Here is a 224,835-nt window from a genome sequence, read left to right as displayed (position 1 = left end):
CGGCCCCGCACGGCGCGGGGGCCGTGGGCCAGGACGGGGCCCTGATGCCCGGTATGGCCACCAGGACCGAGCTGGCCCGGCTCCGTGCGGCACGCGACGAGCGGGCCGAGGTGCTCTTCCTCCAGCTGATGACCGACCACCACGTGGGCGGCGTCGCGATGGCCCGGGGCTGCGCCGAGCGGTGCACCGTGCCCGTGGAGAAGCGACTGGCGCGCGGGATGGTCGAGGCGCAGCAGTCGGAACTCGATCTGATGGCGGACATGCTCGCCGCGCGCGGGGCGGCGCCCCGCCCCTGAGCGAACGGCTCGGGGACGGACGCGCGGCACCGGGTGCAGAGCGCTCGGTGCCGCGCCGTACGCGGCGGGGCGCACGGGGCGCGGAGCCGGGGCCGGGACGGTGCGCGGGGCCGTCCCGGTGTCCGCCGAACGGGTGACAGCACTCGCGGGCGACGGGCGGCCCCGGGACGATGGTGGGGACTCGGGGTCGTACAGCAGTGCCCGTCGGCACGCAGGAGGCGTACCCATGACCACGGCCAAGGACATCATGCACACCGGGGCTCTCTGGATCCCCGCCCACGAGACGCTCGACCGCGCCGCGCAGATGATGCGGGACCACGGGGTGGGGGCCCTCCCCGTCTCGGCCGGCGGCGATCAGAACCGGATGGTCGGGATCATCACCGACCGGGACATCGTGATCGCGTGCGTGGCGTCGGGACACGATCCGTCGAGCATGACGGCGGGCGAGCTCTGCGACGGCACTCCCCGCTGGATCGAGTCGACGGCGGACGTCGACGCGGTGCTGGAGTCGATGCAGAGCCATCGGATCCGACGGCTCCCGGTCGTCGAGGACAAGAAGCTGATCGGCATGATCAGCGAGGCCGACCTGGCACGGCACCTCTCGGACGAGCAGATCGCCGGATGGGCCGAGAAGGTCTACTCCCGCGCCTGACCGCCCTCCTCCCCACCTTTCGACCGCCTTTCACCGGCACCCGGCGCCGCACGAGCTCGACGGCAGGCACCTCGGGTGCCACCACCACCGGAACCCGGCACCTGACGGACCCGGCCCCGCACGCACCGCGCGTGCGGGACCGGACTGCCGGACGCCGGACGCGGGGGGCGGGCCCTCCGGGCGCCCGGCCGCACCCCCTGAGCACCCGGACGCCAGGACCTCACCCCCTGGGTGTCGGGGCCGTACCCCTTGATCCGCCAGGAGTACGGTGCGCAATATGTCTCAAATGCCCACTCGTCGCACCATGCTCGGCGCCGGTGTCGCCCTGGCCGGAGCGGCGGGCCTCGCCTCGCAGGCCGTCGCCGCCCCGGCCCGCTCCGACCGCCGCCCGCCCGCCCCCTCCCCCGCACGGGCCGCCGATCAGTACGTCACACCCGACGGACCGGAGGTGAGGGACGCCGAGGCCCGGCGGGGCTCCGGTCCTGTGCGGAAGGTCTCGCTCACCGCCACCGCCTCCCGCCTGGACCTGGGCGGCGGCCTCACCGTCCCGACCTGGGCCTACGGCGACCGCCTGCCGGGTGAGGCGATCCGGGTCACGGCGGGCGACACCCTCGAACTGGCCCTGGCCAACCACCTCCCGCAGTCCACCACGATGCACTGGCACGGCCTCGCCCTGCGCAACGACATGGACGGTGTGCCGGGGGTGACGCAGCAGGCGGTCAAGGCCGGCGGGGACTTCACCTACCGGTTCGCGGTCAGCCGTCCGGGGACCTACTGGATCCACCCGCACTCCGGTGTCCAGCTCGACCGGGGGCTGTACGCGCCGCTGATCGTCGACGACCCGAAGGAGCCGCTCGCGTACGACAAGGAGTGGGTCGTCGTGCTCGACGACTGGCTCGACGGGGTGGACGGCTCCACCCCCGACGCGGTCCTCGACGAGCTCACCGGGGGCCGGGGTTCGAGCCACGACGCGGCCGGGCACGGTGCCGCCCCCGCCACCCGGGCCGAAGGCCCCTCCCGGCTGCTGACCGGTGCCGAGAGCGAGCTGCTCGGCGGCCACGCGGGCGATGTCGCCTACCCGTACTACCTGGTCAACGGCCGCAGGGCGCAGGACCCCTCGGTCTTCGACGCGCGCCCCGGCGACCGCATCCGGCTGCGCGTCATCAACGCCGGCGGCGACACGGCGTTCCGGCTGGCCCTCGGCGGGCACCGGATGACCGTCACGCACACGGACGGCTTCCCGGTGCGGCACACCGAGACCGACGCCCTGCTGCTGGGCATGGGCGAGCGGTACGACGTGCTGGTGACCGCCGGGGACGGGGTGTTCCCGCTGACCGCCCTCGCCGAGGGCAAGGACGCGTCGGCCATGGCGGTGCTGCGGACGGCGACCGGCGCACTGCCGTCGTCCACCGCGCGGCCCGCGGAACTGGACGGCCAGGTGCTCACGGCCGGCGGGCTCGTGGCCGACGAGTCCGTCGCGCTCCCCGCACGCGAGGCCGACCGGACCGTGCGGATCACCCTCACGGGCTCCATGGCGGCGTACGACTGGGCCTTCGACGGCAAAAGCTACGACCCGGCGGCACGGCAGCCCGTCCGGGCCGGGGAGCGGGTGCGCCTGGTCTTCTCCAACCGCACCGCGATGTGGCACCCCCTGCACCTCCACGGCCACACGTTCGCGCTGGCCGGAGGGGACGCGGCGGCCCCCGGCGCCCGTAAGGACACCGCGGTGATCCTGCCGGGGCGGTCGCTGACGGCCGACTTCGACGCGGACAACCCGGGGCTGTGGATGCTGCACTGCCACAACGTCTACCACGCCGAGGCGGGGATGATGACGGTCCTCGGCTACCTGCGCTGACCCGGGGCGCGCCCCCGTCCGGAGGTCCCGCACCGCCTGCGGACGGGGGCGCACCAGGACATCGCGTCAGTCAGACGATTACACTGGCGGGGTGCCTCAACTACGTCTCGCACTCAATCAGATCGACGCGACCGTCGGAGACCTCGCGGGCAACGCCGAGTCGATCCTCCACTGGACCCGGCACGCCGCCGGACAGGGCGCCCACCTGGTGGCGTTCCCCGAGATGGTGCTGACCGGCTATCCCGTCGAGGACCTGGCCCTGCGGTCGTCCTTCGTCGAGGCCTCGCGGACCGCGCTGCACGGGCTCGCCGCCCGTCTCGCCGACGAGGGGTTCGGGGAACTGCCCGTCGTGGTCGGCTACCTGGACCGCTCGGAGCACCCCGCGGCACGCTACGGCCAGCCCGCGGGGTCCCCGCGCAACGCCGCCGCGGTGCTGCACCGCGGGCAGGTCGCGCTGAACTTCGCCAAGCACCACCTGCCCAACTACGGCGTCTTCGACGAGTTCCGGTACTTCGTGCCGGGCGACTCGATGCCCGTCGTGCGGGTGCACGGCATCGATGTGGCGCTCGCGATCTGCGAGGACCTGTGGCAGGACGGCGGCCGCGTCCCGGCCGCCCGTGCCGCCGGAGCCGGGCTGCTGCTGTCGATCAACGCCTCTCCGTACGAGCGCGACAAGGACGACACCCGGCTGGAGCTGGTCCGCAGGCGGGCCCGGGAGGCCGGCTGCACGACGGCGTACCTGGCGATGACCGGCGGCCAGGACGAGCTGGTCTTCGACGGGGACTCGATCGTCGTCGACGGGCAGGGCGACGTGATCGCCCGTGCACCGCAGTTCGCCGAGGGCAGCGTGATCCTCGACCTGGACCTGCCCGCCGCCGCGGCCGAGGCGCCGTCCGGGGTCGTCAACGACGCGCTGCGGATCGACCACGTGGTCCTGAGCGCCGAACCGCTGCCGCCCTACGAGCCGGAGCTGGCCGGCGGGTACGCCGAGCGGCTGGACGACGACGAGGAGCTGTACTCGGCGCTGGTCGTGGGGCTGCGCGCGTATGTCGCGAAGAACGGTTTCAGCAGCGTGCTGATCGGGCTCTCGGGCGGGATCGACTCGGCGCTGGTCGCGGCCGTCGCCTGCGACGCACTGGGCGCCGCGCACGTGTACGGCCTGTCGATGCCGTCGAAGTACTCCTCGGAGCACTCCAAGGGCGACGCGGCGGAGCTGGCCCGGCGCACCGGGCTGAACTTCCGCACCGTCCCGATCGAGCCGATGTTCGACGCCTACATGGGGTCGCTGGGCCTCACCGGGCTGGCGGAGGAGAACCTCCAGTCGCGGCTGCGCGGCACGATGCTGATGGCCGTCTCCAACCAGGAGGGGCACCTCGTGCTCGCGCCGGGCAACAAGTCCGAGCTGGCGGTGGGCTACTCCACGCTCTACGGGGACTCCGTCGGCGCGTACGGGCCGATCAAGGACGTGTACAAGACGTCGGTCTTCCGCCTCGCGAGGTGGCGCAACCGCGCCGCCGAGGAACGCGGGCAGACCCCGCCCGTCCCGGAGGCGTCCATCACCAAGCCGCCGAGCGCCGAACTGCGCCCGGACCAGGTGGACACGGACTCGCTGCCGGACTACGACGTGCTGGACCGCCTCCTGGAGCTGTACGTCGACCGGGACCAGGGCCGGGACGCGATCGTGGCGGCCGGGTTCGACGAGGCGCTGGTGGCGCGGACGCTGCGGATGGTGGACACCGCGGAGTACAAGCGCCGGCAGTACCCGCCGGGCACGAAGATCTCGCCGAAGGGCTTCGGCAAGGACCGCCGTCTGCCGATCACCAACCGCTGGCGGGAATCGGGCTGACCCGAAGTGTCCGGGGCCGGAGCCGGGCCGACCCGGGTCCGCTGCCGGAGGCGGGGACCGCCCCGGACGGGCCGGTGCCGGGAGCCGGGCCGGCGCGAAGGACCGGTGGGCCCCGGACTCACGACGAAGGGCCGGTGGGCCCCGGACGGGCGACAAGGGGCCGGAGGCCCCGGACCGCCCCGGAGTCACGCGAAAGGGCCGGTGGGGGTGCGTCTCGCGCACCGCCACCGGCCCGTCGTCGTGATCCGGCCCCGGTGGGCCGGTGGAGCGGCCGGCCCACACGCAGGGGGTCAGCCCTCGGAGGAGCGTGCCTCCGCGTAGGAGCGGGAGTCCGCGGGGGCGCCGGACGCCACGACACGCGAGGCGGCCGGGGTCCGGTCCAGGACGCCCGCCGTGACCGCCACGGCGAGTCCGGCGGCGGCCAGCACCGCGCCGACCAGGGCCGGGGACGTCCAGCCCCAGCCGGCCGCGATGGCGACCCCGCCGAGCCAGGCGCCGCCCGCGTTGGCGAGGTTGAAGGCGGAGTGGTTGGAGGCGGACGCCAGCGTGGGGGCGTCCTTGGCCTTGTTCATCACGAGCATCTGGAGCGGCGTGGTCGTCATGAAGCCGATGCCGCCGAGCAGGGCCACCATGACCAGGGCCGCCCACTGCACGTGCACCGTGAAGGGGAAGACCACCAGGACGACGGCCAGGGCCGCCAGCGAGCCGTACAGGGTGGGGCGCAGCGCCCGGTCGGTCAGCGGTCCCGCCGCCAGCGCGCCGAGGGTCATCCCGATGCCGAACAGCGCGAGGACCAGCGTCACCGAGGACTCGCCGAAGCCCATCGCCTCGGTCGTCATGGAGGAGAGGTAGGAGTAGACGGCGAAGACGCCCGCGAAGCCGAGGACGGCGGTGAGCAGGCCGAGGACGACCTGCCGGTTGCCGAGGGCGCTCAGTTCACGGCGTACGTTCTGGTGCGCCTCCACGGGGATCTGCGGCACGAGGCGGGCCAGCGCGGCCATCGCGGCCAGGCCGATCACCGCGACGACCATGAAGGTGGCGCGCCAGCCGAGGTGCTGCCCCAGCAGGGTGGCCGCCGGTACGCCGACGATGTTGGCCACGGTCAGACCGAGGAACATCGTGGCGACCGCGCGTGCCTGACGGCCGTCCGGCACCAGGCGCGCGGCGACGACCGCGCCGACCCCGAAGAAGGCGCCGTGCGGGAGCCCGGCGAGGAACCGGCCGGCGAGCAGCCAGCCGAAGTCGGGGGCGAAGGCGGAGGCGAGGTTGCCGACGGTGAAGACGGCCATGAGCAGCAGGAGCATCCGCTTGCGCGGGATCCTGGAGCCCAGTCCGGTGAGCAGCGGGGCACCGAGGACGACGCCGATCGCGTACGCGGAGACGAGATAGCCGGCGGTGGGCACGGACGTTCCCAGATCGTCCGCGACGTTGGGCAGCAGGCCCATCATCACGAACTCGGTGGTGCCGATGCCGAAGGCGCTCACAGCGAGGGCGAGCAGGGCCAGGGGCATGGGAAGAACCTTTCGGACGGGGGCCGCCCGGACCGTGCGGATCCGGGTGGCGGGGGCGGGGTGGTGTGCGGGAGCGTCGGCGTCAGAGCCGGGACGGGTTATGTACCCCGTCGGAACAAAGTCTCTCAGACGTTTTATGCCCGGACGTGAACATGCCGTTGCGAAGGGGTGTGATGTGGGCGTCACTCGGCGGGTGCGTCCGCACCGGAGCGCGCCGCCGGCGGGCCCGACGGCAGTGCCAGCGCTCCGGCGCCCACGAGCGCCACGCCCATGAGCAGGGCGCTCACCCAGACCGGGGCCCGGAAGCCGAGGCCGGCACCGAGGGCCAGACCGCCGAGCCAGGGTCCCGCCGCCGCTCCCACGTTGAAGGCGGCCGTCGCGAAGGACCCGGCGAGGGTCGGTGCGTCCGGGGCCAGCCGGAAGACCTGGGTGAGGAGCGTGGTTCCCGTCCCGAAGGCGAGTGCCCCCTGGAGCAGGACGAGGACGGGAGCGGCCGCCGGACGGTCCGCGGTCAGGGCCAGGGCGGCCCAGCCGGCGGCCAGCGCGGTCATACCGGTTCCGGTGACGGCCCCCGGGTGCGCGTCGGCGAGGCGCCCGGCCAGGGCGACCCCCAGGAACGAGCCGGCGCCGAACAGCGCCAGCACCACGGGAACCCCGCTCGCGCCGAGACCGGTGACCCGGGTGACGAGCGGTTCGAGGTACGCGAACGTGCAGAAGGTCGCGCCCTGCACGAGCGCCATGACCAGCAGCGTCAGCAGCAGCCGGGGCCGGGCGAGGGCGCGCAGTTCGCTCCTGGCGCTCACCTCCGGCGCGTCCTCGGGCGTGCCGGAGGGCACGGCCGGCAGCAGGGCGGCCGCGGCCGGTACGGAGACGAGCGCCACCGTCCAGAACGCGGAGCGCCAGCCCCACAGTTCGCCCAGCGCGGCCCCGGCCGGGACCCCCACCACGCAGGCGACGGTGACCCCGCCGACCACGACGGCGGTGGCCCGGGCCCGCTGGTGGGGACCGGCCAGGGCGAGCGCGGTGACCAGCGCCACCGCCCAGAAGCCCGCGTTGGCCAGTGCCCCGACGACCCGGGTGGCGAGCAGCACGCCGTAGCTGGAGGTCGTCGCCCCGGCGATGTGGACGGCGACGAACACGCCGAGGAAGAACAGCAGCGCCCGGCGGCGGGGCCAGGAGCGGCAGGCCGCCGCGGTGAGCGGCGCACCGATCACCATGCCGACCGCGAAGGCCGAGGTGAGCAGTCCCGCGGCGCCGAGTGGGACGTGCAGGTCAGCGGCGATGCCCGAGAGCAGGCCGGACAGCATGAACTCCGAGGTGCCCTGGGCGAAGACGGCCAGCCCGAGCACGTAGACGGCGAATGGCATGAGAAGAGGACCCCTTGTACGGAACCGTCGGAGGAACGGGCTGCGTGGAGGGGATGCGGACCGCGCCCGTCCGCACGCGTGGGAGCGCGAGGACGGCGACGCGAGGGAATGCCCGGTGTTCGTCACGGGCAGGGAAGTCGGCCCGCACCGCCGTGGAGGATCCGGCGGTGGCCGACGGGTGCGACGGGCGGAGCCCGGTGACCGCCGGGGTCAGGGGCTTTCGGCGTCGACGACCGGCCACCGGCGGACCGGTGGCCCGGGTCTGTCGGACTCGGGGCTGGGCATGGCTGCGAGCGTACCGCCCGGCGGCGGGGCGGCGCTCACCTTTCGACGGTGCTCACCACTGCACGCGGGCCGCGATCGGGAGGTGGTCGCTGTCGGTGGCGGGGAGGGTCCAGGAGGCGAGGGGTTCGACGCCCCGCACCATGATCTGGTCGATGCGCGCCATCGGGAACGCCGCGGGCCAGCTGAAGCCGAAGCCGTCGCCGGCGGCGCCCTGGGTGGAGCGCATCTGGGCGGTGACCGCGTTCAGCGACCGGTCGTTCATGGTGCCGTTCAGGTCGCCGAGCAGGACGACCCGCGCGACGGGTTCGTCCGCGATCGCCTCGCCCAGGGCGTCGGCGCTGTCGTCCCGCTGGGTGGCGGTGAAGCCGGCGTTCAGCTTGACCCGCACCGAGGGGAGGTGGGCGACGAACACCTTGACCGGGCCCTTGGGGGTGGTGACCGTGGCGCTCATCGCGCGGGTCCAGCCCAGCTTGATGTCCACGGGGCTGGAGTCCGTCACCGGGTACTTGCTCCACAGGCCCACGGTGCCCTGCACCGAGTGGTGCGGATAGCGCGCGGCGAGGGCCTCCTCGTACGCCTCCACCTTGCCGCTCGGCAGTTCCTGCAGGGCCAGGATGTCCGCGCCGGAGCCGGCCACCTGACGGGCGGTGCCCGCGGGGTCGGGGTTGCCCGCGTTGACGTTGTGGGTGGCGACGGTGAGGTCGCCCCCGGCACCCGACTTGTCGGCGAACAGCAGGCCGCCGAAGAGGTTCAGCCACACGGCGGCCGGCAGGACGAGGGCGATCAGCGCCGTCGCGGAGCGGCGCAGGAGGCCGAGGACCAGCAGCACCGGCACGAGGAGGCCGAACCAGGGCAGGAACGTCTCGATGAGACTGCCGGTGTTGCCGATGGTGTTCGGGATGTCCGAGTGCAGGACCAGCACGACGGTCAGGAGGACCGAGCAGAGCGCGAGGAGCACGCCCCGCCGCCAGATGCCCCGGTCCGAGGTCAGTTTCCGGCGTACGTCCCGGAATCGGGAGTCCGGCTGCGGACCCGCACCGGCGTTCTCGGTGTCCGCCCTGTACGCCTGCACCATTGCGCTCGTCCTCACTGCCTTGCCGTACACATCACCGCGCCTCCCGACCCTAGGCGATGGGTGACGCCGTTCCCGCCGTCGACGACGGCGGTTCTGCCATCAGGACGACCGGCACGGTGTGACGGGTTCCGGTCCGTGAGCCCGTTGTGAGGCTTGTGACAGAACGATCACAGAGGGGCGGACGACGGATCCGCCGCCGCGGCCTGCGGATTCCGGGCGCGTGGCGCGAGCCCCTGGAGGAGCGTCCCGATGATGCGGTCGGCGAGGTCGTCCGGCAGGGCGGCCTCGGGACGGTGGACGGTACGCACGAGCATGGGCCCCAGGAACAGGTCGTTCATGAGCTCCACGTCGAGGTCGTCGCGCAGCTCCCCCGCGTCGACCGCCCGCCGCACGGCGGACAGCATCACGGCGCGGCGGGGGGCGATGACGGTGCTCTGGTACTCGGCCCAGAGCCGGGGGTGCTTCTTCATCTGCACGAACACGTTGTGCAGGAGGGCGGAGGAGCGCTGGGCGAGGCCGCGCGTCCGCATGGATTCCAGCAGGACGCGCAGGTCGGCCAGGCCGGCGGTGCCGGAGACGGTGGGGTCGGGGGGCTCGATGTCGCGCAGCACGTCGACGAAGAGCTCCTCCTTGCCGCTCCACCGGCGGTAGATGGTGGCCTTGCCGACACCCGCGGTGCGGGCGATCCGCTCGATGGAGAGCCCGTCCAGGGTCTCCCCCGCCTCCAGCAGCCCGACGACGGCGTCGAGGATCGCCCGCTCCACGGCGGCACTGCGCGGACGGCCGCGACGGGGCTCGGGGCCCGGGCAGGGCGGGTCCGCCGGGTCCGCGGCCGGATCCTGCACCGGGTTCTGTCCCGCCTGCCGCACCTGGGCCGCCTCTCTCGCTGCGCCGTCCGCCGCTCACCGTCACGCCGTACGCCGGGTCGCCGTACGTCTCGATTCTCGCCGACCGGCCGGGGGTCGGGCGACTCCCCGGCCGGAACGGCGGTTCAGGGCCGCCCGACCGGCTCCCCGGTGCGCCGCTGCGCCGGGACCGGCTCGCCCTGCACGGCGGGCCGGCCCGGCAGGAACAGGGCGACCACCGCGGCGCCGATCAGCGCGACCGCGGCCGAGCCGAGCGCGGTCACGTGCATCGCGGAGATGAACGCGTCGTTCGCCGCGGCGATCAGCGGCCGGCCGGCCGGGCCCAGCTTCCCGGCGACGCCGAGGGTCGCCTCGATGGACTCCCCGGCGACGTCCCGCGCGGCGGCCGGTACGGCGTCGAGGTGGCCCTCGATGTCGCCCCGGTAGACCGTGGAGAGCACCGAGCCGAGCACGGCGATGCCGAGCGCACCGCCCACCTGGCGGAAGGTGTTGTTGATCGCGGAGCCCGAGCCCGCCCGCTCACGGGGCAGTGCCTGCATCACCGCGACGGTGACCGGCGGCATGATGTGCGCCATGCCGGTGCCCTGGACGAAGAAGACCAGGCACAGCACCCACAGCGGGGTGTCCACGTCGAACAGCGCGAAGGCGGCGAGGCCCGCGGCGACGAGCAGCATGCCGACGGTGCAGACCGCGCGGGCGCCGAACCGGTCGACGACCAGCCGGGCCCGCGGCGCGAAGATCATCTGTGCGGCGGCGAGCGGCAGGATCAGCAGTCCGGACTCCAGCGCGGTGTAGCCGCGCACGCTCTGCAGGTAGAAGGCGGAGAAGAAGGTGACGCCCATCAGCGCGAAGAAGACCAGCGCGATGGCGGCGACGGCGGCGGAGAAGGCGGGCTTGCGGAAGTAGGAGATGTCGATGGACGGGTGGCTGCTGCGCTTCTCGTGCCACACGAAGGCCGTCAGGACCAGCAGGCCGCCGATCAGCGGGGCGAGGACGGTGACGTCGGTGAAGGAGGCCAGCTCGCCGCCGCGGATGATGCCGTAGACCAGCAGGACCAGGCCGATGATGGACAGGACGACCCCGAGCGGGTCGACGCGGCCGGGGGCGGGGTCCTTGGAGTCGGGCACCAGGATCGCCATGGCGACGAGCGCGACGACCACCACGGGCACGTTGACCAGGAAGATCGAGCCCCACCAGAAGTGCTCCAGGAGCAGCCCGCCGGTGATCGGGCCTATCGCGATGCCGAGGCCGACGCTGCCGGCCCAGATGCCGATGGCCTTGGGCTGCTCGTCGCGCTCGAAGACGTTCATGAGGACGGCGAGGGTGGCGGGCATCACGAACGCCGCGCCGAAGCCCATCAGCGCGCGCCAGGTGATGAGTTCGCCGGGCGAGGAGGAGAGTGCGGCCAGGGCCGAGCCGAGGCCGAAGACGAGGATGCCGGCCAGCAGGACCTTCTTGCGGCCGATGCGGTCGCCCAGCAGTCCCGCCGTGAAGAGCAGGCCGGCGAAGACGAGCGTGTAGGAGTTGATCGCCCACTCCAGCTCGCTCTGGGTGGCGCCGATACCGGTCGGCGCGGGGCTGGCGATCGTCTTGACCGCGACGTTCAGGATCGAGTTGTCCAGAACGACGATGAGCAGGCTGAACATGAGGACGCCGAGGATGGCCCAGCGGCGGCGGTGGACCGCCTCCGGGACACGGGGCGCGACGGCGGGGGCGCCGGACGGTAGGGACATGGCGACGACCCTAGCCGACTTCCAATACGAGACCGTCTCGTATTGGAAAGACTTTACCCGGTCGCCGGGCACCGTTCACCGGACGCTGCGGGCCCACTTCCCGGGAACGCGTGCGGGATGCCACCATGGAAGGGATCCGGGGACGCCGTCAGGGCGCCTCGAGATGACGAAGGAGCCGTTGGCCATGTCGCTTCAGGCTGCGCAGAACCAGTCCGCCGCACCCCCCGCGGGTCCCCGCCCCGGCGCCGCGAAGGCGCTCTACGGAGGCACCGGCACCCGCCGCATCACCGTCCACGACATCGCCGCCGCCCAGGAGCGCGGCGAGAAGTGGCCCATGCTCACCGCCTACGACGCGATGACCGCGTCCGTCTTCGACGAGGCCGGCATCCCGGTCATGCTCGTCGGTGACTCCATGGGCAACTGCCACCTCGGCTACGAGAGCACCGTGCCCGTCACCATGGACGAGATGGCCGTCCTGTCGGCCGCCGTCGTGCGGGGCACCGAGCGCGCGCTCATCGTGGCCGACCTGCCGTTCGGCGCCTACCAGGAGGGCCCGGTCCAGGCGCTGCGCAACGCCACCCGGCTGATCAAGGACTCCGGCGTCGGCGCGGTCAAGCTGGAGGGCGGCGAGCGCTCCCACGAGCAGATCCGGCTCCTGGTCGAGGCGGGCATCCCGGTCATGGGGCACATCGGCCTGACCCCGCAGTCCGTCAACGCGATGGGCTACCGGGTGCAGGGCCGCGGCGAGGAGGCCGCCCAGCAGCTGCTGCGCGACGCGAAGGCGGTGCAGGACGCCGGGGCGTTCGCCGTCGTGCTGGAGCTGGTGCCGGCCGAGCTGGCCGCCGAGGTCACCCGCATGCTCCACATCCCGACCGTCGGCATCGGCGCCGGGCCCGACACGGACGCACAGGTGCTGGTCTACACCGACATGGTCGGCCTGACCGGCGGCAAGGTGCCGCGCTTCACCAAGCAGTACGCCGATCTGCGCAAGGTGATGGCCGACGCCGCCCGGGAGTACGCCGAGGAGGTCGTCGGCGGCACGTTCCCGGCGGCGGAGCACACCTTCCACTGACACCCCACACGACCACTGCCGCACCACCGACAGCCCGCCGACTTCCCCCATCGGCGGGCTGTCGCCCTGTGCCGGTCCGCTGTCGGCGACCTGTCGGTGAGATGTCGGTGGCGGCTGGTCCCATGGTGTCCATGACGCGAAACGACACGAACCCCAGGGGCGGCACGAACGCCGTCGAGGTGCGGGGGCTGGTCAAGCACTACGGCGAGACCAAGGCACTGGACGGCGTGGACCTCGATGTGCGCGAGGGCACCGTGCTCGGTGTGCTCGGACCCAACGGCGCCGGCAAGACCACCCTCGTACGCATCCTCTCCACGCTGATCGCACCCGACGCCGGGCACGCGGTCGTGGCCGGCTACGACGTGGTGCGCCAGCCCCGGCAGCTGCGCCGCACCATCGGCCTCACCGGGCAGTACGCCTCGGTCGACGAGAAGCTCTCCGGCCGGGAGAACCTCTACATGATCGGGCGGCTGCTCGACCTCCCGCGCAGCAGGGCCCGGTCCCGCGCCGACGAGCTGCTGGAGCGCTTCTCCCTCACCTCCGCCGCGAAGAAGGCCGCCATGGACTACTCCGGCGGCATGCGGCGGCGCCTGGACCTGGCCGCGTCCATGATCGGCAGCCCGGCCGTCCTCTACCTGGACGAGCCGACGACGGGGCTCGACCCCCGGACCCGCAACGAGGTCTGGGACGAGGTGCAGCGGATGGTCGCGGAGGGCGCGACCGTGCTGCTCACCACCCAGTACATGGAAGAGGCCGAACAGCTCGCCGGCGAGCTCACCGTCATCGACCACGGGCGGATCATCGCCCGGGGCGGGGTCGACGAGCTCAAGGCGAAGGTCGGCGGCCGCACCCTGCAGATCCGGCCCTCCGATCCGGCCGACCTGGCCGCGATGGCGCAGGCGCTGCGGGAGACCGGACTCGACGGCGTCGCCGGCGCCCAGGCGGTCCCGGACGAGGGACTGCTCCAGGTGCAGATCCTCAGTGACACACAACTGACCGCGGTGATCGGGCTGCTCGGCGCCCGGGGCTTCCCGCTCGCCCATGTGGCCACCGCACTGCCCAGCCTCGACGAGGTCTTCCTGGCCATCACGGGCGACCGGGCCACCGCCATCGACACGACACCCCAGGAGGTCGCGGCATGAGCACGACGACTCTGACGCCCGCCCCCACCGGCACGGGCACCCCCGAACCGGCCGTGCGGCTCCACGACGAGGGCCGGATCGGGCTGCGGAGCAACCTCCGCCACATCGGCGCGCTGGTGCGGCGCAACCTGCTCCAGATCAAGAAGGATCCGGAGTCGATGTTCGACGCGCTCCTGATGCCGGTGATCTTCACCCTGCTCTTCGTGTACGTCTTCGGCGGCTCGGTCGGCGGCAGCATGGGCGGCGACCGGCAGGACTACCTCAACTACCTGATCCCCGGGCTGATGGCGATGATGGGCATGAACATCGCCATGGCGGTCGGGTCCGGTGTCAACGACGACTTCCGCAAGGGGGTCATGGACCGGTTCCGCACGATGCCGATCGCCCGCTCCTCGGTGCTCATAGCGAAGATCGTGGTGGAGCTCGGCCGGATGATGGTCGCCACGCTGATCCTGCTGGCCATGGGCTTCGCGCTCGGCATGGAGCTCAAGGCGTCGGTGCTCGGGCTGATCGGGGCGATCGCCCTGTCCGCGGCGTTCGGCGCCGCCATCATGTGGATCTTCATCCTGCTCGGGCTGACCATGAAGACGGCTCAGGCCGTCCAGGGGATGGGGATGCTGGTGCTGATGCCGCTGCAGTTCGGCTCGTCGATCTTCGCCCCGACGCAGACCATGCCCGGCTGGCTCCAGACGTTCACCGAGTTCAACCCGCTGTCCAACCTGGCGGACTCGGCCCGTGCCCTGATGATGGGCGGCCCGCTCGCCCACTCGGTGTGGGTGACGCTCGGCTGGACCGTGGTCATCACCGCGGTGATGGCCCCGCTCGCGGTGTCCAGGTTCCGCAAGAAGTCCTGACGGGCCGCCCGGCCGGCGGCCGGCGGGTCAGTCCCGGTACGCCTCGACGAGGGCGGTGGCCTCCTTCTCGGAGAGGCCGCCGCCCTCGGCGTACGCGGCCTCGTAGGCGGCGTCGCCGAGCACGCCGCGGGCCAGCTCCTCCGCCGCTGCGTCGTTGCCCCGCTCCAGCGTCCTCGGCACGTGCCCCTCCGGCAGCAGGGCGCGTCCGGCGGCCAGCAGCCGCGCCGCGAGGGCGCCCCGGCGCTCCCCGCCGAGCCCGGCCAGCGCCCGCGCCACGGTGACCAGACAGAGCTGTTGCATCTGCGGCGCCACCGTCTGCGACATCCGGTCGTCGGTCCGTGCCAGTGCCTCCCTGCCCCGGGCCAGGGCGTCCGCGTACAGCCCCTCCTCGTTGTCCAGCCAGGCGATGCCGCCCAGCACGAACGCCTCGAAGACCCCGACGGAGACGGACCTGAAATCGTCGTACAGCAGGCCGAGCTGCTCGCGGGCCTCCACGGTCCGGCCGGACATGCCCAGCCACTCGGCCAGGAAGAACCGGGCGAACGACGTCCCCTCGTGCCCGACGAGCCGCCCGTCGCCGAGCACCTGACGGAAGATCCGCTCCGCCTCCTCGCCACGGCCGAGCTCGATCAGCGCGGAGGCGTACCGGGTGCGGAGCACCAGCACCTGCGCCCGGGCGCCGAGCCGCTCCGCGTGGCCGATCGCGGCCCGGTAGTCCTCGGCGGCCCGGACGTGGTCGCCCCGCTTCTCGTTGGCCTCGCCGCGCGAGGAGAGCGCCTCCGCCGTGCCCCAGTCGTCGCCGAGGCGGCGGACGATCTCCAGGCTCTCGTCGGCGTCCGCGAAGGCCGCGCCCGCCCAGTCGGGCCGGTTGGCCAGGACGTTGGCGCGCAGCTGGAGCACCGCGGCCAGGTCCCGCTCGCATCCGAGTCCCCGCGCGGCGCGGACCGTCTCGTCCAGCAGTTCCCGCAGGTCCGAGCCGCTCCCGGTGAGCACGACGGCGAAGAACCAGAGCGAGCCCGGACTGCGGCAGGTCTGCGGCTGGCCGGCCCGGTAGGTGGCGGCGATGACCCGCAGCCGCGCCATCCCGGCCTCGTCCGCCCAGAGGTCCATCGCGTGGTCCATGTGGACCATCCGGACCAGCGCCACCTGGCGCCGCGCCTCCTGGAGCATCTCCGGGCCCAGCGGCGGCGGCGCGTCGGTGCAGCGGTCCGTGAGGGAGGGCGCGGGGTCGACGGGCCCGGCGAACGGATCGGGTCCGAGCGCGGCGGCGGCCTCGGACCACTGCAGGGCGTCGCCGCGCAGATCGCGCAGCTGCCAGTACCAGGCGAGCGAGAGCACCATGCTGAGCGATTCCTGCTCGTCCCGCGCGGTGACGGCGTGCCGCAGGGCCGTGCGCAGGTTCTCGTACTCCCGCTCGAACAGTCCGAGGGCGTCGAGCTGTCCGGCGCCCCGGAGCAGGGGGTCGGTGGTGCGCGCCAGCTCCCGGTAGAAGGTGAGGTGCCGGCGCTCGACGGCGGTCCGCTCCCCCGTCTCGTCGAGCCGTTCGGCGGCGTACTCGCCGACGGTCTCCAGGAGGCGGTAGCGCATCCGGCCGTCCGCGGCGGGGGCGGCGACGACGAGGGACTTGTCGACGAGCGAGCCGAGCACCCCGGCGACGTCGTACGCGTCCTGCGGCCGTTCCGCGCAGATCTCCTCGGCGGCGGTGAGGGTGCAGCCGCCGGAGAAGACCGACAGCCGTCGCAGGGCGGTGCGTTCGTCCTCGTCCAGGAGGTCCCAGGACCAGTCGACGACCGCCCGCAGGGTCTGCTGGCGCGGCAGCACGGTGCGGCTGCCGCTGGTCAGGAGGCGGAAGCGGTCGTCGAGGCGGTCGGCGATCTGGCGCGGGGTCAGCATGCGCAGCCGGGCCGCGGCCAGTTCGATCGCGAGCGGGAGCCCGTCGAGGCGGCGGCAGATCTCGGCGCAGGCCGCCGCCGTCCCCTCGTCCGCGTCGACCCGGAAGCCGGCCCGTGCGGCGGCCCCGCGGTCGGCGAGCAGGCGCAGCGCCGTCGGGTCGGGCAGCGGGTCGACCGGCCGGACGAACTCGCCGGGCACGCCGAGCGGTTCACGGCTGGTGGCGAGGACGGTGAGCCCGGGGCAGCGGGCGAGCAGGTGGTCGGCGAGGGCCGCGGCCGCCTCGACGAGATGCTCGCAGTTGTCCAGCAGGAGCAGCATGCGGCGCCCGGAGCAGTGCTCGGTGAGCCGGGTGAGCGGGGTGCCCCGCTCGGTCGCCAGCAGCCCTTCCGCGCCCGCGCCGCGCAGCACGGTCTCGCGGGCGCCGAGCGCGGTCAGGACGGCCTCGGGCACGGCCTCCGGGTCGTCGACCGGGGCGAGCTCCGCCAGCCACACCCCGTCCGGCCAGTCGGCGGCGACCCGCTCGGCGGCCTCCTGGGACAGCCTGGTCTTGCCCGCGCCCCCGGGGCCGAGGAGGGTGACCAGCCGGGCCCGGCCCAGGTCCTCGGCGAGGCCGGCGAGATCGGCCTCGCGTCCCACGAAGCTGGTGAGCCGGGCCCGCAGGTTGCCCTGCGGCGCGGGCGGGGCGGCGGGCGCCGGGGCCGCGGCGGGCGGGGCCTGGTGCAGCAGGTCCTCGTGCAGGGCGCGCAGCGCGGGCCCCGGGTCGGTGCCCAGCCGGTCGGCGAGCAGGGCGCGGACCTCGTCGTACGCGGCGAGCGCCTGCGCGGTGCGTCCGGCGTCCCGCAGCGCCCTGATCCGGAGGGCCTGCAGGGGTTCGTCGAGGGGGTGGTCGGCGCAGAGCCCGGCGAGCTCGGGCAGCGCCTCGTCGGCACGGTCCTGCGCGAGGAGGGCCGCGGTCCGGTTCCGGCGGGCGTCCAGCCGCCTGGTCTCCCAGCGGGCCGCCGCCACCGCGCGGTCCGGCAGATCGGCGAGGGCGGGCCCGCGCCACAGGGCGAGCGCCTCGTCGAGGAGCACGGCGGCCTTCGGCGCGTCGCCGTCCTCCAGCGCCCGGGCGCCCTCCCCCGCGAGCCGCTCGAAACGGTGCACGTCGACGTCGTCCGGGCCGGCGTCGAGCCGGTAGCCGCTCGTGGCGGACCGGACGGCGTCCCGGCCCACCGCGCGCCGGAGGCGGCCGACGAGTGCCTGGAGGGCGCCGGGGGCGTCGGCGGGCGGATCGCCGTCCCACACCTCGTCGATGAGCACTCCGGCCGGGACCGTGCGCCCCGGGCTCAGGGCGAGCACGGTGAGCAGGGCGCGCAGCCGCGCCCCGCCGAGGGCGACGGCCGTGCCGTCGGCGCGCAGGGCGCGGGTGGTACCGAGGATGCCGTAGTGCACGGGCCCATTGTCCGTGACGGCGGGGCTCCGCGGGGAACTGCCACCCTCCGGTGACGTTCCCGCCCCGTCACCCGTACGCTCGGGGGCTCCAGCCGCTGTCCAGAAGCCCCCGGGAGTACCCGCGATGACCACCGCGTTCCGCCGACCCAGCGACCGGCGGGTCAGCCCGATCTTCCTCGGGATAGCCGCCGTCATGGCCGTCTCGGGCTGGGCGGTGTGGACGGGCTTCGCCCAGCAGACCGGTTTCGCGGTCTTCCTGTTCGTCACCGCCGCCTGGATCGTCTCGCTCTGCCTCCACGAGTACGCGCACGCGCGCACCGCGCTGCACAGCGGTGACATCTCCATCGGGGCGAAGGGCTATCTGACGCTCAACCCGCTCAAGTACACGCACGCCCTGCTGAGCATCGTGCTGCCGGTGCTGTTCGTCATCATGGGCGGCATCGGCCTGCCGGGCGGGGCGGTCTACATCGAGCGGGGTCGCATCCGCGGGCGCTGGAAGCACAGCCTGATCTCGGCGGCAGGCCCGCTGACGAACGCGCTGTTCGCCGTCGTCTGCACGGCCCCGTTCTGGCTGGGCGCGCTGGACGGCGTCCCGGTGCCCTTCCGGTTCGCGCTGGCCTTCCTGGCGCTGCTCCAGGTGACGGCGGCGATCCTGAACTTCCTGCCGATCCCGGGCCTGGACGGCTACGGCGTGGTCGAGCCGTGGCTCTCGTACAGGATCCGTCGCCAGGTGGAGCCGTTCGCGCCGTTCGGCCTGATCGTGGTCTTCGCCCTGCTGTGGATCCCGGAGCTGAACAGCGTCTTCTTCGGCGCGGTGGACGCGCTGCTGAGCAGCCTGGGGGTCAGCGAGGTCGAGACGTACTGCGGGCTCGACACCTACCGCTTCTGGCAGGAGTGGTTCGGCGACCAGGACGCGGGCTGCGCCCTGATCCGCTGAGGGCTGCCCCGTAATCCCCGGTGGATCGGCGCGCGGCGTCAGATGCGGTGCATCGCAAGGCGGAGGGACGTTCGCATACTGGATGTGTTCGGGCGTTCCGACAACGCAGCGAGGTGCCGTAGCTGTCGTCGCGCGCCCGTCAGGGATTACGGGACAGCCCTTAGGCCCCGTCCGCGGCGCCGGCGCGGGACTCCGCGCGGTGCCTGCGCACGTAGAACCAGGCCATGTTCGAGGAGAGGCCGGCCAGCAGCACCCAGACGATCCCGAGCAGGCTGCCCTCGGCGAAGGAGACCGCGGCCGCGGCGACGGCCAGGACGCAGACGGCGATGGAGTAGAGAGCGAGGCGGGGCATGAGGGCGGGTGCTCCTGTCCGGGGATGGTGCGTGGGCCCGTCCAGTCTCCCTCATGCCCGGTTCGGCCCGGGGCACGGGCTCACACGTCGGTGGTGCGCAGCCCCGCGTGTGCCCGGTAGCGGCGGTTGACCGAGATCAGGTTCGCCACGAGGGACTCGACCTGGTGCGCGTTGCGCAGCCGGCCGGCGAAGACGCCGCGCATGCCGGGGACCCGGCCGGCCAGCGCCTGCACGATGTCGGTGTCGGCGCGCTCCTCGCCCAGCACCATCACATCGGTGTCGATCTCCTCCAGGCTCTCGTCCTGGAGGAGCACCGCCGAGAGGTGGTGGAAGGCGGCGGTGACCCGGGAGCCGGGCAGCAGGGCGGCGGCCTGCTCGGCGGCGCTGCCCTCCTCGGGCTTCAGGGCGTAGGCGCCCTTCTTGTCGAAGCCGAGCGGGTTGACGCAGTCGACGACGAGCTTCCCGGTGAGCTCCTCGCGCAGGGACTCCAGGGTCGCGGCGTGGCCGTCCCACGGCACGGCGACGATCACGATGTCGCTGCGGCGCGCGCACTCCGCGTTGTCGGCGCCCTCGACGCCGTGGCCCAGCTCGGCGGCGGCGGCCTCGGCGCGGTCGGCGGCGCGGGAGCCGATGACGACCTTCTGCCCGGCGCGGGCGAAGCGGTGGGCGAGCCCGCGGCCCTGCGGGCCGGTGCCGCCGAGCACGCCGACGGTCAGTCCGGACACGTCGGGCAGGTCCCAGGGGTCCTTGGCGGGGGGCTTGGGGGCGCTTCCACTGTCATTCGTTGTCATGGCGCCGACCCTACTGCGAGGCGGCGGGCGCCTTCCTCCGCCGTCGCCGCTCCACGGTGTCCGTCACGGCCACGAGGAGGATCGCGGCGAGCACAGCGACCGGCCCCGTCAGGACCCTGACGGGGTACCACGCGTCCGTGCGGGCCCCGACGAGCGGGAAGAGCCCCGAGGTCACGGCGCTCGCCCAGAGGACCAGGCCTGCGACGCCCCGCATCCGCAGCATGCGCGGCGTGACGCGGCGGAGCAGCCACGCGGGCGCCCGGCCGCGCAGGAAGGCGAGGGACACCGGCAGGACCAGCAGGGTCCAGCCGAGGGACCAGGACCAGGCGAAGGTGTGTGCGGCGGTCATGGCCTCATCCTGGCGGGGCGGCGGGGGCGGGGCGGGGCCCCGGCCCGGCAGTCCTCGTCCGGGTGAACTGCCGGGATCGGGCAGTCCCGGGCAGATGACCGGGGGCAGGATGCCGGGCCATGGATGCTGTGCGTGTCGCGTTGCTGCGGGAAGTCCTGGCCGGTACCGAGTGGCCCACGGCGGCCCGCGGGTTCGCCCGGACCCTGCGGTCGTCGGTCGTGCCCCGGGGCGGCGGGCTGCTGCTGGTGGGGACCGAGGTCCACGAGCCCTGGCACATGGCCGCGCACCTGGTCGACGAGTCCACCTGGTCGGGTCTGCCGCAGCTGCGGCCGACGCTGGTGCGCCACCGGGTGGAGCCGGACGATCCGGCGCACCTGGCCGTCGGGCTCGGCCGGATCGAGGCGGCGGGGCGCGGGGAGACGCTGCTCGTGGTGGCGCCGGAGCGGCCGGGAGCCGGTCTGCTGGAGCGCGTGCACGACGCGCGGCGGGCGGGGGCGACCGTGCTGGCGCTGGACGGCGGGGACACCGAGGTGAGCGGCCTCGCCCACGAGGCGCTCACGGTGACGGACGACGACGAGGTCGATCTCGACACGGTGCAGCACCTGGTGAGCGCGGCGGCCGGGGAGAACGTGGCGGTCGCCGCGCGGGGCCGCAGGTCCTTCCGGGACCGGCTGTCCCGGCTGGCGGACCAGCTGACGGCCCCTCCCCCGTCGCGGTGGTGAGAGCCGCCGGGGCGGCCCGGGACCGGAGGCCGCGAGGCGGCGAGAGGCTGCCGGGGCGGTGCTGCCGGGGCCGGAGGCCGCGCGGCCGACGGGAGCCAGCCGGGGCGGGGCGGGGACCCGGTCCGCCGTACGGTCCGGCGGGGCGGTCCGGCGGGGCGGTCCGGCGGGTGGCGTACGTCCCGACGCCGCTCACCCGCAGCGCCGCGACGGCCGGGGACGTGAACCGGCGGCGGGAGCCGGCCCCGGCGGAGGCCGGACCGGGGCCCGGCGGGGCCCGGCGCGGACGCCGGGGTGCCGCCCGGCGTCCGGGGCCCGTCCGACGGCCCTCAGGACCGCTCGTCGCCCGCCCCGTCCTGGCGGTCGTGCCACTTCGGGTCGTTCTCCCACTCCAGGTTCCGCTCGCGCGCCGTGTCCATCGCGCGCTGCGCCTCACCCCGGGTGGCGTACGGGCCGAACCGGTCCTTCGCGGGGCACTCCGGGCCTTCCTCGACCGATCCGTGCTCCAGGCAGTAGTACCACTCGCCCGGTTTGCCCACCGTGCGCTTCTTGAACAGGGCCATTGCCGAATCCTTTCCTCGTTGCCATGGTGCCCCGAGCACGCTGGTTAGACTCGCTGACATGTCTGGCCAGTCGCTTCTCGCACCAGGGGAGATCACTCCCGTCCGTTCCGTCCCCGGCAGGATCCGGCGCCCCGAGTACGTGGGCAAGCCGGCCCCCGCCCCGTACACCGGGCCGGAGGTCCAGGACTCCGGCACCCTGGAGCGCATGCGGATCGCGGGCCGCATCGCGGCGCAGGCGATGGAGGAGGCCGCCAAGCACATCGCCCCGGGGGTCACCACCGACGAACTCGACCGGGTCGCCCACGCGTTCATGGTGGACCACGGGGCCTACCCGTCGACGCTCGGCTACCGGGGCTTCCCCAAGTCGCTCTGCACCTCGGTCAACGAGGTCATCTGCCACGGCATCCCGGACTCCACCGTGCTGCGCGACGGCGACATCGTGAACCTCGACGTGACCGCCTACATCGACGGGGTGCACGGCGACAACAACGCCACCTACCTCTGCGGGGACGTCGACGAGGAGTCGCGGCTGCTCGTCGAGCGCACCCGGGAGTCGCTGAACCGCGCCGTCAAGGCGGTGCGGCCCGGACGCCGGATCAACGTCATCGGCCGGGTGATCGAGTCGTACGCGAAGCGGTTCGGGTACGGCGTGGTGCGGGACTTCACGGGGCACGGGATCAACACCTCGTTCCACTCCGGGCTGATCATCCCGCACTACGACAGCCCGCAGGCGACGACCGTGATGCAGCCCGGGATGACCTTCACGATCGAGCCGATGCTGACGCTCGGGACCCACGACTACGACATGTGGGACGACGGCTGGACCGTGGTGACGAAGGACCGGAAGCGGACCGCGCAGTTCGAGCACACCCTGGTGGTGACCGACACCGGGGCGGAGATCCTGACCCTCCCGTAGGGCACTCCCCCGCCTTCTTGCCGACAGCCGGTCGGGAACCTGTTGACTTAGGTATGCCTAAGTAAGAGGATCAGCATATCGGTGCGCGGCAGCCTGTCCAGCTGCCGCCGGTACGGACGCCCGTGTCCGGACTTTCCGCCCCTCGGTCCCCGGAGGCCCGCCTTGGACTCGACCGCCACCACCACGCCCTTCTCCACGCTGATCCGCACCGCCTCGCACGAGCAGCACACGGAGGCGGAGTCCTCGGCCTTCATGGGCGACATGCTCGGCGGACGGCTCGGTGTGGAGGCGTACGCGCGCTACACCGAACAGCTGTGGTTCGTCTACCGGGCACTGGAGGAGGGCGCGCAGGCGCTGCGCGAGGACCCGGTCGCCGGGCCCTTCGTCCGGCCGGAGCTGATGCGCACGGCCGAGCTGGAGCGCGACCTCGCCCATCTGCGGGGCGCGGGGTGGCGGGAGGGCCTGGAGCCGCTGCCCGCCACCGCCGCGTACGCCGCGCGGATCACCGAGGGCGCCCGCGCGTGGCCCGCCGGGTACGTGGCGCACCACTACACCCGCTATCTGGGCGACCTCTCGGGCGGCCAGATCATCCGGGGCACCGCGGAGAAGACCTGGGGCTTCGACCGCAAGGGCGACGGGGTCCGGTTCTACGTGTTCGAGGAGATAGCCAATCCGGCCGCCTTCAAGCGGGAGTACCGGGAGCTGCTGGACGCGGTGGACGCGGACGACCTGGAGAAGCAGCGCGTCGTCGAGGAGTGCAAGCGCGCGTTCACGCTGAACACGGCGGTCTTCCGCGCGCTGGACGAGGTCTTCCCGCGCAGCGCGTAGCGGCGCCGGGCGTCCGTCAGGACGCGACGGCCAGCAGCACCCGTCCGCCGACCTCGAACGTGCCGTCCGGCGCGGGCGCGGTGAGGATCTGGGAGCCGCGCCCCTGGGTGATGTTGAGGGCGCGGCCGAGTGCCGCGCTGAGCAGCATGGCCGCCGCACCGGTCGCCTCGTCCTCGCCGGCGTCCACGGCGCCGGGCCCGTCCTCGGCGGAGCTGCCGTCGGCACCCTCCTCGGGGCGCCGCGGGAAGCAGCGCGCCCGCACGCGCCCGGCGGCCTCGTCCTCCCAGGCCCAGGCGTAGAGCGGGCCCTCGCCGGGCGGCGGTCCGGTCAGCGCCTCGACGTCGGCGACCGAGGCGTACTGCTCCAGCGTCCCCGGCGGCGCCCATTCGGGGCGGCCGGTGATCCAGGTGAACTCGCCGTCCTGGCGCGCCGCCACGTCCCCGATGGGCAGTTCGAGCACCTCCAGGTCGAGCAGCCAGGCGGCGCCGAGGAGGGGGTGGCCCGCGAACGGCAGTTGCAGGCCGGGGGTGCGGATGTCGACGGTGCCGCGCTCGGGGTCGTCCACGAACACCGTCTCGCTGAAGCCGAGTCTGCGTGCGAGCGCCTGCCGGGAGTCGTTGTCGGGATATCTGCGCCCGTCGCGCACGACACCGAACGCGTTGCCGTGGCTGCCGTCCGGGCCGCAGAACACACGCAGTACGTCGATGCCGTCGGGTACGTCGAAGTCGTTCACACGGGCATTCAAGCACCGCTCGGGGCCCCTTGACGCCACGGGCCGCACCGGCGCGGTGTGCCGGTGCGGGCGTGTCCCGCGGGGTGCGGAGACCAGACGGTACGGCGGCGGCGTGCGGCGATCAGCACGGCGGCGCCCGCCGCCACGACGGCCCCGGAGGCCGCGATCAGCGCGGTGGCAGACGGACCGGGCGGTGGTGCTCCACGGCGGCCGGGTCGCGGCCGCCGGGCCCCCCGCCGAGGTGTTCACCGGCACGCTGCTCGGCGAGGTCCACCGGCAGCCGGTCGAGGTGTTCCCGCACCCGCGGACCGGGGTTCCGCTCGTCGTACCGAAAAGGCTTGCTTGACCCGCCCTTGACCTCCTCCCGGGTTCGCCTTGGGCCTGCCGTGACCGGGCCGTTTCCGACCCGGCGGAGTGAGACCCGAATCACCTCACGGACGGGTGGCGGCCCGGTGCCGCCCGGTTAAGTTAGGCCAGCCTCACCTAGCGTCCGTCCCCCGCTCTTTCACCCTCGTGGAGCCCTCATGCGTGCCCTTCGTCCCTCCGTCGTCACCGCCGTCGCCGCGGTGGCCGCACTGACCGCCGTCACGGGCTGCGCCGAGAAGAGCGACGGCAAGGGCGACGGAGCGGTCCGCGTGGTGGCCACGGACGACTCCTGCGAGGTGTCCTCGACGTCGGTCCCGGCCGGTCACGTCGAACTCGCCGTGGAGAACAAGGGGTCCAAGGTCACCGAGGTCTACGTCCTCTTCCCGGACGACCGGATCGTCGCCGAGCGCGAGAACATCGGTCCCGGCACCAGGGCGAGGATCACGGCCGAGATCAAGGCCGGCACCTACGTGATCGCCTGCAAGCCCGGCATGAAGGGCAAGGGCATCCGCCAGAAGGTCGAGGTGACCGGCGGGAGGACCGCCGCGCGCAGCCCGGAGATGGACGCGGCCGTGGCCGGCTACCGCGACTACGTGCAGGCGCAGGCCGACGAGACGCTGCCCCGGGTCAAGGTGTTCACCGACGCCGTGGCCGCGGGCGACGTGGAGGCGGCGAAGAAGGCGTACGCGGTCTCCCGGATCGGCTGGGAGCGCACCGAGCCGGTCGCCGAGTCCTTCGGCGACATCGACCCGAAGGTCGACGTCCGCGAGGACGGCCTGGAGGACGGCCAGAAGTGGACCGGATGGCACCGCCTGGAGAAGGCGCTGTGGAAGGACGGGAAGCTGGGGGCCGAGGAGAAGGCCCTCGCACCCGTCCTGCACACGGACCTGCTGGACTGGCAGAAGCGGGTCGGCCGGGCCGAGATCACCCCGACCTCGATGGCCAACGGCGCCAAGGAGCTCCTCGACGAGGTGGCCACCGGCAAGGTCACCGGTGAGGAGGAGCGCTACAGCCACACCGACCTCGTCGACTTCAAGGCCAACGTCGAGGGCGCGGAGCGGTCCTACACACTCCTGAAGCCGATCGCCGCGAAGAACGACGCCGCGCTGACCGCCTCCCTGGACAAGCGGTTCGCGGCGCTGGACGCCCTGCTGGACACCTACCGCGCGGACACGGACTCCTACGACTTCACCTCGTACGACAAGGTCGGCACGGCGGACCGCAAGAAGCTCTCCGACGCGGTCAACGCGCTCGCGGAGCCGCTGTCCGAGCTGGCCGCCGCGGTCACGAAGTAAGGGACGCGATCATGACCGAGACCGGGACCGGCGCCCCGTCGCGTCGGGCGCTGCTGGGCTGGGGCGGTGCCGGGCTGGCGCTCGGCGCGGCGGCGACGGGCGGCGCGGTCGCCGCGGTGCGCTCCGGCGGGGCCGAGACGGCGCCGGACGGCGGCGCTGCGGTGCCCTTCCACGGGGCGCACCAGGCGGGGATCGCCACGGCGGTCCAGGACCGGCTGCACTTCGCCGCGTTCGACGTGACCACCGAGGACAGGGCCGAACTGGCCGCCCTGCTCCGGGAGTGGACACGGGCCGCCGAGCGGATGACGGCGGGCCGGCCCGTGGGCGAGGGGGCGTACGGCGGCGCGGCCGAGGCCCCGCCGGACGACACCGGCGAGGCACTGGGCCTGCGGCCGTCCCGGCTGACGCTGACCGTCGGCTTCGGCCCGTCGCTGTTCGCCGAGGACCGCTTCGGCCTGGCGGACCGGCGGCCCGGGGCCCTGGTGGACCTGCCGAAGTTCCCCGGCGACAACCTGGACGCCGCCCGCAGCGGCGGGGACCTGTGCGTGCAGGCCTGTGCGGACGACCCGCAGGTCGCCGTGCACGCCATCCGGAACCTCGCCCGGATCGGAATGGGCCGCACCGCCGTCCGCTGGTCGCAGCTGGGGTTCGGCAAGACGTCCTCGACGACGCCCGACGCCCAGACCCCGCGCAACATGATGGGGTTCAAGGACGGCACCCGGAACATCTCCGGCACGGACGAGGCCGCCCTGCGCCGGCACGTGTGGGCCGGTGCGGCGGACGGCACCGGATGGATGGCCGGGGGCTCCTACCTGGTGGCCCGGCGCATCCGCATGCACATCGAGACCTGGGACCGCGCCCCGTTGCAGGAGCAGGAGGACATCTTCGGCCGCGACAAGGGCGAGGGTGCCCCGGTGGGCAAGGCCGCGGAGCGCGACGAGCCGTTCCTGAAGGCGATGCTGCCGACCGCGCACGTGCGCCTGGCGCACCCGGACAGCAACGGCGGGGCGCGCCTGCTGCGCCGCGGCTACTCGTTCACCGACGGCACGGACGGCCTGGGCAGGCTCGACGCGGGGCTGTTCTTCCTGGCCTACCAGCGGGACGTCCGCACCGGTTTCGTCCCCGTCCAGCGCGCGCTCGCGGCCTCGGACGCACTCAACGCATACATCCAGCACGTGGGTTCGGCGGTCTTCGCCGTCCCGCCGGGCGTCCGGGACACGGACGACTGGTGGGGCCGGGCGCTGTTCGCATGACCCGCACCGTGGAAGGACCCGCATGTTCGGCAACTATCTGATCGGCCTGCGCGAGGGACTGGAGGCCGGCCTGGTCGTCTGCATTCTCGTCGCCTACCTGGTCAAGACCGGCCGCCGCGACGCGCTGCGCCCGGTGTGGACCGGCATCGCGATCGCCTGCACCCTCTCGCTGGCGTTCGGCGCGGCACTCGAATTCGGTTCCCAGGAGCTGACGTTCGAGGCGCAGGAGATGCTCGGCGGTTCGCTGTCGATCCTCGCCGTCGGGCTGGTGACCTGGATGGTGTTCTGGATGCGGCGGACCGCGCGGCACCTGAGGACGGAGCTGCACGGCAGGCTGGACTCGGCGCTCGCGATGGGCACCGGCGCTCTGGTGGCCACCGCCTTCCTGGCGGTGGGTCGCGAGGGCCTGGAGACGGCCCTGTTCGTGTGGGCGTCGGTCCGGGCCAGCGGCGAGGGTTCCTCGGCGCCGCTGATCGGGGTGCTGCTGGGCATCGCGACCGCGATCGCGCTGAGTTGGCTGTTCTACCGCGGTGCGCTGAGGATCAACCTGTCGCGGTTCTTCACCTGGACCGGCGGCATGCTCGTGGTGGTGGCGGCGGGTGTGCTGGCCTACGGGGTCCACGACCTGCAGGAGGCCCGCTTCCTGGGCGGCCTGGGGACCAAGGCCTTCGACATCACGAGCACGGTCCCGCCGGACAGCTGGTACGGCACCCTCCTCAAGGGCGTCTTCAACTTCCAGGCCGATCCGACCGTTCTCCAGGTCACGGTGTGGGCGCTGTATCTCATCCCCACGCTCGCGCTGTTCCTCGCCCCGGTAGGGTTCAGGCGGTCAGTGCGGACGACGGATCAGAAGGCGCAGAAGGCAACGGATGAGAAGGCTGGGTCGACTGGCGGCGGGGCTCGCGACGGCGACGGTACTGGTCGTGACGGCGAGCGGCTGCGTGACGGTACACGGTGAACTGGAAGTGGTGCCGGGGGCGACGCGGTCCGAGGCGGCGCAGGCCCTGAAGGACTTCACCGTCGCCTACAACAAGGCGGACAAGGCGTACGACCCGGCGCTCGACGAGGACCGGGTGACCGGTGCGCTCGGAGCGGTCAACCAGGCCGGCCTGGCCGCCCGGCGGAAGAACAGCCCGCAGGGCAACACGGCCCACCGGCCGCTGGAGCTGACCGACGCGTCCTACGTCATCCCCAGGAAGGCGGGCTGGCCGCGCTGGTTCCTGGCGAACACCGACTCCAACCGTGACCAGGACGGCGGGAGGACGGACAACCGCTGGCTGCTGGCGTTCCTCCGCACCGGGCCGGACGCGCTGTGGAAGGTCGCCTACCTGGCGGTCGCCGCACCGTCCGAGATCCCGGAGTTCCGCGAGGACGCCGACGGCTGGGCCGTGCCCGTGCCCGCCCCGGACTCGGACGCCGCACTGGCCACCCTGCCGGCGGACCTGAGCACCACGTACACGGACTACCTCAGCGACGGCTCGCCGGACGTGTTCGCCCCGGGGCCGCTGACCTCGGGCTGGCGCGAGGCCCGGAAGAACACCCGCAGGGCGGGCTTCTCGTACCAGTACGTCGACCAGAAGCTGGACTCGGGGACGTTCGCGCCGCTGGGTCTGACGACGGAGGACGGCGGTGCGCTGGTCTTCTTCAGCAGCAGGCACTTCGAGCGGCAGACGGCGGCCCAGGGGCTGCGGCCGGCGGTCTCGGCCGATGTGCGGGCGCTGCTGACCGGCGAGGTGAAGAGCACCCTCACCAAGGAGCGGGTCTCCGGCCAGCTGGCCCTCGTGCCCGGGAAGGGCGCCGAGGGGCGGGTCCGCCTGCTGAACCGGCTGCCCGGCCTGGTCGCGGCGAAGGGCTCCTGAGCCCTGCCGCACGGCACGCCAGCCCGTCCTGCCGCAGGACCGGGCTCCCGGCCCCGCGGCGCACCCACGGACCCCGTGCGGACACCGGCGCGCGGCGGGGCCCAGGGGCGTCCCGGGCGGCGGGGTCCGGCGGGGGCCCGGCCGCACCGGTGTGTCCCGCCGCGGCCGGACGGCGCCGGGCCCCGCTCCCTCAGCGGCTGAGCGGCCAGGCCACCGAACCGTGGTCGAGGTCGCCCTCGTCGGCCGAGTCCGCGTACTGCGCGCAGGCGTCGGTGAGCGTCTCCAGCAGGGTCAGCGGATCGGGCAGCGGGTGCTCGGGTCCGCGGATCCAGTGCACGTCCAGGTCACCGGGGAGCCTGGCGGGCGGCAGGAGGACGTAGCTGCCCCGGCAGTGCCAGCGCAGCCCGGGGTGTTCGTCCATGGTCTCGGGGTGGCAGTCCAGCTCGCACGGCCACCACTCGTCCTCGTCCTCCGGGGTACCGCGGGTGGCGCTGAAGAACAGCATCCGGTCGGCGCCTGACCGGGCCACCGGGCCGACGTCGACGCCCGCGTCGGTGAGCCGTTCGAGGGCGGCCTGCCCGGCGGCGAGGGGGACGTCGAGGACGTCGTGGACGAGGCCCGTGGCGGTGATGAAGTTGGCCAGCGGCTGGTCGGCCGCCCACCGCTCGATCTGCGCGCGGTCCGTCGTGGACTGGGTCTGCCAGGCGAAGGAGACCGGGTGCCGTGCGGGCGTCGGACAGCCGATGCGCTCGCAGGAGCACCGGAACCCGGACGGGTGCGCGGCGGGAGCGATCGGCATTCCGGCCTCGGCGACGGCGAGGAGCAGCTCCAGCCGTGCCGCGTCGTCGGCTTCCGGCTGCGGTCTGGGCCGCCTGCGCAGCCACTGGGAAATCCTGCCCTCGGTGCCGCGGCGGCGGCTGGAATCGGCGCCCATCTATCCCCTCACCTCAGTGGTTACCCCACCATGCTCCCACCATCCTGCTCCTCGGGGGGCCGGAGTCGCCAAGCGGGTACCCGGACCGTCACGCGGAGGCGACCGCCGGCGTACCGGGGGTGATCATCCGCCTGGCCGGATTCATGCGCGGGGGGAGAGTCCGCGCAGGGCGTGGTCGACGAGCGCGTCCGCGTACGCGTGGGTGAGCGGGAGCGTCCTGAGCAGCCGGCGGTGGGTCAGCGGGGCGACCAGCAGCTCCACCGCGATCCGCGGTTCGACGTCCGCACGCACCTGGCCGGGCCGCTGGGCGGCGCGCAGGCGTGTGACGTACGTCCGGAGCCGGGGTTCGAGCAGTTCCTCGACGAACCGGGCCCCGAACTCCGGGTCGACGGCGCCCTCGGCGGTGAGGGCCCGGACGGGGGCGTCGGTCGCGGGGTCGTTCAGCTCGTCGACCGTGGCCCGCAGCACGGCCTTGAGGTCCGCCGCCAGGTCGCCGGTGTCCGGGACGCCCGACCGGCCGCCCTCTCCCGCCGCGTCCGCCTCCGCCGCCCGGCGGGCGGACCGGTCGAGGAACGCGTCCATGAGCACGGCCGCCCTCGACGGCCACCAGCGGTAGATCGTCTGTCTGCCGGCCCCGGCCCGCGCGGCGACGGCCTCGACCGTCGTCCGCGCGTACCCCGCCTCGCCGACGGGGGTGAGCACGGCGTCCTGGACGGCGCGGCGGGAGCGGTCGCTGCGGCGGGTCGCGTGGGGTGTCCTGCGCGGTGACATCCGGCCGGCCTGGAGGGTCGCGGTCCGATACGTATCGTCTTGCGTGCCGGGCCGGCATCCGCCTCCGCGCCCCACCGAACCACCCGAACGGATCACAGCGCGACGGTCCGGGTCCGGCGCACCATGAACGCACGCACGCACCCCGTGCGCATCCCACCGTTCCGCGGCCGGACCGCCGTTCGTGAGGAGCCTGCATTGACCCGTGACGCCACCCCCCGTCGCTATCTGATGTGCGCCCCGGACCACTTCGAGGTCACGTACTCCATCAACCCGTGGATGGATCCGTCGAAGCCCGTGGACCTGCCCCTGGCCGCCACCCAGTGGGAGGACCTGCGCGACCGCTACCGGTCGCTCGGCCACACCGTCGAACTCCTCACCCCCCGGCCCGACCTCCCCGACATGGTGTTCGCGGCGAACGGCGCCACCGTGATCGACGGGCGGGTGCTGGGCGCCCGGTTCGCCTACCGGGAGCGGTACGCGGAGGCGGAGGCGCACCGGGAGTGGTTCCGGGCCGACGGCTTCACCGAGATCCACGAGCCGGCCCATGTCAACGAGGGCGAGGGCGACTTCGCGGTGACCGCCTCGTACCTGCTGGCCGGGCGGGGCTTCCGGTCCAGTCCGCTCTCCCACGGCGAGGCCCAGGAGTTCTTCGGCCGGCCGGTGATCGGCCTGGATCTGGTGGACCCGCGCTACTACCACCTGGACACGGCGCTGTGCGTCCTGGACGACGCGGCCGACGAGATCATGTACTACCCGGAGGCGTTCTCGCCGGGCAGCCGCGCGGTGCTGGCCCGGCTCTTCCCCGACGCCTTGCGGGCCGGGCGGGCGGACGCCGCCAGGCTCGGTCTCAACGCGGTCAGCGACGGCCGCCACGTGCTGCTCCCGCAGGCCGCGGTGGGGCTCCTCGACCCGCTGCGGGACCGGGGCTTCGAGCCGGTCCCGATGGACCTGGGCGAACTGCTCAAGGGCGGCGGCAGCGTGAAGTGCTGCACCCAGGAGCTGCGGGCCGCACCGGGGAGGGGGTGACCAGACTCGGCGCCCCCGGTCAGGGGCTGTCCTCGGGCGGCGGCCAGGCGTCGCCCCACGCGGTGTCGCGGGCGGCGCGGTAGAGCGTCCCGTGCCGCTTGGTGACGGTGGCGCGCCGCAGGCCCTCGTCCCGGGTGCAGAGTTCCAGCAGCACCTGGCCCTTGCGGATCTGCGGTCTGCGGGTGACCCGGGCGGTGGCGGGGACGGTGGGGAACCGGGTCGCCACGACGTAGCTGAACTTCTCGTCCTCGTGGCTGAGCGAGCCGCCCTTGACCTGGCGGTGCAGGGAGGAGCGGCTGACCCGCGCCGAGAAGTGGCACCAGTCCGTGCCCGGCTCGATGGGGCAGGCGTCGTCGTGGGGGCAGGGCGCCGCGACACCGAACCCGGCGGCGATCAGCCGGTCGCGGGCCTCGATGACGCGTGCGTAGCCGTCGGGGGTGCCGGGCTCCACGATCACCACGGCCCGGGCGGACGCCGCGGCGTCCACCACCGCGGCCCGGTCCGCGGCCGTGAGCTCCTTGAGCACGTACGAGACGGTCACCAGGTCCGCGGGGGCCGGGGCCGGTGACGTGCCGATCCTCGCCCGCTCCCAGGTGGCGGCCCGCAGCGCGGGGACGCCGGAGGCCTCGGCGAGCTCGCGGCCGAGCGCGAGGGCGGGCTCCGACCAGTCCAGCACCGTGCTCCGCGGCCCGTCCCAGGCCCCGGCGACCGCCCAGCTCGCCGCGCCCGTACCGCCCCCGATGTCGGTGTGGGTGGCGGGCTCCCAGTCCGGCGCCGCCTCACGGAGTGCGGCGAGGCAGGACCGTACCGCCTCGAACGTCGCGGGCATCCGGTACGCGGCGTAGGCGGCGACGTCCGCGCGGTCACGCAGGATCGGGGCGTCGGTGGGGGTGGTCCCGCGGTAGCTGGCGATCAGCCGGTCGACGGCCTGCGCGGCCCGGGTCGGGGGCAGCCCGTCGAGCAGGGCGGCCAGTGCCGCGCGCAGGGCTTCACCGGTGGGGAGGGTGGCGTTCACCGCCGAATTGTAGGCGCAGCGTCCCGGTGTCCCGCAGCCCGGTGGTCCGGGACGGGCGGCTGCCGGACCGGACCGCCGGCCGCGGCGGGCCGGTTGCCGTGAGGGCCCGGGCGGGTCACGGCCCGCCCGAGCCCTCACGTACGCGTCGGGGCCGCGTTCAGCCCTTCAGGTGCGGCTCGCGTCCGGTGCCCGCCCTCCGCCACGGGCGGCACAGCAGCAGGAAGCACACCACCGCGGACAGCGCGCAGACCACCTGGACGACGGCCATGGGGACGGCGGTCCGCTCACCGGCGATCCCGACCAGCGGCGAGGCGATGGCGCCGATCAGGAACTGGGAGGTCCCCAGCAGCGCGGAGGCCGAGCCGGCCGCGTGCCGGGTGCGCATCAGGGCCTGGGTGTTGGTGTTGGGCATCGCCAGGCCCATCGCGGACATCAGCACGAACAGCCCGACGGCCACCGGCACCAGACCGACCTCGCCGAAGACCCCGGAGGTCATCAGCAGCAGGGCGAGCGCCGCGACGGAGATGACGGCGAGGCCGAGGCCGAGCGCCTTGTCGAGGCTGACCCGGCCGACGAGCAGCTTGCCGTTGATCTGGCCGACGGCGATCAGACCGATGGAGTTGATCCCGAAGAGCAGGCTGAAGGTCTGCGGCGAGGCGCCGTAGATCTCCTGGACGACGAACGGGGACGCGCTCACATAGGCGAAGAGCGCGGCGAAGGCGAGGCTGCCCGCGATCATGTAGCCGGTGAACACCCGGTCGGCGAGCAGCCCGCGCATGGTGCGCAGCGCGTCGCCGACACCGCCGGTGTGCCGCTGCTCCGCGGGGAGCGTCTCGTGGAGCCACTTCCAGACGACGAGGGTGAGCAGCACGCCGACCAGGGTGAGGACGACGAAGATGCCCCGCCAGTCGGTGAACTGGAGCACCTGGCCGCCGATCACCGGCGCGACGACCGGCGCGACCCCCGAGATCAGCATCAGGGTGGAGAAGAACCGCGCCATCTCGTCGCCGTCGTAGAGGTCGCGCACCACGGCCCGGGAGATCACGATGCCCGCGGCGCCGGCCAGCCCCTGGAGGAGCCGGAAGCCGATGAGCAGCTCCGCGGTGGGGGCGACGGCGCAGATCGCGGTGGCGAGCACGTAGACGACCATGCCGAGGAGCAGCGGCGTGCGCCGGCCCCAGCGGTCGCTCATGGGGCCGACGACGAGCTGGCCGAGTGCCATGCCGGTGAGGCAGGCGGTCAGGGTGAGCTGGACCGTCGCGGCGGGTGCGTGCAGCGCGTCGGTCACCTCCGGGAGTGCCGGGAGGTACATGTCCATGGACAGCGGCGGCAGGGCGGTGAGTCCGCCCAGCACCAGGGTGACCAGGAGTCCGGCCCGCCGTGCGCCGGTCGTGGAGGCGGCCGGGACACCCGGCGCGGTGGTCAGGGAGATGGCCGGGACACCCGCAGCGGTGGGGGTGGCGGTGGCCTGGGCGCCGAGTGCGGCGCCCGTGTCGTTCGTCGGTATGTGCTCGTCTGTTCGCTGGGCCCGGCTCGCGCCGCTGTCCGGCATCCTCGTCTCCGCTTCGTTGAATCCACATCTATGCTCTCAGGTCAGTCGTAGTGGTCGATACCTTTTCCGAGGGCGGGCGGCATGAGCGGGACGGTGCGTTGGGGTGTTCTGGCGACGGGCGGCATAGCCGCGAGGTTCACCGCCGACCTGATGGCGATGCAGGACTCCGGGGCCGAGGTGGTGGCCGTCGCCTCCCGTACCGAGGCCTCCGCGCGGGCGTTCGCCGGGAGGTTCGGGATCGGCCGGGCGTACGGCAGTTGGGCGGAGCTGGTCGCCGACCCGGCCGTGGACGTGGTGTACGTCGCCACCCCGCACTCGGCGCACCGGGAGGCGGCCGGGCTCGCCCTGGCGGCCGGCAAGCACGTCCTGTGCGAGAAGGCGTTCACGCTCAATGAGCGCGAGGCCCGGGAGCTGGTGGAACTGGCCCGGGAGCGCGGGCTGTTCCTGATGGAGGCCATGTGGACGTACTGCGATCCGCTGGTCCGCCGGATCACCGAGCTGGTGCGGGACGGCGCGATCGGCGAGATCCGCACCGTCCGGGCCGACTTCGGCTTCGCGGGCACCTTCGGGGCTGAGCACCGGCTGCGCGATCCCGCGCTGGGCGGCGGCGCGCTGCTGGACCTGGGGGTCTACCCGGTGTCGTTCGCCCAGCTGCTGCTGGGCGAACCGGACCGGGTGCAGGCCGACGCGCTGCTGTCCCCGGAGGGGGTCGACCTGAACACCGGGATGCTGCTGGGCTGGGACTCCGGTGCCACGGCGCTGCTGAGCTGCTCCCTCGTCGGTGACCTGCAGGCCTCCGCGACCGTCACGGGCACGGCGGGGCGGATCGACCTCCCCCGGGACTTCTTCCACCCGGACCACTTCTTCCTGCACCGGCCGGGGCGGGAGCCGGAGAAGGTCGTCACGGGCCCCGGCCCGCAGGGCCTTTCGGGCATGCAGTACGAGGCCGCCGAGGTGACACGGGCGCTGCTGGCCGGGGAGACGGAGTCCCCGCTGGTGCCGCTGGAGGGCTCGCTCGCCGTGATGCGGACGCTCGACGCGGTGCGCGAGCGGATCGGCGTCCGCTACCCGGCGGACGACCCCGCCTGACGGAGGACTCCCCCGGGCAGGTCGCGGGCCGCGCGGGACCGGCCGGGACCCGAAGGCCCCGGACCGGGTCCGGGCCGGGGCGCGTTCGCTGCCGGTGGCGGGTCAGGCGGGGGTGAGTCCCGGGTCGCCCGCCTCGGTCACGAAGGAGGCGGCCGTGCCGACCGGCGCGCCGGGGGTGGTGACCGCCGGCACCGTACGGAAGTCGGCACGCGCCTGCCGGGTGCCGAGGGTGACGAGCGTGTAGCCGCGGCGTCCGTCGTAGAACTTCAGGTGCGGGTTGGCCCGGGTGAGGTTGTCCCAGTTGGCCGGCCGTTCGGAGCCGTCCTTGCCGCTGGAGACCGAGGTGGTCACGATCTCCGTGCCGACGGTCCGGGACTCAGGGTCGTCGAAGTCGGCCTTCAGGTCGAAGCCGTACGCGACGTGCACGTCGCCGGTCAGGACCATCAGGTTCTCGATCCCGGCGGCCTCGGCGCCGTCCATGAGCCGCTGCCGGGAGGCGGGGTAGCCGTCCCAGGAGTCCATGGACAGCTTGTGGACGCCGGCCGGCACGTTGCGCCGCCGGGCGAAGGTGACCTGCTGGGGCACGACGTTCCAGCGGGCGTCCGAGGCCTTCCAGCCGTCGAGCAGCCAGCGCTCCTGGGCGGCGCCCGTCATGGTGCGCGCGGGGTCCTCGGACTCGGGCCCGGGGACCTGCCAGCCGTCGCCGTACGCCTGGTCGCTGCGGTACTGACGGGTGTCGAGGACGTCGAACTGGGCGAGCCCGCCGAAGCGCAGCCGCCGGTACAGCCGCATGTCGGGGCCGGCGGGGCGCTGCGGGGTGCGCAGCGGCTGGTTCTCCCAGTACGCCCGGTAGGCGGCGGCCCGGCGCAGCAGGAACTCCTCCGGGGGGACGTCGTTCTCCGGGGTGTCGCCCGCGTAGTTGTTCTCGGTCTCGTGGTCGTCCCAGGTGACGACGAAGGGGTGCGCGGCGTGTGCGGCGCGCAGGTCCGGGTCCGACCTGTAGAGGCCGTACCGCATCCGGTAGTCCTCCAGCGTGACGGTCTCCCGGGCGAAGTGGGCGGGCAGCACGCGGTCGGTGTAGGCGCGGGCGCCGCCCGCGGCGGTGACCGCGTACTCGTAGAGGTAGTCGCCGAGGTGGAACACCACGTCGACGTCCTCGTCCGCGAGGTGCCGGTAGGCCGTGAAGTAGCCGTCGTGGTACGCCTGGCAGGAGACGGCGGCCAGGGTCAGGGAGCTGTTGCGGGCGCCGGGGGACGGCGCGGTGCGGGTGCGTCCGGCGGGGCTGGTCCAGTCGCCGGCGCGGAAGCGGTAGTGGAAGCCCCGGTCGGGGTCGAGCCCCCGCACCTCGACGTGCACGCTGTGCCCGAACTCCGGGTGGGCGGTGGCGGTGCCGCGCCGGACGATCCGGCGGAAGCGCTCGTCGCGGGCGATCTCCCAGCGGACCTCGACGCGCCGGGCGGGCAGCCCGCCGTCGGCCTCGTAGGGGCGGGGCGCGAGCCGCGTCCACAGCAGCACGGACGTCGGCAGCGGGTCCCCGGACGCCACCCCGAGGGTGAACGGGTCCTCGGTGATCCTCCGGGCGTCCAGCTCGGCGGCGGCCGCCGTGCCCGCGCCGGGCAGGCCGACGGTGAGGGCGAGTGCGGCGGCGGCACCGGTGACGGTGAGGAATCGGCGGCGGCCCGGCCCGGACACGAGCCTGCGTGCGGCGCTGCGCAGCTCGGTGGCGTGGCCGTGCCGCCCGGGCGTCCTGGTGATCTGTGCGGGTGTCATATGCCCCTCCCGTGCCGGATGCTGTCAGAGGAAGGGAAGTGCGGCGCCACGACTTTCCGTTGGCACGTACACAGCATCCATATGGCGGTGTGGTGAGCACCGGGTGCCGGCCGCCGCGAAACCTCCCGTACGCTGCCGGGCCATGAACGCTGAGCAGAGAATCGCCGTCGTCACGGGTGCGGGTTCGGGGATCGGCAGGGCCGTCGCCCTCACCCTCACGGGTGCGGGCTGGACCGTGGTGCTGGCGGGGCGGCGGGCCGCGGCCCTGGAGGAGACGGCCGCGGCGGCCGGCCCGGGGACCACCGTCCGCGTGCCCACCGACGTGAGCGATCCGGACGGGGTGGCCGCGCTCTTCGCCTCCGTACGGGACCGCTTCGGCCGGCTGGACCTGCTGTTCAACAACGCGGGGACGTTCGGGCCGCGCTCCACCCCGGTCGAGGACCTCGCGTACGAGGACTGGCGGGCGGTGGTGGACGTCAATCTGACGGGGACGTTCCTGTGCGCCCAGGCGGCGTACCGCCTGATGAAGGAACAGGACCCGCAGGGCGGCCGGATCATCAACAACGGCTCCGTCTCGGCCCACGCGCCGCGTCCGCACTCCCCCGCGTACACCGCGACGAAGCACGCGGTGACCGGACTGACGAAGTCGCTGTCGCTGGACGGGCGGCCGTACCGGATCGCCTGCGGGCAGATCGACGTGGGCAACGCGGCGACGGACATGACCGAGCGGATGAGCGCGGGGATCCTGCAGGCCAACGGCGAGGTGGCGGCCGAGCCGGTCATGGCGGCGGACGACGTGGCCCGGACGGTCCTGCACATGGCCGGACTGCCCCTGGAGGCCAACATCCAGTTCGCCACCGTGCTGGCGACGGCCATGCCGTACGTGGGCCGCGGCTGATCAATTCCGATCGAGGTAAACCCGGAACTGACCACCAAATAAAGCAACTTGAAAACTTTTGTCGTCAGTTCCGGATGAACGTCTTCTGCCCGTATGCTGCTGACCTTCACCGGAAGACCACAGAAGGACCACACAGCATGCGCATACGTACCGCCGGGCCCCTCGCCCTGGCCGCCGCGACCGCTCTGGCCGGCTCGCTCCTCGCCTCGGTCCCGGCTTCGGCGGCCTCCCACCAGGGCGGGCTGCACCTCGGCAAGATCCAGTACGACAGCCCCGGCAAGGACACCCGGACGAACACGTCCCTCAACGCCGAGTACGTGGACATACACAACAACGGCAGGTCCAAGCTGCAGCTCAAGGGCTACCGGCTGAAGGACAACACCGGTTACACGTACACCTTCCCGAGCCTCGCCGTCGCCGCCGGCAAGACGGTCCGGGTGCACACCGGCAAGGGCAGGAACTCCGCGGCCCACGTGTACTGGAACCGCGGCTCGTACGTCTGGAACAACACCGGCGACAAGGCCCGGCTGATCAAGCCGGGCGGCAGCCTCCTGGACTCCTGCTCCTGGGGCAGGGGCACCGGTGTGAAGGTCTGTCACTGACCACAGTGAGAAGGCCGCCGCGGCCGGGGGGTCCGCAGTGCGGCCAGGGGGTGGTCCGGGGAGTCAGGACCCCGGACCACCCCTGCTGAAGGCCCGGGAGGACGGCACCGCCGCCCCGGGAACCTGCTCGGGGACGCCGCCGGCGCTTCGGGAACCAGGAACACCGCGCTCGGGGACGCCGCTCCGGGGCGCCGCGGGAATGCGCCGCCGGCGGCCCTGGTTGGGCTGTGGCATGAGCAGCCGATCCAGCGCCGAGGTCCTCCACTACACCGCGTTCTCCGCCGATCCCGGCGGGGGCAACCGCGCGGGGGTCGTGCTGGACGCCTCCGGACTCGACGACGCACAGATGCTCGCCGTCGCGGCGGAGCTGGGGTACAGCGAGTCGGCGTTCCTCACCGCGCCGGACGGCCGCGGCGGACACACGCTGCGCTTCTTCAGCCCGAAGGCCGAGGTCTCCTTCTGCGGGCACGCCACGGTCGCCGCGGCGCTCGCGCTGGCCGAGCGGGACGGCCCGGGCGATCTGCTCTTCACCACCCCGGCCGGTCCGGTGCCGGTCACCGTGGCCCGCGAGGACGGTGAGCTCCGCGCCACCCTCACCAGCGTCGAGCCGTACGTCGAGGAGGCCGGGTCCGCGGACCTGGCGGAGGCCCTGGCCGCCCTGGACTGGCCGGCCGCGGATCTGGACCCCGCACTGCCGCCCCGCATCGCGTACGCCGGCGCCCGCCACCTGGTGCTGGCCGCGGCGAGCCGGGAGCGGCTGGCGGACCTGGCGTACGACTTCGCCCGGCTGGAGGCGTTCATGCACCGGCTGGGCCTGACGACCGTTCAGCTGGTGTGGCGGGAGTCCGCCGCCGTCTTCCACGTACGGGACCCGTTCCCGGTCGGCGGCGCCGTCGAGGACGCGGCGACGGGCGCGGCGGCCGCCGCGTTCGGCGCGTACGCACGCGAGCTCGGCCTGGTCCCGGACGACGCCGTCCTCACCCTGCACCAGGGCGCGGACATGGGGCGGCCCGGCACCCTCACCGTCGGACTGACGCCGGGTGACACCCGGGTCAGGGTCAGCGGCACGGGAACCCGCATCGACTGAGGGGCGGGACGGAGTCCCGGGCGGCGGGCACCGGGGCGGGACCGGCTGCCGGGACGGCCCGAGGCCCCTGCCGCCGTGCACCCGGCCGCGTGCCCGAGCGCGGTCGGGATCCTGGGCGGCGGGACACCCCGAGCCCCCTGCCGCCATTCGCCCGGCCGCGTGCCCGAGCCGCGGTCGGGCCGGTCTGCGTCCCGCCCGGTCAGCGGACATCCCGCACCCCGGCGCCGGCGGCCCGGCGCCCGACACCCCTCGGCCCCGGCAGCCCCGCCGGCCCAGCCCTCCACCCCGGCGCACCGCACCCCCGCACCCGTCTCAGCTCGCGTACACGCCCGCCCGTGCGGCCACCGCCGCCGCGCGGGCGGCACGGTCGGCGGCCTCCTCGTCGAGGGGGTCGCCGCTGGCCAGCAGCCGGTAGTAGAGCGGCGCGGACACCGCCCGGATCACCTCGCGGGCGTCGGTGCCCGGGGGCAGCTCCCCCCGCCCGACCGCCGCGTCGACACAGCCGGCCCACTCGTCGATGCGCACCGCGTAGAAGCGGTGCAGGGCGTCGGCCGTCCGGCCGTCGCAGGTCGCCGCCGCGACGACGGCCGTGAAGAGCGGCCCCTGCCGCCCGTCGGTCAGCGTCCGCACCACCAGCCGTGCGTTGGCGCGGAGGTCCTCGTCCAGGGAGCCCGTGTCGCTGCGCGCCTCCGACTGCTCCGCCATGTCCGTCAGCAGGTCGGCGACCAGCCCCGCCGTGGTGGACCAGCGGCGGTAGACCGTGGTCTTGCCGACCTCGGCGCGGCGGGCGACGTCGGCGAGGTCGAGCCCGTCGAAGCCGTGCTCGACCAGTGCGTCACCGGCCGCGCGCAGCACGGACTCCCGCACCCGTGCGGTGCGCCCGCCGGGCCGGACCGTGCCCGGCTCCCCATCCATCCCATTCATAACGGGTCTCCCGTTCCATTAGTCGCCTCACCCCTGCTACGGTGACCTTCATCTTAACGGAACTAAAGGACCGTTAAACTCCCGGGTCTCCAGGAAGGGCACCCCCATGTCCACGTCCAGCACGGCGTCCGCCACCGCGGATCCCGCCACTCCGGCCCCGCGCACGACCGGCCGGCAGAAGCTCGTCCTCGTCCTCCTCCTCGGCGCGCAGTTCATGGTCGCCGTCGACTTCTCGATCCTGAACGTCGCCCTGCCCGCCGTCGGGGAGGGACTCGGGTTCTCCCTCGCCCACCTCCAGTGGATCGCCACCTCCTTCGCCCTCGCCGCCGCGGGTTTCACCCTGCTGTTCGGGCGCGTCGCCGATCTCGTCGGCCGCAAGCGGCTGTTCGTCGGCGGCATGGTCGTCCTCGGCCTCTCCTCGGTGCTCGGCGGGATCGCCACCTCCCCCGAGGTCCTGCTCACCGCCCGCGTCCTGCAGGGCCTCGCCACCGCCGCCGTCACCCCGGCCGGCCTCGCCCTGCTCACCACGGCGTTCGCGGAGGGGCCGCTCCGCGAGCGCGCCCTCGGCCTCAACGGCGCGCTGATGTCGGCGGGTTTCACCGCGGGTGCGGTCCTCGGCGGCCTGCTGACCGATCTGCTGTCCTGGCGCTGGGCCTTCTTCGTCAACGTCCCCGTGGCCGTGCTCGTCGTCGCCCTCGCCCCGTCCGTGATCACCGAGTCGCGGCCCGCCGGGCGGCCGAAGCTCGACCTGCCGGGGGCCGCGGCCGTCACCGGCGGCCTGCTCCTGCTCGTCCACGGACTGACCCGGGCCGGCGAGACCGGCTGGACCACCCCCGCGACCCTGGCCCCACTCCTCGCGGGCGCCGTGCTCCTCACCGGGTTCTGGTTCATCGAGAAGCGGGCGGCGGCGCCGCTGGTGCCCGTGCACATCCTCCGGCGGCGCAGCGTCGTCTGGGGGAACACCACCGGGCTGATCGCCTTCGTCACCGAGACCTCGCTGGTCTTCCTGCTGACGCTCTACCTCCAGGAGGTCCTCGGCCGCTCCCCGCTCGCGACCGGGCTCGCCTTCGGCGTCCTGGGCGCCGGGACCGTGACCGGCGGTCTCCTCGGCGGCCGTGCGGTCGGGCGGTTCGGCAACCGGCGCGCCATCGTCCTCGGCGGGACCGTCCAGGCCGCCGCGACGCTCTCCCTGGTGGCGCTCGGCACCTCCGACGGCTGGATCGCGCTCCTGCTGGTGGCGAGCTTCGTCGGCGGCGTCGGCAACATGCTGATGATCGTGGGCTTCATGGTCACCGCCACCTCCGGCCTCCCCGACACGGAGCAGGGGCTGGCGACCGGGCTCGCGACGATGACCCAGCAGGTGGGGATCGCCCTGGGCATCCCGGTGATGAGCGCCGTCGTCACGGCCCGGACGGGCACGGGCACCGGACCGGCGGCGGTCCTGTCCGGGGTCTCGGCCGCGATCCTGGTCAACTCGGCGCTCGTCCTCGCCGGGGCACTGCTCGCGGGGGCCTTCCTCGGCCGGCCGGGCAGCAGGACGCCCGCCGGGCGCGTCGGGCCGGGGACGGGGGACGCGGGCGCGGCAGGATGACGGCCGTCGCACCACCGCCGCCCGGCGCCCGGGCACGCCGATCCCCGCCCGGCTGAACGAGAGGCGTCCTCCCGGTGACCGGGCGCCGGACGGCGGCTGAACAGGAGACGTTACGATCACGGGCACCGCGGCGGTACCGCGGTGCCACAGCCGCCGGGAAACCAGGAGCCGAGCCTTGTCCGAACCACGCATCGGTGTGTCCGTCATCACCATGGGAGACCGCCCGGAGCAGGTCGAGGCGCTGCTCGCGTCGGTGGCGATGCAGGACGTGCGCCCCTCCCGCGTGGTCGTCGTGGGCAACGGCTCGCCCCTCCCCGACTACGGCGCGTTCCCCGGTCTGACGGACCTGGCCGGCGGCGTGACCCTGCTCGAACTCGACGAGAACCTCGGCTGCCCCGGCGGACGCAACGAGGCCCTGGACGCGCTGGCCGGCTTCGGCGACGTGGACGTGGTGATCGAGCTGGACGACGACGGGCTCCTGGTGGACAAGGACGTGTTCCGCAAGGTCCGGGAGCTGTACGCGGCCGACCCGGGCCTCGGCATCGTCGGGTTCCGCATCGCCGACGAGCACGGCGAGACCCAGCGCCGGCACGTGCCGCGGCTGCGCGCCAAGGACCCGATGCGCGGCGGCCCGGTCACCGCGTTCCTCGGCGGCGCCCATGCACTCTCGATGCGGATGCTCGCCGAGACGGGCCCCTGGCCGGCCGAGTTCTTCTTCACGCACGAGGAGACCGACCTGTCCTGGCGGGCGCTCGACGCGGGCTGGAAGATCCTCTACGAGCCCGGGCTGCTGCTCCAGCACCCCCGGACGTCCCCGGCCCGGCACGCGGTCTACCACCGGATGACGGCCCGCAACCGCGTCTGGCTGGCCCGGCGCCACCTGCCCGCCCTCTTGGTCCCGGTCTACCTCGGCACCTGGATCCTGCTCACCGTCGCCCGCACCCGCTCGGCCTCCGGACTGCGCGCCTGGGCGGCCGGCTTCTCCGAGGGCGCCCGCACGGCGTGCGGTGAACGACGGCCGATGCGCTGGAGCACGGTGTGGCGGATGACACGCGTGGGGCGTCCGCCGATCATCTGACGGACCGGCGCCTTCCGGACGGTCGGGCCGCCGTGCCGGGAGCCCGGCCGTCCGGAAGGTGCCGCCCGGCCGGGCGCGCGGAGGCGGGAGCCCGGTCGGGCGCGGAGCCCGCAGCCCGGCCGGGCGCGAGGCCGGGAGCCGGTCGACACGGAGTCCGGAGCCCGGAGGGGAAGCTCTGGTTCCGTAAAAACCACTTCGAGCTGATCATGGGGCGTAGATCGTTTAGGCTCTGGGCAGCCTCAGGGCGCACATGAGGGGCCGTCATATTCGCGCTCTAAACGTGCACTTCGAGTCAATGGGCGTCAATTCCGATCGCCCTGTCGCAGGGGCGGGGGCCTGCGATCCGCCTCACGAGAGGACGCCAATGCCGCAGGACGTCACGTTCGACCTCCCCTTCGCCACCCCGGTCAGCGAGCACCTCGCCCCCGCCCGGGAGCGCCATCTGCGCTGGGTGTGGGAGAAGGGCCTGGTACGGAGCCAGGCCGGGTTCGAGGAGTACCAGTCCTGGGACCTGCCCCAGGCTGCGGCCCGGACCTACCCGCACGCCTCGGCCGAGGACATGGTCGTCCTGATGAACTGGTTCTCCCTGGCCTTCCTGTTCGACGACCAGTTCGACTCCGGGAGCCCCGACCGCGCGGACCGGATAGCCGAGGTCGCGCGGGAGCTGATAGCAACACCGATGCGGCCCGCCGGGACGACCCCCCGCGTGGTGTGCCCGATCACCGTGGCCTGGGCCGAGGTGTGGGCCCATCTTTCGGATGGCATGTCCTTGACATGGCAGACCCGGTTCGCCGCCTCCTGGGGGCGCTTCCTCGTGGCGCACACCGAGGAGGTCGACCTGGCGGCCGAGGGCCGCGCGGGCTCCCTCGGCGTCGCGGAGTACGCGGAATTCCGGCGCCGTACCGTGGGCATCCACCACAGCATCGACGCGGGGGAACGCAGCCGCGGGTTCGAGGTGCCGGCCCAGGTGCAGGCGCACGACCTGATGGTCAGGATGCGTGACCTCGCCGCGGACACCATCGGGTTCATGAACGACATCCACTCCTTCGAGCGGGAGCGGCGCCGCGGCGACGGTCACAACCTCATCGCCGTGCTGCACCGGGAGCGCGGCGGCACCTGGGAGCAGGCCGCCGACGAGGCGTACCGCATGACCACCCGGTGCCTGGACGAGTACCTCGAACTGGAGGCGCGGGTACCGGTGATGTGCGCGGAGCTCGGCCTCGGCGCCGAGGAGCGGGAGCGGGTGCGGATGGGGGTGGAGGCCATCCAGCACTGGATCGGCGGCAACTACGAGTGGGCGCTGACCTCGGGCCGGTACGCCGCCGCGAAGGAGGGGCCTGCCGCCACGGCCGAGCTGGCGGGCCGGGGCTCGCTGGACGATCTGCTCGCCGTCTGACACGACGCCGCCGCCCGGCCGGGGAACCGGCCGGGCGGCGGGACGGGCGGGGCCACCGGGGGCGGCGTCAGACCGGGGCGAACTCCACCGGGAGGGAGTCCAGACGCGCTTCCCAGGTGGAGGCGGTCGAGGTGAGTTCGTCGGCGGGCACCGCCAGGTGCAGCCCGGGCAGCCGGTGCAGCAGGACGTCCACGGCGGTCTCGATGATGGCCTGGCCGATGTTCTGGCCGGGGCACTCGTGGGGTCCGCCGCTGAACGCGAGGTGCGACTGGTTGCCGTGCACGGAGACGCCCGCGTCGGGCCGGATGTCGGGGTCGAGGTTCCCCGCGGCGAGCCCCAGCACCAGCAGGTCGCCCTCCTTGACCTGGGTACCGCCGAGTTCGAGGTCCGAGGTGGCGAAACGGCCCGGGAGGACCGCCAGCGGCGGGGTGTTCCACATGACCTCCTCGACCACCTCGGAGATGTTCAGCTGACCGCTGACCAGCCCCGCGAGGCGCGAGGCGTCGGTGAGGACCAGCTCCAGCACCCGGGCCAGCAGATTGCTGGTCGTGGTGTGGGCGGTGATCAGCACCAGGCGCAGGTGGCTGAGGATCTCCTCCTCGTCGAGGCCCGCGGTGTGGGCGAGCAGCCCGGTGGTGAAGTCCGGACCGGGCTCGGCGCGCTTGCGCTCGGCGAGTTCGCCGAGGATCTCCATGATGCGGTCGTTGTGCTCCAGGGCGTCCGGCCCGCCCTTGATGACCTGGGCGCAGGAGACCGCGAGGCTGCGCCCCCCGGCCGCCGGGAGGCCGAACAGCCGTGTCAGCACGAGCATCGGCAGGTACTCGGCGTACTCGCCCACCAGGTCGGCGCCGCCCTTCCCGGCGAACGCGTCGATCTGCTTGTTCGCGAAGTGCGTGACGTGGCGCCGGATGCCGCGCCCCGCGAGGGTGTCCAGGTTGTCGGTGACGGCCCGGCGCAGCCTGCGGTGCGGCTCGCCGTCCTGGGACACGCAGTCGGGGCGCCAGCCGAGCATCTGGATGAGCGGCGAGGTCTCCTCGACGCCGCCCTCCTCGAAGTCCCGCCAGATGCGCGAGTCCCGGCTGAACTGGAGGGGGTTGTCCAGCACCCGCCGGCTCTCGCGGTAGCCGAGGACCAGCCAGGCGCGGACGTCCCCCTCCAGGAGCACCGGTGCCACCGCCCCGTGTTCCTTGCGGAGCCGGTCGTAGATGCCCTGTGGGTCGATCGCCGCGTCCGGCCCGTACAGCCGGGTGAGGTCACCCCCGGCGCCGTGCATGACGGGGCACCCTCGGGGGGCGTCCGGGCCGTTCTCCGGGAGCTCGGTCATCGGGGCTCCAGGGCGGCGTCGGAACGTGCCTTGAGGTGGCGGATCAGCGCGATCAGCACGTCACGGCTGGAGTTCCGGTCCCGGGCGTCGCAGGTCACGACGGGGGTGTGGGCGGGGATGTCCAGGGCGTCCCGGATCTCCTCGACGGGGTGCTGCTGCGAGTCGGGGAACACGTTGAGCGCGATGACGAAGGGCACGTCCTGCCGCTCCATCTCCTCGATCGCCCGGAAACTGGAGGCCAGCCGCCGGGTGTCCACCAGGACGACGGCCCCGAGCGCCCCCTTGAACAGGCCGTTCCACAGGAACCAGAACCGCTCCTGCCCCGGTGTCCCGAACAGGTAGAGCATCAGCTCGTCGTTGAGGCCGATCTTGCCGAAGTCGAGGCTGACGGTGGTCTCCTGCTTGTCCGCCACCCCGATCAGGTCGTCGACGTCCACGCTGGCCTGGGTCAGCGTCTCCTCGGTGGTGAGCGGCTTGATGTCGCTGACCGAACGCACCAGGGTGGTTTTCCCGGTGCCGAACCCGCCGGCGATCATCACCTTCACCGAGCGGGTGCCCCCGGCCGTCTGCCGGTCGGGATGGTCAAAGCCTTTGAAGTCCACTGAGTACCTCCTCAAGGAGCGCGATGTCGGGCCCGCGGCCGGCGGCTGACGCCGGGATGGGATCACGGGCCTCGACGCGGCCTGCGTCCAGCAGGTCGGCCAGGAGTACCGCGAGAATGTTGAAGGGCAATCCGAGGTGGGCGCCGAGTTCGGCGACCGACAGCGGATCGCGGCAGCGCCGCAGAATCTCCTCGTGCTCGTGCTGGAGGCCGGTCTCGGCCGCAGCACGGGAGGTGATGAGGGTCGCCACGTCCAGGGTCGACGCCGACCCCCCCGGCCCACTGCGTCCTCCGGTGAGGACGTAGTAGCGCTCCAGACCGGGTGGGTCCGACGGTCGGCGGGGACCACTCATCCAGAGTGCTCCTCCAGGCGCGGGCTGGTGCCGAGAAGCTCACCCATCCTGCGCGCCAGGTCCCTCATCTGGTGTCCGAGCAGGCCCTGGTCGAGCCCTTCCTTGGCGAGGACCCCGAGGTACGTCTCCACACCGGCCCGCACGACGAAGAGGTGACCACCGTCGACCTCGATCATCGCCAGGCGCAACTGGCCTGCGTATGTGGGGAATTGCTCGGCCACCGGCTGGGCGAGCGCCTGCAGTCCGGCGACCACGGCGGCGAAGCGGTCCACGTCGTCCGGGTCGTCGGCGCCGTAGGAGGTGATGGCCTTGCCGTCACTGGAGGCCACGAGGGCGAAGCGGATCTCCCGGATGCTCTCCGTCAGATCCCGGAGCGCCCAGCTCACGTCGGTTCCCTGTTGCGTCATGTGGACTAGTCGCTCTCTTCCGTGCGGTTGGTCTCGCGGCCGGCAGTCGTCTCACGGGCGTCCGGTCCGGTCTGCGCGGTCGTGGCCCCGGGCGGGACGCTCTCGCGTCCGGCCGTGGCGAAGGCGGCGAGGCCGGCGAACGAGGCGTCCGGCGGCACGGCGGCCACGGACTCCGCGGTCCGGTCGGCGCCGGCCGGACGGGCGCTCGGCGCGTCCGGCCGCCTGCTCCTGCGCCGCGGCAGGCCACCGGGGGTGGTGTCCACGGCTTCCACGTCCTCGGTGCTCTCCACGGGCACGGCGGACGCGGCCGGCGCGGGGGCCTGCGCCACGGCGGGGGCGGCACGGCGCGCGAGGGGCGCGGCCGGCTCCGGCCTTCCGGCGGCGGGCCGGACCGGTTCGGCCACGGGCGCGGACAGGTGGCTGAAGTACTTGTGGGGAACCACCACGACGACGGAGGTGCCGAGCCACGGCGAGTCGGCGAAGGTGACGCGGATGCCGTAGCGGCGCGCCAGGGCGCCCACCACGCGGAGGCCGAGGTTGGCGTCCTCCGAGATGCCGCCGAGGCCGGGGCCCTTCGCGGTGCCCGCGATGGACTGCTCCGCCTCGCGCTTGCGCTCGTCGCTCAGGCCCTTGCCCGCGTCCTGGATCTCGATGCCGACACCGTTGGGCACCTCCTTGCCGGAGACGACCACGGGCTCGGTGGGCGGCGAGTAGCGCGCCGCGTTGTCGAGGAGGTGCGCGAAGATCAGCGTGAGGTGGTCCACCAGACCGCCGTCGACGCCGAGTTCGGGCAGGTGCCGGACCTGGATGCGGTTGAAGTCCTTGATGCGTCCGATACCGCCCCGGACCACACTGAGCAGCCGCTGCGGCTCCTGCCACTGGCGTCCGGGCCGGTCGGAGCCGCCGAGGACCCCGATGCTGGCGGCGAGGCAGTCGGCGGGGCCGATCTCCTGGTCCAGCTCCATGAGTCCCTGGGCCACGACGGGCAGCCGCCCGTGTTCGCCCTGCATCTCGTGGAGCCGGCCGCGCAGCCGGCCCGTCAGCACGTGGATCCGGCTGCCGATGCCGACCACGGCCTGCTCGGCCGAGGTGGAGCGGTTGAGCTCCTCCTCCACCCCCAGGAGCGCGGTCCTCAGGATCCTGCGCTGCGCCGCGCGCAGCGCGGGACCGGCTTCGGCGTGGTGCTCGGTCTCGTCCAGGATGTCGTCGATGGCCTCGCCGTCACGCAGCCGCTTGATGGCTTCGGGGAGGTCGCTGTCGCCGAGTCTGGCGACGGCCGCCTGCTGGACAGCGAGCTTCCGCTCCATGGCGGCGGACTGCGAGGCGAGTTCACTCTCGTACGCCTGGGCACGCTCCGCGAGATCGCTCTCGTACGTCCGGGCGCGCTCGGCGAGGTCGCTCTCGTACGCCTGGTGGTGTTCGGCGAGACGGGCCTCCAGGGCCGCCGTCTGCTCGGCGAGCTGCGCTTCGAGGGCGGAGCGCTCGGTCGCGAATCTCTGCTCCCTGCTGCGCACGTCCGCATAGCGCTGCTGGGAGTGCTCGGTCTGCGCCGAGGCGAAGTCGTCCTTGCTACGCCCCAGTTGGGTACGGGTACGGACGAGGAGCCGTACGCAGGCGGCGCCCGCGACGGTGACCGCGGCACCCGCGAACGTCGCGGGTATCTGGACCTGGTCGGGTCCCGCCACCGCGGTGGCGACGGTTCCGGCCCCTAAGGCGAGCGGCATCAGCCACCAGCCGTACCAGGCGACGGGTGCACGTGCCGCTGGTGGTGGAGTGGCAAGTTCCATCTGCATCCTTCGAGAGCAACACAATCGAACAAAAGGGCGCGCGGGCACCACGCGTCGAGCGCGCAGCGCGACAGCGGCGGAGTGAATATGCGAGTCAACTCGCCGCGCCGCGACGGAGCCTATCGGGTTTGAGGCACAAGTGATCAACTTCGCTTCACGCGCCGGAAGGATTCGTTCACTCAGTGGCTTAAACCGTGCGTCCGGACGGCGCGGAGAACGACGGGCACCGGCACCGGAACCAGCAGTCAGGGCTCATACGGCGCAACGGGCTTGGCAGCAGGGGAAGTTGCCGCCGAACGGCTGGAAGGGCCGGTCCGAGGGGCGCGACGGGCCGGGCGGAGCAGGACCGCGCGCGGGCCCGGGGCCGGAACCCGCGGTTCCGGACGAGGTCGTGCGACCGCACGGCGTACACACGGCACCACCCACGATTTTCACAGGATCCTTGCGCTGCGGTTCGGCTGGGGCGGGGAGAGCCGACGGGATCCGGGCCCCGGATCCCGGTGAAGGTCCCCTCGGACCCGGCCGCGGCCCGACGGCTTCCGCCGCCGTCCGCTCGCGCGGCGGCGCGCCACCGCGGTCACGGTGACGCGCTGCCGGTCCGCCGGGGGCGGCCGGGCCGTCCCGGCCGTGCCCCGTGCGTGACTGCCGGCCCTATGCGGAGGGCGAGGTCGACGGGGTGGCCGTCGGCGGCACGAGGACGCCGTCGAGGATGAAGACCGTCGCGTTCTGCGTGGCGATGTCGCCGCAGGTGATCGGGACGGTGCCGTTGACCTTGAACGAGTCGCCCGAGCCCGACGTGGTGAGCGTGCTGCCCTCCAGGGTGGTGAAGGTGCCGTGCGGAAGCTCCGCCTTGGTGATCGTCTTGTTCTCGACCACGTGGTAGGACAGCACCTTCTTGAGCTGCGCCGGGTCGTTGAGGAGCGCGTCCCGCTTGGCGGTGCTGAGCTTGTTGAACGCGTCATTGGTGGGCGCGAACACACTGCTGCCCTTGAGGTCGTTCAGGGTGGTCGTGAGATCCGTCTTCTTGATGGCGTCGGCCAGCATGGACAGGTTCGGGTTGTTCGCCACCGCGGTGGCGACGTTCTCCTTCGCCATCGCCGCGGCGCTCCCGGTGCCGCTCTGCGGCAGCGAGGAGCATCCCGGTCCGAAGGGCTGCCCGCTCGACGAGGGAGACGGCGACGCCGTGTCGCTGGGACTCGGCGAGGCGGTGGCGGACGCCTGGGACGCCAGGGCGCCCAGGGACAGCGGGAGGCTCAGCGCCGCCGCCGTCGCGAAAGCGGTGGTACGGGTGCGTGCGGACTTCATACCGATTCCTCGTTCCTCGATCAGGGGAGAGGTCCAGATCCTCGGGGAGGGAAAGTCGCAGGAGCTGCTCGACGAGGAGCCCTGCACCCGGGCGGGGAGTGTGCACCACCCGGGGGAAGCCGATCGTGTCGTCGACCCTCCACCAGTGAAGCGCGCCTCGCCCGTGTCGGCATCCCGAGCCGCAGGAGCGGGGCGCCCTGCCGATCACACTCCACGACGCGTGCCTGGACACGGCGCACCCATGCACGCGGGGCCGAGGGCGGCTAAGGGCTGTCCCGTGATCCCCGGTGGATCAGCGCGCGGCGTCGGATGCGGTGCATCGCAAGGCGGAGGGACGTCCGCCTACTGGATGTATCCGGGCGTTCCGACAAGGCAGCGAGGTGCCGTAGCTTTCGTCGCGCGCCCGCCAGGGGTTACGGGACAGCCCTTAGCCTGGAGAGGTGACCAGCAACGATCTCGGGGACTTCCTGCGCGCCCGCCGCGCCCGTCTGCGACCCGTCGACGTCGGGCTGGCCTCCTACGGTCGGCGCCGGGTGGCGGGGCTGCGGCGGGAGGAGGTCGCCGTACTGGCCGGGATGAACGGCGACTACTACGCCCGGCTCGAGCAGGGCCGCGAGCGCAGCCCCTCCCCGCAGATCCTGGAGTCCCTCGGCGGTGCCCTCCGGATGGACGGCCAGGCGCGCGAGCACCTGTTCCGACTGGCCGGCACCGCACCGGAAGGCGGGCGGCCGCAGCCTCGGGAGACGGTGAGTCCGGCGCTCCGGCAGCTGCTGGACGGGCACCGGACAGCGGCGGCGTTCGTCCTGAACCCGGCCCACGACTTCCTGGCCTCGAACGCGCTGGCCGACGCCCTGTTCTCCCCGTTCGGGCACATGGACAGCATGGCCCGCACGGCGTTCCTCGACCCGGCCGCGCGGCGCTTCTTCACACCGTGGGAGCGGGCGGGAGAGGCGGTCGTCGCCGGCCTGCGCCACGCCACGGGCCTGTACCCGCACTACCGGCGCCTGCACGACGTGATCGCCTCCCTGTCCGAGGAGAGCGAGGAATTCGCGGCCCTGTGGTCCTCGCACTCCGTCCACGGCAAGAGCCGTGCCGTGAAGGACCTCCTTCATCCCGATGTCGGGCCTCTCACGCTGAGCTACCAGACGTTCGACGTCCGCGGAGCGCCGGGCCAGCAGCTGGTGATCTACCAGGCCGAGCCCTCGAGTCCCAGCGATCGAGCGCTGTCCCTGCTCGGCAGCCTGCACGCCGCCCGCAGCCGGCGAGCAACGACGGATCGGTAGCCGTCCCCCTCACGGGCCCCGGAGCCTCGGCACGCGAGCACGGTGCCGAGGGCCCGGCCGGTCGCGGAGTCCCCCGGCCACGCGGAACGAGTACGGCGGCGTGCGAGTCAGACCGCAGGGATCTGGAGCACGTGTGCGCGCGAGGCGTGGACCTCGTCACGCAGGGCGGGCAGGTCGACGCCCAGGACCTGGCCGTTCCATTTGCGGACGTCGCCGTTGATGAGGACGGCCTGGATGTTGCGCGCGTCCGAGCCCAGGACGACGGTGCCGACGGCATCGTTGAGCGGCATATTGTTGAGGTCCTCGGCCGCGATGACGAGCAGGTCCGCCTTCTTGCCCACGGTCAGCGATCCGGTGACGTCGGCCAGGCCGTTGGTGCGAGCCCCCTGGAGGGTGGCGAAGTCCAGGACGTCGTGGGTGGTGATGCGTGCAGGCTGCTGCCCGGTGACGTAGCCGGCGTTGACCGCGCGCATCCGCTGGATGGCGTGCAGGGCCCGCATCTGCGTGAACATGTCGCTGGCCAGGGCCACTTCGACATCGATGCTCAACCCCGGGCGCACCCCGACCGACAGGGCCTCGTCGATCGCGGGGACGGCGGACTCCAGCCCGATCTGGGCGTCCGAGGTCGGGGCCAGGGCGATGGTCGTGCCGCTCTCACCTATCGCCCTCCACGCCTCCCGGGTCAGTCCGGTGGCGTGGATGAGGGTGACGTCCGCACCGAGGATGCCGTCCTTGGCCCAGTGCCCGATGGCCTTCAAGGAGGAGGCGCCGAAGACGGCGTCCACACTCACGCCGATTCCCAGCTCCTTCGCGGTGCGGGCGAGTTCGGGTCCGTAGGCGAGGGCCGGCCCTGCGGTCTCGTCGGTTGCCAGAGCAGCCAGGCGCAGGGTCAGGAGGTCGTCGTCGCCGGAGAAGTACGTGTCCATGAGACGGACCAGGTCGCCGGGCCACTGCTTGTCCCAGTGGCCGAAGTGCGGGCCCATGGACGCATGCACGCCCCGGATGCCGGTGTCGATCAGGGCCTGGACGGCGGCGTCGGAGTGCTCGGGGGTGCGAGAGTTGTGGGAGAAGTCGAGCATGCAGGTGATGCCGCCGTCGATCGCCGTCAGTGCGGCCAGCTTCGTCCCGGTGTACATGTCGGTGGGCCGGTAGACCGTGGCGTGACCGGCGAGGGTGGACATCACGTACGCGCCGAGATCGTCGACGTCCGGCATGATCCGGCGGAGCTGGGTCTCCCAGGCGTGCCGGTGCGTGTCGACGAAACCGGGTGAAAGGATCATCCCGGTGACGTCGACGACCACCGCCCCGTCCCGGCACAGACCCGGGCCGATCGCGGTGATCTCGTCGCCCTCGACCAGCAGGTCCGCGTCGTGAAGGACCCCGGTGCGGGGATCCATCGTGACGACGGTCGCACCGGTGAAGACGATGCGCCGCTTCGGGTCGGCGGACCGGCGCTGAAGCTGTTCGAGCACGGCAGGGCTGGTGGTACCGGAAGCGATCAAGGAGAGGTCCTCTTCGTCACGCACGAGCGGTGAGCCTGTGCGGGGTGAGTGTTGATCTCAGCCTGCACCCGGCCGGCAGCGGCAGCCAGGACGCCGTGTGCCCAGGTACAGCACCTCCGGGCTCGTGCACCGCTCCGTGGCGGAGGGCACCGGGAGGACGGTCGCCCACGTCAGCCGGCACCACGGCACCCACCCACCGCGGTGCCCGTTCACGGCGTACGAGAAGCCCTCACCTCACGCGAACCGGGTGGAGCACATGACCTCCCGAGCTACCTCACGTCGACGTGATCCCCTGCGGCTGCGACCGCCGGGGTGGTGGTCGTGCCGGCGAAGGAGTAACGGAAGTGGCCGTCCGCCGTGGCTTTCGTCGTCGTCCTCAGCGTGCCCTTGCTGTCCGTCCTGACGGTCTTGAGGGTCTTGTAGGCGGTCGCGCCCTTCTTCTTGAACTGGAGCATCACCGGCTGCTCGGCGTACCCCCCGTACGTGTGGGTCACCCAGTTGGCGCGGGTCAGGGCACCCGTCACGGTGAGCGTCTTGTTCTTCTTCACCGGTTCCGGCGAGGCGTTGACCGTCAGCCTGGAGGCACGCTGGACCTTCACCTTGGCTGCGGAGTCCCTGGTGATGAAGTCACCGTCGTTGGCCGAGGCATGGGCACGCACGGTCCAGGTCCCGGCGGTGGTGTTGTCCTGGGGGTGGACACGCGGATCGATCTTCAGCGTGTACGTGCAGGTGGTCGTGGTGAAGCTCTGGCGCACGCACGAGCCCGCGATGTCGTCGGGCATCACGAGACCGTGGGCGTCACCGTTCGGAAGGGGCGTGTGCCACATGACGGGGAACGTACGTCCGGTCTCGATGCCCGAATCGTCCGTGGCGGTCACCGCGATGGTGAACGTCTTCACGGCCGTGGTCCCCAGCACGATGTCCTTCCCTCCGTTGACGACCACCTTCGTGATCCTGATGTCGCCCGAGAAGTCGTCCGCCCGGGCGCCCGCCGGAATCACGAGTGCGGTCAGAGCGAAGGCCCCGGCGAGGCCTGCCACGGTGGTGCGGTGATACATGGAGACGTGTCCTCCGTGTTCCATCGCCTCGGGAGTGTCCCGAGGCGGAGCCGATCATGCCCACCCGGTGTGCGGGCGGCACGAACATGACCGTCAGGTCGCGGAAATGGTTGCCCCGCGCGCACACCGTCGCCAGGACGAGCGCGTGGCTCACGCCGCCCTCAGGCCGGAAGGGGTTTCCTCCCCCGGCACCGGTGAGCTCGAGTGGTCGACCGCACCGCCGAAGGCGTCGGGGGTGGTGCCCTCCCAGGGGCTCCGCACCGCACGGACGCGACCGGTTCGGCCTCGTCTCCGGGGGACGTACCGCCGCGTGACCTGGCACACCCCCGAAAGACCGGAAAGGGCCTCCGGCGCAGGTCGGAGGCCCTTTCCCAGGCATAGCCGCAGGTGGCGGCAGACGAGTCGGGCTATACGCCGGGTTCTGTCGCCCGGTCGCCTCGCGGCGGCCGGGGAGACGGCCATCCATCTAGGACCGGCATTGCTGCCGGTCTCGTGCGGTCTACCCGCGAACTCGGGCGGGCAGCCCTCGGACGTTCGCGCAGGAGCACCGGGGTGCTCCCTCTTGACCTTGCTCCGGGTGGGGTTTACCTAGCCGCCTGAGTCGCCTCAGGCGCTGGTGGTCTCTTACACCACCGTTTCACCCTTACCGGGGACCGAGGTCCCCGGCGGTCTGTTTTCTGTGGCACTGTCCCGCGGGTCACCCCGGGTGGCCGTTAGCCATCACCCTGCCCTGTGGAGCCCGGACGTTCCTCGGGAGGATCCGGGGATCCTCACGCGGCCGTCCGCCCGGCTCGTCTGCCGTGGTGACCATGCTACCCGGCGGTGCCGGGGGTGAAGGCCGCGATCCCCGCCTCCCAGGCGGCGGAGAGATCGGCGCCCGGAGGGAAACGGCCGTGGAGTTCCAGGACGACCATGCCGTGCGCGAAGGCCCAGGCCGCGCGGGCCCGGTCCTCGTCTCCCCCGGCGGCGCGGAACAGCGGGGCGGCGGCCGCGTCGGCCGCTCCGCCGGCGGGGAGGGCACGGCCCATCGTCAGCAGGTAGAGGTGCGGGTGGGCCAGGGCGTAGGCGCGGTACGCGGTGGCGAGGCCGGAGAAGGAACCGGGGGCGGCGGCCTCCGCCGCCGTGAGGACCCCGGCGGTCTCTCGGAGCATCTCGGCGGCCAGCGCCGCCACCACGGAGGACTTGTCCGGGAAGTGCTTGTACAGGGAAGGGGCCTTGACGCCCACCCGGTCGGCCAGCCTGCGCATGGTGAGCGCTTCGGGGCCCTCGGCCTCCAGCAGGGCGCGCGCGGCGGCGACGATCTGCCGGGGCCGGCCGGCCGTGGGGACGATGGCGAGGTCGCTCACGCAGGAGACCTTCCCTGATACGGAGTCGGTACGCGGCCCGCGCCCGAGGACGTGGTCACGGCGCACCCGGGGACGGCGGTCGTGACCGTGTTCGTGGTCGCGATCGTACGAGAGCGGGGCGGGCCGGCCGTCGCGGTCCGGACCCGACGCGCGCCCGTCCTCCACGCGCGTGCACACCCGTCGGTCCGTGCCCGCCCTTCTCCGCCCGCGCACGTCCCCCGGCCCGCGGCGCACCCTCCTGCCCGCGCCGCATTCCCCGGCCCGCGCCGCGTCCTCCCGCCCGCCCGGGTCGTGCGGGGCGCCGGACGGGAGGATGCGGCGCGTCGTGCAAGGCACCGGACGGGGAGCCGCACGGCCGGCGGCGGGCCGGACCGTACCCTTGCCGGAGGGCTCCCGTGCGTGCGGGGCCCTGTGCCGCGTATGAAGGAGATCGCCCGTGCTCGTGCTGTTGCCGCCCTCCGAAGGTAAGGCCGCCTCGGGGCGCGGAGCACCGCTGAAGCCGGAGTCGCTGTCCCTGCCGGGCCTCGCGGACGCCCGGGCCGCGATCCTCGACGAGCTGGTCGAGCTCTGCGTGGCGGACGAGGACAAGGCCCGCGAGGTGCTCGGCCTGAGCGAGGGGCTGCGGGGCGAGGTCGCGAAGAACGCGGAGCTGCGTACCGCCGGCACCCGGCCCGCCGGGGAGGTCTACACGGGGGTGCTCTACGACGCCCTCGGCCTGGCCACCCTCGACGCGGCGGCCAAGCGGCGGGCCGGAAAGTCCCTGCTGGTCTTCTCCGGGCTGTGGGGCGCGGTGCGGGTGGGCGACCGGATCCCCTCGTACCGCTGCTCGATGGGGGTGAAGCTGCCGGGCCTGGGCGCCCTGAACGCGTACTGGCGCACCCCGATGGCGTCCGTCATGCCCGAGGCGGCCGGGAGCGGACCGGTCCTCGACCTGCGCTCGTCCGCGTACGCCGGGGCCTGGAAGCCCTCGGGCGAGGTCGCGGAGCGCACGGCACAGGTACGGGTGCTCCAGTCGCAGCGGGTCGACGGGGTCGAGAAGCGTTCCGTGGTCAGCCACTTCAACAAGGCGACCAAGGGCCGGATGGTGCGCGACCTGCTGCTGGCCGGGGTCCGGCCCGAGGGCCCTGCGGAGCTGGTGGAGGCGCTGCGCGACCTCGGTTACGTGGTGGAGGCGCAGGCTCCCGGGCGGGCCGGCCGCCCCTGGGCGCTCGACGTGGTGGTCACGGAGATCCACTGATCCCACCGGCACCGGCGGGATGCACAGCTTCCTCCGGTACCGGCGGGACCCGGTGACCCCGCCGGTACCGGAGCGGGACCAGGTGATCCACCGGTACCGACGCGGGTGCGGGACCCGTGAACCCCGCCCGACCAGCGTTGCATCATGCGCAACGCGCGTTGCGCAGTGTGCGGTTCTCGCGGCAGGATGAGCCCATGACCTCCTCCGTGCCCGCCGCCGCGTCCGCTTCCGTGCTGGATCTCGCCCCCGTCGTCCCCGTCGTCGTCCTGGAGGACGCGGCCGACGCCGTGCCGCTGGCCCGTGCGCTCGTGGCGGGCGGGCTGCCCGCGATCGAGGTCACCCTGCGGACGGCCGCCGCCCTCGACGCGATCCGGGCGATCTCCGCGGAGGTCCCCGGTGCGGTGGTCGGCGCGGGCACGGTGATCTCCCGGGCCCACGTGACGGACACCGTCCGGGCGGGCGCACGCTTCCTGGTCAGCCCCGGCTGGACGGACGCGCTGCTGGACGCGATGGAGGCGTCCGGCGTGCCGTTCCTGCCGGGTGTCTCGACGACCTCGGAGGTCGTGGCGCTGCTGGAGCGCGGGATCACGGAGATGAAGTTCTTCCCCGCCGAGGCCGCGGGCGGCACCGCCTATCTGAAGGCGCTGGCCTCCCCGCTCCCCCGGGCGCGGTTCTGCCCGACCGGCGGCATCTCCCTGGCCTCGGCGCCGTCGTATCTGGCCCTGCCCAACGTCGGCTGTGTCGGCGGAAGTTGGATGGTGCCCGGGGACGCGGTGGCGGCGAAGGACTGGGCGCGGGTGGAACGGCTGGCGGCCGAGGCGTCGGCTCTGGTCCGGAGCTGAGTCCCGGCCCAGCCGGAGCTGAGTCCCGGCCCAGCCGGGGCTGAGCCCCCGGAGCCGCTCGACCGCTCCGGCCCGGCCCGTGCGCATCGCTGGACCCCCGCACACCCCGGAGCCGCACCACTGCCCGAGGCCGGTCCCTCCCCGTGGCCGGCCCCGGCGGGCCGCTGCTCCGGCGTCCGTCCGGACCGCGAGCGGCGGCGGGCGCCCCGCTACCGCAGGTGCGAGGTGTCGTTGAGGAGCCTCAACGACGGGTTCCCGTCGGCGTAGTACGCCACGGTGGAGACGGAGGCGGGCGAGAGCTCCATCCGGAACAGCGACTCCGGCGGGGCGCCCAGTGCGAGCCGCACCAGGGTCTTGATCGGGGTGACATGGGTGACCAGGAGCGCCGTGCGGCCCGCGTGACGGGCGATCAGGCGGTCACGCGCCCCCGAGACCCGCTCGGCCACCTCGGCGAAGCTCTCTCCGCCGCCCGTGGGTGCCACGTCGGGAGAGGCCAGCCAGGCGGTGAGGTCGGCACCGTGGCGCTCGCGCACCTCGGCGAAGGTGAGGCCCTCCCACGCGCCGAAGTCCGTCTCCCGCAGGCCGTCCTCGACGTCGACCGGGAGGCCCAGCCGGTCGGCCACGGCCTGCGCCGTCTCTCGGCAGCGGCGCAGCGGGGAGCTGACGATCTCCTGGACCGTGCCCAGGGCGGCGAACGCCTCCGCGGCGCGGGCGGCCTGCCGGAGGCCGGTCTCGGACAGTCCGGGGTCCTTGCCGCCGCTCCCCGAGAACCGCTTCTCGGGGGTGAGGGCCGTCTCACCGTGCCGGAGCAGGAGGAAGGTGGCGGGCGCGCCCAGGTCGGGAGCGCTCCCCCAGCCCACCTGCGGAGCCTCCGCCGCGGCGTCCGTCCCGGCGTCCTCCGGGCCGTCCACCCCGGTGTCCCGCGCGGCACCCGTCCCGGCGGCCTGTCCGGTGGTGACCGCCCCGGGTTCCTGCGCGGCGGCCGACGCCGTGTCCTGCGCGGTGTCCGCCGCGGTGGTGTCCGCCGTGCGGGCGGCGGCCATGGCGGCGCGTACCTTCGCCGCGCCCGCGGCCGCGTCGCCGGGCGGGCCGGACGGGGGCTGCGGATCGTGCAGGATCCGCGTGCGCGTCACCTCGATGCCGGCCGTCGAGGCCCCCGGGTCCCACGACTCGCCCCGCCCGCCGGCGTCCATCGCCTCGTTGGCGAGCCGGTCCGCGTGCGCGTTCTCCGCACGCGGGATCCACTCGTACGTGACCGAGGAGGCGGGCAGGATCCGCGCGGCCTCCTCGGCGAGCGGCTTCATGTCGGGGTGCTTGATCTTCCAGCGCCCCGACATCTGCTCGACCACCAGCTTGGAGTCCATCCGGACCCGCACCTGCACGGGCGAGTCCGGGAACAGCTCCCTGACCGCCTTCAGCCCGGCGATCAGGCCCCGGTACTCCGCGACGTTGTTCGTCGCGACCCCGATGTACGCGGCCGCCTCGGCGAGCGTGGCGGCGTCGGCCGGGTCGAGGACGACGGCGCCGTAGCCGGCGGGCCCCGGGTTGCCCCGGGAGCCGCCGTCCGCCTCGACGACCAGCCGGCGGGGAGCGGGCATTACAGGCCCGACTCCGAGGTGCGCACCAGGATGCGGTGGCAGTTCTCGCAGCGCAGGACGGTCTCGGGGGACGCGGCCTTCACGTCGTTGACCTCGGTGATGTTCAGCTCCAGGCGGCAGCCCTCGCAGCGGCGCTGGTAGAGCCGGGCGGCCCCGACGCCGCCCTGCTGGGCGCGCAGCTTGTCGTAGAGCTTCAGCAGGTCGGCCGGGACCGCGCCCGCGACGACCTCGCGGTCCTTGGCCACGGTCGCGGTCTCGGCGTCCAGCTCCCGGGTCGCGTCGTCCCGGCGGGTGGTCGCGTCGTCGACCTTGGCCTGTACCGCGCCGACGCGCTCGGTGAGTTCGGCGACGCGCTCCTGGGCGGACTCGCGGCGCTCCATGATCTCCAGGACCACGTCCTCCAGGTCACCCTGGCGCTTGGCCAGCGAGGTGATCTCGCGCTGCAGGTTCTCCAGGTCCTTCGGCGAGGAGACCGCCCCGGAGTCGAGCCGCTGCTGGTCGCGGACGGCGCGCTGGCGCACCTGGTCGACGTCCTGCTCCGCCTTGGTCTGCTCGCGGGTGGTGTCGCTCTCCTCGGTCTGCGAGGCGACGAGCAGGTCGCGCAGCTGGGCGAGGTCGCTGTTGAGCGAGTCGAGCTCGGCGTGCTCGGGCAGCGACGTGCGCTTGTGGGAGAGCTGGGACAGACGTACGTCGAGTGCCTGGACTTCGAGGAGTCGGATCTGGTCGGCGGGCGCGGCGTTCAGTTGGGGGCTCCAGAAGAGTGGTGGGCGGTCCAGGGGTCGGTGACCTGCTTCGAGACGTGGACCCGGAGGTCCCATCCGTGGCGGTCGGAAATCGCGTCGAGCTGCGCGGCGGCCTGCTCGCACCAGGGCCACTCGGTGGCCCAGTGTGCGGCATCGACGAGGCCGAGCGGTGAGTGCTGGACGGCCTCGGAGGCCGGGTGGTGGCGCAGGTCGGCGGTGAGGAAGGCGTCCACGCCGGAGGCGCGTACGGCGTCGAAGAGGCTGTCGCCGGAGCCGCCGCTCACCGCGACCCGGTGCACCAGCGCGTCCGGGTCGCCGGCCAGCCGGACGCCCTGGGCGGTGACGGGCAGCCGGGCGGCGGCGCGGGCGGCGAAGTCGCGGAGGGTCTCGGGGTGGTCCAGCTCGCAGACGCGGCCGAGCCCGCGGCGGCCCGCGGCGTCGGTGGGGTCCGGCACGAGGGGGCCGGTGACCCGCAGGTCCAGCGCCCCGGCGAGGGCGTCGGAGACCCCGGGGTCCGCGGTGTCGGCGTTGGTGTGCGCGACGTGCAGGGCGATGTCGTGCTTGATCAGCCCGTGCACGACCCGGCCCTTGAAGGTGGAGGCCGCAACCGTCGTCGTCCCGCGCAGGTAGAGCGGGTGGTGGGTGACGATCAGCTGGGCGCCGAGGGCACGTGCCTCGTCGGCGATCTGCTGGACGGGGTCGACGGCGAAGAGGACCCGGTCGATCTCCGCTCCGGGGTCGCCGCAGACGGTGCCGACGGCGTCCCATCCCTCGGCCCGCTCGGGGGGCCAGAGCGCGTCGAGCTCGGCGATGACTTCAGACAGACGGGGCACGGGGGAAAGGCTACCTGGCCACCGCACCCCGCCGCCCCTGGCCGCCGGGGCCCGGGAAGCGGGACCGGCGGCCGGTACGGACCGTCACGGGGTCCGCTGCGCGACCAGGTCGGCGCGGAGGTCGTCGAGGACCAGGTTCGCGGAGGTGACGCCGAGGCCGAGGTACCAGGTCTCGTCCGAGACATCCTTGGCCCGGCCGGCCTTCACCGCGGCGAGATTCTTCCACAGCGGGTTGGCGCGGGCGGTGTCGCGCTCGGTGGCCTTCGCGTCGCCGTAGACACCGGTGAAGATCCAGTCGGCGTCCGCCTGGTCGATGTTCTCCGGGCTGATCTCCGCGGCGAGGTCGTCGATCTGCTGGTTCTTCGGCCGGGGCAGGCCCACGTCCTGGAGGATCGTGCCGATGAAGGACGCCTTGGCGTAGAGCCGGATCCGGTCCGGGAGGTAGCGGACCATGGAGATCGTCGGCTTGTCGGGGCCGATCTCCTCGCCGAGCTGCTTCGCGTGCTCCTCGTAGGCGGCCAGTTCGGACTCGGCCTTCGCGGTCCTGTCGAGCGCGGCGGCGTTCAGGAGGTAGTTCTCCTTCCAGGTGAAGCCCGGGCGGATGGAGAACACGGTCGGCGCGATCTTCGAGAGCTCGTCGTAGGAGTCCGCGGCACGCAGCTGGCTGCCGAGGATCAGGTCGGGCTTCAGTCCGGCGATCGCCTCCAGGTTGAGGCTGTTGATCGTCCCGACGCTCTTCGGATTCCCCGCGTCCTTCTTCAGGTACGACGGGATGGCCTCGTCCCCCTCGGAGGGGGCGTACCCGACGGGCTTCACCCCGAGCGAGACGACGTTGTCGAACTCGCCGACGTCGAGCACGACCACCCGCCGGGGCGCGGCCTCGACCACGGTGCTGCCCATGGCGTGGGTGACCGTGCGGGGGAACTCGCCCGCCTCCGCGTCGGTGCCGTACTCCGCGGTCTTCTTCGCCGCGTCGGCGAAGTCCTTGCCGCCCGTGGCGACGGCCGCCTTCTTGCCGCCTCCGGCATCGCCGTCCGGCGAACCGCCCGCGGTGTCCCCACCGCACGCGGACAGGGAGAGTGCGGCCGCGACCGCGAGACCGATCGCGGCGGTGCCGCGGCGTCGGAAGGACATGTTCTGCTCCGCTTCGAGAGGGACACAGGGAACTCTTAGGAAAGCCTCACCTTAGATGCACACACAAGGGGCAGCACAGCCACCCCCGACTCCGCAGGTGAATCCGGACATCGGAACCCTTATGTGTGAAGCGGGGAGGCTCACGTTGTCCGGCGGGGATTCCGCTACCTAGCTTCTGTTGCCGGAGGTGACCGGACCATGACTGCCTGTGCCATCGAGGACAAGACCGCCGGACCCGCGGGGGCCGACGCGACGGCCGAACCCGCACGCGAACCCGCGGATCCGGACGGATCGGCGGAGCCGGTGAAACCCCGCGCCACGGGGGCGGCGGACGACGGGGACGAGCCGGTCAGAGCGGGAGCGGCGGGCCGGGGCTCCGGACCGGACAGGGCCCGGGGCGCGGCCGGGGCACCCGACCGGGACGCCGGACCGCACCGCGCCGCCGGGGCGGGTCCGGACGCGGGGCCGGCCGCTGCGGGGACGCAGGGCAGCCTCGCCGGCTTCTCCGGACCGGCCGTCGCCTTCTCCGTCGTCTCCATCGGCCCCGGCAGCTCCGACCCCGGGCGGCTCGCTCCCGGGAGCATCGGCACCGGCGTCGTCGGCCCGGTGAGCCTCGGTCACGGGATCACCGGTACCGGCCGGCGGACCGGGCCGACGGCCCCGGACGGGGGGACGGGTGTGCGGGGCGGGTCCGGGGCTCCGCAGGAGGGGGCGGGCGTACGGACCGGCCCGGGGGGCACGCCGGGGGGAGCGGGCGTGCGGGGCGGGTCCGGGGGGACCGTCGCGCCCGCTCCCGCGCCGCGCGCCGCCACCGCCTCCGCGCCGCCGCTGCCTCCGCTGCCGCCGCTCCCGGTGCCGTCGGCCCCGGCGGGGGCCACGTCCTCCGCGTCGCCCGCGCGGACGGGATCCTCGGCGCCCACGGCGCACCCCGTGCCCCCGGTGCCCACGGCGCCACCCGCACCTCCGGCGCCCGCCGTGCCTCCGGTGCCCGCCGCGTCTCCGGCGCCCGCCTCGTCCGGGGCGTGGACCGGGGCGGCGCACCTCCCTCCGGGCGGGTCGCGGCCCGTGCCGCAACCGCTCGTGCTGTCCGCGGACCACGCGTACGCGGCCCGGCTCACCAGGGCCGGGACGGCGGGCGAGCCCGCCTGGTACCCGGAGCGGTGGACGCTGGACGGACCCGAGCCGTACGCCGTGCCCCTCCCCCTCGACCAGCCGGAGGAGGCGGAGGCCGACGTGCTGCCGCTCTCGGACGGGCGGGTCCTGATCCGGCGCCGGGTGTCGGCCGACCGGCACACCTTCTCGCTGCTCTACCCGACGGGGCCCGGCACGGGCGAACTCCTGCTGGGCGCCCTGGACTGCCCGGACCTGAGGCTCCTGCCCCCGTCCCCGGACGGCGCGGGCGTCCTCGCCCTGCTCCCCGGGGCGCGCTCCACCGCGGTCTGGCGGGTGGCGGGCGGTGAGTTCGGCCCCGAGCACGTCACGGACGTCCCGGGACGCTGTTCGGGCGGCACCTGGCTGGACCGGGCGGGCCGGCTGCTGGCGCTGGACCGGCGGATGCCCGGGGGCGGCCCCGTGAAGGCGGTCGTCGTGGACCTGGAGCGCGGTGGGGAGGTGACCCCGCTGCTCCAGATCGCGCCGGAGAGCAACGACCGGCTGCTGATGGCCGACGCCGACAGCGGCCTGCTGCTGGTCCGGTCGGACGCCCCCGGCCACGACCGGCTCGGCTGGGGGGTGCTCGGCAGCACCCTGCCGGTGCGGTTCCCGGAGTGCCTGCACCCGGCGGACGGCACGCTGACGCCGTTCGCGGTGCAGCCCGGCCAGATGCTGATGCCGGAGAGCTGCGCGGTCGCCCTGCGGGTGGACGGGGCGGCGGGCAGCTGGGTGGGGCTGTGGCGTCCGGCGGGACGCCGGCTGCACCAGTACGCGGCCCCCGGCGGGTGGCCTCCCGGGTCGGGTTTCTGGACCCGGGAGGGAGTCCTGCACCTGCCGTACGCGCAGGAGGGCGCACCCTGTGCGGTCGCACTGCTGGAGGCTCCCGGGGACGATCCCCGACCGGCCGTCACGCACGGAACGGGCACGTCCGGGACCACCCATGCCTTCGGTGTGTGCAAACCCGTTCCGCTGGGGCAGGCGCCTCTCACCGGGCGCGGCGTGCCCGGATAAACTCACGACGGGGCTACGCAGCCGTTCCGCGCGGGCGCCTGCGGTGACCGCGCCGGGAGGCGGCGGAGCCACGACACACACGTAAGCGATTGCAACGGGAGACTTCCCCTTATGCCTGAGGCCCGAACCGACACGACCCAGACGCGTCCGCCCGAGGCGGACAGTGACCGGGGCGAAGCCGGCGGCTACGGAAAGCACCGAGGAGGCCCGTCGGCGGAGAGCGTGGTCGCGCAGCCGCACGGCCGTCACCGCCGTCCCTCCGAAGGGGGTGGCAGCGCGGCGGCCTGACCGGCCGCCCCGTAGGACACGAGGGCCGTCGCAGCCGTCCGGCTGCGGCGGCCCTCCGCCGTGCGCGGCCGGCCCTCCCGGACGGGGCCCGGCAGCGCCCCGGGACATTTGTCACCGCGGAGTCCGTACACACACCCCTGCCGCCGGGCACGACCGGATCCGTAGGGTCGTCGCCATGACACGGACAACGGGGACGATGGGAACGACAGCGGTGAAGGGCGCACGACGGATGCCAGGAACAACGGCGACGAGGCCGGCCGGGGCCGTCAGCGCGGGCCCGGCGGTGGAGTTCGACGCGGTGGTGAAGACGTTCGGGTCGGCGGGGCGCACCGTCCGGGCGGTCGACGGCATCGACCTGACGGTCGGGCGGGGTGAGACGGTCGCCCTGCTGGGCCGCAACGGGGCGGGCAAGTCCACGGCCATCGGTCTCCTGCTGGGCCTGGACGTACCGGACTCCGGCAGGGTCGGGCTCCTCGGCCGCACCCCGGACCGGGCAGTGCGGGCCGGGCTGGTCGGGGCGATGCTCCAGGACGGCCGCCCGATCCCCCGGGTGACGGTGGGTGAGCTGGTCCACTTCGTCGCGGCGCTCTATCCGCGTCCGCTGCCCGTGGCCGAGACGCTCGCCCTCAGCGGGTTGGCGGAGCACGCGCGACGGCGCGTCGACAAGCTCTCCGGCGGGCAGATCCAGCGCGTCAGGTTCGCCGTGGCCCTGGCGGGTGATCCCGAACTGATCGTGCTGGACGAGCCGACGGTAGCCCTGGACGTCGACGCGAGGCGCGCGTTCTGGGTATCCATCCGGTCCTGTGCGCAACGCGGCACCACCGTCCTGTTCTCCACTCATCACCTGGAGGAGGCCGACGGGAACGCCGACCGGATCATCGTCCTGGACCGCGGCAGGATCGTGGCGGACGGCAGCGGCGAAGTGCTCAAGCGGTCGGCGGGCGGCGGTGTGGTCTCCTTCGACCTGGCGGGCCGGTCCGCGGCCGGACTGGAGTCGCTGCCCGGTGTCACGGTCGTCGAGGTGCACGGGGACCGGGTGCTGCTGCGCACGGACGACTCGGACGCAGCGGTCGTCGAACTGGCCCGGATGGGTGCCGTACGCGGCCTCCAGGTCAGCAGGGCCACCCTGGAGGACGTGTTCCTCGCCCTCACCTCGCCCGGTTCACCGGCCGCGGGGGCGGCCGGTCACGGGAACGCGGTCGCGTGATGTTCCCCTACGTCGCTCTGGAGATCCGCCGGACCCTGCGGGACCCCACGTTCCTGATCTTCGGGACCGGCATGCCGCTGATGATGTACCTGCTCTTCACGAACCTCGGCGGGGGCGCCGCGTACGACGACTGGAAGGCGGCGTCGATGGTCGGCATGGCCGCGTACGGGGCACTCGGTTCGTCCATGGCGATCGGAACAGGCATCGCGTCGGACAAGTCGCTCGGGTGGCTCAGGCAGTTGAGGATCACGCCGCTGTCGCCGGGGCACGCGGTGGCGGGACGTGCGATCAGCGGTGCGGTGACGGTCCTGCCGACCGTCCTGACGGTCCTGCTGGCGGGGGCACTCGTCAACGGGGTCCGGCTGGCGCTCTGGCAGTGGGGCGCGCTGGTCCTGCTGCTGTGGATCGGCGCACTGCCGTTCACCCTGCTCGGCATCGGCAACGGCTACCGCCTCACCGCTCAGGGGACCGGGGTGGTGAACGTGGCCGCCCTGATGGCCTTCGCCGTCGTCGGCGGGCTGTGGTTCCCGCTCGACGTGTTCCCCGGATGGCTGCGCACCGCGGGCGCGTTCACGCCCGCGCACGGGTTCGCCGGCCTCGGCTGGTCGACGATCGCCGGGCACGCCCCGGCGCCCGGCTCGGTGGCCGTGCTGGGTACGTGGCTGCTGTTGTTCGGCGGGTACGCGGTGTCGGCCTACCGCCGGTCGGCGAGGACCTTGTGAGGAAGGGGACCGTGCGCGGGAGGCGGACGGAGAAGAGGGGCCGGCGGCGCGGCCCGTACGCCCTGCTGCCCACGCTGCTGATGGGGCTCGGCGCGTTCTCCAACCTGTGGCAGGGCGAGACGCCGAACCCCTGGATCGGCGGTCTGGGGCTGCTGACGTTCAACTCGCTCTACGTCTCGGTGGTGTTCAGGGGGTTCGACCCGAAGAGGCGGGAGAGCGCCGCGTCCTACGGGCTGCTCGCCGCCATGGGCGTCCTGACGTTCGGGCTCTCGATCGGGTACGGCGGCAACTGGCTGCTCTTCTTCCCCCTGTTCTCCCTGGCCTGCGGCACGCTCCTGCGCGGCCGGCGGCTGGTCGTCTGCCTGGTCGTCCTGGCCGGGTGCGCCTGTGCGGTGGCGGTGTGGCGCGGCGACCACGTGTCGGAGCCGTGGACGATCGGATACGGGACGCTGCTCTCCGGGGCGGTGACGGCGGCGATCCTCACCCTGTCCGAGACGGTGACGGAACTGCGCGCGACCCGGCAGGAGCTGGCCCGCAGCGCCGTCGAGCAGGAACGGCTGCGGTTCTCCCGCGATCTGCACGATCTGCTCGGCCACACGCTGTCGGTCGTCGTGGTCAAGTCGGAGGCGGCGCGCAGACTCGCGCCGTACGACGTCGACGCCGCGGTCGCCCAGGTCGCCGACATCGAGTCGGTGGGCCGCCAGGCCCTCACCGAGATCCGCGAGGCGGTGACCGGGTACCGCGAGGGCAGCCTGGCAACCGAGCTGGAGAAGGCCGGTCCGGTGCTGGCCGCCGCCGGGATCGTCGCGGCCGTCCGCCGCTCGGGGCCGGCCCCCGCCCCGCAGGCCGACGCCCTGCTGGGCTGGGTGGCGCGGGAGGCGGTCACCAACGCCGTACGCCACAGTGGCGCCACCCGCTGCGTGTTCGTGCTCGACTCCACCTCCGAACGGGTGCGGCTGACGGTGACGGACGACGGCACCGGTCCCGGCCGGCCGGACGGGGCGACCGGCGGGACCGGGCTGAAGGGCCTGGCCGAGCGGCTGGCCGCCGCGGGCGGCTCACTGGAGTCGGGCCCCGGGCCGGACGGCGGCTTCGCCCTGGCCGCCGAGCTTCCCGCGGGGACCTGGGAGCCGACCGGCGGGCGGGAGTGCGGCTGAGGCGGGCGCCACGGGGCGGGGTGGTGGCGTCGCCCCCCCCTCCGGGCCCGCTCCGGCGGCCCGGCGCCGCGACCGGCGGTGGCCGCCTGGAGGGGCAGCGCCACGGGACGTCCCGTGGTCCCCGACGGGTGCGCGACCCCGGCTGCGGCCCCTCGCGGCGTTGCCGGAACACCCGGATGCATCCGGCATGCGGACGCCTCTCCGCCGTGCGGTGCACCGCGTCCGACCCCGCGCTCCGTTCCACCGGGGATGACGGGACAGCCCTTAGTGTGAGGCCGTGAACGAGATGCCGGAGGACCACCGCCCCGCGGTTTCGGTACGCATCCTGCTCGCCGAGGACCAGGGCATGATGCGCAGCGCGCTCGCCCTGCTGCTCGGGATGGAGCCGGACTTCGAGGTCGTCGCCCAGGTGGCGGACGGCGACGGGATCGTCGACGCGGCGCACCGGTCCCGTCCGGACGTGGCGCTGCTGGACATCGAGCTCCCGGGCCGCAGCGGTCTGGACGCGGCGGCCGACCTGCGGACGGAGGTGCCGGACTGCCGGGTGCTGATCCTGACGACGTTCGGCAGGCCGGGCTATCTGCGGCGGGCCATGGAGGCCGGGGCCTCGGGCTTCCTGGTGAAGGACGGCCCGGTCGGGGATCTGGCGAAGGCGATCCGGCAGGTCCTGGCCGGCGAGACCGTGATCGACCCGGCGCTCGCCGCGGCCGCGCTGGGCGCGGGCCCGAGCCCGCTGACCCCGCGGGAGCGGGACGCCCTGAACGCCTCGGTGGACGGGGCGACGGTCGCCGACATCGCCGTGAAGCTGCGCCTGTCGGAGTCCACGGTCCGCAACTACCTCTCCTCCGCGATCGGCAAGACCCACACCCGCAACCGCATGGAGGCGATGCGCGCGGCACGTCGGCAGGGCTGGCTCTGAGCCGAGGGACGCGGGACCGCCGACGGGCCGGACGGCGGGAGCCCGGGGCGGGACGGGCGACGCGCGGCCGGGCGGACCGCCTGCGCGGCTGCACGGCCGACTGACCGGCAGGTGCGGCATGACGCCGCGATCCGCCCACCGGCGAGGAGTCCTCGCTGACGCGACCCATGCCTCGCTGCCGCGACCCACGCCTCGCTCCCGGGAGCTGCACCTCGCTCCCGGGGCCTACGCCTCGGGGGCGTGCAGCGCCGGCGCGGTCTGCTTACCCGGTCCTCCCGCCCGCCTCCCGGTCCGTGCGCCCGGCCGGCCGCCGGGGCCGCCGCGGCCCGGGAGCCAGAGCAGCATCATCATCGCCCCGGCGAGCAGCACCAGTGCCGAGGTGCGGAAGGCCAGGGCGTACCCGGCCGTGATCTCCGCGGCGTCCACCGAGCCCGCGGTGCGGGCGGCGGCGACCGTGGAGAGCACCGCGAGGCCCAGCGCGCCGCCCATCGTGCGGGAGGTGTTGACCAGCCCGGAGACAAGTCCGGCGTCCCCGGGTGCCGCGCCGGAGGTGGCGAGCGTGGCCAGCGGGGTGGAGGCCAGGCCGGCCCCGGCCATCATCAGGATGCCAGGCAGGCAGACCGAGGTGAGGTAGGAGCCCTGCACGTCCAGGGTGGACTGCCAGCCGAACCCGGCGGCGGTGACCAGGGCGCCGGCCACGGCCAGCGGTTTGGCGCCGGTCCTGGCCATGATCACCGGTGCCGCCTTCGCCCCGGCGAAGACGGCGGCCGAGCTCGGTACGAGCGCGAACCCGGCCTCCAGCGGCGTGTAGCCGAGCACGTTCTGGGCGTACACCGTCATGAAGTACCACATGCAGAAGGTCGCCGAGCCGAGCAGCAGCATCGACACGTTCGCCGCGGCGACGGCGCGCACCCCGAGCACCCGCAGCGGCATCAGCGGGGCCGCCGTCCTCGCCTCCACCAGGACGAACAGACCGAGCAGCGCCAGGCCGCCCAGCAGCGGCACCAGGGTGGCGGCCGCGGTCCAGCCCGCGGCCTCGGTCTGCACGATGCCGTACGCCGCCGTCGCCAGGCCGGCTGTGACGAGCACCGCGCCCAGCAGGTCCACACGGCGCCGGTCGCCGGCCCGGCCCTCCGCCAGCCAGACCGCGGCGCCCGCGAGGACGAGGACGCCGATCGGTACGTTGACCAGCAGGACCCACCGCCAGGAGAGGGTGTCGGTGAGCACTCCGCCGATCAGCCCGCCGGCCGCGCCGCCGCCCGCGCCCACCGCCATCCAGGTACCGATGGCGCGGGTCCGCGCGGCGCCCTCGGGGACGGCGGCGGTGAGGAGGGTGAGGGTCGCCGGGGACAGCACGGCCGCGCCGAGCCCCTGCCCGGCGCGTGCGGCGAGGAGCTGCCAGCCCTCCTGGGCGAACCCGCCGGCCAGTGAGGCCGCGGTGAAGAGGCCCAGACCGGTGAGGAACATCCGCTTGCGGCCGTACAGGTCCGCGGCCCGCCCGCCGAGCAGCATGAAACCGGCGAAGGCGATCGAGTAGGCGTTGACGACCCACTGCAGTCCGGGTGCGGTCAGGCCCAGGTCGGTGCGCATGGACGGCAGCGCCACGTTGACGACGGAGACGTCGAGGACGACCAGGAACTGGCCGGTGCAGGCGGCGGCGACCACCGCCCAGGTACGGGTGCGGGACCGGGAGGGGAGCTGTTCGGACGGGGACGCGTCAACCATGGGTGTCATCCTCGCAGGCGGCCCCCACCCCGTACATCGGTGTACGGTCCCCCGGTCCCCCACGCACGGTCCCCCCGGTCTCCCACGCCTTCCGGCGCGGTGACCGCACGGACTTCCCTTTTTTTACGCCGCGTTCACCGGAATATCGCAGCCGTACGGAAGCGTTCACCATGCACGCACTTGGCGGTGAGTGCTGCCCGCGGGCGCTCCGCCGCACGTTCCACCCCGCTCGGTCCGCTCGGACTTTCCCGCTCGACCCCCTGCCCGGAGGCCACACGTATGCAACGGACGACGAACGAACAGCAGGGTCTTCCCGAAGATCTCCCCGACCCGCGCCGGAGCGGGGGCAAGGGCGGCGGGGTCGTCCCCGTGCTCGCGTTCGCGGGGATCACCGTCGCGGTGATGCAGACGCTGCTCGTCCCCGTCATCAAGGATCTGCCGTCCCTGCTGGGCACCGACCCCGGCAACGCGACCTGGGTGATGACGGCGACCCTGCTCGCCGGGGCCGTCGCGACGCCGATCATGGGGCGCCTCGGCGACCTGAACGGCAAGCGGCGGATGCTGCTGGCCAGCCTCGCGGTGATGGTGGTCGGCTCGCTGATCTGCGCCTCCACCGACGAGCTCGTGGTGATGATCGCCGGCCGGGCGCTCCAGGGCTTCGCCATGGGCGCGATCCCGCTGGGGATCGGCATCATGCGCGATGTGCTGCCGCCCGAGAAGCTCGCCTCGGCGATGGCCCTGATGAGCTCCTCCATAGGAGTGGGCGGCGGACTCGCGCTGCCCGCCGCCGCGGTCGTCGCCCAGCACGCCGACTGGCACGCCCTCTTCCTCGCCTCGGCCGCACTGGGTGTGGTCGCCATGACGCTGACCGCCTTCGTCGTGCCGGAGCCTCCGCTGCGCGCACCGGGGCGCTTCGACCTGGTCGGTGCGCTGGGCCTCTCCGTCGGTCTGGTCTGTCTGCTGCTGCCGGTCACCAAGGGCGGCGACTGGGGCTGGACCTCCCCCCTCACCCTGGGGCTGATCGCCGCGTCGCTGGTGGTCCTGGTGCTGTGGGGCCTGTTCGAGCTGCGCTCCCCGGCGCCGCTGGTGGATCTGCGGACCAGCGCCCGCCGCGAGGTGCTGCTGACCAACCTCGTCTCGATCATGGTCGGGGTCGCCTTCTACGCCGTCTCGCTGGTCCTCCCGCAGCTGCTCCAGCTGCCGGAGTCGACGGGGTACGGCCTGGGCCGGTCCATGGTGGTGGCCGGACTCTGCGTGGCGCCGCTGGGTCTGACGATGATGTTCGTCGCCCCGCTGTACGCCCGGATCTCGGCCCGCCGCGGCCCGAAGGCCTCCCTGATGCTCGGCATGCTGATCATCGCCGTGGGTTACGGGGCGGGACTCGGCCTGATGAACGCCGCCTGGCAGACCGTGATCATCGCGGTGGTCCTCGGGGCGGGGATCGGACTCGCGTACTCCTCGCTGCCCGCGCTGATCATCGGGGCGGTCGACGCCTCCGAGACCGGTGCGGCCAACGGCCTCAACACGCTGATGCGGTCGATCGGCACCTCGCTGTCGAGCGCGGTGATCGGCATGGTGCTGGCGAACACCGCGGTGCCGATGGGATCGGTGGACGTGCCCAGCATGGAGGGCTTCCGCACCTCCTTCATGATCGCCACCGGGGCGGTGCTGATCGGTCTCGTGCTGGCCGCGTTCCTGCCGGCGCAGCGGCGGGCGCGCCCGGTGCTGCTGGCCAGCAGCGCGGGCGACGCGCTCGCCGCCGCGGAGTACGCGGCCGCGGCGGAGTCCGCTCCCGCGGGGGTGCGGGCCGGCGCCGCTGAGCGCCGGACCCCCTAGCGGGCGGCCCGGACACCCCGGTTCCGGCCGCGCGTTCCTGCGGCCGGGCCCCGGACCGCCCGGCCCGCAGGGGTCACCCGTACGCCCCGCCGGTTCCCGCGGCGGGGGCGTACGGCACGATGGGACGCCGTCCGATCCGCCGCCCCACCAGGAGGAACCCCGTGGCCGCCGAGTCCGCCGTCCGTCCCGAGCCGGAGGTCCTCGCCGCCTTCGAGGCCGCCAAGGGCTTCATGCCGGTCCACGAGGGGCTCGCCCTGTACGCCGCCGCCACCGGGGCCGCCGCACTGGGACTGCCGCTGCTGGAGGTCGGCACGTACTGCGGACGGTCCACGGTCCTGCTGGCGGCCGCCGCGCGGGCGGCCGGGGTGACCGCCCTGACCGTCGACCACCACCGGGGCAGCGAGGAGCAGCAGCCCGGGTGGGAGTACCACGACCCGGCGGTGGTGGATCCCGAGGTCGGCCTGATGGACACGCTGCCGTCCTTCCGGCGCACCCTGCACCGGGCGGGTCTGGAGGAGCACGTGGTGGCGATCGTCGGACGGTCCCCGCAGGTCGCGGCGGTCTGGGGCGGCGCGCTCGGGCTCGTCTTCATCGACGGCGGGCACACCGACGAGCATGCGAACGGCGACTACGAGGGCTGGGCCCCGAAGGTGGCCGACGGCGGTCTGCTGGTCATCCACGACGTGTTCCCGGATCCGGCGGACGGCGGCCAGGCCCCGTACCGCGTCCACCGGCGCGCCCTGGACTCGGGGGCGTTCACGGAGCTGTCGGTGACGGACTCGCTGCGCGTCCTGCGGCGCACCGGTCCGGGAGTCTGACCGGCGGTCCGGCGGTCCCCGGCCGAGGATCACGGATAGCATCGCGGCGTGCGCCACCACGATCTCCTTCCCCCCACCTCACCCCGCCCGGGGCCGCGCAGCCGAGCCGTGTTCGCCGCGGCGGCACTGGCGGGCGTCTGTCTGACCGCCACCGGATGCGCGGACGGCGGCGGTCCCGGCGCCGCCGGCGCGGAATCCGCGGCACGGCCGCCCTCCTCCGCCCCTCCCGGAGCACCGGACGCCTCCCCGAGCCCCTCGCGGGGCCCGCTCACCGGCCGCACCGTGGTCGTCGACCCCGGGCACAACCCCGGGAACCGCGACCACACGCGGGAGATCAACAGCCAGGTGGACATCGGCACCGGCCGCAAGGAGTGCGACACCACCGGCACCGCGACCGACGCGGGGTACCCGGAGGCCCGGTTCACCCTCGACGTGTCCCGGCGGCTGCGGACGCTGCTGGAGGAACAGGGCGCCGAGGTCGTCCTGACCCAGGACGACGACCGCCCCTACGGCCCGTGCGTCGACGAGCGTGCGCGGATCGGCAACGAGAAGAAGGCCGACGCGGTCGTCTCGGTCCATGCGGACGGTTCCGCAACCGGCAACCGGGGATTCCACGTCATCCTTCCCGCAGCGGTGAACGGCGGCGGTGCGGACACCTCGGAGATCGTGGCCCCTTCGCGTGACCTGGGCGTGCGGATCGCCGGAAGTTTCGGACGCGCCACCGGAAGTGCACCGTCCGACTACATCGGCGACGGCACCGGGCTCGACACCCGTGGCGATCTCGGTGGTCTCAATCTGTCGACGGTGCCGAAGGTATTCATCGAATGCGGCAACATGCGTGACCCGAAGGACGCCGCACTGCTGACCAGTGCGAGCTGGCGGCAGAAGGCGGCCCTCGGTATCGCCGGGGGCATCGAGGGCTATCTGACGCGGTAGTTCCGCGGTGCGGGTGACGACTTCGGGGGGAGGCCGGAGACGGGAAGCGGGCAGCGGCACGGCCCGCCCGGGCAGACGATAGATTCATCCGTACGATGGGGAGCCGCCCCCGGGCTTCGCGCCGTACCCGCCGTTCGGGCAGCATCGACGACCGCCCCGACGAGACGACCGACTAAGGACCTTCACGTGAATATCCGCTCCCTCACTCGAGGCGACGGCGTGGTGATCGGAGCAGCGGTCGTGCTGTTCGTCGCCTCTTTCCTCGACCTCTCCGGCTACGAATGCCCCTCGGGCGTGGACTGCTCGGGCTACAGCGCGAACGCCTGGGACTCGCTCTCCGTCCTGATGGGCATCTACCTCGCCGGCATCATCGGTGCCGCGCTGCTGATCGTCAGCCGCGCGCTGCCGGGCCGCAAGGTGGTCGGCTTCGAACTCGGCCAGTTCGGCGCCGCGTTCACGGTCTACGCGCTGTGGACCATGTTCTGGACGATCATCGACGCCGGTGACGCGGGCGCCGGCCTGATCCTCGGGCTGCTGGCGACCATGGCGCTGGCCGGCGCCGCCGTGGCCACCCCGCTGGTCCCCCTGCTCAAGGCCCCGCTGCTGGGCGAGCCCCGCCCCGCGCAGGCCGCGCAGCCGGCCTACGGCCAGCAGCCGGGCCAGGGTTACGGCTACCCCGGTGCCCAGCAGCAGCCCTACGGCGCCCAGCCCGGCCAGCAGCAGCCGTACGGCGGCCAGCAGGGCCAGCAGCAGGCACCGCAGCAGGCCTCGCAGGGCGGCGGGGCGCCGGCCGGCGACTTCACCCCCTTCTGGTTCGCCGTGCCGGTGTCCCGTCCGCTGTACGGCGAGGACGGCGCCCCGAACCCGATCGCCGAGCTGGCGCCCGGTACGTGGTACCTCGCGGTCGAGCAGCGCGGTCCCGGGCTCGTCGCCCAGACCCAGGACGGCCGTCGTGGTGTCCTGCAGGACACCACGGGCATCCAGCGCGGCTGAGCCGCCCCGTGCCCGAGTGGCCCCCGCCCCGAAGGGCGGGGGCCACCGTCATGTCCGGGGGTGTGCGCGGCGGTTGGCGCCTGGCTGGGCTTCCGCCCGGGGGTCAGCCGGTCAGCTGGGACGCGGAGGGCACCTTGTTCCGGACCTCGGCCCCGGCGCTCTTCCCGGCCTCCTTGACGCTGCCGATGACGCTCTCGAAGACGCCCACGTCGCCCGCGCCCGCCTGGCCCTTGCCCATCCGGGTGGCGACGTCCTTCAGCGAGTCGATCCCGGCGGCCAGCGGCGCGACGGCCTTCGCCAGCAGCGGGTCGCCCTCGGCGTTGGCCGCCGCGGCCTTGAGCCGGTTGTAGGCGAAGGCGCCCGCGACGCCCGCCTTGACCGTCGCGACGGTCCGCCCGTCCGCGCCCTTCGTGAACTTCCCCGCACGGTAGGGCTTCACGATCCACTGGTACGCCGCTCCCGCCGCCAGGCCCGCGTTGGCCACGAAGCGCGTCTTGGCGAACTTCTGCTTCTGCGCCGACGTCGAGGGGCTCGGGCTCGCCGAGCTGCTGGCCGTCCCGGCGCCACCGCCGCCGTCGCCGCACGCGGTGGCCCCCAGCAGGAGGGAGCAGGACAGCAGGAGCGCCCCGAAGAGCCGGCGAAGCGGTACGGAACGGGACACGGCAGGCCTCCCTGACGGGGGTTCTCACGACGAGTGACGCGGTCCGCCGCTCGCCGTCAGACTCACCCGCACGGGCGTGTTCCGCCACCCGGCACCCGCCGTACGGGTCCGGCCCACGCCGAACTCTCCGCAGGGGTTTCACTCACGGTAAAGCGGCAATCCGGAGAGCATGTCTCCAAGAACAGGCACAGGAAGCAGTACCGCCGCACGTGTCATCGCCGTCGTCGCGGACATCATGGCCTTCATCATCGTTCTGTGGATCGTGATGTACCTGCTCGACGCCAACCGGGGCAACGACCTGGTCCAGTGGGTCCAGGAGTCGGCGCGCTGGCTGGCCGGCTGGTCGTACGACCTGTTCACCTTCGACGAAGCGTGGGCGCGGGTCGTCGCCGGATACGGTCTGGCCGCTGTCGTCTATCTGTTCATCGGTCACGCCGTGGCGGGCCGGATCCGCCGCTCCTGATCCGCGGGGGTGTGCCGACGGCCCACGGGCCGTCGGCACACCCCGTCCGGTGACGCCCTCAGCGGCAGCAGTCCGGTTCGAGTCCCGCCGGGAGCCGTTCGCCGCCGAAGACCGCGGTGGTCGCCTCGTCGCCCCCGAGCGCGGCCACCGCGAGCAGCAGCGATCCGGCCGTCCAGGTGGTGAGTTCCTCGGGCCACACGGCCTTCTCGCCCTCGAAGACGTAGCCCGTCCAGTACAGCCCGCCCTCGGCCCGCAGGTGCTGGACGGACTGCAGGATCTCCAGCGCGCGGTCGGACTCCCCCGTCGCCCAGAGCGCCAGGGCCAGTTCACAGCTCTCGCCGCCGGTCACCCAGGGGTTGGGGAGCACGCAGCGGACCCCGAGGCCGGGCACGACGAAGCGGTCCCAGCCGTCCTCGATCCGCCGTGTCGCCTCGGCGCCGGTCACCGCGCCGCCGAGGACCGGGTAGTACCAGTCCATCGAGTAGCGGCTCTTGTCCAGGAAGCGTTCCGGGTGGCGGCGGATCGCGTGGCCCAGGGCGCCGGTGGCGAGTTCCCAGTCCGGCTGGGGTTCCTCCCGCTGGTCCGCCAGGGCCAGCGCGCAGCGCAGCGCGTGGTGGACGGAGGAGGAGCCGGTCAGCAGCGCGTCGGTGACCGGGGTGCCGTCGGGTTCCCGCTTCCAGCCGATCTCGCCGCCGGGCTGCTGGAGCCCCAGCACGAACTCGACGGCCGCGTAGACCGTCGGCCACATCCGGTCGGCGAAGGCGTCGTCCCCGGTGGCGAGGTAGTGGTGCCAGACGCCGACGGCCACGTAGGCGCAGAAGTTGCTCTCGCGTCCCCGATCGGTCGGCCGCTCGGGGTCGCCGTCGTGGTAGGCGGCGTACCAGGAGCCGTCCGTGTTCTGGTGGCGGGCGAGCCACGCGTAGGCGCGGGCGGCGGCCTCGTGCTCCCCGGCGGCGTCCAGCGCCATGGCGGCCTCGGTGTGGTCCCACGGGTCGAGATGGTGGCCGCGGAACCAGGGCAGCGCCCCGTCCTCGCACTGCACCGCGAGCAGTGCGGCGACGGTCTCGGTGGCCTGTCCCGCGGTCAGGACGCCCGGCAGGACGAGGTGTTCGGTCTGCTCCGGCGTGCTCACGCCTCGGCCTTCGGCAGGTGCGGCTTGGTCGCGTAGGCCACGAAGCTCTTGCCGACGACCGGGTTGAGCAGCTGCTCGGTGACCCGGGTGACCAGGGGCTTCTTCATGATGTCCCAGACCAGCAGCTTGTGGTAGGCGCGCACCGGGAGCGCCGCGTCGTCACCGTCGCGGCCCACGCCGAACGCGCACTTGAGCCACCAGTAGGGGCTGTGCAGCGCGTGGGCGTGGTGGGTGCCGTAGGGCTTGAGCCCGGCCTCACGGATCCGGCCGAGGAGTTCGTCGGCCTTGTAGATGCGGATGTGGCCGCCCTCGACCTCGTGGTACGCGTCGGAGAGTGTCCAGCAGACCTTCTCGGGGCCGTAGCGGGGGACGGTGATCGCGATCCGGCCGCCGGGCCTGAGCACCCGGACCATCTCGGCGAGCACGCCCTTGTCGTCGGGGATGTGCTCCATCACCTCGGAGATGATCACGACGTCGAAGGACGCGTCCGGGAAGGGGAGGTTGAGGGCGTCGCCCTCCATCGCGGTGGCGGTGGCGCCGGCGGGCGCCTCACCGGCCTCCTCCATCGCGGCGAACCACTTCGCGACCTCGCGGATCTCCTCGGCGTTCTGGTCGAGCGCCACGACCCGGGCGCCGCGCCGGTAGCACTCGAAGGCGTGCCGGCCCGCGCCGCAGCCCAGGTCGAGCACCCGGTCGCCTGCGGCGAGCGGGAAGCGGGTGAAGTCGACGGTCAGCACGGGGGCCTGCCTTCGAGGTCGGAGGTACGGATTCCGGGAGCCGTGCGGGTGCTCACCTGCGGGCTCCCCGGGCGGCGATCGACTGGCGGTAGAGCGCGACGGTGCCCAGCGCGGCCCTGGCCCAGGTGAAGCGGGCCAGCACCCGGGCGCGGCCGGCCTCGCCGAGCCGGGCGCGCAGCTCGCGGTCGCCGAGGAGCCGGCCGAGCGCGGCGGCGAGCGCCCCCGCGTCGCCGGGCGGCACGGCGAGGCAGGTCTCCCCGTCCGGGCCCGTGACCTCCGGGATGGCGCCGCCGGTGGTGGCCACCAGCGGGGTGCCGGTGGCCATGGCCTCGGCGGCGGGCAGCGAGAAGCCCTCGTACAGGGAGGGGACGCAGGAGACCTGGGCGCTGCGGACCAGGTCGACGAGTTCGGCGTCGCTGATGCCCTTGACGAACTCGACGGCGTCCTGGAGTCCGTAGCGCTCGATGGCCTGGGCGACGGGGCCGTCCTCGGCCCGCCTGCCGACGACCACGAGGTGCGCCGCCGGGTTCTCGGTGCGGAGCTTGGCGAGGGCCTCCACCAGGTGGACGAGCCCCTTGAGCGGGACGTCGGCGCTGGAGGTGGTGACGATCCGTCCGGGGACCTCGGCGACCGAGGGGTCGGGCGACCAGAGGTCGGTGTCGGCCCCGATGTGCACGACCTGGACCCGGTCCCGGCGCACCCCGAGGTGCTCGGTGATCTCCTGCTGCGACGAGCCGGAGACCGTGAGGACGGAGGGCAGGCGGCGGGCGACGCGCTTCTGCATCCGGGTGAAGCCGTACCAGCGGCGGACGGAGAGCCGGCGGCGGGCCGACTCCGCGGCGTCCAGGTCGAGCCGGCGGTCCACGGTGATCGGGTGGTGGATGGTGGTGACGAGGGGGGCGCCGAGGTCCCCGAGCAGGCCGTAGCCGAGCGTCTGGTTGTCGTGCACGACGTCGAAGTCCCCGCGCCTGGCGCGCAGATGACGGCGGGCCCGCAGGCTGAAGGTGAGCGGTTCGGGGAAGCCGCCGGTCCACATGGTGGCGACCTCGGCGAGGTCGATCCAGTCGCGGTACTCGCCGCGGCGCGGGGTGCGGAACGGGTCCGGCTGGCGGTAGAGGTCGAGGCTCGGGAGCTCGGTGAGCGGGACGCCCTCGTCGAGCACGGGGTAGGGCTGGGCGCCGATCACTTCGACGCTGTGGCCGAGCCTGGCCAGCTCCCGGCCGAGGTGGCGGACGTAGACGCCCTGGCCCCCGCAGTAGGGGTTGCCCTTGTAGGTGAGGAGCGCGATGCGCAAGGGCCGGTCACCGTCGGTGCCCGCGAGGGGGCCTGTCTCTACGGCCTCAGCGGTCACACTCGGCCCCCTTCTCACTGCGTTTTCGCCGGAGCGTAACCGCTCGCGCTAATCTAGAACAAGTTTCAGACTCGTTCGTTCAAACTCGCACCGAATCTACCGGCAGGTAGCGTCGACGTGACGGCAGGATCAGGTGATTCGCGCCACGATGGAGGCCCTGGCATGCTGTGCGCGCCCGGAGACCGGCGCCCGGCCGGACGGGAAACCGGTTCTCCCTTCCTGGATGGGGACAGATGACAGCGGAAGCCAGGCCGGCGGCCCTGCCCCTGACGGAGCGTCAGGAGGCCCGTCGCCGCAGCATCCTGCGGGCCGGCGCGCAGCTGGCCGGGCGGGGCGGTTTCGAGGCGGTGCAGATGCGCGAGGTGGCGGACGCCGCCGGGGTCGCCCTGGGCACGCTCTACCGCTACTTCCCCTCCAAGGTCCACCTGCTGGTCGCGATCATGCAGGACCAGCTCCAGCGACTCCAGGTCACGCTCCGCAGGCGGCCGCCCGCCGGGGACGACGCGGCCCAGCGGGTCGCGGAGACCCTGATGCGGGCCTTCCGGGCGCTCCAGCGGGACCCGCATCTGGCGGACGCCATGGTGCGGGCCCTGACCTTCGCCGACCGCGGGGTGAGCCCGGAGGTGGACGCCGTCTCCCGGCTGACGACGGCGATCGTGCTGGACGCGATGGGGCTGGAGGAGCCCACGCAGGAGCAGCTGTCCGTGGTGCGGGTCATCGAGCACACCTGGCACTCCGCGCTGATCACCTGGCTGTCGGGGCGGGAGTCGATCGCCCAGGTGAAGCGGGACATCGAGACGGTGTGCGGGCTGATCGACCCGCCGGCGGCCGCGCGCTGAGGACCTGGACCGTGTGCGGTGCCCACACCGGCACCCGCACAGGTGGGGTGCCCTGCACCATGTCGGCGGCGGCACGGTGTCCGCAGGGTTCGGCCGGCCTCGCCCGGACTCAGCGGTCCCGGCCGCCCGACAGCAGGTGCAGGCGCAGGGCGAGCTGGAGCTCCAGGGCGCGGTCGGGCTCGTTCCAGTCGCGGCCGAGCAGCACCTGGATGCGGTCCAGGCGCTGGACGACGGTGTTCACGTGGACGTGCAGCTCGTCCTTGGCGCGGATCAGGCTGCCGCCCGCCCCGAAGTAGGCGCGCAGTGTCCGTACGAGGTGGGTGCCGCGCCGCTCGTCGTAGCGCAGCAGCGGCCCCAGCACCCCGGCCACGAAGCCGTCCACGTCCTGGGCGTTGCCCAGGACGACGCCCAGGAAGCCGAGTTCGTCGACGCCGGCCCCTTCGCCCTCGCGGCCCAGCACCCGCATGGCGCGCAGGCAGCGCGCGGCCTCGGCGTGGGCGGCGGCGAGTTCGCGGGCGCCGCGGGCGGGTCCGGTGCCGGCGACGGTGACGGGCGCCTGGACCAGGTGGCCGAGCTGCGCCGCGGCGGCGCGTGCGGCGTCGCCCGGGGGCGCGTCGTCGCCGTCGTGGTCGATGAGCAGCACGACGGCGCCGGCGTGTTCGGCGCTGACCCCGTGGATGTCCCCGCCGAACAGGTAGCGCAGGGCGGCACCCCCGAGCCGCTCCCCGGCCGCCGCCTCCGCCACCAGCAGGACGTGGGGCCGGTCCAGGTCGATGCCCAGTCTCCGGCCCCGCTCGGCCAGCCCGGCGGGATCGCGGCCCGGGTCGCCGAGCAGGTCGCTGATCAGCTCGCCCCGTATCCGGTTCTCGGTCTCGGCGACCGTGCGGCGCAGCAGCAGCAGGAGGCCGGTGACGACGGCGGCGCGTTCGTAGAGCCGCCGGTCGGAGTCGTCGAGCCGGGCGGGCCGGTGCAGCACCAGGCTGGCGAGGAGCTCCTGGCCGGCGAGCACCGCGCAGATCCAGCGGCCGTCGCGGTGCACGGCGCGCGCCTCGTGCCGGGACTCCTCCGCGGTGCCGGAGAGCCAGCCGGCGTCCATGCTGTCGGCGGCGAACGCGGTGCCGTCGGGCCGTACGGCCGCCAGCGGGCGCCCGCCGGGGTCGTGGATGGTCAGGGGGCTGTCGAGCAGCCCGGCGACGGACACGGCGACGTCCTTCACGTCGCCGCCGCGCAGCACCAGGTCGGTGAGCCGGTCGTGGGCCTCCTCGGCGCGCTGCATGGCGGCCGAGTGGGCGCGTACGGCGGCGTTGGCCTCGGCCAGTTCGGCGTTCGCGCCGGCGAGTTCCGCGAGGGCGGTGCGGGTGTCGTCCAGGGCCCGGGCGGTGTCGATGGCGATCGCGGCGTGCGCGGCGAGCGAGCAGAGCAGGGCCACCTCGTCGGGGCTGAAGACCCGCGCGGCACGGTCGGCCGCGAAGAGGACCCCGATGACCTTCCCGGTCCCGCCCCGGCTGGAGCCCAGCAGCAGCGGTACGCCGAGGATCGCCACCAGCCCCTCGTCCAGCACCCCGGCGTTGATGTTGCGGGTGTGGCGGAAGCGTTCGTCGGTGCGGTAGTCGGGGGTGGCGTAGGGGCTCGCGGTCTGGGCGACCAGTCCGCCGAGCCCCTCGCCCAGCTCCAGCCGGAGCCGCTGGAACAGGACGGACACCGATCCGTCGGTGACCCGCATGTAGGTGTCCCCGGCCTCCTCGTCGGGGAGCGTGAGGTAGGCGGTGTCGGTGCCCAGCAGCATCCTGGCGCGCCGCACGATCGCCTTGAGCACGTCGTCCAGGTCGCGGGAGGCGGCCAGGTCACCCGCCGTGTCGAAGAGGGCGGTGAGCTGGAGCTCCCTGCGCCGGTGCTGGCGCAGGGAGCCCCGGATGCGCAGTGCGGCGGCGGCCGCCCGTTCCACCTCGGCCAGTTCGGGCGCGGGCACACCGGCGGCCCTGGCCTGCGAGGTGACGGCGCCCAGAGCCTCGGCGGGGGCGTCGTCGGCCAGCAGGTCGAGGAGGCGTGCCAGGAGGGACGCGGCGGAGCGGGGCGGTTCAGACATGGGCGGTCATCGTTCTTCCGGCTGGCGTGCGGGCGGGTGGTCAGTTGGCGGTCCAGCCGCCGTCCATGGTGAGGGAACTGCCGGTGAGGTGCGAGGTGCCCGGTCCGCACAGCCAGAGGACGGCACCGGCCACGTCGGCGGGCTCGATCAGCGACTTCAGGGCGCTGCGCTCCAGCAGCACCCGGTTCACCACCTCCTGCTCGGAGATGCCGTGGCTGCGGGCCTGGTCGGCGATCTGGTCCTCGACCAGGGGCGTGCGGACGTAGCCGGGGCTGACGCAGTTGCTCGTCACCCCGTGCGGCGCCGCTTCGAGTGCGACCACCTTGCTGAGACCCTCCAGTGCGTGCTTGGCCGAGACGTAGGCCGCCTTGTAGGGGCTGGCGCGCAGCCCGTGCACGGACGAGATGTTGACCACGCGGCCCCAGCCGCGTTCGTACATGCCGGGGAGCGTGCGGCGCAAGATGCGGAACGGGGCCTCCACCATGACCCGGTGGATCAGCGCGAAGCGGTCCGGGGGGAGCTCGTGCACGGGGGCGACGTGCTGGAGCCCCGCGTTGTTGACGACGATGTCCGCGTCGGCGGGCAGCGCGTCCACCGCCTCGGCCACGGAGAGGTCGGCCACCCAGGCCGTTCCGCCGATGCGTTCGGCGAGGCGTTCGGCGGCCTCGCCCGCCTTGTCCACCACGTGCACGTGGGCTCCCGCGGCGGCGAGCGCCTGCGCGCAGGCCAGTCCGATGCCGCTCGCGGCGCCGGTGACCAGGGCGGTGCGCCCGGCGAGGGGGCGGGGGGCCTGCTGGGGGGTCGGGGAAGTCTGCATGGGCGTCACCGTAAGGAGGTCGCCGCCCGCATCACACGGGGCCGGTGCACACACCGCGGGCCGGCCGCATGGTGGCGGGGTACATGGTGCGGGCCCGCGGGGGCGGGCGCACGGCGGGCGGTCCCGGGCGGGCGCAAGGGGAGCGCCGCACACAGCGGTGGGCGGCGGATGGCCGCCTGCCACATGGGCGTCCCGGGCCGCGGCCCCTAGGTTCCGGCAGCAGTACCGCACACCCGCCGGCTCCGCGGGTCCGCCGGTCCGGCACGTCCGCCCGCACGTCCTTCGAGGAGGCCCCACCGTGCGCCCACCGATCCTGCGACGCCTGCTCCGCCGCGTCGCCTCCGTCTCCGCCTGCGGCCTGCTCGCCGTGCTCGGCGCGCTCCCGTCCCCCGCCGTCGCGGCCCCCGCCGCCCCGGCGGCGGCCGGCCTCCAGCAGGTCACCGGCTTCGGCTCGAACCCCGGCAACCTCCAGATGTTCGCGTACACCCCGGACACGGTGGGGGCGGGTGCGCCCCTGGTGGTCGCCCTGCACGGCTGCACGCAGTCGGCGGACGCCTACTACGCCCACTCGGGCTGGGCCGAGTACGCCGACCTGTGGGGGTTCGACGTCGTCTTCCCGCAGACCACCTCGGCGAACAACGCGCTGTCGTGCTTCGGGTGGTTCGACGCGACGGAGAGCACGCGGGGCAGGGGCGAGGCGGCGTCCGTCGTCCAGATGGTCGAGTACGCGAAGCAGACGTACGGCTCCGACGGCCGCCGGGTCTACGTCACCGGGCTGTCGGCGGGCGGCGGGATGACCGCCGATCTGCTGGCCGCCTACCCGGACGTCTTCGCGGGCGGCTCCGTGGCCTCCGGCCTGCCCGCCCAGTGCGCGACCACCCAGGCCGCCGCCTCCGGCTGCCAGACCGGCCCGCAGAAGCTCTCGCCCGCCCAGTGGGGCGACAAGGTCCGCGGGTCCCACCCGGGCTGGACCGGTCCCTGGCCCCGGGTGGCGATCTGGCAGGGCACCTCCGACTACACGGTCTACCCGGCCAACGCCACGGCGCTGCGGGATCAGTGGACCGACGTCTGGGGCATCGGCCAGACCCCGTCCCGCACCGAGACCCTGCCCGGCAGCACCACCCGGAGCGTCTACGACGACGCGTCCGGGCAGCCCGCAGTGGAGACGTTCTCGGTGGCCGGCATGGGACACGGACTGGCGGTGGACCCGGGGTCGGGCGCCGGCCAGTGCGGGTCGACGGCCGCGTACTTCCTGGACACCATCTGCTCGACCTACCACACGGGCGTGTTCTGGGGGCTGGACAGGACGGCGGGAGGCGGGGACGGGCTGCCGGCCCCGGCCGGCCTGAAGGTCACCGGGGTCACGGACAGCAGCGCGTCACTGGCCTGGAACGCGGTCGAGGGCGCGGCCTCCTACGCGGTGTACCGGGACGGCGCGAAGGTGGCCACGGCCACCGCCCCGTCGTTCACCGACACCGGCCTGGCCGCGGGCACCTCCTACCGCTACTCGGTGACCGCCGCCGACCCCTCGGGCACCGCGGGGGCGGGCTCGTCCACCGTCACCGCGACGACCTCGGGCGGCTCCGCCCCGGCCACCTGCTACACCGCGACGAACTACGCGCACGTGGCGGCGGGGCGGGCGCACACCGCGGGCGGCCACGCCTACGCGAACGGTTCAGGCCAGGACATGGGGCTGTACAACGTGTTCGTCACGCACACCCTGCGGGAGTCCCCGGCCGGCCACTTCGTGATCGCCGACTCCGGCTGTCAGGCCGGGTCCTCGTAGTCGTCCCTGACCTTCTCCGGCACCCGGCAGCCGTCCTCGACCGCGGTGAGCGACACGGTCCACCCGGCGCTCTCCGCGGTGTAGTACCGGGCGTACAGCTTCCAGCCGCGCTTGGCGAGGGTGCGGTAGGTGACGTCCCGCCCGGTGTGGCGGGAGACGATCTCCCAGTCGTGCTGCCGCAGCCCGGTCACGGTCGACTCGAACGCGTCGGCGGCGTCCGCCGCCGGCGCGTAGCCCGTCCAGGGCGCGACGCACCGCCGCCAGTCGCCCTCCGGGAGTCCGGCCCCGGAGGTGTCGCCGGGCGGGAGGCCGCCGGCCCGGGCGAGGGCGGCTGTCTCGTCGGACACGAGGTCCGCGGTGAACGGCAGGGTGGGCTCGGGCGAGGGGGCCGGGGCGCTCCCGCTCTCCTCGTCGAGGCCGCAGCCCGCCGTCAGCGTCATGAGTCCGGCCGCCGCGACGGCGGCCGCCGCGCCTCTTCTGGTTCCGTGCACTGGATGCTTCCCACCCCGGTCGTTCCTCCCCCACGGGCACGCGCCCGTGTGACCCCCGCCGGAGTCTCGCACGGGCTCTGACCTGCTGGGAAGGCCCTTCGGCCGCCGGATACGGCTGTCCCGCCCGGAGGGGCCGGCCGGTGCCCCGGTAGAGTGTGCGGGTCGTCAGCATGCCCGTACGGGGGGGGAAGCCGGTGCGAATCCGGCACCGGTCCGATCCCCCACGCGCTCGGCCCCGATCGAGCAGGGCAGCACCCCATGCGAGAGGCCCAGCCCGCCATGTCCGTACGCAGCCGCGCGGCAGCGCTCGCGCTCACCGCCGTGCTCTGTGGAGCGGCCGTCCCGTCGGCTGTCGCCGCGCCGAGCCCCTCCCCGTCCGCCTCCGCGCCGGACCTCCCGGAGGGGCTGTACGGCACCCAGGACCCGACGTACGACGGGGTGTGGCGCCAGTCGCTGGCCTTCCTCGCGCAGAAGATCGAGCTGGTCACGCCCGCCACGCAGTCGGTGGACTGGCTGATCGGCCAGCAGTGCGACAGCGGCGCCTTCGCCGCGTACCGCGACGCCTCCCGGCCGTGCGACGCCAAGACGGTCGCGGACACCAACGCGACGGCGGCGGCGGTCCAGGCCGTGGTCGAGCTCGGCGTGCACCGCGAGGTCGTGGACCGCGGGGTCGCCTGGCTGAAGTCCGTGCAGAACGACGACGGCGGCTGGGGCTACAACCCGGGCAGCCCGAGCGACGCCAACTCCACCGGCGTCGTCACCGGCGCGCTGGCCCGGGCGGGCGTGCCGCTCGCCGACCTCACCACGGCGGACGGCAGGACCCCGTACACGGCGCTGCAGACCTTCGCGCTGCCCTGCGGCGGCGAGGGCGGCGGGGCGTTCGCCTACCAGCCGGACAAGGACGGCGGGCTGACCGCGAACGCGGACGCGACGGCGGCCGCGGTGCTCGGCTCGATGGGCAAGGGCATGGCCTCGGGCAACTACAACGCGGCGAAGGCCCCCTCCTGCACCGCGGGCAGCGGTCTCACCCCCGAGCAGTCCGCGCAGAACGGCGCGTCGTACCTGGCGAAGGCGCTGGCCGGGAAGGGTTACCTCGAACTGCCCCCGATGCCGGGCGCCGAGGAGTCCGCGCCGCAGCCGGACTTCGGCAACACCGCGGACGCGGTCGTGGCCCTGGCGGCGTCCGGTCACAAGGACAAGGCCGCCGACGCGGTCGCCTACCTGGCGAAGCACTCCGGGGACTGGGCCGGCAAGGGCGGTCCCGCCGCCACCGCCCAGCTGGTCCTCGCCGCCCACGCGACCGGCACCGACGCCCGTGACTTCGGGGGCGTCGACCTGGTCGCCCGCCTCAACGCCACGGGCCCGGCGCCCGCCGCGACGGCGGTGCCCTCGCCGACCGCGACGGCGCCGACCAAGCCCGCCGACACGAGCAGCGACGACGAGGGCCTCGGCCTCTGGTGGATCGTCGGCATCGGTCTCGCCTTCGGCGCGGGCATCGGTTTCCTGCTCAGCGGACGCCGGAAGAACCAGCAACGGTGAGGCGCCCGCTGGGCACGGCGGCGCTGCTGCTCCTCGTCGCCGCCGTCCTCGCCGTGCCGGGCGCGGGGACCGCGCAGGCGACCGGTTACCGCTACTGGTCGTTCTGGGAGGGCGACGGCGGGACCGGCTGGACGTACGCCACCCAGGGGCCCTCCGCGGTCCGGCCGGACGACGGCACGGTGCAGGGTTTCCGGTTCTCGGTGAGCGAGGACTCCCAGGACGCGGCACGGCCCCGCCGGGCGCCGGACTTCGGGGCTGTCTGCGCGGGCACCCCGGCCGAGGACGGCCGGAAGCGGATCGCGCTGGTCATCGACCCGGGCACGGCGGCGGACGCCCCGGACGGCGAGGAGCCGCCGGCGGCCCGCACCGCCTGCGCCCGGGTGGCGCCGGACGCGAGCACGGCGGAGGCGCTGGCCTCGGTGGCGAAGCCGCTGCGGTACGACAGTGCCGCGATGCTCTGCGCGATCGCGGGCTATCCGCGGACGGGCTGCGGCGAGCAGACCGGCGGGGAGGCGGAGGCCCCGGCGTCCGGCACCCCGTCCACGGCACCGTCCGCCGACGACGCTGACGGTACGGACGGCGCTGACGGCGGCGGCCCGTCGGTGGGTGTGGCGGCCGGGGCCGGCGCGGTCCTCGTCCTGGGTGCCGCCGCGGTGCTGCGGGCCCGCCGCCGCCGATGACCCGCTCCACCGGCCCGGCCCGGCTCCGCCGTGCCCTGCGCGCCCCCGCGGCGACCCGCGGCAACGCGCTGCCGGCCGGGGCGTGGTGGCTGTGGGCCCTCGGGCTGGCGACCGCCGCGTCCCGCACCACCAACCCGCTGCTGCTCGGACTGCTGGTGGCGGTGGCCGGCTTCGTGGTGGCGGCGCGCCGTACGGACGCGCCGTGGGCCCGCTCGTACGGGGCGTTCCTCAGGCTCGGGCTGTTCGTCGTCGCGGTGCGCCTGCTGTTCTCCGTGTTCCTCGGGTCGTCCGTCCCGGGCACGCACCCCCTGTTCACGGTGCCCGAGGTGCCGCTGCCGGACTGGGCGCAGGGGGTCAGGATCGGTGGCCGGGTCACCGCGGAACAGGTGGTCTTCGCGCTGTACGAGGGCGCGAAGCTGGCCGCCCTGCTGATCTGTGTCGGCGCGGCGAACTCGCTGGCCAGTCCGGCGCGGCTGCTGAAGTCCCTGCCCGGCGCGCTGTACGAGGTGGGGGTCGCCGTCGTCGTCGCGATGACGTTCGCGCCGAACATGGTCGCCGACGTGGCCCGGCTGCGGACGGCCCGCCGGCTGCGCGGGCGGCCCACCGGCGGGGTCCGGGCGATGCTCCGGATCGGGCTGCCGGTGCTGGAGGGCGCGCTGGAGCGTTCGGTGGCCGTGGCGGCGTCGATGGACGCGCGGGGGTACGGGCGCACCGCGCAGGTCCCGCCCGCCGTCCGGCGGACCACGCACGTGCTGACGCTGGGCGGGCTGCTGGGGGTGTGCGCGGGGACGTACGGGCTGCTGGCCGCGCAGGGCGCGGTGCAGGGGCTGCCGCTGCTGCTGGCCGGGCTGGTCGCGGCGGCGGCCGGGCTGCGGCTGGGCGGGCGCCGCTCGGTCCGCACCCGCTACCGTCCGGACCGCTGGGACGCCCGCGCCTGGCTCGTCGCGGCCTCGGGCGCGGCCGTCGCGGCGGTGATGATCCGGGCGGGCGCCGCCGATCCGGCGGCCCTGCGTCCCGGTGTGGTGCCGCTCACCGCTCCCGTGCTGCCGCTGTGGCCGGCCGCCGCCGTGCTGATCGGTCTGCTGCCCGCCGTGGTGGCGCCCCTCCCGCCTTCCCCCTCGGACTCCAAGGAGCGCCCGTGATCCGGTTCGAGCAGGTCTCGGTGCGGTACGAGGGCGCCGCGCGCCCCACCCTGTCCGGGGTGGACCTCACGATCCCCGAGGGCGAACTGGTGCTGGCCGTCGGCCCGTCCGGTGTCGGCAAGTCGACTCTGCTGGGTGCGGTGTCCGGTCTGGTGCCGCACTTCACCGGCGGGGTGCTGTCCGGCCGGGTCACCGTCGGCGGGCGCGACACCCGGACCCACAAGCCGCGTGAACTCGCCGATCTGGTGGGCACGGTGGGCCAGGACCCGCTCGCCCACTTCGTGACGGACACCGTCGAGGACGAGCTGGCCTACGGCATGGAGTCGCTGGGCCTCGCCCCGGACGTGATGCGCCGCCGGGTCGAGGAGACGCTGGACCTGCTGGGGCTCGCCGAACTCCGCGACCGGCCGATCGCCACGCTCTCAGGGGGCCAGCGGCAGCGGGTGGCGATCGGCTCGGTCCTCACCCCGCACCCCCGGGTCCTGGTGCTCGACGAGCCGACCTCCGCCCTGGACCCGGCGGCGGCCGAGGACGTGCTGGCGGTCCTCCAGCGGCTGGTGCACGACCTGGGCACGACGGTGCTGATGGCCGAGCACCGTCTGGAGCGCGTCGTGCAGTACGCGGACCAGGTCCTGCTGCTGCCCGCCCCCGGTGCCGCCCCCGTGATGGGGCCGCCCGCGGACGTCATGGCGCTCTCTCCGGTACGGCCGCCGGTGGTGGCCCTGGGCCGGCTGGTGGGCTGGGATCCGCTGCCGCTGTCGGTGCGTGACGCCCGGCGCCGGGCGGTGGACCTGCGGGAACGGCTTGCCGACGTCGAGCCGCCGTCCCGGGAGGCCCCGGTGGGCGCCGGGCCGGCGCCGCTGCCCGAGCCGGCCGCGCCGCGCACCGGTCTGCTGACCCGGCTGCTCGGCCGCCGTGCGGCCGTGGCCCCCGGGCCCGGGCCGGTCCCGGTCCCGGCCGGCGAGGCGGTCGTGCGCGCCGAGGGGCTCGGGGTGCGGCACGGGCGGGTCCAGGCGCTGCGCGGGGTGACGCTGTCCGTCGCGCCGGGCGAGACGGTCGCCCTGATGGGACGCAACGGCGCGGGCAAGTCGACGCTGCTCTCGGCCCTGGTCGGGATGGTCGCGCCGGCCGCGGGTTCGGTCCTCGTCGGCGGTCTGCGGCCGTCCGGCAGCAGGCCCCGCGACATGGTGCGCCGGGTCGGACTCGTCCCGCAGGAACCACGCGATCTGCTGTACGCGGACACCGTCGCCGCCGAGTGCGCCGCGGCGGACTCCGACGCGGGCGCGCCCGAGGGCAGTTGCCGTGCGCTGGTCTCCGAGCTGCTGCCCGGGGTGCCGGACTCCGTCCACCCCCGCGACCTCTCGGAGGGCCAGCGCCTCGCGCTCGCCCTCGCCCTGGTGCTCACCGCGCGCCCTCCGCTCCTCCTCCTGGACGAGCCGACGCGCGGTCTGGACTACGCGGCGAAGGCGCGGCTCGTCGCTGTGCTGCGGCGGCTGGCCGCCGGGGGCCACGCCGTCGTCCTGGCCACCCATGACGTGGAGCTGGCCGCCGAGCTGGCGGACCGGGTGGTGATCCTGGCGGACGGCGAGGTCGTCGCCGACGGCCCGACCCGGCAGGTGGTGGTGTCCTCCCCCGCGTTCGCGCCGCAGACCGCGAAGATACTGGCGCCGCGGCAGTGGCTGACCGTGTCCCAGGTGCGCACCGCCCTGGAGGGTCTCGCGTGACGGCACGGTCCACCCGCCCGGTACGGCTCGGCCGGCACGCCGTCGCGGCGCTGGTCCTGGTCAGCGCGGTCGGACTGGTCGGCTTCGGCTGGCCGCTGCTGGCCGGCGCGGACTCCGGCCTCGCCCACGCGCAGGACGCGCCGTGGCTGTTCGCCGTGCTGCTCGTCCTGCTCGTCGGGGTCGTGCTGGCGACGATCGCGGACTCCGGTCTGGACGCGAAAGCCGTGGCGATGCTGGGGGTGCTCGCCGCCGTCGGCGCGGCGCTGCGTCCGCTGGGCGCGGGGACCGCCGGGCTGGAGCCGATGTTCTTCCTGATGGTGCTGAGCGGCAGGGTGCTGGGGCCGGGCTTCGGGTTCGTCCTGGGCTCGGTCACCATGTTCGCCTCGGCTCTCCTGACGGGCGGGGTCGGGCCGTGGATGCCGTTCCAGATGCTGGCCATGGGCTGGTTCACCATGGGCGCCGGCCTGCTGCCGGCACCGGACCGGCTGCGCGGCAGGGGCGAGCTGCTGATGCTCGCGGGCTACGGCTTCGCCGCGGCGTTCGCGTACGGCACGGTGATGAACCTGTACGGCTGGACGATCGTGCCCGGACTCGGTTCGGGCGTCTCGTTCGTCCCCGGCGGCCCGCTGCACGAGAACCTGGTCCGCTTCCTCGCCTACTGCGCCGCCACCTCGCTCGGCTGGGACCTGGGCCGCGCCGCGCTCACCGTGGTCCTGACGGCCGCCGTCGGCCCCACGCTGCTCAGAGCGCTGCGCCGGGCGACCCGCCGCGCCGCGTTCGACGCCCGCGCCGCGTTCGAGGCGCGGGACGACTGACCGGCCCCGGCCCGGAGCGACGGCCGGTGCCGGGCGGAGCCTCCGCCGTACGCCTACGCCTTGCTGCCCGCGGGCGCGGGCGCGGGCACCGCGGCCGGCCGCTGCGCACTGTCCCCCGGCCCGGGGCGCGGCAGCCCGGCCCCGCGGTCACCGGTGCCGCCGGCGGCCCTCAGCCTGCGCGGGCCCGCCAGGACGTACGTCAGCCCGAAGCCCGCGGCCACCACGGCGCCGCCGCCGACCGCGTCCAGCACCCAGTGGTTGCCCGTCGCGACGATGGCCGAGACCGTGAACAGCGGGTGCAGCATCCCCAGGACCTTCATCCACGTCCGCGGCGCGAGCAGCAGGATCACCAGACCGCACCACAGCGACCAGCCGAAGTGCAGGGACGGCATCGCCGCGTACTGGTTGGTCACCGCGGTCAGCGCCCCGAAGTCGGGGCTGTCCAGGTCCTGGACGCCGTTGACCGTGTCGATGAAGCCGAGTCCCGGCATGAGGCGCGGGGGCGCCAGCGGGTAGAGCCAGAAGCCGAGCAGGGCGAGGAGGGTGGCGAACCCGAGAGTGGAGCGGGCCCAGCGGTAGTCGGAGGGCCGGCGCACGTACAGCACGCCGAGGACCGCGAGCGGCACGATGAAGTGGAACGTCGAGTAGTAGTAGTCGAAGAAGCCGCGCAGCCAGGGGATGCCGACGACGGTGTGGTTCACCCAGTGCTCGATGTCGATGTGCAGCCACTGCTCGGCGGAGTGGATCTGCCGGCCGTGCTCCTCGGCGTCGGCGCGCCCGGCGGTCGCCGCCAGCCTGACCTTCGCGTACGCGGAATAGACGACCCGGATGAGCAGGAGTTCCAGCAGCAGGTTGGGGCGGCTGAGCACCCGGCGCCAGAACGGCAGCAGCGGCACCCACGCGACGCGCGCCGGTACCGGCTCCGCGTGGTCCGTGGGGACCGGCCGCCGCCAGTGGGGCGAGGCGCGGGAGAGGAAGGGCACCGCGCAGGCCGCGGCGAGCGCCGCCACGAGCAGCGCGTTGTCGCGCAGCGGGAGGATCACGCCGACGTTCGGCAGCAGCATCTTCCCCGGCAGGGTGAGCACGAGCACCACGACCGCCGGCCAGACCAGCCGGTCCGAGCCGTGGACGCCGACCCGGCCGACGACGGCGAGCAGCACCCACAGCAGCTGGTGCTGCCAGGCGGTGGGCGACACGGCGACGGCGACGCAGCCGGTGATCGCGACGGCCAGCAGCAGCTGCCCGTCGTGGGCGTAGCGGACCGCGCGGCGCAGCCCGAGGACGACGACGGCGGCGGCCAGGGCCAGGAACAGCACGATCTCGAACGGCCCCTGGAGCCCGAGGCGCAGCAGGGCGCCGTGCAGCGACTGGTTGTCCAGGCTGTCCGGGCGTTCGCCGAGTCCGGCACCGGCGAGGTGGTGCACCCAGTACACCCAGGAGTCCTGCGGCATCAGCGCCCAGGCCAGCGCCGTGCAGACGGCGAACGTGGCACCGCCGCTCACGGCGGCCCGGCGTCTCCCGGTGAGCCAGAACAGGGCGGCGAAGAGCAGGACGGCGGGCTGGAGCGCGGCGGCGACACCGGTCAGCACCCCGGGCAGCCGCTCGCCGCGGACCGCGAAACAGGCGAGCAGCACCAGCAGGACCGGCAGGATGCTGGTCTGGCCCAGCTGCAGGGTGTTGCGGACCGGCAGCGACACCATCAGCAGGGTGATCGCGACGGGCGCCGCCAGGAACGCGGTGCGCCTGCTCACCGGTGCGGGCAGGGCGCGCACCGCGACGAACCCGAGCAGCACGACGAGCAGCAGGGACCCGAAGGTCCACACGACGCCGAGTGCCTGTTCGGCGGAGACCGTCAGCGGCTTGAGCACCAGTCCGGCGAACGGCGAGCCGGTGAACCGGCCCGGTTCGTAGAGGGATCCCGTGAGGTGCAGCACCCCGGTCGCGCCGGTCCAGGTCTCCAGGTCGGTGAGGCGTTCACCGGGCGGCCGGCGCAGCACCACCGCCACCTGCCGTATCGCCAGGACACCCACGAGCAGCCAGAGCACGGCCCGGGCCGCCGCCACCCTGGGATCCTCCGTACGGATCGCCCTGGCCCCACCGTCCGCCGTGTTCCCCCGCACACTGCGCTCCACATCTGTCACGCTGCGCCGACCCTCCCGCTCTCAAGCACTGTCCCCTCGGCCCGGGTATGTGCGGATGAAGCCTCGCATTGCCCTATGAGGTAGACACAATCAACCTCCTCTTCGCCCGGCTGTCACCACTGATGTGCCGAAAGAATGCCCGAATATCGCCGGGCGGGCCGGTGCTCCGGCTCTGCGTGGTACCGGCCCGGTCAGCCCCCGTCGACCCCGGAACCCGGCAGGTCCGCCTGCCAGCCCGCGAAGAGCGGGACGTCCGACGAGCCGTCGAGGACAACGACGCCGAAGGGCCGGTCGAAGGCGAGGTGCCGCACCGTCCGGGGCCGCGGGGCGGCCGACCGCGCCGCCGCGACCGTGACCGCCGCGGCCTCCACCCCCTCCTCCCCGACCTTCACGACGGCCTCCTGGACCACCTCGGAGACGTGGAGGCGCACCGGCGAGAGACCGGAGAGGTCCGCGGCGGCGGAGTCGGTCGCGAGCCGCACCCCGAGGGCCGGCAGCTGTTCCGTGAGGGGAATCCTTGTCCGCAGGGTGAAGCGGGGCAGTGCGACGGTCACCGCGCCGGCCTCCAGCGGGGTGCGGGAGTCCTCGGCGGCCCATGCACGCGGCAGGACCCGGGCGGCTTCCTCGCCCGGCTCCCCCAGGACGAACCTGACCCGTGCCGGTGCCGCGCCGTCCGGCCCGGTGCGGCAGCGCAGCTCGACGACGTGCGCGCCCGGCACCGTCCACACGTCCGCGCGGCGCACCGGCGCGTGCATCGTCGCCACCGGCAGGCTCCTGCCCGCCGCGTCGGTGAAGGGCAGGTCCCGGGTGCGGGCCGGGTCGAACCGCACCTCCCAGAACGCCTTCAGGGCCAGCACGTTGGCCAGGGCGAGCGCGACGCCGCCGAGGTCCAGCGGAAGCCGTTCGATCAGGCCCCCGGTCCGTTCGCGGACCCATGCGTCGGCCTCCGCGGCGTCCACCGCGCCGAACGCGACGTCGGGGAGCGCGCGTACGTACTCCGGGCGCAGCGGGACGTCGTGCCAGACCCGGGTCGCCAGGTGCAGCGCCCCGGTGCGCCCCCAGTCCCGCGCCGCGTCCGTCACCACGGCCGCGGCCTCCCGCCCGGCGGTCCCGAGCAGGGCCCGCAGTTCCTCGGCGGTCTCCGTGCGGGCGCCCGCCGCGAGGGCCGTCAGGGCCAGCCACAGCCCGGCCGGCGAGCACACGAACCCGCGTCCGCCGGGCGGTGCCAGCTCGGGCAGCCATCGTTCCCCGAGCCGCTGGACGGCCCCCTCCACGTCCTGCTGCATCATCGCTCCCTCTCCGCTCCGAACAACCCGTTCCCCGCCCCGCCCCCACCCGGACAGAATGGCCCCATGACGTGGACCGTGGCCCCCGAACACTTCGCCACCCCGGAGGCGACCGCGCTGCGGCGCGACTACTACGGCGAGGTGGCCGGCCGGTACTGGGGCCGCCGGGCGACCGAGGCGGAGATCGACGACGGGCTTCTGGACGACGAGGTCGAGCTGCTCGCCCGCCCCACCGGTGCGTTCCTGGTGGGACGGTACGACGGCGCACCGGCGAGCTGCGCGGGCCTGCGCCTGGTCGACCCGGTGACGGCGGAGCTGACCCGGGTGTTCGTCCGGCCCGCCTTCCGCTCGACGGGGGGCGGCGGGCTGCTGCTCGCGGGCGTCGAGAGCGCGGCGCGGGCCTACGGGGTGCGGTCGGTCCGGCTCGACACCCGCGACGACCTGGTCGAGGCCCGCGGGCTGTACGCCAAGCACGGGTACCGGGAGGTCCCTGCGTTCAACCGGGGCCCGTACGCGGAGCACTGGTTCGCCAAGGAGCTCTGAACGGCCCCGGCGCCCGTCCGCGGTGCGGGTACGGGTGCCCGCCGGTGCGGTCCGGTGCGGTGCGGTCGGTGCGGTGCGGTGCGGTGCGGTCGGTGCGGTGCGGCCCGGTCGCACGGTGGTGGTGCGGGCGGGTGCGCCGGTCGCACGGCGGCGCGGGTGAGGGCACGGCGTGGCGGGTGAGGGCACGGCGGTGCGACCGGTGCGGGGGTGCGGCGGGTCAGCCCGCCGAGTGGTCCCGGCGCGGTTCGGGCATGTGGGGCCGTTCCCTGCTCGACCCGCTCACCTCGGCCGACAGCTCGCTCACCAGGCGGATCAGGTCGGTGGGGCGGTCCGGACCCCACCAGTCGCCCAGCAGCTCGGCCAGTGAGTCCTCGCGGGCCCGGGACAGCCGGACCACGGCCTCGGCCCCCTTCTCGGTGAGGACCAGCTGGACCCCCTCGCGCCGGGCGTAGCCGAGTCCTTCCACCTGGCGGGCGGCCGAGGTGATGACCCGGAGCGGCACGGGGGCCACCTCGGCGAGCCGGCCGGGTTCGACGGTGCCGTGCCGTTTGATGCGCAGCAGCAGCCAGCTGGCGGCGGGCTGGAGGTCGTACCCGGCCCGCTCGGTGATCTTCTCGTAGATCTCCCGGCGTCCCTCGCGGGTGGCGAGCACCGACAGGGCGCGGGCGCACTCGTCGTACGAGGAGCGCTGGACCGGGTTCGGGGCGAGGGTCTCGCTGGAGTCGGGGGCGGTGACCGAACCGCGCAGGGGCTCCTCCTTGAGGAACCAGGCGAGGCAGAACGCGACCAGCACGACGGGTGCCGCGTAGAGGAAGACGTCGGTGATGGAGGTCGAGTAGGCGCCGAGCACCGAGGGGCGCAGGTCCGCGGGGAGCCGGCCGATGGCGCGCGGGTCGGCGGCCAGCGCCCCGGCGTCGGTCCCGGGCGGGAGCGGGCGGCCGCTGAGCGCGCTCTGCAGTTCGCCGGTCAGCCGGCTGGTGAAGATCGTCCCGAACACGGCCACCCCGAACGACGCGCCGATGGACCGGAAGAAGGTCGCCCCGGAGGTGGCGACGCCGAGGTCCTCGTAGCCGACGGAGTTCTGCACGATCAGCACGAGCACCTGCATGACGAGGCCGAGACCGGCGCCGAAGACGAAGAAGCAGACGCTCATGGTCCAGGTGGAGCTGTTCTCGGAGAGCGTGTGGAGCAGCAGCAGGCCGACCACGGTGAGGGCCGTGCCGGCGATCGGGAAGACCTTCCAGCGGCCGGTGCGGCTCACGATCTGGCCGGATCCGGTCGAGGTGATCAGCAGGCCGAAGACCATCGGCAGCATGTGCACCCCGGACAGGGTCGGGCTGATGCCGTGCACGACCTGGAGGAAGGTGGGCAGGTAGGTCATGGCACCGAACATCGCAAAGCCGATGACGAAGCTGATGACGGCGACGAGGCTGAAGGTCCTCTTCCGGAACAGCCTCAGCGGCAGCACCGGTTCGGCCGCCCGTCGCTCGGCCGAGACGAACGCCGCGAGCAGCACCACGGCGAGGACGGCGAGGGCGATGATCTGCACGGAGCCCCAGGCCCAGGTGGTGCCGCCGAGCGAGGCGACGAGGACCAGGCAGGTGGCGACGGAGGCGATGAGGAAGGTGCCCAGGTAGTCGATGCGGTGCGCGGTGCGGCGGACCGGGATGTGCAGGGCCGCGGCGATGACGAGCAGGGCGACGACGCCGATGGGCAGGTTGATGTAGAAGACCCAGCGCCAGCTGAGGTGCTCGGTGAAGAAACCGCCGAGAAGCGGTCCCAGCACGCTGGTCATGCCGAACACGGCGCCGAAGAGGCCCTGGTACTTGCCCCGTTCGCGCGGGGTGACGATGTCGCCGACGATCGCCATGGAGAGCACCATCAGTCCGCCGCCGCCGAGGCCCTGGAGGGCGCGGAAGCCGATCAGCTGCGGCATGTTCTGGGCCATGCCGCAGAGCGCCGAGCCGACGAGGAAGATGACGATGGCGGTCTGGAAGAGCTTCTTGCGCCCGTACTGGTCGCCGAGCTTGCCCCACAGCGGGGTGGCCGCGGTCGCCGCCAGCAGATAGGCGGTCACCACCCACGAGAGGTGGTCCAGGCCGCCCAGCTCGCTGACGATCGTGGGAAGGGCGGTGGACACGATGGTCTGGTCGAGTGCGGCGAGCAGCATGCCGAGCAGCAGTGCGCCGATGGACACCAGGATGTTCCGCCGGGACCGCCCGCCGTCCGCCGCAAGGGGTGGCGGGCTCAGCTGCTGGGCCATGAGCATCTCCTCGGATCCGCTGGACCCCCATCCTGTCCGCTCTGTGCCGTTATGGCCTGCCGAGCACCCTGGCGGGCGGGCGACCGCGTCCGTGGCGGACTGCATAATCGCAGGCAGTCCACAGGGGAGGGGAACCCACGATGACCGGAGCCAGGTGCCCGGAGTGCGGCGGCGAGCGGAGCGAGAGACCCGGGGCGGGATGCGCCTGCGGAGCGGGTACGGCCGTACGCCCCGGGCGGGACGCCCGTAGGGCGGAGATCGCGGCGGCCGAGGACTTCGACCCGCTGCGTATCCGGCCGTACGTGACGTTGCACAGCCAAGACCCCGATACCGACGACACAGACGACACCGGCCACACCGGCCACGCCGGCCACACCGGCGATGCCGACCACGCCGGCGCTCCTGCGGACCCGGGCGAGGCCCCCGGTGCGGCCGGGCCGGCGCCGCAGCCCGCGAACGGTGCGCCGGGGACGGCCGCACCGGGGGTAACGAGCGTCTCGGCGGGCATGCCGCCGGCGGCTCCGGGTGCGCGGCCGGACGGCGGCGCTGCGGACGGGGCCGGCGGGCGGAGCGCCGCGGCGTACGCCGGGGACGGGCCCGATCCCGTGCAGCCGCGCCGGCGGCGGCCGTTCGCCGTGGTCGCCGTGGGGGCGGCGGTCGCCGCGGTGGTGGGTACGGCGGCCTTCGCGGGCGGCCTGTTCGACGCGAAGGACGACCGGGACACGGCGCTGCCCGAGGCCACGTCGAGCGTGCCGGACACGGACGGCGTACCGGCCGCGTCCGCGCCGGAGCCGTCGTCGGCGTCCCCCTCCACCGCACCGTCCCCGTCGGCCTCGGCGTCGGTGCCCGCGGAGGCGCCCTCGGCGTCCCCCTCCTCGTCGCGGAGCCCGTCGGCGTCGCCTTCCCCCACCGTCCCGCAGCCCCCGTCGCCCTCGGCGTCCGCGACGGAGGCCCCCACCGCGCCGGTCGCGGCTCCGCCCGTCGAGGAGGTGGCCGGGACGACCCTGCGGCGCGGGGACCGCGGCCCCGAGGTCTCCGAGCTCCAGCGCCGGCTGCAGGAGGTCTGGGTGTACCGGGGGCCGGACGACGGCACCTACTCGGCGCAGGTCGAGCAGGCCGTCGCCGAGTACCAGCGGTGGGCGTCGGTCCGCAGTGACCCGCCGGGGGTCTACGGACCGGAGACCCGCAGCGCCCTGGAGGCGCGGACCACCGGCCGGGGGCGCCGGTCCTGACGGGGAGGTCGCGACACGGCCGCACCGGCCCTCCGGCCCGGTGCGGCGGTCGGGCGGTGCGCGGATTGGCGTTTCGGCGACCGTTTTTGTACCGTGGTGGAACAAAGTAGCCTCCGCTCGTTCTCCCTGACCGGCGAGCGGGGCTGCTTGTCTTTCTTCACCCGCAGCCGTGAGCTGTCCCCCGCGCCCTGGAGCATGCCGATGCCGGCCACCGTCCTCGAAGCCCGCGCCCTCCTGCTGGACATGGACGGCACCCTGGTGAACTCCGACGCGGTGGTGGAGCGCTGCTGGCGGCGCTGGGCGACCGCGCAGGGGCTCGACCCCGAGGCCGCGCTCAAGGTGGTCCACGGCCGCCAGGGCTACGCCACGATGGCCGCCCTGCTGCCGGACCGGCCCATGGAGCAGAACCACGCGGAGAACCGGATCATGCTTGCCGAGGAGACCGCCGACACGGACGGCGTCGTCCCCATCGGCGGGGCACCGGCGTTCATGGCGTCGATCGCGGACCTCCCCCACGCCCTCGTGACCTCGGCCGACGAGGCGCTCGCGCAGGCGCGCATGACGGCCGCGGCGCTGCCGATGCCGGAGACCCGCGTCACCGCGGAGATGGTGGGCGCCAGCAAGCCGGACCCGGAGGGCTTCCTCAAGGGCGCGGCCGAGCTGGGCTTCGACCCGGCGGACTGCGTCGTGTTCGAGGACTCCGAGGCGGGCATCGCGGCGGGCCGGGCCGCCGGCATGCGCGTCGTGGGCGTGGGCCCGCGCGCGGCCGCCCTCTCCCCCGACGCCCACGTCGAGGACCTGACGCGGCTCCGGGTGGAAGCGGGTGCGGACGGTTCGATCCGCCTGCTCGTCGACGCCGCCTGACGCACCCTCCCCCTCCGGTTCCCCCGAGGCCTCCCCGGCTCCTCCGAGAGCTCTCCGGCTCCCCGAGAGCTCTCCTGCCCCTCCGAGGCCTCCGGCTCCCCCGGTTCAGTCGCGGTGCAGCAGCCCCCGTGCGATCAGTTCCAGCACGAGCGCGACGGCGACGGCCTGCACCGCGATCAGCGCCACCAGGACGAACAGCTGAACGGCGCCCGCCTGCACCGGTGAGGCGCCGCCCAGCAGCATGCCCACGAACGCCCCCGGCAGGGAGACGAGCCCCACGGTCCGGGTCTGGTCCAGGCCCGGGAGCAGCGCGTCCGACGCCGCGGGACGGGCGATCTCCAGCCTGGCGTCCCGGTCGAGCAGCCCGAGCGCCATCCCGGCCTCCACCTCGCCCCGGCGGGTCCTGAGCTCGTCCAGCGCACGCCGGCCACCCAGCACGGTGGCGGTGAGGGCGCCCCCGACCAGGATGCCCACGACCGGGATCAGCGCGATGCCGCGCGGCGGGAGCACTCCGGCGAGCAGCAGCGCCACGACCACCGGGACGGAGCCCGCACCGATCGGGAGGGCGGCCCACCACCAGGTGCGGTTGGGGGTGATCCGGCGGCCGGCGGTGCGCACCGCGACCGCGAACATCAGGGCCAGGAAGCCCAGCAGCGGCCCCGTCGCGTGCACCACCCAGCCGATCAGCAGGGAGACGGCCGCGAGTTGGAGCGCGGCGCGCAGTCCGGCGACCGCGATCTCGCGGGCCCGGCCCAGCGAGGCCCACGCGGCGACGGCGACGGCGAACAGCAGGGGCACGACGAGGGCGACGCCGAGGGCGGGACCGACCGGAAGCAGCACTCCGCCACCCTGGAGGCCGCACACGCACCCGAAGTGTGTCCGGAATGGCCTGCTTGCCAACTCTTCGCCTCGAACGCCCTTCGGACGGGACGTCAGACCGATCGTCCCACCTCTTGATGTGACGTGCGCATGTCGTCACTCTGTTACCTGGCGACCACCCCATCGAAACCCGGCGCCGCCACGATGGCCTGGCTCCGCAGGTCGCCCGCGCAACATCCCCCCATATGCAGGGAGTTCACATGTCAGGTATCTACGCGCGTCGCATAGCCGTCGTCGCTGCCTCGGCAGCGCTCGCCGCCACCACCGGGCTGCTCACCGCCCCGACCGCGCAGGCCGCGATGCCCACCCCGGTCAGCGCGTCGACCGCCCGTACGTATCTGGGGCAGCTCACCGTCTCCGCCGAGGGTTCCTCGTCCGGCTACAGCCGCGACAAGTTCCCGCACTGGATCACCCAGTCGGGGACCTGCAACACCCGCGAGGTGGTGCTGAAGCGCGACGGCACCGGCGTCGTGCAGGACTCCGCCTGCGCCGCGACCAGCGGCACGTGGCACTCGGAGTACGACGGGGCGTCCTGGACCGCCTCGTCGGACGTGGACATCGACCACATGGTCCCGCTGGCCGAGGCCTGGCGCTCCGGGGCCAGCGGCTGGACGACCGCCCAGCGCCAGTCCTTCGCCAACGACCTGACCCGGCCGCAGCTCATCGCGGTCACCGACAACGTCAACCAGTCGAAGAGCGACCAGGACCCCGGCACGTGGCTCCCGCCGCGCACCGCCTACCGCTGCACCTACGCCCGCGCCTGGGTGCACGTGAAGCACTACTACGGCCTGAGCGTCGACTCGACCGAGAAGAGCGCCCTGCAGTCGGTCCTGAACGGCTGCTGACGCCCCTCCCGCCCCGGCGGAACGCCCCGCCCTCCTCCGTCGTTCCGTACCCTACGGACGCATCGGTGACGGCGACGCGAGGAGGGCACACATGGCCGGGCTACGCCTGGGACCACTGCTGAGGTACGTCGACTGGGAGTCCGGCTCCCGGGCGACGGTCTGGGTGGAGTCGACCAGGCCCTGCACGGCGGAGGTCCGCTGCGCGGACGGGGCGGCCGGGGCCTCCCTCACGTTCGCCGTCCAGGGGCACCACTACGCCCTGGTGGTGGTGACCGGCCTCACGCCGGGCTCGACCACGCCCTACGAGGTGCTCCTCGACGGCCGCCGGGTGTGGCCGCCCGAGGACTCCCGCTTCCCGCCCAGCACCATCACCACGCCGCCGCTCACGCCGCCGGACGGCGCGGGGGGCGAGGAGAACCCGGTCCGGGTCGCCTTCGGCTCCTGCCGGTGGGCCGCGCCGCCCGCCCACGGGCACGGCCCCTCCGCGGTCCCCCGGCCGCACCCGGGCCGGGGCGACGCCATCGGCCCGGACGCGCTCGACACCCTGGCCGTCCGGCTGGCCGCCGACCCCGACGCGGTGCGCCCGGACGTCCTGCTGCTCCTGGGCGACCAGGTGTACGCGGACGAGACCTCACCGGCCACCCGGGAGCGGCTCGCGGCCCGCCGCGGCCTCGACGAGGCGCCCGGCGAGGAGGTCGCGGACTACGAGGAGTACACCTATCTCTACGACGAGTCCTGGCGCGACCCGGACGTGCGGTGGCTGCTCTCCACGGTCCCCAGCTGCATGATCTTCGACGACCACGACGTCATCGACGACTGGAACACCAGCGAGGCGTGGGTGCGGGACATGCGCCGCACGCCCTGGTGGCACGAGCGGATCGTCAGCGGGTTCATGTCGTACTGGGTCTACCAGCACCTCGGGAACCTCTCCCCCGAGGCCCTGGAGGCCGATCCCGTCTACGCGGCCGTGCGCACCGCACCGGACGGCACCGAGGCCCTGCGCGCCCACGCCGCGACGGCCGACGCCGAGCCCGCCGGGACCCGCTGGAGCTACCGGCGTGTTTTCGGCCGAGTACGGCTTCTCATGGTCGACACCCGGGCGGCCCGGAATCTCGACGAGCAGCGGCGGGCGATCCTCCGGGACGAGGAGGCCGCCTGGCTGCGCGACGAGGTGCTGGCGGACCCCGGCGCGTACGACCATCTCCTGATCGGCACCTCGCTGCCGTGGCTGCTGCCGCCCCTCGTGCACGAGGCGGAGACCTGGAACGCGGCCCTGTGCCGCGGCGACCGCGGTGACCGCTGGGCGCGCCGCGGCGAGAAGCTGCGCCGAGCCGCTGACCTGGAGCATTGGGCCGCCTTCCCGGAGTCCTTCGAGCAGTTGTCGGAGCTGCTGCGGGAGGCGGGGCGCGCGCCCGGCGCCCCCGCGTCGATATGCGTGCTCTCGGGTGATGTGCACCATGCCTACGTCGCCGAACCCCAGTGGGCCGACCGGACCCCGAAGGACACCGGGACCGCACGCCTCCTGCAACTGACCTGCTCTCCCGTCCACAACTCCGTCCCCGCCTATCTGCGCGCCGGCTTCCGCTTCGGGTGGAGCCGCGCGGGCCGGTGGCTCGGGCGCGCCCTGGCGCGCCACGGGCGGACGGGGCGGCCCCCGATGCGCTGGCGCAAGACGGGCGGGCCGTGGTTCGGCAATCAGTTGATGACACTCACGCTGCGCGGCCGGAAAGCTTCACTGACATTGGTTCAGGCCACCGAAGGGCCCGCGGGGGCGCAGCTGGAGACCGTTCTGGAACGTTCACTCACATCGAACGAATGATCTATTTTCAGCCAGAGAATAATGTTGAACTTGCAAGCAATGATGAGGTATCCCTAACCTGACAGGCCCCGATCGGTTCTCGTCCCCAGACCGAAGGAGCCCCACCCCCCATGTCCATACGTCTGAACCGGGCCCAGCCCTACGCACTCGGCCTGTTCCGCTTCGTCATCGGCTTCCTCTTCGCCTGCCACGGCGCCGCCTCCCTCTTCGGGGTCCTGGGCGGCGCCATGGGCGGCACCCTCCCCGCCGGCAGCTGGCCGGGCTGGTACGCCGCGGTCATCCAGCTGGTCGGAGGCACGCTGGTCGCACTCGGCCTCGGCACCCGTGTCGCCGCCCTCGTGTCCTCGGGCTCCATGGCGTACGCGTACTTCAAGGTGCACCAGCCCGAGTCGCTGTTCCCCCTGCAGAACGGCGGGGAGGCCTCGGCCGTCTTCTGCTGGGCCTTCCTGCTGCTGGTCTTCACCGGCTCCGGCGCCCTCGCCCTGGACCGGCTGTTCTCCTCCCGCGACGACTCCGGGGCCGAGAGCGGCCCCGCCCGCGAGAAGGCACCGGCCGTCTCCGTCTGACCCGTCCTCCCCGCGCTCCGGCCCCCCTTTCTCCCCGCGGGGCCGGAGTCGCGCGTGACCTGTGCGACATCGGGCATCCGTCCGGCGAATACCAGGTGAACGGGGTGATCGCCGGGCGTACGCTGTACAGCTGGCACTACCGCTCCTGCCGCTCCCCTGCGACATCGCGGTGTTGACACGTACATATGGGGACGACGGGGAGTCGAGAGTGTTCGAGAGTGTGGGTGCGCTGACCGGCAGCCCATGGATCTACGCGGTGGTGGCCCTCTCGGTGCTCCTGGACGTGTTCCTTCCCGTCCTGCCCAGCGGTGTCCTGGTGATCACCGCGGCCACGGCCGCCGCCGCGAGCGCCACCTCGGTCACCGCCGCGGCCGGCGAGGCCACCCGGCACGTGCCCTCGCTCGTGGTCCTCACCCTCTGCGCGGCTGTCGCCTCCGTGCTCGGTGACCTCGTCGCCTACCGCCTCGCCTGGCGTGGCGGCGACCGTCTCGACCGCGCCATCGCCCGGTCCCGGCGTCTCACCTCCGCCCAGGAACGCCTCGGCGCGGCACTGAGCCGGGGCGGCGGAGTGCTCGTCGTCATCGCCCGGTTCGCCCCGGCGGGCCGGTCCGTCGTCTCCCTCGGGGCGGGCGCGGCACACCGCAGGGTGAAGGAGTTCCTGCCGTGGTCGGCCGTCGCCGGAGTCGCCTGGGCCGTCTACAGCGTGGGCCTCGGCTACCTCGGCGGCCAGTGGCTGGGCGCCGGCTGGCTCGGCACGGCCGTCTCGGTACTCGCCCTGTTCCTGGCGGGCTCCCTCGCGGCGGTCGTCGTCCGCCGCCCCGCCCCCACGGCCACGGCCACGCCCGCGGTCGCGGTCGCCGGAGTCCCCACCGGCAGCTGACGGGCCGGGCTGACCGTCGGGGCCGTTGTCCCCGGGACTGTCCGCCGGCGGCTGTTGTCCACCGTGGCTGTCCGCCGGGGACTGTTGCCCCCCGGAGGCTGTCCTGCCCGCCGGGGCGGCGCGGCGCGGGCGTTCAGGCCCGGGTGGCTGCGCCCCGTATCTCCAGGCCGTCGAGCAGCCGCTGCGTCGACGCGGCGATCTCGGCCACGGCCCGGTCGAAGACCTCCTGGTTGTGGGCGGCGGGCGCACGGAAGCCGGACACCTTGCGCACGTACTGGAGGGCGGCGGCTCTCATCTCCTCCTCGGTGGCCTCTTCGGGGATGGCGGGCGGACGGAGTGTCTTGATGCTGCGGCACATGTCTCCAGTGTGCTCCGCGCCACTGACATGAGTACGCGCAGCGGGGTTCCCGGCGGTCCTGGCTCCGCCACCGACACCGCACCCGAGGCCCGGCACGCCCAGGGCCTGGGCAAGGTTCGTCTGGATCACTTCCGCCGGCCGAGGTTGTCGTTGATGATGTCCATGTGACCAACCGCATCAGCGCTCTGATCTCGGCCTTCGGCGTCCTTGCCGGCGTGGTACTGGTCGTTGCGGGCGTGCGTGAATACCGCTCCGGCGCGTCGGTCCTCTGGCTCGTGGCTGGAGCCGTGATCCTCCTCAGCGCTTTGTACGCGCTCGTGCGGGACGTGCGGCGGTTCCGCACCGGGCCGACCGCCTGACAGCGGCGCCGTTCCGACCAGCGCGAGGCATACGAGCAGCGCAACACCGTCGAACGCTGCATCAACCGCTCGAACCAGTGGCGGGGTATCGCCACCCGTGACGAGAAGACCGCGACCGGCTACCTCGCCGGACTCCAGATCGCAGGCATCTTCCTCCGGTCAGCGCGGTGATCCCAACGAAACTGCCTAGACGCCGGAGGTCCGGGCGCCCGGCCGGGCGGTGCGCTCGGCGATCGGCTCGATGACGTACCGCCCGTCGAGAACGTCCTGGCCGGGGAGGTGGAGCCGCAGCACCGCGCGGAAGCGGCCCGGTGGCACGGGCAGCCAGTTCGCGGCCGCGGCGCGCTCCTCCGGGCGCCGTGCGGAGAGGTGCAGCGTCAGCGCGCCGTCGGCGTCGCGGACGAGCCCGGCGGTCCGGTCGCCGATCGCGTACCGCTCCTCGGCGTTCGCGACGAGGTGGCCCCCGGGGCTGTCGTACACGGTCAGCGACCAGAACCCGCGGACCGGTGGCGGTGGTGCGAGGCGCAGGACGTAGCGGCGGGCCCCGTCGAGGGGATGGCCGCGGGAGTCGCACGAGGTGTGGGCGTACACCGCCTCGTACCCGTGGGGCAGCAGCCGCGCCCGTCGCGCGGCCATCGCCCTGACCAGGTAGGCGGTCTCCCGGTCGGGGATCGTCCACTGCGGGGCGCGGAGCGTGCCGACCCCGAAGTGGTCCAGGTTGTAGTCACGCAGGTGCGGGACGGTGCGCCAGGCACCCGGTGGACCGCCGGCCGTCGTTCCGGCCCGCCGGGCTGCCTCCTCCACCCGTAGCCGGCCCACGGCGAGCCCCCGCCGGAGCGCCCGCACGAAGCCGGGGCCGGCCGATCCGTACGGCGAGATCCCCTCCTCCAGGAGCCCGAGGGGCTGGAAGCGGTCCTGGTAGGCCCGGTCGGGGGCGGAGGGCGGGAAGTCGGCCATCCACACCCGGAGCTCCTCGAAGAACCGCAGCTCCCCAGGCACTCCGGAGTCGGTCGCGGGGAGCCCCGTGCGGTGCGCGCGGTCGCCCAGATGCGTGAGCGTGAGCTCCTGCTGGAGCGCCCTGACCCGCGGCAGGTCCTGCGGTCCGTCGCAGGCGAGGCGGCCGAGGACGGAGACCACCGAGGTGGGGGCGTCGATCACCCCCGACAGCCCGTCGGGCACCGTGCCGGCCCAGCCCGGCGGGACGACCAGCCAGTCCCCCTCGGCCGTGCCGGTGGCGCGGGGGCCGAGGTAGGCGAAGACATTGCTCCACGCGTCGACGAACTGAAGGACGTAGTACGCCCCGCCGGTGTCCGGGACGTGCAGCCGCACCGGCCCTCCGGAGAGGTCGAGCTGGGCGAGCGCGTCGACGAGATCGGCAGGGGCGTACGGGACGTGGCTGCCGGGCGCGGCCGGGCCGTCCGCATGGGCGAAGTCGTTGAAGGGGGCCGGTGCGAGCACCCCGCACCCCTCCTGGAGGCAGGCCTGGACGGCCGACAGCCTGCGGACGAGCGGGGACCCGTAGACGTACGCGTCGGCGGCCAGCGCCGTGACCGCGTCCGGCCGCGGACCGCCTCGCCCCGGGCTCACCTCGGACGACCGGCTTCGGCCGGCCGGCGCGGCGGGCCCGGATCGACACCCCGCCGGACACCCCGGCCCGGATATCCCGGACGCGGCCGGGAACGCCGCAGACCGCCGCCGTCGACGCGGAGCGGCACCCCCGCACGCGTCCTCCCGGCCGCCGCCGGGGAACCGTCCGCACCCGGAGCGGGGCGGCACCTGGCGCCGCCGCGGCCCGGAGCGGAGCGGCCCGCGACGCCGGGTGCGGATACTGCTGACTGGTCCATGGGATTCCTCCACTCGACTGACCGCCCCGGGGCCGCCCCGCGGCTGCGGAGAGCCACGACCGTGGGTGCCACCCTCACCGGCCACGCCCCACCGAGAGCCGAAGGCTGACCGCCGACGACCGACGACCGGCGGTCACAGGGGGTGCGTGACGGCCGACAGCCGACGGCCGACGGCTGACGGCCGCGCCTGCTCCTCGCTCAGGCGGCGCCCACGGCGACGACCTGACCCTGCGCGTCGACGGTGAGCACCACCCGCTCGACCTCGTTCGTGAGCGCCAGCACGGCCCAGACGGGGGCCCACAGGCAGCACGTGAAGGCGGTCAGGACCGCGTGCAGCACATGGTTGACCGGCTGTCCGCGCACCAGCACGGCCTGGTTCCGGGACCGGGACTCCACCCGCCAGCCCGTGGCGATGCGCCGGCTCACGGCCCAGTCGAGGGTCAGGCCCCGTTGCCTCCCGTCGGGCACCGCTCCACCCACCCCGTAGTAACCGGGCGGAGGTTCCAGCGATGCTTCGGCCCGGCGTGCTCCACGACGCTTCACGGGGCTCACCTCCAGGTGTCGCGGTCTCCGCCCCGCCACTCGATCAACTCCGGCTGGTCGAGGTCGATCTCCTCGGCCCCCGGGGCGAGCCCGGCCCGCCGCAGGTACGAGGCGACGTCCCCCCGCCCGCGCGCCAGCCCCACGATCTGCCCGCGCACGGTGACCCGCCGCCCACCGGTCGGTGTGGGCGGGTACACGATCACGGGCGGGTGTCCGGACATGCCTCCACCGTCCCCCGTGCCCCGCCGGCTCGCAATCCAGAGGGACGGCGCCCGGTGCGGGGCGGGCGTGGGGCGGGTCCGGGGCCGGTGGCGGCACCCGGCCGGCGAGCCTCAGACCTTCAGCGCGGCCACCTCGCGCACCCGCGGCGCCATCTCCCGTACCGCTCGTACCTTCGTGTGCGGGGCCAGGCGCCTGCGCAGGATCGCGAAGTGGTCGTCACCGCGGGCGGACGAGACGTGTTCGTACGCGTCGAGGAAACGTGTCCAGGAGTCGCACGCGGCGTCGAGATGGCCGTGCTCGAACTGCCGCTGCGCCAGCAGCCCGTACGCGTGGACACGGCCCTGGCGTTCCTGCGCCGGCTGGACCTTGATCGACTGCTTGAGCGCACGGATGCTGCCGGGCAGATCCCGCTCCTCGTAGAGGACGTGGGAGACGTGGAAGAGGTAGGCGGTGCGGTCGTAGCCGCCGATGGCGTCACGGTGGTGGTCGGCCTTCGCCAGGGCGGTCTCCGCCTGACGCAGCCGGGCGTGGGACTGGGGCCGGTCCTTCACCATGGAGGCGGCGTGGGCCTGCTGGCCGCGCAGGAACGCCACAAGCCTCGGCCCGGCCACCGGGGCCGCTTCGGCGGCGGCGTCGGCCAGTTCCAGGCTCTTCTCCCCGTGGCCGAGGCTCGACGCCTGCAAGGACATGCCGCGGAGGGTCCGGCAGAAGGTGACGTGGTCCTGGGCTTCGCGCGCGAGCTGGAGCGCCTTGGCGTAGTAGGTCTGGCCGAGACCGTGCGCCTTGTCGTACATGGCCATCCATCCCGCCAGATACGTCAGGTCGGATGCGGCGGCCAGTATGTCGGCGTGAACCCGCTCGGTGGCCTGGGCGCGGAGCCACGGCGCGACCGTGTTCACCAGGAACGCGGCGGCCAGAGGGCGCGCGTGCCCGGCGCCGAACTCGTCGAGGATGTCGGCGATCCGGTCGGTCATCGACCGCACCGAGGCCACCTGGGAGGCGCCGATCCGGGTGGTGGCCTTGCCGGCCGCCACCGGCTCGTCGGCGGCGTGCGCGCTCGACGCGAAGGCGGGCACGGCGAGTGCGGCCGAGAAGAGGGTGGAGGCCAGTACGCCACGGCGCGAGGGGTCCATGTCAGCCCTTCCGAGGTCCAGCAGTTCCTCGACAGTGTCGGTCCCGTCGCACCGGGCCCCGGCCGCCGACGACGCGAGCCCGGCTTCGACGTGGGTGACGGGACGTCCGATGCGTGCGGACAGCGCTTCGACGATCAGCGGTCTGACCTCGGGTTTCGGGAGGGTTCCGGCGATCCAGTGGGCCACCGCCGTGCGGTCGTACGTCAACTCCAGTCCGGCCTGCGGCCCGAGACGGTTGACCCGCTGGGCCAGCTGTGTGCGCGTGAGTCCCGCCTGATCGAGAAGGTCGGCCAGGGCCGGGTTGGGTGTGCGGTTCCTGGACGCCATGTCCTCAACTCCCCAGAACTGCATCGCGTTCACGGTGTTCACGGTCGCCCCGGCTCCCCACGGTACCCGCAGACGGTGACCGGACGGTTACCTCATGCACAGACACCGAATGATGTCGGCCCAGGAAGACAGGGTGAGCACCACCATGACCACACACGCGGGCAGCACGGCCGGAACCCGCAGGACTCCGGCCACGGCCGCCCACCCGGGCAGCGGAGCCGACGCACCTCCCCGGGCCTCGGCAGAGCCTGCTCACACCGCAGGCGCGATGACCGTGACCTTCACCGTCACCCCGCCCGCCGACCGGCTCGCTCCCCGCGAACAGGACGCCCGCCACGTCGCCGACCTGCGACGCCTGGTGCGCGGCAGGCTCACCTCGTGGGGGCTGGCCGACCTCGCCGACGATGCCGAACTGATCGTCAGCGAACTGCTCACCAACTCGCTGATCCACAGCGGCGGCACCCTGATCAGCCTGGACGTACGGATCGAGAACGAACGCCTCCGCATCGAAGTCCGAGACGGAGCCGGACGCGGTCCCGGAGGTCCGGCACACCTGACGCACCCGGACGATGAGGCCGAGAACGGACGGGGCCTCGCGCTCGTGCACCTCCTCGTCCAGGCCCGCGACGGCGCATGGGGCCTCGGCCCGGACGGCACGCACACCTGGTGCACCCTGCCGATCGGTACGCGAGAAGCACGATGAGCCCCGCCGACGACCGATCGGACCGCACCACCCAGCTCCGCCGCCTCACACCCGCCGCCCGCCGGCCGACACCCGTACTCCTGGGCCACCACCCCGATGCGGCGCTCAACCGATCCGGACCCACGGGCGGTGAACTCCGGCGCCGCATGGGCATTTCAGGGGGCGGGAGAAGCACGCCAGTATGAGGGGAAGGGGCGCTTCGCCGGATTCAGTGAAAGTGCTGCAGAACGGCTCTCCACGGTGACAAACTCGCAGTTCAGCAAGAGTGCTCCCCGCGCGTGCGGGGATGGTCCCTGGTGGGCTTCGCGTGGGAAGTACGTGACGTAGTGCTCCCCGCGCGTGCGGGGATGGTCCCCTGGTGATCGCGGCACTCACCCTCGGACTCGGGTGCTCCCCGCGCGTGCGGGGATGGTCCCACGACAAGGACCGGAACCCACCGCCGGGCGCCGTGCTCCCCGCGCGTGCGGGGATGGTCCCGTCGTCCCGGACTACCCGGTGAACATACGGGTGTGCTCCCCGCGCGTGCGGGGATGGTCCCTGAGGGCGGAGCAGATGCGGCTCCACACCACGGCGCTCCCCGCGCGTGCGGGGAGTACACACTAAATAACCTGATCTTGCTCTCATCAGTGCTCCCCGCGCGTGGGGAAATGGTCCCGCCGGAAGACAGAAGACACCTGACTCCGCACGGTACTGCCCGCATCGGCGAGATCACCGCCTCACCGGACCTCACGGCGGGCACGGTCGAAGCAACACTCGACCGGCATCGAACTGGCTAGGGTCGCCCCCATGAGCGCAGCCATAGCCGCCATGGTCACCGCAGTCGTCGGAGTGCTCGGCACACTCTTCGCACCGCTGGTCACGAGCTGGGTGACGAAGCGTCAACGCTCGGCGGAGAAGCTGGTCGAGGAGCGGCGTCGGCTCTTCGAGGAGCGGCGCACGGCGTACACCTCGATGAACAGGGCGACGAGCCACTTCCACACGCTCCTCAAAGACGCCCTGCACCGCACGCGCGACGGGGTCTGCACCGACGAGGACCGGGCCCAGCTGGAGGAGGGGCGACGCGAATACCGCGCCCGCTACGCCGAGGCGCAGATGATCGTTCCCGAGGCCGTCCTCGACTCGTCCCGGGAACTCAACGTCGTCCTGGCGGGAGTGGACGCCGCACTCAAGCGCATCGATCGCGGTGTGCCCCGCGAAGGTGAGACGGCCGGTCAACTGCTCCTGGATCTGAGGGCGGCGGATCCGAAGCTCACCGCCATGCACCGCCTCATGCGCCAGGATCTCGGCGTCTCCGGCTGACGCCTCGCCGAGGGCACGGCGAAGGTACCGCGCAGACGTGACGACGCTGCCACAGGAACCGGGGCTCGTGGTAGGCCTCTGCCGAGGGCGAAGGCCGCGTGGTGAAGTGTCGCGAAGTGGAGGAGCAGTGAGCGTGGACAGCCGGGGAGTACTGGGAGTCGTGGCGACGGCGACGGACGGGGTGGAGACGTTGCGCACCGGGCTGGTCGAACCGGCCGTCGCTCGGGGCTGGCAGGTGTCCGTGACCCTGACGCCGACCGCAGGCCGGTGGCTGAGGGCGAACGGCGAGCTGGACCGGCTGGAGGCGCTGACCGGCCTCCCGGTGCGCGACATGCCCCGGCTGCCGGCCGAGCCCCGTCCGCATCCTGTCGCCGATCGCCATGTCGTGGCACCGGCGAGCGCGAACTACATCGCCAAGCTCGCGACGGGCATCGCCGACAACCAGGCCCTCACACAGGTCAGCGAGGCCCTGGGTACGATCGGCGTTCCGGTGGTGGTGTTCCCTCGGATCAACGCGGCCCACGCGCGGCACCCGGCGTGGGAGGGCCACATCGAGACGCTGCGCAGGGCCGACGTGGAGCTGGTGTACGGGCCGGACGTGTGGCCTCTGTACGAACCACGTCAGGGCCCGGCGGTCCGTGAGCTTCCCTGGGCTGCGGTCCTGGACAGGGCGACCGCACCCGCTCGCCGCTCATGACGCGCCCGCGCGAGGCGATGGGCCTCGCGGAGCAGCAGCCGGACGGCCGTATCGGTACGCGGCCCCGGATTCACCACCGCGAGCCAGGCAGCGGCCCCGTAGACGGGGTGGGCGATCACCGTGTCGGTGGCTCCACGCTCGGCAGTCTCGGTCGCGGCCCCAGTCCCGGCACCGGCACCGGCACCGGCATCGGCAAGAGCGGGGCGTGCGCCGTCGGCCGGCTCCCCCGGCTCACGCCCCGTCCACTCGCGGAACATGTGCTTCCCGGCGGCGATGTTGACCCGAAAGGTGTCGGAACGGTCCAGGAGCGAACTCTCGTCACCGGGATAGTCCTTCGTCACGATCGTCGCGAACGGCTGGGTCGTCGCCCCCGGCGCGGTTCCGTCAGGAGAGTGGAAGAAGAACGTGTCGCCCCAGCTGATCTCCGGTGAGCCGTCGCCGTCCGTCGGGGCCACGATCAGCACTCCGTCGAGTCCGCGCATGAAATCGATGATCTCGTCGATGGTCATGTGTTCAAGCGTTTCATTAAGGTGCATGTGGAGACTCTGAGACCGTATCCCCAGGAGCACAGGTGACAACCCTCAAGTCGGCCGACTTGCGCACGGTCGATGTCGCGCGCCGTTCCGGGTACTCCGTCCAGCAGGTCCGCAACCTCGAACGGGACGGCGTCCTGCCCCCGGCGTCCCGTACGGCCGCCGGCTACCGGGTCTACGGGGAGAGGCACCTGCAGTCCGCGCTGGCCTACCGTGCGCTCGCGATCGGCACGGGTCCCGCGGAGGCGAAGCGGATCGTCCGCGCCGCACACGAACGCCCGGTCGCAGAGGCGCTGGCGCTGCTCGACGCGGCACATGCCCGGCTCGACCGGGAGCGTGCGGACCTGGCGCTCGCCGAGGAGGCCGCCGTCGCGATCTCGTCCGACCCGATCGAGGACGTACGCCTGGCGGACTCGATGAGCGTCGCCGAACTCGCCGCCGCACTGGGGGTGCGCCCGTCGACGCTGCGGCACTGGGACGCGGAAGGGCTGGCGGTACCGGACCGGGTCGCCCCACGAGGGACGCGGCGCTATACCCCGGACCAGGTCAGGGACGCCCGGATCGTGCACCAACTGCGCGGCGTCGGCTACCGGATCGCCCCGCTCCGGGCCCTGATGCCTGACCTGCGACGCGGGCGCGGACGGAAGGACATCGAGACCGCGCTGGCGACGCGATCCGCAAGCATCACGGCACGCTCCCGCGCCCTGCTGGACGCCGCAGCACCCCTGGCCACGATCCTCGCCGGCACCGGCACCTGACGATCTCCCCGACAGCCATCGCCCACAGCCGACTTCGCGGCCTTCCCACCCCGTCGGCGGGATCACACCAGGCGGAGCAACGCCAGGAAAAAGAGCGGCTGCGATCGAGGCGGGGCACTACCGTGGACGCACTGCACCACTGCGTCTCAGCGCCGTCGACACCGGCAGAGGTCGCACTGTGGTCACTGTTCGCGCGAGTCAGGATGGACGAGCCATGGATCTGTCGGAGTCTCTCGGCAAGGCTGTGGCCGCCCTCAGAACACCGGTCGGAGACGTCGACCGCGCACAGGGCTGGACCGACGAACTGCGCAGGGAGATCCAGGAAGAGATCTCGACCAGCCGCTCGGCCCTGCGCCGCCATGGACCTGAGACCGTCAGGTATCTGCGCCCTCGTCTCGATGAGTGGATGGCACGCGAAGGCGTGAAGCCCGGACGCCTCAGAGCCACGGTCCTGGACGCGCAATCCCGCATCACCGAGGCGCGCGAGGCCTCGTGCCACCGGGCTGAGTGAGCGCACGCAGATTACCCGTGGCGAGCAACAGACAAGGCCCAGGATCCCGGATGTGCACCGGTGGCCTGGGCCTTCGTCGTGCTTCCTGCTGGTGGGCGCGGACGGTTTCGAACCGCCGACATCTGCTTTGTAAGAGCAGCGCTCTACCCCTGAGCTACGCACCCGTGGATGAGGGAACAGGTTACATGGCTCGCGGCCCCCCTCGGCAATCCGGTTTCGGCGCTGCCTCCGCCCCACCGCCCGGCCCCTCCGTGTCCCCGCCGCACCCAGCGTTCAGGGCTCCCCCGAGGCCGGCAGAAGCGAGTGAAGGACGGCGGGTGAAGGGCTGCGGGTGAAGGGCTGCGGGTGAGGGACGGAGGCGGGGACGGGCGGCCCGCCGGTGTGGTGGGGCGGCAGGGGCAGGTGGCCGTCGGTGCGGGGGATATCCCCACCCCGGAGACGGTAGCCGTCCGGATCGTGCCGGGGGTGCGGCCGTACCTACGGTGGAGCCACATCGGCAGCGCTCTCAGGGGGAATCCAGGTCATGACCGTTCGCACACGACGTACCGACGCACTCGTCGCCGCTGCCGGGACCGTACTTCTCGTCGCCGCGCTCAGTGGCTGTGGGAGCGCCGAGGCGGAGGACTCCGTCACCGAGCACAAGTCGTTCGCCTTCGGCGGTGAGGCGCTGACCATCGACGCGGAGAACTCGGCGCTGGAGCTCGTGCCCGCCGACGTGGAGCAGATCGAGGTGACCCGCCGGGTCGGCGGGTGGGCCTTTCTGGGCAGTGGGCCGGATCCGGTGTGGAAGCTGGAGGGCGATGAGCTGAAGCTCCAGGTGAAGTGCCGGGCGATGATCAGTAATTGTGAGGCGTACCACGAGGTGAAGGTCCCGCGCGGGCTGGCCCTGACCGTGCGGGGGGACAACGGGAGGATCAGCGCCGCCGGCTTCGCCACGCCGCTCACGATCTCCTCCGACAACGGCCGGGTCACCGTGCGTGACGTCTCCGCACCGCTCGATCTGAGCTCCGACAACGGCTCGATCGAGGCCGAGCGGATCTCGGGGCGTTCGGTGATCGCCCGCTCGGTGAACGGGGAGGTCGAGCTCGCGCTCTCCGAGGTTCCGGATCTGGTGGACACCACGAGTGACAACGGGAGCATCTCGATCGCCCTGCCGGGCGGGCAGGAGACGTACGCGGTGTCCGCCGGGACGGACAACGGGAGGGTCTCCGTCGACGTGCCCCGCAGCGACAGCAGCCGGCATGTGGTGAAGGCGCGCAGCGACAACGGCGAAGTCACCGTCCGAAGTGCGAACTAACCGGCCCGTGCGTTCGTCCTCACTGGTGCGAGAATGAACCGGGCAGGGCGGATCGGCACGGGAGAGGGATGTGACGGCGACACACACGCGTCCGGGCGCGCAAGCGGGTGTTGGTTCCGCTGTGAGGGACGTCCTGGTGCTGATGCTGCTGCCGGTCCCTCTGGTCGCCGCGGCGCTGCCGGCAGCGTTCGCCGGCGGCGGCACGCGCCGCTGGTTCGGAGGGCGCGGGGAGAGTCAGCGGGCCGACGCGCAGGCGGCGAAGGACGCCGCGGCCGACGCGTTCTACGAGCTGGACACCGCGCAGCGCGATCTGCAGATCTCGATCGAGACGATCACCGCCGTGGACGGTTCGCCGCGCGCCCGCAAGGCGGCGGATGACTTCGCGGCGCTGGGCCGGCGGATCGACGAGGTCAGCCACGCCTACATCACCGCGGTCGACGCCCACGACCTGGACCGGGACGATCTGGAGCCCTCGGCGGCGGCCGGTGCGCGGACGCAGCTGACGCGGGCCAAGGACGATCTCGTGCGGGTGAAGGGTGAGCTGGACCGGTTCGCCCAGGGGCTCGGGACGCTGCTCAGTGGTGCGGAGACGCAGCTGGCGCGGCTCGCTCCCGCTGTGGAGCGGGCCCGGCAGGCGTTGCTCGCCGCGAGTAACGCCCTGGACGCCGTCCGTGCGTCCGGGCTGCGGGCCGACGATCTCGCGGCCCGTCTCGCGGCGCTCGCCCCGGAGCTGACCAAGCTCAACCAGGGCGCGGGCCGCCATGGTGTGGCCGAGACGCTGCAGCGCGCGGACCAGGTGCTGCGTGACGCGGAGGCGGTGCGGGCGGAAGCGGACCGGCTGCCCGAGCGGGCTGCCGAGACGGACCGCAGGCTGGTGTCGCTGCGTACCCGTGCGCAGGCGCTGACGACACGCGCCGGGCAGATCGAGCCGGTGCTCAGCGAGCTGCGGCGGCGTTTCTCGGCGGCCTGCTGGCAGGACCTGCAGCCTGTTCCCGAGCAGGCGGTGGTGAATGTCCGGCAGGCCGAGGAGAAGCTGGCGGAGGCCGCCACGGCGCGGTCCGAGCAGCGCTGGGCGGATGCGACGTCCCGTCTGAGCACGGTCCGGGCTCTGCTCAACGCGACCGACGAGGCGGTGTCCGCGGCCGGGGACCGTCTGCGGCGGCTCGACGCGGTCGCCGAGGATCCGCAGGCGGAGATCGACCGCACCCGGTTCACGGTCCGGGACGCGCAGCGGCTCGCCATGGCCGGCCGCCACACCCCCGATCCGCGCCATGCCCGCCCGCTGGACGACGCCGTGGCACGGCTGGACCGGGCGATAGCCGCGCTCGACGGGCGCCACCCCGACTACTGGCACTTCCTGACCGAGACGGAAGCCGTGCGGCAGACGGCGAACCGGGTCGTCACCGCGATCCGGGAGGAACGCGGAGGCGGCACGGGCGGGTGAGCGATCCGTGGGGGTCCGGGACCGTCGGGGTGCCCCGGTGGATCCGGGGCGCGGCCTCCGTCTTCCGTCGAGCCGCACCGGACTCCGACCGCCCGGTTTCGGGCTGATTTGTCCCCGGCGGCCGGTGGGCCGATCCTGGAGGTACTCAGCGGCTCACGCCGAGACGTCCCTGGCCGCTCGCGGCCGAAGGAGGCCGTCATGGCCACACACGTCCTGCGTCCCACGCGCCGGCGCGGAGCGCACTCCCGCCGCCGCAAGGCCACCCGCCTCGACGAGCACCTGCCCGTCGATCACCGTCTCAGCCAGGTGTACCGGGTGGGTGCGGGCCTGATGGGGCTGGTCCTCGTCGCCTTCGGCATCCTGGGGCTCATCGACCGGATAGGCATCTTCGACACCGGCGGCGACACGGTGGCGGGGCTCAACACCAACGGCGCGCTCAGCATCCTGTCCATCTGCGTGGGGCTGCTGCTCTTCGTCGGGATGGTCGTCGGCGGGAACTTCGCGTCGACCCTGAACATGGTTCTGGGCATCGCCTTCGTCGTCAGCGGGTTCGTGAACCTGGCCCTGCTGGACACCGGTCTCAACTTCCTGGCCTTCCACATGCAGAACGTGCTGTTCAGCTTCGTGGTGGGGCTGCTGCTGATGATGTTCGGCATGTACGGGAGAGTGAGCGGCGGGCTGCCGCACGACAATCCGTACTGGCGTGCCCGCCATCCCGAGCAGGTCGCGAGGGAGGAGCGCAGGCGCCGCGCGCTCTCCCCGATGCCCGAGGTGCCGAAGGGCAAGAGGCTCTAATCTGGGGCCATGCCCCGTTACGAGTACCGCTGCCGCCCCTGCGGCGAGACGTTCGAACTCAGCCGTCCGATGGCCGAGTCGTCCGATCCCGCCTTCTGCCCCTCGGGACACCAGGACACCGTGAAGCTGCTCTCCACCGTCGCGGTGGGCGGCTCCGCCTCCTCCTCGGCTCCCGCCCCGTCACCGGCCGGTGGTGGCGGAGGAGGGGGCGGCTGCTGCGGTGGCGGCTGCTGCGGCTGAGTACGGACTGCCCCCGGCCTGAGGACTGCTCGCCCGCCTTCCCGGACGCCCGGCCGCCCGCCTCCCCCGGCGGGCCGGCGGCGCGGCCCGGCCGCCGAGGAGCGTCCGCGGGGCCTCAGCCCTCCCGCCTCCTGCGTGTCGGCCTCCGCCGGAGCGCTTCATGCATGTCAGCCGCCGTCCCGCCTCCTGCGTGTCGGCCTCGGCCGGGGCGCTTCCTGCCCGTCAGCCTCGCGCTTCCTGCATGTGAGCGTCGCGCAGGAAGCGGCGCAGGATCTCCTCCCCCGCGGCGACGCCCCGTTCGCCGAGGAGCTCGGTGTTGGGCGCGTCCCAGCCGCAGTCGGCGAGCTCGCCGTGGCCCGGGCGCCAGGCCCGGTCGGCGGCGAGCAGCAGGTCGGCGTCCAGCAGGGAGTCACCGGCGGCGAGCGTGCGGGTGGCGCCGGTGCGGCGGGCGACCTCGCGCACGGCGGCGCTCTTGGTGAGGGGCTTGGGCACGGCGTAGATCTTGCGGCCCTGGAGGGAGACGGTCCAGCCCCTGGGGTCGGCCCAGGCGGTGAGTTCCTCGACCCAGTCGCCGGGGAGGGCGGCCCGGTCGACGACGAGGTAGGCGAAGAGGTCCTCGGCGACCCGCTCCTTGAGCAACCAGGCGGGGTCGGCCGCCGTCCGGAGGTGGGAGCGGACCTCGGCGAGCGGGGCGCACTCTCCCGCGATCCGGTCGGCGACGTGCTCCCGCCAGTCCGGGTCGGAGACGCCGTCGACCAGCAGGTGGCCGCCGTTGGCGCAGATCGCGTACCGGGAGGCGGGGCCGGGGAGGTGGATGCGGCCGTACTGTTCCCGGGTCCGGGTGGTGGTCGGGACGAACACCGTGACGCGGGCCAGTTCGTCGAGGAGCGCGGCGGCCGTCTCCGTCATGTGGCAGAGCGGCGCCCGGTCGTAGACCTCCACGCAGAGCAGGCGCGGGGCCTGCGCGTCGGGCATGGTCAGCTGGAGGGCAGCCGCCGAGTAGATGAGGGTGCGGTCCAGGTCGCTGGCCACCAGGGTCACGGGCTGCGGGGACTTCTCCCCGCCCAGGGGGGCGCCGACGGACGTGCTCACTTCGCCGTCACCGCCGTGCCGTCCGCGCCGGTGGCGCCGCGGGTGTACTTGGGGTGGATCAACCCGACGCAGGTGTAGGGGAGTTCGTCGACCTCTTCGACCGGGACACCGCGCTGCTCGGCGAGCAGGCGTACGTGGTCGAGGTCGGCGCCCGCTCCCCGCTTGGCCAGGATCTTCCAGGGCACCCGGCGCAGCAGCACCCGGGTCGTCTCGCCGACGCCGGGCTTGACCAGGTTCACGTCGTGGATGCCGTACTCCTCGCTGATGCGTTCCACGGCGGCCCAGCCCTCCCAGGTGGGGGCGCGGTCCGCGGCGAGGAGTTCCTTGGTGTCGGCCTCCACGGCGCCGGCGACCTCGTCGAACCGGGCGGCGACCGTGTCGAGGAACAGGCCGGACACGTCGGAGCCGGCGAGCTCGCGGTAGAACTTCCCGCCGTGGAAGTCGTGCGGGCCGACCAGGTCGGCGCGCAGGACCGTCCGGGAGATGAGCCCGGACACCGTGGAGTTGAGGCAGGCGGACGGGATGAGGAAGTCCTCACGCGTCCCGTACGTCCGGACGCAGCCCCCCGGGTCGGCCAGGACCGCGATCTCCGGGTTGAAGCCCTCGAACTCCTCCAGCGCAGCGGCGAGTTCGCGGGTGATGGCGCCCTTGCCGGTCCAGCCGTCGACGAACACGACGTCCGCCGGGTCGTGGTGGGCGGCCAGCCAGCGCAGGGCGTTGGCGTCGATGCCGCGGCCCCGCACGATGGAGACGGCGTAGTGCGGCAGGTCGAGGCCGTGCCGGTGCAGCGCCCACCGGCGCATGAGGACGCCGACGGGGGTGCCGGCCCGGGCCAGCGAGACCAGGACCGGCGTCCCGGACCCCGAACGGTACGAGCCGCCCCCGGAGCCGTCCCCCGCCCGGTCCCCGGGGCGGGAGCGCTCGGCCAGCACCGTCTCGGTGACGGTGCCGACGGCCCGGGCGATACGGGCCGCCGAGGTCTCCAGCGCGGCCTTGAAGAGCTCCTGGTACGCGGGGCTGGGCTGGTACTCGACGGGCAGGGACTCGGCGTAGTGCGCGCCGCCGCTCTGGATCGCCTCCTCGCGCTCCTCGGTGGGGGCCTCCAGGGACGTGTCGGAGAGGTCCTGGAGCAGCCAGCCGACCTCGTCCGCCGCGTAGGAGGAGAAGGCGGGGCCCCGGAGGGGTTCGGGCAGCATGGCGGCTTCCTGCGGGTGCGAGGTCGGCAGCGGGACGGGGGAGAGCGGATCCGAGGGGGCGGGCGGGGGCACGTACGAGGGGACGACCGCCAGCAGCACCCGGTCGGTGTGTCCGGCGAGCCGGGCCAGCAGTCCGTCGGGGGCGTGCAGGGCCGGGGTGTCCGCGGCGGAGTCGACGACGGCGACGACGGCGTCGAAGCCACCGCCCGCGACGTTGTAGGCGTACCGGTCGCCGGGTCCGTCCGCCGGGTCGTCGTGGGCAGGGAAGACGAGGCGGCTGCGTATCGCGTAGCCGGGGTCGTCGACGGCGAGCACGGGCGAGCGGGTGGTGGTGGAGTAGCGCACGTCGGCGGTGGTGGCCTCCTCCAGCGCGGTGCCGAGCCGCAGGGGTGCGTACATCAGCTCCTCGAAGCCGAGGACGAGCACCCTGCGGGCGTCGCCCAGGGCTTCGGCGACCCGAGTGGCCATGCCCGGAAGGGCGGCTTCCAGGGCGGCGCGGTGAGCCGGGGTGAAGCCGTGCCGCCCGCCGTCGGGGACGCCGGCCGGCCAGTCGAGGGCGACGCGGACGGGAACGGGACGCGTGACGGGGGACGGCGCCTCGGGGAAGGACGGCGCCACGGGGGACGCCGCGGCGGGCCGGTCCGGGTCCTGCGGCTGATCCGCGCCATTCCCCCGGTCCGCACCCTGCGCCCGGTCGGCACCGGACGGCAGCCCCGCATCCTGCCCCTGGTCCGCCTCGTGGGCGGCGACCAGGGCGCGGCCCTTCTCCAGGACGTCCTCGGGCAGGCGTACGGTGCCGCGGGCCCGGGCGACGAGGTCGACGCGGGCGCCGATCTCCTCGGCGAACTCGGCGAGCCGCCCCCGGTCGGCCTCGGACCGCATGTCCACCAGGGCGACGATCACGTACCGGTCCCGGGGGTAGCGGGCGTGGAGGGCCCGGACGGTGTTGAGGACGGTGTTGCCGGTGGAGAACTCGTCGTCGACCAGGACCAGCGGCGAACCGTCCGCCGAGGCCTTCAGCAGGTCCGGGTCCTCGGGCAGCAGCAGGTGGGAGGTGGCGTGCGAGTGGGCCTCCTCGAAGCCGCCCGCCTGGGCGACGCCGGCCACGGGGCGCCGGGTGGAGTGGAGGTAGGGAGCCACCCCGAGCCCGTCCGCGACCGCGTGGCCGAGGCCCGTCGCCGTCTCCGCGTAGCCGAGGACGACCGCGCGGCGGGCCTCGGCCTCGCCCAGCAGGTCCCGGACCCGCTCGCCGAGCTCGTGGCCCACCCCGTGGACCACGGACGGCCGCTGCGGCACGTGCTTGCCCAGGACGTTCGACACGAGCAGATGGGCCCGCTTCGGGTTGCGGCGCAGGGCGAGGCCCAGCATGTCCCGGAGCTCCCCGTCACCGACGAGCTCGACGCCGAGCCGCTCCGCGACCCAGTTGCCCGACCACTCCACGTCCACTGCCTCTTCCTCCGGTAGGTGCTCGGATTCTTCCGGTACGCGCACGCCCATGCCCGCTCAGTCCGTCACACCGGCGGCGAGCAGCTCCACGAACCCGACGTCCTCGCGGGCCACACCGAACAACTCGGCCCGCAGCAGGGTGCGCTCGGCCCAGGCGCGGTGCGGCTTCACTTCGTTCATCTTGTTCGTGTACGAGGACCGCAGCACTCCGCCGCCGCCCCGCTCCGGCCGCAGGATGTCCTGGGCGTCGCTGTACTCCTCGTGGCTGACCACCGACAGCGCGTGCACGGGCGGGACGTGCGAGGGGTGGATGCAGGTCTTGCCGAGCAGTCCGTTGGCCCGGTCGAGCTCGATCTCGCGCAGCAGCCCGTCGAGGTCGTGCTCGATGAGGGTGGTGCGCAGCTCCTCGGCCTGTCCCATGAAGGGGCTGCGGCGGAGCTGGGGCTTGAACATCCGTTCCTGGAGGCGGAAGTACTCCCACACGGGCCCGGTGATCGTGAATCCGCTGCCGTCCGCCCGGCCGAGCACGTTGACGACGTCGCCGATGACGGCACCGACGATCTGGACGTCGTAGGCGGTCATGTCGGGGGCGCGGCGCAGGCCGTACGCGGAGCAGAAGTCGGTGACGCCGAGCCGCAGCGCCAGGATGCGCTCACGGTACGTGTCGACGGTGCGGCCGATGCCCCGGAGGGTCTCGCCCCTGGTCTCCAGGTGGAGGAGTTCGGGGGATTCCAGGACGGGCATCGCGAACAGCCGGTGCCCGCTCTCCGCTTCGGCCGCGGTGAGGACCTCCAGGAAGTGCTCGCCGCGCGCTTCCGTGAATTTCGGAAGTACGAATCCGGACAACAGCCGGACGGAACTCCCGAGCCGCCGTACGAGGTCGGAGATCTGGTCCGGTTCGCGGACCCGGATGAAGAGGAGCGGCACCTCGGCGTCGCGTGCCTCCAGATCGGCGAACTGCTGGACGAGGTTCTCCTCGGCGCCGCTCACTTCGGCGTCGTCGATGGAATCCTCCAGGCAGAGCACCATCGAGACCACGCCGCGACCGGTCTGCTTGATCACGTCATCGGCCAGCCGGGGACGGGTCGCGGGGCTGTAGAGCGTGGCCCCCAGGGCGGTGCTCAGAATGCGGGCGGACGAGCCCGCGTCGAATACGCACGGCTCCTTGAAGAACAGGCTCTCCCGGACAGCGGGCGAGATGTGCCCGAAATGACGCATGTGATTCCCCCGTACTGCCATAGAGGCCGGACAAACGTATGGCCGGTAATAGTACGTTCGAGCAGGTGTCGGCGGTTCCCCGACCGCGTGAACTTCGGGTGTCCCCGGTGTATCTCACCTCTCGTGCGGCGCGCCTGTGCGCTCCCGGCGACCGCCGTCCGGCCTACTTGTTCGTACCCCCGCGTTGTCCGGACACCCCACCAACAGGCAGGATGACCGCCATGACGCACGCGATGCTGAAGGGCTCGAACGTCCCTCTCGACGCCATGGCCGTCCGGGCCGTGCTGCGCTGGACCCCGGGATCCGGCGTCCCGGACGTGGACGCCTCGGCCCTGCTGATCGGTCCCGCCGGGCAGGTGCGTTCCGACGAGGACTTCGTCTTCTACAACCAGCCCCGGCACCCGTCGGGGCTCGTGCGGCGTCTGCCCAAGCGGAGCTCCCCGGAGGGGCTCACGGACACGATCGAGGCGGACCTCTCCTCGCTCGACCGCTCCGTGGAACAGGTGATCATCGCCGCGTCCTGCGACGAGGCGGCGTTCGAGCGCGTGACGGACCTGCGGATATCGCTGTACGACGCGGCCGCCGCCGACAGTGAGCCGCTCGCGGTCTTCGACGTGCGGGCGGAGACGGGCGAGGAGACCGCCGTCATCTGCGGGGAGCTGTACCGGCGCGGTGACGGCTGGAAGTTCCGGGCCGTGGGCCAGGGGTACCCGACGGGCCTCGTCGGGCTGGCCACCGCCTTCGGGATCTCCGTGGACGAGGCCGAGGCCGCGTCCGAGGCCGGTCCCGCTGCCGTGCCCTCCGAGCCCGCCGTGCCGTCGGCCGACTCCCAGGCCACGGTCCAGCACCAGCAGCCCGCGTACGGCTACCCGCAGCCGCCCACGACGGCCCCCCAGCCCGCCTACGGCTACCCGCAGCAGCCGGCGAGCCCTCCGCAGCCGGCGTACGGCTATCCGCAGCAGCCCGCGGCCGTCCTCCGGCCCGCGTACGGCTACCCGCAGCCCGCCGCGGCGGCGGCGCACGCCGCCGATCCGAACTTCGTGCTCCCCGCGCAGGGACCGCAGTTCATCCGGCCGTGAGCCGGGGGCGCCGCGGTCCGTCGCGGCGCTCCCTCAGGCCCGTGTCTTGTAGCCGCGCCCCCACTGCATCCCGAAGCCGTACATCCGGTCCAGCTCCGACTGGAAGCCGTAGACGAACTTCACCTCGCGGTGCACGACCAGTTCGCCCTTGGTGTTGTCCACGGTGAACACGGCGCAGGAGCGTGCCTGCGGGGCGCGCTCGTCCAGCTCGATCTCGATGCGCGGGCCGTTGCCGGGGTAGAGCGTCACCTTGGCGTGCGTGCGGTCGAAGGCCGGGGTCTGGTCGTAGATGTACACGAAGAACAGCAGCCGCTTGATCTCGTCGCGCTTGTCGAGGTTCACGTAGACGGTCTCGCCCGACGGCGCCCCGAAGCGGTCGTCGCCGCTGAGCCTGATGTAGGGCGGTGCGTTCAGGTCGCCTATGAGGTTGCCGAGCGGCTGCACGACCCCCCTGGTGCCGTCGGCCAGTTCGTACATGCAGCCGAGGTCAAGGTCGACGTTGACCATGCCCTGGGTGTGGGCCTGCACCACGTCGGGCTGGAAGAGCTTCAGCGGACGCAGCAGCCGGCCGCTCTGCCGCGACCTCCCGCCGATGTCCGACGTACGCATCCGCCACGACAGGTTGACCCGCAGGTTCCCCGACAGCGCGCCCTGTTTGTTCAGCGAGACCGTGGCGTTGCGCCGCGAGAGCACGATCGAGTTCGTCGCGGAGTTGCCCGACTCGAACTGCGCCGCCCGGCGCGGAAAGAGGCCGTCCCAGAAGCCCATCCCAACCCCCATACATGTCCGTCGTGTCGCCCGACCCGTGCATACGGCCCACCCGCCCCGCACGCCGCAGCGGGGCGGCCACCGGGCCGGGTCCGGGTGTTCCCGGAGAACCGCCGCCGTGGGCCGCCCCGCAGAGAGAGCGTTCCTCATTCCCTACCGGGTCACACCCCGGAGGAGACTTCCGCCTTGGAATCGGAGCCGCCGGTCTCGCCGCCGGCCGCCTCGATCGCCTTGTTGCGCCGCACCGAGGACCAGAAGGACCAGCCGATCAGCACGACCCCGACGAGACCGGTGATGATCTCGTTGATCTGGTACTGGATGGTGACCAGCAGGATCACCGAGAGCGCGCCGATCGCGTAGTGCGCGCCGTGCTCCAGGTAGACGTAGTCGTCCAGGGTGCCCTGCCGGACGAGGTACACGGTCAGCGAACGGACGTACATGGCACCGATACCGAGGCCGAGGGCCATCAGCACGATCTCGTTGGTGATCGCGAAGGCACCGATCACACCGTCGAACGAGAAGGACGCGTCCAGGACCTCCAGGTAGAGGAACATGAAGAACGCGGCCTTGCCCGCGAGAAGGACCCCGGACACCGGCTTGCCGGCCTTCCTTGCCGCTTCCTCGGCCTCCTGCTCGCGCTCCTCCTCCTCTTCGAGCTTGTTCTCGAAGAACCCGGAGAGACCGCCGACCACGAGGTAGGTGATCAGACCGGCGATGCCGGAGAGCATGACGGTGGACGCCTTGTCGGCGTGGCCGCCGCCGTGCTGGTGCGCGTGGGTCGCGAACGTCATCGCGGAGACCATCAGGACGATCAGCGCGACGCAGACCGACAGCATGTCGACCTTGCCGAGCTTGGCGAGCGGACGCTCGATCCAGCGCAGCCACTGGATGTCACGGTCCTCGAAGATGAAGTCGAGGAAGATCATGAGCAGGAACATCCCGCCGAACGCGGCGATCGACGGATGCGCGTCCGTCACGAGTTCCTTGTAGCGCTCAGGGTTGTTGAAGGAGAGATCGATGGCCTCGATCGGTCCGAGCTGGGCGCTGACGGCCACGATCACGACGGGGAAGACCAGCCGCATACCGAAGACCGCGATGAGCACACCGACGGTAAGGAAGATCTTCTGCCAGAAGGCATTCATCTTCTTCAGGATTCCGGCGTTGATCACCGCGTTGTCGAAGGACAGCGAGATCTCGAGGACCGACAGGATCGCGACGATGCCGAATGCCTGCCACCCCCCGTAGAACACCGCTGCGACCAGGCCGAGCGCGGTCACCGCGAACGACCAGCCGAAGGTTTTCAGAAGCACTGGCTACCCCATCGTGTGTGTAACGGGTCTCCCCCGGTCGAGAACGGGGCTCCCCCGCGCCGTGCGCGGCTTTACGAAACGTTGACCCCGAAGTCTAGAGCGATGCCCCGGAGCCCTGACGCGTACCCCTGCCCGACTGCACGGAATTTCCACTCGCCGTTGTACCGGTAGAGCTCGCCGAAGATCATCGCGGTCTCCGTGGAAGCGTCCTCGGTGAGGTCGTACCGCGCCAGTTCCTGACCGTCCGCCTGGTTGACCACGCGGATGAAGGCATTGCTGACCTGCCCGAAGGTCTGCCCGCGATCGTCGGCTTCATGGATGGAGACCGGAAAGAGGATCTTGTCGCAGTGCGCCGGCACCTGGGTGAGGTTCACGATGACGGACTCGTCGTCGCCCTCGCCCTCACCGGTGAGGTTGTCGCCGGTGTGCTCGACGGAGCCGTCGGGGCTGGTGAGGTTGTTGTAGAACACGAACCACTCGTCGCCGAGGACCCGGCCCGACTGGCACAGCAGGGCGCTGGCGTCGAGGTCGAAGTCGGCTCCGGTCGTGGATCGCGCGTCCCAGCCGAGCCCGACCAGCACCTGCGTGAGATTGGGTGCGGCCTTGGAGAGGGAGACATTGCCTCCCTTGGCGAGCGTGACGCCCATGGTGTGTCCTCCCCGAGTCGATGACGGTCTTTCGCCCGGCGCGACGCCTGACGGACGCGGGGCGCTCTGCCGAGCGCGTCCGGCGCCGCACGGGGTGCGGCGCCGGACGCGGTGGAGCTGAGGTGTCCGGGGGATTCCCCCGGACCGGCTCAGACGTTGACGCCGAAGTCCTGCGCGATGCCGCGCAGACCCGAGGCGTACCCCTGGCCGATGGCGCGGAACTTCCACTCCGCGCCGTTGCGGTAGAGCTCGCCGAAGACCATGGCGGTCTCCGTCGAGGCGTCCTCGCTGAGGTCGTAGCGGGCCAGCTCGCTGTTGTCCGCCTGGTTCACCACGCGGATGTAGGCGTTGCGGACCTGGCCGAAGCTCTGCTGGCGGCTCTCGGCCTCGTAGATCGAGACCGGGAAGACGATCTTGTCGACGTCGGCGGGGACGCCCGCGAGGTTGACCTTGATGACCTCGTCGTCGCCCTCGCCCTCACCGGTGAGGTTGTCACCGGTGTGCTCGACGGAGCCGTCGGGGCTCTTGAGGTTGTTGAAGAAGACGAAATTCCCGTCGCTGCCGACCTTGCCCTCGGCGTTCGTCAGCAGAGCGCTGGCGTCGAGGTCGAAGTCGCCGCCGGTGGTCGTCCGGGCATCCCAGCCCAGACCGACGATCACCGCGGTCAGGTTCGGCGCGGCCTTGGTCAGCGAGACGTTGCCGCCCTTGCTGAGGCTGACTCCCACGAGTCCTCCAAAAGTGTTGAGAGGGCCGGCAGACACCAGCGCCCCCGTTGTGCGTTGGCATCGGAACAACGATTGGATCCTAGTGACCGGTTCCCGGCCAAAACAGGCTTTTGGCCGGTCGCCGCCGGGAGATCCCCGGATCCGGCCGGTCGTCTACCCCGGATCCCGCCGCTCACGGGCCCCGGGCCGTCCGGGAGTCCCGGTGCGGGGCCCGCGGAGGCCCGGAGGCGTGCGCCCCGGGCCGTCCCCGGATCAGAGCGAGCCGAGCGCCTTGACGTAGTCGTTCAGGTCGCGCGCGTCCGGAAGGCCGTTGACGACGGTCCAGCGGACCACGCCCGCCTTGTCGATCACGAAGGTGCCGCGCACCGCGCACCCCTTGTCCTCGTCGAAGACGCCGTACGCCCGCGAGGTCTCCCCGTGCGGCCAGAAGTCCGACAGCAGCGGGTACGGGAGCGCCTCCTGCTCGGCGAAGACGCGCAGGGTGTGGATCGAGTCGTTGGAGACGGCGAGCAGCTGGGTGTCGTCGTTCTCGAAGACGGGCAGCTCGTCACGGAGGGCGCACAGCTCCCCCGTGCAGACGCCGGTGAAGGCGAAGGGGTAGAAGAGCAGCACCACGTTCTTCCCGCCGCGGAAGCCGGAGAGCTTCACGGTCCGCCCGTGGTTGTCCTTGAGCTCGAAATCCGGAGCCTGCGTACCGACCTCGATCGCCATGTCCAACGCATCCCTTCACAGACGTCACACTTCCCGGCCTGGGCCGTCCGGGTGAAACCCACCCTACGCAGCGTCCCGCGCGGGCCGCGGAAGACCCGCTGGGGCGCGTACGAAGGCCCCCGCCGGCACGGTGTCGCCGTCGGGGGCCTTGAGTGGTGTGGGGAGGAGCTCAGCGCTTGGCCTTGGCCCCCTTGGGGGTGACCAGGCGGCTGCCCGCCCAGTCCTTGCCCGCGTTGACGCTCTTGGTCTGGGCGAGACCAGCGGTCCGGGCAGCCTCGTTGATGTCGCTCGGTTCGACGTGGCCGTCCCGGCCGGTCTTCGGCGTCAGCAGCAGGACCATGCCACCGTCCTCGATCAGACCAATGGCATCCACCAGCGCGTCCGTAAGGTCGCCGTCGTCTTCACGGAACCAGAGCAGGACGACGTCGGCGACGTCGTCGTAGTCCTCGTCGACGATCTCCTGGCCGGTTGCGGCCTCAATGCCCTCACGGAGCTCCTGCTCGACGTCGTCGTCGTAGCCGATCTCCTGGACCACCTGTCCGGGTTCGAACCCAAGCCTCGCGGCCGTGTTGGTCCGTTCCTCCGCGTGGTCCGCGGTCGCGCTCACGGGTTGCCTCCTGATCATGTTTCGGAAAGTGCTTCAGCCACGCGCGTGCGCGGGGCATGGGCGGTAGTCCACACGGGCGCGGCGAATCGCGCAAGTACCCGGCGTACGAGAACCGCCCAAACGGTGACGTTCCCTGCCACGTCACCGCAACGTCCGGCAAGTCTCCCGCGGGACCGGAAACGGTGTCCGGACCCTTTACGTCCTTCCTCAGCTTATGCCGTTTCGCTCCGCCATTCGGATTCGAACAGGCTTTGGGAACGTATGGCCGGGTCGGGCGTATGGTTGCGGTTTGGGCGGGAGCGCCCTCGCGCTGTCGGTGCAGCTGCCCGGACACGGTGTCCGGGAACCTTGTGTTACCCCACAGTAGAGGTGACGTTTAGGTCCTCGCGGTACACGATGGAGACGGCTTACGCCTCCGACGCGGGGGTACGTCCCCGCAGCCAGGCCCCCGGACGAGCACCACCGAACAGCGAAGGAACAGCGTGGCTTCCGCATCCGATCGCAACCCGATCATCATTGGCGGCCTTCCCAGCCAGGTCCCGGACTTCGATCCCGAAGAGACCCAGGAATGGCTCGACTCCCTCGACGCCGCCGTCGACGAGCGCGGCCGGGAGCGGGCCCGCTATCTGATGCTCCGGCTCATCGAGCGCGCCCGCGAGAAGCGCGTGGCGGTGCCCGAGATGCGCAGCACCGACTACGTCAACACGATCGCCACGAAGGACGAGCCGTTCTTCCCCGGCGACGAGGAGATCGAGCGCAAGGTCCTCAACGCGACCCGGTGGAACGCCGCGGTGATGGTCTCCCGCGCCCAGCGCCCCGGGATCGGTGTCGGCGGCCACATCGCCACCTTCGCCTCCTCCGCCTCGCTGTACGACGTGGGCTTCAACCACTTCTTCCGCGGCAAGGACGACGGCCTGGGCGGCGACCAGATCTTCTTCCAGGGGCACGCGTCCCCGGGCATCTACGCCCGCGCCTTCCTGCTCGACCGGCTCAGCGAGGCGCAGCTCGACGGCTTCCGGCAGGAGAAGTCGAAGGCCGGGCACGCGCTGTCCAGCTACCCGCACCCGCGGTCGATGCCGGACTTCTGGGAGTTCCCCACGGTGTCGATGGGGCTCGGCCCGCTCGGCGCGATCTACCAGGCGCGGATGAACCGCTACATGGAGGCGCGCGGCATCGCCGACACCTCCGCCTCGCACGTCTGGGCGTATCTCGGCGACGGCGAGATGGACGAGCCGGAGTCGCTGGGCCAGCTGTCCATCGCCGCCCGTGAGGGCCTGGACAACCTCACCTTCGTGGTCAACTGCAACCTGCAGCGGCTCGACGGCCCGGTGCGCGGCAACGGCAAGATCATCCAGGAGCTGGAGTCGCAGTTCCGCGGCGCCGGCTGGAACGTCATCAAGCTGGTCTGGGACCGCAGCTGGGACCCGCTGCTGGCGCGGGACCGCACGGGCATCCTGGTCAACAAGCTGAACACCACCCCGGACGGCCAGTTCCAGACGTACGCCACCGAGACCGGGGCGTACATCCGGGAGCACTTCTTCGGTGACGACCCGCGGCTGCGGGACATGGTCAAGGACATGTCCGACCAGCAGATCCTGCACCTGGGGCGCGGCGGCCACGACCACCGGAAGGTCTACGCGGCGTACGCGGCGGCCAAGGCCCACAAGGGCCAGCCGACGGTGATCCTGGCCCAGACCGTCAAGGGCTGGACGCTCGGACCGAACTTCGAGGGCCGCAACGCGACCCACCAGATGAAGAAGCTCACGGCGGACGACCTCAAGCGCTTCCGTGACCGCCTGCACATCCCGATCGCGGACAAGCAGCTGGAGGACGGCAACCCGCCGTACTACCACCCGGGCCGCGACTCGGAGGAGATCCAGTACATGCACGACCGCCGCCAGGGTCTGGGCGGTTACGTCCCGACCCGCGTGGTGCGGTCGAAGCCGCTGCCCCTCCCCGACGAGAAGGCGTACGCGACCGCGAAGAAGGGCTCGGGTCAGCAGTCGATCGCCACGACCATGGCGTTCGTCCGCGTCCTGAAGGAGCTCATGCGGGACAAGGAGATCGGCAAGCGTTTCGTGCTGATCGCCCCGGACGAGTACCGCACCTTCGGCATGGACGCGTTCTTCCCGAGCGCGAAGATCTACAACCCGCTGGGTCAGCAGTACGAGTCGGTGGACCGTGAGCTCCTGCTCGCGTACAAGGAGTCGCCGACCGGGCAGATGCTGCACGACGGCATCTCGGAGGCCGGCTGCACGGCCTCGCTGATCGCCGCGGGTTCGGCGTACGCCACACACGGCGAGCCACTCATCCCGGTGTACGTCTTCTACTCGATGTTCGGTTTCCAGCGCACCGGTGACCAGTTCTGGCAGATGGCCGACCAGCTCTCGCGCGGTTTCGTGCTGGGTGCGACCGCCGGCCGTACGACGCTGACCGGTGAGGGCCTTCAGCACGCGGACGGCCACTCCCAGCTGCTCGCCTCGACGAACCCGGCCTGCGTCTCCTACGACCCGGCGTTCGGGTACGAGATCGCGCACATCGTCCAGGACGGGCTGCGCAGGATGTACGGCGGGGCGCCCGAGGAGAACGAGGACGTCTTCTACTACCTCACCGTCTACAACGAGCCGATCCAGCACCCGGCCGAGCCCGCCGACGTCGATGTCGAGGGCATCCTCAAGGGCGTGCACCGCTACAGCGCCGGCGAGAAGGGCCAGATCCCGGCCCAGATCCTCGCCTCCGGCGTGGCGGTGCCGTGGGCGGTCGAGGCCCAGCGGATCCTCGCCGACGAGTGGAACGTGAAGGCGGACGTCTGGTCGGCGACCTCCTGGAACGAGCTGCGCCGCGAGGCGGTCGAGGTCGAGCGCCACAACCTCCTCCACCCGGAGGAGGAGCAGCGCGTCCCGTACGTGACGGAGAAGCTCTCCGGTTCCGAGGGCCCGTTCGTGGCGGTCTCGGACTGGATGCGCTCCGTGCCCGACCAGATCGCCCGCTGGGTGCCCGGCACCTACCAGTCGCTGGGTGCGGACGGTTTCGGCTTCGCCGACACCCGGGGTGCGGCCCGCCGCTACTTCCACATCGACGCGCAGTCGATCGTGCTGGCGGTGCTCACCGAGCTGGCGAAGGAGGGCAAGGTCGACCGTTCGGCGCTGAAGACGGCGCTGGACCGCTACGAGCTGCTGGACGTGGCCGCGGCGGGCCCCGGCCCGGCCGGCGGCGACGCGTAGCACTCCCCGGCGGAGACCGGAACCGGAGGGCGGCAGGGTCCGAGGACCCTGCCGCCCTCCGGCGTGTGCGGGGCGGCCCGGCCGGTCAGTTCTCCCAGATCTTGAAGGCCCTCACCGTGTACGGGGACCGGGGCACCCAGGTGCCGCCGCCCGGATAGGTCTCGAACTCCCCGGTCTCGGCGCACTCGGCCGACTGGTAGGTGGTGACGGGCCGCCCGGTGCGGTTCACCAGGGCCTGCGCGGACCCGCCGGACGGCAGGGGGACGCAGCTCTCGATGTCGACGGTGGACAGTTCGTGGGCCTGGACGGCCCCCTTGAAGTCGGGCTTCGCCCAGAGGCACAGCTGTCCCGCGCCGCACGGCGCGAGTCCGGCCGGTGCGGCCTGCGGGGCACTGCGGGCCTGTGTGTGTCCGGCGGGACCCCGGTGGGCGGCCGGTGCGGCGCCCGAGGACGGGGCGGTGGCCGGGACGAGTGCGGTGGCCGCCAGGGCGGCGGCGAGGACGGTGGTGCGCATGGTGGATCAACCCCCGTGGTCGAGCGAGCCGGGTGGCTCGCGTCTCCGCACTCTGACCTGCGGAGCCGACGGCCGGGAAGGGGGCGGGAGGCGGACCACCCTGATAGGCGACGGCCCCGCCGGAGCGGTCCGGCGGGGCAGTCGGATGCGCCGTGTTGACGCCGGGGAACCGGGTCGGGCCCGGTGCCGCCGGAGCGTCAGATGTGGGCGGCGCCCGCCCCGGCCTCGGCGTTCGCACCGCGCTTGGTGAGCGTGGCGACCAGGGCGGCGACCACGGCGACGATGCCCGCGACCATGAAGGCGGAGCTCATCCCCGACACGAACGTGTCATGGGCGACGTCCGTGATCTTCATGGCGATCTCCGGCGGGGTGCCGGGGGCGACCGGCGGCATCCCCACCTTGATGGCGGCCGACGCCTGGTCCAGCTGCGCCGGACCGACCGGCGGAAGCTCCGCGGCCTTCCAGTTGCCGTCGAGATCGGCGTCGACCCGGGCGGCCATGACGGCGCCCAGGACCGCCGTGCCGAGGCTGCCGCCGACCTGCATCGCGGCCTGCTGGAGCCCGCCCGCGACGCCGGAGAGCTCCATCGGGGCGTTGCCCACGATGACCTCGGTGGCGCCGACCATGACCGGCGCGAGACCGAACCCGAGCAGGGCGAACCAGAGCGACATCGTCAGCGTGCCGGTGCCGACGGTCAGCTGGGACATGCCGAACATGGCGACCGCGACGGACACCATGCCGCCGACGAGCGGCACGCGCGGGCCGAACCTGGTGATGGCGGCGCCGGCGAGCGGGGAGCCGACGATCATCATCCCGGTGAGCGGCAGCAGGTGCAGTCCGCTGTCGACCGGGCTCATGCCGTGGACGTTCTGCAGGTAGAAGGTGACGAAGAACAGGCCGCCCATGAAGGCGAACGCCATCAGCACCATCAGGACCACACCGGCCGACAGCGGCACGGAGCGGAACATGGCCAGCGGGATCAGCGGCTCGCGGACGTTCTTCTGGGAGAGCGCGAACACGGTGAACAGCAGGACGGCGGCGCCCAGGAACCCGAGCGTCCGCCAGTCGCCCCAGCCCCATTCCGAGCCCTTGATGAGGGCCCAGATCAGGCAGAACATCGCCTGCGACAGCAGGACGATGCCGCCGATGTCGAAGGACTTCGGCGCGTTCTCGGCACGGTGGTCCCGGAGGATCACGAAGCCGAAGAGGAGCGCGATCACCCCGACGGGCACGTTGATGAAGAAGACGGACTGCCAGCTGACGTGCTCGACGAGCACACCGCCGAGGATCGGACCGCCCGCGGTCGAGGCTCCGATCACCATGCCCCAGATGCCGATCGCCATGTTCAGCTTCTCGGCGGGGAAGGTGGCGCGCAGCAGTCCGAGCGCCGCAGGCATCAGCAGGGCGCCGAAGAGGCCCTGGAGCACCCGGAAGGAGATCACCAGGGACACGCTGCCGGACAGGCCGATGGCCGCCGAGGCGGCGGCGAATCCGGCGATGCCTATCAGGAAGGTCTGCCGGTGGCCGAAGCGGTCGCCGAGCTTGCCCGCGGTGATCAGGGAGACGGCCAGGGCGAGCATGTAGCCGTTGGTGATCCACTGGACGTCGGCGAGCGAGGCACCGAGGTCCTGCTGGATCGCGGGGTTGGCGATGGCGACGATCGTGCCGTCGAGCGCCACCATCATCACGCCGATGGCGACGGCGAAGAGGGTCAGCCAGGGGTGGCCGCGCAGCCCTTTCACCGGTGCGGGAACAAGGATGTCGTCGGGCTCCCGCGGCGCCTTCTCGACAGTGGTCTGACTAGTCATGCGCAGGACGTTATGGCAGCCGCCGGGCCGTGGCCAACGGATTCACGTGACGGTCACTGTCAGGTAACTCACAGGCATTCTGAGCAGGCAAAAGCGGCGGCACGGGGTCCGGTTCACGACCTGCGGGCGGACGGGGGAATTCCCCTCGCCGGCACCTCCGTGGGGTGGGGATCCCGTGCGGCGGGCTCCCTCGTGCGGGCGCGCTCCGTGCGGCGGGCGGGCTTCCCGTACGGCGCGTGCTCCCCGCACGACGGGCTCCCCGTGCGGCGGGCGCACACTGCGGGTACGGGCGCGAGCCGCACGCCGTATCGGCACCCCGCCCCGCCGTCCCGGCACCTCGCGGGAGTGCGCGTACGTCCGGGGCGGCGAGGTCACGTACGCGGGGCCGGCCCGGGGTACGCGCACCGACGTCCGGGGATGCCCGGGGCCTCGGGCACCCGGGGCACCGGACTCCAGGGACGCCCGGGGCACCCGCGCCCCCAGGAACACCCGGGGCTCCGATGCGCCGACCCCGCGCCGCGTCAACGTCCCGCCCCGGAACACTCTTTCGGGGGCGCACCTGGAACCACACCGGACACCCCCGCACGACCGCCGGACCGGCCGCGGCGGACCCCGCGCCGGAACTCCGTCCACCGGCCCGCCGGATGACCGGACGGACGCCGCCGTGCGCACTCCGCCCATCCCCGGCGCACCCGCAGACCGGAACGGAAGCTTCCCTTCAGGTCGCGCAGGGTGACGGGTCGGCCCGGCCCCGGAACCTCGTCCCCGGGTGCCCGCAGCCGCGCCCTCCAGGACGCGACGCACGACGGGGCGGAGGCCGGGTGGAGGCGGAGGCAACTGCGGGGCGAGCGGGCGGGGAAGGGCCCCGAAGGCGCCCCGGGGCCGGCCGAACTCCCCCGGAACGGCCCGGACCTGCGGCTTCGAGAGCCGGCGCACCGCAGGCGGCGGACCTTTACACCCCTCGCACAGCTGTGCCGCACTTCTCACCGGCTCCGCATGGCCGACATCACAAAGCCCGTGCCGCGCGGGCCGTTTCGGGCGGACGGCGGGCTCGTGGCGCATCGGTACGTCGACCCGGCGCACACGGAGCGTAGGAGTCGGGCGGTTCATTCCCCGCGGACGAGTGATCCGTGTCACTGCTGTCACAGGGGTCGGCGGGCGTCTCCTAGGGTAGGGCGCAGTGACTTCCTTCGACTCCTCCCCCACGCTCACCGCATCGCGCGCCCTGCTCGCCATCGCGGTCGTGTTCGTGATGCTGGCGACCACCGGCTGGACCGCCGTGCGTCACCAGCACGCGGCAGAACCGCGCGAGATCGCGCTCGCCTCCTGGGCGAAGGGCCGCATAGCGGGTCACGCCCTCCCGGACGCGAGCGCTCCGGCGGACCGGCTGGCGCACTTCTTCGGGGCGCTCACGGCGGGCCAGCGGGTCGCGCTCGCCGACGCGTACCCGCTGGTGGTGGGGAACATGAACGGGGCACCGGTGACTCTGCGCTACCGGGCGAACCGGCATGCGCTGGAGCAGGCGGAGTCGGCCGAGGAGCAGCGGACCCGGGACGCGCGGCTCTCTCCGGACGGGCACCGCCAGGCCGTGCTCCGGCTGGACCGGTTCCGTTCGCTGCTCACCGGGGACCGGAAGATCCTGGCGTTCGATCCGTCGGGGCGCGGCCGGGCGGCCGAGGTGTTCGGCGATCTCGACCGGGCGGAGCGGATCTCGGTCGTGGTGCCCGGGGTGGACACGAACCTGCTGACCCTGGAGCGGTCCGGGCTCAAGGCGAACGCCGCACCCGTCGGCATGGCCCGGTCGCTGTACGACGCGGAGCGGTCGGCCGGCCCGGCCGCGCGCACCGCGGTCATCGCGTGGGCCGACTACACGGCGCCGGCCGGGATCGGCATGGACGCCGCGCTGGGCGGACTCGCGTCGGAGGGTGCGGTGCGGTTGAACGCCCTGGTGAGGGCGCTGCCCGGCACCTCGGACGTCTCGTTGTTCTGCCACAGCTACGGCTCGGTGCTGTGCGGTGTGGCCGCGCACGGGCTGCCGGACAGGGTCTCCGACATCGCGGTCGCGGGCAGTCCGGGGATGCGGGCGAACAGCGCCGGTGCCCTGCACACCCGGGCGCGGGTGTGGGCCATGCGGGACGGCGACGACTGGATCGAGGACGTGCCGAACATGGCGGTCGGAGGGCTCGGGCACGGCGCCGATCCGGTCGACCCGTCCTTCGGCGCGCGGATCGTGTCGGCGAACGGCGCGATCGGACACAGCGGCTATTTCGAGCCGGGTACCGAAAGTCTGAGCAACTTCGCCGCGATCGGTGTGGGCGCCTATGACACGGTCAGATGCGCGACCTCCGACCAGGCGTGCCACCGGGAGATTTCCGGCGCCTCGGGGGCCTGACGCGCGTAGAGGGGCCTCTGACGCGCGTAGAGGACGGCGAACGGCCTGCCTGATTTCGCCTGCACCGAAGGGGGACGTGCGGGGCTGTGCCACATACGATGAGGCACATGGGTGATGTGCTGGCCGGAATTCAAGCCACCTGGGAGTTCGACGCCGACTCCGTGCTCATCCGCTTCGAACGGGGAATCCGTACGCCGAGGCTCTTCCTGAGCCTGCGCGAGCGCCGTGTTCCGTACGCGGCGCTGTCGTCGGTGACGCTGACCCCCGGCAAGCGGGGCACGGTGGTACTGCGCGCGGTGCCGAGACCCGGTGCCGATCCGCTGCTGGAGGCTGCGGCCGGGCAGCTCAAGGAGAGCAACGACCCCTATCGCCTGGTGCTGCCGGGCGATCAGGAGACGCTCGCCGAGTACTACGCGGAGGAGCTGCGGGCCGTGCTGGACCCCGAGGCCTCGCTCCCCACCGAGCGCTTCCTGGTGACGGCCCCCGAGGCGCCGATGCAGTTCAAGGCGTACGACGGCCGCGCGGGCTTCGACGGCGCCCTGGTCTCCTTCCGGTGGTTCTGGACGGGGGCGTCGAGCGCCAAGTGGAAGGCGGGCGACCAGACGTTCCCGGTGGCGGACCTGGGCGGGATCGAGTGGCGTTCGCCCGAGGGTCTGGAGGGGTATCTCCGGCTGGTGCCGCGCGGTGCGGCGGCGGGCCCGGAGGCGGGCGGCCCCGCACCGGCCCCGGCACCGGGTGCGGGTCAGCCGCCGGTGGAGCGGGTCCAGCCGGACCAGGATCCCGCCTCGGTGGTGTTCGGCCTGGGGTACGGCCCGGTGCACGAGTCGCTGCCGTTCGCCGCGGCGGTCCTGGAGTCCGTCCGCCGGACGCAGTCGGTGCCGGTCGCGACCGCTCCCGTCCCGGTGGGCGGCGCACGGCGCGACCCGGCGGACATCGCCGAACGGATACGCCACCTCGGCGACCTGCACCAGGCGGGCCTGGTGACGGACGCGGAGTACACCGCGAAGAAGGCGGAGCTCCTCGCCGAGCTGTAGACCACGACGGACCAGGTCCGCCGCCCCGAGGGCACCGGTCCCGGACGCACCGGCTCCAGAGGCCACCGGTCCCGGACGCACCGGTCCCGGAGGGACGGCCCTGGAGCCGTCGGCCCCGGCGGCCGGCCGGAAGCGGGCGCGCCCGGCTGCTCGCGCCCGGTGGGCGTCCGCCGTCACGGACCGGCTGCGCGCGGAGCTCCGGTCCGGCTACTCGCGCGCGGTGGCCGTGCTGCTCATGTCCGGGTAGCGGTCCCCCGCCACCCGGCCCGCGAGGGGCTCCAGCAGGTCGAGTTCGGGCCGGGTCAGGGTCAGCCGGGTCGCCCCGACGTTCTCCAGCAGACGGCTGCGCCTGCGCGTGCCGGGGATCGGCACCACGGCCAGGCCGTGCACCTGGGCCCGCTGCTGGACCCAGGCCAGGGCGACCTGGGCGGCCGTCGCACCGTGCGCGGCCGCGATCGTGTGCAGCGGTTCCAGCAGGGCCGCGTTGGCCTTCGCGTTCTCACCGGTGAAGCGGGGCTGGTGCTGGCGGTAGTCGCCCTCGCTCAGCTCCTTGACCGCGTCGGCGAACGCCCCGGTCAGGAAGCCGCGCCCGAGCGGCGAGTACGGGACGAGCGTCACCCCGAGCTCGGCGGCGGCCGGTACGGCGCTGCGCTCCACGTCGCGGCTGAAGAGCGACCACTCGGACTGGAGGGCGGCGATGGGGTGCACGGCGTGCGCCTCGCGGAGTTCGGCCCCGGTCACCTCGCTCAGGCCGAGCTGTCTGACCTTGCCCGCGTGCACCAGGTCGGCCATCGCGCCCACCGACTCGGCGAGCGGCACGAGCGGGTCGCGGCGGTGCATGTAGTAGAGGTCGATGACATCGGTGCCCAGCCGGCGCAGGCTGGCTTCGACGGCCTGGCGGATGTAGGCGGGGTCGTTGCGCACCCCGCGGTAGTTCGGTTCGGTGTCGCTGCGCTCGATGGCGAATTTCGTCGCCAGCGTGACGGCGTCCCGGTGCGCCGCCACGAAGGGCGCGAGGAAGGTCTCGTTGGCCCCGCTCCCGTAGACGTCGGCGGTGTCGAAGAGGGTGACGCCCGCCTCCAGCGCGGCCTCCAGGGTGTCCCGGGCGGCCGCCTCGTCGGTGTCCCCGTAGAACTCGCTGATTCCCATGCAGCCGAGTCCCTGCACACCGACCCGCGGGCCTGCGGTGCCGAGCTCCGTCGTCGCGATCTTTCCGGTGTCGCTCATGTCGTTCCGGCCCTTTCCGACGCCGCGCGGGCGCCGCCATAAAAGTCGATCTTGAAGTCGAGTACGGCGAGGGCTCCCTGGAGTTCCGCGATCCGCGCCCTGACGTCGCGCCGGGTCGACTCCAGCAGCTCCTGCCGTTCCGCGATGGTGTGGTCGCCCTCGCGGACGAGTTCGGCGTACCTGACCATGTCGGCGACCGGCATTCCGGTCAGCCGCAGCTTGCCGACGAAGGAGAGCCAGTCCAGGTCGCGGTTGCTGAACCGCCGCTGGCCGGTGTGGGACCGGTCGACGTGCGGCATCAGCCCGATCCGCTCGTACCAGCGCAGGGTGTGGGCGGTGAGCCCGCTGAGGGCCACGACCTCGCTGATGGTGTAGCGGTCCCGGCCCTCGGGCCGCGGATGCGTCTTCGGGGCCGTGGTGCAGGTGTCCGTCCCAGCGGAAGTGCTCTCCATCACCGTCATGCCTCCACGCTAGAACCCTGGAGTGCACTCCAGGCAAGCGCATCGGGGTGGCGGTCACGGATTCGGCTCCCGTTAGGCTCGTACGCATGCAGAGCCTGGCGATGATCGAGAACTGGCCCGTCCCCACCGCGGCAGCCGCCGTCGTCACCTCGGACGGCACGCTCCTGGATGCCCACGGTCCCACCGCGCACCGCTTTCCGCTGGCCTCGGTGACCAAGCCGCTCGCCGCCTACGCCGCGCTGGTGGCCTACGAGGAGGGCGCCGTCGAGCTGGACGAACCGGCCGGCCCCGAGGGCTCGACCGTCCGCCACCTCCTCGCGCACACCAGCGGCCTCGCCTTCGACGAGCACCGCGTCACGGCCCCTCCCGGCACCCGCAGGCTGTACTCCAACGCGGGCTTCGAGGTCCTCGGCGACCACATCGCGAAGGCCACCGAGATCCCGTTCCCGGAGTACGTGCGCCAGGCCGTCCTCGAACCCCTCGGCATGGCCTCGACGGCGCTGGAGGGCTCGCCCGCCAAGGACGGCGTCTCGACGGTGGACGACCTGGTGCGCTTCGCCGCCGAGGTGCAGGCCCCGCGCCTCCTCGACCCGCGGACGGTCCTGGCGGCCCAGACCGTCGTGCACCCCGGCCTCAAGGGCGTGCTTCCGGGCTACGGCCACCAGAACCCCAACGACTGGGGCCTCGGCTTCGAGATCCGCGCCTCCAAGTCGCCGCACTGGACCGGGCTCTCGTCGTCCCCCGCCACCTTCGGCCACTTCGGTCAGTCCGGCACCTTCCTGTGGATCGACCCGGCGGCGGGCGCGGCCTGCGTCGCCCTCACGGACCGGGCGTTCGGGCCCTGGGCGGCCGAGGTCTGGACCCCGTTCACCGACGCGGTGCTGGCGGAGCTCGGCACCTCACGCTGAGAGCGGCATTCGAACCACACCGTCTTCCCCCCTCCGTCGCGACGCGGCTCCACGCCCCAGTCGTCGGTGACGGCGTCGACGAGCAGCAGCCCCCGCCCGCCCTCGTCCAGCAGCCCTCCGGCGGCCGGGCGCGGCAGCCGGGGACACGTGTCCGTCACCTCGACCCGGACACCGCCGCCGGGCAGCAGGAGGATCAGCGTCCGGCAGCGGCGGCCGGGGACATGCCGTACGACGTTGGCGACGAGCTCGGTGAGGGCCAGCTCCGCCGCGTCCGCCAGGTCGAGCAGGTACCGGTCGGTGAGGTACAGCCGCAGGACGCGGCGCAGGTGGGCGGCGGAGTGCTCCCCCACCGCGAGGTCGGCACGGTGGGCCGCGGCCTCCGTGTCACCGGTCCGGGTATCGGATACGTGATTCATGTCACCAGCGTGCAACGCCTTGATTACTCTCGGCCACGACCTGAAACGAACGCCGCAAGGCGTTGAAGCGAGAGGTACCTCGCCGTGGCCCACATGCAGTCACTCGACCCCAGCGCCTCCCCACTGGACTACTACGGCTGGGAACTGCGCCGCCGGAGGGAGGCCAACGGCCTCCGGCAGGGCCAGCTCGGCGAGATCATCTTCTGCACGGGCTCGCTGGTCGGCCAGATCGAGACCACGAAGAGGGTCCCCACCCGCGACTTCTCCGAGCGCCTGGACGCCGCACTGGGCACGGACGGCGTCTTCTCGCGCCTGGTCGGCCTGGTCCTGCGAAGCCAACTGCCCACCTGGTTCCAGCCGTACGCGGAGATGGAGGCGAAGGCGGCCTACATCTCCACCTACCAGGCGCAGTTGGTGTACGGGCTGCTGCAGACGGAGGAGTACGCGCGGTCTCTGCTCGCCGTCGACCATCCGAGCAGAGTCGACGAGATGGTCGCAGCGCGCCTGGAACGCCAGCGAATCGTGCGGGGCGAGAATCCCCCGGCCCTGTGGATCGTCCTGAGCGAGGCCGTCCTGCTCCAGGAGGTCGGCGGGCGACACGTCATGCACGGCCAACTGGCGCGGCTGTTGGAGTTCCTTGACAGTCCGTGGGTGCAGATCCAGGTCCTCCCGTTCTCTGTCGGCCAACACACGGGCATGATGGGGTCGTTCAACTTGCTCAGATTCGAGGACGCCCCGGATGTGTTCTACGTGGACGGTTACGACCAGGGCCACATGACCGCCAATCCCCAGGCGATCAAGGAACGTTCGGTCGGCTACGCTCGCTTGCAGGCCGCAGCCCTCTCTCCCGAGGACTCGGCGACACTGATCGCTCGCGTGATGGAGGAACGGTATGGAAATCACCCATGACCTGGCCGGAGCACGCTGGCGGAAGTCGTCGTACAGCGGTACCAACGGCGGTGATTGCGTCGAGGTGGCCGACGGCTGCGCCGCCTCCGTCCCCGTCCGCGACAGCAAGAACCCCGACGGCCCCGTGCTCGTCGTGGGCGCGGGCGCCTGGCAGTCCTTCGTCGACGGACTCCACTGACCGACCATGGAGGAGCGCTATGGCGACCGGCCCGAACACGAACAACGCGACGTGGCGTAAGTCCAGCTACAGCGGCAACACCGGCGGCGAATGTGTCGAGTGCACCGTCACCGGAGGCGCCGGCTGGCGCAAGTCCAGCTACAGCGGCAACACCGGCGGTGATTGCGTCGAGGTGGCCGACGGCTGCGCCGCCTCCGTCCCCGTCCGCGACAGCAAGAACCCCGACGGCCCCGTGCTCGTCGTGGGCGCGGGCGCCTGGCAGTCCTTCGTCGACGGGCTCCACTGACCGAGCCCGTTTCCCGCGAGCCGGGCGCCGGTCCACGGAGCCGAACTCCACCCGAGCGAGGGGGATTTCAGCGAAAGCAGTTCCGGCGCTCCGGTCCGTGGGCCCGCGGCGACTGTCCTCCTGGAGCGTGGCGTCCCGCACGACGGGCAGCACCGAGCGGTGCGGTCCCGACCGGATCTCCCCCGCTCCTGCTCCTCCCCGACATCGGCGCGGGACCGGGCTCCCCTACATTCGACCCCTATGCGTTCACGAGAGTTCGAGCTCGACTTCCGCGACAGGGCCACGAAGACCCGCACCCGGGGCGTCGTCCTGCTGTCCCTGGCCGCCGTCCTCTGGGTCTGGTGCGCCGTGCTGCTGACGACGCCGTACCAGGCCGAGAGCGGGCCGGACGACAGGTATCCCGACGACTGCGAATCCCGGCTGTTCACGGACCGCGGCACCGCCAACGAGGGTGAGCGGCGCGGGGATCACTGTGCGCAGGAACGGGACTGGCCGGAGGTCCTGGCCGTGCTCGGGATGTCCGTGCCGCTCTCGGTGGCCGGCGGGACGCTCTTCGCCATCGGCACCGTGTCGCGCCGGATCAGTTCGTACGGTCAAGCGATGCGCGAGCTGGACAGGCTGACGGACGGGCCGTAGCCCGGAGGCTACGGTGCCGTCAGAGCCAGACGGTGGCCAGCCAGGCGGTGACCGCGGCCCACACCAGCAGGACGGCGTTGAGCCCGATCACCCGCACCTCGCCGCGGGACAGGTGCAGTGCCGTGCCGCCGATCTGCACCAGCACCAGGCCGATCGCGGCGGCGACGGCGAGCCCGACCGCGATGCCGGTGAGCGGAGGCAGGACGAGGCCGAGCGCGCCGAGGACCTCGATGCCCCCGATCGCCCTGGCGAGCGGCATGGGCGTCCGATCGACCCAGCCCATCATGGGCCGGAGCCGGTCCCGGCTCCACAGGACCTTGATGCCTCCCGAGTAGACGTAGAACAGGGCCAGGAGCCCGGCGACGATCCAGTACGCGAGCTGCACGGGGCGACCTCCATCGGTGACGAGCCGTCAGTGCGCTCATCATGAGTGACTGTCGGGAGGCCTGCAAAAGGCACACGGATGTGAGTGACGCACAAGGAGTTGTCGTGGAGCAGTACGCACACACCTGCATGATCCGGGGGGACGGCGGCAAGGCGGTCCGGGCCGCCCTGGACCGGATCTGCGACAAGTGGACGTTGCTGATCGTGGCGACGCTGGAGCAGGGGCGGATGCGTTTCTCGCACCTGCAGCAGCACATCCCCGGCATCTCGCAGCGGATGCTCACGCTGACCCTGCGCAACCTCGAACGGGACGGTCTGGTCTCCCGCACCGCCTACGCGGAGGTCCCGCCCCGCGTCGAGTACGCGCTCACGCCGCAGGGCGAGAGCCTCATCCCGCCGGCTCTGGCACTCGCCCGCTGGGCCGTCGAGCACCACGACGGGATCCGGGCCAGCAGGGAGGCGTACGACGAGCGGCCCCGGTGAACCCCCGCCGGCGGGCGGCCGGGGACCCGCCGGACGCCGTTCCCGGGTGCGTCGGCGCGGCCGGTGACCTTCCCGTGCGGCACGGGTGAAGAGGGTGTGCCGCCGGTGAGACGCAAGGGGTGCGCCGTCACGGCTGTGTCCCAGCCGCACCCGGCCGCCGCGGTGCCCGCACCGGCCCGCGGGAACCGGCGCCCCGGCCGGGTGGGCGGACGGACCGCCGACCGCCTCCCGGGCCCTTCCTTCCGGGCCGGGAGGCGGTACGGGCCGAGGGGTGCGCACGTCGCCCCGGAGGGGTGCCGGGCCGGCCGGCGGGCCCGGCACCCGGGCAGTCGCATGTCACAGGCATGTAGGAGAGCGGGACGGGGCGGAACGGCCGACGGGGCGCAGGGGGTCTTGGTGATCGATAGGACCGCTCGTACCGGGCAGACGGTACGTACCGCCGCAAGGCACCGACCGCGAAGGAAGCGCACCATGCACACCAAGAAGCTCTCGCTCACCGCCCTCGCCCTCGTCGCCGGGCTCTCGCTCACCGCCTGCCAGGGGAGCGAGAACTCCGCCGCCGGCACGAGCGACTCCGAGACCACGGCCTCGTCCTCGTCCTCGTCCGGAGCCGACGACAGCACCGACAGCACCGGCAGCACCGGCGGCGACGCGTCCGAGGGCGGCACCACGGGCTCCGGCGAGGAGTCGCCCACGTCGGACGCCGACCAGGGCAGCGGCGAAGGGAAGATCACCACCGGCGGCTGCAGGACGGCGAACCTCGACTTCAGCACCACGCACGGCATGGGCGAGGGCGACCTCGTCGTCCGGCTGAAGAACACCGGCGACGCCTGCACCCTCAAGGGCTTCCCCGGGGTCGACCTGCGGTCCCAGGACGCCTCCGGCCCGATCAGCGCCGCGCGCACCGAGGCCACCGCCCCGGTCGTCAACCTCGGCACCGGCGAGACCACCCGCTTCACGCTCCACTACCCGCCGAACAACAGCGGCGGCAGCGGCGTCCACGTCAGCGCCATCGAGGTCACCCCGCCCGACGAGACCCACTCCAAGGCCCTGTCGGTCTCCCTGCGCATGCCGGTCACCGAGGGCGCGGACCAGAAGGTCACCGTCGACCCCGTCGGATACGGCAAGCAGTGAGGGCTCTCCCGCCGCCCGCCCTCACACCGAGGCGAGCTCCCAGAGCAGCACCTCGGCGGGTTCCAGGGCCTCCAGCTCCAGCCCCCGCGCCCGCGTGATCCGCGCCGCGTCGCCCGACGCCAACTCCTCGCCCGCGAGCCGCACCCGGCCCCGCACGACGTGGACGTAGACGCCCTCCGCGTCGGGCACGGCGGTCCGCTCCCCCGCGGACTGCCGGCGCACGTGGAGCAGCGCGCCCGCCTCGGGGAGGGCGTAGGAGGTGGAGTCGGCTGTCCCGGCGACATGGGTGTACGAGGGCTCCCCGCCGGGTTCCAGGGGCGCGAGCCACATCTGGACGAACGTCAGCGGGTGTTCCCCGTCGTTGCGCTCGACGTGCCGGACCCCGGCGGCCGCGCTGAGGTGCTGGAGGTCACCGGCCCGGACGACGGTGGCGTGCGAGGCCGAGTCGCGGTGGGTGAGTTCGCCTTCGACCACCCAGGTGACGATCTCGGTGTGGCTGTGCGGATGCTCGTCGAAGCCGGCCCCCGGGGCGAGACGCTCCTCGTTGCAGGCAAGGATCGGCCCGAAGCGCAGATTGTCCGGGTCGTAGAACCGCCCGAAGGAGAAGGCGTGCAGCGTCTCGATGCCCGCGGAGCCACCCGTGGCCGGGTCCCCGCCGCGGAAGCGGTCCCCGGACCGGCGTACGTCCATCACGCCCCCACGGTATCCCCGCCGCCCGCCCGCCCGCCCCACCTCACCGGGCACCTGTCCCGATAAGGCAGTCTTGTGATCGTGCCCCGACCCGATCCTGAGCAGCCCGCCGCGCAAGACGCCCATCTCCACGCCGCGACCCTGAAACGGCTGGAGCAGTCCTCCGGCCGGCTCGCCGCGAACGCCATCGCCCGCATGGACGAGACCCTTCCGTGGTACCGGGCCATGCCACCGGAGAACCGGTCCTGGATCGGCCTGGTCGCCCAGGCCGGTATCGCCGCGTTCACCGAGTGGTTCCGGCACCCGGAGACCCCGCAGGCCATCTCCACCGACGTGTTCGGCACCGCTCCGCGCGAACTGACCAGGGCGATCACCCTGCGGCAGACCGTGGAGATGGTGCGGACCACGATCGAGGTCATGGAGGCCGCGATCGACGAGGTCGCGGCGCCCGGCGACGAGTCGGTGCTGCGCGAGGCACTCCTCGTCTACGCGCGCGAGATCGCCTTCGCCACGGCGCAGGTGTACGCGCAGGCCGCCGAGGCACGCGGCGCGTGGGACGCCCGGCTGGAGTCGCTGGTGGTGAACGCGGTGCTGTCCGGCGAGGCGGACGAGGGCGCCGTGTCCCGGGCGGCGGCCCTCGGCTGGAACTCCCCCGAGCACGTGTGCGTCATCCTCGGCACCGCTCCCGACGGGGACAGCGAGCTCACCGTGGAGGCCATCCGGCGGGCTGCCAGGCACGCCAAGCTCCAGGTCCTGACCGGGGTGCTGGGACACCGGCTGGTCGTGATCGCGGGCGGCAGCGACAACCCGCTGAACGTGGCGAAGTCGCTGATCGGCCCCTATGCGGCAGGGCCGGTCGTGGCCGGTCCCGTGGTGCCGGACCTGCTCGCGGCGACCCGTTCCGCGCAGGCCGCCGCGGCCGGTCTCAAGGCCTGTTCGGCGTGGCAGGACGCTCCGAGGCCCGTCCTGTCGGACGATCTCCTTCCTGAGCGTGCGATGGCCGGAGACCCCGCCGCGCGCGATCAGCTGGTGGAGGAGATCTACAGACCGCTCGAAGAAGCGGGTTCGGCACTTCTGGAGACGCTGAGTGTGTATCTGGAACAGGCGAGCAGTCTCGAAGGCGCGGCGCGCATGCTGTTCGTGCACCCCAATACCGTGCGCTACCGGCTGCGACGTGTGACCGACGTCACCGGCTGGTCACCCTCCGACGTCCGTTCCGCGTTCACGCTGCGGATCGCCCTCATCCTGGGGCGCTTGGCCGACGGAGACAGTCAGTCCTAGACTTTTGTCGAACTTCAACAATTCCCCTGACGGTTCTTCGTCCTTGTCCCCACGGGCGTCCGGGGCCGTCCACAAGAGAGAGTGTGAGGGTGCTCGTACTCGTCGCTCCCGGCCAAGGCGCTCAGACGCCCGGCTTCCTGACTCCCTGGCTCGAACTCCCCGGTGCCGCCGACCGCATCGCGGGATGGTCCGACGCCATCGGGCTCGACCTTGTCCACTACGGCACGAAGGCGGACGCGGACGAGATCCGCGACACGGCGGTGGCCCAGCCGCTGCTGGTCGCCGCGGGTCTGCTCTCGGCCGCCGCCCTGGACGTGCCGCCCGGCATCGTCGCGGGGCACAGCGTCGGTGAGATCACCGCCGCCGCGCTCGCCGGCGTCATCGAGGACGAGGCGGCGCTCCGCTTCGTCCGCACCCGGGGGCTCGGCATGGCCGAGGCCGCCGCGGTCACCGAGACCGGCATGGCAGCGCTCCTCGGCGGGGACCCGGACGTCACGGTCCCGCACCTGGAGAAGCTGGGGCTCACCCCGGCCAACGTCAACGGCGGCGGGCAGATCGTCGCCGCCGGCACCGCGGCCCAGATCGCCGCGCTGACCGAGGACAAGCCCGAGGGCGTACGCCGGGTGGTCCCGCTGAAGGTGGCCGGCGCGTTCCACACGCACCACATGGCCCCGGCCGTGGAGAAGCTGCGCGCCGCCGCGACCGCCCTCACGGTCACCGACCCGAAGATCACGTACGTGTCGAACGCCGACGGGAGGACGGTCGCCACCGGCGACGAGGTCATCACGCGGCTCGTCGGCCAGGTCGCCAACCCGGTCCGCTGGGACCTGTGCATGGAGACCTTCGCCGAGCTCGGTGTCACCACGCTCATCGAGGCCGCGCCCGGCGGGACCCTGGTCGGTCTCGCCAAGCGCGCCCTGCCCGGTGTGCGGACGCTCGCGCTCAAGACCCCCGACGACCTCGACGCGGCCCGCGCGCTCATCTCCGAGCACGCGGGCGCCTAAGGAGCCCGAGAGCATGTCGAAGATCAAGCCCAGCAAGGGCGCCCCGTACGCACGGATCATGGGGGTGGGCGGCTACCGCCCGACCCGTGTCGTGCCCAACGAGGTGATCCTCGAAACGATCGACTCGTCCGACGAGTGGATCCGCTCCCGCTCCGGTATCGCCACCCGGCACTGGGCCTCCGGCGAGGAGACCGTGGCCATGATGTCGGTGGAGGCGTCGGGCAAGGCGATCGCGGACGCGGGGATCACGCCGGAGCAGATCGGCGGGGTCATCGTCTCCACCGTCTCGCACTTCAAGCAGACCCCCGCCGTCGCGACGGAGATCGCGCACCGGATCGGCGCGGGCAAGCCCGCCGCCTTCGACATCTCGGCCGGCTGTGCGGGCTTCGGCTACGGCCTCACCCTCGCCAAGGGCATGATCGTCGAGGGTTCGGCCGAGTACGTCCTCGTGATCGGTGTCGAGCGGCTCAGCGACCTCACCGACCTGGAGGACCGCGCGACGGCCTTCCTCTTCGGTGACGGCGCGGGCGCCGTCGTCGTCGGTCCGTCCCAGGACCCGGCCATCGGCCGCACGGTCTGGGGTTCCGAGGGCGACAAGTCCGAGACCATCAAGCAGACCGTCGCGTGGGACGACTTCCACACCGGCGACGTCTCGAACCTCCCGCTCAACGAGCGGGGCGAGGTGAAGTTCCCGGCCATCACGCAGGAGGGCCAGGCGGTCTTCCGCTGGGCCGTCTTCGAGATGGCGAAGGTCGCCCAGCAGGCGCTGGAGGCGGCCGGGATCTCCCCGGAGGACCTGGATGTCTTCATTCCGCACCAGGCAAACATGCGGATCATCGACTCGATGGTGAAGACGCTGAAGCTGCCGGAGCACGTCACGGTCGCCCGTGACGTGGAGACCACCGGCAACACGTCGGCCGCCTCGATCCCGCTCGCAATGGAGCGGCTCCTGGCGACCGGTCAGGCCAAGAGCGGCGACACGGCGCTCATCATCGGCTTCGGGGCGGGTCTCGTCTACGCCGCGACGGTCGTTACCCTCCCCTAGGCACACCGGACCTTTCGGTCCGCCCGCCCGAACCCTGCAGAAACACATCGAAGGAGCGCCAACATGGCCGCCACTCAGGAAGAGATCGTCACCGGTCTCGCCGAGATCGTCAACGAGATCGCCGGTATCCCGGTCGAGGACGTCCAGCTGGACAAGTCCTTCACCGACGACCTGGACGTCGACTCGCTGTCCATGGTCGAGGTCGTCGTCGCCGCCGAAGAGCGCTTCGACGTCAAGATCCCCGACGAGGACGTCAAGAACCTCAAGACGGTCGGCGACGCCGCCGAGTACATCCTGAAGCACCAGGGCTGACCCCAGCCCGTCCCGTGTGTCGCCACCCGGCGGTGGCGCCGCTGATTCACGACCCTCTACACGTGGAGAAGATTTTCCAGTGAGCCCGACCAATCGCACCGTGGTCGTCACCGGTATCGGCGCAACCACTCCGCTGGGTGGCGACTCCGCATCGACCTGGGAAGGTCTGATGGCCGGCCGTTCCGGCGTCAGGCCCCTCGAAGGCGAGCGTTTCGCCGAGCTGCCCGTCCGGATCGCCGCCCTCGCGGCCGTCGATCCCGGCGAGGTCCTGCCCAGGCCGCTCGCCCGCAAGCTGGACCGCTCGGCGCAGTTCGCGCTGATCGCGGCCCGCGAGGCGTGGGCGGACGCAGGCTTCACCGGCAAGGCCGGTGAGGACGAGAAGATCCGGCCCGAGCGCCTGGGATCGGTCATCGCCTCCGGCATCGGCGGCGTGATCACCCTGCTCGACCAGTACGACGTGCTGAAGGAGAAGGGCGTACGCCGCGTCTCCCCGCACACCGTTCCCATGCTCATGCCCAACGGCCCGGCGGCCAACGTCGGCCTGGAGGTCAACGCCCAGGCCGGCGTCCACACCCCGGTCTCCGCCTGCGCGTCGGGTGCCGAGGCGATCGGCTACGCCGTCGAGATGATCCGCACCGGCCGCGCCGACGTGGTCGTCGCCGGCGGCACCGAGGCGGCCATCCACCCGCTGCCGATCGCCGCGTTCGCCAACATGATGGCGATGTCGAAGAGCAACGACGAGCCCGAGAAGGCCTCGCGCCCCTACGACACGGCCCGTGACGGCTTCGTCCTCGGCGAGGGCGCCGGTGTCGTGATCCTGGAGTCCGCGGAGCACGCCGCCGCACGGGGCGCCCGGGTCTACTGCGAGGTGCTGGGACAGGGTCTGTCCGCGGACGCCCACCACATCGCGCAGCCCGAGCCCACCGGGCGCGGCATCGCCGCGGCGATGCAGAACCTGCTGGACTCGACGGACCTGAAGCCGTCGGAGGTCGTGCACCTGAACGCGCACGCCACGTCCACCCCGCAGGGTGACATCGCCGAGATCAAGGCGCTGCGCGCGGTGCTGGGCGACGACCTGGACCACGTCGCGATCTCCGCCACGAAGTCCATGACCGGTCACCTGCTCGGTGGCGCGGGCGGTATCGAGACCGTGGCGACGGTGCTGGCACTGCACCACCGCCTGGCACCGCCCACCATCAACATCGACGACCTCGACGAGGCGGTCGAGGCGGACGTCGTGCGCGGTGAGCCGCGTGCGCTGCCGGAGGGGTCGATCGCCGCGATCAACAACTCGTTCGGCTTCGGCGGCCACAACGTGGTGCTGGCGTTCCGTTCGGTCTGATCCGAGCCCGCCGAGAGGCCCGCTTCCCCGACGGGAGGCGGGCCTCTCGCGTCGCCGGGCGCGGTCCGTTCCGGCACCGCGCGGCCGCGGCGGGGCACAGCGCAGCCCGTGGCGGGGCACCGGCAGGGAAACGTTTCAGCGCGGTGTGGCCGGGCGGAGTACGGCGGTCCGGGCAGCAGGGCGGGCGGGGCGGCCCGCCCGCGTCACACCACCTGGTGCAGCCACCTGACGGGCGCGCCCTCTCCCGCGTGCCGGAAGGACTCCAGCTCGTCGTCCCAGGGCTTGCCCAGGAGCTTGGCGACCTCCGCCTCCAGGTCCGTCTCGCCGCTCAGGGAGCGCTCCAGCGCCGCCCGCAGCCGGTCCTCCGGGACCAGGATGTCGCCGTGCATGCCGGTGACGGCGTGGAAGATGCCGAGACCCGGCGTGGAGCTGTAGCGCTCGCCCTCCGCCGTGGGGCACGGCTCCGCCGTCACCTCGAAGCGCAGCAGGTCCCAGCCGCGGAGGGCCGAGGCCAGCTCCGAGGCCGTACCCGCGCGGCCCTTCCAGGAGAATTCGGACCGCCAGGTGCCCGGGGCGGCCGGCTGTCTGATCCAGTCGAGCTGGACGCGCAGGCCGAGCACGCCCGCCACCGCCCATTCGATGTGCGGGCAGAGCGCGCGCGGTGCGGAGTGAACGTACAGAACTCCACGTGTCGTCACCTGGACCTCCAGTGTGGGACGAAGTTCGCCTTCCCTAGCGGCCTCGCGCCCGTACCGCCTCTTCCCGGCCGGATCCCGAGGTTGTCATCAGTAAACAGCATCGGGAGTTAATCTCCTGAAAAGGGACAGTATGTGACGTGAGATAACTTACCGGACTCACTGGTTCCCGTACGGGCCGGTGGGCGCCACTGGTTCGACGGGGGAAAAGCTACCGTGCGCCGGGGCCGGCTGTGTGACGTACCGTCGGTCCCGGGCCCATGATTCTCCGCGTATTCACCCGCGCGAGGACGAGCGCCCGCCACCTGGGGCTGCGGGGATGTGCCAGGGGCACGATCACCCGAGTGGCCCAGGGAGGACGGCATGGCCGAGCGTGCGTCACGTCGTCGCGGCAGGGGCGCCGGGGCCGGTCTCGCGGCGTTCGCGCTCGCCTGCGCGGCGGTGCTCACCGGCTGTGGCGGCGACGGGGGCGCGGCGCCGCGCGGCACGGCCGGCGTCCGGAGCCCCTCCCCCTCACCGACGCCGCTGTGGGACGTGAGTCCCTCATCCGTCGCGGCCGTCGGAGACTCCGTCACGCGCGGCTTCGACGCCTGCGCGGTGCTGGCGGACTGCCCCGAGGCGTCCTGGGCGACCGGGACGGACGCCGGGGTGCGCAGCCTCGCCGTGCGCCTGCTGGGGGTGTCGGGGGCGGCCTCGCACAGCTGGAACCACGCCGCCTCGGGCGCCCGGATGGCGCAGCTCCCCGAGCAGATGGCGCTGGCCGCGAAGGACCGGCCGGAGCTGGTCACGGTGATGATCGGCGCGAACGACGCCTGCCGGGACTCGGTGGAGCTCATGACCCCGGTGGCCGGCTTCCGCGACTCCTTCGAGGCGTCGATGCGGCAGTTGCGCGCCGCGGCCCCGAGGGCGCAGGTGTACGTGGCGAGCGTGCCGGACCTCATGCGGCTCTGGTCGACCGGGCGCACGAACCCGCTGGGCCGGCAGATCTGGAAGCTGGGGATCTGCCGGTCGATGCTGGGGGACGCCGACGACCTGGGGGCGGCGGCGGTCGCCCGGCGCGACGCGGTGCGGGAGCGGGTCGTCGCGTACAACGAGGTGCTGCGGGAGGTGTGCGCACGGGACGAGCGCTGCCGTCACGACGGCGGGGCGGTGTTCGACCACCGCTTCACCGGGGCGCAGCTGAGCCGGTGGGACTGGTTCCATCCGGGCCCGGACGGCCAGGCCAGGCTGGCGGAGATCGCCTATCGCGCGGTCACGGCGGCCGCGCCCCCGGCGTAGGGTTCTTGATCATGACGACGGGTGCGGCGGTACACAGCGACGACTTCTCCACGCTCGGCGACGGCACACCGGTCCGGCGCTGGACCCTGGAGGGGGCGCGCGGCTTCCACACACGCGTGTGTGGGACGCCGAGGAGGGCCGGACGGCCGTGCGGGCTCACCCTGGTCGCCGAGGTGGCGAGGAGGGGGCTTCCCGGAGCGGCTGGCGGTGTCGGTGACGTACACCCTGGACGAGGGAGCCGCCCTGCGGATCGCCTACCGCGCGACGACGGACGCGCCGACCGTGGTGACCTGACGAACCACACGTACGGGAATCTGGCCGGGGCGGACAGCGGGAGCGCGCTCGGGCGGGAACTGCGGCTCGCGGCCGGGCGGATCACCCCTGTGGACGGGGAGTCGACCCCCACCGGCGGGTACGCGCCGGTGGGGGGCACCCGGTACGACGTCCGGGAGCCGGGGCCGCTGGGCCCCGGGTACGACACCGCCCACGTGCTGGAGGGGCCCGGCGGGGAGTTCGCCTCCACCACGGTGTACGGCTTCGCGGTGCGCTGAACCACCCGCCGGGCGGCGCTCAGTCCTTGTGCAGGGTGTACGGCGAGGGCGGCGCGGCCGCGGGCGCCGCCGGCGCGGGGTGGGCCGGGGCGGGCGGGGCCGTGAGGTCGCGGACCAGCAGGGTGGCCCCGGCGACGGCGCCCGGCATCAGGAACACCGCGACGAAGGGCACGACGAAGGCCAGGGCGAGCGGGACCCCGAAGCCCAGGACCATCATCCGGCGGCCGCGCAGCAGCACGAGCCGGTCCTTCAGGACCATGCCGCGGCGCTGGAGGGCGACGGCGGTGAGCTCCTCGGAGAGGAAGTAGCCGGAGACGCAGAAGCCGAGGGCGGGGATCACGGTCTGGCCGACGACGGGGATGAAGCCGAGGGCGAAGAGCAGCACCCCGTACACGGCGACGCGCAGCAGGATGCGGACGGAGTCGCGGGCGGAGATCCAGAGTTCGCGCCACAGCGGCAGGTCCGACTCGGGCACCTCGCCGCCCTCGCTGCGCTCGACCTCCTCGGAGAGGGAGTCGTAGAACGGCTGGCCCACCAGCAGGGTCGCCGCGGTGAAGGTGATCACCGCGAGGAACATCCCGAACACGAAGACCAGGACGACCAGGGTGGTGCGCAGGAGTCCCGCCCAGGGTGAGGACCAGTCGTCGGCGAACGGGGTGGCCCAGGCGACGAAGTCGTCGGCGCCGTAGGCGAGTCCGACGAGCGCGCCCACGTAGACGACCAAGGTGATCAGCGCGGGCAGCAGGCCGAAACCGAACCAGCGGCCGTGCCCGAAGGCCCAGCGCTGGCCCTTGATCAGATATCCGAAACCCGCCCCGAGATCGCTCATGGCGTCAGGGTACCCAGACCGGCCGGAACGACCGGTCCCCCGCGACCCATTGACACGTCCCCCGGCCCGTCATTAACGTCACGCCAGCATTTCGAACGAGTGACGAAATACCGAACACGTGGAGAGGCAACACCCGTGCGCATCACCGGAATCAGCACGCATGTCGTCGGCACGCCGTGGCGCAATCTCACCTACGTCCAGGTCCACACCGACGAGGGCCTGACCGGCGTCGGCGAGACCCGGATGCTGGGCCGCACGGACGCACTGCTCGGTTATCTGCGCGAGGCGTCGGTCAACCACGTCGAGGGGTCCGACCCGTTCGCGATCGAGGACCTGGTCCGGCGCATGAAGTACGGCGACTACGGGCGGGCCGGGGAGATCGTGATGTCCGGGATCGCGGTCGTCGAGATGGCCTGCTGGGACATCATGGGCAAGGCGCTCGGCGTGCCCGTCTGGCAGCTGCTCGGCGGGAAGGTGACCGACCGGGTCAAGGCCTACGCCAACGGCTGGTACACCACCGAGCGCACCCCGGAGGCGTACCACCGGGCGGCGCGGGGGGTCGTCGAGCGGGGGTACCGCGCGCTGAAGATCGACCCCTTCGGCACCGGGCACTTCGAGCTGGGCCAGGAGGAGACGCGCTACGCCGTGTCCCTGATCGAGGCGGTGCGGGACGCCATCGGCCCCGACACCGAGCTGATGCTGGAGATGCACGGCCGGTTCAGCCCGTCGACGGCGGTGCGGATCGCCCGCGAGATGGCGCCCTTCGCGCCGGCCTGGCTGGAGGAGCCGGTGCCGCCGGAGAACCTCAAGGCGCTGAGCAAGGTCGCGGAGAAGGTCGACCTGCCGATCGCGACGGGTGAGCGCATCCACGACCGGATCGAGTTCCGCGAGCTCTTCGAGTCGCAGGCCGCCGACATCATCCAGCCGGACGTCGGCCACATCGGCGGCATCCTGGAGACCCGCAAGCTGGCGGCGACCGCGGAGACCCACTACACGCTGATCGCCCCGCACAACGTGGGCGGTTCGGTGCTGACCGCCGCGAGCCTCCAGGTCGCCGGGTGCACCCCCAACTTCAAGATCCTTGAGCACTTCAACGACTTCGCGGACGCGGACATCAAGAAGGTCGTCAAGGGCGCCCCGGCCGTGGACCCGGCCACCGGCTGCTTCGAGCTCTCCGACGCACCGGGGCTCGGCGTGGAGCTGGACGTGGACGCGGCGGCGGAGTTCCCGCAGCAGCAGGCGCGGTTCGACCTGTGGGCGGACGGCTGGGAGAAGAGGCAGCCCAAGTGAGCGCCGTCTCGCGTACGTTGACTGTGGACCGGCCGGGCAGCCACCGGCTGGCCGAGGGCCCGCCGCCGGAGCCGGGCCCCGGCGAGGTCCGGGTGCGGGTCGCCGCCGCCGGGATCTGCATGAGCGACCGCGAGGTGTACGACGGCCACCGCGACCCGGCCTACGTGCGCTACCCGGTGGTGCCGGGGCACGAGTGGGCGGGCACCGTGGACGCGGTGGGCGCGGGCGTCGACCCCGCGCTGACCGGACGGCGCACGGTCGCCGAGGGCTTCCGGGCCTGCGGACGCTGCGAGCGGTGCCGGTGCGGCGAGACCTCCCTGTGCACGGCGGGCTACGACGAGACGGGCTTCACCCGGCCCGGCGCGTTCGCCGACCACCTGGTGGTCCCGGCACGGCTGCTGCACCCGCTGGCCGACGACGCCGACCTGCGGGCCGCAGCCCTGCTGGAGCCGGCCGCGGTGATCGCCGCGGCGGTGCGCGCCGGGGCTCCCGAGCCGGGTGAGCGGATCGCCGTCCTGGGGGCGGGCACGCTCGGCCTGCTCGCGGTGCAGCTGCTGGCGGCGGTGTCGCCCGCGGAGCTCACCGTGATCGACCCGAGGGAGCGACGGGCCCGCCAGGCCCTGGACTTCGGCGCGGCCGAGGCCCGGGTGCCCGAGGAGTCCGAGGAGGTGCGGGGCCGCTACGACCTGGTCGTGGAGACCGCCGGAGCGCCGTCCACCGCGGCCGACGCGTGCCTGCTGGCGCGCCGCGGCGGGCGGGTGGTGCTGACCGGGATGTTCACCCCGGGGGCCGTGGGCATCGACCCCGTGCACCTGTCCCTGAGCCAGCTCACCGTGCGCAGCGTCTTCGGAGCGCCCTCGTCGGCCTGGTCGTACGCGGTGCGGGCCTTCACGGCCGGGCTGCTCGATCCGGCGCCGCTGGTCACCCACGAGTTCCCGCTGGAGCGGTTCGCCGACGCGGTGGCGCTCGTGGGGTCCGGTGACCCGGGGACCGGGAAGGTGCTCCTGCGGCCGTGACGGGCGCCTGCCGGCGCACCCGCACAGATCCGAACTCCGTCCGAACCAACGAACATGAAGGACCAGTCGTGAACGACGCCCCTGCCCCGTCCCCCGGCGCCCGACGCCCCGGCGGCACGGCCCTCACCGCGCTCGGCCTCGGCCCGGCCCCCCTGTCCCCGGCGGACGCCTCGCCGCACTCCTTCCCGGACGGGGGGAGCTGGCGCACCGAGGTGCCGTCCGTGGAGAGCCCGGAGGCCCTCGGGGTGGTGCTGGAGGAGTCCGCACGGCTCGACGTCCCGGTCCACCGCATCAGCCAGGGCAGCGGCGTCTGGATGCTGACGGACGCGGAGATCACCGAGATGGTGCAGGGCTGCGCCGAACGGGACGTCGAGCTCTGCCTGTTCACCGGTCCGCGCGGCACCTGGGACACCGGTGCGTCGGTCCGTACGGACTCCGGCGGCGCCGGGCTGCGCTCCCGCGGCCACGACGCCCTGGCCGGCTGCGTCGAGGACGCCCTGCGCGCCACCGGGCTCGGCGTGCGGTGCCTGCTGGTGGCCGACGAGGGGGTGCTGTGGACCCTGCACCGGCTGCGCGCGCAGGGTGTCCTGCCCGCGGACACCACCTTCAAGGTGTCGGCGCTGATCGGGCCGGTGAACCCCGCCTCGTTCGCCGTGTTCGAGCAGCTGGGCGCCGACTCGATCAACATCCCGTCCGACCTGACGCTCGCCCATCTCACGGAGATCCGCCGGGTGTCGGGGGCGCCGATGGACCTCTACATCGAGGCCCCGGACGATCTCGGCGGCTATGTACGGATGTACGAGGTCGCCGAACTGATCCGGCGCGGCGCCCCGTTGTACCTGAAGTTCGGGCTCTCCAGGTCGCCGGGGATCTACCCGTACGGCCGGCACCTGCGGGAGACGGCGCTGTCCACCGCGAGGGAGCGGGTGCGGCGCGGACGGCTCGCGCTGGACCTGCTCGCACGGCACGGGGCGGACGGGGGGATGGCCGCTCTCGGCAGCCGACTGCCCGGCCCGCTCCACCGGTTCGGCATCTCGTCATAACGTTCCGGAAACACTCTCCCCAAAAGAAGACACAGCCGCGCACAATCCCACACACCTGATCCTTCCTCAGCGTTCCGGCTCGGCCGGACCGAGCTCTGACCCACATCAAGGATGATGACCATGCGCAACCGCAGAGCCGCACTCGCCGCACTCGCCTCCACCGCCTCGCTGGCCCTCGCGCTGACCGCCTGCGGCCAGAACAGCGAGGGTGGCGGCGAGGAGAAGAAGGGCGGCGCCGAAGGCGCCACGATCGGCGTCGCGATGCCGACCAAGTCCTCCGAGCGCTGGATATCCGACGGCGCCAACGTCGTGAAGGAACTGAAGTCGAAGGGCTACAAGACCAAGCTCGTCTACGGCGAGGACGACCCGGACCAGCAGGTCTCGCAGATCGAGAACATGATCACCCAGGGCGTCGACGCCCTGATCGTCGCCGCGATCGACAACAAGTCCCTCGACAACGTGCTCCAGCAGGCCAAGGACGCCGACATCCCGGTGATCTCCTACGACCGGCTGATCCTCGGCACGGAGAACGTCGACTACTACGCCTCGTTCGACAACGAGAAGGTCGGCGAGCTCCAGGGCACGTACATCGTCGACAAGCTGGGCCTGACGGACGGCGAGAAGGGCCCCTTCAGCATCGAGCTGTTCGCCGGCTCCAACGACGACAACAACACCAAGTACTTCTTCCAGGGCGCGATGAACGTCCTCAAGCCCTACATCGACAAGGGCGAGCTCGTCGTCCGGTCCAAGCAGACCGCCCTCAACCAGGTCACCACCCTGCGCTGGGACGGCGGCACCGCCCAGAAGCGCATGGACGACCTGCTGACGTCCAGCTACCGCAGCGCCCAGGTCGACGCCGTGCTCTCCCCCTACGACGGCATCTCCATCGGCATCCTCTCCGCCCTGAAGTCGGACGGCTACGGCACCGGGGCCAAGCCGATGCCCGTCGTCACCGGCCAGGACGCCGAGCTCGCCTCCGTGAAGTCGATCATCGCGGGTGACCAGACGCAGACCGTCTACAAGGACCTGCGCAAGCTCGCGAAGGTCGCGTCGAACATGGTGGACGCCGCCCTGAACGACAAGAAGCCGGAGGTCAACGACACCAAGTCCTACGACAACGGTGTCAAGGTCGTCCCCGCCTACCTGCTGCAGCCGGTCAGCGTCGACAAGTCCAACTACAAGAAGGCCCTCGTCGACGACGGCTACTACACCGAGAACGACCTCAAGTAACCGGGCTCCCTCAAGGATTGGAAGGCAAGACCATGGCGGGACCCGTCCTGGAAATGCGCTCGATCGTCAAGACCTTCCCCGGTGTCAAAGCGCTTTCGGACGTCTCACTGACCGTCCGGCAGGGCGAGGTCCACGCCATCTGCGGGGAGAACGGCGCCGGCAAGTCGACCCTGATGAAGGTCCTCTCCGGCGTCCATCCGCACGGCAGCTACGAGGGGGACGTCCTCTTCGAGAGCGAGACCTGCCGGTTCAAGGACATCAGGGCCAGCGAGCAGCACGGCATCGTGATCATCCACCAGGAGCTGGCGCTGGTGCCCTACCTCTCCATCGCGGAGAACATCTTCCTCGGCAACGAGCACGCCCGGCGCGGGCTCATCAACTGGAACGACACCCTCCGGCACGCCGGTGAACTGCTGCGCCGGGTAGGCCTCGACGAGCACCCGGAGACCCGCGTCGCCGACATCGGCGTGGGCAAGCAGCAGCTGGTGGAGATCGCCAAGGCGCTGTCGAAGAAAGTGAAGCTGCTCATCCTCGACGAGCCGACGGCGGCGCTCAACGACGAGGACAGCGGCAAACTCCTCGACCTGATCCTGTCGTTGAAGGAACAGGGCATCACCTCGATCATCATCTCGCACAAGCTGAACGAGATCCGCCGGGTCGCCGACTCGGTCACGATCATCCGCGACGGGCGCTCCATCGAGACGCTCGACGTGAAGGCGGCGGAGACGACCGAGGACCGGATCATCAGCGGCATGGTCGGCCGGGACCTGGAGAACCGCTTCCCCGACCGGACCCCGCACCATCCGGAGGAGGGTGCGGCACCCGCCCTGGAGATCCGCAACTGGACCGTGCACCACCCCATCGACCAGCAGCGCAAGGTCGTGGACGACGTGTCGATCGAGGTGCGGCGCGGCGAGATCGTCGGGCTCGCCGGGCTCATGGGCGCCGGCCGCACCGAGCTGGCGATGAGCGTCTTCGGCCGCTCCTACGGCAGGTACGCGGGCGGCACCGTCCTCAAGGACGGCACCGAGATCCGTACGAAGTCGGTCCCGGAGGCGGTCGCGCACGGCATCGCCTACGCCACCGAGGACCGCAAGCACTACGGCCTCAACCTCATCGACACCATCAACCGCAACATCTCGCTGACCGCGCTGGGCAAGGTCGCACGGCGGGGCGTGGTCGACGAGCACGGGGAGCGGCAGGTCGCCGAGAACTTCCGCACCTCCATGAACATCAAGGCGCCGACGGTCTTCGAACCGGTGGGGAAGCTGTCCGGCGGCAACCAGCAGAAGGTCGTCCTCAGCAAGTGGATCTTCGCCGGTCCCGAGGTGCTGATCCTGGACGAGCCCACGCGCGGTATCGACGTGGGCGCCAAGTACGAGATCTACACGGTCATCGACCAACTGGCCGCCCAGGGCAAGGCGGTCGTCTTCATATCCTCCGAACTGCCGGAGCTGCTCGGCATGTGCGACCGCATCTACACGATGGCCGCGGGGCGGCTGACGGGTGAGTTCTCGCGGGCCGAGGCGTCGCAGGAAGCGCTGATGCGCCAGATGACGAAGGACAAAGAGGTAACCCGATGAGCACGGACGTGACCGACCCGAAGCCGGCCCCCGCGCCGCCCGGCAAGGGAGCGGCGGCCCCGGCGGGCGGGCTGCTGCGGCTGATGCTGGAGGGCATGCGCCGCAACATGCGCCAGTACGGCATGCTGATGGCCCTCGGCCTGATCGTGGTGCTGTTCGCCGTGTGGTCGGACGGCGACCTGCTGCTGCCGCGCAACGTCTCCAACCTGGTGCTGCAGAACAGCTACATCCTGATCCTCGCGATCGGCATGATGCTCGTCATCATCGCGGGCCACATCGATCTCTCGGTCGGTTCGCTGACCGCGTTCATCGGTGCCATGGCCGCCGTGCTGATGGTCGAGCACGACCTCCCCTGGCCGCTCGCGGTGGTGCTGTGCCTGGCCATCGGCGCCGTCGCGGGCTCGGTGCAGGGCTTCTTCATCGCCTACCTCGGCATCCCGTCGTTCATCGTGACCCTGGCGGGCATGCTGCTCTTCCGCGGGCTGACGGAGATCTTCCTGAAGGGCCAGACCCTGGGCCCCTTCCCGAAGGAGCTCCAGAAGATAGCCAACGGCTTCCTGCCCGAGGTCGGCCCCGACACGAACTACCACAACCTGACGCTGCTGCTGGGCTTCGCCCTGATCGCCTTCGTGGTCTTCCAGGAGGTGCGGGACCGCAAGCGGCAGCAGGAGTTCGCCCTGGAGGTGCTGCCGGCCAAGCTGTTCCTGCTGAAGCTGGTCGCCCTGGTCGCGGCCGTCCTCGTGGTCACCCTGCTGCTGGCGAGCTACAAGGGCGCCCCGGTCGTGCTGCTCATCCTCGGCGTGCTGGTCGTCGGCTTCGGCTACCTGATGCGGAACGCGATCATCGGCCGCCACATCTACGCCATCGGCGGCAACCTGCCTGCGGCGAAGCTGTCGGGGGTGAAGGACAAGAAGGTCACCTTCCTGGTCTTCCTGAACATGGGCATGCTCGCGGCGCTGGCCGGTCTGGTCTTCGCCGCCCGCTTCAACGCGGCTTCGCCCAAGGCGGGTCTCAACTTCGAACTGGAGGCCATCGCCGCCTCGTTCATCGGCGGCGCGTCGATGAGCGGCGGCGTCGGCACGGTCCTCGGCGCGATCGTCGGCGGGCTGGTCCTGGGTGTACTGAACAACGGGATGAACCTCGTGGGCATCGGTACCGACTACCAGCAGGTCATCAAGGGCTTCGTGCTGCTGGCGGCGGTCGGCTTCGACGTGTGGAACAAGCGCCGGGTCGGCTCGTAGCACCCGGTCCCCCGCCGGCACTCCGGCACTCCGGCACTCCGGCACACGGACGGTGCCCTCTCCCCCGGCCAGGACGGCCGAGACCGGGGAGAGGGCACCGTCCGTCGTGACCGGGCCGGCAGATCCGCCGCCCCGTGCTCAGCCGGCCCGCCGGGTCCCGGGCACCCCGTGGGCCGCAGGTCGCCGGGACGCTCGACGGAGGTATCCGGGTCGGCGCCGTTGCGGGTGCGCACACACCCGAGGGCCGCACCCCGGTGACGGGATGCGGCCCTCGGACGTGTGCGAGGAGCCCGGACTCAGCCGGCCGACAGCTCGACCTTGACGTTGCCCCGGGTGGCGTTCGAGTAGGGGCACACCTGGTGCGCCTTCTCGATGAGCGCCTGGGCGGTGGCCGGGTCGACGTTCGGGATGGAGGCGCTGATCGCGACCTCCAGGCCGAAGCCGCCCGCCTCGGTCTTGCCGATGGAGACCGCGGCGGTCACCGTCGAACCGGTGATGTCGGCCTTCTCCTGACGGGCGACCACGCCGAGCGCGCCCTGGAAGCAGGCGCTGTAGCCGGCCGCGAAGAGCTGCTCGGGGTTGGTCCCCGCGCCGCTGCCGCCCATCTCCTTCGGCGGGTTGACGACGACGTCGAGCTTGCCGTCGTCGGTGGAGACACGGCCGTCACGGCCGTTCTCCGCGGTGGCGACGGCGGTGTAGGCCACGTCTATGTGCTGAATGGTCATAGCGGTGATTCCTCCTGCTGGTGCGCCGCGGCTCGCGCCCGTGGCCGCGACGGCCTGCGCCGAGCCTAACGGGTGCCCGCCGGACGCCGGGTGGCGGGCACCGGACGCCGGCCAGCGGGCCCCGGGCCGGACGGTGGCGGCCGTCGGGCGCGGGGGCCCGGCGTCAGGCGTCAGGCGTCAGGCGTCCAGCGAGACGATCATCTTGCCGGTGTTCTCGCCGCGCAGCAGCCCGACGAAGGCGTCGTACCCGTGCTCGATGCCCTGGACCGTGGTCTCGCGGTACTTGAGCTCGCCGGAGGCCAGCCAGCCGGCCACGTCCTGGACGAACTGCGGCTGGAGCGCGGCGTGGTCGCCGACGAGCATGCCCTGCAGGCGCAGCCGCTTGCCGATGACGAGCGCCAGGTTGCGCGGGCCCGGGGTGGGCTCCGTGGCGTTGTACTGGGCGATCATGCCGCAGATGGTGGCGCGGCCGTGGAGGTTCATCGAGGAGATCGCGGCCTCCAGGTGCTCCCCGCCGACGTTGTCGAAGTAGACGTCGATGCCGTCGGGGGCGGCCTCGGCGAGCTGCTGGCGGACCGGGCCGTTCTTGTAGTTGAAGGCCGCGTCGAAGCCGTACTCCTCGACGAGGAGCTTGACCTTCTCGTCGGAGCCGGCCGAGCCGATGACCCGGGAGGCTCCCCTGAGCTTCGCCATCTGGCCGACCTGGCTGCCGACCGCACCGGCGGCACCGGAGACGAAGACCGCGTCGCCCTCCTTGAAGGAGGCGACGTCGAAGAGGCCGGCGTAGGCGGTGAGCCCGGTCATGCCGAGCACGCCGAGGTAGGCGGACAGCGGGGCCAGCGAGGCGTCGACCTTGACCGCGTGCTTGGCCGGGACGTCGGCGTACTCGCGCCAGCCGAGACCGTGCAGGACGTGGTCGCCCACGGCGAAGCCCTCGGCGTTCGACGCGATGACCTCGCCGACCGCGCCGCCGTCCATGGGGTGGTCGAGCTTGAAGGGCGGGGTGTACGACTTCACGTCGTTCATCCGGCCGCGCATGTAGGGGTCGACCGAGAAGTGGAGGTTGCGGACCAGGACGCGGCCCTCACCGGGAGCGGTCACCGGAGCCTCGCGCAGGGCGAAGTCCGTCGGCTCGGGCCAGCCGTGCGGGCGGGCGACGAGGTGCCATGCGCGGCCGGACGTGGGAAGTGCGGACATGAGCTCGGGTTCTCCTCGGTGTCGTACGGGGAAGCGAAAAGCTTCAGTACATGAAACAACCATGCGCCCAGATATTTCACCTTGTCAAGTAATTGGGTACCCTGGGTGTCATGGCCACCTCGCGCACCGATCCGCTCACCCTCGACGTCATCCAGCTCATCGGCGGCGTCGTGGCGCGCTACCACGAGGAGTACGACCGGGCCGCGGCCACCCACGCGCTGACCGGCGCGCAGGCCAGGGTGCTCGGGCTGCTCTCACTGGAACCGATGCCGATGCGCAAGGTCGCCCGGAAGCTGAAGTGCGAGCCGTCCAACATCACCGGCATAGTCGACCGGCTGGAGCTCCGCGGCCTGGTGGAACGCCGCCCGGACCCGGCCGACCGGCGGGTGAAGCTCGCCGCCCCGACCGAGGAGGGCGTCCGGACGGCGGAGCAGCTGCGCGACGCCCTGGACTTCGCCCGGGAGCCGCTCGCGGAGCTGTCGGAGGCGGAGCGCACGGTGCTGCGGGACCTGCTGCGCCGGATGCTCGGCGAGGACGCCGCCTGAGGGCTGCCCGGCGGCCCCGGCGGATCAGCGGGCGGCCCCGGACGCGGCGGGCCGCCGGCGCACGGGACGGGCGCCGGCCTCGACGGCGACGGGGAGCGAGCCACCGGCGGGCCGCACGCACACGGGACGGGTCCGGGGGTGCCCGCCGCGCGGCAGGGCTCCGCGGCCGTCGCCGTCCGCCCACCGGGGAGCGCAGGGCGACCACCGGGGAGCGCGGGACGCCCGCCGGGAGCCGGTCCGCGTCAGCAGAAGATCCACCAGGAGCAGCTCTCGGTGGGCGACGGGCTGGGGGCGGGCTCCTCGGTGGGCTCCGGCTGCGTCGGCTCCTGCGAGGGCGTGCCCGGGTCCGACGGCTCGTCCGGGGACCCGGTCGTCTCCGGATCGGAGGGAGCCGGCGCGGAGGCGGAGCCGGAGGACGGGGTCTCCGCGGGGCCGGTGGTCTGCGGGGTGTCCGTGGCGCCCTCGTCGGAGGGTTCGTCGCCGGGCTCGTCCGTGGCCGTCGCGGAGGGCGAGCCGGTGCCCGGCACCGTGGTGGGGGTGTCCACCGGACCGGCACCGGCCTCCCCCGGCTCCGCGTCCGACGAGGCGGACGGCGCGGGGCCCGCGGCGGAGGACTTCCCCTCGCTCACGTACTCCGAGGCGCCGCTGCCGCCCCCGGGCTCCATGGCCAGCTCGGCCAGGCTGAGCGCCCCCAGGGCCAGGACCACGCCCACCGCCGTCAGGAGCAGGGTGCGGCCGCGTCTGCGGTGCGTGGGGCGGCCGCGCCGGCGGGAGGCGCCCCGGGCACGGCGGCGGTGGCCGGGAGCCCCGGAGGGCTCCGGGGCCTCGCCGGCGGGCCGCTCGTCGGGGCCGGATCCGGCGACGGCGTAGGGGACGAGCGCGTCGACGGGGGTCCCGCAACCGGCGCAGGCCAGCGCCCCGTTGAGGTGCCGTCGGCAGGGGTGGCAGTAATCCATGGCGCCCGCAGACTAGACGGAGGGAGAACGCCGCAGGAAGGCACGCAGGTGAGGATCCTGTGTGGAACCCGGCACTCCGGCGCGCACCCCGCCCCGCGCGTGCGGGCGGCAGGATGGGTCCCATGAACGCTCCCGCCCCGTTCGGGCCGCTCCAGTTCCAGCTCGTCCTGCTGCGGCGGATGGCCGACCACCGGCCGGACCTGGTCGACGAGGCGCGTCGCGCACTCGGTGTGTCACCGGCCGAGATGCGGGAGGCGAACCGCCGCTGGCAGGCCATGACGCGCGCGCCGCGCGGCCGGGGGGCGTCGAGCCGCTACCGCTCGGTCCTGGGCGAGCCCGAGTCGTCGGTGCGCCGCGTGGTCGGCGACCTGGAGTGCGAGGCGCTGCTGTGGCCGCTGCCGCTCTGGCCCGACCTGCGCTTCGAGGTGACGGCGGGCCCGGGCGGCGCCGTGTGGAACGCGTGGCTGGTCCGCGCCCCCGGTGCGACGGGTCCCGAGCCGCGCACCGCCGCCGGCCTCGACCCGTGGTCCTGCACCGTGGACGAGGTGGCCAGGGCCTTCGCCCCGGTGCGCCCCCTGGAGGGCAGCGCGCCGACCCGCTGGGCGCTCGCCTTCACCGACCCGGGCGACGGCCGGCCGTACGTCGCCGAGTTCACCTGGGGGCTGTTGCAGCGACTGCTGCCGGGCTCCGCCTGAGATCTGTCGCGCCGTCAGCTCCCGTTCCCCCCTACGGCTCACCCAGCGCGCGCCCGCCCCGCCGCCGCGTGACGATGCCAGGAGGACCGGCTGCCGCCGGTGCCCGCCGCCAGCGCTCTCGGGAGACCTCGCCGTGACCGTCAGTCTCGAACAGTTGCGCCGTTGCCACATCGCCGTCGACCTCGGGGCCGCGCGGACCCGTGTGTACGTCAAGGGGGTGGGGCTCGTGGTCGACGAGCCCAGCGTCGCCGCCGTGAACACCCGCACCGGCTCGCTCATCGCGGTCGGCGCCCTCGCCGAACAGATGACCGGCCGCACCCCCGCCTACATCCGGGTGGCCCGCCCGGTCTCCGGCGGGACCGTCGTCGACATCGACATGGCCCAGCGCATGCTGCGCCATCTGCTCGGGGAGAAGCTCCGGCGGCAGCTGCGCCGCAAGCCCCGGCTGCGGGCCGCCGCCTGCACCCCGCACGACGCCGATCCGCTGGCCCAGCGGGCGACCGTGGAGACCCTCGTGGGGCTCGGTGCCCGGCGGGTGGAGCTGGTCGACACCCTGATCGCGGCGGCCCTCGGCTGCGGGCTCCCGGTCGAGCAGCCGACCGCCACCATGATCATGGTGTGCGGGGCGGCGACCACCCAGATCGCGGTGCTCTCGCTCGGCTCGATCGTGACCGCCGTACGCATCCCGATCGGCGGGGAGGCCATCGACAACGCGGTCATCCAGCACCTGCGCCAGCACCATCAGCTGATGCTGCCCAGCCAGTCGGTGCGCCCCCTGCAGCTGGCGCTGCGGGGCAACGGCCTCATGCTGGACGGGCCGGCGGTGACGGAGATCCACGGCCGTGACGTGGCCACCGGCCTGGCGCGTTCGGTGCAGGTGGACACCGCCGCCGTGCGCCAGGCGATCCACACCCCGCTCACCGCCGTGCTCGACGGGCTGGGCCGGGTGCTGCGCGACTGCCCGCCCGACCTGGTGGCCGACATCGCGGAGTCCGGCATCATGATGGTCGGCGGGAGCGCCCTCCTGCCGGGGCTGGACCAGATGCTGCGCGAGGCGACGGGCGTGCCGGTGAGCATCGCCGAACGGCCCGACGTCTGCTCGGTGCTGGGACTGGGCGCGATGCTGGACGGCACGGTCCAGCCGCTCGCCCTCGCCCCGCTCGCGGGCTGAGGAGGGGAGGGCTCACCGGTGTCAGGGACGGGCCTCGACCTGCGGACCACCCTCCAGCACCTCGTGGACACCGCCACGGCGCTGGCCGGGGCGCGCTACGGCGCCCTGGCCCTCTTCCACGGGGAGGAGCGCCGGGTCACCGACCTGTTCACCTCCGGCCTGTCCGACGAGGAACGCCGCGCCGAGGGCCCGCTCCTGGACGGGCGCACCGGGGTCCTCGGGACGCTCGTGGACGACGCGCAGGCCGTGCGGGTGGACGATCTGGCGGCAGGGCCGGACCCCCGCGAGGTGCCGGCCCCGCACCTGCCGGTGCGCTCCTTCCTGGGCGCCCCCGTCCGGGTGCACACCGAGGTGCTCGGCAGCCTCTGCCTCACCGCGGAGGAGCCGGGCCGCTTCACCGACACCGAGCTGGCGCTGCTGCGGCTGCTCTCCTCCCAGGCGGCGGCGGCGATCGGCGGGGCCCACCTGTACGAGGCGTCGAGGCAGCGGGAGCAGTGGATCGAGGGTGCGGCGGCGGTGACCCGGGCGCTGCTGACCGGGGCGGGTCCGACGGACGCCCTGACGACCGTCGCCGAGCGGGCCAGGGTGCTGGCGGGCGCGGCGGCCGGGGTGATCCTCCTGCCGACCGCGGACGGCGGGATGGAGATCGTCGCCGCCTCCACCCTGGACGACCCGGCCGGCCTGGTGGGGACGGCCATCGAGCCCGGCTCCCCCGTCCTCGTCCAGCTGCTGGGCGGCGAGGAGGTCTTCATCGAGGACTCGGCGACGGACGAACGGATGACGACCCCGGTGCGCTCCCGGTTCGGCCCCAGCATGATGCTGCCGCTGCAGAGCGGGGGCCGGCTCATCGGCACGCTCGCGCTGCCCCGCAGACGCGACGGCGAGCCGTACACCGCGATGGACCGGCTGCTCGCCTCACAGTTCGCCTCCCAGGCCGCGCTGGCCCTGGTGATGGCCGACGCGCAGCACTACCGGGAGCAGCTCGCGGTCTACGAGGACCGCGACCGCATCGCCCGTGACCTGCACGACCTCGTCGTACAGCGGCTCTTCGCGACGGAGATGATGCTGGAGTCGACGCGCCGCGGCGACCTGGCCGGGGACACCGAGACCGCCGAGCTGCTGGCGAAGGCGGTGGACGAGCTGGACTCCACGATCCAGGAGGTCAGGACCGCGATCTTCGCGCTCCAGCAGCCGCCGGCCGAGGCCCCCGCGACCTTCCGCGGCCGGGTCCTCAGGGAGACGGGCGGTGCGGCGGCGGTGCTCGGCTTCCAGCCGTCGGTGCAGTTCACCGGGGCGGTGGACGCCCTGGTGACGGAGCCGGTGGACGGCGAGCTGCTGGACGTGCTGCGCGGGGCGCTCGCCGCGGTGCACCGGCGGACGGAGGTGTCGGCCGTCGAGGTGGAGGTGGACGCGACGGCGCGGCTGCCCGACGGGCGTGCGGCGGTGCGGCTCGTGGTCGCCGACGACGGGCGCGCCGAGGACGGCGGCCGGACGCCGACGGTCATCTGGCAGGCGCCGCTCTGAGGGCGATCCGGGTGACGGAGTGCGCCACGCCCGCGTCCTTCTTCAGGCGTCGCAGCAGGGAGTCCAGGGAGCCGGGGTCGGCCGCCGTGGCGCGGACGAGGTAGTCGTGGCCGCCCGTCAGGTGCACCACCTCGGTGATGCCCGGCAGGGTCAGCACCGAGCGTTCGAACTCCTCGTTCGTCGTGTCGAGGCGCAGCGACACGTCGATGAAGACGACGAGGCCCGAACGGGTGTCGGCGGCGGGGTCGACGATGACCGTGAAGCCACGGATCACCCCGTCGCGACGCATGCGGCGCACCCGGTCCCCCGCCGCGTTGGCGCTGAGCCCGACGCGTACGCCCAGATCACGGTACGAGATCCGCGCGTCCTCCTGGAGGATGCCGAGGATCTCTCTGTCCAACCGGTCCATGCACCCGATTCTCCCAGCCCGGGCCGGAAAACGGCGTCCGGGCGGCTCCCCGGAGCGGGGTCCTGGGGCCGTCCGCCCAAGGGGCGCCCGGCGTGCGCCGGGCTCCCCTAATGGCCCAATCCGCCGTGCCCCGCCCTTCCGGTCCGCCTTGACTTGCGAGGTGAACACACGCGTCGAGAAGGCCCCCGTCCCGGACCGGAAGCAGCCGGACCGGTCGCAGTCCGCCGCCTACCGGAACCTGATCATGGCGACGATCGGTTTCGCCCTCACCTTCTGGGCGTGGAACCTGATCTCGCCGCTGTCGGGCGACTTCAAGGACCGGCTCGGCCTCAGCTCCTTCCAGCAGTCGCTGCTGGTGGCGGTGCCCGTGCTCGTCGGCTCGCTCGGCCGCATCCCGGCGGGTGCGCTGACCGACAGATTCGGGGCCAGGCGGATGTTCCCCGTGGTCTCGGCGCTGACGGTGGTCCCCGTGCTGCTGCTCATCCCGGCGAGGAACAGCTTCGGGGCGATGCTGGCGGTCGGCTTCCTGCTCGGCCTCGGCGGGACGACGTTCGCGATCGGCATCCCCCTGGTCAACGCGTGGTTCCCGCCGGCGAGACGCGGGTTCGCCCTCGGGGTGTTCGGCATGGGCATGGGCGGCGTCGCGCTGTCCGGCTTCTTCACCCCGCGGATCGCCGAGCACAGCGCGAACCTCCCGTTCCTGATCGTCGCCGGCGCGCTGCTGGTGTACTCGCTCCTGGCCGTGTTCCTGATCAGCGACCATCCGGACCGCACCGCGCCCACGGAGTCGCCGGTCCGCCGGCTGAAGCAGGCGGCCCGGCTGCGGGTGACGTGGGAACTGGCCGCGCTGTACGCGATCGGGTTCGGCGGGATCGTCGCCTTCGGCGTGTACCTGCCGACGTATCTGAAGACCTGGTACGCGATGTCGCCGACCGAGGCGGGCACCAAGGCGGCGGGGTTCGCCCTGGTCACGGTCGTCTTCCGGCCGGTCGGCGGCTGGCTGTCGGACCGGATCCACCCCGCCCTGGTCACGGCCGGGGCGCTGCTCCTCGCGGCGCTGATGGCGATCGTCCAGGCCTTCGACCCGCCGCTGAGCCCGCTCGGCACGATCGCGCTGCTCTGCATGGCGGCGGGGCTCGGCACCGCGAGCGGCAGCGTCTTCGCCCTGGTCTCCCAGGTGACACCGCAGGAGAAGGTGGGCAGCGTGACCGGCATCGTCGGCGCGATGGGCGGGCTCGGCGGATTCGTGCCGCCGCTGGTCATGGGCGCGATCTACAGCGCGAAGGGCTCCTACTCGATCGGCTTCATGCTGCTCTCGGACCTGGCCCTGGCGGGCGCGGTGTACGCCTTCGGCCGGATGCGGAACGCCGGACGCGACGGCTGACCTCGGGTTGGCCGGGTCCGGACGGGGGGCGGGACAGCCCTCGGGCTCGCGGAGGCGGAGTACGGACGGGTGCCACGGGCCGCCCTCGGGTTGGCCGGGTCCGGACGGGGCCCACGAACCACCCTCGGGCTGGCCGGGTCCGGACGGGTCCCGCGGGGCAGCCCTTAGGCTCGCGGGGTGACCTCTCTTCTGCCCGCGCTGCGCGGAGCGTCCGGCCGGACGGACTCCCCCGAGGCCGTCCGGTTCGGCCGGCACGTCCTGACCTACGCACAGGTGGCCGAGGCGTCCGCCTCCGTCGCCGCACGGATCGCGGGCGCGGGGCGGGTCGCCGTCTGGGCCACGTCCACCCCCGAGACCGTCGTGGCCGTCGTGGCGGCGCTCCGGGCGGGGGTGCCCGCCGTACCGCTGAACCCGAGGACCGGCGGGCGGGAGCTCGCGCACATCGTCGCGGACAGCGCGCCGTCCGTCGTACTGGCCGGGGCGGGCGACGCACTGCCGTCCGCGCTGGACGGCCTGGAGCGGCTGGACGTCTCCACGACGGCTCCGGCGGGCGGCCCGGCCGCGGCCGAACCGCCGGAGCCCGCCGCGGAGTCCCCCGCCCTGATCGTCTACACCTCCGGCACGACGGGCCCGCCCAAGGGGGCCGTCCTGCCCCGCCGGGCCATCGCCGCGTCACTGGACGCACTGGAGGACGCCTGGTCGTGGACCGGTGAGGACGTCCTCGTCCACGCCCTGCCGCTGTTCCACGTGCACGGACTGGTCCTGGGCGTCCTCGGCCCGCTGCGCCGGGGCGGCTCGGTGCGTCACCTCGGCTCGTTCTCCGTCGAAGGGGTGGCCCGGGAACTGCTCGCCGGGGGGACGATGCTGTTCGGCGTGCCGACGATGTACCACCGGCTGGCCGGCGCGCTGACCGGCACGGACGGCCCGGGGGACCTCGCGGAGGCGCTGGCGGGCGCCCGGCTGCTGGTCTCCGGCTCGGCGGCCCTCCCCGTCCACGACCACGAACGGATCGTCGCGGCCACCGGGCGCGGGGTCGTCGAGCGGTACGGGATGACGGAGACCCTGATGAACACGGGCGTACGGGCCGACGGCGCACCGCGGGCCGGGACGGTCGGGCCGCCGCTGCCGGGGGTCGAGCTCAGACTCGTCGAGGAGGACGGCAGCGTGCTCGACGATCCGGCGGCCATCGGCGAGATCCAGGTGCGCGGCCCGAACCTCTTCACCGGCTACCTGAACCGGCCGGACGCGACCGCGGCGGCCTTCACCGGGGACGGCTTCTTCCGCACCGGCGACATGGCCACGGTCGACCCCGACGGCTACGTCAGGATCGTCGGCCGCAAGGCCACCGACATCGTCAAGAGCGGCGGTTACAAGATCGGCGCGGGCGAGATCGAGAACGCCCTGCTGGAGCATCCCGGCGTGCGGGAGGCGGCCGTCACCGGCGAACCGGACGCGGACCTCGGCGAGCGGATCGTCGCCTGGGTGGTGCCGGACGACCCGGCGTCACCCCCCGGTGAGCGGGAGCTGGCCGACCACGTGGCGGGGCTGCTGGCGCCGCACAAGCGTCCGCGCCTGGTCCGGTACCTCGACGCGCTGCCCCGCAACGACCTGGGCAAGATCATGAAGAGATCGCTCGGCGGCTGACACCGGGTGCGCCCGCAGGACCTGGTGGGGCTCGGGGTGGCCCGGGCGGGTCGAGGCCGGCCGACGGAACGCCCCACAGGGCCCGTCCGGAGCTCGGACGGGCCCGCTCTTCTCGGCCCCCGCTGGAGGTCTCCCGCGACGGCGGACACGTCGGCCTCGGCTCCGCCAAACAGCGCCTGCTGCTGGCAGCCCTGCTCCGGCGTCCGTCCGAGACGGTACCGACCGGGGTCCTCGTCGCGGCTCTCTGGGGCGACGACCCGCCGGCCTCCGCCGCCGCGAACCTCAGGACCTATGTGCGCGGTCTGCGGATCTCCCTGGGCGACGGCGCCCCCTGGGACGGGATCCCGCGCACACCGGGCGGCTACCTGCTCCGGGTCGGGCCGGGACAGCGGGACGTCGACCTCTTCGAAGAGGCGGCGGCCGACGGCCGACGGGCTCTGGCCCTGGGCGATCCGGCCCGAGCGTGCGAGGAACTGGACCGGGCGCTGAGCCTGTGGCGTGGGACGTTCCTCGAAGGGCTGCCGCTGCCGGACGCGCTCGACCGCTGGGCGGGCCGGCTGGAGGAGCGCCGCTGGCACGCCGAGGAGGACTACGCACAGGCCCTGATCGCGGAGGACCGCTGTCCGGAGGCGGTCCTCCGCATGCGGGGGCTGGTCGAGCGCCGTCCGCTGCGGCAGGGCGCCTGGCTCCATCTGATGCAGGGCCTCTTCCGGGGCGGCGACGTGGCGGGAGCGCTGGAGGCCCACCGCCGGGCACGCGAGGTGCTGGTCCGGGAGACCGGTCTCGAACCGGGCCCCGACCTGAACAGCCTGCACCAGCACATCCTCGGTCAGCGCCCGGTGCCCGCACCGGCCACGCTCGCACCGGTCGTCCCCAGGCCCAGGCAGCTTCCGCCCGTCACAGCCGGATTCGTCGGCCGTGACGCCGAGATCGCCGCGCTCGACTCCAGTCTGGGCAGCCGGCCCGGCGGTCCGGGGACCGCGGTGATCACCGCGGTCTCCGGAATGGCCGGCGTCGGCAAGACCGCTCTCGTGCCAGGCCAGGCGATCGCCTGCCGCCTGCTCGCCCGTGCCGACTCCCGTCTCGGGGATCTCGGTGCGGCGGAGAGCCGGTTACGCCGTTCCCTCGCCCTGTACGCAGACCTGGGCGACGCCACCGGCCAGGCTCAGACCCTGCACAACTACATCGAACTCTGTTACATGGCCGGCCGGCCGGCGGAGGCGCTGCGGCACGGCGACGAGGCACTGCGTCTGTACCGGCTGTCCGGCAACCGGGACGGTGAGGCCCGCACCCTGAACGCGATCGGGTGGCTGCACGCCACGGAGGGAGACTACGAACAGGCCATCGACAGCTGTTCCCAGGCCCTCGAACGGCAGCGCCACGCAGGTGACCGCAACGGCCAGGCCGCCACCTTGGACAGCCTCGGCTTCGCGTATCACCATCTGGCCCGTCACGATCACGCGGTCGCCAGCTACGAGGAGGCCGTCGCCCTGTTCCGGGCCTCGGCGGACCGCTACCACGAGGCGGAGACCCTGGTCCGGCTCGGTGAGACGCTGAGGGCGAGGGGCGACACCCGGCAGGCCGAAGAAGTCTGGCACCGCGCGGCCGCGATCTTCGACGCGCTGCGGGACCCGGAGGCCGACGCCGTACGGGAACGCCTCGCCCTCATCCGGGAGCCGTGACCTTTGGGCCGCCCGGCTCGTCTGAGGGCCGGACTCCTTCGACGCGCCACCCGGACGAGGGTTGGCTAGCGTGAAAACGAGGACCACCCGTCGAGTGAGGAAGGGGCCGGACCATGGCCGCAGAATCCGAGGGCACGCCGTGCTGGGCCGACGGTACGTTCGGCGACCTCGAAAGGGCGAAGCGCTTCTACGGTGAGCTGCTGGGCTGGACCTTCGCCGACTCGATGCCGGAGTACGGCGGCTACACGCAGGCCTACGCGGACGGCAAGGCCGTTGCCGCACTGTCGCCCGCCATGCCGGGCCAGGAGGCGCCGAACGCCTGGTGCCTGTACCTCGCGTCACCGGACGCCGCCGCCACCGCCGCGAAGATCCGCGCGCACGGGGGCGAGGTGCTGGTGGAGCCGATGCGGGTCGGCGACTTCGGGACGATGGTGCTGGCCACCGACCCCGGCGGGGCGGCCTTCGGGGTGTGGCAGGCGGGCGACCACCAGGGGTTCGAGGCGCGGGTGGTGCCCGGCGCGTTCGCCTGGGCCGAGATCTACACCCGGGAGCCGGAGCGTGCGGACACCTTCTACCGGGCGGTCTTCGGGTACGGGGTGAAGCACCTGGACGACGCCTCGGTCGACTTCTCGCTCTACGACCTGGGCGCCGACCCGGTGCTCGGCCGGATGAAGATGGGCGAGGAGTTCCCGCCGCAGGTGCCAGCCCATCTCAACGTCTACTTCGGCGTCGCCGACTGCGACGCGGCGGTGGAGAAGGCGAAGTCGCTGGGTGCGCAGCTCCGGTTCGGGCCGATGACGATCCCGTTCGGCCGGTTCGCGTCGCTGACCGATCCGCAGGGCGCGGTGTTCTCGCTGTTCGACCCCTCGACGACCGAGGGCGAGATGCCGGGGCTCACCGAGGTCGCCTGACGGAGCCGCCCGGGAGGACGCGGGACCGGTTCCCGGCGGTCCGGGTGGGCGGCGCCGCCGCCCGGTCCCCCGCGGACGACCGGGCGGCCCGTCTCAGGGCTGCGGGTCGCGCGCGTCGTACCGGGCGAAGCCGCGCCAGCGCAGCCCGAGCAGGCACACCACCAGAACGCAGGCGATACCGCCGCCGGTGACCGCCACGGCCGGGGACGTCAGGTCGGCGACGGAGCCGGCCACGAGGTCGCCGAGCCGGGGACCGCCCGCGACGACGACGATGAACACGCCCTGCAACCGCCCCCGCATGTCGTCCGGGACCGCCGCCTGGAGCATGGTGTTGCGGAAGACCATCGAGATGGCGTCCGCGCACCCGGCGAGCGCGAGCAGGGCCAGTCCGAGCCAGAGCTGCCGGGTGAGCCCGAACACGGCGATGGCCCCGCCCCAGCCGCTCACGGCGATCAGCACCGCGAGCCCGTGCCGCCGGACGCGGCTCAGCCAGCCGGAGAAGACGCTGCCGAGCAGGGCTCCCAGCGCCGGGGCGGCGACCAGCAGTCCGGTGGTCTTCGCGTCCCCGCCGAACCAGACGACGGCGACCACGGGGAAGAGGGCGCGCGGGTGGGCCAGCACCATGGCGCTCAGGTCGCTGAAGAAGGTCATCCGCAGATTGGGCCTGGTGCCGAGGAAGCGCAGACCGTCCAGGACCGACGCGCGCTTCGCCCCCTGCTCCCCGCCCGTCCGGTCGGGGAGCATCGAGGGCAGCCGCCACATCGCGTACAGCGAGGCGGTGAAGGTGACGGCGTCGACGGTGTACGCCGCGCGGTAGCCCCACCAGCCGACGATGAGGCCGCCGAGCATCGGCCCGGCCAGACCGCCCGTGGTGGACGTCATGGCGTTGAGCGCGTTGGCGGCGGGCAGCTGGTCGGCCGGGAGCAGCCGCGCGATCATCGAGCTGCGGGCCGGGGAGTTGAGGGCGAAGCACACCGCCTGGAGGGCGACGACGGCGTAGAGGAGCCCCACGTGCTCGACCCCGGCGAAGGTCACCACGGCGAGCACCACGGAGAGCAGGAACGATCCGGCGGCGCTGAAGAGGCCCAGCTTGCGCCGGTCGACGGTGTCGGCGACCGCCCCGCTGTACAGCCCGAGGAGCACCAGCGGGACGAGCGAGCAGAGACCGATCAGCCCGACGGAGAACGCGGACCCGGTGATGTCGTAGACCTGGAGGGAGACGGCCAGCGCCGTCATGCCCTGCCCGATCCAGGAGACGGTGTTCCCGAACCAGAGCCGGCGGTAGTCGGGGGACGTACGCAGGGGCGTCAGGTCGGCGAGTATGCGTGTGCGGGGTACACGTGGTTCGGCTGTTTCGGTCACACAGGATGGTAACGACCGCGCCCGGGAGGGGAAGCGGTGCCCGTCGGCGGCCGGTCCGGGGCAGAGGGCGCGGGCGCACGGTCAGGCCCCCGTGGTGGAGCCGGGACGGACGACCATCAGGACCGTGACCGTGGCCCACAGCAGGTTGAAGACCCCGGTCAGCGCGGCCAGACGGGCGGCGGCCGCGGCGGCGGTGCCGGCCCCGGGGGCCTGTACGGCGGTGAGGGCGGCGTCCTGGTCGGGGAGGATCCGCAGCACCAGCAGGCCGGCGGCCGCCGCGGTGAGGACGACCGACGTGATCAGCCAGGGGCTGCCGAGGACGCCGAGGCTGCCGGCCGTGGCGAACCCGAAGACGGGTACGGCGATGCCGACGGCCCCGTAGACACGGCAGATGCGGTGCAGCAGACGCAGCGTGGACAGGGCGTCCGCGTCGCCGGGTCCGCCGTGCGCCGTGCGCAGGGCCCGGGGGAACATGCTCGCGGCGACGGTGACCGGGCCGATGGCGAGGACGGCGGCCAGGACGTGCAGGGAGAGGAAGACCTTCGTCATCGGCGGGGCTCCCCGCCGGCCGGGAGGGCCCGGCGACGGCCGGTGACCCGGGAGGCCGGCAGCCGTCCGGCCCTGGAGGTGCCGGTCAGGGTGTCGCCGGCGACGGTCACGGAGAAGGCCAGGTTCAGGCGCAGGGGCTTCGTGACGGCCTGCCGCCAGGTGAGCAGCGAGCCGTCGAGGGCGACGTCGTCGAGCGGGACCTCCTCCCCCGCGCCGCGGGCGACCCCGCGCAGGAGGCCGTTCTCCTCGCGCAGTTCGACGACGGCCCCGATCGGGCCGACGGGAGTGGAGACCGACAGGTCCCAGACGCCTTCGACGGGCATGTTCCGCTTCCTTCGGTGAGGTGTGACGAGGTGGGGTGAGGGGACGGGGCGCCGGTGGTGCGCCTCAGAGGGCGGCGGCGGCCGGTCCCTGGGCGCGCCAGACGGTGCCGCGCCGCTCGTGGGCGAACAGTTCCTCGACGGCGTGGGCGATCCGCGGGCCGGTCCCGCGCTCCAGGAGGTGGAGGGCCAGGTCGAGTCCGGAGGTGACACCGGCGCCGGTGACGAGGTCGCCGTCGTCGACGACGCGCGCCCGCACCGCGTGGGCGCCGGTGGCGTCGAGCAGGTCCAGACCGAGGTGGTGGGTGGTGGCGTGCCGGCCCTCGATGAGGCCGGCCATGGCCAGGACGAGCGAGCCGCCGCACACCGCGGCGACGGTCACCCCAGGGTCGGCCACGGCGGCCCTCAGCAGTGCGGGCAGCCCGGTGTCGAGCGTGCGGGCCAGCAGCACGGGGATGTACGCGTCCGCGGAACCGGGCGTGCCGCCGGGGTCCCCGTCCGGTTCGCCGACCCGGCCCGCGGCCCCGGGCACGAGGACCAGGTCCGCCCGCGCGGGGTCCAGGACGGCCGTCGCGCACAGCGCCAGGCCCCCGGTACCGCTGACCACCTCGCGCGGTCCCTCGGCGGAGACGAGCTCCACGGTCACCAGCCCGCCGGAGGCGGCACCGCCCGCGTGGAGGACTTCGTACGGCGCCACGACGTCGAGGGGGTCGAAGCCGTCGAACAGGACGATCTGGGCGTGCATGGGGTGGGTCCTCAGCTTCGGGCGGCCCGGTCCGCGCCGGGTTCGCCCCCGACGCTAACCGGCTGCGCGCCCGCCTCCCAGAGGCAGAAATGCCAGAGGTCAACGGGATAGCGACAGGGGCTTCACGAGTCGTGCTACCTGGCGGATCCGCCGCGTCGCGCCCCACGTCACCTGTTCCGAGTCTGCGTTCCGGCGGCTCCACGACCTGGCGGAAATCCGGGGATCACGTACGTTTACGCCATGCACACCGTCGCCGTCCTCGCGCTGGACCAGGTCATCCCCTTCGACCTGTCCACCCCGATCGAGGTCTTCAGCCGCACCCGCCTCCCCGACGGCCGCCCCGGCTACCGGATCCGGGTCTGCGCCGAGCAGCGGGAGACCGACGCGGGCGCCTTCACTTTGCGCGCGCCCTGGGGCCTGGACGGGCTCACGGACGCGGACACGATCATCGTGCCCGGCACCGCCGACCCGACGGTCCCGCCCAGCACCGCCGTCCGCGACGCACTGCGGGCAGCCGCCCGGGCCGGCACCCGCATCGCGTCCATCTGCTCGGGCACGTTCCCGCTGGCCGCGACGGGACTCCTGGACGGGCTGCGGGCCACCACGCACTGGATCGCGGCCGACCTGCTGGCCGCCGCCCACCCGGACGTCGAGGTCGACCCCGATGTGCTGTACGTCGACAACGGCCGCATCCTCACCTCGGCCGGGGCTGCCGCCGGACTGGACCTGTGCCTGCACATGATCCGTACGGACTACGGTTCCGCCGTGGCGGCCGACGCGGCCCGGCTGTCCGTCATGCCGCTGGAACGGGAGGGCGGGCAGGCGCAGTTCATCGTCCACGACCATGTGCCCACCCCCCGGGGCGGCACCCTGGAACCGCTGCTCGACTGGCTCCGGGAGAACCTCGCCGCCGACCTCACCCTCGCCGACATCGCGGCGCACGCCGGGGTCAGCACCAGGACGCTGATCCGCCGTTTCCGCGAACAGACGGGCTCCACCCCTCTCCAGTGGCTGCACCGCGCCCGCATCCGCCGGGCGCAGCACCTTCTGGAGTCCACCCGGCACTCGGTGGAACGCATCGGCTCCCAGGTGGGTTTCGGCTCGCCGACGGCCTTCCGCGACCGCTTCAGGCGGACGACGGGCGTCAGCCCGCAGCACTACCGCCGCACGTTCAGCTGACACCCCGACGGATCGGCCCTCCGGCACCGGACCAGCCACCGCCCCGGCGGAGGCGGCGCAGCCCGGCGGCGAGAGCGAGTCACGGGTAGGGCTGTGGCGCGCCCGGGGCCGTCCGGATCACCGGGGGCGGCGGCCGCTCTGCCCGGCCGTGCCGTCCCTGCCGCACGCGCGGGCGGCGGTGGACGCCGGCAGCAGGTTGTGGGAGGCCGCGTACACCACGGCCTGGGTGCGGTCACACAGTTCCAGCTTCGCCAGGATCCGCGAGACGTGCGTCTTGACCGTCTCGTCGCCGACACCCAGCCTGCGGGCGATCTCCGAGCTGCTGCGGAGGCCGGGGGCGCGTTGTCCTCTTCCCCGGTCCCACTCGTGGGACCGGGGAAGAGGACGCAACGGCCGGAATCTCGATTCCGGCCGGTGCAGGGCGTGGATCCCCCGCGTCCAAGGCGTCAGACCTCGCCCGGTTGCGGCGCACCGTCCGGTCCCGCACCCCTGACGCCCGTCAGCGACCGCCTTCCCCTCAGCCGATGATCGCGACCGGGGCGTCCCAGGCGTTGCGATCGACGGTGATGGTGTAACCGCCGCGGGTTTCCTTGCTGTTGACCATGTACTGGTGGCCGCGGCTGTGGTCGGTGTACTGGGTCGGCTTCCACGGCCAGTCCGTGGTGGTGGTGTTCTTCTTGTCTGCACCGCCTGACCGGTCCGGCCGCCGCCGCATCCGACTGCGGCGGCGAGGTACCGGGTGCACTGAACGCGACGCGCGCCCGTCACCCGGTCGCCGGCCCCGGTACTGCCCTCCCGCCGGTCGGAAGGCAGCGCTACCCACTGGAGGGCCGCGACGTACTCGAAATACAGGAGGACCAGCTCGCCGAATTGATGCACCCCATCTGTGAGCCTCTCGATCTGTACAACGCCCGGGAGTCAGGCGCGTACGTCTCGCTGCTGCACTTCCTTCAGAACCGTCCCCACCGTGGCGAAGTCGTTGTCCACATGAAGCACCGTGTGACCGTGATGGACCGCCGTCGCACACACCAGAAGGTCGATGGCCCCAGCGGCACGGTACTGCCCCCGCTGGGTGAGCTTGTACTGCGCGGTGTCGACCCAGCGCCACGCACTCGTGGGAACCGGGGCGAGGAGGCAGAGGTCACCCACCTCCCGGCCAACTCGTCCCGATGAGCCGGGCTTGTGGCCGAGTAGAGGAATTCCGCCCTCGTGGGCTCGCAGATACGGAACACACCGGCGGCGATGTGCCCCTCCCAGGGACGCAGGCGCGGGTCGAGGAGCGCGCGGCCCAACCGGGCCCGCCGCCAACTCCGCACAGGCGAAGTCCGCTACCACCACGTCCGTAAGTGATCATTCCCGAGTTCGCGACGATCACGCTCGTGGAGGGGGCCGACCGCGAAAACGGCGAGGTAACCACACGAACTGAGCCACCCGACGGGCTCTGCCGCACCCCGATGCCACCGAAGGGTGAACCGCACGGCCGTCCGGAGGCGGAGCGCGATCAGTCGCACAGAGATCCGCTCTGTACGTTATCGTGTACGTCATGAAGACGATGAGTGTCACCGAGCTACGCGCGGGCATCGCCGACGCCCTCGACGCGGTGGAGAACGACGCCGAGGAGCTGGTCATCACCCGGACCGGCCATGAGCCGATGGTCGTCGTCTCGCTCGCCGAGTACGAGGCACTGAAAGAGACCGACTACCTGCTGCGGTCGCCCGCGATGGCCGAGCGCCTGCGCAGGTCCATCGAGCAGGACCGGGCGGGCCAAGGCGCACTTCGCGAGCTGGTGGATCCCGATGACGAGGCCGGGCGGGGCGCCACGTGAAGGTGCTGTTCGTCGACGACGGCTGGAACGATTACCTGTGGTGGCAGGGGAACGACCGCAAAATACTGAAGCGCATCAACCAGCTGATCGCCGACATCGACCGGGGCGGCCACGAAGGAATCGGCAAGCCCGAACCACTGCGGAACGACCTCTCCGGCTACTGGTCGCGGCGTATCAACTCCGAACACCGACTGGTGTACCGCATCGATGAGAACGCGATCATCCACGTGGTGGCGTGCCGCTTCCACTACGAACGGTGAACCAGGCGCACACCCGCGTGGAGCTTCCCCTTGATCGTGGACACCTGGAGACCGGGACTTGAGGTTCCAGAGGAAGTAGCACCAGGTGGAAAGCAAGCACACGAAGCGGTACACCGCGGAGTTCAAGAGGGACGCGATCGCGCTTGTGGACTCCACGGGCAGGACGGTCACCGCCGTCGCCCGGGAGCTCGGCATCAGCTCGGAGTCTCTGCGCGGCTGGTACCGCCAGGCGAAGGCCGCACCGCCTGGGCTGACCCGGCCGCCTTGTCCATGCCGTATGCGTCCGCCTGATCCCACCCGATGCGCTCGGTCCAGCCTGATCCGCTCCGACAGGTACGGCAGAAAGAACATGGCGTGGCGTGCGTCGCTTCCCCAACGGCCGTGGGACTTACACACCACGCCTCACGAACGGATGGCCACAAAAGGCCAGGTCAGACGCATCTGGTGTCACCGACACGCTGCGATAGCGGGTCTGTACGGCACGGCGGGCGGCTAGTACCGCACGGAAAAACGCCACCAAATCCACGTTTCCCCAGGCCAGAACGATTCTGCCTGGGGAAGCTGGGTGGGGCGGGTGGGACTCGAACCCACGGCCGACGGATTATGAGTCCGCTGCTCTAACCGGCTGAGCTACCGCCCCGTTACGGCGTGGCGCGTACATGTGTACGCGCCGTCTGCCGCAGCATAGCCGGTCATACGATCTCCTGCTGCGGATGATCGGCTTCGCATGACCATGAAGACCTCGCAGCGTGCTGCCCGGTTCCCGGCGGTAGGGATTCCCCTCGAACGTGTCACCCACACCGGCGTGCGGGCACATGAAAGAGGGCCCCGAAGGGCCCTCTTCCGTGATGCTCCCCCGACTGGACTCGAACCAGTAACCCTCCGGTTAACAGCCGAATGCTCTGCCAATTGAGCTACAGGGGATCGCGCTCCCCCGACTGGACTCGAACCAGTAACCTGCCGGTTAACAGCCGGCTGCTCTGCCAATTGAGCTACAGGGGATTGCTGCGGTGCCTCGAATCGCACCTGCCTGGCTGATGCCGAGCGGCGCGCGTTCGCTGCGACACATACATTAGCGCAACCAGGGGGGTGCTCCGCCAATCGGTAACCCCCCGGGGTGATCTCGGGTGTCCGCGGGTAGGCGGGCAGCACATGTGGCACGGAGTGAAGGAAGGGTGGCACCCATGCGGTACCGGCTCACGTTCATCGCCGGAGTGGCGCTCGGTTACGTGCTCGGCACGCGAGCCGGGCGCGAGCGTTACGAGCAGCTGAAGAAGGCCGCGCGGCAGCTGGCCGAGAATCCCGCCGTGCGGAACGCGGCGGAGTCCGCCGCGCACGGCGGCCGGGACTTCGCCGGCAAGGCGTACCACTCGGTGAGCGAGAAGGTCGGGGACCGGGTCCCCGTGTCCGTCTCCGACCGGGTGCGCTCGCTGCGGGACCGCAGCGGTCAGAACGGCAGCGACGACTGGGGGACGACGAACACCTGAGGCCCGCTCCCGTACCGGGCACCACCCGGTACGGGACGGCCGGGAACGGCCGGGAGCGGCCGGGTACGGGGTCTGGGCGGCGGTGCGGCAGAATCTTCCGCATGGGCATAGTGGCCGGCTTGGACAGTTCATCCGCCTTCACGCACATCGTCGTCTGCGACACGGACACCGGTGAGGTGCTGCGGCAGGGGTACGCCGCACATCCGATCGAGGCCAAGGCCTCCGAGGTCGATCCGCAGGCGTGGCTGCTCTCACTGGGTGAGGCGGCCTCCGGGGGGCTGCTCGAAGGCGTGCAGGCCATCGGTGTGTCCGCGCAGCAGCACGGGCTGGTGCCGCTGGACCATCAGGGCAATCTCGTGCGGCCGGCGCTGCTCGGCAACGACCGGCGCGCCCAGGCCGCCGCGGCCGATCTGATCGACGGGCTCGGCGGGCGCCGGGCCTGGGCCGAGGCCGTCGGGGCGGTGCCCCAGGCCTCGCAGCCCGTGGCGAAGCTGCGCTGGCTGGTCCGGAGCGAGCCGGAGAACGCGCAGCGGGTCGCGGCGGTGCTGCAGCCGCACGACTGGCTGGTGTGGCAGCTCCTCGGCCGGCCGGCCCGCCGGACGACGGACCGCGGGGCCGCGTCCGGTACCGGCTTCTGGTCGGCGGGCTCCGGTTCCTACCGTCCCGACCTCGTGGAGCTGGCGCTCGGCCACCAGGCCGCGCTGCCCGAGGTGCTCGGCCCGGCCGACGCCGCCGGGACGACGCCGGAGGGGCTGCTGATCTCGGCCGGCACCGGGGAGACCATGGCCGCCGCCTTCGGGCTGGGTGTCGCCGTCGGGGACGCGGTCGTGTCGCTGGGCGCCTCGGGCTCGGTCATGGCGGTGCACCACGAGGCGCTCGCCGACCCCACGGGGATGATCACCTCCTTCGCCGACGCGACGGGGATGCACCTGCCGGTGGTCCACACCTCGAACGCCGTCCGCGCGCTGCGCGGCACGGTGGAGATGCTGGGGCTGGAGGGGCTGGAGGAACTGTCCGAGCTGGCGCTGAAGTCGACGCCGGGAGCGTCGGGGCTGGTGCTGCTGCCGTACCTGGAGGGCGAGCGCACCCCGCGCCTGCCGCACACCGCGGGGACCCTGAGCGGGCTGCGGCGGGAGTCGATGAAGCCGGAGCACCTGGCGCGGGCCGCGTTCGAGGGGATGCTGTGCTCGCTGGCCGACGCCCTGGACGTGCTGCGGGACCGGGGTGTGGAGGTGCGGCGGGTGTTCCTGCTGGGCGCGGCGGCCGAACTGCCCGCCGTGCGGGAGCTGGCGCCGGCGCTGTTCGGTACCCAGGTGGTCGTGCCGGAGCCCGCAGAGTACGCGGCGCTGGGGGCGGCCCGGCAGGCCGCGTGGGCGCTGGGGGTCTCGCAGGGGTCGCTCGATCCGCGTACTCCCCCGGCCTGGCAGGGGGCGGCGGCGCAGGTGCTGGAACCGGGCGACGACCTCGCGGTGGGCGGCGCGGTACGTCAGCAGTACGAGGCGACCCGGGACCAGATCCACCCCGGGGCGTTCGACGCGACCGACTGACCCACGACATCCGTGGCACGGAGCGGGGCGGGGTCGGCTGATTTGACCCCGGCTTGAGCAAAAGCGTTGGCAGTCGGGGACCGGAGTGCCGGAGTATGGATCGGCCTTCTTCCTCCGCCGACTCCGAGAGACTCGTGTGCTCATAAAACTCCTGCGGACCCATCTGGGTCCGTACAGACGCCCCATCGGGCTGCTGGTGCTGCTCCAGTTCCTGCAGACCTGCGCAAGCCTCTATCTGCCCACCCTCAACGCGGACATCATCGACCACGGTGTCGTGCGGGGGGACACGGGTTACATCCTGGAATTCGGCGGCGTGATGATCGCCGTCAGCGTCCTGCAGATCGTCTGCAACATCGGGGCCGTCTACTTCGGGGCGCGGACGGCGTCCTCGCTGGGACGCGACGTGCGGGCGGCGGTGTTCGGCCGGGTGCAGTCGTTCTCCGCGCGTGAGGTCGGACGGTTCGGCGCCCCGTCGCTGATCACCCGGACGACCAACGACGTGCAGCAGGTCCAGATGCTGGTCCTGATGGCGTTCACCCTGATGGTCTCGGCGCCCATCATGTGCGTCGGCGGCGTCGTCATGGCGCTCGGCCAGGACGTGCCGCTGTCGGCGGTGCTGCTGGGCGTGCTGCCCGTCCTCGGGATCTCGGTGAGCCTGATCGTGCGGCGGATGCGGCCGCTCTTCCGCACGATGCAGGTGCGGCTGGACGCCGTGAACCGGGTGCTGCGCGAGCAGATCACCGGCAACCGGGTGATCCGCGCCTTCATCCGCGACGGTTACGAGGAGGAGCGCTTCCGGGGCGCCAACACGGAGCTGACGGACGTCGCGCTGTCGACGGGGCGGCTGATGGCCCTCATGTTCCCGACGGTGATGACGGTGGTGAACCTGTCGTCCGTCGCGGTCGTCTGGTTCGGGGCGCACCGCATCGACAGCGGCGGGATGCAGATCGGTGCCCTGACGGCGTTCCTCGCGTATCTGATGCAGATCGTGATGTCGGTGATGATGGCCACCTTCATGTTCATCATGGTGCCGCGCGCCGAGGTCTGCGCCGAGCGCATCCAGGAGGTCCTGGAGACCGAATCGAGCGTGGTGCCGCCGGTCGCTCCGGTGACGGAGCTCGCGGCCCACGGCCATCTGGAGATACGGGGTGCGGAGTTCCGTTTCCCGGGGGCCGAGGAGCCGGTGCTGCGCTCGGTCGATCTGGTGGCGCGGCCCGGGGAGACGACCGCGATCATCGGTTCGACGGGCAGCGGGAAGTCGACGCTGCTCGGGCTCGTGCCGCGGCTGTTCGACACGACGGACGGCGCGGTGCTGGTGGACGGTACGGACGTGCGGACGCTGGATCCCGTCCTGCTGGCGAGGACCGTGAGCCTGGTCCCGCAGAAGCCGTACCTGTTCTCGGGGACGGTCGCGACGAATCTGCGCTACGGCAATCCGGACGCCACCGACGAGCAGCTGTGGCACGCGCTGGAGGTGGCGCAGGCGAAGGACTTCGTGGAGCGGCTGGAGCACGGCCTGGACGCGCCGATCGCGCAGGGCGGCACCAACGTCTCCGGCGGGCAGCGGCAGCGGCTCGCGATCGCCAGGACGCTGGTGCAGAAGCCGGAGATCTACCTCTTCGACGACTCGTTCTCGGCCCTGGACTACGCGACGGACGCCGCGCTGCGCGGGGCGCTGTCCCGCGAGACGTCCGGGGCGACCGTGGTGATCGTGGCCCAGCGGGTGTCCACGATCCGTGACGCCGACCGGATCCTGGTGCTGGACGAGGGCCGGGTGGTCGGCAGGGGCAGCCATCACGAGCTGATGGAAGGCAACGAAACCTACCGGGAGATCGTGCTCTCCCAGCTGACGGAAGCGGAGGCCGCCTGATGGCAGGACCGGGCGGACGGATGATGATGGGGCCGGCCGAGCGCTCCCTGGACTTCAAGGGGTCGGGGAAGCGCCTGCTGAGGAGGTTCAGCAAGGAGAAGGCACCGCTGTCGCTGATGCTGGGCGCGATCACGCTGAGCGTGGCGCTCTCGGTCGTGGGGCCGAAGATCCTCGGCGGGGCCACCGACCTGATCTTCGCGGGTGTCGTCGGACGGCAGATGCCGGAGGGCAGCACGAAGGAACAGGCCATCGCCGGGCTGCGCGCGCAGGGGGACGGCGGGCTCGCCGACATGCTGGGCGGGGTGGACTTCACGCCGGGCTCCGGCATCGACTTCGGTGCGGTGGGCCAGATCCTGCTGGTGGCTCTGGCGGTCTACGTCGGTGCGGGGCTGCTGATGCTGGTGTCGACGCGGGTGTCGATCCGGGTGATCAACCGGGTGGTCTTCCAGCTGCGCGAGGACCTGCAGACCAAGCTGGCGCGGCTCCCGCTGTCGTACTTCGACCGGCAGCAGCGCGGTGAGGTGCTGAGCCGGGCGACGAACGACATCGACAACATCTCGCAGACGATGCAGCAGACGATGGGCCAGCTCATCAACTCGGCGCTGACCATCGTCGGTGTGCTCGTCATGATGTTCTGGGTCTCTCCCCTGCTGGCGCTGGTCGCGCTGGTGACGATCCCGCTGTCGGTGTTCGTCGCGGCGCGGGTCGGCAAGCGGTCGCAGCCGCACTTCGTGGCGCAGTGGAAGGTGACGGGCAGGCTCAACGCCCACATCGAGGAGATGTACACCGGCCACACCCTGGTGAAGGTCTTCGGGCGGCAGGAGGAGTCCGCGCGGGACTTCGCCGAGCAGAACGAGGCGCTGTACGAAGCCGGGTTCAAGGCCCAGTTCAACAGCGGGATCATGCAGCCGCTGATGATGTTCGTGTCGAACCTGAACTACGTGCTGGTCGCGGTCGTCGGCGGGCTGCGGGTGGCGTCGGGCGCGCTGTCGATCGGTGACGTGCAGGCGTTCATCCAGTACTCGCGGCAGTTCTCGATGCCGCTGACGCAGGTCGCCTCGATGGCCAACCTGGTGCAGTCGGGCATCGCCTCGGCCGAGCGGGTGTTCGGCCTGCTGGACGCCGAGGAGCAGACGCCGGACCCCGATCCGGCCGAGCGGCCGGAGGAGCTGCGGGGCAGCGTCGCGCTGGAGAACGTGTCCTTCCGGTACGACCCGGAGACGCCGCTCATCGAGGGCCTCTCGCTGAGCGTGGAGCCAGGCCAGACGGTCGCGATCGTCGGTCCGACCGGGGCGGGCAAGACGACCCTGGTCAATCTGCTGATGCGGTTCTACGAGGTCACGGGCGGCCGGATCACCCTGGACGGGGTCGACGCGGCGAAGATGACGCGCGACGATCTCCGTTCGGGCATAGGCATGGTGCTCCAGGACACCTGGCTGTTCGGCGGCACGATCGCGGAGAACATCGCCTACGGCGCCTCGCGCGAGGTGACCCAGGAGGAGATCGAGGAGGCGGCCCGGGCCGCCCACGCCGACCGCTTCGTGCGCACGCTGCCCGCCGGGTACGACACGGTGATCGACGACGAGGGGGCCGGCGTCAGCGCGGGCGAGAAGCAGCTGATCACCATCGCGCGGGCGTTCCTGTCCGACCCGGTGATCCTGGTGCTCGACGAGGCCACCAGCTCGGTGGACACCCGTACCGAGGTGCTGATCCAGAAGGCGATGGCGCGGCTGGCCCACGGCCGGACGAGCTTCGTCATCGCGCACCGGCTCTCCACCATCCGGGACGCGGACGTGATCCTGGTGATGGAGAACGGCGCGATCGTCGAACAGGGCACGCACGACGAGCTGCTGGCGGCCGAGGGGACCTACGCCCGGCTGTACGCGGCGCAGTTCGCCCAGGCGCTGGCGGAGGTCGACTGACGGTGTCCATCCGGTCGCCGGTGCGCCGGCGGTGCCGGAGGGTGCCTTCCCCTCCACGTACCGGAGCTGTCCGTCCCGGAGGAGTACGGGTGTGAGACAGCCGTGGAAGAGGAGCGTCAGGCCGTGGTTGCAGCGGGGTCCGGTGATCTGCCGGACCCCGTCGGCGTGCGCGAGGACGGCCCGCTCCGCCGGGAAGTGCCGCGGGGGTCCCCGTCGATCGGCGGCCAGGAGCCCGGCCGGGGACCAGCGGACCGGTGCGGGGCAGGCGTGAGCGGCGGCGAGACGTTCGGGGCCGGCCCGGCCTGTCCCGGGGTGCGCGCTGCGGGTCGGCCGGAGGGGGCGTCCGGCAGTGCCGGGCCGTCCCGCCGAACCGACCGGCCAGGATGGGACGGTGCAGGTCAGCGGGCGGGACGTCCCGTCGTGACGTCATCCGTCCCGCAGGGCTGGTCCGGCTGCGCCTCCGGCGGGCAGCCTCGGGCGGAGCCGGCTGCTTCGCCGCCTGTTTCGGCGTGCCCCTCCGGGCCTCCGACCTGGCCCGGGGTGCCGATCCCTTCAAGACGTCTGGAATGTGAATGAGAATCCGCACGATCACCTCGGGCCTTCTCTCGGTGGCCCTCCTGTCGGCCGGAACCGTCGTCGCCACCGCGACCCCGGCAGCCGCGGCGACCCCCAAGTGCACGCAGGCCGTCAAGATGAAGCCGAGGGCCAACAGCTCGTACTTCATGCTGGTCCCGAAGTCCTCGACCACGGTGGCCTGCTCCATGAGTCATGGGACGAGTGGCTCGGCCGTCCGGGCTCTCCAGACGGCGCTCGCCTACTGCTACAACGTCGTCAAGGACAGGAGTGGCAACAAGTTCCGTCCGGGTGACATCGACGGGGTCTACGGCTCCGCCACCTCGTGGGCCGTGGAGCACGTGCAGCTGCTGCTGTGGCCGACGGACCCGGAAATGCAGGACGGCATCTACGGGCCGGCTACAGCGATCAACCTGAAGTTCCCGTGGCACAACCCCGCCAACGACTCGATCATGAGCACCTGCACCAGGCGCGACGGCAGCTGACCGGCGCCCCTCGCCGCTTCCGCATGCAGCCGGTCAGGCGTCCCGGGCGGCGTTCCGAAGATCCCGGTCCGCCACGGAACCACCCGTGCGCGACCGGCGGACCGGACACCCGGAGCGCCCGACGCTGCGCCGCGGCCGCGGCGGAGCGGGCCCGGCGGGCGGGGACGACTGGCGGGGACGACTGGCGGGGACGGCTGGCGGGGACGGCTGGCGGGAGCGGTCCCCGCCCTCCGGTGTGCTTGCGGCCGGGACGGCTCGCGGGAGGGCTCCGGTGCGGAGCTCTCGTGCAGGGCACTCGTGCGGGGTCCCGTGCGCCGTCCCGGCTCGCCGTTCAGTCCAGGTAGCCGCGCAGTTGGTCGGCGAAGGCGTGGCCGCGCAGCTTGTCGAGGGTCCTGGACTCGATCTGGCGGATGCGTTCACGGGTCACCCCGAAGATCCTGCCGATCTCCTCCAGGGTGCGGGGCCGCCCGTCGTCCAGTCCGTAGCGCAGCTGGACGACCTTCCGCTCGCGCTCCCCGAGCGTGGAGAGCACCGCTTCCAGGTGTTCGCGCAGCAGGAGGAAGGCGGCGCTCTCCACCGGTGAGGCGGCGTCCCCGTCCTCGATCAGATCGCCGAAGGAGACGTCGTCCTCCTCGCCGACCGGGGCGTGCAGGGACACGGGTTCCTGGGCGAGGCGCTGGACCTCGGCGACGCGTTCGGCGGTCAGGCCGAGCTGGGCCGCGACCTCCTCGGGGGTGGGTGCGAAGCCGCGTTCCTGGAGCATGCGGCGCTGGACGCGGACGACCCGGTTGATCAGCTCCACGACGTGCACCGGGACCCTGATGGTCCTGGCCTGGTCGGCGAGTGCGCGGGACATGGCCTGCCGGATCCACCAGGTCGCGTACGTCGAGAACTTGTAGCCCCGTGCGTAGTCGAACTTCTCGACCGCCCTGATCAGTCCGAGGTTCCCCTCCTGGACCAGGTCGAGCATGGTCAGCCCCCGGCCCACGTAGCGCTTGGCCACGGAGACCACGAGGCGCAGGTTGGCCTCGATGAGCCGGCGCTTCGCCGACCGTCCCATGACCACGAGGCGGTCCAGGTCGCCGGCGAGCCCGGAGTCGGGGTCGGGGGTGCGGGCGAGCCGTTCCTCGGCGAAGAGCCCCGCCTCGACGCGGCGGGCGAGTTCGACCTCCTCGGCCGCGCTGAGCAGCGGTATCCGCCCGATCTCGCGGAGGTACTGGCGGAAGAGGTCGGAGGTCGGGCCGCCCGTCTCCGGCCGGCTGCGGGGTTCCGGGAGCTCGGGGGGCTCCACCGGTTCCTCCAGCACCGCTTCGGGCGTGCCCGCCGTCTCCGGGTGGCGTGCGACCCGGTTCTGCGCGGGAACCGCCGGGACATGCTCGGTCGTGGTCGGCACGGTCCGGGTCTGCACGGGGGCGACCTCCAGGTGATCGCTGCCGGATCGCGGGGGTGGGGGGTCCGCCCTGGACGGACCGGCCGCGCTCCGATGACTCAGGCACCGCCCCCAGTGTGGGGTACGACACATCACCCCCACGAGGGGCGTGCGGTGACTTTCTCCGTCCGGAGTGAGCCGGGGCGCCGCCCCGGCTCAGAGGGCGTCGGCGCCGTGGCTCCGCAGCGACTGGGCGTACTGCTGGAGGACCCAGACCTCGTTCTGGGCGGCGGCCAGATCGCCCGGCGCGACGTTGCTGCCGAGCCGGGCGAGGCTGCTCTGGACGTCGTCGATCCGGCGGTCGACGGCGCGCAGGCGGACCTTCACCAGATGCTCACCCGCGTACGTCTCGTCGATGGACTTGCCGTGGAAGACCTCGACCGCGAGCTCGGTGACGAGCTTGCGCACGGTGTCGTCGGGGGTCGCGTCGAGCACCTGGACGAGGTACTCGCGGGCCTCGGCGACGCCCGTCTCCGCGCCGCCCGCCTCCGCGATGCACTGGCGCACCGCGGCGTAGGGCGGGGCGGTGAACTCGTCGATGCCGTAGGCGTCGAAGGCGGGTGACACCAGGGCGGGCTTCTGCAGGGCGAGCTTGAGCAGCTCGCGCTCGGTGCGGTGGGCGGGGCTGCGGAGGTTGAGGGCGGGGCCGGGCGGCGCCTTGGGTGCCTGGATCTCGTGCTGCGGGGCCCCGGCGCGGGAGGGCTTGCCCGGGGCGGGGCCGCGGTCGCCCCGGCCGCGGGCCCACTGGGCGAGCTGGTGGACCCGGTGGACGACGAACTCCTGGTCGAGGATGCCGACGAAGCCCGCGAGCTGGACGGCCACCTCGCGCTGCACACTGCTCGTCTTGATCTTGGCCACGACGGCGGCGGCCTCGTCGAGCGCGGCGGCGCGGCCCGCGGGGGTCTCCAGGTCGTACCGGCCGACGATCTGGCGGAGCGCGAACTCGAAGAGCGGGGTGCGGGGTTCGACCAGGTCGCGTACGGACTCGTCGCCCTTGGCGAGCCGCAGGTCGCAGGGGTCCATGTTGTCCGGGGCGATCGCGATGTACGTCTCGGCGGCGAACTTCTGGTCGTCCTCGAAGGCGCGCAGCGCGGCCTTCTGGCCCGCGGCGTCACCGTCGAAGGTGAAGATCACCCGGGCGCTGCCGTTGTCCATCAGGAGGCGCCGGAGGATCTTGATGTGGTCGTTGCCGAACGCGGTGCCGCAGGTGGCGATGGCGGTGGTGACCCCGGCGAGGTGGCAGGCCATGACGTCGGTGTAGCCCTCGACGACGACGGCGCGGCTGGCCTTGGCGATGTCCTTCTTCGCCAGGTCGATGCCGTAGAGCACCTGGGACTTCTTGTAGATCGACGTCTCGGGGGTGTTGAGGTACTTCGGGCCGTTGTCGTCGTCGCGGAGCTTGCGGGCGCCGAAGCCGACGATGTCGCCGGAGGTGTCGCTGATCGGCCACATCAGCCGGCCGCGGAAGCGGTCGATGGGGCCGCGCCGGCCGTCCTGGGAGAGGCCGGAGCTGATGAGCTCCTTGTCGCTGAAGCCCTTGCCGCGCAGGTAGCGGGTGAGGTGGTCCCAGCCGGCCGGGCTGTAGCCGACGGAGAAGTGAGCCGCGGCGTCCTGGTCGAAGCCGCGCTCCGCGAGGAACTTCCGGCCGATCTCGGCCTCGGGGCCGTTGAGCTGCTCGCGGTAGAAGTCGGCGGCGATCTTGTGCGCCTCGACCAGCCGGATGCGTTCGCCGCGCTGGTGGGAGGGGTTGTAGCCGCCCTCCTCGTACCGCAGGGTGATGCCCGCCTTGGCGGCGAGGCGTTCGACCGTCTCGGAGAAGGTGAGGTGATCGATCTTCATCACGAAGGCGATCGTGTCGCCGCCCTCCTGGCAGCCGAAGCAGTGGAAGAGACCCTTGCCCGGGCTCACCTGGAAGGAGGGGGACTTCTCGTCGTGGAACGGGCAGAGGCCCTTGAGGTTGCCGCCGCCGGCGTTGCGCAGCTGAAGGTACTCGGACACGACGGCGTCGATCGGGACCGCGTCCCGGACCGCCTTCACGTCGTCGTCATTGATCCTGCCTGCCACGGGTGAAGTCTACGGGTGGGGCCGGGCGTCCGGGACCGGCCGGCTCCGGGGGGGGGGACCGCTCCGGACGGCCGGACGGTCCCCGGTGCGGGCGCGGCGGTCAGAGCAGGGACTCCAGGGGCACCGACGGGTCGCCCAGGGCGTCCGGGTCGACCGGCCGGGCGGCCCGGATCAGCTTCTGGACATCCTCGGTGACGTCCCACACATTGACGTTCATCCCGGCGAGGACCCGGCCGTCCTTCAGCCAGAACGCGATGAACTCGCGCTTGCCGGCGTCGCCCCGGACGACGACCTGGTCGTACGAGCCGGGCGGCGCCCAGCCGGAGTACTCCAGGCCGAGGTCGTACTGGTCGGAGAAGAAGTAGGGCACGCGGTCGTAGGTGACGTCCTGGCCGAGCATGGCCTTCGCCGCGGCGGGTCCGCTGTTCAGGGCGTTGGCCCAGTGCTCGACGCGCAGCCGGCCGCCGAACAGGGGGTGGTCCACGGACGCGATGTCCCCGGCGGCGTAGATGTGCGGGTCGGAGGTGCGCAGCGAGGCGTCGACGGCGACACCGCCGCCCTGGGCCCGGTCCGCCATGTCGAGGCCCGCGGCCTCGGCGAGCGAGGTGCGCGGGGCCGCGCCGATCGCGGCGAGCACGTCGTGGGCGGGGTGCTCCTCACCGTCGTCGGTCCGGGCGGCGAGGACCAGGCCGTCCTGCCCGGTGATCTCGGTGAGGCGGGCGCCGAAGTGGAAGCGGACGCCGTGCTCGGCGTGCAGGTCGGTGAAGATCTGCCCGATCTCCGGGCCGACGACGTGGTGCAGCGGGGTCGCCGAGGGGGCGACGACGGTGACCTCGGCGCCGAAGCCGCGGGCGGCCGCGGCGATCTCCAGGCCGATCCAGCCGGCTCCGGCGATCACCAGGTGCCCGTTGTCGCGGCCGAGGGCGGTGAGGACGTTGCGCAGCCGCTCGGAGTGGGCGAGGCGGCGCAGGTGGTGGACGCCGACCAGGTCGGTGCCGGGGACGTCGAGGCGGCGGGGCTCGGCCCCCGTGGCGAGGAGCAGCTTGTCGTAGTGGACGACCGTGTTGTCGCCGAGCTGCACGGACCGGCCGGCCCGGTCGACGGAGGTGACCGTCTGGCCGAGGTGGAGCTCGATGTCGGCACCCGCGTACCAGGCGGTCTCGTGGACGAAGACCGAGTCCCGCTCGTCCTTGCCCAGCAGGTAGCCCTTGGACAGGGGAGGCCGCTCGTACGGATGGTCGCGCTCGTCGCCGATGAGGATCACCCGGCCGCTGAAACCCTCCGCCCGCAGTGTCTCGGCCGCCTTCGCTCCGGCGAGCCCTCCGCCGATGATGACGAACGTCCGATGTGCGTCGACCACTTGATGCCTCCTCGGTACTTGGCTGAGCGGCGCCTCCACCTGCGAGCGTCCCGCAGGCAGCGTGATGGCGAAAGAGGGTGTGCCCCGATCAGGTCACGGCCTGTGGCGGGCGGCCCGGTCACGGTCCAGTCTGCCGCGCTCCCGTGAGGGTTCCGTGGAGGGACCGGGCGGAGGCGTCCGTCAGTGCGGCGATCTGGTCGACGAGGACCCGTTTGCGGGCACGGTCGTCGGGGGCCGCCGTGTACAGGGCGCGGAACTGGGGCTCCAGTCCTTCGGGCGCGCGTGCGGTGAGGGCGGCGGCGAGTTCGGCGATGACGATCCGCTGTCCGGCGCGGATGGCCTCCTGCTCGGCGCGCTGCATGACGTAACGGTCCGCGACGGCCTTGAGCACGGCGCACTCGTTGCGCACCTCCCGCGGGACGACGAGCTCGGCGCCGTACCGGGTGAGCCGTCCCGGGCCGTACGCGGAGTGGGTCGCGGTCTCGGCGGCGAGGCAGAACCTGCCGATGAGCTGGCTGGTCGCGTCCTTCAGCCGGGCCTGGGCGACCGCGGTGCCGTCGTACCAGCGCGGCCACCACTCCTGGGCGGTGAGCCGGTCGAGGGCGTCGGCGAGCTCCTGCGGGTCGGTGTCCGCGGGGACGTACCGGCCGACGGCGACGGCCCAGATGTCCGCCCGCTCCGGCTCCGCGAAGAGGTGGCCCGGGTCGATGTGGCCGGCGTGCAGTCCGTCCTCGAAGTCGTGCACCGAGTAGGCGACGTCGTCGGACCAGTCCATGACCTGGGCCTCGAAGCAGGTGCGGTCCCGCGGCGCGCCCTCCCGGGCCCAGGAGAAGACGGGCAGGTCGTCCGCGTACACCCCGAACTTCGGTGAGTCGGGGTCGGTGGGGTGCGCGCCCCGGGGCCAGGGGTACTTGGTGGCGGCGTCCAGGGCGGCCCGGGTGAGGTTGAGCCCGACGCTGACGAGCTCTCCGCTGCGCGGGTCGCGGACGAAGCGCTTGGGTTCGAGCCGGGTCAGCAGCCGCAGCGACTGGGCGTTGCCCTCGAAGCCGCCGCAGTCCGAGGCGAAGTCGTTGAGCGCCTGTTCGCCGTTGTGGCCGAAGGGCGGGTGGCCCATGTCGTGGGAGAGGCAAGCCGCCTCGACGAGGTCGGGATCGCAGCCGAGGGCGGCGCCGAGCTCCCGGCCGACCTGGGCGCACTCCAGGGAGTGGGTGAGCCTCGTGCGGGGGCTGGCGTCCCAGGCCCCGCTGCGGGTGCCCGGGGTGACGACCTGGGTCTTGCCGGCGAGCCTGCGCAGGGCGGCGGAGTGGAGCACGCGTGCCCGGTCGCGCTGGAACGCGGTGCGGCCGGACCGTTTGTCGGACTCGGTGTCCCAGCGCTCGGTGTCCGCTGCGCCGTAGGGCGTGTCCAGGGGGTCGTGCGTACCGTCCATGCTCCCGAGATTAGACGGGCGGACCGACGGCGCGGGTCAGGCGGTCGCCGGGAACGGTGGATGCGTCAGGGCCGCGTGGGCGGGCCCACCGGTGTGCAGGGCCTGGTCGTAGCGGTGCAGCAGGAGGCGGGCCATCGCCGGGTGCGCGCCGAGCGGTGCGGCGGCGACGCCCGGTGCGGCGGCCGCCGAGAGCGTCGCGAAGCGGCCGGGGGCGGTGAAGTACGAGGCGAGGGCCACCCGGTGGCGGCCCTGGGCGGCGAGTGCGCGCAGGGCGTCCGGGACGGTGGGGGCGGCCGCCGAGGCGTAGGCGGGGACGACGGGGATCCCGCCGAGGCGGTCGCTGAGCAGGGCGGCGGTGCGGCGGGCGTCGGCGTCCGAGCCGGGGTCGCGCGATCCGGCGGCGGCGAGCACGACGGCGGCGCCGCCGTCCGTGCCGTCCTCGTCCCGCCAGCCGGCCTCGACGAGGCGCGCGTGCAGGGCGTCGACGAGCAGCGGGTGCGGTCCGAGCGGGGCCGCGACACGGGTGCGGAGGTGGCGGGCGGCAGCCGCGGCGCGGGGCAGGTCGTGCCGGACGTGGTGGCCGCGGCCGAGCAGCAGCGGTACGAGCACGGCGTCGCCCTGCGCGAGGCCGTCCAGGGTGTCGGCCAGCAGGGGTTCGTTCAGCTCGATGTGGCCGAGCCGGACGTCGAGACCGGGGCGCAGCTCCCGCACCCGGTCCAGCAGCTCCAGGACGGTGGCCAGGGCCCGCGGGTCCCGGCTGCCGTGCGCGACGGCGACCAGGGTGGGGGCGGATCTCCGGATGCGGTGCATGGGGCTGCGGCTTCCGTTCGGGGAGACGAGGCTGAGCTGGGTTCCGAGCCTCCGGGAGATGCGGGTCAGGAGTTGTGCCGTGCTGTCGAGGGGCGGGGACTCGCGGGGGTGCTCCGGCGCCGGCTCCGTCATGGGCCGATCGTGCCGGGCCGACGTTGCCGGACCGTTTCGCCGGGGTGACGGAGGTCTGTCTCCGCCCGACGGGGTCGGTGTCCATGATGTCAGGACCCGGCCGGGCGTGTTCTGCACGCGTGGGGGGTGCCGGAGCGGGCGGGTCCGGTCCGTGCGGGATCCCGGCGCCGGAGCGGGTGGCGACCGGACCGGGGGCCGGGGCGAACTTTTCGCCGCCGTGGTTCGTCCCCTCAGGGGGAGATCCGGTACGAGCACAGGGGGGCCGCATGCGGCCGAGGACAGCGGAGGGCCTGCGCCGCATGCGGTCGAGGATGGCGGAGGGGCTGCGCCGTGTGCGGTCGGGGGCCGGGAGGCTGCGCCTGCCGCGCACCCGGCGGGGGCAGCGGCGGCTGGTGCAGGCGCTGATGGTCGCCTGCGCGGTGGCGCTGACACCCGCGGCCCTGCTGCACACCACCGCCGACGCCCGGGTGCGGACGACGGCGGACGCCCCGGAGCGGCTGGTCGCCGTGGTGTTCGGGGCGGGGCTGTGGGACGGCCGGCCGTCGCCGTATCTCGCGCACCGGCTGGACGCGGCCGCCGAGCTGTACCGGACCGGAAAGGTCCGGGTGGTGCTGGTCACCGGCGACCACAGCCGCGTGGAGTACGACGAACCGGATGCCATGCGCACCTACCTCGTGGCGCACGGGGTGCCGGACGGGCGGATCGTCAGCGATCACGCGGGCTTCGACACCTGGGACTCGTGCGTCCGGGCCAGGAAGGTGTTCGGGGTGGACCGGGCCGTCCTGGTGAGCCAGGGCTTCCACATCCGGCGGGCGATCGCGCTGTGCCGATCGGCCGGGATCGACGCGTACGGGGTCGGGGCCGCCGACGTCCACGACGTGACCTGGTACTACGGCGGCACACGGGAGGTGTTCGCGGCGGGCAAGGCGCTCCTGGACATGGCGTTCGAGCCGGATCCGCACTTCCTGGGGCCGCGGGAGACGGGGGTGGCGGACGCGCTCGCGGACGGCCTCCGGGCGGCGGACGGAGCGGGCTGAGGCGCGGGGACCCGGGCCGCGAGGGCCGGGGCGGGGGACCTGGGGGCGGGTCGCCGCCGGGTGACCTGGGGGCGGGCCGCGGGTCGTCCGCCGCCGGGGAACCTGGGGGGGGCGGGCCGCGGGTCGCCCACCGCCGGCCCCGTCCGCGCGCCCCGACGCCCCAACCCACCGCCGGTCTCACCGCCGGGCGCCGCGGGCCCCCGCCTGCCCCGACGGCCCCGCGCGGCCCTGGGGCCACCGGAGCCCGGAGGCGCCGCGCGGCCGTGGGACCGTCCGGGCCGAGAGACCGCCGGGCGCTCCTCCCGGGTGCGGCCGACGGGGCGGGCGTGGCCAGGCCAGGCGGGGCGGGGCGGCCGGCCGGCGGGGCGGGTGTGACCGGGCCCGCCGGGGTGCGGCGGCCCGGCACCCCGGAACCGGCCGGGGCCGTCAGGGCGCCGCGGGCGCCGTTTCGGCGGACAGCCAGGCGAGGTAGGGCTCGCTGCCGCGCACGACGGGCATCGCGATGATCTCCGGCGTCGCGTAGTCGTGCGCCGCGAGGAGGTGGGCCTCCAGTTCGTCGTAGCGCTCGGTCGTCGTCTTGAACAGCACCTGCCACTCCTCGGCGGTCTCGACCTCGCCCTGCCACCGGTACACGGAGGTGACGGGTGCCGAGATCTGGGCGCAGGCGGCGAGTCGCGCCGCCACCGCGTCCCGGGCCAGGGTGCGGGCCTTCTCCTCGCTGTCCGTCGTGGTCAGTACGGCCAGCCGTGCGGGCTCGTTCATCCCGCCCCTCCTCGTCGTCGGCGTCGGATCCCTCGATTGTGTGCCACGCCGGGTCAGGCGCCGTACGGGCGCCGGGCCCTGGCCTCCCGGAGGGCGCGGCCCCACCAGACGAGCTGGTCGAGCATCCGCTTGGCCGCCCCGTCGGCCGGGGCCGGGTCCAGGAGTTCGCCCCGGTCGTCGAAGAGGGCGCCGGCCCCGTGGAAGGAGACGGTGTCCCGCACGGAGACCGCGTGCAGTTCGGCGAAGACCTGGCGCAGGTGCTCGACGGCCCGCAGGCCGCCGGAGATCCCGCCGTACGACACGAACGCGACGGGTCTGGCCTGCCATTCGGCGAAGTGCCGGTCGATGAGGTGCTTCAGCGGGGCCGGGTAGGAGTGGTTGTACTCGGGGGTCAGCACGACGAACGCGTCGGCGCGGGCCAGTCGCGCGGTCGCCTCGGCGGCCCCGGCGGCGGGCGGCTCGGTCTCGGCGACGTCGATCAGTTCGGTCTCGATCTCCGGGTGGGCGGCCGCCCGTCGGAGGAACCACGCGGCGACGACGGGCCCGAAGCGGCCCGCGCGGTTGCTGCCGAGGATGACGGCCACCTTCAGCGGGGCGTCGGACGGGGCGGGAGTACCTGTGTCGATGTCCATGCACCGAAGCCTCGCCCCTCGACCGCGCTTGAGGTCAAGCGGTGCGGCGCGCCGTCCGGGGGCGGGCGTTCCGGCGGGGTGGAGCGGCCCTCGTCGCGCCCGCCGGGGGCGACGGGACAGCCCCTACGCTGGAGGCCATGACGACTTCCGCACCGGACCTCCACGTCGAGTTCGACGGGCGCCCCGCCACCGAGCAGGACCTGCGGATCCCGGCCTTCGCGGGCTACGGCCACTTCACGGCGATGCAGGTCAGGGAGCGTACGGTGCGCGGCCTCGCACGGCACCTGGACCGCCTGGACGCCGCGAACCGGGAGCTCTTCGGAGCACCCCTGGACGGGGGTCGCGTGCGGGAGCTGATCGGGCACGCGCTCGACGGCGCCGGGAGGCGGGACGCCTCGGTCCGGGTGCACGGCTACCTCCCGCCGGACCGCGCGGAGACGGTGACGATGGTGACGGTGCGGGAGCCGGTCCACGCGGACGGTACGCCGCGGAGCCTGATGTCCGTCCCGTTCGCGCGCTCCGTCCCGCACATCAAGCGTCCCGGTGAGTTCGGCCAGATCTACTACGGGCGGCAGGCCGAGCGGGCGGGCTTCGACGAGGCGCTCCTGACCTCGCCCGGCGGCATGGTGACCGAGGGGTCGATCACCAACATCGGCTTCTGGGACGGCGCTTCGGTGGTCTGGCCGGACGCCCCCGCGCTGGCCGGGACCACCATGGCGCTGCTGGAGCACGGCCTGGCGCGGACGGACCGCCCCTCGGTGCGGCGCGGGGTGACGCTGGAGGGGCTGGGGGCCTACCGGGCGGCCTTCGTCACCAACTCGCAGGGCATCGCCCCGGTCCACCGGATCGACGACACCCCGTTCCCCGTCGACGCGGATCTGATGGCACTCCTCGCACGGGTGTACGAGGACGCGCCGCGCGACGCCGTCTGACCGCCTCGGCGTACGCGACCATGGAGCGCATGCAGATCCACATCGAAGCGTCGGACCTCCCGGGGCGTTCCTGCGGCCCCGGTACCGACTTCGCCGGTCTCGACAACATCCACGTCGGCGTGCAGCGCACGGACCGGCCCGGCGAGCTGCTCGGCCTGTCCCCCGGCGACGCGGCGGACGCCTCCTGGACCCTGGACTGCACCGCCGTGTCCACCCCGGAGGGCGTCGAGGTGTCGGGGCCGTACGTCCAGAACAGGTTCGGGGGGCGTTTCGTCTACCTGTCCTGGGGCACCGTGGACGACTCAGGCGTCTTCACCATGTTCCGCCGGGCCAAGCTGATGATGAGTGACATCGACCCGGAGGTCCTGCGGGCCGCGGTGCGGACGGGGCACCTCACGGCGCGCCTGCGTCTGACCGACGGCCGGGGGCAGCCGCGGTGCGCCCGGGTGCGCCCGCCGGACGTCACCTGGTCCGCCACGGAGGACGGCGACGGCACGCGCGGGAGCTGAGCGGCGGCGCGGCGGGGGCCCCGGGACGAGGGCGTCACACGACACCGCCCTCACCGGCCCCGGGGGGGAGAGGCCGGTGAGGGCAGTTGCCGTGGGGGCGGCCGGAAGGCTGCCATCCCGTGGGGGGTAGGGAGCGTTTGCCCGACCACCCCCGGGACACTCCTGTGAGCTGTGTCACAGATCGTCAACGGGCGGTCACCCGATCGGCACCGGCCGCGTCCCGCGATCCCGACCACCGCCGCGACCTGCACGGGGCCGGACGGCCGGGCGCGCCCGCCAGGCCCGTACGGGTGAAAGCTGACGGTTCGTCAGCATGCGGGGTGCCGGCGCGGGGCCTTTCCTCGGAGGTCAGGACACATCCGTCGGACCGGAGGATTCCCATGCGCAGCCCCGCCCGCCTCGTGACCGGTACCGCAGCCGCGGCCCTCACCGCCGCCGCGCTCGGCCTCGCCGCCCCGTCGGCCCACGCGGAGGGGGGCTCCGCCGGACCGGAGCGGTTCGTGGCGGCGGCGCCCGCCCCGGCGGACTGCGGCCCCGAGGCCGGGTCGCCGGCCATGGCCCCCTGCGACGACGACGGAGCCGCGGCCGACGACCCGGCGGCGGTCGGGGACGGCCTGGATCCGCTCATGGACCCGGAGGCCGACGACCTCGGTCCGGCCGACGGTCCGACGAGGCCCGAGGACCCGTCGGCGGTGTCCGGGACCTCGTGGCCCCGGTCCGACGAGGGAGACACCGGCACCATGGGCGAGGGGGACGGGGCCGGCACGGCCCAGCGCCCCGGGACCGGCACGGGGAACCGCCCGGCCCCCGACGACCCCGCCGAGACCGGGCCGGGGTCCGCGAAGCCGCCCGTGCCGCCGGAGCACCGGCCCACGACCGCCCCCACTCCCAGCCGGCCCTCCGGGCACGTGGGCACGGGGGTCGGCGGCAGCGCCGCTCCCGACACCGCCCAGCTCGCCGCGGGCGCGGGGCTGGTCGGAGCGGCGGCCGTGGCCGGCGTCCTGCTGCTGCGCCGCAGCCGCCGCGCGTACGGCCCGCGCCGCTGAGGGCGGCCGGCGGAGGACGGGCCGTGGACCGGACCACACTGAGGGCCAGGGCCTGGCTGACGGGCATCGCCGCACTGTGCGGGGCATGGCTGATCCACCAGGGGGCCGCCGTCGAGACCGCCGCGCCCCAGCCGTCCGGGGCCGAGGCCTTCACCGCGGGCGCACAGCCCCGGCCGGGGACCGGGGCGGCCCGGCCGCTGCGCCCCTCGGTGCCGGTCAGGATCCGCATCCCGGGCATCGGCGTCGACGCGCCGATGACCGGCCTCGGCCTGGGCCCGGACGGCAGCCTCGACGCACCGCCCGCGGGCGACCGCAACCTGACGGGCTGGTACGAGGACGGGACCCCGCCCGGCGCCAGGGGGACCGCCGTCGTCGCGGGCCACGTGGACGACGCGCAGGGGCCGTCGGTGTTCTACTCCCTGGGCTCCCTGAAGAAGGGGGCCGAGGTCGAGATCGACCGCCGGGACGGCCGCACCGCCGTCTTCTCCGTCGACGCGGTCGAGGTCTACGAGAACGACGCGTTCCCGGACAAGCGGGTCTACGGCCCCACCCCGGACGCCTCGCTGCGGCTGATCACCTGCGGCGGCGGTTACACCCGCGAGACCGGCTACCAGGGCAATGTGGTGGCGTTCGCCCACCTCACCGGGGTGCGCTGACGGGCCGGACCACGCGCCGGACCGGCCGGGGCCCGACCGCACCGCGCACCCGTCGGCCGGCCGCACCGCCCGGGCCCGCCGGGCGGCATGACCGCGGGCGGGCCGGACCGGGGCGTGCCGGTCAGGCCGTCCACTGGTCGAAGCCGAGCTTGGCGACCAGCGAGAACACCACGACGAGCAGGACCCCGCGGACGAAGTCGCTGCCCTTCCTGAGGGCCATCCGCGCCCCGAGCATCGCGCCCGCCAGGTTGAACACGGCCATCAGCGCGGCCAGCTGCCACAGGACGGTCCCCTGGTAGGCGAACATCGCCAGCGCGCCGGCGTTGGTGCAGACGTTCACGATCTTGGCGTTGGCCGACGCGGTGACCAGGTCGAGGTGGAGCACCGCGGTCAGCGCCAGCACGAGGAAGGTGCCCGTGCCGGGGCCGAACAGCCCGTCGTAGAAGCCGATACCGCCGCCGACCAGCACGATCGCGGTGACCGTACGCGCCCGGGTGGTCCTTTCGCCCGTGCCGTCACCGGCCGTCGCCGTGCCGAAGGACGGCCGCAGCAGCACGAAGGCCGCCACCGCGAGCAGCACCACCATGATCACCGGGCGCAGGACGTCGCTGCTGATACCGGCCGCGAAGAAGGCACCGGTCATCGACCCGGCCAGGGCCATGAGCCCGATGCGTACCGCGGTCCCCACCCGGACCGGCGCCCTGCGCACATAGGTGACCGCGGCGCCGGACGTGCCGACGATGGCGACCGCCTTGTTGGTGCCGAGGACGTGCGCGGCCGGGACGTGCGGCAGCCCCAGCAGCAGCGCGGGCAGGAGGAGGAGCCCGCCGCCGCCCACCACCGCGTCGATCCAGCCGGCCGCGGCGGCGGCCAGACAGAGCAGGACCAGGGTGGTGAGGGTGATCTCAGGCATGTCCGCGACCCTAGACAGATGGTGGGTACACCGTCCAACCGGCCCCGCACCGCGCCGCCGGGCACCTCGCCGGACCGCCGGGCACCCCACCGCGCCGCCGTGCCCCCGCACCGCCCTCACAGGGGGTGCCCGGACGTGCTGAGCGCACGGTTCCTCCCGGGAAACAGGAGGGATGCGGTCGGGTAACACCCGGCGCGCACGCTCTTCGGCAGGAGGACGGCGCGGGCGGTGGTGACCGGCGCCCTCACCCCGGCCCCGGCGGGGCGGGACCGCACCCCTCACCGCCGAGACGTCCCCGCTCCACCCGCTCACCCCCGACGGAGGCCCCTGATGCCGGTGTCCACTCCCCCGACCGCCCAGCCGGTGTCCGCGCCCCCGTCCGCCCCGGCCGCGGGCGTGCCGGCGATCGTGGTCGTCGGGCACGGCATGGTCGGGCAGCGGTTCCTGGAGGCGCTCGCCGACCGTGGCCTGACCGGGGCGGCGGGTACCGCCAGGGTCGTCGTGCTCTGCGAGGAGCCCCGTCCGGCGTACGACAGGGTGCGGCTGAGCTCGTACTTCTCCGGGCGGACGCCGGAGGCCCTCTCGCTCGTCGAGGCCGGTTTCATGGAGCGCCACGGCTTCGAGCTGCGGGTCGGCGACCCGGCGGTACGCGTCGACCGGGCGGCCCGCACCGTGACCGCGCGGTCCGGGGAGTCCTTCCGCTACGACACGCTGGTGCTGGCCACCGGCTCGTACCCGTTCGTGCCGCCGGTCCCCGGCAAGGACGCCGAGGGCTGCTTCGTCTACCGCACCGTCGAGGACCTCCTCGCGATCGAGGAGTACGCGAGGACGGCGCGGACCGGCGCGGTCGTCGGCGGCGGACTGCTCGGGCTGGAGGCCGCGGGCGCGCTGCGGGGCCTCGGACTCGACACGCACGTCGTGGAGTTCGCCCCCCGGCTGATGCCCGTCCAGGTCGACGAGGGCGGCGGCGCCGCGCTGCTGCGCACCGTCGAGGAGCTGGGGCTCTCCGTCCACACGGGGGTCGGCACCCGGGAGATCACCACCGGCGGGGACGGGCGGGTCGACGGCATGTCGCTGTCGGACGGTTCCTCGCTCGCCGCCGACCTCGTCGTCTTCTCCGCCGGGGTACGCCCCCGGGACCGGCTGGCCCGCGACTGCGGCCTCGCGGTCGGCCCGCGCGGCGGCGTCGTCGTCGACGCGGAGTGCCGCACCTCCGACAGCGACGTCTTCGCGATCGGCGAGTGCGCGCTGGCCCCGGACGGCCGGGTCTACGGACTCGTCGCACCGGGGTACGAGATGGCGCTGACCGTCGCCGAGGTGCTCGCGGGCAACCGGGCCGCCTTCACCGGCGCCGACCTCTCCACCAAGCTGAAGCTGCTCGGCGTGGACGTCGCCTCCTTCGGCGACGCGCACGGTGCCACCGAGGGCTGCCTCGACGTGGTGTACGCGGACGCCCGCTCCGGCGTCTACAAGAAGCTGGTGATCGGCCGGGACGGCACGCTGCTCGGCGGTGTCCTGGTCGGCGACGCCGACCAGTACGGCACGCTGCGGCCGATGACCGGGTCGGTGCCGCCCGTCGCGCCGGAGCAGCTGGTGCTGCCGGCCGCCGCCGGCGGGCCGGCCGTCCTCGGCCCGTCCTCGCTGCCCGACGAGGCCGTGATCTGCTCCTGCCACAACGTCACCAAGGGGGCGATCCGCGAGCACGGCTCGCTGCCCGAGGTGAAGCGGTGCACCAAGGCCGGCACGGGGTGCGGGAGTTGCCTCAAGGCCGTCGGGCAACTGCTGCCGCGGCCCGAGGACCCGGGGCTGTGCGGCTGCTTCGCGTACACCCGCAGCGAGCTGTACGAGATCGTCCGCACCCTCGGTGTCACGACGTTCGCCGGGCTCCTCGACTCGCACGGCCGCGAGGCGGCCCGCGGCGGTGACGGCTGCGAGGTCTGCAAGCCGACGGTCGGCTCGGTCATCGCGTCGCTGGCCCCGACGGTCGGGGCCAGCGGATACGTCCTGGACGGCGAGCAGGCCGCCCTGCAGGACACCAACGACCACTTCCTGGCCAACCTCCAGCGCAACGGCTCGTACTCCGTCGTGCCGCGCATCCCGGGCGGGGAGATCACCCCGGAGAAGCTGATCGTGATCGGTGAGGTGGCCCGGGACTTCGGCCTCTACACGAAGATCACCGGTGGGCAGCGGATCGACCTGTTCGGCGCCCGCGTCGACCAGCTGCCGCTGATCTGGACGCGGCTGGTGGACGCGGGCTTCGAGTCCGGGCACGCGTACGGGAAGTCGCTGCGCACGGTCAAGTCCTGCGTGGGGCGGACCTGGTGCCGCTACGGCGTCCAGGACTCGGTGCGGATGGCCATCGACCTGGAGCTGCGCTACCGGGGTCTGCGCTCCCCGCACAAGCTGAAGTCGGCGGTCTCCGGCTGCGCCCGGGAGTGCGCGGAGGCGCGCGGCAAGGACTTCGGGATCATCGCCACGACGCAGGGCTGGAACCTCTACGTCGGCGGCAACGGCGGCGCGGCCCCGCGCCACGCGGACCTGCTCGCCCAGGACCTGTCCGACGCCGAACTGGTCCGGCTCATCGACCGGTTCCTCATGTTCTACATCCGTACGGCGGACCGCCTGGAGCGCACCTCGACCTGGCTGGACCGGATCGAGGGCGGCCTCGACCACGTCCGGGACGTCGTCGTCCACGACTCGCTGGGTCTCTGCGACGAACTGGAGCGGCTGATGGCCGACCACGTCGCCGGCTACCGCGACGAGTGGGCCGCGACCATCGACGACCCGGAGCGGCTGCGGCGCTTCGTCACCTTCGTGAACGCCCCCGGCGCACCCGACCCCTCGGTCCGGTTCGTCCCCGAGCGCGACCAGGTCAAGCCCGATCTGGACATCCTCGCGGGCCCGGTGCTCGCCGTCCGCACCCTCGAAGGGACCTCCTCATGACGACCCGGACCACGGAACAGGCGCCGGACGCGCGGACGATCCGGCTCGCGGACGGGGACGCCTGGCTCCCGGTCTGCGCGCGCTCCCTGCTGACCCCGGGGCGCGGTGTGGCGGCCCTGCTCCCGGACGGGCGCCAGGTCGCCGTGTTCCTGGACCGTTCGGGGCGCGCGTACGCGATCGGCAACCGCGACCCGTTCACCGGGGCGTACGTCCTCTCGCGGGGCCTGGTCGGCTCCGCCGGGGGGCGGCCGTTCGTCGCGTCGCCGCTGCTGAAGCAGCGCTTCGACCTGGAGACGGGCGCCTGCCTGGACGAGGACGGGGTCACGGTGCCGGTCTTCCGGGTCCGCGCGGACTGACCCCGCGCCGACCGGGTCGCGGACGGACCGGGCGACCGCACACCCCCGCCGGCCCCGAGGTCCTGGGTGCGGGGGCCCCGGGGTCCTGGCCGCCGGAGGGCCCCACCGCCCGGGGCCCACTGCCCCCGCCTCCGGGCCGCCCGGCCGAGCGGGTGCGATCCGACCCTGGTGAGCCCGGCGGCCTGCGGCTGGGGAGCCTGCGGCCGCCGGCCTCGGTGCGTCGGGCCGCGGTGTGTCAGGCCTGGCCCGCGACGGCGGCCGGGTCCATCCAGACGACCTCCCAGATGTGGCCGTCCGGGTCCTGGAAGGACCGGCCGTACATGAAGCCCTCGTCCACGGGGTCGTTGGCGGGCGATCCGCCGTTGGCGAGCGCCGCGTCCGCCAGCTCGTCGACCTTGTCGCGGCTGTCCGCGCTCAGGGCGAGGAGCACCTCGGTGGTCCGGGAGGCGTCGGCGATCTCCTTCTTGGTGAACTCCTTGAAACGGGGCTCGCTGATGAGCATGGCGAAGATCGTGTCGCTGATGACGAGACAGGCCGTCGTCCCGTCGCTGAACTGCGGGTTGAAGCCGAACCCGAGCTTCGAGAAGAAGTTCTTCGTCGTCTCCAGGTCCTTGACCGGCAGGTTCACGAAGATCATCTGAGGCATGGCTTCCCACTCTTCCGTCCGGCACCGTGCGGTGCGTCCGCGCGCTCCCTGCGAGCGCTCACAAGAGGTAGACGACGGGCCGCCGCGAAACTCATCGCTGCCGGCCGTACGTGCCGCTCAGCGCATCACGAGCGGGGCTCCGCCCCTGATCAGGGCGGCGCCCAGCGGGGTGAGGGTGTGCAGGACCGAGCCGCCGTGGCGCAGGGTGCGGATCAGGCCCGCCTCGCGCAGCACGGAGGCGTGCTGGCTCGCCGAGGCCGGTGAGACCCCGGTCCTGCGGGCCAGCTCGCTCGTCGTGCAGCCGCTGCCCACCGCCCGCAGCACCGCCGAGCGGGTGTGGCCGACGAGCCGGCCGAGCCAGGGCCCCGGTTCCGGGACGGCCGGGGCGCCGGGGTGGGTGACCGGGTAGACGAGCACCGGCGGGAGGGCCGGATCGCGGTAGACGACGGGCGTCCCCCGGCAGAAGAACGAGGGCTGCAGGAGCAGGCCCCGGCCGTCGAGGCGCAGTTCCCGGTCGACCGGGTAGTCGGCCTCCAGCACGGGGGCGCGCCAGCGGATCATCGGCGGCAGGGTGGCCAGGAGCTCGTCCGCGCCGCCGTCCAGCAGGGCGCGGCCCCGGACGGCCCGGTCGGCCTCGACGCTCGCCCGGATGTGCGGCCAGTAGGGCTCGACCGCGGCGCGGTGGTAGGCGCGCAGGGTGGAGATGAGGCGCCCCAGCGGCTCCGTGCGGCCCTCCGCGAGTGCCTCCGGCAGCGTGGCGGCGGACAGCGCCCCGGCGGGTCTGCGCCCCGGGGGCGTGCCCGCCGCCAGCAGTCCGGTCTCCGCCCGGATCCGGTCCACCGGGGTGTCGCGCAGCGCCTCCATCCCGGCTTCGAGTCCGAAGGGTTCGGCACCTCCCCGGGAAGGCGTCAGAAAATCGGGGAAATAGCCGCGGGGCGGGACGACGGTGGAGAGCAGACGTGCTTCACCATTCAACCGGGTTCGGGATTCCCTCCGCCATTTCCCGAACACGGTGGAACCCCGCCGGTCTCTCAACCGGTGGAAACTCAGAACGGTTTCCCACATCGCGTCCGGCCTGGTGGCCGTCCGTACACGCGAAAGGTCCACCCCGGACATGTGAATACGCAGCACCGAACCCCCACTGTTGCACCCGCAATTACCCCCGACGAAGCGTATGCACGGCATCACAGGAGGTCACCACGGGGTTTCGGCCACAGTTGAAAAGTCTCGCCCGGGCCCCCCGCCGACCGAAATGCTGTGCGGCGCCGGGTGCGTCACCGGAGTCACCAATGAGCGGGTGAGGGCCGTGGGGGGTCTTGCCCGTTCGGCGGGGGTGGACGACGGTGCGGCTCCGCGTCCGGCGGGGATGAGCGGGTGCGGCCCGGGAGTGGGGACTCCCGGGCCGCACCCCCGATGTCTCCGCTCCGATTTGCGCATCGAACGATGAAAAGCCCATCACTTCCGTGCCTGCGTCCCTCCCCCGGCGAGGACGAAGCGGCGGCACCCCCGCACAGGGTGCCGCCGCTTCCGGGTGGTCCGGCTCCGCCGTCGGACCCGATGAGGGTCTGCGTGATCCGGCGGCGGTGTCCGGAGTCGGGACGATCGCCCGGTACGGGAGTCAGCGGCTGTCGCTGCCCCGCGATCCGGCGGCGGCGCGGCCCGCTTCGAGCCGGGCGACCGGAATGCGGAACGGCGAGCAGGAGACGTAGTCCAGGCCGACCTCGTGGAAGAAGTGCACCGACTCGGGGTCCCCGCCGTGCTCGCCGCAGATGCCGAGCTTGAGGTCCGGGCGGGTGGCCCGGCCGGCCTCCACCGCGCTGCGCACCAGGGAGCCGACGCCGTCCTTGTCGATCGTCTCGAACGGCGACACCCCGAAGATGCCCTTCTCCAGGTACGCGGTGAAGAACGAGGCCTCCACGTCGTCGCGGGAGAAGCCCCACACCGTCTGGGTGAGGTCGTTCGTGCCGAACGAGAAGAACTGCGCGGCCTCGGCGATCTGACCGGCGGTCAGCGCGGCGCGGGGCAGCTCGATCATCGTGCCGATGCTCAGGTTCAGCTCGGTACCGGTGGCCGCCTCGATCTCGGCGATCACCCGGTCGGCCTCCTCGCGGACGATCTCCAGCTCCTGGACCGTGCCGACGAGCGGGATCATGATCTCCGCGCGCGGGTCGCCCTTGGCGTTCCTGCGGTGCGCCGCGGCCTCCGCGATCGCGCGGACCTGCATCGCGAACAGCCCGGGGATGACGAGGCCGAGCCGGACACCGCGCAGTCCCAGCATCGGGTTCTGCTCGTGCAGCTTGTGCACGGCCTGGAGCAGGCGCAGGTCGTTCTCGTTGGCGTCCTTGCGGGACTCGGCGAGCGCGACGCGTACGGAGAGCTCGGTGATGTCGGGCAGGAACTCGTGCAGCGGCGGGTCGAGCAGCCGGACGGTGACGGGCAGCCCGTCCATCGACTCGAACAGCTCGATGAAGTCGGCCTTCTGGAGCGGCAGGAGCGCTGCCAGGGCGTCCTCGCGCTCGTCGTCGGTGTCCGCGAGGATCAGCTTCTCGACCATCTCGCGGCGCTCACCGAGGAACATGTGCTCGGTGCGGCACAGGCCGATGCCCTGGGCGCCGAAGCGGCGGGCCCGCGAGGCGTCCTCGGCGTTGTCGGCGTTCGCCCGTACCCGCAGCCGGCGCACCCGGTCGGCGTACGCCATGATCCGGTGCACGGCGGCGACGAGCTCGTCCGCCTCGTCGGCGCCCGCGTGCACCCGGCCCTCGAAGTACTCGACGACCGGGGACGGGACGACCGGCACCTCGCCGAGGTACACCTTGCCCGTGGATCCGTCGACGGAGACGAGGTCGCCCTCCTCCACGACGGTGTCCCCCACCGTGAGCCGGCGGCGCTTGGTGTCGACCTCGATCTCCTCCGCGCCGCAGACACAGGTCTTGCCCATGCCGCGGGCGACGACGGCCGCGTGCGAGGTCTTGCCGCCGCGGGAGGTCAGGATGCCCTCGGCGGCGATCATGCCGTCGAGGTCGTCGGGGTTGGTCTCCCGGCGGATGAGGATGACCTTCTCGCCCGACCGGGACCACTTGACGGCGGTGTACGAGTCGAAGACGGCCTTGCCCACGGCCGCACCCGGCGACGCGGCGATGCCGCGGCCCAGCAGCACGCTGGCGGCGTCGTGGTCGAAGCGCGGGAACATCAGCTGCGCGAGCTGCGCCCCGTTGACCCGCTGGAGCGCCTCGGCCTCGTCGATCAGGCCCTGGTCGACGAGCTGGGTGGCGATGCGGAAGGCGGCGCCCGCGGTCCGCTTGCCGACCCGGGTCTGGAGCATCCAGAGCCGGCCGCGCTCGATGGTGAACTCGATGTCGCAGAGGTCCTTGTAGTGGATCTCCAGCGTCTCCATGATCTTCATCAGCTGGTCGTACGAGGCCTTGTCGATCGTCTCCAGCTCGGCGAGCGGCACGGTGTTGCGGATGCCCGCGACGACGTCCTCGCCCTGCGCGTTCTGGAGGTAGTCGCCGTAGACGCCCTGGTGGCCGCTGGCCGGGTCACGGGTGAAGGCGACGCCCGTACCGGAGTCGGGGCCGAGGTTACCGAAGACCATCGAGCAGACGTTGACGGCGGTGCCGAGGTCGCCCGGGATGCGCTCCTGGCGGCGGTAGAGCTTGGCCCGGTCGGTGTTCCACGAGTCGAAGACCGCCTTGACGGCCAGGTCCATCTGCTCGCGCGGGTCCTGCGGGAAGTCCCGTCCGGCGTCCCGGGTGACGATCTCCTTGAACCGCGCGACCAGCTTCTTCAGGTCGGCCGCGTCCAGGTCCACGTCGACCGCGACGCCCTTGGCCTCCTTCGCGGCCTCCAGGGCCTCCTCGAAGAGGTCGCCGTCGACCCCGAGCACGGTCTTGCCGAACATCTGGATGAGGCGGCGGTAGGAGTCCCAGGCGAAACGCTCGTCACCGGCCTGGGCGGCGAGGCCCACGACCGAGGCGTCGGAGAGGCCGATGTTGAGGACCGTGTCCATCATGCCGGGCATCGAGAACTTCGCCCCGGAGCGGACGGAGACCAGCAGGGGGTCCTCGGCCTGGCCGAGGCTCTTGCCCATCCGCTGCTCCAGCGCCGCCAGGTGCGCGCCGACCTCGTCGCGCAGCTCCGCCGGCTCGTCACCGCTGTCGAGGTAGACCTTGCACGCCTCGGTGGTGATCGTGAAGCCCGGAGGGACGGGCAGCCCGAGGTTCGTCATCTCGGCGAGGTTGGCGCCCTTGCCACCCAGAAGATCCTTCAGATCCTTGTTGCCCTCGGTGAAGTCGTAGACGAACTTCTGGGGATCTTTGTTTTCCGACACGGGTCTCGACTCCTCGAGGACGCGGTGGCTGCCCTGACGGCGAGGAACATACCCAGATCGAAGGTGTCCCGGTACGGCCACGTGCGCGTCGTGAGGCCCCAACCACCCGTCCGCCAGCAGATCGAAAGTGACGGACCGGCCCGGCCCGGGGAGGCAGATGCTTCACCTCTTGAAGGCATGAACACGAAGCGTGCGCATCCCGCCCCTCGAAAGAGACAGTGCGTGACGGAGGGCTCGATCGATCAAAGTGAAGGTGCCTGGCACCCAGTGCCGTCTTTTGAGAAGTGCAGCCGCCCCCAGGGCGCTCATCTGAGCCAAACCTCTCTCAAGGGTGGCGAGAATCACGCCCCGCCACCCGCTCAGATGTCATCATCCGGACGACTCCGGGTCAACAGAAAGACACCGGTTCGTCACACTGCGCTCACTCCGGGGCGTCGAAACACTTTCCCGAGGGAGCGCGCGGCGCGCGCGGCGTCGGATCCGCCGCGGACGGTACGGATCTGACGGAAAAAGCCCGCTCATGTGAGCGGGCCCTTTCGGGGGCACTCGGTGCCCCGGCGTCACGGGACGGGCGTCAGCCGCCCGAGGTGTCCAGCTCCGCGTCGACGCCCACGCCGGAGCAGTCGTACGGGTCCTTGAGCCAGCCGTCCGGCAGCGCCACCCGGTTGTTGCCCGAGGTGCGGCCCCGGGGCCCGTCCGCCCCCTCCGGCCAGGGCTGGTCGAGGTCGAGCTCCTGGAGCTGACCGCCGAGCTCCTCCAGCGAGGAGGTGACCGCGAGCTTCCTGCGCATGTCCGAACCGACCGCGAAGCCCTTGAGGTACCAGGCGACGTGCTTGCGGAAGTCGATCACGCCCCGGCTCTCGTCGCCGATCCACTCCCCCAGCAGCGTCGCGTGGCGCAGCATCACCTCGGCGACCTGCCGCAGCCGGGGCGCCCGCCGCTCCCCGGTGCCCTCGAAGGCGCTGACCAGGTCGCCGAAGAGCCAGGGGCGCCCCAGGCAGCCGCGGCCGACGACGACACCGTCGCAGCCGGTCTCCCGCATCATCCGCAGGGCGTCGTCGGCGCTCCAGATGTCGCCGTTGCCGAGGACGGGGATCTCGGGGACGTGCTCCTTGAGGCGCGCGATGGCGTCCCAGTCGGCCGTGCCGCCGTAATGCTGGGCGGTGGTCCTGCCGTGCAGGGCGACGGCCGTGACGCCCTCCTCGACGGCGATGCGGCCCGCGTCGAGGTACGTGGTGTGGTCGTCGTCGATGCCCTTGCGCATCTTGATGGTGACCGGGAGCTCGCCCGCCTCCGCCACGGCCTCCCGGAGGATCGCGCGCAGCAGCGGCCTCTTGTACGGCAGCGCGGATCCGCCGCCCTTGCGGGTGACCTTGGGGACGGGGCAGCCGAAGTTCAGGTCGATGTGGTCGGCCAGGCCCTCGTCGACGATCATGCGGACCGCCTTGCCGACGGTGACCGGGTCCACTCCGTACAGCTGGATGGAGCGGGGGGTCTCGCTCGCGTCGAAGTGGATGAGCTGCATGGTCTTCTCGTTGCGCTCGACCAGCGCCCGCGTGGTGATCATCTCGCTGACGAACAGCCCCTTGCCGCCGGAGAACTCGCGGCACAGGGTGCGGAAGGGCGCGTTGGTGATGCCGGCCATCGGGGCGAGCACGACCGGCGGCTGCACGGTGTGCGGGCCGATCCGGAGCAGCGGGAGGGCGGGGGCGAGCGTGGTCATGGCCCCATTGTCCCGCACCCGCGCGCCGGCGCGGAGCCCGCCCGTCCGGGGCCCCCGACGGAAGGCGGGACGACCCGTCCCACGCCCGCCCGGGCCCCCGGCAGGAGACGGGACGGCACCTCCGTACGGGCGACGGGCCCGGATCACGCGAGGTGGTCCGGGCCCGTGCCGTGCGGGTGGTGCGCGAGGTCAGCTCTCGGCGGCCGCGCCCTTCGCGGCGGCGCGCTCGCGCATCCTGCGCACCAGCTCCTGCTTCTTGTCCTCGGCGGCCTTGCGGTCGCCGGTGCGCGCGGATCCGGCGCCCTGCTGGTCGGCGCGGGACAGCTTCTTGCGCTGTCCGCCCACACCGAGGAGGTTGTTGCGGCTCTTGGCCACGGGGGTCTCCCGTCCGTCGTGAGGAGGTGAGGATGACGTGTCGTGTATCGATCCGGTGGGCGACGGGCGGCACGGCCCGTCGCGCGCTCACTCGTAGATCTGGAAGAACGAGGACATGGCGGAAAGGTATCCCGGCAGCTGCGCGGCCTCACCCGGTTATTTCCGGCCGCGGCCCGATGCCGGCTCAGGCGCCGGGGCCGGCCGCGGCCCGGTGCCGGCTCAGGCGCCCGGGTCGGCCGTGGCCCGGTGGGCCTCGGCGAGGTGCTCCTCGGCCTTCAGCCAGGGCAGGAACTGCGCCCCCTTGCGCCACCCGCAGGTCGCGCAGGTCAGCTGCCGCTGCACACCCGACCTCCGTACGTGGACGACGTGTTCACGACCGTGCCGGTCGCGCCTGCTGACCTTGCTCGTGGTGATGGACGGCATCCTGGGCCTCCCTGGGGACGGGTGCGCCCAGTGTGCACGAGGCCCCCGGCTCCGCGGGGCGGAACCGGGGGCCTCGTACGGACGGCGGGGTGCGGTCAGCAGCCCAGCAGACGGGAGCCGAGGTAGCTCTGGATCTGGTCCAGGGAGACGCGCTCCTGCTTCATCGTGTCGCGCTCGCGCACGGTGACCGCGTTGTCGTCGAGGGTGTCGAAGTCGACGGTGACGCAGAACGGCGTGCCGATCTCGTCCTGGCGGCGGTAGCGGCGGCCGATGGCGCCCGCGTCGTCGAACTCGATGTTCCAGTTCTGCCGCAGGTCGGCGGCGAGGCCCTTGGCCTTCGGCGACAGCTGCGGGTTGCGGGACAGCGGGAGGACGGCGACCTTGACCGGCGCGAGGCGGGGGTCGAGGCGCATGACTGCGCGCTTCTCCATGACGCCCTTGGCGTTGGGCGCCTCGTCCTCGCTGTAGGCGTCGAGGAGGAAGGCCAGCATCGAGCGGCCGACACCGGCCGCGGGCTCGATGACGTACGGCGTGTAGCGCTCGCCCTTCTCCTGGTCGTAGTAGAAGAGGTCCGTGCCGGACGCCTCGGAGTGCGCCTTGAGGTCGTAGTCCGTGCGGTTGGCGACGCCCTCCAGCTCGCCCCACTCGCTGCCGCCGAAGCGGAAGCGGTACTCGATGTCAGCGGTGCGCTTGGAGTAGTGGGAGAGCTTCTCCGCGGGGTGCTCGAACCACCGCATGTTCTCCTCGCGCAGGCCCAGGCCGGTGTACCAGTTCCAGCGCTGCTCCATCCAGTACTCCTGCCACTGCTCGTCCTCGCCCGGCTTGACGAAGAACTCCATCTCCATCTGCTCGAACTCGCGCGTGCGGAAGATGAAGTTGCCCGGAGTGATCTCGTTCCGGAAGGACTTGCCCATCTGGGCGATGCCGAACGGGGGCTTCTTGCGGGAGGTCTGCTGCACCTGGCCGAAGTTGGTGAAGATGCCCTGCGCGGTCTCGGGACGCAGGTAGGCGACCGAGCCGGTGTCCTGGGTCGGGCCGAGGTGGGTGGACAGGAGCCCGGAGAACGCCTTGGGCTCGGTGAAGGTGCCCTTGTTGCCGCAGTTGGGGCAGTTGAGGTCGGCCAGGCCGTTGACGGGCGGCTTGCCGTGCTTCTCCTCGTACGCCTCCTCCAGGTGGTCGGCGCGGTAGCGCTTGTGACAGGAGGTGCACTCGGTGAGCGGGTCGGAGAAGGTCGCGACGTGGCCGGAGGCCACCCAGACCTCGGGGGCCAGAATGACCGACGAGTCGATACCGACCACGTCCTCGCGCGCGGTGACCATGTATCGCCACCACTGGCGCTTCAGGTTCTCCTTCAGCTCGACGCCCAGCGGCCCGTAGTCCCAGGCGGCCCGCTGGCCGCCGTAGATCTCACTGCAGGGGTAGACGAAGCCACGGCGCTTGCTCAGGCTGACGATGGTGTCGATCTTGTCGGCGGCCACGGTGCTCTCTTCATTACGACGGCGAAATTGGACAAGGGGCGGCGCGGAGCGTCTCGCTGGGGCGTGCGGGCGAGACGGGCGGGCGAATGCCCCAGATTACCGGCGGGCGCACCCCCTGGATCAAATCGGTGGGGCGCATCGCGGTCACCGGGTCCGGATCCGGGCATCTCATCAGCCTTGTTGACAATCGTTTCCAGTTTTGTTGAAAATGACTGTCATGAACGTACGTCGCCTCATACCCACAGCCGCCGTCGCCGGAGCAGTCGCGCTCGGCCTCACCGCGCTCTCCGCCTGCTCCTCCTCCGACGCGGCCGAGGGCGGAGGCGGCGACGGAAAACTGAACGTGGTGGCGTCCTTCTACCCGATGCAGTTCCTCGCCGAGGAGATAGGCGGGTCGCACGTCTCCGTCACCACCCTGACGAAGCCGGGCACCGAGCCGCACGACCTGGAGCTCTCCCCCCGGCAGATCGGCGGTCTCAGCGACGCCGACTACATCCTGTTCCTCAAGGGCGTCCAGCCCGCCGTCGACGACGCCGTCGCGCAGGCCGGGGTGAAGAACACCGTGGACGCGGCCGGGCTCACCACGCTGGAGAGCCACGGCTCCGCCGTCGACGGCCACGACCACGGCCACGACGAGGGCGGGGAGCACGGCCACGACGAGGGCGAGGGCGAGGAGCACGGCCACGAGGGCGAGGAGGAGGCCGGGCTCGACCCGCACATCTGGCTGGACCCGGTGAAGTACGCCGAGGTCGCCGAGGGCGTGGGCGCGTCCCTGGAGAAGGCCGACCCCGACCACGCCGCGGACTACCGCAAGAACACCGACACCCTCGTCGGAGAGCTGAACGCGCTGGACAAGGCGTACGAGACCGGGCTGAAGAACACCTCGACGAAGACGTTCATCACCACGCACTCCGCCTTCGGGTACCTCGCCGAGCGCTACGGCCTCGCCCAGGAGGGCATCGCGGGCATCGACCCCGAGGCGGAGCCGAGCCCGGCCCGTATCGAGGAGATCCACACCGTCGCCGAGAAGAGCAAGGCGACCACCGTGTTCTTCGAGACCCTCGCCAGCGACAAGACCGCCAGGACCCTCGCCAAGGATCTCGGCCTCGAGACCGGTGTGCTGGACCCGCTGGAGGGAATCACCGACAAGTCCGCCGGTGCTGACTACATCGAGGTCATGAAGTCCAACCTGACCGCGCTGCAGAAGGCACTCGGCTCGAAGTGACCCAGGCAGCACACCGACCCGCACCGGAGGCGACCGTGCCCGATCCCCGTACGCCAGAAGCCGTGATCAGCATGCGCGGAGGCACGGCCACGCTCGGCGCCCGCCCCGTGCTGCGGGGGGTCGACCTCACCGTGCACCGCGGTGAGGTCGTGGCCCTGCTCGGCGCCAACGGATCGGGCAAGTCCACCGCCGTACGCTCGGTCATCGGCCAGGTGCCGCTGACCGGCGGGACGGTCGAGCTGTTCGGCACACCGCTGCGCCGCTTCCGCAGCTGGTCCCGCGTCGGCTACGTGCCGCAGCGCACCACCGCGGCGGGCGGTGTCCCCGCCACGATCCGCGAGGTGGTCGCCTCCGGGCGCCTGTCCCGCACGAAGCTCGGGCTGCCGCGCCGGGCGGACCGGGCGGCCGTGGACCGGGCCATCGAGCTCGTCGGCCTCTCCGACCGCACCAAGGACTCGGTGAACGCCCTCTCCGGCGGCCAGCACCAGCGGGTCCTGATCGCCCGCGCGCTCGCCGCCGAGCCCGAGGTGCTGATCATGGACGAGCCGATGGCGGGCGTGGACCTGGTCAGCCAGGAGATCCTCGCCACGACCCTGCGCGAGCAGGTCGCCGGCGGGGCGACGGTGCTGCTCGTCCTCCACGAGCTCGGCGCCCTGGAGCCGCTGATCGACCGGGCGGTCGTCCTGCGCGACGGCTGCGTCGTGCACGACGGGCCGCCCCCCGAGGCCCTGGGCCAGCACGCCCTGCCCGGCCACGACCACGTACACCCCCACGCGGCCTCCGAGCCCGTCCGGACGGGACTGCTGACCTGATCATGCTGGAATTCCTGAATCCCCCCTTCATGCAGCGGGCCCTGATCGCGGCGGTCCTCGTCGGGATCACCGCGCCCGCCATCGGCATCTACCTGGTCCAGCGCCGGCAGGCCCTGATGGGCGACGGCATCGGGCACGTCGCGATGACCGGGGTCGGCCTCGGCTTCCTGCTGTCCACCAACCCGGTGTGGATGGCGACGCTGGTCGCCGTGGCCGGCTCCGTCGTGATGGAGCTGATCCGCTGGTACGGCCGCACCCGCGGCGACATCGCCCTGGCCATGCTGTTCTACGGCGGCATGGCGGGCGGCGTGATGCTGATCAACCTGTCGGACACCGGCTCCAACGCCAACCTGACGTCGTTCCTCTTCGGCTCCCTGTCGACGGTCTCCGAGGAGGACGTCACCGCGATCGTGGTGCTGGCGGCCTTCGTGGTGCTGGTGACCGTGGGCCTGCGGCGGCAGCTGTTCGCCGTCAGCCAGGACGAGGAGTTCGCCCGGGTCACCGGACTGCCGGTACGGGCGCTCAACCTGCTGGTCGCCGTGACGGCGGCGGTCACCGTCACCGTGGCGATGCGGGTCGTCGGGCTGCTGCTGGTCAGCGCGCTGATGGTGGTGCCGGTCGCCGCGGCGCAGCAGATCGCGAAGTCCTTCAAGGTGACGTTCGTGCTGGCGGTCGTCATCGGCACGGCCGTCACCCTGGCCGGCACCGTGACCTCGTACTACCAGGACGTGCCGCCCGGCGCGACGATCGTGCTGCTGGCCATCGCCGCGTTCGTGGTGCTGACGGCGCTCGCCACGCCGCTGGCGCGCAGGCGCGCCCGGGGCGGCGCGGACGAGGCCGACCGGTGCACCCTTGAGGTACCGGCCGCGCGGGCGGCCAAGGACGACGTGCAGGTGTGACCGTGACACCGGGGCGGGCTGGCACAATGGCCCGACACACGCACGGGCGACACGAGGAGGCAGCTGTGGCGACGGCGCCGATCAGTGGCACGAACGCGGCTCCGGTGCGCGGCCGGTCCACCCGGCAGCGGGCGGCGGTCGCGGCGGCGCTCGACGAGGTCGACGAGTTCCGCAGCGCCCAGGACCTGCACGACGTCCTCAAGCACCGGGGCGACTCGGTCGGCCTGACCACGGTCTACCGCACGCTCCAGTCCCTCGCCGACGCCGGGGAGGTCGACGTCCTGCGCACCACGGACGGCGAGGCCGTCTACCGGCGCTGCTCGACGGGTGACCACCACCACCATCTGGTCTGCCGCGTCTGCGGCAAGGCGGTCGAGGTCGAGGGCCCCGCGGTGGAGCAGTGGGCGGAGACCGTCGCGGCACAGCACGGCTATGTGAACGTGGCCCACACCGTGGAGATCTTCGGGACCTGCGCGGACTGCGCACGCGCCGCGGACTGACCGCGAGGGGCCCCGGACGACCGGCCCGGAGGGGCCCAGTCGCCGGGGCCCCTCCGCGCGGTCTCAGCCCTCGGTCTTCCCCTCGTCCTTGGTGATCTCCTCCGCGCCGCCGAACCGCCGGTCGCGCCGGGCGAACTCCAGGCAGGCGTTCCACAGGTCGCGGCGGTCGAAGTCCGGCCACAGGACGTCCTGGAAGACCATCTCGGCGTACGCGCTCTGCCAGATCAGGTAGTTGGACGTGCGCTGCTCCCCGCTGGGGCGCACGAAGAGGTCCACGTCCGGCATGTCCGGGTAGTAGATGTACTTCGCGAACGTCTTCTCGTTGACCTTGGACGGGTCGAGCCTCCCGGCGGCGACGTCCTCGGCGATGCGCTGCGCCGCGTCGGCGATCTCGGCCCGGCCGCCGTAGTTGACGCAGAAGTACAGCGTCATCCGGTCGTTGTCCTTGGTCTGCTCCTGCGCGACCTGGAGCTCCTGGACGACGGACTTCCACAGCTTCGGCATGCGGCCGACCCAGCGGATGCGGATGCCGAGGGCGTCCATCTCGTCCCGGCGGCGGCGGATGACGTCCCGGTTGAAGTTCATGAGGAACTTCACCTCGTCCGGCGAACGCTTCCAGTTCTCCGTGGAGAAGGCGTACAGCGAGAGGTTCTTCACGCCCATCTCGATACAGCCCTTGAGGACGTCCATGACGACGCCCTCACCGACCTTGTGGCCCTCGGTGCGCGGAAGACCCCGCTCCTTGGCCCAGCGGCCGTTCCCGTCCATCACGACGGCCACGTGCTTGGGCACGAGCTCGCCGGGGATCTTCGGCGGGGTGGCGCCGGAGGGGTGCGGCTCGGGGGTCCTGTACTCACGCCGGTTACGGCCGCCGAGCATCCCGCGTACTGCCATGGGCTTCTCTCGTCTCCCTCTGTCACTTCTCTACGTACCGCAGCGAGCGCAGGCCGCGCTCCAGATGCCAGTGCAGATAGGCGGACACGAGTCCGCTCCCCTCCCTGACATGACGCGCCTCGGACGCGTCCGCCGTCTCCCAGTCACCGGTGAGCAGGGCGCTCAGCAGTTCGACGGCCTCCGCCGAGGGTACGACGCTCCCGGGCACCCGGCAGTCGCCGCATATGACGCCGCCCGCCGCCACCGAGAAGAACCGGTTCGGTCCGGGCATACCGCACTTGGCGCAGTCGACGAAGCTGGGGGCGTAGCCGTTGACCGCCAGCGAGCGCAGCAGGAACGCGTCCAGGATCAGGTTCGGCGCGTGTTCGGCGCGTGCGAGGGTGCGCAGCCCGCCGACGAGCAGCAGGTACTGCTGGACCGCGGGCTCGCCCTCGTGGTCGGTGAACCGCTCGGCGGTCTCCAGCATGGCGGTGCCGGCGGTGTAGCGGGCGTAGTCGGCGACGATGCCGCCGCCGTACGGCGCGATCGTCTCGCTCTGGGTGCACAGCGGGAGGCCCCGGCCGACGAGCTCGCTGCCGCGCGCGAAGAACTGCACGTCCACGTGGGAGAAGGGCTCCAGGCGCGCCCCGAACTTCGACTTGGTGCGGCGCACCCCGCGCGCCACGGCGCGCACCCGCCCGTGGCCGCGGGTCAGGATCGTGATGATCCGGTCGGCCTCGCCCAGCTTCTGCGTACGCAGCACGACGCCGTCGTCCCGGAACAAGCTCATGCGCCCATTGTCGCCCACCGGGCGGGACGCCCGTCGCCGTGGCCCGGGGCGCCGGCGGGCGGGCCCTCAGGAGGGCGTGCGGGCCGCTTCGAGGAGCTTGGCCGTGTCGGAGGCGCAGAGCTGGAGCGCACCGCCCACCGTGGTCAGTACCTCGCGCTCCGCCTGGCTGTACGGGCCGTCGGCGAGGGCGATCCGGGCGCCGCGCAGCAGGACCGCCTCCCGGCCGGGCACGGCCAGGTGCGGGGCGAGCGGCTTCAGCACCTCGTGCAGCTCGATGGCGAGGGCGGCGCCGCAGGCCTCGGCCGCCGGGTCGGTGCCGTCCCCGTGGCCGGCGTCGGCGGCGAGCACCTCGACGATGGTGAAGAGCTGCTCCTGGGAGCAGTCGTCGAGGCCCGCGTCGCGGACGACGGCGGCGGCGGTCTCCAGGACCGTGCGGGACGTGGTCCCGCCTGCGGCGAGCACCGCAAGCGTGACCGTGTGCACGGCCTCCCGCAGCATGGCGGAGAAGCGGGTGGTGGTGGGGTGGTCGAGGGTGTCCGGCTCGAAGTGCGTGCCGCAGGCGGCGCATTCCACGACGGGGCCGGCGCTGCCCCGGGCCAGCAGCGGCAGTCCGAGGACCGTGAGGCGGTGGCGGCCGGTGAGGCGCCGGTAGTTGCGGTCGCCTCCGCAGCAGGGGCAGAAGAACTCCCCGTCGCCGACGGTGTCCCAGACGGTGCGGATGCCGTAGATGCGCAGTCCTACGGCGCGTTGTCCTTTGGCTGTCCGCACGTCGCACACCTCCGTGACTCCCCCGTGCACCTGCCGGGCACGGGAGGTAACCACGCGGCCACATTGCCGCGTTGGACGTGATGTTAGCCACATGCGCGACGCGGCGTCAGCATCCCGGACGTCACAACCCCCGGATATGGCCGAACCCCGTCCACCCGTGACGGGTGGACGGGGTCCTCGGGCCGTACGTTCGCCCCGGTACCGGACGTTTGTCCGTGATGCCGGGCCGAAGGCGTCAGCGGGTGGCGCGGTTGACCGCGGAGACGACCGCCTTGAGCGAGGCGCGGGTGGTGTTGGCGTCGATGCCGATGCCCCACAGCACCTTGTCGCCGATCACGCACTCGATGTAGGAGGCGGCCTGGGCGCTCGCCCCCTCGCTCATCGTGTGCTCGGTGTAGTCGAGCAGCCGGGCGTCGATGCCGACGGCCTGCAGCGCCTCGAAGAACGCGGAGATCGGTCCGTTGCCCGTGCCCGTCAGGACCGTGTCCGAGCCGTCGACGGTGGCCTCGACGGTGATGGTGTCCCGGCCGTCGCTGCCGGTGGTGGTCTGGCCGGAGCGGATCTGGACGCGGCCCCAGGCGTTCTCGGGGCTCGGCAGGTACTCGTCCCGGAAGGTCGACCAGATCTGGGTGGGGGTGACCTCGCCGCCCTCGGCGTCGGTCTTGGCCTGGATGATCCGGGAGAACTCGATCTGCATCCGGCGCGGCAGGTCCAGCTTGTGGTCGTTCTTCAGGACGTACGCGATCCCGCCCTTGCCGGACTGCGAGTTGACCCGGATGACGGCCTCGTAGGAACGGCCGACGTCCTTCGGGTCGATCGGCAGGTAGGGCACCGCCCACTCGATGTCGTCGACGGTCACGCCCCGGGCGGCCGCGTCGGCCTCCATGGCGTCGAAGCCCTTCTTGATGGCGTCCTGGTGGGAGCCGGAGAAGGCGGTGTAGACCAGGTCGCCCGCGTAGGGGTGGCGCGGGTGGACCTCCATCTGGTTGCAGTACTCGCTGGTGCGGCGGATCTCGTCGATCTGCGAGAAGTCGATCTGCGGGTCGACGCCCTGCGAGAAGAGGTTCATGCCCAGGGTGACCAGGTCGACGTTGCCGGTCCGCTCGCCCTGGCCGAACAGGCAGCCCTCGATGCGGTCGGCCCCCGCCATGATCGCCAGCTCGGCGGCGGCGACGGCCGTGCCCCGGTCGTTGTGCGGGTGGACGGACAGGCAGACGTGCGCGCGGCGGGTCAGGTTGCGGGACATCCACTCGAACCGGTCCGCGTGCGTGGAGGGCGTCGAACGCTCCACGGTGGCGGGCAGGTTGAGGATGATCTCGCGTCCCTCCTCGGGCTGCCAGACGTCGCAGACGGCCTCGCAGACCTCCAGGGCGAAGTCCAGCTCGGTGTCGGTGAAGATCTCCGGGCTGTACTGGTATCCGAAGATCGTCTCGTCGCCCAGGATCTTGTCGGCGTACTCCATGACCAGCCGGGTGCCGTCCACGGCGATCTGCTTGACCTCCTCCTTGGAGCCGCGGAAGACCACGCGGCGGAAGGTGGGGGCGGTGGCGTTGTACAGGTGGACGGTGGCCCGGTGGGCTCCGCGCAGCGATTCGACGGTGCGCTCGATCAGTTCCTCACGGGCCTGCGTCAGGACGGAGATCGTCACGTCCTCGGGGATCGCGCCCTCTTCGATGATCGAGCGCACGAACGCGAAGTCGGTCTCGCCGGAGGAGGGGAAGCCGACCTCGATCTCCTTGTAGCCCATGCGGACGAGCAGGTCGAACATCTCGCGCTTGCGGGCCGGCGACATCGGGTCGATCAGGGCCTGGTTGCCGTCGCGCAGGTCGGTGGACAGCCAGCGGGGCGCCTCGGTGATGCGGCGGTCGGGCCAGGTGCGGTCGGCGATGTCGACGGCCTCGTAGCCGCGGTACTTGTGGACCGGCATCCCGGACGGCTTCTGCAGCTGCTTCGCACGGGTCACCGGGGTGGGTCCGCCGACGGGGGCGGGGGCATCGGTGTGCGCGGGGGGATTCACTGCGGTCATGGCGTACGGCTCCTCTGAGGTCCAGCAGGGGCGGCCGACTGTGTCACTGCACCAGCGAACTCCGCGGGGAGGGAGCCGGCCTACGACTACAGGCCCTCGCCGCGGCAGCTAAGAAGGAGCAGCCCGAAACGCATGATGCGGTCACACTAACCGAGGGGCGCCCGGAACGTCGGTCCGTATCAGTATGCGGGATCGGGGTCCTGTAAAGACCGAACGGTGATACATCACTCCATTTCATCAATCGCGATCGCAACCAGTGACAGAGCGGTGACGGAGTGCCACAGTCATTTGCATGCAGCCTCGACCGAACAACGCGATCCAGCCCGTCTTCTGCACCATCGTGCCGCCCCACGTCCTCGACCGGCTGTCCCGCGCCGACGACCCGCTCCTGGCCGGTCCCGCACGGCGCACCCTGGAGGCGGACGGTGCCCGGCGCCACCACCGGCAGGCGACCGCGCTCGCCCGGACCCCCCAGGCCGCCCGCACCTCCGCGCCGGTCCCCACCAAGCCCCACCGCACCCTGTACGACTGCCGCAACGGCACGGACCTGCCGGGCGTGAAGGTCCGCGACGAGGGCGACGACCCCACCCAGGACGCCAGCGTCAACCGGGCGTACGCGGGGCTCGGCGCCACCTTCGACCTGCTGATCACGGAGTACGGCCGCAGCTCGATCGACGGCAAGGGCCTTCCCCTCATCGGCTCCGTGCACTACGACGAGAAGTACAACAACGCCTTCTTCGACGGCGAGCAGATGGTCTTCGGGGACGGCGACGGGGAGATCTTCCTCGACTTCACCGTGGCGATCGACGTGATCGCCCACGAGCTGGCGCACGGGCTCACCCAGTACACCGCCAACCTCGCCTACCAGGGCCAGTCGGGCGCGCTCAACGAGTCGGTCTCGGACGTCTTCGGCTCCCTGGTCAAGCAGTACTCGCTCGGGCAGAGCGCGGACCAGGGCGACTGGCTGATCGGTACGGGGCTGCTCGCCCCCCGGGTCAGCGGCGTCGCCCTGCGCTCGATGAAGGCCCCGGGCACGGCGTACGACGACGACGTGCTCGGCAAGGACCCGCAGCCCGCCTCGATGGACGACTACGTCCACACCGGCCAGGACAACGGCGGGGTCCACATCAACTCCGGCATCCCCAACCGCGCCTTCTACCTGCTGGCCACGGCGCTGGGCGGCAACGCCTGGGAGCGGGCCGGCCGGATCTGGTTCGACGTGCTGACCGGCGGCGAGCTGGCCCAGGACGCGGACTTCGCCGACTTCGCCAAGCTCACCGTCACGGCGGCGCGGCACCGGTTCGGCGAGGGCGACGAGGTGGAGGCCGTGCTGAAGGCGTGGTCGGAGGTGGGCGTGCCGACCAGGTGACCGGGTAGATGGGAGCACAGCCGTCCGTACGGGGTCAGGCAGGAGCCAGACGCATGCGCATTCAGGTGAGCCGGACCGGCGGATTCGCCGGTATCGCACGCCACGGCGAGATCGACACCTCGGGACGGCCCGACGCCCCGGAGTGGGAGGCGCTGGCCGAGGCGGTGCTCAGCGCCGGGCACGGCGGCCCGCCCGCGGGGGTGCCGGACGGCTTCCGCTATCGCATCACGGTGGGCGAGCGGACGGTCGACTGCGCGGACCCGCGGCTGACCGACGCGCAGCGGGCCCTGATCTCCCGGGTCCTGAAGGAGGGCGCGTAGCCCCCGGTCCCGGCGGAGCGTGCCGGCCGGGTCCCTTCCGCGTGATGTGCGGGAGGGTCCCGGCCGGGCCCGGGTCAGAATCCGAGCTTGCGCAGCTGCTTGGGGTCGCGCTGCCAGTCCTTGGCGACCTTCACGTGCAGGTCGAGGTAGACCGGGGTGCCGAGCAGCGCCTCGATGTGCTTGCGGGACTTCGTGCCGACGTCCTTGAGCCGCTTGCCCTTGGGGCCGATGATGATGCCCTTCTGGCTGGGCCGCTCGATGTAGACGTTCGCGTGGATGTCCAGGAGCGGCTTGTCGGCGGGCCGGTCCTGGCGGGGCAGCATCTCCTCGACGACGACCGCGATGGAGTGCGGCAGCTCGTCCCGGACGCCTTCCAGCGCGGCCTCGCGGATGAGCTCCGCGACCATGACCATCTCGGGCTCGTCGGTGAGGTCGCCCTCCGGGTAGAGCGGCGGGCTCTCGGGCAGGAGCGGCGCGATCAGGTCGGCGAGCAGGGCCACCTGGCCGGCCCCCCGTCCGTCGTCCGCCCGCTGCGCGGGGGTGCGTCCCGCCTCCTGCTCCTCCTTGACCGCCGAGACCGGGACGATCTCGGCCCACTCGAAGCCGAGCTCGTCGGCCAGCGCGGAGACGGCGAGCAGTTGCTCGGCGAGCACCTTGGACTCGACCAGGTCGGTCTTGGTGATGATGGCGATCTTCGGGGTCTTCTTGATCCCGGCGAGTTCCTTGACGATGAACTTGTCGCCGGGGCCGAGCTTCTGGTCGGCGGGCAGGCAGAAACCGATGACGTCGACCTCGGCCCAGGTGGTCCGCACGACGTCGTTCAGCCGCTCCCCGAGCAGGGTGCGCGGCTTGTGGAGACCGGGTGTGTCGACCAGGATCAGCTGGGCGTCGTCACGGTGGACGATGCCCCGCACCGTGTGCCGGGTGGTCTGGGGGCGGTTGGAGGTGATCGCCACCTTCTGACCGACCAGAGCGTTCGTGAGGGTGGACTTGCCCGCGTTGGGGCGGCCCACGAAGCAGGCGAAGCCGGCCCGGTGGGGGGCGGTGTTCTCAGCCTGCTGCGCAGCAGCTTCTGTGTTCGGTCGAGCGCTCATGGCGCCCATTCTCCCCGATCCGCGCGGCGCCGGTGCACAGCAGGGCTGCACCGCCCCGGATCAGCCCGCGGTCACCGTCGACCGGAGGGTGCCGTCGGGCCCCGCGAGCAGCACGGGCGTGTCCGGTCCGCCCAGGTCACGGACGGCCGCGCGGTCGGCGTCGGAGGCGGTCGCGGCCTCGGAGACGACGGCCGCCGCCTCCAGGGACGTGGCGCCGCCGGCCACCGCCATGGCGACGGCGGTCTGGAGGGCGCTGAGCTTGAGCGACTCCAGGGCCACGGTGCCGGCGGCGTACGTGCGCCCGGTCTCGTCCCGCACCGCCGCGCCCTCGGGCACGGTGTTGCGGGCGCGGACGCTGCGGGCCAGCGTGACGATCTTGCGGTCCTCGGGTCCGAGGTCGGTGCTGTCGGTCATGGGCCGAGCATACGAAGTGGGCGGGCACCCGCCCCGCGACGGGGTCGGTTCATCCGCGGAGGCGGGGGCGTCCGTGCCGGCGGGGCCGCCCCGGGGGCGGGGTGCGTCCGTACCGGCAGGCCGGGTGCCCCGCGAGGTGCCCCGTGTCGCCGCCGGGCCGGGCCCCCGCGGGCCCCCAGGCCCCGCGGCCGCCCGGGGGGCTGCCGTCGTCTCATGTCATTACAACACTTCACTCCC

At 73.0% G+C, this 224,835-nt stretch carries 207 protein-coding genes, 4 tRNA genes, 1 other RNA gene, 7 pseudogenes and 1 CRISPR repeat array (1 of these 220 only partly in view); of the genes and pseudogenes, 116 read left to right on the top strand and 103 right to left on the bottom strand.

Features of this window, described 5'->3' with window-relative positions; all coding sequences use genetic code 11:
• The 4 genes from ABZ172_RS01095 to ABZ172_RS01080 all read left to right on the top strand — a co-directional run.
• Positions 1–296 carry the 3' portion of a DUF305 domain-containing protein gene (locus ABZ172_RS01095; RefSeq protein ID WP_356878780.1) on the top strand. The gene continues 466 nt to the left of window position 1, outside the view, so the window shows 296 of its 762 coding nt (coding positions 467–762); the start codon falls outside the window, past its left edge; the stop codon is at positions 294–296.
• A 226-nt stretch (positions 297–522) separates the two neighbouring features.
• Entirely contained in the window at positions 523–948 is a 426-nt protein-coding gene (locus tag ABZ172_RS01090; RefSeq protein ID WP_356878778.1) for a CBS domain-containing protein, read from the top strand.
• A 277-nt stretch (positions 949–1,225) separates the two neighbouring features.
• Entirely contained in the window at positions 1,226–2,803 is a 1,578-nt protein-coding gene (locus tag ABZ172_RS01085) for a multicopper oxidase family protein (protein ID WP_356878776.1), read from the top strand.
• A gap of 91 nt (positions 2,804–2,894) precedes the next feature.
• Positions 2,895–4,649, top strand: a complete 1,755-nt coding sequence (locus tag ABZ172_RS01080) for an NAD+ synthase (RefSeq protein ID WP_356878774.1) — start codon at positions 2,895–2,897, stop codon at positions 4,647–4,649.
• A gap of 290 nt (positions 4,650–4,939) precedes the next feature.
• Here the strand turns inward: ABZ172_RS01080 and ABZ172_RS01075 are convergent, their stop codons facing one another.
• The 5 genes from ABZ172_RS01075 to ABZ172_RS01055 all read right to left on the bottom strand — a co-directional run bounded on the left by ABZ172_RS01075 (position 4,940) and on the right by ABZ172_RS01055 (position 11,486).
• Positions 4,940–6,160, bottom strand: coding sequence for an MFS transporter (locus ABZ172_RS01075; protein ID WP_356878772.1), 1,221 nt, complete (start codon positions 6,158–6,160; stop codon positions 4,940–4,942).
• A 182-nt stretch (positions 6,161–6,342) separates the two neighbouring features.
• Entirely contained in the window at positions 6,343–7,527 is a 1,185-nt protein-coding gene (locus tag ABZ172_RS01070) for a Cmx/CmrA family chloramphenicol efflux MFS transporter (protein ID WP_356878770.1), read from the bottom strand.
• A gap of 337 nt (positions 7,528–7,864) precedes the next feature.
• Positions 7,865–8,887, bottom strand: coding sequence for an endonuclease/exonuclease/phosphatase family protein (locus ABZ172_RS01065; protein ID WP_356878768.1), 1,023 nt, complete (start codon positions 8,885–8,887; stop codon positions 7,865–7,867).
• Between the two features lie 167 nt (positions 8,888–9,054).
• Positions 9,055–9,732 (bottom strand): TetR/AcrR family transcriptional regulator, encoded by a 678-nt coding sequence (locus ABZ172_RS01060; RefSeq protein ID WP_356878902.1) that lies wholly within the window; start codon positions 9,730–9,732, stop codon positions 9,055–9,057.
• 146 nt (positions 9,733–9,878) lie between these two features.
• Complete coding sequence (locus ABZ172_RS01055; RefSeq protein WP_356878766.1) at positions 9,879–11,486, bottom strand: MFS transporter; 1,608 nt, start codon at positions 11,484–11,486, stop codon at positions 9,879–9,881.
• Between the two features lie 184 nt (positions 11,487–11,670).
• On the opposite strand from ABZ172_RS01055, the gene panB reads away from it, so the two are divergent.
• The 3 genes from panB (at position 11,671) to ABZ172_RS01040 (ending at position 14,554) form a co-directional block, all read left to right on the top strand.
• Positions 11,671–12,558, top strand: coding sequence for a 3-methyl-2-oxobutanoate hydroxymethyltransferase (gene panB / locus ABZ172_RS01050; RefSeq protein ID WP_356878764.1), 888 nt, complete (start codon positions 11,671–11,673; stop codon positions 12,556–12,558).
• Between the two features lie 122 nt (positions 12,559–12,680).
• On the top strand, positions 12,681–13,700 hold the full coding sequence (locus tag ABZ172_RS01045; protein ID WP_356878762.1) for an ATP-binding cassette domain-containing protein: 1,020 nt from the start codon (positions 12,681–12,683) through the stop codon (positions 13,698–13,700).
• Positions 13,697–14,554 carry an ABC transporter permease gene (locus ABZ172_RS01040; protein ID WP_356878760.1) on the top strand — a complete coding sequence of 286 codons (858 nt, stop codon included), beginning with the start codon at positions 13,697–13,699 and terminating at the stop codon, positions 14,552–14,554. Before ABZ172_RS01045 ends, ABZ172_RS01040 begins: the two co-directional genes overlap by 4 nt.
• 27 nt (positions 14,555–14,581) lie before the next feature.
• Here ABZ172_RS01040 and ABZ172_RS01035 read toward each other — a convergent pair whose 3' ends face one another.
• Complete coding sequence (locus ABZ172_RS01035; RefSeq protein WP_356878758.1) at positions 14,582–17,878, bottom strand: BTAD domain-containing putative transcriptional regulator; 3,297 nt, start codon at positions 17,876–17,878, stop codon at positions 14,582–14,584.
• 124 nt (positions 17,879–18,002) lie between these two features.
• Between ABZ172_RS01035 and ABZ172_RS01030 the strand changes: the two genes are divergently transcribed.
• Positions 18,003–18,815 (top strand): site-2 protease family protein, encoded by an 813-nt coding sequence (locus ABZ172_RS01030; RefSeq protein WP_356878756.1) that lies wholly within the window; start codon positions 18,003–18,005, stop codon positions 18,813–18,815.
• Positions 18,816–18,975: 160 nt separating this feature from the next.
• Here the strand turns inward: ABZ172_RS01030 and ABZ172_RS01025 are convergent, their stop codons facing one another.
• The 3 genes from ABZ172_RS01025 to ABZ172_RS01015 form a co-directional block, all read right to left on the bottom strand.
• The gene (locus tag ABZ172_RS01025; RefSeq protein WP_356878754.1) at positions 18,976–19,167 is read right to left on the bottom strand and encodes a hypothetical protein; all 192 of its coding nucleotides are present in this window, start codon (positions 19,165–19,167) and stop codon (positions 18,976–18,978) included.
• A gap of 80 nt (positions 19,168–19,247) precedes the next feature.
• Positions 19,248–19,958 carry an NADPH-dependent F420 reductase gene (npdG, locus tag ABZ172_RS01020; protein WP_356878752.1) on the bottom strand — a complete coding sequence of 237 codons (711 nt, stop codon included), beginning with the start codon at positions 19,956–19,958 and terminating at the stop codon, positions 19,248–19,250.
• 10 nt (positions 19,959–19,968) lie between these two features.
• Entirely contained in the window at positions 19,969–20,307 is a 339-nt protein-coding gene (locus ABZ172_RS01015; RefSeq protein WP_356878750.1) for a hypothetical protein, read from the bottom strand.
• A 119-nt stretch (positions 20,308–20,426) separates the two neighbouring features.
• Between ABZ172_RS01015 and ABZ172_RS01010 the strand changes: the two genes are divergently transcribed.
• Positions 20,427–21,029 carry a hypothetical protein gene (locus tag ABZ172_RS01010; protein ID WP_356878748.1) on the top strand — a complete coding sequence of 201 codons (603 nt, stop codon included), beginning with the start codon at positions 20,427–20,429 and terminating at the stop codon, positions 21,027–21,029.
• A gap of 326 nt (positions 21,030–21,355) precedes the next feature.
• Here the strand turns inward: ABZ172_RS01010 and ABZ172_RS01005 are convergent, their stop codons facing one another.
• Entirely contained in the window at positions 21,356–21,589 is a 234-nt protein-coding gene (locus ABZ172_RS01005) for a hypothetical protein (RefSeq protein ID WP_356878746.1), read from the bottom strand.
• A gap of 58 nt (positions 21,590–21,647) precedes the next feature.
• On the opposite strand from ABZ172_RS01005, the gene map reads away from it, so the two are divergent.
• Together map and ABZ172_RS00995 are read left to right on the top strand one after the other, a co-directional pair.
• Positions 21,648–22,505, top strand: coding sequence for a type I methionyl aminopeptidase (gene map, locus ABZ172_RS01000; protein WP_356878744.1), 858 nt, complete (start codon positions 21,648–21,650; stop codon positions 22,503–22,505).
• A 162-nt stretch (positions 22,506–22,667) separates the two neighbouring features.
• Positions 22,668–23,333, top strand: a complete 666-nt coding sequence (locus ABZ172_RS00995; protein ID WP_356878742.1) for a biliverdin-producing heme oxygenase — start codon at positions 22,668–22,670, stop codon at positions 23,331–23,333.
• Between the two features lie 16 nt (positions 23,334–23,349).
• Here ABZ172_RS00995 and ABZ172_RS00990 read toward each other — a convergent pair whose 3' ends face one another.
• Positions 23,350–24,066, bottom strand: a complete 717-nt coding sequence (locus ABZ172_RS00990; protein WP_356878740.1) for a PhzF family phenazine biosynthesis protein — start codon at positions 24,064–24,066, stop codon at positions 23,350–23,352.
• A 184-nt stretch (positions 24,067–24,250) separates the two neighbouring features.
• On the opposite strand from ABZ172_RS00990, the pseudogene ABZ172_RS00985 reads away from it, so the two are divergent.
• The 5 genes and pseudogenes from ABZ172_RS00985 to ABZ172_RS00965 all read left to right on the top strand — a co-directional run.
• Positions 24,251–24,412, top strand: a pseudogene (locus ABZ172_RS00985) (hemin ABC transporter ATP-binding protein); the annotation flags it as partial.
• A gap of 178 nt (positions 24,413–24,590) precedes the next feature.
• Positions 24,591–25,727, top strand: coding sequence for an iron uptake system protein EfeO (gene efeO / locus ABZ172_RS00980; protein ID WP_356878738.1), 1,137 nt, complete (start codon positions 24,591–24,593; stop codon positions 25,725–25,727).
• A gap of 11 nt (positions 25,728–25,738) precedes the next feature.
• On the top strand, positions 25,739–26,980 hold the full coding sequence (efeB, locus tag ABZ172_RS00975) for an iron uptake transporter deferrochelatase/peroxidase subunit (protein WP_356878736.1): 1,242 nt from the start codon (positions 25,739–25,741) through the stop codon (positions 26,978–26,980).
• Between the two features lie 22 nt (positions 26,981–27,002).
• Entirely contained in the window at positions 27,003–27,938 is a 936-nt protein-coding gene (gene efeU / locus ABZ172_RS00970; protein ID WP_356878735.1) for an iron uptake transporter permease EfeU, read from the top strand.
• Positions 27,850–28,839, top strand: coding sequence for a hypothetical protein (locus ABZ172_RS00965; protein ID WP_356878733.1), 990 nt, complete (start codon positions 27,850–27,852; stop codon positions 28,837–28,839). Before efeU ends, ABZ172_RS00965 begins: the two co-directional genes overlap by 89 nt.
• 190 nt (positions 28,840–29,029) lie before the next feature.
• Here the strand turns inward: ABZ172_RS00965 and ABZ172_RS00960 are convergent, their stop codons facing one another.
• Both ABZ172_RS00960 and ABZ172_RS00955 read right to left on the bottom strand, forming a co-directional pair.
• Entirely contained in the window at positions 29,030–29,773 is a 744-nt protein-coding gene (locus ABZ172_RS00960) for a bifunctional DNA primase/polymerase (protein ID WP_356878731.1), read from the bottom strand.
• A gap of 141 nt (positions 29,774–29,914) precedes the next feature.
• Positions 29,915–30,544 carry a TetR-like C-terminal domain-containing protein gene (locus ABZ172_RS00955; protein WP_356878729.1) on the bottom strand — a complete coding sequence of 210 codons (630 nt, stop codon included), beginning with the start codon at positions 30,542–30,544 and terminating at the stop codon, positions 29,915–29,917.
• A 123-nt stretch (positions 30,545–30,667) separates the two neighbouring features.
• Here ABZ172_RS00955 and ddaH point away from each other — a divergent pair, with 123 nt between their 5' ends.
• Positions 30,668–31,570 (top strand): dimethylargininase, encoded by a 903-nt coding sequence (ddaH, locus tag ABZ172_RS00950; protein WP_356878727.1) that lies wholly within the window; start codon positions 30,668–30,670, stop codon positions 31,568–31,570.
• Positions 31,571–31,589: 19 nt separating this feature from the next.
• Here ddaH and ABZ172_RS00945 read toward each other — a convergent pair whose 3' ends face one another.
• Both ABZ172_RS00945 and ABZ172_RS00940 read right to left on the bottom strand, forming a co-directional pair.
• A complete protein-coding gene (locus tag ABZ172_RS00945; RefSeq protein ID WP_356878725.1) occupies positions 31,590–32,585 on the bottom strand; it encodes a small ribosomal subunit Rsm22 family protein in 996 nt (331 codons plus the stop codon).
• Between the two features lie 157 nt (positions 32,586–32,742).
• Positions 32,743–34,137, bottom strand: a complete 1,395-nt coding sequence (locus ABZ172_RS00940) for a Bcr/CflA family multidrug efflux MFS transporter (RefSeq protein WP_356878723.1) — start codon at positions 34,135–34,137, stop codon at positions 32,743–32,745.
• Positions 34,138–34,218: 81 nt separating this feature from the next.
• Between ABZ172_RS00940 and ABZ172_RS00935 the strand changes: the two genes are divergently transcribed.
• The gene (locus ABZ172_RS00935) at positions 34,219–35,226 is read left to right on the top strand and encodes a Gfo/Idh/MocA family oxidoreductase (protein WP_356878721.1); all 1,008 of its coding nucleotides are present in this window, start codon (positions 34,219–34,221) and stop codon (positions 35,224–35,226) included.
• Between the two features lie 102 nt (positions 35,227–35,328).
• Here the strand turns inward: ABZ172_RS00935 and ABZ172_RS00930 are convergent, their stop codons facing one another.
• Positions 35,329–36,996 carry an alkaline phosphatase D family protein gene (locus ABZ172_RS00930; RefSeq protein ID WP_356878719.1) on the bottom strand — a complete coding sequence of 556 codons (1,668 nt, stop codon included), beginning with the start codon at positions 36,994–36,996 and terminating at the stop codon, positions 35,329–35,331.
• 142 nt (positions 36,997–37,138) lie between these two features.
• Here ABZ172_RS00930 and ABZ172_RS00925 point away from each other — a divergent pair, with 142 nt between their 5' ends.
• The 3 genes from ABZ172_RS00925 to ABZ172_RS00915 all read left to right on the top strand — a co-directional run bounded on the left by ABZ172_RS00925 (position 37,139) and on the right by ABZ172_RS00915 (position 39,583).
• The gene (locus tag ABZ172_RS00925; protein WP_356878717.1) at positions 37,139–37,894 is read left to right on the top strand and encodes an SDR family oxidoreductase; all 756 of its coding nucleotides are present in this window, start codon (positions 37,139–37,141) and stop codon (positions 37,892–37,894) included.
• 137 nt (positions 37,895–38,031) lie between these two features.
• A complete protein-coding gene (locus tag ABZ172_RS00920) occupies positions 38,032–38,496 on the top strand; it encodes a lamin tail domain-containing protein (protein WP_356878715.1) in 465 nt (154 codons plus the stop codon).
• A 232-nt stretch (positions 38,497–38,728) separates the two neighbouring features.
• A complete protein-coding gene (locus ABZ172_RS00915) occupies positions 38,729–39,583 on the top strand; it encodes a PhzF family phenazine biosynthesis isomerase (RefSeq protein ID WP_356878713.1) in 855 nt (284 codons plus the stop codon).
• A 312-nt stretch (positions 39,584–39,895) separates the two neighbouring features.
• On the opposite strand, the gene ABZ172_RS00910 is transcribed toward ABZ172_RS00915, so the two are convergent.
• Positions 39,896–40,507 carry a TetR/AcrR family transcriptional regulator gene (locus tag ABZ172_RS00910; RefSeq protein ID WP_356878711.1) on the bottom strand — a complete coding sequence of 204 codons (612 nt, stop codon included), beginning with the start codon at positions 40,505–40,507 and terminating at the stop codon, positions 39,896–39,898.
• A 106-nt stretch (positions 40,508–40,613) separates the two neighbouring features.
• Here ABZ172_RS00910 and ABZ172_RS00905 point away from each other — a divergent pair, with 106 nt between their 5' ends.
• The 3 genes from ABZ172_RS00905 (at position 40,614) to ABZ172_RS00895 (ending at position 44,572) form a co-directional block, all read left to right on the top strand.
• The gene (locus ABZ172_RS00905) at positions 40,614–42,098 is read left to right on the top strand and encodes an MFS transporter (RefSeq protein ID WP_356878709.1); all 1,485 of its coding nucleotides are present in this window, start codon (positions 40,614–40,616) and stop codon (positions 42,096–42,098) included.
• Positions 42,099–42,273: 175 nt separating this feature from the next.
• The gene (locus tag ABZ172_RS00900; protein WP_356878707.1) at positions 42,274–43,176 is read left to right on the top strand and encodes a glycosyltransferase; all 903 of its coding nucleotides are present in this window, start codon (positions 42,274–42,276) and stop codon (positions 43,174–43,176) included.
• A gap of 364 nt (positions 43,177–43,540) precedes the next feature.
• Complete coding sequence (locus tag ABZ172_RS00895; RefSeq protein WP_356878705.1) at positions 43,541–44,572, top strand: 7-epi-alpha-eudesmol synthase; 1,032 nt, start codon at positions 43,541–43,543, stop codon at positions 44,570–44,572.
• A gap of 67 nt (positions 44,573–44,639) precedes the next feature.
• Here ABZ172_RS00895 and ABZ172_RS00890 read toward each other — a convergent pair whose 3' ends face one another.
• From ABZ172_RS00890 to ABZ172_RS00865, 6 genes are all read right to left on the bottom strand, one after another.
• Positions 44,640–45,896 carry a cytochrome P450 gene (locus tag ABZ172_RS00890; RefSeq protein WP_356878703.1) on the bottom strand — a complete coding sequence of 419 codons (1,257 nt, stop codon included), beginning with the start codon at positions 45,894–45,896 and terminating at the stop codon, positions 44,640–44,642.
• On the bottom strand, positions 45,893–46,498 hold the full coding sequence (locus ABZ172_RS00885) for an ATP/GTP-binding protein (protein WP_356878701.1): 606 nt from the start codon (positions 46,496–46,498) through the stop codon (positions 45,893–45,895). The genes ABZ172_RS00890 and ABZ172_RS00885 overlap by 4 nt, the downstream gene beginning before the upstream one ends.
• A complete protein-coding gene (locus tag ABZ172_RS00880) occupies positions 46,479–46,850 on the bottom strand; it encodes a DUF742 domain-containing protein (protein WP_356878699.1) in 372 nt (123 codons plus the stop codon). Before ABZ172_RS00880 ends, ABZ172_RS00885 begins: the two co-directional genes overlap by 20 nt.
• The gene (locus ABZ172_RS00875) at positions 46,847–47,257 is read right to left on the bottom strand and encodes a roadblock/LC7 domain-containing protein (RefSeq protein WP_277334256.1); all 411 of its coding nucleotides are present in this window, start codon (positions 47,255–47,257) and stop codon (positions 46,847–46,849) included. Before ABZ172_RS00875 ends, ABZ172_RS00880 begins: the two co-directional genes overlap by 4 nt.
• Before the next feature lie 5 nt (positions 47,258–47,262).
• Entirely contained in the window at positions 47,263–49,044 is a 1,782-nt protein-coding gene (locus tag ABZ172_RS00870) for an ATP-binding protein (protein WP_356878696.1), read from the bottom strand.
• Positions 49,045–49,695: 651 nt separating this feature from the next.
• Positions 49,696–50,349, bottom strand: coding sequence for a fasciclin domain-containing protein (locus tag ABZ172_RS00865; protein ID WP_356878694.1), 654 nt, complete (start codon positions 50,347–50,349; stop codon positions 49,696–49,698).
• 440 nt (positions 50,350–50,789) lie between these two features.
• Here ABZ172_RS00865 and ABZ172_RS00860 point away from each other — a divergent pair, with 440 nt between their 5' ends.
• The gene (locus ABZ172_RS00860; protein WP_356878692.1) at positions 50,790–51,632 is read left to right on the top strand and encodes a helix-turn-helix transcriptional regulator; all 843 of its coding nucleotides are present in this window, start codon (positions 50,790–50,792) and stop codon (positions 51,630–51,632) included.
• A 107-nt stretch (positions 51,633–51,739) separates the two neighbouring features.
• Here ABZ172_RS00860 and ABZ172_RS00855 read toward each other — a convergent pair whose 3' ends face one another.
• The 4 genes from ABZ172_RS00855 to ABZ172_RS00840 all read right to left on the bottom strand — a co-directional run bounded on the left by ABZ172_RS00855 (position 51,740) and on the right by ABZ172_RS00840 (position 55,538).
• Positions 51,740–53,134 (bottom strand): amidohydrolase family protein, encoded by a 1,395-nt coding sequence (locus tag ABZ172_RS00855; RefSeq protein WP_356878900.1) that lies wholly within the window; start codon positions 53,132–53,134, stop codon positions 51,740–51,742.
• Between the two features lie 269 nt (positions 53,135–53,403).
• Positions 53,404–54,192, bottom strand: coding sequence for a DUF5707 domain-containing protein (locus tag ABZ172_RS00850; protein WP_356878690.1), 789 nt, complete (start codon positions 54,190–54,192; stop codon positions 53,404–53,406).
• A 394-nt stretch (positions 54,193–54,586) separates the two neighbouring features.
• Positions 54,587–54,986: RNase P RNA component class A (rnpB, locus tag ABZ172_RS00845), an RNA gene on the bottom strand.
• Between the two features lie 18 nt (positions 54,987–55,004).
• On the bottom strand, positions 55,005–55,538 hold the full coding sequence (locus ABZ172_RS00840; RefSeq protein WP_356878688.1) for a TetR family transcriptional regulator: 534 nt from the start codon (positions 55,536–55,538) through the stop codon (positions 55,005–55,007).
• A gap of 436 nt (positions 55,539–55,974) precedes the next feature.
• Here ABZ172_RS00840 and yaaA point away from each other — a divergent pair, with 436 nt between their 5' ends.
• Positions 55,975–56,775 (top strand): peroxide stress protein YaaA, encoded by an 801-nt coding sequence (gene yaaA, locus ABZ172_RS00835; protein WP_356878686.1) that lies wholly within the window; start codon positions 55,975–55,977, stop codon positions 56,773–56,775.
• Positions 56,776–56,969: 194 nt separating this feature from the next.
• Positions 56,970–57,617, top strand: a complete 648-nt coding sequence (eda, locus tag ABZ172_RS00830) for a bifunctional 4-hydroxy-2-oxoglutarate aldolase/2-dehydro-3-deoxy-phosphogluconate aldolase (protein WP_356878684.1) — start codon at positions 56,970–56,972, stop codon at positions 57,615–57,617.
• 209 nt (positions 57,618–57,826) lie between these two features.
• On the opposite strand, the gene ABZ172_RS00825 is transcribed toward eda, so the two are convergent.
• The 4 genes from ABZ172_RS00825 to ABZ172_RS00810 form a co-directional block, all read right to left on the bottom strand.
• Positions 57,827–59,215 carry a bifunctional RNase H/acid phosphatase gene (locus ABZ172_RS00825; protein WP_356878682.1) on the bottom strand — a complete coding sequence of 463 codons (1,389 nt, stop codon included), beginning with the start codon at positions 59,213–59,215 and terminating at the stop codon, positions 57,827–57,829.
• Positions 59,215–59,958: a C4-type zinc ribbon domain-containing protein gene (locus tag ABZ172_RS00820; protein ID WP_356878898.1), complete on the bottom strand. Its 744-nt coding sequence runs from the start codon at positions 59,956–59,958 to the stop codon at positions 59,215–59,217. Before ABZ172_RS00820 ends, ABZ172_RS00825 begins: the two co-directional genes overlap by 1 nt.
• Complete coding sequence (locus tag ABZ172_RS00815; protein WP_356878680.1) at positions 59,955–60,791, bottom strand: Nif3-like dinuclear metal center hexameric protein; 837 nt, start codon at positions 60,789–60,791, stop codon at positions 59,955–59,957. Before ABZ172_RS00815 ends, ABZ172_RS00820 begins: the two co-directional genes overlap by 4 nt.
• Positions 60,792–60,875: 84 nt before the next feature.
• Positions 60,876–61,925, bottom strand: coding sequence for an iron-siderophore ABC transporter substrate-binding protein (locus tag ABZ172_RS00810; RefSeq protein ID WP_356878678.1), 1,050 nt, complete (start codon positions 61,923–61,925; stop codon positions 60,876–60,878).
• A gap of 930 nt (positions 61,926–62,855) precedes the next feature.
• Between ABZ172_RS00810 and ABZ172_RS00805 the strand changes: the two genes are divergently transcribed.
• From ABZ172_RS00805 to ABZ172_RS00785, 5 genes are all read left to right on the top strand, one after another.
• A complete protein-coding gene (locus ABZ172_RS00805; RefSeq protein ID WP_356878896.1) occupies positions 62,856–64,088 on the top strand; it encodes a hypothetical protein in 1,233 nt (410 codons plus the stop codon).
• Between the two features lie 517 nt (positions 64,089–64,605).
• Positions 64,606–65,583, top strand: a complete 978-nt coding sequence (locus tag ABZ172_RS00800; RefSeq protein ID WP_356878676.1) for an ABC transporter ATP-binding protein — start codon at positions 64,606–64,608, stop codon at positions 65,581–65,583.
• The gene (locus ABZ172_RS00795) at positions 65,583–66,305 is read left to right on the top strand and encodes an ABC transporter permease (protein ID WP_356878894.1); all 723 of its coding nucleotides are present in this window, start codon (positions 65,583–65,585) and stop codon (positions 66,303–66,305) included. The genes ABZ172_RS00800 and ABZ172_RS00795 overlap by 1 nt, the downstream gene beginning before the upstream one ends.
• A gap of 11 nt (positions 66,306–66,316) precedes the next feature.
• Positions 66,317–67,462, top strand: coding sequence for a sensor histidine kinase (locus ABZ172_RS00790; protein ID WP_356878674.1), 1,146 nt, complete (start codon positions 66,317–66,319; stop codon positions 67,460–67,462).
• Positions 67,463–67,748: 286 nt separating this feature from the next.
• Positions 67,749–68,381, top strand: coding sequence for a response regulator transcription factor (locus tag ABZ172_RS00785; RefSeq protein WP_356878892.1), 633 nt, complete (start codon positions 67,749–67,751; stop codon positions 68,379–68,381).
• Positions 68,382–68,606: 225 nt separating this feature from the next.
• Here ABZ172_RS00785 and ABZ172_RS00780 read toward each other — a convergent pair whose 3' ends face one another.
• A complete protein-coding gene (locus ABZ172_RS00780) occupies positions 68,607–70,106 on the bottom strand; it encodes an MFS transporter (RefSeq protein WP_356878672.1) in 1,500 nt (499 codons plus the stop codon).
• A 279-nt stretch (positions 70,107–70,385) separates the two neighbouring features.
• Here ABZ172_RS00780 and ABZ172_RS00775 point away from each other — a divergent pair, with 279 nt between their 5' ends.
• The 4 genes from ABZ172_RS00775 to ABZ172_RS00760 all read left to right on the top strand — a co-directional run bounded on the left by ABZ172_RS00775 (position 70,386) and on the right by ABZ172_RS00760 (position 74,689).
• Entirely contained in the window at positions 70,386–71,942 is a 1,557-nt protein-coding gene (locus ABZ172_RS00775; RefSeq protein ID WP_356878670.1) for an MFS transporter, read from the top strand.
• Between the two features lie 161 nt (positions 71,943–72,103).
• Positions 72,104–72,760, top strand: coding sequence for a class I SAM-dependent methyltransferase (locus ABZ172_RS00770; RefSeq protein ID WP_356878668.1), 657 nt, complete (start codon positions 72,104–72,106; stop codon positions 72,758–72,760).
• Between the two features lie 48 nt (positions 72,761–72,808).
• Entirely contained in the window at positions 72,809–73,696 is an 888-nt protein-coding gene (locus ABZ172_RS00765) for an N-acetylmuramoyl-L-alanine amidase (protein ID WP_356878666.1), read from the top strand.
• A gap of 186 nt (positions 73,697–73,882) precedes the next feature.
• Positions 73,883–74,689: a hypothetical protein gene (locus tag ABZ172_RS00760; RefSeq protein WP_356878664.1), complete on the top strand. Its 807-nt coding sequence runs from the start codon at positions 73,883–73,885 to the stop codon at positions 74,687–74,689.
• A 103-nt stretch (positions 74,690–74,792) separates the two neighbouring features.
• Here the strand turns inward: ABZ172_RS00760 and ABZ172_RS00755 are convergent, their stop codons facing one another.
• Entirely contained in the window at positions 74,793–75,350 is a 558-nt protein-coding gene (locus tag ABZ172_RS00755) for a hypothetical protein (RefSeq protein ID WP_356878662.1), read from the bottom strand.
• A 169-nt stretch (positions 75,351–75,519) separates the two neighbouring features.
• Between ABZ172_RS00755 and ABZ172_RS00750 the strand changes: the two genes are divergently transcribed.
• Positions 75,520–75,813, top strand: a complete 294-nt coding sequence (locus tag ABZ172_RS00750) for a hypothetical protein (RefSeq protein WP_356878660.1) — start codon at positions 75,520–75,522, stop codon at positions 75,811–75,813.
• A 58-nt stretch (positions 75,814–75,871) separates the two neighbouring features.
• On the opposite strand, the gene ABZ172_RS00745 is transcribed toward ABZ172_RS00750, so the two are convergent.
• The 3 genes from ABZ172_RS00745 to ABZ172_RS00735 are packed head-to-tail and all read right to left on the bottom strand — an operon-like array spanning position 75,872 to position 79,033.
• On the bottom strand, positions 75,872–76,945 hold the full coding sequence (locus ABZ172_RS00745) for a prenyltransferase (RefSeq protein WP_356878658.1): 1,074 nt from the start codon (positions 76,943–76,945) through the stop codon (positions 75,872–75,874).
• Complete coding sequence (locus ABZ172_RS00740; RefSeq protein WP_356878656.1) at positions 76,942–77,682, bottom strand: class I SAM-dependent methyltransferase; 741 nt, start codon at positions 77,680–77,682, stop codon at positions 76,942–76,944. Before ABZ172_RS00740 ends, ABZ172_RS00745 begins: the two co-directional genes overlap by 4 nt.
• 52 nt (positions 77,683–77,734) lie before the next feature.
• Positions 77,735–79,033: a glycosyltransferase family 4 protein gene (locus ABZ172_RS00735; protein ID WP_356878653.1), complete on the bottom strand. Its 1,299-nt coding sequence runs from the start codon at positions 79,031–79,033 to the stop codon at positions 77,735–77,737.
• Between the two features lie 233 nt (positions 79,034–79,266).
• On the opposite strand from ABZ172_RS00735, the gene ABZ172_RS00730 reads away from it, so the two are divergent.
• Positions 79,267–79,872 carry a TetR family transcriptional regulator gene (locus ABZ172_RS00730; protein ID WP_356878651.1) on the top strand — a complete coding sequence of 202 codons (606 nt, stop codon included), beginning with the start codon at positions 79,267–79,269 and terminating at the stop codon, positions 79,870–79,872.
• A 109-nt stretch (positions 79,873–79,981) separates the two neighbouring features.
• Here ABZ172_RS00730 and ABZ172_RS00725 read toward each other — a convergent pair whose 3' ends face one another.
• Together ABZ172_RS00725 and ABZ172_RS00720 are read right to left on the bottom strand one after the other, a co-directional pair.
• Positions 79,982–81,958 carry a GAF domain-containing protein gene (locus ABZ172_RS00725; protein ID WP_356878649.1) on the bottom strand — a complete coding sequence of 659 codons (1,977 nt, stop codon included), beginning with the start codon at positions 81,956–81,958 and terminating at the stop codon, positions 79,982–79,984.
• Between the two features lie 40 nt (positions 81,959–81,998).
• Positions 81,999–82,775, bottom strand: coding sequence for a 3-hydroxybutyrate dehydrogenase (locus tag ABZ172_RS00720; protein WP_356878647.1), 777 nt, complete (start codon positions 82,773–82,775; stop codon positions 81,999–82,001).
• A gap of 298 nt (positions 82,776–83,073) precedes the next feature.
• On the opposite strand from ABZ172_RS00720, the gene ABZ172_RS00715 reads away from it, so the two are divergent.
• Entirely contained in the window at positions 83,074–84,561 is a 1,488-nt protein-coding gene (locus ABZ172_RS00715; protein WP_356878645.1) for a PHB depolymerase family esterase, read from the top strand.
• Here the strand turns inward: ABZ172_RS00715 and ABZ172_RS00710 are convergent.
• Entirely contained in the window at positions 84,543–85,052 is a 510-nt protein-coding gene (locus tag ABZ172_RS00710; protein WP_356878643.1) for a hypothetical protein, read from the bottom strand. The two genes, ABZ172_RS00715 and ABZ172_RS00710, sit on opposite strands and share 19 nt — an antisense overlap.
• A gap of 279 nt (positions 85,053–85,331) precedes the next feature.
• On the opposite strand from ABZ172_RS00710, the gene ABZ172_RS00705 reads away from it, so the two are divergent.
• From ABZ172_RS00705 to ABZ172_RS00685, 5 genes are read left to right on the top strand one after another with little or no spacing between them, the layout of a single operon-like run.
• Positions 85,332–86,591 carry a prenyltransferase/squalene oxidase repeat-containing protein gene (locus ABZ172_RS00705; RefSeq protein ID WP_356878641.1) on the top strand — a complete coding sequence of 420 codons (1,260 nt, stop codon included), beginning with the start codon at positions 85,332–85,334 and terminating at the stop codon, positions 86,589–86,591.
• Positions 86,588–87,271 (top strand): SCO2322 family protein, encoded by a 684-nt coding sequence (locus ABZ172_RS00700; RefSeq protein ID WP_356878639.1) that lies wholly within the window; start codon positions 86,588–86,590, stop codon positions 87,269–87,271. Before ABZ172_RS00705 ends, ABZ172_RS00700 begins: the two co-directional genes overlap by 4 nt.
• On the top strand, positions 87,268–88,413 hold the full coding sequence (locus ABZ172_RS00695; RefSeq protein WP_356878637.1) for a CbiQ family ECF transporter T component: 1,146 nt from the start codon (positions 87,268–87,270) through the stop codon (positions 88,411–88,413). The genes ABZ172_RS00700 and ABZ172_RS00695 overlap by 4 nt, the downstream gene beginning before the upstream one ends.
• Complete coding sequence (locus ABZ172_RS00690) at positions 88,410–90,137, top strand: ATP-binding cassette domain-containing protein (RefSeq protein ID WP_356878635.1); 1,728 nt, start codon at positions 88,410–88,412, stop codon at positions 90,135–90,137. Before ABZ172_RS00695 ends, ABZ172_RS00690 begins: the two co-directional genes overlap by 4 nt.
• A complete protein-coding gene (locus tag ABZ172_RS00685; RefSeq protein ID WP_356878633.1) occupies positions 90,134–90,952 on the top strand; it encodes an ECF transporter S component in 819 nt (272 codons plus the stop codon). The genes ABZ172_RS00690 and ABZ172_RS00685 overlap by 4 nt, the downstream gene beginning before the upstream one ends.
• Before the next feature lie 53 nt (positions 90,953–91,005).
• Here ABZ172_RS00685 and ABZ172_RS00680 read toward each other — a convergent pair whose 3' ends face one another.
• Both ABZ172_RS00680 and ABZ172_RS00675 read right to left on the bottom strand, forming a co-directional pair.
• Positions 91,006–93,093, bottom strand: a complete 2,088-nt coding sequence (locus tag ABZ172_RS00680) for a bifunctional glycosyltransferase 87/phosphatase PAP2 family protein (protein WP_356878631.1) — start codon at positions 93,091–93,093, stop codon at positions 91,006–91,008.
• Between the two features lie 191 nt (positions 93,094–93,284).
• Positions 93,285–94,379 carry a serpin family protein gene (locus tag ABZ172_RS00675; RefSeq protein ID WP_356878890.1) on the bottom strand — a complete coding sequence of 365 codons (1,095 nt, stop codon included), beginning with the start codon at positions 94,377–94,379 and terminating at the stop codon, positions 93,285–93,287.
• 66 nt (positions 94,380–94,445) lie between these two features.
• On the opposite strand from ABZ172_RS00675, the gene ABZ172_RS00670 reads away from it, so the two are divergent.
• Positions 94,446–94,922 carry a GNAT family N-acetyltransferase gene (locus tag ABZ172_RS00670; RefSeq protein WP_356878629.1) on the top strand — a complete coding sequence of 159 codons (477 nt, stop codon included), beginning with the start codon at positions 94,446–94,448 and terminating at the stop codon, positions 94,920–94,922.
• 217 nt (positions 94,923–95,139) lie between these two features.
• On the opposite strand, the gene ABZ172_RS00665 is transcribed toward ABZ172_RS00670, so the two are convergent.
• On the bottom strand, positions 95,140–97,185 hold the full coding sequence (locus tag ABZ172_RS00665) for an MFS transporter (protein ID WP_356878627.1): 2,046 nt from the start codon (positions 97,183–97,185) through the stop codon (positions 95,140–95,142).
• Between the two features lie 605 nt (positions 97,186–97,790).
• Here ABZ172_RS00665 and ABZ172_RS00660 point away from each other — a divergent pair.
• On the top strand, positions 97,791–98,417 hold the full coding sequence (locus ABZ172_RS00660) for a peptidoglycan-binding domain-containing protein (protein WP_356878625.1): 627 nt from the start codon (positions 97,791–97,793) through the stop codon (positions 98,415–98,417).
• Positions 98,418–98,618: 201 nt separating this feature from the next.
• Positions 98,619–99,281, top strand: coding sequence for an HAD-IA family hydrolase (locus tag ABZ172_RS00655; protein WP_356878888.1), 663 nt, complete (start codon positions 98,619–98,621; stop codon positions 99,279–99,281).
• Between the two features lie 105 nt (positions 99,282–99,386).
• Here the strand turns inward: ABZ172_RS00655 and ABZ172_RS00650 are convergent, their stop codons facing one another.
• Positions 99,387–100,121, bottom strand: coding sequence for an ABC transporter permease (locus ABZ172_RS00650; protein WP_356878623.1), 735 nt, complete (start codon positions 100,119–100,121; stop codon positions 99,387–99,389).
• 239 nt (positions 100,122–100,360) lie between these two features.
• Between ABZ172_RS00650 and ABZ172_RS00645 the strand changes: the two genes are divergently transcribed.
• From ABZ172_RS00645 to ABZ172_RS00630, 4 genes are all read left to right on the top strand, one after another.
• The gene (locus ABZ172_RS00645; RefSeq protein ID WP_356878621.1) at positions 100,361–101,005 is read left to right on the top strand and encodes an HNH endonuclease family protein; all 645 of its coding nucleotides are present in this window, start codon (positions 100,361–100,363) and stop codon (positions 101,003–101,005) included.
• A gap of 91 nt (positions 101,006–101,096) precedes the next feature.
• Positions 101,097–102,824 carry an alkaline phosphatase D family protein gene (locus tag ABZ172_RS00640; protein ID WP_356878619.1) on the top strand — a complete coding sequence of 576 codons (1,728 nt, stop codon included), beginning with the start codon at positions 101,097–101,099 and terminating at the stop codon, positions 102,822–102,824.
• A 110-nt stretch (positions 102,825–102,934) separates the two neighbouring features.
• The gene (locus ABZ172_RS00635; protein ID WP_356878617.1) at positions 102,935–103,390 is read left to right on the top strand and encodes a DoxX family protein; all 456 of its coding nucleotides are present in this window, start codon (positions 102,935–102,937) and stop codon (positions 103,388–103,390) included.
• Positions 103,391–103,598: 208 nt separating this feature from the next.
• Positions 103,599–104,270, top strand: coding sequence for a VTT domain-containing protein (locus ABZ172_RS00630; protein ID WP_356878615.1), 672 nt, complete (start codon positions 103,599–103,601; stop codon positions 104,268–104,270).
• A 133-nt stretch (positions 104,271–104,403) separates the two neighbouring features.
• Here ABZ172_RS00630 and ABZ172_RS00625 read toward each other — a convergent pair whose 3' ends face one another.
• Positions 104,404–104,628: a DUF2277 domain-containing protein gene (locus ABZ172_RS00625; protein WP_356878613.1), complete on the bottom strand. Its 225-nt coding sequence runs from the start codon at positions 104,626–104,628 to the stop codon at positions 104,404–104,406.
• A gap of 164 nt (positions 104,629–104,792) precedes the next feature.
• Here ABZ172_RS00625 and ABZ172_RS00620 point away from each other — a divergent pair, with 164 nt between their 5' ends.
• Both ABZ172_RS00620 and ABZ172_RS00615 read left to right on the top strand, forming a co-directional pair.
• Positions 104,793–104,987 carry a hypothetical protein gene (locus ABZ172_RS00620; RefSeq protein WP_356878611.1) on the top strand — a complete coding sequence of 65 codons (195 nt, stop codon included), beginning with the start codon at positions 104,793–104,795 and terminating at the stop codon, positions 104,985–104,987.
• A gap of 30 nt (positions 104,988–105,017) precedes the next feature.
• A pseudogene (locus tag ABZ172_RS00615) lies at positions 105,018–105,158 on the top strand (IS5/IS1182 family transposase); the annotation flags it as partial.
• Positions 105,159–105,173: 15 nt separating this feature from the next.
• Here ABZ172_RS00615 and ABZ172_RS00610 read toward each other — a convergent pair.
• From ABZ172_RS00610 to ABZ172_RS00595, 4 genes are all read right to left on the bottom strand, one after another.
• Positions 105,174–106,574 carry a DUF1254 domain-containing protein gene (locus ABZ172_RS00610; protein WP_356878609.1) on the bottom strand — a complete coding sequence of 467 codons (1,401 nt, stop codon included), beginning with the start codon at positions 106,572–106,574 and terminating at the stop codon, positions 105,174–105,176.
• 455 nt (positions 106,575–107,029) lie between these two features.
• The gene (locus ABZ172_RS00605) at positions 107,030–107,374 is read right to left on the bottom strand and encodes a hypothetical protein (RefSeq protein ID WP_356878607.1); all 345 of its coding nucleotides are present in this window, start codon (positions 107,372–107,374) and stop codon (positions 107,030–107,032) included.
• Positions 107,375–107,379: 5 nt separating this feature from the next.
• Entirely contained in the window at positions 107,380–107,595 is a 216-nt protein-coding gene (locus tag ABZ172_RS00600) for a hypothetical protein (protein WP_356878605.1), read from the bottom strand.
• A gap of 111 nt (positions 107,596–107,706) precedes the next feature.
• Positions 107,707–109,056, bottom strand: a complete 1,350-nt coding sequence (locus ABZ172_RS00595) for a hypothetical protein (protein WP_356878886.1) — start codon at positions 109,054–109,056, stop codon at positions 107,707–107,709.
• A 268-nt stretch (positions 109,057–109,324) separates the two neighbouring features.
• Here ABZ172_RS00595 and ABZ172_RS00590 point away from each other — a divergent pair, with 268 nt between their 5' ends.
• From ABZ172_RS00590 to ABZ172_RS00580, 3 genes are all read left to right on the top strand, one after another.
• A complete protein-coding gene (locus tag ABZ172_RS00590; RefSeq protein ID WP_356878603.1) occupies positions 109,325–109,759 on the top strand; it encodes an ATP-binding protein in 435 nt (144 codons plus the stop codon).
• A 265-nt stretch (positions 109,760–110,024) separates the two neighbouring features.
• A CRISPR array of direct repeats spans positions 110,025–110,414; the repeat unit is 29 nt; unit sequence GTGCTCCCCGCGCGTGCGGGGATGGTCCC.
• A gap of 131 nt (positions 110,415–110,545) precedes the next feature.
• Positions 110,546–111,058 (top strand): hypothetical protein, encoded by a 513-nt coding sequence (locus tag ABZ172_RS00585; RefSeq protein WP_356878601.1) that lies wholly within the window; start codon positions 110,546–110,548, stop codon positions 111,056–111,058.
• 133 nt (positions 111,059–111,191) lie between these two features.
• Entirely contained in the window at positions 111,192–111,755 is a 564-nt protein-coding gene (locus ABZ172_RS00580; protein WP_356878599.1) for a flavoprotein, read from the top strand.
• Here ABZ172_RS00580 and ABZ172_RS00575 read toward each other — a convergent pair.
• A complete protein-coding gene (locus ABZ172_RS00575; protein WP_356878597.1) occupies positions 111,680–112,264 on the bottom strand; it encodes a DUF6194 family protein in 585 nt (194 codons plus the stop codon). The two genes, ABZ172_RS00580 and ABZ172_RS00575, sit on opposite strands and share 76 nt — an antisense overlap.
• A gap of 62 nt (positions 112,265–112,326) precedes the next feature.
• Between ABZ172_RS00575 and ABZ172_RS00570 the strand changes: the two genes are divergently transcribed.
• The gene (locus ABZ172_RS00570; protein WP_356878595.1) at positions 112,327–113,046 is read left to right on the top strand and encodes a MerR family transcriptional regulator; all 720 of its coding nucleotides are present in this window, start codon (positions 112,327–112,329) and stop codon (positions 113,044–113,046) included.
• A 214-nt stretch (positions 113,047–113,260) separates the two neighbouring features.
• Positions 113,261–113,557, top strand: a complete 297-nt coding sequence (locus ABZ172_RS00565; RefSeq protein ID WP_356878593.1) for a hypothetical protein — start codon at positions 113,261–113,263, stop codon at positions 113,555–113,557.
• Between the two features lie 89 nt (positions 113,558–113,646).
• On the opposite strand, the gene ABZ172_RS00560 is transcribed toward ABZ172_RS00565, so the two are convergent.
• Positions 113,647–113,721 (bottom strand) — tRNA-Val (locus tag ABZ172_RS00560).
• Positions 113,722–114,080: 359 nt separating this feature from the next.
• Here ABZ172_RS00560 and ABZ172_RS00555 point away from each other — a divergent pair.
• The 4 genes from ABZ172_RS00555 to ABZ172_RS00540 all read left to right on the top strand — a co-directional run bounded on the left by ABZ172_RS00555 (position 114,081) and on the right by ABZ172_RS00540 (position 117,333).
• Positions 114,081–114,854, top strand: coding sequence for a DUF4097 family beta strand repeat-containing protein (locus ABZ172_RS00555; RefSeq protein ID WP_356878591.1), 774 nt, complete (start codon positions 114,081–114,083; stop codon positions 114,852–114,854).
• Between the two features lie 70 nt (positions 114,855–114,924).
• Positions 114,925–116,298, top strand: a complete 1,374-nt coding sequence (locus ABZ172_RS00550) for a hypothetical protein (protein WP_356878589.1) — start codon at positions 114,925–114,927, stop codon at positions 116,296–116,298.
• A gap of 198 nt (positions 116,299–116,496) precedes the next feature.
• Positions 116,497–117,093, top strand: coding sequence for a DUF4383 domain-containing protein (locus ABZ172_RS00545; RefSeq protein ID WP_356878587.1), 597 nt, complete (start codon positions 116,497–116,499; stop codon positions 117,091–117,093).
• A 9-nt stretch (positions 117,094–117,102) separates the two neighbouring features.
• Positions 117,103–117,333: a zinc ribbon domain-containing protein gene (locus ABZ172_RS00540; RefSeq protein ID WP_356878585.1), complete on the top strand. Its 231-nt coding sequence runs from the start codon at positions 117,103–117,105 to the stop codon at positions 117,331–117,333.
• 222 nt (positions 117,334–117,555) lie between these two features.
• Here the strand turns inward: ABZ172_RS00540 and ABZ172_RS00535 are convergent, their stop codons facing one another.
• From ABZ172_RS00535 to ABZ172_RS00525, 3 genes are read right to left on the bottom strand one after another with little or no spacing between them, the layout of a single operon-like run.
• Complete coding sequence (locus ABZ172_RS00535; protein WP_356878583.1) at positions 117,556–118,425, bottom strand: HAD family hydrolase; 870 nt, start codon at positions 118,423–118,425, stop codon at positions 117,556–117,558.
• Positions 118,422–121,118, bottom strand: a complete 2,697-nt coding sequence (locus ABZ172_RS00530; RefSeq protein ID WP_356878581.1) for a phosphoribosyltransferase — start codon at positions 121,116–121,118, stop codon at positions 118,422–118,424. Before ABZ172_RS00530 ends, ABZ172_RS00535 begins: the two co-directional genes overlap by 4 nt.
• Before the next feature lie 6 nt (positions 121,119–121,124).
• Positions 121,125–122,285 (bottom strand): HpcH/HpaI aldolase/citrate lyase family protein, encoded by a 1,161-nt coding sequence (locus ABZ172_RS00525; protein WP_356878579.1) that lies wholly within the window; start codon positions 122,283–122,285, stop codon positions 121,125–121,127.
• 212 nt (positions 122,286–122,497) lie between these two features.
• Between ABZ172_RS00525 and ABZ172_RS00520 the strand changes: the two genes are divergently transcribed.
• Positions 122,498–123,364, top strand: coding sequence for a TerD family protein (locus tag ABZ172_RS00520; protein WP_356878577.1), 867 nt, complete (start codon positions 122,498–122,500; stop codon positions 123,362–123,364).
• Between the two features lie 33 nt (positions 123,365–123,397).
• On the opposite strand, the gene ABZ172_RS00515 is transcribed toward ABZ172_RS00520, so the two are convergent.
• The 6 genes from ABZ172_RS00515 to ABZ172_RS00490 all read right to left on the bottom strand — a co-directional run bounded on the left by ABZ172_RS00515 (position 123,398) and on the right by ABZ172_RS00490 (position 128,132).
• A complete protein-coding gene (locus ABZ172_RS00515; protein ID WP_356878575.1) occupies positions 123,398–124,132 on the bottom strand; it encodes a Tellurium resistance in 735 nt (244 codons plus the stop codon).
• Between the two features lie 161 nt (positions 124,133–124,293).
• Positions 124,294–125,442, bottom strand: a complete 1,149-nt coding sequence (locus ABZ172_RS00510; protein WP_356878573.1) for a DUF475 domain-containing protein — start codon at positions 125,440–125,442, stop codon at positions 124,294–124,296.
• Positions 125,443–125,513: 71 nt separating this feature from the next.
• Complete coding sequence (locus tag ABZ172_RS00505; protein WP_356878571.1) at positions 125,514–126,089, bottom strand: TerD family protein; 576 nt, start codon at positions 126,087–126,089, stop codon at positions 125,514–125,516.
• Positions 126,090–126,238: 149 nt separating this feature from the next.
• Positions 126,239–126,814, bottom strand: coding sequence for a TerD family protein (locus ABZ172_RS00500; RefSeq protein ID WP_124276684.1), 576 nt, complete (start codon positions 126,812–126,814; stop codon positions 126,239–126,241).
• A gap of 252 nt (positions 126,815–127,066) precedes the next feature.
• A complete protein-coding gene (locus ABZ172_RS00495) occupies positions 127,067–127,525 on the bottom strand; it encodes a peroxiredoxin (RefSeq protein ID WP_356878569.1) in 459 nt (152 codons plus the stop codon).
• 169 nt (positions 127,526–127,694) lie between these two features.
• The gene (locus tag ABZ172_RS00490) at positions 127,695–128,132 is read right to left on the bottom strand and encodes a DUF3052 domain-containing protein (RefSeq protein ID WP_356878567.1); all 438 of its coding nucleotides are present in this window, start codon (positions 128,130–128,132) and stop codon (positions 127,695–127,697) included.
• 482 nt (positions 128,133–128,614) lie between these two features.
• Here ABZ172_RS00490 and aceE point away from each other — a divergent pair, with 482 nt between their 5' ends.
• Complete coding sequence (gene aceE / locus ABZ172_RS00485) at positions 128,615–131,356, top strand: pyruvate dehydrogenase (acetyl-transferring), homodimeric type (RefSeq protein ID WP_356878565.1); 2,742 nt, start codon at positions 128,615–128,617, stop codon at positions 131,354–131,356.
• Positions 131,357–131,441: 85 nt separating this feature from the next.
• Here the strand turns inward: aceE and ABZ172_RS00480 are convergent, their stop codons facing one another.
• Both ABZ172_RS00480 and ABZ172_RS00475 read right to left on the bottom strand, forming a co-directional pair.
• Positions 131,442–131,870 carry a peptidase inhibitor family I36 protein gene (locus ABZ172_RS00480; protein WP_356878563.1) on the bottom strand — a complete coding sequence of 143 codons (429 nt, stop codon included), beginning with the start codon at positions 131,868–131,870 and terminating at the stop codon, positions 131,442–131,444.
• A gap of 197 nt (positions 131,871–132,067) precedes the next feature.
• Positions 132,068–133,678 carry an MFS transporter gene (locus ABZ172_RS00475; protein WP_356878561.1) on the bottom strand — a complete coding sequence of 537 codons (1,611 nt, stop codon included), beginning with the start codon at positions 133,676–133,678 and terminating at the stop codon, positions 132,068–132,070.
• A 1,180-nt stretch (positions 133,679–134,858) separates the two neighbouring features.
• Here ABZ172_RS00475 and ABZ172_RS00470 point away from each other — a divergent pair.
• Together ABZ172_RS00470 and ABZ172_RS00465 are read left to right on the top strand one after the other, a co-directional pair.
• Positions 134,859–136,070 (top strand): alpha/beta hydrolase, encoded by a 1,212-nt coding sequence (locus tag ABZ172_RS00470; protein ID WP_356878559.1) that lies wholly within the window; start codon positions 134,859–134,861, stop codon positions 136,068–136,070.
• 107 nt (positions 136,071–136,177) lie between these two features.
• Positions 136,178–137,104: a DUF4429 domain-containing protein gene (locus ABZ172_RS00465; RefSeq protein ID WP_356878557.1), complete on the top strand. Its 927-nt coding sequence runs from the start codon at positions 136,178–136,180 to the stop codon at positions 137,102–137,104.
• A 207-nt stretch (positions 137,105–137,311) separates the two neighbouring features.
• Here ABZ172_RS00465 and ABZ172_RS00460 read toward each other — a convergent pair whose 3' ends face one another.
• A complete protein-coding gene (locus ABZ172_RS00460; protein WP_356878553.1) occupies positions 137,312–138,331 on the bottom strand; it encodes an aldo/keto reductase in 1,020 nt (339 codons plus the stop codon).
• Positions 138,328–138,792 (bottom strand): MerR family transcriptional regulator, encoded by a 465-nt coding sequence (locus ABZ172_RS00455; RefSeq protein ID WP_356878551.1) that lies wholly within the window; start codon positions 138,790–138,792, stop codon positions 138,328–138,330. Before ABZ172_RS00455 ends, ABZ172_RS00460 begins: the two co-directional genes overlap by 4 nt.
• 86 nt (positions 138,793–138,878) lie before the next feature.
• Between ABZ172_RS00455 and ABZ172_RS00450 the strand changes: the two genes are divergently transcribed.
• On the top strand, positions 138,879–139,700 hold the full coding sequence (locus tag ABZ172_RS00450; RefSeq protein WP_356878549.1) for a serine hydrolase domain-containing protein: 822 nt from the start codon (positions 138,879–138,881) through the stop codon (positions 139,698–139,700).
• A 71-nt stretch (positions 139,701–139,771) separates the two neighbouring features.
• Here ABZ172_RS00450 and ABZ172_RS00445 read toward each other — a convergent pair.
• A pseudogene (locus tag ABZ172_RS00445) lies at positions 139,772–140,116 on the bottom strand (ATP-binding protein); the annotation flags it as partial.
• Positions 140,117–140,200: 84 nt separating this feature from the next.
• On the opposite strand from ABZ172_RS00445, the gene ABZ172_RS00440 reads away from it, so the two are divergent.
• The 4 genes from ABZ172_RS00440 to ABZ172_RS00425 all read left to right on the top strand — a co-directional run bounded on the left by ABZ172_RS00440 (position 140,201) and on the right by ABZ172_RS00425 (position 142,125).
• Positions 140,201–141,025, top strand: coding sequence for a helix-turn-helix transcriptional regulator (locus ABZ172_RS00440; protein ID WP_356878547.1), 825 nt, complete (start codon positions 140,201–140,203; stop codon positions 141,023–141,025).
• A complete protein-coding gene (locus ABZ172_RS00435; RefSeq protein WP_356878545.1) occupies positions 141,009–141,203 on the top strand; it encodes a DUF397 domain-containing protein in 195 nt (64 codons plus the stop codon). Before ABZ172_RS00440 ends, ABZ172_RS00435 begins: the two co-directional genes overlap by 17 nt.
• Positions 141,204–141,222: 19 nt before the next feature.
• Complete coding sequence (locus ABZ172_RS00430) at positions 141,223–141,489, top strand: DUF397 domain-containing protein (protein ID WP_356878543.1); 267 nt, start codon at positions 141,223–141,225, stop codon at positions 141,487–141,489.
• 240 nt (positions 141,490–141,729) lie between these two features.
• A complete protein-coding gene (locus ABZ172_RS00425; RefSeq protein ID WP_356878541.1) occupies positions 141,730–142,125 on the top strand; it encodes a hypothetical protein in 396 nt (131 codons plus the stop codon).
• A 19-nt stretch (positions 142,126–142,144) separates the two neighbouring features.
• On the opposite strand, the gene ABZ172_RS00420 is transcribed toward ABZ172_RS00425, so the two are convergent.
• Positions 142,145–142,510 carry a DoxX family protein gene (locus tag ABZ172_RS00420; RefSeq protein WP_356878539.1) on the bottom strand — a complete coding sequence of 122 codons (366 nt, stop codon included), beginning with the start codon at positions 142,508–142,510 and terminating at the stop codon, positions 142,145–142,147.
• A 104-nt stretch (positions 142,511–142,614) separates the two neighbouring features.
• Here ABZ172_RS00420 and ABZ172_RS00415 point away from each other — a divergent pair, with 104 nt between their 5' ends.
• Together ABZ172_RS00415 and ABZ172_RS00410 are read left to right on the top strand one after the other, a co-directional pair.
• Entirely contained in the window at positions 142,615–142,992 is a 378-nt protein-coding gene (locus tag ABZ172_RS00415) for a helix-turn-helix domain-containing protein (protein ID WP_356878537.1), read from the top strand.
• A gap of 471 nt (positions 142,993–143,463) precedes the next feature.
• Positions 143,464–144,126: a DUF4232 domain-containing protein gene (locus tag ABZ172_RS00410; protein WP_356878535.1), complete on the top strand. Its 663-nt coding sequence runs from the start codon at positions 143,464–143,466 to the stop codon at positions 144,124–144,126.
• A 21-nt stretch (positions 144,127–144,147) separates the two neighbouring features.
• On the opposite strand, the gene ABZ172_RS00405 is transcribed toward ABZ172_RS00410, so the two are convergent.
• A complete protein-coding gene (locus ABZ172_RS00405; protein WP_356878533.1) occupies positions 144,148–144,819 on the bottom strand; it encodes a pirin family protein in 672 nt (223 codons plus the stop codon).
• Positions 144,820–144,897: 78 nt separating this feature from the next.
• Here ABZ172_RS00405 and ABZ172_RS00400 point away from each other — a divergent pair, with 78 nt between their 5' ends.
• The 5 genes from ABZ172_RS00400 to fabF all read left to right on the top strand — a co-directional run bounded on the left by ABZ172_RS00400 (position 144,898) and on the right by fabF (position 149,800).
• Positions 144,898–146,097, top strand: a complete 1,200-nt coding sequence (locus tag ABZ172_RS00400) for a helix-turn-helix domain-containing protein (RefSeq protein WP_356878531.1) — start codon at positions 144,898–144,900, stop codon at positions 146,095–146,097.
• 89 nt (positions 146,098–146,186) lie between these two features.
• Positions 146,187–147,101, top strand: coding sequence for an ACP S-malonyltransferase (locus ABZ172_RS00395; protein ID WP_356878884.1), 915 nt, complete (start codon positions 146,187–146,189; stop codon positions 147,099–147,101).
• A 13-nt stretch (positions 147,102–147,114) separates the two neighbouring features.
• The gene (locus ABZ172_RS00390; RefSeq protein ID WP_356878529.1) at positions 147,115–148,146 is read left to right on the top strand and encodes a ketoacyl-ACP synthase III; all 1,032 of its coding nucleotides are present in this window, start codon (positions 147,115–147,117) and stop codon (positions 148,144–148,146) included.
• Positions 148,147–148,209: 63 nt separating this feature from the next.
• A complete protein-coding gene (locus ABZ172_RS00385; RefSeq protein ID WP_028439857.1) occupies positions 148,210–148,458 on the top strand; it encodes an acyl carrier protein in 249 nt (82 codons plus the stop codon).
• 79 nt (positions 148,459–148,537) lie between these two features.
• Entirely contained in the window at positions 148,538–149,800 is a 1,263-nt protein-coding gene (gene fabF, locus ABZ172_RS00380) for a beta-ketoacyl-ACP synthase II (protein ID WP_356878527.1), read from the top strand.
• A gap of 203 nt (positions 149,801–150,003) precedes the next feature.
• Here the strand turns inward: fabF and ABZ172_RS00375 are convergent, their stop codons facing one another.
• Positions 150,004–150,498 (bottom strand): DUF3145 domain-containing protein, encoded by a 495-nt coding sequence (locus tag ABZ172_RS00375; RefSeq protein WP_356878525.1) that lies wholly within the window; start codon positions 150,496–150,498, stop codon positions 150,004–150,006.
• 360 nt (positions 150,499–150,858) lie between these two features.
• On the opposite strand from ABZ172_RS00375, the gene ABZ172_RS00370 reads away from it, so the two are divergent.
• Entirely contained in the window at positions 150,859–151,773 is a 915-nt protein-coding gene (locus tag ABZ172_RS00370; protein ID WP_356878523.1) for an SGNH/GDSL hydrolase family protein, read from the top strand.
• Between the two features lie 175 nt (positions 151,774–151,948).
• Positions 151,949–152,324 (top strand): annotated as a pseudogene (locus ABZ172_RS00365) (galactose-1-epimerase); the annotation flags it as partial.
• A gap of 19 nt (positions 152,325–152,343) precedes the next feature.
• Here the strand turns inward: ABZ172_RS00365 and ABZ172_RS00360 are convergent.
• The gene (locus ABZ172_RS00360; RefSeq protein WP_356878521.1) at positions 152,344–153,153 is read right to left on the bottom strand and encodes an EI24 domain-containing protein; all 810 of its coding nucleotides are present in this window, start codon (positions 153,151–153,153) and stop codon (positions 152,344–152,346) included.
• A 135-nt stretch (positions 153,154–153,288) separates the two neighbouring features.
• On the opposite strand from ABZ172_RS00360, the gene ABZ172_RS00355 reads away from it, so the two are divergent.
• The 6 genes from ABZ172_RS00355 (at position 153,289) to mmsB (ending at position 160,556) form a co-directional block, all read left to right on the top strand.
• On the top strand, positions 153,289–154,443 hold the full coding sequence (locus tag ABZ172_RS00355; protein ID WP_356878519.1) for a mandelate racemase/muconate lactonizing enzyme family protein: 1,155 nt from the start codon (positions 153,289–153,291) through the stop codon (positions 154,441–154,443).
• Positions 154,440–155,459 carry an alcohol dehydrogenase catalytic domain-containing protein gene (locus ABZ172_RS00350; protein ID WP_356878517.1) on the top strand — a complete coding sequence of 340 codons (1,020 nt, stop codon included), beginning with the start codon at positions 154,440–154,442 and terminating at the stop codon, positions 155,457–155,459. Before ABZ172_RS00355 ends, ABZ172_RS00350 begins: the two co-directional genes overlap by 4 nt.
• Before the next feature lie 68 nt (positions 155,460–155,527).
• On the top strand, positions 155,528–156,502 hold the full coding sequence (locus tag ABZ172_RS00345; protein ID WP_356878515.1) for a hypothetical protein: 975 nt from the start codon (positions 155,528–155,530) through the stop codon (positions 156,500–156,502).
• A gap of 120 nt (positions 156,503–156,622) precedes the next feature.
• Positions 156,623–157,732, top strand: a complete 1,110-nt coding sequence (gene chvE, locus ABZ172_RS00340; protein WP_356878513.1) for a multiple monosaccharide ABC transporter substrate-binding protein — start codon at positions 156,623–156,625, stop codon at positions 157,730–157,732.
• Between the two features lie 32 nt (positions 157,733–157,764).
• Positions 157,765–159,315, top strand: a complete 1,551-nt coding sequence (gene mmsA / locus ABZ172_RS00335) for a multiple monosaccharide ABC transporter ATP-binding protein (RefSeq protein WP_356878511.1) — start codon at positions 157,765–157,767, stop codon at positions 159,313–159,315.
• On the top strand, positions 159,312–160,556 hold the full coding sequence (gene mmsB, locus ABZ172_RS00330) for a multiple monosaccharide ABC transporter permease (RefSeq protein ID WP_356878509.1): 1,245 nt from the start codon (positions 159,312–159,314) through the stop codon (positions 160,554–160,556). The genes mmsA and mmsB overlap by 4 nt, the downstream gene beginning before the upstream one ends.
• Positions 160,557–160,852: 296 nt before the next feature.
• On the opposite strand, the gene ABZ172_RS00325 is transcribed toward mmsB, so the two are convergent.
• Together ABZ172_RS00325 and ABZ172_RS00320 are read right to left on the bottom strand one after the other, a co-directional pair.
• The gene (locus ABZ172_RS00325) at positions 160,853–161,281 is read right to left on the bottom strand and encodes an organic hydroperoxide resistance protein (protein ID WP_356878507.1); all 429 of its coding nucleotides are present in this window, start codon (positions 161,279–161,281) and stop codon (positions 160,853–160,855) included.
• A gap of 177 nt (positions 161,282–161,458) precedes the next feature.
• Positions 161,459–162,478, bottom strand: a complete 1,020-nt coding sequence (locus tag ABZ172_RS00320) for an NADP-dependent oxidoreductase (protein WP_356878505.1) — start codon at positions 162,476–162,478, stop codon at positions 161,459–161,461.
• Positions 162,479–162,588: 110 nt separating this feature from the next.
• Between ABZ172_RS00320 and ABZ172_RS00315 the strand changes: the two genes are divergently transcribed.
• A complete protein-coding gene (locus ABZ172_RS00315; protein ID WP_356878503.1) occupies positions 162,589–163,023 on the top strand; it encodes a MarR family transcriptional regulator in 435 nt (144 codons plus the stop codon).
• A gap of 242 nt (positions 163,024–163,265) precedes the next feature.
• Here ABZ172_RS00315 and ABZ172_RS00310 read toward each other — a convergent pair whose 3' ends face one another.
• Positions 163,266–163,979: a hypothetical protein gene (locus ABZ172_RS00310; protein WP_356878501.1), complete on the bottom strand. Its 714-nt coding sequence runs from the start codon at positions 163,977–163,979 to the stop codon at positions 163,266–163,268.
• Between the two features lie 113 nt (positions 163,980–164,092).
• Between ABZ172_RS00310 and ABZ172_RS00305 the strand changes: the two genes are divergently transcribed.
• The 3 genes from ABZ172_RS00305 to ABZ172_RS00295 all read left to right on the top strand — a co-directional run bounded on the left by ABZ172_RS00305 (position 164,093) and on the right by ABZ172_RS00295 (position 167,369).
• Positions 164,093–164,674 (top strand): hypothetical protein, encoded by a 582-nt coding sequence (locus ABZ172_RS00305; RefSeq protein ID WP_356878499.1) that lies wholly within the window; start codon positions 164,093–164,095, stop codon positions 164,672–164,674.
• Between the two features lie 133 nt (positions 164,675–164,807).
• A complete protein-coding gene (locus ABZ172_RS00300) occupies positions 164,808–165,845 on the top strand; it encodes a rod shape-determining protein (protein ID WP_356878497.1) in 1,038 nt (345 codons plus the stop codon).
• 18 nt (positions 165,846–165,863) lie between these two features.
• Complete coding sequence (locus ABZ172_RS00295; RefSeq protein WP_356878495.1) at positions 165,864–167,369, top strand: GAF domain-containing protein; 1,506 nt, start codon at positions 165,864–165,866, stop codon at positions 167,367–167,369.
• On the opposite strand, the gene ABZ172_RS00290 is transcribed toward ABZ172_RS00295, so the two are convergent.
• On the bottom strand, positions 167,347–167,778 hold the full coding sequence (locus ABZ172_RS00290) for an Lrp/AsnC family transcriptional regulator (RefSeq protein ID WP_356878493.1): 432 nt from the start codon (positions 167,776–167,778) through the stop codon (positions 167,347–167,349). The two genes, ABZ172_RS00295 and ABZ172_RS00290, sit on opposite strands and share 23 nt — an antisense overlap.
• Before the next feature lie 244 nt (positions 167,779–168,022).
• Between ABZ172_RS00290 and ABZ172_RS00285 the strand changes: the two genes are divergently transcribed.
• The 4 genes from ABZ172_RS00285 (at position 168,023) to ABZ172_RS00270 (ending at position 173,399) form a co-directional block, all read left to right on the top strand.
• Entirely contained in the window at positions 168,023–169,162 is a 1,140-nt protein-coding gene (locus ABZ172_RS00285; RefSeq protein ID WP_356878882.1) for a NarK/NasA family nitrate transporter, read from the top strand.
• 177 nt (positions 169,163–169,339) lie between these two features.
• Positions 169,340–170,806, top strand: a complete 1,467-nt coding sequence (locus tag ABZ172_RS00280) for an acyl-CoA synthetase (protein ID WP_356878491.1) — start codon at positions 169,340–169,342, stop codon at positions 170,804–170,806.
• A gap of 293 nt (positions 170,807–171,099) precedes the next feature.
• Positions 171,100–172,488, top strand: a complete 1,389-nt coding sequence (locus tag ABZ172_RS00275) for a BTAD domain-containing putative transcriptional regulator (RefSeq protein ID WP_356878489.1) — start codon at positions 171,100–171,102, stop codon at positions 172,486–172,488.
• Positions 172,489–172,601: 113 nt separating this feature from the next.
• Complete coding sequence (locus tag ABZ172_RS00270) at positions 172,602–173,399, top strand: VOC family protein (RefSeq protein WP_356878487.1); 798 nt, start codon at positions 172,602–172,604, stop codon at positions 173,397–173,399.
• A gap of 93 nt (positions 173,400–173,492) precedes the next feature.
• On the opposite strand, the gene ABZ172_RS00265 is transcribed toward ABZ172_RS00270, so the two are convergent.
• The 4 genes from ABZ172_RS00265 to ABZ172_RS00250 all read right to left on the bottom strand — a co-directional run bounded on the left by ABZ172_RS00265 (position 173,493) and on the right by ABZ172_RS00250 (position 176,375).
• Positions 173,493–174,761, bottom strand: a complete 1,269-nt coding sequence (locus ABZ172_RS00265) for an MFS transporter (protein ID WP_356878485.1) — start codon at positions 174,759–174,761, stop codon at positions 173,493–173,495.
• An 81-nt stretch (positions 174,762–174,842) separates the two neighbouring features.
• Positions 174,843–175,310: a hypothetical protein gene (locus ABZ172_RS00260; RefSeq protein ID WP_356878483.1), complete on the bottom strand. Its 468-nt coding sequence runs from the start codon at positions 175,308–175,310 to the stop codon at positions 174,843–174,845.
• Entirely contained in the window at positions 175,307–175,633 is a 327-nt protein-coding gene (locus tag ABZ172_RS00255) for a hypothetical protein (protein WP_356878481.1), read from the bottom strand. The genes ABZ172_RS00260 and ABZ172_RS00255 overlap by 4 nt, the downstream gene beginning before the upstream one ends.
• A gap of 64 nt (positions 175,634–175,697) precedes the next feature.
• The gene (locus tag ABZ172_RS00250; protein ID WP_356878479.1) at positions 175,698–176,375 is read right to left on the bottom strand and encodes a DJ-1/PfpI family protein; all 678 of its coding nucleotides are present in this window, start codon (positions 176,373–176,375) and stop codon (positions 175,698–175,700) included.
• 240 nt (positions 176,376–176,615) lie between these two features.
• Between ABZ172_RS00250 and ABZ172_RS00245 the strand changes: the two genes are divergently transcribed.
• Positions 176,616–177,554: a helix-turn-helix domain-containing protein gene (locus tag ABZ172_RS00245; RefSeq protein WP_356878477.1), complete on the top strand. Its 939-nt coding sequence runs from the start codon at positions 176,616–176,618 to the stop codon at positions 177,552–177,554.
• A 117-nt stretch (positions 177,555–177,671) separates the two neighbouring features.
• On the opposite strand, the pseudogene ABZ172_RS00240 reads toward ABZ172_RS00245, so the two are convergent.
• The 3 pseudogenes from ABZ172_RS00240 to ABZ172_RS00230 form a co-directional block, all read right to left on the bottom strand.
• Positions 177,672–177,893: pseudogene (locus tag ABZ172_RS00240) on the bottom strand (LuxR C-terminal-related transcriptional regulator); the annotation flags it as partial.
• A 178-nt stretch (positions 177,894–178,071) separates the two neighbouring features.
• Positions 178,072–178,236: pseudogene (locus ABZ172_RS00235) on the bottom strand (peptidoglycan-binding protein); the annotation flags it as partial.
• Positions 178,237–178,472: 236 nt separating this feature from the next.
• Positions 178,473–178,870 (bottom strand): annotated as a pseudogene (locus tag ABZ172_RS00230) (PIN domain-containing protein).
• Positions 178,871–179,097: 227 nt separating this feature from the next.
• Here ABZ172_RS00230 and ABZ172_RS00225 point away from each other — a divergent pair.
• From ABZ172_RS00225 to ABZ172_RS00215, 3 genes are all read left to right on the top strand, one after another.
• Complete coding sequence (locus ABZ172_RS00225; protein WP_356878475.1) at positions 179,098–179,379, top strand: type II toxin-antitoxin system prevent-host-death family antitoxin; 282 nt, start codon at positions 179,098–179,100, stop codon at positions 179,377–179,379.
• On the top strand, positions 179,376–179,639 hold the full coding sequence (locus tag ABZ172_RS00220) for a Txe/YoeB family addiction module toxin (RefSeq protein WP_185301023.1): 264 nt from the start codon (positions 179,376–179,378) through the stop codon (positions 179,637–179,639). Before ABZ172_RS00225 ends, ABZ172_RS00220 begins: the two co-directional genes overlap by 4 nt.
• A gap of 85 nt (positions 179,640–179,724) precedes the next feature.
• Positions 179,725–180,135 carry a transposase gene (locus tag ABZ172_RS00215; protein WP_356878473.1) on the top strand — a complete coding sequence of 137 codons (411 nt, stop codon included), beginning with the start codon at positions 179,725–179,727 and terminating at the stop codon, positions 180,133–180,135.
• A 70-nt stretch (positions 180,136–180,205) separates the two neighbouring features.
• Here the strand turns inward: ABZ172_RS00215 and ABZ172_RS00210 are convergent.
• The 3 genes from ABZ172_RS00210 to ABZ172_RS00200 form a co-directional block, all read right to left on the bottom strand.
• Positions 180,206–180,279 (bottom strand) — tRNA-Ile (locus tag ABZ172_RS00210).
• A 211-nt stretch (positions 180,280–180,490) separates the two neighbouring features.
• Positions 180,491–180,563, bottom strand: a tRNA-Asn gene (locus ABZ172_RS00205).
• 5 nt (positions 180,564–180,568) lie between these two features.
• A tRNA-Asn gene (locus tag ABZ172_RS00200) sits at positions 180,569–180,641 on the bottom strand.
• Between the two features lie 182 nt (positions 180,642–180,823).
• Here ABZ172_RS00200 and ABZ172_RS00195 point away from each other — a divergent pair.
• The 5 genes from ABZ172_RS00195 to ABZ172_RS00175 all read left to right on the top strand — a co-directional run bounded on the left by ABZ172_RS00195 (position 180,824) and on the right by ABZ172_RS00175 (position 187,523).
• Positions 180,824–181,126 (top strand): YtxH domain-containing protein, encoded by a 303-nt coding sequence (locus tag ABZ172_RS00195; RefSeq protein ID WP_356878471.1) that lies wholly within the window; start codon positions 180,824–180,826, stop codon positions 181,124–181,126.
• Positions 181,127–181,227: 101 nt separating this feature from the next.
• Positions 181,228–182,673: an FGGY family carbohydrate kinase gene (locus ABZ172_RS00190; RefSeq protein WP_356878469.1), complete on the top strand. Its 1,446-nt coding sequence runs from the start codon at positions 181,228–181,230 to the stop codon at positions 182,671–182,673.
• A 136-nt stretch (positions 182,674–182,809) separates the two neighbouring features.
• On the top strand, positions 182,810–184,543 hold the full coding sequence (locus ABZ172_RS00185) for an ABC transporter ATP-binding protein (RefSeq protein ID WP_356878467.1): 1,734 nt from the start codon (positions 182,810–182,812) through the stop codon (positions 184,541–184,543).
• On the top strand, positions 184,543–186,465 hold the full coding sequence (locus tag ABZ172_RS00180) for an ABC transporter ATP-binding protein (protein ID WP_356878465.1): 1,923 nt from the start codon (positions 184,543–184,545) through the stop codon (positions 186,463–186,465). Before ABZ172_RS00185 ends, ABZ172_RS00180 begins: the two co-directional genes overlap by 1 nt.
• A gap of 572 nt (positions 186,466–187,037) precedes the next feature.
• A complete protein-coding gene (locus tag ABZ172_RS00175) occupies positions 187,038–187,523 on the top strand; it encodes a peptidoglycan-binding domain-containing protein (RefSeq protein ID WP_356878463.1) in 486 nt (161 codons plus the stop codon).
• A 331-nt stretch (positions 187,524–187,854) separates the two neighbouring features.
• Here ABZ172_RS00175 and ABZ172_RS00170 read toward each other — a convergent pair whose 3' ends face one another.
• The 5 genes from ABZ172_RS00170 to ABZ172_RS00150 all read right to left on the bottom strand — a co-directional run bounded on the left by ABZ172_RS00170 (position 187,855) and on the right by ABZ172_RS00150 (position 194,747).
• Positions 187,855–188,931 carry an RNA polymerase sigma factor gene (locus tag ABZ172_RS00170; protein ID WP_356878461.1) on the bottom strand — a complete coding sequence of 359 codons (1,077 nt, stop codon included), beginning with the start codon at positions 188,929–188,931 and terminating at the stop codon, positions 187,855–187,857.
• A 177-nt stretch (positions 188,932–189,108) separates the two neighbouring features.
• Positions 189,109–191,016 carry a DNA primase gene (gene dnaG / locus ABZ172_RS00165; RefSeq protein WP_356878459.1) on the bottom strand — a complete coding sequence of 636 codons (1,908 nt, stop codon included), beginning with the start codon at positions 191,014–191,016 and terminating at the stop codon, positions 189,109–189,111.
• A gap of 100 nt (positions 191,017–191,116) precedes the next feature.
• On the bottom strand, positions 191,117–192,376 hold the full coding sequence (locus ABZ172_RS00160; protein WP_356878457.1) for an FAD-dependent oxidoreductase: 1,260 nt from the start codon (positions 192,374–192,376) through the stop codon (positions 191,117–191,119).
• 118 nt (positions 192,377–192,494) lie between these two features.
• Complete coding sequence (locus ABZ172_RS00155) at positions 192,495–193,805, bottom strand: deoxyguanosinetriphosphate triphosphohydrolase (protein ID WP_356878455.1); 1,311 nt, start codon at positions 193,803–193,805, stop codon at positions 192,495–192,497.
• A gap of 36 nt (positions 193,806–193,841) precedes the next feature.
• The gene (locus tag ABZ172_RS00150; RefSeq protein WP_356878453.1) at positions 193,842–194,747 is read right to left on the bottom strand and encodes a sirohydrochlorin chelatase; all 906 of its coding nucleotides are present in this window, start codon (positions 194,745–194,747) and stop codon (positions 193,842–193,844) included.
• A gap of 299 nt (positions 194,748–195,046) precedes the next feature.
• Between ABZ172_RS00150 and ABZ172_RS00145 the strand changes: the two genes are divergently transcribed.
• Positions 195,047–195,784 (top strand): ElyC/SanA/YdcF family protein, encoded by a 738-nt coding sequence (locus tag ABZ172_RS00145; protein ID WP_356878880.1) that lies wholly within the window; start codon positions 195,047–195,049, stop codon positions 195,782–195,784.
• 426 nt (positions 195,785–196,210) lie between these two features.
• On the opposite strand, the gene cutA is transcribed toward ABZ172_RS00145, so the two are convergent.
• On the bottom strand, positions 196,211–196,546 hold the full coding sequence (cutA, locus tag ABZ172_RS00140; protein ID WP_356878451.1) for a divalent-cation tolerance protein CutA: 336 nt from the start codon (positions 196,544–196,546) through the stop codon (positions 196,211–196,213).
• 53 nt (positions 196,547–196,599) lie between these two features.
• Complete coding sequence (locus ABZ172_RS00135) at positions 196,600–197,178, bottom strand: NAD(P)H-dependent oxidoreductase (protein WP_356878449.1); 579 nt, start codon at positions 197,176–197,178, stop codon at positions 196,600–196,602.
• A 137-nt stretch (positions 197,179–197,315) separates the two neighbouring features.
• Here ABZ172_RS00135 and ABZ172_RS00130 point away from each other — a divergent pair, with 137 nt between their 5' ends.
• From ABZ172_RS00130 to ABZ172_RS00115, 4 genes are all read left to right on the top strand, one after another.
• On the top strand, positions 197,316–198,110 hold the full coding sequence (locus ABZ172_RS00130) for an aminotransferase class IV family protein (protein ID WP_356878447.1): 795 nt from the start codon (positions 197,316–197,318) through the stop codon (positions 198,108–198,110).
• 29 nt (positions 198,111–198,139) lie between these two features.
• The gene (locus ABZ172_RS00125; protein WP_356878445.1) at positions 198,140–198,619 is read left to right on the top strand and encodes a DUF5990 family protein; all 480 of its coding nucleotides are present in this window, start codon (positions 198,140–198,142) and stop codon (positions 198,617–198,619) included.
• Positions 198,620–198,999: 380 nt separating this feature from the next.
• A complete protein-coding gene (locus ABZ172_RS00120) occupies positions 199,000–199,665 on the top strand; it encodes a hypothetical protein (RefSeq protein WP_356878443.1) in 666 nt (221 codons plus the stop codon).
• Between the two features lie 23 nt (positions 199,666–199,688).
• Positions 199,689–200,321, top strand: a complete 633-nt coding sequence (locus ABZ172_RS00115; RefSeq protein ID WP_356878441.1) for a class F sortase — start codon at positions 199,689–199,691, stop codon at positions 200,319–200,321.
• 121 nt (positions 200,322–200,442) lie between these two features.
• Here ABZ172_RS00115 and ABZ172_RS00110 read toward each other — a convergent pair whose 3' ends face one another.
• Positions 200,443–201,234: a TSUP family transporter gene (locus ABZ172_RS00110; protein WP_356878439.1), complete on the bottom strand. Its 792-nt coding sequence runs from the start codon at positions 201,232–201,234 to the stop codon at positions 200,443–200,445.
• Positions 201,235–201,660: 426 nt separating this feature from the next.
• On the opposite strand from ABZ172_RS00110, the gene nirB reads away from it, so the two are divergent.
• Positions 201,661–204,177 carry a nitrite reductase large subunit NirB gene (gene nirB / locus ABZ172_RS00105; protein ID WP_356878878.1) on the top strand — a complete coding sequence of 839 codons (2,517 nt, stop codon included), beginning with the start codon at positions 201,661–201,663 and terminating at the stop codon, positions 204,175–204,177.
• Positions 204,174–204,533, top strand: coding sequence for a nitrite reductase small subunit NirD (nirD, locus tag ABZ172_RS00100; protein ID WP_356878437.1), 360 nt, complete (start codon positions 204,174–204,176; stop codon positions 204,531–204,533). Before nirB ends, nirD begins: the two co-directional genes overlap by 4 nt.
• 235 nt (positions 204,534–204,768) lie before the next feature.
• Here the strand turns inward: nirD and ABZ172_RS00095 are convergent, their stop codons facing one another.
• From ABZ172_RS00095 to ABZ172_RS00065, 7 genes are all read right to left on the bottom strand, one after another.
• The gene (locus ABZ172_RS00095; protein WP_356878435.1) at positions 204,769–205,179 is read right to left on the bottom strand and encodes a VOC family protein; all 411 of its coding nucleotides are present in this window, start codon (positions 205,177–205,179) and stop codon (positions 204,769–204,771) included.
• 117 nt (positions 205,180–205,296) lie between these two features.
• Positions 205,297–206,310: a helix-turn-helix domain-containing protein gene (locus ABZ172_RS00090; protein ID WP_356878433.1), complete on the bottom strand. Its 1,014-nt coding sequence runs from the start codon at positions 206,308–206,310 to the stop codon at positions 205,297–205,299.
• Positions 206,311–206,797: 487 nt separating this feature from the next.
• A complete protein-coding gene (gene ppdK / locus ABZ172_RS00085; RefSeq protein WP_356878431.1) occupies positions 206,798–209,509 on the bottom strand; it encodes a pyruvate, phosphate dikinase in 2,712 nt (903 codons plus the stop codon).
• A gap of 574 nt (positions 209,510–210,083) precedes the next feature.
• A complete protein-coding gene (dusB, locus tag ABZ172_RS00080) occupies positions 210,084–211,232 on the bottom strand; it encodes a tRNA dihydrouridine synthase DusB (protein ID WP_356878429.1) in 1,149 nt (382 codons plus the stop codon).
• 189 nt (positions 211,233–211,421) lie between these two features.
• Positions 211,422–211,607 (bottom strand): DUF6243 family protein, encoded by a 186-nt coding sequence (locus ABZ172_RS00075; RefSeq protein ID WP_356878427.1) that lies wholly within the window; start codon positions 211,605–211,607, stop codon positions 211,422–211,424.
• A gap of 219 nt (positions 211,608–211,826) precedes the next feature.
• Entirely contained in the window at positions 211,827–212,030 is a 204-nt protein-coding gene (locus tag ABZ172_RS00070) for a hypothetical protein (RefSeq protein WP_356878425.1), read from the bottom strand.
• A 95-nt stretch (positions 212,031–212,125) separates the two neighbouring features.
• Positions 212,126–213,508: a glycine--tRNA ligase gene (locus ABZ172_RS00065; RefSeq protein ID WP_356878423.1), complete on the bottom strand. Its 1,383-nt coding sequence runs from the start codon at positions 213,506–213,508 to the stop codon at positions 212,126–212,128.
• Positions 213,509–213,725: 217 nt separating this feature from the next.
• On the opposite strand from ABZ172_RS00065, the gene ABZ172_RS00060 reads away from it, so the two are divergent.
• The 4 genes from ABZ172_RS00060 (at position 213,726) to ABZ172_RS00045 (ending at position 216,944) form a co-directional block, all read left to right on the top strand.
• On the top strand, positions 213,726–214,733 hold the full coding sequence (locus ABZ172_RS00060) for a metal ABC transporter substrate-binding protein (protein WP_356878421.1): 1,008 nt from the start codon (positions 213,726–213,728) through the stop codon (positions 214,731–214,733).
• Positions 214,734–214,804: 71 nt separating this feature from the next.
• Complete coding sequence (locus tag ABZ172_RS00055) at positions 214,805–215,545, top strand: metal ABC transporter ATP-binding protein (protein ID WP_356878876.1); 741 nt, start codon at positions 214,805–214,807, stop codon at positions 215,543–215,545.
• Positions 215,545–216,444 (top strand): metal ABC transporter permease, encoded by a 900-nt coding sequence (locus ABZ172_RS00050; protein WP_356878874.1) that lies wholly within the window; start codon positions 215,545–215,547, stop codon positions 216,442–216,444. The genes ABZ172_RS00055 and ABZ172_RS00050 overlap by 1 nt, the downstream gene beginning before the upstream one ends.
• Before the next feature lie 65 nt (positions 216,445–216,509).
• The gene (locus ABZ172_RS00045) at positions 216,510–216,944 is read left to right on the top strand and encodes a transcriptional repressor (protein WP_356878419.1); all 435 of its coding nucleotides are present in this window, start codon (positions 216,510–216,512) and stop codon (positions 216,942–216,944) included.
• Between the two features lie 63 nt (positions 216,945–217,007).
• Here ABZ172_RS00045 and ABZ172_RS00040 read toward each other — a convergent pair whose 3' ends face one another.
• The 4 genes from ABZ172_RS00040 to leuA all read right to left on the bottom strand — a co-directional run bounded on the left by ABZ172_RS00040 (position 217,008) and on the right by leuA (position 221,401).
• A complete protein-coding gene (locus ABZ172_RS00040; RefSeq protein WP_356878417.1) occupies positions 217,008–217,838 on the bottom strand; it encodes an isoprenyl transferase in 831 nt (276 codons plus the stop codon).
• A 22-nt stretch (positions 217,839–217,860) separates the two neighbouring features.
• Positions 217,861–218,607 (bottom strand): DNA repair protein RecO, encoded by a 747-nt coding sequence (gene recO, locus ABZ172_RS00035; protein WP_356878415.1) that lies wholly within the window; start codon positions 218,605–218,607, stop codon positions 217,861–217,863.
• A gap of 66 nt (positions 218,608–218,673) precedes the next feature.
• A complete protein-coding gene (locus ABZ172_RS00030; RefSeq protein WP_356878413.1) occupies positions 218,674–219,375 on the bottom strand; it encodes a TerB family tellurite resistance protein in 702 nt (233 codons plus the stop codon).
• 235 nt (positions 219,376–219,610) lie between these two features.
• Positions 219,611–221,401: a 2-isopropylmalate synthase gene (gene leuA / locus ABZ172_RS00025; protein ID WP_356878412.1), complete on the bottom strand. Its 1,791-nt coding sequence runs from the start codon at positions 221,399–221,401 to the stop codon at positions 219,611–219,613.
• A gap of 292 nt (positions 221,402–221,693) precedes the next feature.
• Between leuA and ABZ172_RS00020 the strand changes: the two genes are divergently transcribed.
• Both ABZ172_RS00020 and ABZ172_RS00015 read left to right on the top strand, forming a co-directional pair.
• A complete protein-coding gene (locus ABZ172_RS00020; protein ID WP_356878410.1) occupies positions 221,694–222,770 on the top strand; it encodes a M4 family metallopeptidase in 1,077 nt (358 codons plus the stop codon).
• 53 nt (positions 222,771–222,823) lie between these two features.
• Positions 222,824–223,090 carry a protealysin inhibitor emfourin gene (locus ABZ172_RS00015; RefSeq protein WP_356878408.1) on the top strand — a complete coding sequence of 89 codons (267 nt, stop codon included), beginning with the start codon at positions 222,824–222,826 and terminating at the stop codon, positions 223,088–223,090.
• Positions 223,091–223,164: 74 nt separating this feature from the next.
• On the opposite strand, the gene ABZ172_RS00010 is transcribed toward ABZ172_RS00015, so the two are convergent.
• Both ABZ172_RS00010 and ABZ172_RS00005 read right to left on the bottom strand, forming a co-directional pair.
• The gene (locus tag ABZ172_RS00010) at positions 223,165–224,193 is read right to left on the bottom strand and encodes a GTPase Era (RefSeq protein WP_356878406.1); all 1,029 of its coding nucleotides are present in this window, start codon (positions 224,191–224,193) and stop codon (positions 223,165–223,167) included.
• Positions 224,194–224,244: 51 nt separating this feature from the next.
• Positions 224,245–224,598 carry a cytidine deaminase gene (locus tag ABZ172_RS00005; protein ID WP_356878403.1) on the bottom strand — a complete coding sequence of 118 codons (354 nt, stop codon included), beginning with the start codon at positions 224,596–224,598 and terminating at the stop codon, positions 224,245–224,247.
• Positions 224,599–224,835 lie beyond the last annotated feature (237 nt).

It is taken from the genome of Streptomyces sp. NPDC006296, assembly GCF_040613235.1.
In the GTDB taxonomy this organism is placed as follows: Bacteria; Actinomycetota; Actinomycetes; order Streptomycetales; family Streptomycetaceae; genus Streptomyces.
Note: the sequence above shows the minus strand (reverse complement) of the source record. Positions and strands in the feature narration are given on the sequence as shown.

What these genes read in the sequence shown, in the direction of transcription:
- ABZ172_RS01090 (WP_356878778.1), top strand. Translation starts at nt 523, where the DNA reads ATGACCACGGCCAAGGACATCATGCACACCGGGGCTCTCTGGATCCCC.
- ABZ172_RS01085 (WP_356878776.1), top strand. Translation starts at nt 1,226, where the DNA reads ATGTCTCAAATGCCCACTCGTCGCACCATGCTCGGCGCCGGTGTCGCC.
- ABZ172_RS01075 (WP_356878772.1), bottom strand. Translation starts at nt 6,160, where the DNA reads ATGCCCCTGGCCCTGCTCGCCCTCGCTGTGAGCGCCTTCGGCATCGGC.
- ABZ172_RS01070 (WP_356878770.1), bottom strand. Translation starts at nt 7,527, where the DNA reads ATGCCATTCGCCGTCTACGTGCTCGGGCTGGCCGTCTTCGCCCAGGGC.
- ABZ172_RS01065 (WP_356878768.1), bottom strand. Translation starts at nt 8,887, where the DNA reads ATGGTGCAGGCGTACAGGGCGGACACCGAGAACGCCGGTGCGGGTCCG.
- ABZ172_RS01055 (WP_356878766.1), bottom strand. Translation starts at nt 11,486, where the DNA reads ATGTCCCTACCGTCCGGCGCCCCCGCCGTCGCGCCCCGTGTCCCGGAG.
- panB (WP_356878764.1), top strand. Translation starts at nt 11,671, where the DNA reads ATGTCGCTTCAGGCTGCGCAGAACCAGTCCGCCGCACCCCCCGCGGGT.
- ABZ172_RS01045 (WP_356878762.1), top strand. Translation starts at nt 12,681, where the DNA reads ATGGTGTCCATGACGCGAAACGACACGAACCCCAGGGGCGGCACGAAC.
- ABZ172_RS01040 (WP_356878760.1), top strand. Translation starts at nt 13,697, where the DNA reads ATGAGCACGACGACTCTGACGCCCGCCCCCACCGGCACGGGCACCCCC.
- ABZ172_RS01030 (WP_356878756.1), top strand. Translation starts at nt 18,003, where the DNA reads ATGACCACCGCGTTCCGCCGACCCAGCGACCGGCGGGTCAGCCCGATC.
- ABZ172_RS01025 (WP_356878754.1), bottom strand. Translation starts at nt 19,167, where the DNA reads ATGCCCCGCCTCGCTCTCTACTCCATCGCCGTCTGCGTCCTGGCCGTC.
- npdG (WP_356878752.1), bottom strand. Translation starts at nt 19,958, where the DNA reads ATGACAACGAATGACAGTGGAAGCGCCCCCAAGCCCCCCGCCAAGGAC.
- ABZ172_RS01015 (WP_356878750.1), bottom strand. Translation starts at nt 20,307, where the DNA reads ATGACCGCCGCACACACCTTCGCCTGGTCCTGGTCCCTCGGCTGGACC.
- ABZ172_RS01010 (WP_356878748.1), top strand. Translation starts at nt 20,427, where the DNA reads ATGGATGCTGTGCGTGTCGCGTTGCTGCGGGAAGTCCTGGCCGGTACC.
- ABZ172_RS01005 (WP_356878746.1), bottom strand. Translation starts at nt 21,589, where the DNA reads ATGGCCCTGTTCAAGAAGCGCACGGTGGGCAAACCGGGCGAGTGGTAC.
- map (WP_356878744.1), top strand. Translation starts at nt 21,648, where the DNA reads ATGTCTGGCCAGTCGCTTCTCGCACCAGGGGAGATCACTCCCGTCCGT.
- efeO (WP_356878738.1), top strand. Translation starts at nt 24,591, where the DNA reads ATGCGTGCCCTTCGTCCCTCCGTCGTCACCGCCGTCGCCGCGGTGGCC.
- efeB (WP_356878736.1), top strand. Translation starts at nt 25,739, where the DNA reads ATGACCGAGACCGGGACCGGCGCCCCGTCGCGTCGGGCGCTGCTGGGC.
- efeU (WP_356878735.1), top strand. Translation starts at nt 27,003, where the DNA reads ATGTTCGGCAACTATCTGATCGGCCTGCGCGAGGGACTGGAGGCCGGC.
- ABZ172_RS00965 (WP_356878733.1), top strand. Translation starts at nt 27,850, where the DNA reads ATGAGAAGGCTGGGTCGACTGGCGGCGGGGCTCGCGACGGCGACGGTA.
- ABZ172_RS00960 (WP_356878731.1), bottom strand. Translation starts at nt 29,773, where the DNA reads ATGGGCGCCGATTCCAGCCGCCGCCGCGGCACCGAGGGCAGGATTTCC.
- ABZ172_RS00955 (WP_356878729.1), bottom strand. Translation starts at nt 30,544, where the DNA reads ATGTCACCGCGCAGGACACCCCACGCGACCCGCCGCAGCGACCGCTCC.
- ddaH (WP_356878727.1), top strand. Translation starts at nt 30,668, where the DNA reads ATGAACGCACGCACGCACCCCGTGCGCATCCCACCGTTCCGCGGCCGG.
- ABZ172_RS00940 (WP_356878723.1), bottom strand. Translation starts at nt 34,137, where the DNA reads ATGCCGGACAGCGGCGCGAGCCGGGCCCAGCGAACAGACGAGCACATA.
- ABZ172_RS00935 (WP_356878721.1), top strand. Translation starts at nt 34,219, where the DNA reads ATGAGCGGGACGGTGCGTTGGGGTGTTCTGGCGACGGGCGGCATAGCC.
- ABZ172_RS00930 (WP_356878719.1), bottom strand. Translation starts at nt 36,996, where the DNA reads ATGACACCCGCACAGATCACCAGGACGCCCGGGCGGCACGGCCACGCC.
- ABZ172_RS00925 (WP_356878717.1), top strand. Translation starts at nt 37,139, where the DNA reads ATGAACGCTGAGCAGAGAATCGCCGTCGTCACGGGTGCGGGTTCGGGG.
- ABZ172_RS00920 (WP_356878715.1), top strand. Translation starts at nt 38,032, where the DNA reads ATGCGCATACGTACCGCCGGGCCCCTCGCCCTGGCCGCCGCGACCGCT.
- ABZ172_RS00915 (WP_356878713.1), top strand. Translation starts at nt 38,729, where the DNA reads ATGAGCAGCCGATCCAGCGCCGAGGTCCTCCACTACACCGCGTTCTCC.
- ABZ172_RS00910 (WP_356878711.1), bottom strand. Translation starts at nt 40,507, where the DNA reads ATGAATGGGATGGATGGGGAGCCGGGCACGGTCCGGCCCGGCGGGCGC.
- ABZ172_RS00905 (WP_356878709.1), top strand. Translation starts at nt 40,614, where the DNA reads ATGTCCACGTCCAGCACGGCGTCCGCCACCGCGGATCCCGCCACTCCG.
- ABZ172_RS00895 (WP_356878705.1), top strand. Translation starts at nt 43,541, where the DNA reads ATGCCGCAGGACGTCACGTTCGACCTCCCCTTCGCCACCCCGGTCAGC.
- ABZ172_RS00890 (WP_356878703.1), bottom strand. Translation starts at nt 45,896, where the DNA reads ATGACCGAGCTCCCGGAGAACGGCCCGGACGCCCCCCGAGGGTGCCCC.
- ABZ172_RS00880 (WP_356878699.1), bottom strand. Translation starts at nt 46,850, where the DNA reads ATGAGTGGTCCCCGCCGACCGTCGGACCCACCCGGTCTGGAGCGCTAC.
- ABZ172_RS00875 (WP_277334256.1), bottom strand. Translation starts at nt 47,257, where the DNA reads ATGACGCAACAGGGAACCGACGTGAGCTGGGCGCTCCGGGATCTGACG.
- ABZ172_RS00870 (WP_356878696.1), bottom strand. Translation starts at nt 49,044, where the DNA reads ATGGAACTTGCCACTCCACCACCAGCGGCACGTGCACCCGTCGCCTGG.
- ABZ172_RS00865 (WP_356878694.1), bottom strand. Translation starts at nt 50,349, where the DNA reads ATGAAGTCCGCACGCACCCGTACCACCGCTTTCGCGACGGCGGCGGCG.
- ABZ172_RS00850 (WP_356878690.1), bottom strand. Translation starts at nt 54,192, where the DNA reads ATGTATCACCGCACCACCGTGGCAGGCCTCGCCGGGGCCTTCGCTCTG.
- eda (WP_356878684.1), top strand. Translation starts at nt 56,970, where the DNA reads ATGACCTCCTCCGTGCCCGCCGCCGCGTCCGCTTCCGTGCTGGATCTC.
- ABZ172_RS00825 (WP_356878682.1), bottom strand. Translation starts at nt 59,215, where the DNA reads ATGCCCGCTCCCCGCCGGCTGGTCGTCGAGGCGGACGGCGGCTCCCGG.
- ABZ172_RS00810 (WP_356878678.1), bottom strand. Translation starts at nt 61,925, where the DNA reads ATGTCCTTCCGACGCCGCGGCACCGCCGCGATCGGTCTCGCGGTCGCG.
- ABZ172_RS00800 (WP_356878676.1), top strand. Translation starts at nt 64,606, where the DNA reads ATGCCAGGAACAACGGCGACGAGGCCGGCCGGGGCCGTCAGCGCGGGC.
- ABZ172_RS00795 (WP_356878894.1), top strand. Translation starts at nt 65,583, where the DNA reads ATGTTCCCCTACGTCGCTCTGGAGATCCGCCGGACCCTGCGGGACCCC.
- ABZ172_RS00785 (WP_356878892.1), top strand. Translation starts at nt 67,749, where the DNA reads ATGCCGGAGGACCACCGCCCCGCGGTTTCGGTACGCATCCTGCTCGCC.
- ABZ172_RS00780 (WP_356878672.1), bottom strand. Translation starts at nt 70,106, where the DNA reads ATGGTTGACGCGTCCCCGTCCGAACAGCTCCCCTCCCGGTCCCGCACC.
- ABZ172_RS00775 (WP_356878670.1), top strand. Translation starts at nt 70,386, where the DNA reads ATGCAACGGACGACGAACGAACAGCAGGGTCTTCCCGAAGATCTCCCC.
- ABZ172_RS00750 (WP_356878660.1), top strand. Translation starts at nt 75,520, where the DNA reads ATGTCTCCAAGAACAGGCACAGGAAGCAGTACCGCCGCACGTGTCATC.
- ABZ172_RS00730 (WP_356878651.1), top strand. Translation starts at nt 79,267, where the DNA reads ATGACAGCGGAAGCCAGGCCGGCGGCCCTGCCCCTGACGGAGCGTCAG.
- ABZ172_RS00725 (WP_356878649.1), bottom strand. Translation starts at nt 81,958, where the DNA reads ATGTCTGAACCGCCCCGCTCCGCCGCGTCCCTCCTGGCACGCCTCCTC.
- ABZ172_RS00720 (WP_356878647.1), bottom strand. Translation starts at nt 82,775, where the DNA reads ATGCAGACTTCCCCGACCCCCCAGCAGGCCCCCCGCCCCCTCGCCGGG.
- ABZ172_RS00705 (WP_356878641.1), top strand. Translation starts at nt 85,332, where the DNA reads ATGTCCGTACGCAGCCGCGCGGCAGCGCTCGCGCTCACCGCCGTGCTC.
- ABZ172_RS00695 (WP_356878637.1), top strand. Translation starts at nt 87,268, where the DNA reads ATGACCCGCTCCACCGGCCCGGCCCGGCTCCGCCGTGCCCTGCGCGCC.
- ABZ172_RS00675 (WP_356878890.1), bottom strand. Translation starts at nt 94,379, where the DNA reads ATGCAGCAGGACGTGGAGGGGGCCGTCCAGCGGCTCGGGGAACGATGG.
- ABZ172_RS00670 (WP_356878629.1), top strand. Translation starts at nt 94,446, where the DNA reads ATGACGTGGACCGTGGCCCCCGAACACTTCGCCACCCCGGAGGCGACC.
- ABZ172_RS00665 (WP_356878627.1), bottom strand. Translation starts at nt 97,185, where the DNA reads ATGGCCCAGCAGCTGAGCCCGCCACCCCTTGCGGCGGACGGCGGGCGG.
- ABZ172_RS00655 (WP_356878888.1), top strand. Translation starts at nt 98,619, where the DNA reads ATGCCGGCCACCGTCCTCGAAGCCCGCGCCCTCCTGCTGGACATGGAC.
- ABZ172_RS00645 (WP_356878621.1), top strand. Translation starts at nt 100,361, where the DNA reads ATGTCAGGTATCTACGCGCGTCGCATAGCCGTCGTCGCTGCCTCGGCA.
- ABZ172_RS00640 (WP_356878619.1), top strand. Translation starts at nt 101,097, where the DNA reads ATGGCCGGGCTACGCCTGGGACCACTGCTGAGGTACGTCGACTGGGAG.
- ABZ172_RS00635 (WP_356878617.1), top strand. Translation starts at nt 102,935, where the DNA reads ATGTCCATACGTCTGAACCGGGCCCAGCCCTACGCACTCGGCCTGTTC.
- ABZ172_RS00625 (WP_356878613.1), bottom strand. Translation starts at nt 104,628, where the DNA reads ATGTGCCGCAGCATCAAGACACTCCGTCCGCCCGCCATCCCCGAAGAG.
- ABZ172_RS00600 (WP_356878605.1), bottom strand. Translation starts at nt 107,595, where the DNA reads ATGTCCGGACACCCGCCCGTGATCGTGTACCCGCCCACACCGACCGGT.
- ABZ172_RS00595 (WP_356878886.1), bottom strand. Translation starts at nt 109,056, where the DNA reads ATGGCGTCCAGGAACCGCACACCCAACCCGGCCCTGGCCGACCTTCTC.
- ABZ172_RS00590 (WP_356878603.1), top strand. Translation starts at nt 109,325, where the DNA reads ATGACCGTGACCTTCACCGTCACCCCGCCCGCCGACCGGCTCGCTCCC.
- ABZ172_RS00585 (WP_356878601.1), top strand. Translation starts at nt 110,546, where the DNA reads ATGAGCGCAGCCATAGCCGCCATGGTCACCGCAGTCGTCGGAGTGCTC.
- ABZ172_RS00575 (WP_356878597.1), bottom strand. Translation starts at nt 112,264, where the DNA reads ATGACCATCGACGAGATCATCGATTTCATGCGCGGACTCGACGGAGTG.
- ABZ172_RS00565 (WP_356878593.1), top strand. Translation starts at nt 113,261, where the DNA reads ATGGATCTGTCGGAGTCTCTCGGCAAGGCTGTGGCCGCCCTCAGAACA.
- ABZ172_RS00555 (WP_356878591.1), top strand. Translation starts at nt 114,081, where the DNA reads ATGACCGTTCGCACACGACGTACCGACGCACTCGTCGCCGCTGCCGGG.
- ABZ172_RS00545 (WP_356878587.1), top strand. Translation starts at nt 116,497, where the DNA reads ATGGCCACACACGTCCTGCGTCCCACGCGCCGGCGCGGAGCGCACTCC.
- ABZ172_RS00540 (WP_356878585.1), top strand. Translation starts at nt 117,103, where the DNA reads ATGCCCCGTTACGAGTACCGCTGCCGCCCCTGCGGCGAGACGTTCGAA.
- ABZ172_RS00530 (WP_356878581.1), bottom strand. Translation starts at nt 121,118, where the DNA reads ATGGGCGTGCGCGTACCGGAAGAATCCGAGCACCTACCGGAGGAAGAG.
- ABZ172_RS00525 (WP_356878579.1), bottom strand. Translation starts at nt 122,285, where the DNA reads ATGCGTCATTTCGGGCACATCTCGCCCGCTGTCCGGGAGAGCCTGTTC.
- ABZ172_RS00520 (WP_356878577.1), top strand. Translation starts at nt 122,498, where the DNA reads ATGACCGCCATGACGCACGCGATGCTGAAGGGCTCGAACGTCCCTCTC.
- ABZ172_RS00515 (WP_356878575.1), bottom strand. Translation starts at nt 124,132, where the DNA reads ATGGGCTTCTGGGACGGCCTCTTTCCGCGCCGGGCGGCGCAGTTCGAG.
- ABZ172_RS00505 (WP_356878571.1), bottom strand. Translation starts at nt 126,089, where the DNA reads ATGGGCGTCACGCTCGCCAAGGGAGGCAATGTCTCCCTCTCCAAGGCC.
- ABZ172_RS00495 (WP_356878569.1), bottom strand. Translation starts at nt 127,525, where the DNA reads ATGGCGATCGAGGTCGGTACGCAGGCTCCGGATTTCGAGCTCAAGGAC.
- ABZ172_RS00480 (WP_356878563.1), bottom strand. Translation starts at nt 131,870, where the DNA reads ATGCGCACCACCGTCCTCGCCGCCGCCCTGGCGGCCACCGCACTCGTC.
- ABZ172_RS00475 (WP_356878561.1), bottom strand. Translation starts at nt 133,678, where the DNA reads ATGACTAGTCAGACCACTGTCGAGAAGGCGCCGCGGGAGCCCGACGAC.
- ABZ172_RS00465 (WP_356878557.1), top strand. Translation starts at nt 136,178, where the DNA reads ATGGGTGATGTGCTGGCCGGAATTCAAGCCACCTGGGAGTTCGACGCC.
- ABZ172_RS00460 (WP_356878553.1), bottom strand. Translation starts at nt 138,331, where the DNA reads ATGAGCGACACCGGAAAGATCGCGACGACGGAGCTCGGCACCGCAGGC.
- ABZ172_RS00455 (WP_356878551.1), bottom strand. Translation starts at nt 138,792, where the DNA reads ATGACGGTGATGGAGAGCACTTCCGCTGGGACGGACACCTGCACCACG.
- ABZ172_RS00450 (WP_356878549.1), top strand. Translation starts at nt 138,879, where the DNA reads ATGCAGAGCCTGGCGATGATCGAGAACTGGCCCGTCCCCACCGCGGCA.
- ABZ172_RS00435 (WP_356878545.1), top strand. Translation starts at nt 141,009, where the DNA reads ATGGAAATCACCCATGACCTGGCCGGAGCACGCTGGCGGAAGTCGTCG.
- ABZ172_RS00430 (WP_356878543.1), top strand. Translation starts at nt 141,223, where the DNA reads ATGGCGACCGGCCCGAACACGAACAACGCGACGTGGCGTAAGTCCAGC.
- ABZ172_RS00425 (WP_356878541.1), top strand. Translation starts at nt 141,730, where the DNA reads ATGCGTTCACGAGAGTTCGAGCTCGACTTCCGCGACAGGGCCACGAAG.
- ABZ172_RS00410 (WP_356878535.1), top strand. Translation starts at nt 143,464, where the DNA reads ATGCACACCAAGAAGCTCTCGCTCACCGCCCTCGCCCTCGTCGCCGGG.
- ABZ172_RS00390 (WP_356878529.1), top strand. Translation starts at nt 147,115, where the DNA reads ATGTCGAAGATCAAGCCCAGCAAGGGCGCCCCGTACGCACGGATCATG.
- ABZ172_RS00385 (WP_028439857.1), top strand. Translation starts at nt 148,210, where the DNA reads ATGGCCGCCACTCAGGAAGAGATCGTCACCGGTCTCGCCGAGATCGTC.
- ABZ172_RS00370 (WP_356878523.1), top strand. Translation starts at nt 150,859, where the DNA reads ATGGCCGAGCGTGCGTCACGTCGTCGCGGCAGGGGCGCCGGGGCCGGT.
- ABZ172_RS00360 (WP_356878521.1), bottom strand. Translation starts at nt 153,153, where the DNA reads ATGAGCGATCTCGGGGCGGGTTTCGGATATCTGATCAAGGGCCAGCGC.
- chvE (WP_356878513.1), top strand. Translation starts at nt 156,623, where the DNA reads ATGCGCAACCGCAGAGCCGCACTCGCCGCACTCGCCTCCACCGCCTCG.
- mmsA (WP_356878511.1), top strand. Translation starts at nt 157,765, where the DNA reads ATGGCGGGACCCGTCCTGGAAATGCGCTCGATCGTCAAGACCTTCCCC.
- mmsB (WP_356878509.1), top strand. Translation starts at nt 159,312, where the DNA reads ATGAGCACGGACGTGACCGACCCGAAGCCGGCCCCCGCGCCGCCCGGC.
- ABZ172_RS00325 (WP_356878507.1), bottom strand. Translation starts at nt 161,281, where the DNA reads ATGACCATTCAGCACATAGACGTGGCCTACACCGCCGTCGCCACCGCG.
- ABZ172_RS00320 (WP_356878505.1), bottom strand. Translation starts at nt 162,478, where the DNA reads ATGTCCGCACTTCCCACGTCCGGCCGCGCATGGCACCTCGTCGCCCGC.
- ABZ172_RS00315 (WP_356878503.1), top strand. Translation starts at nt 162,589, where the DNA reads ATGGCCACCTCGCGCACCGATCCGCTCACCCTCGACGTCATCCAGCTC.
- ABZ172_RS00310 (WP_356878501.1), bottom strand. Translation starts at nt 163,979, where the DNA reads ATGGATTACTGCCACCCCTGCCGACGGCACCTCAACGGGGCGCTGGCC.
- ABZ172_RS00305 (WP_356878499.1), top strand. Translation starts at nt 164,093, where the DNA reads ATGGGTCCCATGAACGCTCCCGCCCCGTTCGGGCCGCTCCAGTTCCAG.
- ABZ172_RS00290 (WP_356878493.1), bottom strand. Translation starts at nt 167,778, where the DNA reads ATGGACCGGTTGGACAGAGAGATCCTCGGCATCCTCCAGGAGGACGCG.
- ABZ172_RS00285 (WP_356878882.1), top strand. Translation starts at nt 168,023, where the DNA reads ATGGCGACGATCGGTTTCGCCCTCACCTTCTGGGCGTGGAACCTGATC.
- ABZ172_RS00270 (WP_356878487.1), top strand. Translation starts at nt 172,602, where the DNA reads ATGGCCGCAGAATCCGAGGGCACGCCGTGCTGGGCCGACGGTACGTTC.
- ABZ172_RS00260 (WP_356878483.1), bottom strand. Translation starts at nt 175,310, where the DNA reads ATGACGAAGGTCTTCCTCTCCCTGCACGTCCTGGCCGCCGTCCTCGCC.
- ABZ172_RS00255 (WP_356878481.1), bottom strand. Translation starts at nt 175,633, where the DNA reads ATGCCCGTCGAAGGCGTCTGGGACCTGTCGGTCTCCACTCCCGTCGGC.
- ABZ172_RS00250 (WP_356878479.1), bottom strand. Translation starts at nt 176,375, where the DNA reads ATGCACGCCCAGATCGTCCTGTTCGACGGCTTCGACCCCCTCGACGTC.
- ABZ172_RS00245 (WP_356878477.1), top strand. Translation starts at nt 176,616, where the DNA reads ATGCACACCGTCGCCGTCCTCGCGCTGGACCAGGTCATCCCCTTCGAC.
- ABZ172_RS00225 (WP_356878475.1), top strand. Translation starts at nt 179,098, where the DNA reads ATGAAGACGATGAGTGTCACCGAGCTACGCGCGGGCATCGCCGACGCC.
- ABZ172_RS00195 (WP_356878471.1), top strand. Translation starts at nt 180,824, where the DNA reads ATGCGGTACCGGCTCACGTTCATCGCCGGAGTGGCGCTCGGTTACGTG.
- ABZ172_RS00190 (WP_356878469.1), top strand. Translation starts at nt 181,228, where the DNA reads ATGGGCATAGTGGCCGGCTTGGACAGTTCATCCGCCTTCACGCACATC.
- ABZ172_RS00180 (WP_356878465.1), top strand. Translation starts at nt 184,543, where the DNA reads ATGGCAGGACCGGGCGGACGGATGATGATGGGGCCGGCCGAGCGCTCC.
- ABZ172_RS00175 (WP_356878463.1), top strand. Translation starts at nt 187,038, where the DNA reads ATGAGAATCCGCACGATCACCTCGGGCCTTCTCTCGGTGGCCCTCCTG.
- ABZ172_RS00155 (WP_356878455.1), bottom strand. Translation starts at nt 193,805, where the DNA reads ATGGACGGTACGCACGACCCCCTGGACACGCCCTACGGCGCAGCGGAC.
- ABZ172_RS00150 (WP_356878453.1), bottom strand. Translation starts at nt 194,747, where the DNA reads ATGACGGAGCCGGCGCCGGAGCACCCCCGCGAGTCCCCGCCCCTCGAC.
- ABZ172_RS00145 (WP_356878880.1), top strand. Translation starts at nt 195,047, where the DNA reads ATGCGGTCGAGGATGGCGGAGGGGCTGCGCCGTGTGCGGTCGGGGGCC.
- cutA (WP_356878451.1), bottom strand. Translation starts at nt 196,546, where the DNA reads ATGAACGAGCCCGCACGGCTGGCCGTACTGACCACGACGGACAGCGAG.
- ABZ172_RS00135 (WP_356878449.1), bottom strand. Translation starts at nt 197,178, where the DNA reads ATGGACATCGACACAGGTACTCCCGCCCCGTCCGACGCCCCGCTGAAG.
- ABZ172_RS00130 (WP_356878447.1), top strand. Translation starts at nt 197,316, where the DNA reads ATGACGACTTCCGCACCGGACCTCCACGTCGAGTTCGACGGGCGCCCC.
- ABZ172_RS00125 (WP_356878445.1), top strand. Translation starts at nt 198,140, where the DNA reads ATGCAGATCCACATCGAAGCGTCGGACCTCCCGGGGCGTTCCTGCGGC.
- ABZ172_RS00120 (WP_356878443.1), top strand. Translation starts at nt 199,000, where the DNA reads ATGCGCAGCCCCGCCCGCCTCGTGACCGGTACCGCAGCCGCGGCCCTC.
- ABZ172_RS00110 (WP_356878439.1), bottom strand. Translation starts at nt 201,234, where the DNA reads ATGCCTGAGATCACCCTCACCACCCTGGTCCTGCTCTGTCTGGCCGCC.
- nirB (WP_356878878.1), top strand. Translation starts at nt 201,661, where the DNA reads ATGGTCGGGCAGCGGTTCCTGGAGGCGCTCGCCGACCGTGGCCTGACC.
- nirD (WP_356878437.1), top strand. Translation starts at nt 204,174, where the DNA reads ATGACGACCCGGACCACGGAACAGGCGCCGGACGCGCGGACGATCCGG.
- ABZ172_RS00095 (WP_356878435.1), bottom strand. Translation starts at nt 205,179, where the DNA reads ATGCCTCAGATGATCTTCGTGAACCTGCCGGTCAAGGACCTGGAGACG.
- dusB (WP_356878429.1), bottom strand. Translation starts at nt 211,232, where the DNA reads ATGACCACGCTCGCCCCCGCCCTCCCGCTGCTCCGGATCGGCCCGCAC.
- ABZ172_RS00070 (WP_356878425.1), bottom strand. Translation starts at nt 212,030, where the DNA reads ATGCCGTCCATCACCACGAGCAAGGTCAGCAGGCGCGACCGGCACGGT.
- ABZ172_RS00060 (WP_356878421.1), top strand. Translation starts at nt 213,726, where the DNA reads ATGAACGTACGTCGCCTCATACCCACAGCCGCCGTCGCCGGAGCAGTC.
- ABZ172_RS00055 (WP_356878876.1), top strand. Translation starts at nt 214,805, where the DNA reads ATGCGCGGAGGCACGGCCACGCTCGGCGCCCGCCCCGTGCTGCGGGGG.
- ABZ172_RS00040 (WP_356878417.1), bottom strand. Translation starts at nt 217,838, where the DNA reads ATGGCAGTACGCGGGATGCTCGGCGGCCGTAACCGGCGTGAGTACAGG.
- recO (WP_356878415.1), bottom strand. Translation starts at nt 218,607, where the DNA reads ATGAGCTTGTTCCGGGACGACGGCGTCGTGCTGCGTACGCAGAAGCTG.
- leuA (WP_356878412.1), bottom strand. Translation starts at nt 221,401, where the DNA reads ATGACCGCAGTGAATCCCCCCGCGCACACCGATGCCCCCGCCCCCGTC.
- ABZ172_RS00020 (WP_356878410.1), top strand. Translation starts at nt 221,694, where the DNA reads ATGCAGCCTCGACCGAACAACGCGATCCAGCCCGTCTTCTGCACCATC.
- ABZ172_RS00015 (WP_356878408.1), top strand. Translation starts at nt 222,824, where the DNA reads ATGCGCATTCAGGTGAGCCGGACCGGCGGATTCGCCGGTATCGCACGC.
- ABZ172_RS00010 (WP_356878406.1), bottom strand. Translation starts at nt 224,193, where the DNA reads ATGGGCGCCATGAGCGCTCGACCGAACACAGAAGCTGCTGCGCAGCAG.
- ABZ172_RS00005 (WP_356878403.1), bottom strand. Translation starts at nt 224,598, where the DNA reads ATGACCGACAGCACCGACCTCGGACCCGAGGACCGCAAGATCGTCACG.